This is a genomic window from Burkholderia metallica, from assembly GCF_902832845.1.
In the GTDB taxonomy this organism is placed as follows: domain Bacteria; phylum Pseudomonadota; class Gammaproteobacteria; order Burkholderiales; family Burkholderiaceae; genus Burkholderia; species Burkholderia metallica.
Genome location: NZ_CADFDB010000001.1, coordinates 56997 through 286064 on the forward strand (window position 1 = coordinate 56997; position 229068 = coordinate 286064).

The following is a 229068-nucleotide window of genomic DNA, read 5'->3' on the forward strand; positions in this document are numbered from 1 at the left end:
GGGATGCAGTACGGGCTGCGCTTTCCGGTGGCGATCGTGCCGAACCTGCTGACCGTGTGGCAGGTCGTGCAGATCGCGCTCGTCGAGCGCGACAAGCGCGCGAAGCTCGCCGGCATCCTGTTCGGCGTCGCGGACGGCCTGTTCGGCAGGCTCGGCCCGGTCGAACGCACGCGGCCGCGTCTGGCCGCGCGTGCGCAGCGCATTCAGCAGGGATGAGGGGCGCGATGCGGCGTGTGAAAAAAGCGGCGGGGCCGGTGCGTCGCGTGAACGGCGGCTCGATGACGATCGTCGCCGCGGCGATGTCGCTGGCGTTGAGCGGATGCGTGCCGTCGGGCTTTCTGCCGTCGCTGTCGTTGCGCGCGCCGGCCGACGATGCGCTCGCGCACACGGCCGGCCCCGGCGTGAACGGCGCGTGGCCCGCGCCCGACTGGGTGAAGCAGTTGCAGGACCCGCAGCTCGACGCGCTGGTCGTCGAGGCGTCGCAAAACAACCCCGATCTGCAGGTCGCGCAGGCGCGGCTCAGGATCGCGCAGGCACAGCTTCAGCAGTTCGATTCGTTGACGGGGCTGACGGGCACGGCCGGCGCAACGGTCAGCCGTGCGCGGATGCCGAAGCCGGGCAACGACGTCGCCGACGTATCGGTGAGCGGCTATCGCGTACCGGTCGAGATCTTCGGCGATCCGAACACCTCGCCGTCGTCTGTGTTCATCGGGCTGACCTACCAGCTCGACCTGTGGGGGAAGAACCGCGCCGCGACGAAGAGCCTGATGTCGCTGCGCGAAGCGGCGCGGGTCGAGGCCGAGCAGGTGCGGCTCACGCTGGCGGTCGCGATCGTCACCGTGTATTGCCAGCTCGACCAGGCGTATGCGATGCAGGATCTGCTGCAGCAGAAGCTGAAGGTCAGCCAGCGCGTGACGACCGTGCTGCGCGAGCGCACCGCGCGCGGGCTCGACAACGCGTACGACGCGAGCGATGCATCGATCAAGCGCAGCAAGCTGCTCGCGCAGATCGCGCTGAACGATGAACAGATCAAGCTCGCGCAACTGCAGCTCGGCGTGCTGTCGGGCCGCGGCCCCGAGCGCGGGCTCGCGCTGCAGCGGCCGCGCGTCGGCGCGTTCGCGGGCGGCGCGCTGCCCGCGCGGCTGCCGGCCGATCTCCTGGGCCGCCGGCCCGACATCGTCGCCGCGCGCTTGCGGGTCGAAGCCGCGTTCGCGAATGCCGATTCGACACGCGCGCAGTTCTATCCGGACGTGAACCTCGTCGCGCTCGGCGGCGTGTTCGCACTGACGCCCGCTTCGCTATTCTCGCGCGACGCGCTCGCCGGCTCCGTCGGCCCGGCGATCTCGCTGCCGGTGTTCGATCGCGGCCGGCTGAAGGCGAAGCTCGGCGCGGATGTCGCGCAGGCCGACGTCGCAATCGGGCTGTACAACAAGACCGTCGACGATGCGCTCGGGCAGGTCGCGCAGATCGTCACGTCGCTGCAGACGTCGCAGACGCTCGTCGCGCAACAGCAGGACGCGGTCGCGGCCGCGCAGAAGATCGTGGAGATCGCGACCGACCGGCACCGGCGCGGCGTGCTGATGCAGAAGGATGTGGACGTCGCGGATCTCACACTGATCGACGAGCGCGCGCAGATGATCGCGTTGCTCGGCCGGCAGCGGACGCTGCGCGTCGGGCTGATCGGCGCGCTCGGCGGCGGGTTCGATGCAGGGGCGACGGTCGCGCAGGCGCCGGCACCGGCCGCGCATCGGGTACGCAGCGGGGCGGCGAAGCGGGGGGCTTCGGCGGTCGCGCCGGCCGTGGCTGCGGCTGTGGCGCCCGCTGCGACTGCTCCAGCCGTTGCTGCCGCCGCTGGCGCGACCCGATCGGCGGCAGGGCCTGCGATCGATTCGCGTGCGGGTAGCGCAAGCGCGCCGCAGCGCGTCGTCGCATCGAATACGGCGTCCGCACGGCGCGACGACGCGGCACGCACGCCGGCCGTCGCCGCGACGCTTCGCGGCACCGCCGTTCTCGCGCATACGGCGGCGGCAAATCCGGCGCCGAACCCGTCGGTGATACCGTCGATCCCCCTGTTCCAGCACGATCGTCTGATCGTCACGCAAAGCGACTGATGCACCACGACAACCTTCACACCGCCGCGCCGCCGGCCGCGCTGAACGACCCGGCACTCGACGCGCGCCGCGCGACGCGCCGCAAGCGCTTCATCGTGTTCTTCGCGATCGTGCTGGTGGCCGCGTTGGCATGGCTCGCGTACTGGCTGCTCAGCGACCGCTATTACGAAGACACCGACGACGCGTACGTCGCCGGCAGCATCGTCCAGGTCGCCGCGCAGATCCCGGGATCGGTGACCGACGTCGTGGTCGCCGATACACAGGCCGTGCGCGCCGGCCAGACGCTCGTGAAGCTCGACGACACCGAGGCGTCCGTCGCGTTCGCGCAGGCGAAGGCGCAGCTCGTGCAGGCCGTGCGGCAGGTCGCGAACGCGAAGATCTCGACCACGATGTACGTCGAGGCCGTGAACGCGCGGCGCGCCGACCTGTCGCTCGCGCAGCGCGCGCTGGCCGCGCGCTCGGGCGCATCGGTCGAGATCGTCGCGCCCGAGGAGCTGGCGCGTGCGCGCGCCGCGGTGGCCGGCGCGCAGGCGAATCTCGCGGCCGCGCAGGCGCAGCTCGATGCGGCACGTGCGCTCGGCACCAGGTTGCCCGTCGACGAAAGCCCGGCCGTCGTGCAGGCGGCCGCGCAGTTCAAGCTCGCGTTCCGGAACCTGAAGCGCACGACGATCGTCGCGCCCGTCGACGGCACGATCGGACAACGCTCGGTGCAGGTCGGCCAGCAGGTCGGGCCTGGCGTGCCGCTGATGTCGGTCGTGCAGTTGAACCAGCTGTGGATCGAGGCGAATTTCAAGGAAGGGCAGATCCGCCACATGCGCATCGGGCAGCCCGTCGAAGTCGTGTCGGATCTGTACGGCTCGCGCGTGACCTATCGCGGCCGCGTGCAGGGCTTCTCGGCGGGCACGGGCAGCGCGTTCTCGATGCTGCCGTCGCAGAACGCGGCCGGCAACTGGATCAAGGTCGTGCAGCGCGTGCCGGTCGTGATCGCGCTCGATCCGCGCGATCTCGCCGCGCATCCGCTGCGCGTCGGGCTGTCGATGCGCGCGACGGTCGACACGCACGACCGCAACGGCCACGCGCTCGACAGCGAGCCGCCGACGCCTGCCGTCAGCACGCGCGTGCACGACGGCGTCGCGAGCGACGCGGAAAGCGCCGCCGCCGCGATCATCCGCGAGAATCAGGGCGGATAAGGCGTGCTCCGAGAAAGGCAGGCCGGTCGCAAGGATCGGCCTGCCGGCGAGCGTCTCCCACCGCCCACACCGCGCGCAAAACCTGCCCGCCGCTTCCCGCCCGACTTTCGTATTTCCGCCATCGATGTCGGCGTCGTTCAAACGCGTGTCGCGTTTGAGACATCGGCGCCCCTGCCTCCCGGACTACTCTCGAACAGCACGTTGCGCGTGCGCCGCATCGGCCGGCGCGCCGCGGCGCCATCCAACGAGACATGGAGACAATACGATGAGCAGCAATCGAGGTGTCGTCTATCTTGGGCCGGGTCAGGTCGAAGTCCAGAAAATCGATTATCCGAAGATGGTCGATCCGAGCGGCCGCGCGATCGGCCACGGCGTGATCCTGAAAGTGGTCAGCACGAACATCTGCGGCTCCGACCAGCACATGGTGCGCGGCCGCACGACCGCGCCGGTCGGCCTCGTGCTCGGGCACGAGATCACCGGCGAAGTGGTCGAGATCGGCCGCGACGTCGAGACACTGAAGCTTGGCGATCTGGTGTCGGTGCCGTTCAACGTCGCATGCGGCCGCTGCGCGATGTGCAAGGACACGCATACGGGCGTGTGCCTGAACGTGAACCCGTCGCGCGCCGGCGGCGCGTACGGCTACGTCGACATGGGCGGGTGGATCGGCGGCCAGGCCGAGTACGTGCTCGTGCCGTACGCGGATTTCAACCTGCTGAAGTTCCCGGATCGCGACCAGGCGATGGCGAAGATCCGCGATCTGACCTGCTTGTCCGACATTCTGCCGACCGGCTATCACGGCGCGGTGAGCGCGGGCGTGAAGCCCGGCTCGACGGTCTATATCGCGGGCGCGGGCCCGGTCGGGATGGCGGCGGCCGCATCGGCGCGCCTGCTCGGCGCGGCCGTGACGATCGTCGGCGACATGAACGCGGAACGCCTCGCGCATGCGAAGGCGATGGGCTTCGAGACGGTCGATCTGTCGAAGGACGCGTCGCTCGGCGAGCAGATCGAGCAGATTCTCGGCGTGCCCGAGATCGACTGCGCAGTCGACTGCGTCGGCTTCGAGGCGCACGGCCACGGTTCGTCGGGCCATGCGGAGGAAGCGCCCGCGACGGTGCTGAACTCGCTGATGGAAATCACGCGGCCGGCCGGCGCGATCGGCATCCCGGGCCTGTACGTGACGGACGATCCGGGCGCGAAGGACAAGGCTGCGCAGCACGGCAGCCTGAGCATCCGCTTCGGCCTCGGCTGGGCGAAGTCGCACTCGTTCTTCACGGGCCAGACGCCGGTGCTGAAGTACAACCGCAACCTGATGCAGGCGATCCTGTTCGACCGGCTGCCGATCGCGAAGATCGTCAACGTCGAAGTGATTTCGCTCGACCAGGCGCCGGAAGGCTACAAGAAGTTCGACGGCGGCGCGCCGCGCAAATTCGTCATCGATCCGCACGGGTTGCTGGCCGCGTGATGCGCTAACGTTCGACGCGCGCGACGCGTCGCGGAAAACGGGCGGTGCCGGAAACGGGCCGCCCGTTTTCATTGGGCCGGTATGGTGATGAGGTGCGCGGCGCAGGCGCGCGCGCTGTCCGGCGCGCCGGCGAGTGTCGGTCGCGGCCATACGGAATCGTCGCGATGATCACCGCCCGTTGAGAAACCTTCCGCCGGCGACAGGCCGTGCATACGGCCCGATCGCACGCTCAGTGAGCGCGATAGAGCTTCGCGAGGTCGGCGTTGCTGGCCGCCGCGCGCCGCGCATGCCGGGTGTGCAGGCTGACGCGGCGAATCGCATGCGTGCGGCGCGCCGTGTCGCGGTCGCCTTTCCAGTCCGCCACGCGAACGGCGTCGGTGCGCGCCCGGTCACGCGCGTGCAGCGTCGACGGCGCCGTGCGTGCAGCGGCCGTCCTCCGGGCGGATTCGACGGCATTCGCGCTGCCGCCGCCGCGTGGCGGATTGGTCGCGACCTGTGTGCCATCGATCGCATGAAACGGATACACGGGCACGGGCAGCACGGGCAGCAACGCATCGTTCGATGCCTGCAATCCGGCTTTGGGTACGGGAGCGCCCGGCATACCGGGCTCGCGGCAAACGGGATCGGCCTTGCACGTGCGGTCGACCGCCACGTAGCCGCCCACCAGCAGCACGAGCGTCACGATGCTCAGGAGCGGCGCGCTGGATGCGCGTGGCCGCCGCAACGCGGCGTTGCGCAGCATCCGCGCGATGCGCGACGACCACGTATCTAACGACGGCGGCGGTGCAGGTGCGGCGCGCGTCGTCGACGGTCGTTCGCGTGCAGTGCTCATGGGATGCTCCGTGACGTCGGGGGCGCGGAACACGTTCGTCCGCGCGTACTTACCGCTTCATTTTTGGTCGCCGGCGGGTGAAACGCAAGGTGCATGCGGGGTGTCATGATTCGTCGGTTCTGCGCCGGCCGTTCTGCCGCTGCCGGGCCGCGAGCGCCCCGAGTGTCTCCATCGCGTGCTCGACCGCCGGTGTCCACGGCCGGCCGTAATTGAGCCGAAGAAAGCGGCGGAATCCGCCGGTCGCGGAAAAGATCGGCCCGGGCGCGATGCTGACGCCGCTTGCCATCGCGTCGCCGAACAGATGCATCGCATCCACGCGCGGCGGCAATTCGATCCACAGGAAATACCCGCCGTGCGGCGCGAACACTTCGGTGCCGGCCGGAAAATACGCGCGCACGGCCGTCAGCATCTGTGCCTGGTGCGCGGCGAGATTGCGGCGCAGCTTGCGCAGGAAGCGATCGTACGCACCGTCGCGCAGGTAGCTCGAAATCGCGATCTGCGCGGGCACGTCGGCGGCCGGCGCGCTCGCGCCTTTTGCCTGCCGGACCTGCCGCACGAAACGGCCGGCCGCGACCCAGCCGATCCTGAACCCCGGTGCGAGGCATTTCGAGAACGACCCGCAATGCAGGACGAGCCCGTTCTCGTCATACAGTTTCGCGGGGCGCGTGGGAGCCGTGTCGAAATGCAGTTCGCCGTACACGTCGTCCTCGATCAGCGGCACGTTGCGTGCCGCGAGCAGCTCGATCAGCGCGCGCTTGCGCTCGTCGGTCAGCGTCGCGCCGGTCGGGTTGTGGAACGACGTCATGAACCAGCACGCGCGCACCGGGTGCGAGTCGAGCGCTTCGGCGAGCGCATCGAGGTCGAGGCCCGCTCGCGGGTCGACCGGAATCTCGACGGCCTTCAGGTGCAGCCGCTGCACGGCTTGCAGTGCAGCGTGGAACGCCGGCCGCTCGATCGCGACGATGTCGCCGGGGCGTGTCAGCGCCTGCAGGCTGAGCGTGAGCGCCTCGATCGCGCCGGTGGTGATGACGATTTCCTCCATCGGCAGCGACGCGCCCGCGTTCAGGTAGCGCAGCGCAATCTGGCGCCGCAGCGCGTCGTGGCCGGGCGGCAATCCGGCCAGTAGTTTCGTGCGGTCCATGTTGCGCGCTGCGGACGCCACGTGGCGCCACAGGCTGCTCATCGGAAACAGCGAATAGCTGGCGAATTCGGAGCCGAGCGGAACGACGTCGTCGCATTTGAGCGAATCGAGCAAACGCGTCAGCGTATCGTCGCCGCCGGTCGGCGCGGGGGCGGCCGGCTTGCGCGGCGGTTCGTGGCCGAACCGCACGTGCCTGTCTTCGAGGTTCGCAACGAAATAACCGGAGCGCGCCCGCGCGACGATCAGACCCTCGCTCTCGAGCAGGTAGTACGCGCGAAACACGGTGGATGGGCTCACGCGATACGCGCGGCACGCGGCACGCACGGTGGGAATCCGCGCGCCGGCCACCAGGTCGCCGCGCCGGATGGCGTCGGTGATCGTCTGTGCCAGTGCCGCATAGCGCTTCATGCGTGCCCTCCGGCTGATCGTGGCCCTGGGACAAAGCGTAGTACGGCAGCCGTGGCGTGCAAGCGCGCCCCCAAACCGCCGGCTGATCCGCATGTTTTGAACGCGCTCTGATCCTTTTCTTTCGTCTGACCAGCGGGCATCCTCTCGCAATTCTTGTTCCCGATGTCCGACCGATACGGAATTCACGCTGCGCCGACGGCGGATCCGTGACGCTCGCGCGTGCTGCGCGGTTCCCTGTCCGCGGCGTCCTTACCTTACCCGGAAGCATTCAGCGTGAAATTGAAGACCCTCGTCGCGGGCCTCGTGGCCGGCATCGCTCTTGACCTGTTCGGCGGCGTCGCAGCCGCAGCCTGCATCAGCAATCCCGCCTCCCAGCCGAACGCGACGTTTCCCGCCGCGCTGACCGGCAAGCTCGTCTATCACAGCTACGTCAAGTACGGCGACGGCACGAGCCAGCTGTTTCTCTACGACTTCTCGGCTCGTTCGCTGACGCAGCTGAGCAAGAGCACGTGGGGCATCACCGATCCGATGAACGGCGTGTTCAGCCCTGACGGCAAGTGGCTCGCGTTCATGGGCATCCGCAACGGCGCATGGAACGTGTTCATGCTGCAGCTCGGCGCCGGCACGCCGCCCGTCAACATGACGAACAGCACGGGCGCCACGCGCAACGAGGATCCCAAGTTCAGCACGGACGGCAAGACGCTCGTGTTCAAGCAGAACGGCGACGTCAAGCAGGGCACGCTGTCGTACACGAGCGCGGGCCCGGTGTTCACGTCGGTCGTGAGCCTGACGAACGCGCCGGCCGGCGCCGAATACTCGATGCCGTATCTCGCGCCGGACGCGAGCGCCGTCTATTACGCGACCGGCACCGGCTCCAACATGGGACTGATGAAGCGCACGATCGCGACCGGTGCGACCGCCGTGTTCGATCATCCGGCCGGGCTGCAGACGTACTACCCGATCGTGCGTGCGGACGGCATGGTGTTCTACGCGCGCTGGAAAGACAGCGGCGGGGCCGACCAGATCTACGCGAAGACCGCCGACCCGGCGTCGACGCCGAACGCGTTATCGCTCAACGACTGCGCGAGCAACAACTCGGACCCGGCGCCGGTGAGCGGTACGAACTATCTGTTCTTCTCGTCGACGACGGGGGGCGGCTATCAGCTCTATGTCGGCGATGTGACGACCGGCCAGCGCTGGAGCCTGTCGCAGTTCGGTGTGAATGCCGATACGACGAAGGCCAAGCTCGGGTCGAGCTACTACGGCGGCCCGGCCACCGCGCAGCCGACGCTGCTGTCGCAAGGGCGTCCGGCCGCCGCGTCGGCGAGCTACAACGCGTCGCTCACGCCCGACAAGGCGTTCGACGGCAACGCCACGAGCACGCGCTGGGATTCGCCGGAAGGCGCGGGCGTCGGTTCGCAATGGATCTCCGTGGATCTCGGTGCGGTGAAGCACATCGATCACGTCGATCTGTACTGGGACGCGGGCGCGCTCGTCTACCAGATCCAGACGTCGAACGACAACGCGAACTGGACGACGATCTATTCGACGAGCAACGGTGGTTCATATACCCACGTCACACTGCCGAATCTCAACGGCAGCGGACGTTACGTGCGGATGCTCGGCACGCAGCGCGCGACGCAGTGGGGCTACTCGCTCTACGAAATGCAGGTGTGGGGGTCGTAAGTGCACGCCGGAAGCAGTCTTCAAGGTCGCTGCATGGTGTCGGTCTCCGTTGCTGCGGTGATCGCCGATACATCGCAGGTTCCGGTATCTCGATGTTTTGGGAAAACGCAGGGGCGTGCAGTCTGTCAATCGCAGGCGATGGGCTGACCGGACGAGGGAAGAAGGGCGAACACGCAGGAGACGCTGGAAGAAGACGACCCGCTTCGCGCGGGTCGGTCCGAACGCTCCGTGTTACGTCAATGCGTCTTGGGTATCGGGTTCAGGTTCGGGCAGCAGTGATCAGGGCATCCCGGACTAACGTTCACCTCGACGCGCCGCCCCGATTGCCCGAACTCGTCCGGCTTGAAAATTTGACTCATGAAATCGCTTTTCTCGCCACGGATCGAAAACTGACCTAGGGCAGTCATCACGTTTTCCGCCCGTCGCGTTGCAAGCTGCTGTGCGTCTTGCTCGGTTCTTTCGGCCAGTCCTACAAGCCATACCGTATCGATGATCGGAAAGCGCCTTTTCAGATCGCTAGACCACGCCGATAACCTCGATAGTTCGATCGAAGAAATTGCGTTCGAGTCAGTATCGAAAACAATGTCGATGTAATGGGCAGGCATGTTCGATGGACCGTCACACGCGAATGCTGCATGCGCGCAGCACAACGTGAGCGCGGCGGCAGTCAGGAACTTAGTCACCATCGACGACGTACCCCGCAATGCTGTCGGCATTGTTGATTGCCAAGGCCGGATGCGATTGCCCCCATTCAGGAAGGAACCGCGTGATTGTGTATTGATCATCTGTAGATGACATCGTGTCTTGGAAGTGCGTTGCTTCGTGGATGATAGTGGATACGTGAGAATCGGCATTCGCAGTCCACGGGCGCATCGTGCAAAATCGCGCGCTGATGGCGATCGTGTGTGTTGTCGTGTCCGGCGCGCAGACGTGCGCCGCTTCCCCGCCGGTGCCGACCGGGTTAGGTGTGCATCCGGTCGCCAGATCGGCGGCGCTTCCGGTACGGACGACGTTCCTTTCATTGAAGGAGCACACTACCTTAACTACCTTTGTTAGTCCGGTCAGTAGGTGCATTCGTGTTGCCTCGTCGTTACGACCGAACCACTTGAACACGCGGTCTTTTTCGTACTGCGACCACTTTCGCAAAGAGACTATGCGAGCGTCTAGCTTCTCGATGGCTTTGGTCTGCGCCTTGGCGAACACGGCTCGGAACTCCGAGTTGGTCATGTTCTCGCAGATCGGCCGCAAGTCAACGTTCGCGAAATGCTGCGATCCTTCGATGGTGTTTGTCGTTGTCTCGGCAACGGTAGTCTGGTTCCCCATCTTTTCAATCCTCGATTACAAGCTTCAAGGTCTGCGCATCTTCGGTCTGCACACGCGCAGTACAACCGTGCCGATCGCTCATGCCGGACGCAAGCATGTTCCCTGATCGATCCTTGATCCAATAGCGCACGTTGCTTAACGGCTGCTTGGTCCGAAAGTCGCGGATCACGAACTGATCGTCATGGATACCCGACGCGGGCGCGAATGCCGAACGTGCGCCGAACGGGTTCGCCGCTTTGCGGCCACCGTCGCCCCCGTAAAAAATCGTGCTGTCGCTACCCGCGATAAGTCGGTTTTGCCCGCATGGACAGAGTACAGCGTCACCTTCCAGGGCGACGCATCGCCCGTGATGAATCGTGCGCTGGGCGCTGCCCACTATCAGGAACGCCCCATCGCAATTTCCGCATGTCGCCTTGTCGCCATCAATGGCTACCTGCTTGCCGTGATTGAACATCGTAGACGTAACGGCGATGACGACGCCGCCAGTTGTCGTCGGGTCGCCGTTCCTGACTGCTCGTCGGCTCATAGTCGTTTCCTCAATCGAAGTTGGTGTCGCGCGTGCAGGTCATTTGCATATTGCCGCGATACATCGGATCGATTGCATCGGGCGAACAGATCTGCGTAGTGTGTAGCTGCTGCACCATCGCGTAAAGCGGGATCGATGAGTGAAGAAAATACGAACAATCGGCGTGTTCTTTTTCTGTCATAGGCTCGGAAATATTATGTATGGACGAGCCATCAAAGATCGCCGGCAATGATTGGTTTGTATATGGGACGAGTATGATTTTTATTAGTAATCCAATGGAAACGTAGATACTTCGAAGCCGCGCATTACCGAGGGGAGGGATGAACGCGCAATCGAGCGCTGAGTTTCGCAAACCGAGCGGGAAGATGTGTCACGATCCAGGACTTGATCGTTTGCTGTCGACGCTGCTTGTCTGCAAGCGGATGCAACTCGATTGATAGGTCGCCGATGAAACGCACTGGGGATTCGACATTAAGCATGTGCGGCCGAATGGAGCGACAGCGACTGCAACGGCAGAGAAATGGCCGTGCTGCGCCGCTTCGACGAATCATTCGTGGCAGACGTTGCTTACAACGCGGTCGTGAGGGCGTCGTGAACCAGTTCACTCAATCGCGGCTCGCGCCGCGCTCGGCGGCCGAAAGGCGGTGACTCCAAGCGGACTGCGAACGCGTGGCAGACGTGATTGCACCTGTTGTCGCGCTGGGTGACAGCGGACGAGATCACGTGTTGGAAGCGGAGTTTCTACTCCGGGAAAATTCCAGGCTCGAACGAGCGATACTGTTCGGCGCGACACCGCGCCGATCCCCGGCGAATGCCTTCTCGTGACGAGCGCAAACCGGAAAGGGGGGAATCGTCCTACAGCGGTAATGCGGTCAGGTGAGGTGCCTCGGAAGCATCGCGCAGAAAGTTACCACCGCTGCATGGCGGTTGCGATCACGCTTCTACAATCCCTGGGCATCAGTCTTCGCGACCGCATGATTTTTTACCGCGCAGCGCGCGTGTCACGCGTGGACCGCATGCGTCGGAAACGCCGGCCCGGCACTGGCCGCACCCTGCGCGAGCGGCGCGACCTGCTTGCGGCGCTCCCTCGTCGGCGCGACGCCGAACGCGTCGCGATAGCTCTTGCTGAAATGGCACGCCGACTGGAAGCCGCACGCCATCGTGATGTGCATGATCGACATGTCGGTCTGCAGCAGCAGCTCGCGCGCGCGGCGCAGCCGCAGCGTCAGGTAGTAATGCGTCGGCGTCATCCCGAGGTGTTCGCGGAACAGGCGCTGCAGTTGCCGCTGCGACATGTTCGCGAGGCGCGCGAGCTCCTCGCGCGACAGCGGCTCCTCGATGTTGTTCTCCATCAGCGAGATCACCTCGAACAGCGACTTGTTCGCCGAGCCCAGGCGCGCGACGAGCGGCATGCGTTGCTGCGCGCTCGTGTCGCGTACGTGTTCGACGATGAACTGCTCGGCGATCTGCGTGACGCGCGCGGTGCCCACGCGCGCGGCGATCAGGTTCAGCATCATGTCGAGCGGCGCGACGCCGCCCGTGCACGTGATGCGGTCGCGGTCGATCACGAACAGTTCCTTCAGGAAGCGCGTGTCCGGAAACTCTTCCTTCAGCGCCGACATGTTCTCCCAGTGGATCGCGCATGCGTAGCCCGCGAGCAGCCCCGACTTCGCCAGTGCATAGGTGCCCGTGCACAGGCTGCCGAGCGGAATGCCCGCGCGTGCGAAACGACGCAGCGTCGACAGATGGGCGGGCGTGGTCGCACGCTGCACGTCGACGCCGCCGCACACGAACACGATGTCGGGCTGCCCCGCGCATTCGGCCGGGCCCGTGTCGACCGTCAGGCCGTTGCTCGCCGTGACCGGGCCGCCGTCCGGGCTGATCACCGACCAGCGGTAGAGCGGCTGGCCGCTCAGGTAGTTCGCCATCCGAAGCACCTCGATCGCATTGGTGAACGCGATCATCGTGAAGTTCGGTAAAGGCATGAACGCGAAGTGGGACAGCGACGCTGTGCGGTCGGGCGACATGGGGAGCTTCCTGGAATCTCTAATAGCTATAGGCCCGAGGCACCGATCGGGCTGCGGTATTGTGTGAGCGAGCGCAACAAGCGTGCCATACGGCTAAACCCTAGCTCCATACGTTGTCTGGGCGTAAGGCCGATGCTGCACTGCACCGTATCCGGGAGATGTCGCACTTCGATCGAGCGGCACAGGCACTGCGGAAGTGCGTGTCCATAGGTGAACAGCCGTCGCCGTTTTTGTCGGTCATCCGAAAAAGCACGAGCGGTCACTTGTATAAAACGGACGCGGATGGCGGAAAAGGCAAAGAACGCGTCTAAATTCATCAATCCGCCGAAAATCCGAACGACAAGAATAGAGCCGTCGGCAGCCTTGTACTGGACGAGCGGGAAACCCAGGCAGGGCGGGCCTTGAGCTTCGGTTTCAGCCCCCTATTCTTCGTCACGGACGCACTATGTCGAACACCCAGCCTTTCTTCTCGCAGTCTCTTGCCGAGCGCGACGCGCCGGTGCGCAGCGCCATCCTGAAGGAACTCGAGCGTCAGCAGTCGCAGGTCGAGCTGATCGCGTCGGAAAACATCGTGTCGCGCGCCGTGCTCGAGGCGCAGGGCTCGGTGCTGACCAACAAGTACGCGGAAGGCTATCCCGGCAAGCGCTACTACGGCGGCTGCGAGTTCGCCGATGAAGTCGAGGCGCTGGCGATCGAACGCGTGAAGCAGATCTTCAACGCCGGCTATGCGAACGTGCAGCCGCACTCGGGCGCGCAGGCGAACGGTTCGGTGATGCTCGCGCTGGCGAAGCCGGGCGACACGGTGCTCGGCATGTCGCTCGACGCGGGCGGCCACCTGACGCACGGCGCGAAGCCGGCGCTGTCGGGCAAGTGGTTCAACGCGGTCCAGTACGGCGTGAATCGCGACACGATGCGGATCGACTACGACCAGGTCGAAGCGCTCGCCCACGAACACAAGCCGAACCTGATCATCGCCGGCTTCTCCGCGTACCCGCGCGCGCTCGACTTCGCGCGCTTCCGCGCGATCGCCGACAGCGTCGGCGCGAAGCTGATGGTCGACATGGCGCACATCGCCGGCGTGATCGCCGCGGGCCGCCACGCGAACCCGGTCGAGCACGCGCACGTCGTCACGTCGACCACGCACAAGACGCTGCGCGGCCCGCGCGGCGGCTTCGTGCTGACCAACGACGAGGACATCGCGAAGAAGATCAACTCGGCCGTGTTCCCCGGCCTGCAGGGCGGCCCGCTGATGCACGTGATCGCCGGCAAGGCCGTCGCGTTCGGCGAAGTGCTGCACGCGGACTTCAAGACCTACATCGACAACGTGCTCGCGAACGCGCAGGCGCTCGGCGAAGTGCTGAAGGCGGGCGGCGTCGATCTCGTCACGGGCGGCACCGACAACCACCTGCTGCTCGTCGACCTGCGCCCGAAGGGCCTGAAGGGCGCGCCGGTCGAACAGGCGCTGGAGCGCGCGGGCATCACCTGCAACAAGAACGGCATTCCGTTCGACACCGAGAAGCCGACCGTCACGTCGGGCATCCGCCTCGGTACGCCGGCCGGCACGACGCGCGGCTTCGGCGTCGCGGAATTCCGCGAGGTGGGCCGCCTGATCCTGGAAGTGTTCGACGCGCTGCGCGCGAATCCGGAAGGCGACCACGCGACCGAACAGCGCGTGCGCCGCGAGATCTTCGCGTTGTGCGAACGCTTCCCGATCTACTGATCCCACCGTCCCGACAATACTGGAGCAACACATGAGCACGCTGCATCAAGACAGCATCATCATCGACGGTCTGAACATCTCGAAGTTCGAGAAGCCGGTGTTCGAAGACATGCGCCGCGGCGGCATCACGGCCGCGAACTGCACGGTGTCGGTGTGGGAGAACTTCACGAAGACCGTCGACAACATCGGCGTGATGAAGAAGAAGATCCGCGACAACGGCGAGTTGCTGACGCTGGTGCGCACGACGGAAGACATCTTCCGCGCGAAGAAGGAAAACAAGACCGGCGTGATCCTCGGCTTCCAGAACGCGCATGCGTTCGAGGACAACCTCGGCTACATCGAGGCGTTCGCCGACATGGGCGTGCGCGTCGTGCAGCTTTGCTACAACACGCAGAACCTGGTCGGCACCGGCTGCTACGAGCGTGACGGCGGCCTGTCGGATTTCGGCCGGGAAGTGATCACCGAGATGAACCGCGTCGGCATCATGGTCGACCTGTCGCACGTGGGCGGCAACACGTCGTCGGAAGCGATCGCGTTCTCGAAGAAGCCGGTGTGCTATTCGCACTGCCTGCCGTCGGGCCTGAAGGAGCATCCGCGCAACAAGAGCGACGAACAGCTGAAGGAGATCGCCGATGCGGGCGGCTTCGTCGGCGTGACGATGTTCGCGCCGTTCCTGAAGCGCGGGATCGAAGCGAACATCGACGACTACATCGAGGCGATCGAGTACGTCGTGAATCTGATCGGCGAAGACGCGGTCGGCATCGGCACCGATTTCACGCAGGATTACGCGAAGGAATTCTTCGACATGCTGACGCATGACAAGGGCCGCTATCGCCAGCTGACGAACTTCGGCAAGGTGATCAACCCGGACGGCATCCGCACGATCGGCGAATTTCCGAACCTGACCGCGGCGATGGAACGCCACGGCTGGAAGGAGTCGCGTATCCGCAAGATCATGGGCGAGAACTGGGTGCGCGTGTTCAAGGACGTGTGGGGCGCATAAGCGCCGCGAACGCCGAACCGCCGCCAGCAATTCAACATTAAAAAAACCGGGACGTGCCCGCGCAAGCCGCGCGGACACGCGGACGATGTCGCGCTTGCGCCCCGAGCCGCGCGACCCATTTCCTCACGGAGTCACACGATGCAACCGCAACTGCCGATCAACGTCGATCCCGATACCGGCGTCTGGACCACCGACGCGCTGCCGATGCTGTACGTGCCGCGCCACTTCTTCACGAACAACCACGTCGCGGTCGAGGAAGCGCTCGGCGTCGAAGCGTACGCGGAGATTCTGTACAAGGCCGGCTACAAGTCTGCCTACCACTGGTGCGACAAGGAAGCGAAGCTGCACGGCCTGACCGGCATGGCCGTGTTCGAGCACTACCTGAAGCGCCTGTCGCAACGCGGCTGGGGCCTGTTCTCGATCATCGAGGCCGATCCGGCCGGTGCGCGCGCGAAGATCGAGCTGCGCCACTCGTCGTTCGTGCTCCAGCAGCCGGAGAAGGAAGGCAAGCTCTGCTACATGTTCGCGGGCTGGTTCGCCGGCGCGATGGACTGGGTCAACGACACGACGCCGGAAGGCAAGGGCGCACCGCGTGCGCAATCGAAGGAAGTGCAGTGCGCGGCCGAGCATCACGACCACTGCGTCTTCGAAGTGTCGCCGATCGCGCACTGATGTATTGATGCACTGACACCCCCGCAACAGAACAACACCCGCAACACGAGACATTCGAACGCCAGAGGTCGCCAGCGATGCGTTATCCCCACCTGTTCAAACCCATGCAGCTGAACCAGCTGACGCTGCGCAACCGGATCGTCAGCACCGCGCATGCGGAGGTGTATGCCGAGCCGGGCGGCCTGCCGGGCGACCGCTATATCCGCTACTACGAAGAAAAGGCGAAGGGTGGCGTCGGCCTGGCCATCTGCGGCGGGTCGAGCCCGGTGTCGATCGACAGCCCGCAAGGCTGGTGGAAATCGGTGAACCTGTCGACCGACAAGATCATCGATCCGCTCACGCGCCTCGCCGACACGATGCACAAGCACGGCGCGAAGATCATGATCCAGGCGACGCACATGGGCCGCCGCTCGTCGTTCCACGGCGAGCACTGGCCGCACCTGATGTCGCCGTCGGGCGTGCGCGAACCGGTGCACCGCGGCAACGCGAAGATCATCGAGATCGAGGAAATTCGCCGCATCATCGGCGATTTCGCGGCGGCCGCGAAGCGCGTGAAGGCCGCCGGCATGGACGGCATCGAGATTTCGGCCGCTCACCAGCACCTGATCGACCAGTTCTGGAGCAAGCGGTCGAACCACCGCACCGACGAATGGGGCGGCAGCCTGGAGAACCGCCTGCGCTTCGGCATCGAAGTGCTGACGGCCGTTCGCGAAGCGGTCGGCAAGGATTTCTGCGTCGGCCTGCGCATGTGCGGCGACGAATTCCACGAAGACGGCCTCGATCACGAAGCGCTGAAGGAAATCGCGCAGGCGATGTCGGAGACGGGCCTGATCGACTACCTGAGCGTGGTCGGCTCGGGCGGCGACACGCACAACACGATCGCCAACTGCATGCCGCCGATGGCGCTGCCGCCGGAGCCGTTCGTGCACCTTGCGGCCGGCATCAAGTCGGTCGTGAAGATTCCGGTGATGCACGCGCAGAGCATCCGCGATGCGGGCCAGGCCGAGCGCCTGCTCGCCACCGGCATGATCGACCTGGTCGGCATGACGCGCGCGCAGATCGCCGATCCGCACATGGTGATCAAGATCCGCGACGGCCGCGAGGACGAAATCAAGCAGTGCGTCGGCGCGAACTACTGCATCGACCGCCAGTACAACGGTCTCGACGTGCTGTGCATCCAGAACGCGGCGACGTCGCGCGAAGCGACGATGCCGCACATCATCGAGAAGTCGCGCGGCCCGAAGCGCAAGGTCGTGGTGGTCGGCGCGGGCCCGGCGGGTCTGGAAGCCGCGCGTGTCGCGAAGCTGCGCGGCCACGACGTCGTGCTGTTCGAGAAGAACGCGGAAGTGGGCGGGCAGGTGATGATCGCCGCGAAGGCGCCGCAGCGCGAGCAGATGTCGGGGATCATCCGCTGGTTCGACATGGAAACGAAGCGCCTGGGCGTCGATCGCCGTCTGGGCGTGGCCGCCGACGAGAAGATGATCATGGCCGAGAAGCCGGACATCGTCGTGCTCGCGACGGGCGGGTCGAGCTTCACGTGGCAGGTGCCGGGCTGGGGCGTGGCCGAAGGGCTCGCCGTCAGTTCGTGGGACATCCTGACCGGCAAGGTCGAGCCGAAGCAGAACGTGCTGCTGTTCGACGGCGTGAGCACGCATGCCGGCGCCGGCGTGGCCGACTTCATGGCGAGCCGCGGCTCGAAGGTCGAGGTCGTCACGCCGGACGTGAAGGTCGCCGACGATTGCGGCGGCACGACGTTCCCGATCTTCTATCGCCGGCTGTACGCGTTCGGTGTGATCCCGACGCCGAACACGATGCTCGATCGCGTCTATGAAGAGGACGGCAAGCTGATCGCCGTGCTGCGCAACGAGTACACGGAAGAACTGGAAGAACGCGCGGTCGACCAGGTCGTGATCGAGAACGGCTCGTCGCCGAACGACGAGCTGTACTGGAAGCTCAAGCCGGAATCGGTGAACCGCGGCCAGATCGATCCGCACACGCTCTTCGCGGCCGAGCCGCAGCCGTGCCTGTCGGAAGAACTCGGCAACGGCCGTTTCCTGCTGTTCCGTGTCGGCGATTGCATCTCGATGCACAACGTCCACGGCGCGATCTACGACTCGCTGCGTCTCGTGAAGGATTTCTAAAGATGAATCCGGCTTTCCTCATTACCGCGCTGCTGTGGCTGTCGGTGGCGGGGCTCGCGTTCGCGGTCGCGAAGCGCTCGTCTTACTGGCGTCTCGGCCGGGCCACCGCGCCCGGCTCGTTCGGCATCGCGAACCTGTTCGCGATTCCCAAACGCTACTTCGTCGACCTGCACCACGTGGTCGCCCGCGATCCGTACATCGCGAAGACGCACGTCGCGACGGCCGGCGGCGCGATCGGCGCGCTCGCGCTGGTGTTCATCAACTACGGCCTCGCGATCTACTCGCCGTGGCTCGACAAGCTGATCTTCCTTGCGGCGCTCGCGATGCTGGTCGGTGCGGTGTTCGTGTGGCGCCGGCGTGCGGCCCGGGACGTGCCGGCCCGCCTGTCGCGCGGCCCGTGGAATACGCTGCCGTGGCTGCTCGGCTCGTTCGCGCTCGGCCTCGTGCTGTTCATGCTGGTGCCGACCGGTGCGATGTCGGGCGCGTTCGCGGTGCTCTGCGCGCTGCTGATCGGCGTCGGCGCGTTCACGATGACGGTCGGCGCCGCGAAGGGCGGCCCGATGAAGCATGCGATCGCCGGCCTGCTGCACCTCGCCTTCCACCCGCGCCAGGAGCGTTTCGCCGCGACGCGCGAATCGTTCACGGGCAACGGCACGGCCACGCCGCCGACCGCACTGAAGCTGCCGGACATCGAGCATCAGGAGTACGGCGTCGCGACGCCGGTCGAATTCCGCTGGAACCAGTTGCTGAGCTTCGACGCGTGCGTGCAGTGCGGCAAGTGCGAAGCCGCGTGCCCCGCGTTCGCGTCGGGCCAGCCGCTGAACCCGAAGAAGCTCATTCAGGATCTCGTCGTCGGGATGGCCGGCGGCACCGATGCCGCGTACGCGGGCAGCCCGACGCCGGGCCTCGCGGTCGGCCAGCATCGCGGCGAGCCGAACGGCCCGATCGTGTCGGGCCTGATCGAAGAGCAGACGCTGTGGTCGTGCACGACCTGCCGCGCATGCGTGCAGGAATGCCCGATGCTGATCGAACACGTCGACGCGATCGTCGACATGCGCCGTAACCGCACGCTCGTGCACGGCACGGTGCCGGGCAAGGGCCAGGAAGTGCTCGCGAACCTGCGTGAAACGGGCACGATGGGCGGCTACGACACGGCCGCGCGCTACGACTGGTCGGTCGACCTGAACGCGCCCGTCGCGCAACCCGGCAAGCCGGTCGACGTGCTGTTCGTCGCAGGTGAGGGCGCGTTCGACATGCGCTACCAGCGCACGCTGCGCGCATTCGTCACGGTACTGAACAAGGCAGGCGTCGACTACGCGGTGCTCGGCTCGACCGAAACCGACACGGGCGACGTCGCCCGCCGGCTCGGCGACGAAGCGACGTTCCAGCAGATGGCGAAGCGCCTGATCGGCACGCTCGGCACGCTGTCGTACAAGCAGATCGTGACGGCCGACCCGCACGTGATGCACAGCCTGCGCAACGAATACCGCGCGCTCGGGCTGCGCGTGACGGTCAAGCATCACACGAGCTATCTCGCCGAACTCGCCGACAGCGGCAAGATCGCGCCGAAGGCCGTCGACGCGCTGCAGGACAAGCGCACCACGTATCACGATCCGTGCTACCTCGGCCGCTACAACGGCGAGACGGAAGCGCCGCGCAAGCTGCTGAAGACGATCGGCATCCAGGTCGTCGAGATGGAGCGCAACGGCATGCGCGGCCGCTGCTGCGGCGGTGGCGGCGGCGCGCCGCTCACCGACATCCCCGGCAAGCAACGCATTCCCGACATCCGCATCGCCGACGCGCGCACGATCGGCGCGGACGTGGTCGCGGTGGCCTGCCCGAACTGCACGGCGATGCTCGAAGGCGTCGTCGGCCCGCGCCCCGACGTGCTCGACGTGGCCGAACTCGTCGCCGCCTCGCTGGAGTGAATCGATGAACACGATCAAACGAATCGATCCGCGCCGGCCGTTCATCATCACGGCCGCCGGCCTGAAGCGCATCACGCTCGGCGAGGAAGGCAGCGCCGATGCGAACGCCGCGCACTGGTCCGCGCACGGTCATGGCGCGACGGCGGCGAAGCCGCGCCGCGCGCTGCAGGATCCGAAGCACGTGATGCTGGTGGTCGCGCACAGTGAGCGCGGCGCGCTCGACGAGCATTCCCGGCAGGCGATCGCCGCCGCCGCGTTGCTCGCCGATGCGCAGACCGAAGTCGCGCTGCTCGCGTTCGGCGAGCTGAAGGACGACGTGGCCGAACTGGGCGTCGACAAGCTGCTCGAACTGGCCGGTTTCGATCGGCGCGCGTTCGATCCTGAAAGCGAATTGCAAGCGTTGCAGGCCTGTGTGGCCGCACTCGCGCCGAAACACGTGTTCGTGCCCGACAACGCGACGGGCGACGGCGATCTCGGCCGGCGTTACGCGGCGGCCGCCGGCGCGAGCGTCGCGACGCACGTCGTCGAGATCGACGCGAAGCATGTCGGCGCGTATGCGCATGCCGGTCGCGCGTTCGCCACCCGTGCGCTGCCCGACGTGATCCTGCTCGCGCAGAACGCCGTCGACGCGAAGCTGCCGTTCGTCGGCGCGGGCGAACGCGTGGCCGCCGACTTCATCCGCCCGGCCCATGACGCCGCGCAGCCGTACCGCGATCTCGGCCTCGACGAAATCGACGCGGCACAGGTCGCGCTCGAGGAAGCCGATTTCATCGTGTCGGCCGGCAACGGCGTGTCCGACATCGGCGCGTTCGAGCGGCTGGCCGGCGTGTTCGGCGCGGCGATCGGCGCGAGCCGCGTCGCGGTCGACAACGGCCATTTCACGCGCGACAAGCAGGTCGGCGCCACCGGCAAGACGGTCGAGGCGAGCGTGTACATCGCGTTCGGCATCTCGGGCGCGGTGCAGCATCTGCAGGGGATCAAGGACTGCCGCCATGTGATCGCGGTGAACCTCGACGGCAGCGCGCCGATCGCGAAGCGCGCGAACCTGACGGTGGTCGGCGACGCGCAGGGCACGATCGCCGCGCTGATCGAACAGGTGCAGGCTGCGCGCGCCGCGCGCGGCGAATCGCCGGCCGCGCTCGGCACGCGTGAACCCGAAGGAGTCGCCGCATGAACGCCCCCCGCCAGTTGCAACGTATCGCGGTGCTCGTGTCCGTCGGCCGGCATCCGGTCAGCGGCGTCGCGCGCTACAGCCGCAACGACGCGGCCGCACTCGAAACCGGCCGCCAGCTCGCCGAGCGGCATCGCGCGACGCTCCACGTGATCCATGCCGGCGACCCGGCGAACGCGGCACTTGCCGAATATCTGGCGCTCGGCGCCCGGGAGGTCGAGGTGCTGGCCTGCCGCGACGGCGACGATGCCGTGCACGCGCTCGCCGCCCGCGTCGAAGGCTACGACCTGGTGCTGACCGGCACGCGCGCCGAAGGCGCGTACGACACCGGGATGCTGCCGTACCGCGTCGCTGCGGCGCTCGGTTATCCGCTCGTCGGCTCGGCCGTCGACGTGAGCGTCGACGGCAGCCGCGTTGCGGTCCGGCAATTTTTGCCGAAAGGGCTGCGGCGGCGCGTCGATGCGGCGCTGCCGGCCGTCGTCGCCGTCCATCCGCTCGCCAATGCGGAGCCGCGCTACGCGTACGCACGGCTGCGTGCCGGCGCGATCCGACCGGCGCTCGCGGCACCCGGCGTGGACGCCGATGCGGCTGCATGGGCGGTCGGCCCGGTCGAGCGTAAACCCGTAAAACTGGTCGCCGCCGAGAAGCGCTCCGGGCATGCCCGGATGCTGTCCGCGACGACGACCGAAAGCCGCGGCGGCAACGTCGTAAATGAAGGGAGTTCGGTCGAAAAAGCACAAGTGATCCTCGCGTATTTGCGCGAGCATCAGCTCATCGACTATTGATTTTGATGCCTGTCGGCAAGAACCCAGGGATGCAAGGAATCCGGAGCAAACGATGAAAGTATCGGCAGACATTCGTGCATTGATCGAGCGGCGCAAGGAAGGGCACAGCCTCGAAGCGCCGTTCTACACGAGCGAGGACATCTTTGCGCTCGACATGGAGGCGATTTTCCGCCAGCACTGGATCCAGGTGGCGATCGAGCCGGACATTCCGGAGCCGGGCGACTACGTGACCGTGCAACTGGGGAACGACTCGATCCTGATCGTGCGCGACGACGACATGGCGATCCGCGCGTTCCACAACGTGTGCCGCCACCGCGGCGCGCGCCTGTGCAACGAGGACAAAGGCTCGGTCGGCAACATCGTGTGCCCGTACCACAGCTGGACCTACAACCTGACGGGCCAGCTGATGTTCGCCGAGCACATGGGCGAAAAGTTCGACCGCTGCAAGCACAGCCTGAAGTCGGTGCACGTCGAGAACCTCGCGGGCCTGATCTTCATCTGCCTCGCCGACGAGCCGCCGGTCGATTTCGCGCAGATGCGCGCCGAGATGGAGCCGTACCTGCTGCCGCACGATCTGCCGAACACGAAGATCGCCGCGCAGATCGACATCATCGAGGAAGGCAACTGGAAGCTCACGATGGAAAACAACCGCGAGTGCTATCACTGCGTCGCGAACCATCCGGAGCTCACCATCTCGCTGTACGAATACGGCTTCGGCTACCAGCGTTCCGACGCGAACGCCGAAGGCATGGACGCATTCGCGGAAACCTGCGTGCGGCGCGGCAAGGAGTGGGCCGAGATGGGCCTGCCGTCCGCCGAAATCGAAAAGCTGCTCGACGTGACGGGTTTCCGCACGCAGCGGCTGCCGCTCGATCGCCACGGCGAATCGCAGACGCTCGATGCGAAGGTCGCGTCGAAGAAGCTGCTCGGCGGCTTCGACAAGGCGGACCTCGGCGGGCTGTCGTTCTGGACCCAGCCGAATTCGTGGCACCACTTCATGAGCGATCACATCGTGACGTTCTCGGTGATTCCGCTGTCGGCCGGCAAGACGCTCGTGCGCACGAAGTGGCTCGTGCACAAGGACGCGAAGGAAGGCATCGACTACGACGTGAAGAACCTCACGGCCGTGTGGAACGCGACCAACGACCAGGACCGCGCGCTCGTCGAATTCTCGCAGCGCGGCGCGACCAGCAGCGCGTACGAGCCGGGCCCGTACTCGCCGTTCACGGAAGGTCTCGTCGAAAAATTCTCAGCCTGGTACATCGGCCGGCTCGCCGAAAAAACCGGCGCGTAGTCGTCAGCGGAACAGCAAGCGGAGTCAGACATGATGCGAGATGCGGCCAACTTCGAGCCGACGGACAGCCGGGTGACGCGCCCGGCGTTCTGGAATGCCCTTCCCGAGCGCTGGACGAGCGACGTCGAGGAAACGCTGGTGTGCTGCCACGTGCGGCAGGAAACGCACGACGTGAAGAGTTTCTTCTTCCGTTCGCCGCAGGGCCGCGCGTTCTCGTTCGAGCCCGGGCAGTTCCTCACGCTCGAACTCGACATCGACGGCGAGACGATCAACCGGTGCTACACGATCTCGTCGTCTCCGGCGCGGCCGCATACGGTGTCGATCACGGTGAAGCGCGTGCCGGGCGGCAAGGTGTCGAACTGGCTGCACGACAACCTGCAGCCGGGCGCATCGGTGCGCGTGCTCGGCCCGGCCGGCGAATTCACGTGCGCACGGCATCCGGCGCGCAAGTACCTGTTCCTGTCGGCCGGCTCGGGCGTCACGCCGCTGATGTCGATGAGCCGCGCGCATCATGATCTCGCCGAGGACCGCGACATCCTGTTCGTGCACAGCGCACGCACGCCGGACGACATCATCTTCGCGCGCGAGCTCGACCTGATCGCGTCGAACCATACGAACTTCCGCACGTCGTTCGTCGTCGAGCGCGTGGGCGCACGGACCAACTGGCCGGGCGTCACGGGCTTCCTGACGCTGCCGCTGCTGAAGCTGATCGCACCGGATTTCATGGAGCGCGAAATCTTCACGTGCGGCCCCGCGCCGTACATGAAGGCCGTGCGCGACCTGCTCGACGAAGCCGGATTCGATCGCAAGCAGTATCACGAGGAAAGCTTCTCGTTCGAGACGCTCGCGCAGACCGCGAGCGACGAGCTGCTCGCCGATCTCGTGCCGCCGGCCGACGGTGCGGACACCGCCACGAAGCAGTATACGGTCAGCTTCGCGAAGAGCAATCGCGAGATTGCGTGCGGCTCGGAGCAGCACGTGCTGGATGCGGCGCGCCAGTCGGGCGTACGGCTGCCGGCTTCGTGCACGCAGGGCATGTGCGGCACCTGCAAGGTGAAGCTCGTGTCGGGGCAGGTGGAGATGAAACACAACGGCGGTATCCGCCAGCGCGAGATCGACCAGGGGATGGTGCTGCTGTGCTGCAGCAAGCCGCTGTCGGATCTCGTGATAGACAAGTAAAACAAGTAGACGCGCCATCGGCTGGCCCGCAGGCGTCGCCTGCGGACAAGCATCCGTCGCAAAACGACCGGATCGCCGAATTGTGGTTGAAGAACCTAGAGAGACAACGCGCCGGCGTGCGCATTTCAAGGAGATCGACCATGAAGCTGTTCGGAAAACTGTTTTGGACCGGCGCACTGTCGGCCATGGTGGCATTGAGCGCATCGGCGCTTGCCGATACGAAGCCCACGCTGAAGATCGGCTACGTCGAAGGCTGGGACGACAGCGTCGCGACGTCGAACGTCGCGGCCCGCGTGATCGAGAAGAAGCTCGGCTACGAAGTGAAGCTCGTGCCGGTCGCGGCCGGGATCATGTGGCAGGGCGTCGCGCGCGGCGATCTCGATGCGACGCTGTCCGCGTGGCTGCCGGTCACGCACGGGTCGTACTGGGATGAATACAAGTCCAAGGTCGTCGACCTCGGCGCGAATTTCCCCGATGCGAAGATCGGCCTGATCGTGCCCGCTTACGTGAAGGCGAAGAGCATCGACGACCTGAACGCGGAGAAGGCCAGCTTCGGCGGCCGGATCGTCGGCATCGATGCGGGCGCCGGCGTGATGCGCAAGACCGACGACGCGATCAAGAGCTACGGGCTGAGCTACACGCTGATGCCGAGTTCGGGCAGTGCGATGACGGCCGAGCTGTCGCGCTCGGTCAATGCGAACAAGCCGGTCATCGTGACGGGCTGGGCGCCGCACTGGATGTTCGCGAAGTGGAAGCTGCGCTTCCTCGACGATCCGAAGAAGGTGTTCGGCGGCGCGGAGCACGTCGACAGCGTCGTGAATCCGCAGCTCGAAACGAAGGCCAAGCCGGTCGTCGCATTCCTGAAGAAATTCCAGTGGAAGCCGGGTGAAATCGACAGCGTGATGCTCGCGATCCAGAACGGTTCGAAGCCGGAAGCGGCGGCCGATGCGTGGATCGCGGCGCATGCCGACCGCGTGAATTCGTGGACGGAAGGCGCGCAGTAAGCACACGGCGAGCGCGTGACGATTCGTCACGCGCGGCACGTCGACAATCCCCATAAAAAACATACCGGGAATGGCATGAAGGAATCCGAAACAATCGCGATGAACTGCGGCCATATCCCGAAACTCTGTTGCTGATTCTGCAAAAAACCCCGTAAGTTGTTACACTACGGCCCTTGCGCAAGAGTCATCACAGCTTACATGGGACCAGAGCCAGCGTTCACGCGCGCTCTGATCAACAGGAGGAATTGGATGAGTCAGGCAGGACTGCGTGCGAATCGCACCAGTGACGTTGAGGCAACCATCTCACATGATTCGACGGGCCACACGCTGCATCGTGGCCTCACCTGGAAAGACGCTTTTTGGGTAACGAGCGGCGTGCCGGCTGGCGTGCTGTTCACGATCGGCGGCGTATGCGCGACGATCGGCCAGCCCGCGTGGGCGATCTGGATCGCCGCGATCACGATGGGGCTGATTCAAAGCGCGACTTATGCGGAAATATCGGGGCTATTTCCCCATAAATCGGGCGGCGCGTCCGTGTATGGCGCGATCGGCTGGGTCCGTTACAGCAAGCTGATTGCCCCGGTGTCCGTGTGGTGCAACTGGCTCGCGTGGTCGCCGATGCTCGCGCTCGGCTGCGGCCTCGCGGCGAGCTATGCGCTCACGAGCCTCTTTCCCGCCAACGCGGCGGTGCTGCACTGGCAGCTCAAGGTTGCCGATCTCGGGTTCATCAAGCCGGGTCTTTCGCTGCGGATCAATGCGACGTTCATCATCGCGACGATCCTGCTTCTCATCACGTTCAAGCTTCAACATAGCGGCGCATCGAAAGCGGCACGCACGCAGCGCATTCTCGGCATCGCGTCGCTCACGCCGCTCTTGATCGTCGGCATCGTGCCGTTCGTGTTCGGCGACGTGCCGATGTCGAACCTGCTGCCGCTGCTGCCGCTCGGTCACGACGCGCACGGCAACGTCACGGCCGCGACGTTCGGCACGTGGAACGGGCAGGGTGTGACGATGGCGCTCGGCGCGATGTTCATGGCCGGCTGGGCGTCGTACGGCTTCGAGACGGCCGTCTGCTACACGCGTGAATTCCGCGACCCGCGCCGCGACACCGCTAAGGCGATCTTCTGGTCGGGCGCGCTGTGTCTCGTCGTGATGACGCTCGTGCCGCTGGCGTTCCAAGGCGCGCTCGGCACGCAGGCGATGCTCGATCCAGCGATCGGCGACGGCACCGGCGTCGCGGCCGCAATGGCGAAGATCGTCGGCGGCGGCGCATGGGTCGCGAATGCGGTGGTCGTGATGCTGATGCTGTCGATCCTGCTGATCGTGATGACGTCGATGATGGGCTCGTCGCGCACGCTGTACCAGGCATCGGTCGACGGCTGGCTGCCGAAGTACCTGTCGCACGTGAACGAGCACGGCTCGCCCACCCGCGCGATGTGGACCGATCTCGGCTTCAACCTCGTGTTGCTGATGATGTCGGACTACATGACGGTGCTGTCGATCTCGAACGTCTGCTACATGCTGTTCGTATTCCTGAATCTTCAGTCGGGCTGGATCCACCGGATGGATCGCGGCAACTGGGATCGGCCGTTCCGCTGCCCGACATGGCTGCTCGTCGGCGGCGCGATCTGCGGCTATGCGAACCTCGTCTATGTCGGCGCGGGTGCGAACCTGCAGGGCGAGGGCACACTGCGCAACGGGCTGATCGCGATGCTGCTGATCGTGCCGGTGTTCCTGTTCCGCCACTACTGGCAGGATCGCGGTCGCTTCCCCGCGCAGATGCAGCGCGACATGGAGCTCGAGGTACCGAAGCGCGCGATGTGGCTGAACCTGATGCCTTACGCGGCGCTGGTCGGCGCGGGGCTGACGATCTGGTTGTCGTATTACTTTGCTTGGGTGAAGTAACGCGCCACGCCGTGTAACGAAGCGCTGCGTCCGGAAACCGCACACGGACGCTGCGATCGATGTCACGGCAACCAATGAAGAAAGCCCGACCGGCTGGCAAGCGGTCGGGCTTTCGTCATTCATGCCGGCGTGCGCGACGCATTCACGGAGCGTGGCCGCTTGATTTTGAGAATGATCGGTTCTAATATCGGCATCCATGAGCCCGATCTCGACATCTTCCGGCGCCCGTGACAGGGGGCGCCCACGTGAATTCGACACCGACGAGGTGATCGACGCCGCTGCACGCGTGTTCTGGGAGCAGGGGTATCACGCGACGTCGATCGACGCGTTGTGCGAGGCGACCGGCGTTTTCCGCGGCAGCCTGTACCGCACGTTCGGCGACAAGCATGGGCTGCTGGTCGCCGCGTTCGACCGCTATGCGGAAGGTGCGATCGCCCGGCTCAAGGAGCGTCTCGCGGCCGATCTGCCGCCGCGGCAGGCACTTAGGGAAGCACTGCTGCATTACACGGAAATCGGCGTGCGGCTGTCGGAGCGACGCGGCTGCTTCATCACGAATTCGGCCGTCGAACTCCTGCCCGGTGACGACGCACTGCGCCCGTACATCGAGTCGACCCTGTTGCGCATCGGCACGCAATTCAGTCTCGCCGTCGCGCGCGGCCAGCAGGCCGGCGATTTCGATCGGAACCTCGATCCGGAAGAGGTCGGCCGATTCCTGCTGTGCCTGATCCAGGGCATGCGCGTGCTGGGCAAGTCGAGTGCGTCGGAGGCGGAGCTGGCATCGATCGTCGATATCGCGATGCGGGCGCTGACCTGATTTTTTTTGACAATTTTGAGAACGATCGGTTTCAAATGCGGGGTATTCCGAATGCTCGCATTGCCACCGTGAAGGGCAGGCAAGGACAGCAAGGCAGTTGACGCGACACTGCCGCTGCGCGCAGCCGCACCGGCATCATTTTTCAATTAATTTGGGAATGATCAGTCATGAATAACGCAACTCTCGCAGTGCCCGGTGCGAACGCGTACGGGAAAGGCGTCGTGTCATGCATGGCCGCGACGATCCTGATGGGTGTGATGTTTCCGGTGATGACCGATGCGTTGCGGTACATCGATCCCTTTACGTTCACGTCGCTGCGCTATCTGATTGCGGGCACGGGCTTCATCGCGTTGCTGCGGATCGTCGAAGGGCCCGGTGCATTCCGGTCGGCCGGCGAGCCCGTGGCGCTCGCGTGGCTGCTCGGGTCGATCGGTTTTTGCGGATTCGGATCGTTCGTATTCCTGGGTCAGCAACTGGCCGGCGACGAAGGCGCGCTGACCGCGTCGATCATGATGGCGACGCAGCCGATGATGGGGCTCCTGCTCAACGCCCTGTTGCGGCGTGTCGCGCCCGCACCGGTGTCGATCCTGTTCGTCGTGCTGTCCTTTACCGGCGTGGCCCTCGTCATTACCCGCGGCGACGTGATCGCCGCGCTGCACGAACCGCGGCACTATGCGGCCAACGCGCTGATCGTCGTCGGCGCGTTGTGCTGGGTCGTCTATACGTTCGGCGCGGCGCGTTTTACCCGCTGGTCGGCGCTGAAATACACGACCTTCACGACGTGGCTCGGACTGACCACGATCGTCGCGGTCAACGTGGTGCTGATCGTCACGCACCGGATCGCGGCGCCGTCACTGGCCGCCGTGCACGCGGTGCTGCCGCATCTCGTGTACATGGGGCCGGTGGCCGGTTTCGGCGCGATCCTGCTCTGGATGACGGGCAACCGGATTCTCGGGCCGATGAACGGCGTGCTGTTCATGGACATCGTACCCATCACGGCATTCGCCGTTTCCGCATTCACGGGCGTCGTGCCCAATCATGCACAGATCGCAGGCGCCGCCCTGACGGGCACGGCGCTGATCCTGAACAACCTGTACCTGCGCCGCAGGGCGCGTCGCATCGGCACGACGCCCGCGCGCGTGCCGTCGGTTACCCCATGAGCGTCGCGTCCTTCGCGCGTTACGAAAACACCACCGTCCGATCCCCGTTCAGAAACACCCGCCGCTCGATGAACGCCTTCACCGCGCGCGCGAGCGTGAGCGATTCGACGTCGCGCCCCACCGCGAGCAGTTGCTCGGGGCGCAGCGCATGATCGACGCGCTCGACCACTTGCTCGATGATCGGGCCTTCGTCGAGATCGTCGGTGACGAAGTGCGCGGTCGCGCCGATCAGCTTCACGCCGCGCGCATGCGCCTGGTGATACGGCTTCGCGCCCTTGAAGCCGGGCAGAAACGAGTGATGGATGTTGATCGCGCGGTTCGCGAGCTTCGCGCTCGTCTCCCGCGACAGCACCTGCATGTAGCGCGCGAGGATCACGAGCTCGGCGCCGCTCGACTCGAAGAAGTCGAGCCACTGTGCTTCCTGCTGCGCCTTCGTATCGGCCGTGATCGGGAAGTGGCGGAACGGCAGCCCGTGCTGCGCGGCGAGCGGCTCGAAGTCGGGATGGTTCGACACGATGCCGACGATGTCCATCTTCAGCTCGCCCATCCGCCAGCGGAACAGCAGGTCCGCGAGGCAGTGCTCGAGCTTCGACACCATGATCAGCACCTTGGGCCGTGCGTTCACGTCGTGGATGGCCCACTGCATGTCGTCCTGCTCGCCGCCGAGACTGGCCGCGATCGGCGCGAATTCCTGGCGCAGCGCGTCGATCTGCAGCGTCTCGTCCGTCGGATGAAACACGCAGCGCACGAAGAAGCGGTTGCTGAGATCGTCGTCGAACACGTTCAGCGCATCGACGTAGCAGCGATGGCGATCGAGAAAGCCGACGACGGCGGCGACCTGGCCGGCCGCGCTCGGGCACGACAGTGTCAGGACGAATTGATCGGGGCGGTGCTCGGCGGTCATGAGACTCCTCGGGTGGCATGGGCGCACGGCCGTGCGGCGGCGCACGAAAGCGCCGCGCCGCGCGGGTAGCGGGAGGCTCAAGTAAATCAGGACGATTTCGGGGCGGATAGAACCAACGCGCCGTGTGGCTGGTATCGGCGCGCCAGCGCGCGGGGGCGGGCAGGGCCCGTCACGCGCTCGCGCACGCGTCGAGCAGCCAGCGCCGGAACACGTGGGTCGCGTCCGGCTCGGGCCGCTGCGGCGGCCGCACCAGGAAGTAGCCGCGCGACGTGACGACCGGCGCGTCGACGAGCTTCACGAGTTGCCCGGACGCGACGAGTTCGTCGACGAGCGGCGACCAGCCGAGCGCGACGCCTTCGCCTAGCAGCGCCGCATGGATCACGAGCGCGTAGCTGTTGAAGGTCACGCCGCGCGCGGCGGCCGCTGGTTCGAGCCCGTGCGCGTCGAACCAGCCGGACCACGACAGCCAGCGCTCGGGGCGCGTCGGCTGCACGTGCAGCAGCGGCAGCGCGAGCAGGTGGTCGGCCCGCGCGACGTCGGGGTGCGCAGCGCGGAACGCGGGCGAGCACACGGGCGTGACCGATTCCGGAAAGAGCCGTGCGGCGGTGCACGACGGCCAGTGGCCGTCGCCGAACAGGATCGCGATGTCGCCGTGATCGCGCTGCGCGTCGTAATCCTGTGACGTGACGACGCGCACGTCGACGTCCGGCATCACGCGCTTCAGCCCGGCGAGACGCGGCATCAGCCAGTAGGTCGCGAAACCGAAGTCGGTGACGATCGTGAGGGAACCGTGCTCGCGACGCGCCCGCAGCGTCGCGGTCGCGCCGCGCAGCGTGTCGAGGCTGAGCCGCACGGCTTCGTACAGGCACTGGCCGTCGGCCGTCAGCGTGACGCCGCGCGGGCTGCGTTCGAACAGCGGCACGCCGAGTTCGGCTTCGAGCTGGTACACCTGCTGGCTCACGGCCGGCTGCGTCGAGCCGAGCTCGCGCGCGGCGGCCGTGAAGCTCGCGAGCCGGGCGGCCGATTCGAACGCACGCAGCGCCTGCATCGACGGTAACGGTTCGGGTTTCGACATAAGTCTCTCTAATGGCCCCATAAGGGCCGGACGCCTACCCGCGCGAATTCGGGCGGGGGATAGTGCATCGGACGGTACCGCACACGCGCTTCGCGGCCGGCGGCCACGCCTTCCGCGATTCTAGCCAGCGCGGGCCGCACGCGCGGCAGTTTCTTCGGGCCGCCTCCGTCATGCCGGACGTCTCGCCGCCCGAGCGGCGCGCCGTTCCATTCGAACACCGTTTTCCCCACGACCGCCGATGACGAACCCGACACCCAACATCCTGATCCTGATGGCCGACCAGCTCACGCCGTTCGCGCTGCCGGCCTACGGCAACCGCGTCGCGCGCACGCCGACGCTCGACCGGCTCGCCGCGCAAGGCGTGGTGTTCGACGCCGCGTACTGCGCGAGCCCGCTGTGCGCGCCGTCGCGTTTCTCGCTGCTGACGGGCAAGCTGCCGTCGGGGATCGGCGCCTACGATAACGCCGCCGAATTGCCGGCGCAAACGCTGACGTTCGCGCACTACCTGCGCGCGGGCGGCTACCGGACGATGCTGTCCGGCAAGATGCATTTCTGCGGGCCGGATCAACTGCACGGTTTCGAGGAGCGCCTCACGACCGACATCTATCCGGCGGATTTCGGCTGGGTGCCCGACTGGGACCACCCGACCGAGCGACCGAGCTGGTATCACAACATGAGTTCGGTGCTGGAGGCCGGCCCGTGCGTGCGCACGAACCAGCTCGACTTCGACGACGAAGTCACGTTCGCCGCGAAGCAGAAGCTGTACGACGTCGCACGCGAGCGCGCGGCCGGGCACGATGCGCGGCCGTTCTGCATGGTCGTGTCGCTGACCCATCCGCACGACCCGTATGCGATCACGCGCGAATACTGGGATCGCTACGGCGACGAAGAAATCGACATGCCGGCCGTGCGGCTCGATGCGGCGCAAAGCGATCCGCATTCGCAGCGGCTGCGCTTCGTGTGCGAGAACGACCGCACGCCGCCCACCGACGCGCAGATCCGCGCCGCGCGCCGCGCGTACTACGGCGCGACGTCGTACGTCGATACGCAGTTCGGCGGCGTGCTGGCCGCGCTCGAACAGTGCGGGTTCGCGGACGACACGATCGTGATCGTCACGTCCGACCACGGCGACATGCTCGGCGAGCGCGGGCTCTGGTACAAGATGACGTTCTTCGAAGGCGGCTGCCGCGTGCCGCTGATCGTCCATGCGCCGGGCCGCTTCGATGCCGCGCGCGTGCGCGGGCCCGTGTCGCACCTCGACCTGCTGCCGACGCTCGTCGACCTGGCCGGTGTCGCACCGGCCGGCGGCTGGCCCGATGCAGTCGACGGCGCGAGCCTCGTGCCGCACCTGCGCGGCACGCCTACGCACGACGTCGCGCTCGGCGAATACCTCGCCGAAGGCGCGATCGCGCCGGTCGTGATGATTCGCAGCGGCGACTGGAAGTACGTGCATTGCCCGCTCGATCCCGACCAGCTCTACAACCTGTCGGACGACCCGCGCGAGCTGACGAACCTGGCCGGTGCGCCGGAGGCCGCGGGCGTGCTCGCCGCGTTCCGCGCGCAAGCCGCGCAGCGCTGGAACCTGCCCGAGCTGGACCGGCAGGTGCGCGCGAGCCAGCGGCGCCGGCGCTTCCATTACGCGGCGACGACACAGGGCCGTATCCAGGCGTGGGACTGGCAGCCGTTCACCGACGCGAGCCAGCGTTACATGCGCAATCACATCGAACTCGACACGCTCGAGGCGATGGCGCGCTTTCCGCGCGTCGGGCGCTGAGCGTCCGGCAGTGCGAACCTTGACGAACGACGGAGGAAGCGGACGATGAAACGGCAATGCAATGCAGCAATCCGAAGGATCGGCGCGGCGTTCGCCGCGGCCGCGTGCCTGCTGACGGCGCCAGGCGCGCGGGCGGCCGACCCGCAGACGTGCGGCAACGTGAAGATGGCGGCGCCCGGCTGGACCGACATCGATGCGACGAACGCGATGGCGGGCGTCGTGCTGAAGGCGCTCGGCTACCGGCAGGACGTGGCGAACCTGTCGGTGCCGATCACGTACCAGGGGTTGAAGAAAGGGCAGGTCGACGTGTTCCTCGGCAACTGGATGCCCGCGCAGGCGCCGCTCGTGAAGCCGTTCGTCGATGAGAAATCGATCGACGTGCTGCACGCGAACCTGAGCGGCGCGAAGTTCACGCTCGCCGTGCCTGATTACGTGGCGGCCGCCGGCGTGCATACGTTCGCCGATCTCGCGCGCAACGCGGACCGCTTCGGCGGCAAGATCTACGGGATCGAGCCCGGCGCCCCCGCGAACCAGAACATCAAGCGGATGCTCACCGATCACGCGCTCGGGCCGGCGAACTGGTCGCTCGTCGAATCGAGCGAGACGGGCATGCTCACGCAGGTCGAGCGCGCGGTACGCGACAAGCGCTGGATCGTGTTTCTCGCGTGGGAGCCGCACCTGATGAACACGAAGTTCCACCTGACCTACCTGTCGGGCGGCGACGCGTATTTCGGGCCGAACTACGGCGGCGCGACGGTCAATACGGTCACGCGGCCAGGGTTCGCGGGTCAGTGCGCGAATCTCGCGCGGCTGTTCCGGCAGATGACGTTCTCCGTCGACGTCGAGAACCGGATGATCGCCGACATGCTCGACAACAAGACGTCGCCCGCGCTCGCGGCGCAGCATGCGCTGAAGGCCGACCCGGCGCTGGTTGCCGGCTGGCTGGACGGCGTGACGACGGCGGCCGGCGCGCCGGGCCTGCCGGCCGTGCGCGCGGCCCTCGACGGCCGTTGATTCCTCCCTTCGGGCGGCCGGTTTCGGCCGTGCCGCCTGTCTACGTGTTTTCCCGACCGGGTCGCATCGTGACCATTTAGTGTCGCCTTCAGACGGGTGACGCGAAATATGGGTTTGTATTTTTCGCCAATGGCTGCGTTATTGCGAAAAACGAAATGCCGAAGCCAGCGGGCGGTCTGAATTCGAATCCACCGGTGCATCGCGGCACACGCCGGGACGAGATTCTATCCATCGAACGGTTCAGGGAGGGTGGTCGACAATGAAGCACACGAAAGTTGCCGTAGCCGCCGCGCTTGCATGCGCGGCCTGCATTCCCGCCATCGGGCATGCGCAGAGCAGTGTGACGCTGTACGGGATTCTCGACGCGGGCATTACGTACGTGAACAACACGGGCGGCTCGCACGTGGTCAAGTTCGACGACGGCGTCGCGTACGGGAACCGCTTCGGCCTCAAGGGCACCGAAGACCTCGGCGGCGGCCTGAAGGCCGTGTTCACGCTCGAGAGCGGTTTCCGCCTCGGCAACGGGCAACTCGGCTTCGGCGGCGCCGAATTCGGCCGACAGGCGTATGTCGGCCTGCAGAACGACTGGGGCACGCTGTCGTTCGGCAACCAGCTCGACATCACGAACGAACTCGTGTCGATCTACAACATCTCGGCGTGGGGCAGCGGCTATGCGATCCACCAGGGCGACTTCGACCGCTTCAACGGCGACCGCCTGCCGAATTCGGTGAAGTTCCTGTCGAACGACCTCAACGGCTTCAAGTTCGGCGCGATGTATTCGTTCGGCAACGTCGCGGGCAACTTCCACCGGAACAGCGCATGGAGCGCGGGCGCGAGCTTCACGAAGGGCGACTTCTCGATCGGTGCCGCGTACACGCGCCTGAACAACCCGAACGGCATCTATGCGTTCGACCCGTACGCGATGATCGGCACGCACACGTTCCTCGGCCAGCAGACCGTCACCGTCGATCCGGCGACCGGCGCGCGCACCGACCTGTTCTCGAACACCGCGATGGACGTCGACAGCCAGGGCACGTTCGGCATCGGCACGAGCTACACGATCGGCAAGCTGACGCTCGACGGCAACTTCTCGTACACGACGATCAAGGGCTTCGGCCAGTCGTCGCACATGCAGGTGTACGAAGGCGGCGGCTCGTACCAGTTCACGCCGGCACTGAGCCTGATCGCCGGCTACCAGCACACGCGCTTCGAAGGCCATCACTGGAACCAGGGCACGGCGGGCCTGCATTACCTGCTGTCGAAGCGCACGGATGTCTACATCTCCGGCGACTACCTGCGCGCGTCGCAGGGTGTCGATGCGGTGATCGGCTACAGCTTCACGCCGTCGACCACGCAGACGCAGGCCGACGTGCGGATCGGGATGCGGCATTCGTTCTGATCGGCGTAGGGTGGGGCGGCGACGTCTTCAGCGAGAGGTCTCTCTTTGGCGCGAACCGAGGTTCGCGCTTTTTTTTTTGACGGATGCGAACGCCCGCCCGACGGTATTGACCGTTGCCGTCTATAGGCGCTAGCATCGTCCGCATGCCCGATCACGCCATTTCCCTCTCCACGCCGCGCCGCGCATGTTGTCAGAACATGCCAGGGGGAAGTTGCGTCCAGCGAACTCGCTGAACATTCAAGCAATCGCCTTCCGGCCGCCTGTGATGCAAAACAGGCGGCCTTTTTGTTTTTGGACCGCCCCTTTCGGGATGGAGAAACTCGATGCCGCTCGCGCTGTATGACACCTGGTCGCGTACCGTACGCCCGTTTACCCCGATCCGTGCCGGCCAGGTCGGCATGTACTGCTGCGGCCCCACGGTCTACGACGATGCGCACATCGGCAACCTGCGTACCTACGTGTTCGAGGATCTCCTGCGGCGCGTGCTGGAGCGCAACGGCTACGCAGTCCGGCACGTCGTCAATATCACCGACGTCGGCCACCTGACGTCGGATGCGGACGAAGGCGAGGACAAGATGGAGAAGGGCAGCCGCCGCACCGGCGAATCGGCGTGGGCCATCGCCCGGCGCTACACGGAAGCGTTCATCCGGGACTGGCGCGCGCTCAATCTCCTCGAGCCGGCGGTCTGGTGCCGCGCCACCGATCATATCGACGAACAGATCGCGTTCATCGCGACGCTCGAGCGCGCCGGCTACGTGTACCGGACGGACGACGGCCTCTACTTCGACACCAGTCGGCAGGACGACTACGGTTATCTCGCGCGGCTGGACCGCGCGGGGCTGCAGGCGGGCAAGCGGGTGGCGCGGGGTGGCAAGCGGAGCATCACGGATTTCGCGTTGTGGAAGTTCAGCCCGGCCGACGTCAAGCGGCAAATGGAATGGGACAGCCCGTGGGGCCGCGGCTTTCCGGGCTGGCATATCGAGTGCTCGGCGATGTCGGCGAAGTATCTCGGCACGTTGTTCGACATCCATTGCGGCGGCGAGGATCACATCGCCGTGCATCACAGCAACGAGATCGCGCAGACCCGCGCGGCCCACGGCACGCAGCTCGCGAACTACTGGATGCACGGGCACTTCCTGACGCTCGACGCCGATACGAAGATGTCGAAATCGAGCGGCGAATTCGTTCGGCTGCAGACGTTGCAGCGCCGGCACGTCGATCCGCTCGCGTACCGTTACCTGTGCCTGACGGCCCACTATCGCAGCAAGCTGCATTTCACGTGGGCGTCGCTCGACGCCGCGCAAACCGCGCTGAACCGGCTGCGGCACCTCCATGCCGGCTGGCCGGACGGCGGGCGCGTCGATGCGGATTTCGCCGCGCGCTTCGACGCGGAACTGAACGAGGACCTGAATCTGCCCAGGGCGCTCGCGGTGCTGTGGGATCTGGTCAGGAGCGACCTGCCGGCGGCGACGCTGAAAGCGACCGTCGACAGCTTCGACGCCGTGCTCGGCCTCGGTTTGCGCGAATGGCGGCCGGTTGCGCCCGACGTTCCCGAACACGTGCGTGCGCTGCTCGACGCGCGCGAGCGCGCTAGGGCGGACCAGGACTGGGCGCAAGCCGACCGGATCCGGCGCGCGTTGAGCGCCGAAGGGTGGCATGTCAAGGACACCGCGGAAGGTCAATGCGTGTCCGCCATCGCCACGGGCCCGACCGAGACGGGCGACCCGACGCGGTGACGTGCGCGGGCCACCGGCATCGTCGGTGGTCTCGCCCACGGCCCGTTTGCCGCGCCTGGCATATCATCGCGATTTATTCGCGTTTGCACCGTCGTCGCGCGCACGCATCGGCGTGCATCGCCGTTCCCGAACGGCGGCGGTGCGCCGCGTCGATCGCCCAGACCTCGATGACCGCCCCCGTGCCCGACTCCGCTCCGTTATCCCCGCTCCCCGCGAACCTGTTCCGCCACGCGCCGTTCCGGCGCTTCTGGGGCACGCGCGTGATGTCTTCGCTGGCTTTCCAGATCCTGTCGGTCGCGATCGGCTGGTACGTGTATGCGCTCACGCATAGCGCGTTCGCACTCGGCCTCGTCGGCCTCGCGCAGTTCGTCCCGATGTTCGCGCTGACGCTCGTCGTCGGGCAGGTGGCCGATCGCTACGACCGCCGTCGGATCGCGACGATCTGCCAGGGCGTCGAGGCACTGGCCGCCGGCGTGTTCCTGGTCGGCGCCGTGCAAGGGTGGCTGGCCGCGCCGGCCGTGTATGCGCTCGCGGCGATCGTCGGCACCGCGCGCGCGTTCGAGTCGCCGTCGGTGTCGTCGCTGCTGCCGGCCGTCGTGCCGCGCACCGACCTGCCGCGCGCGACCGCGTTGTCGACGTCCGCGAACCAGGCCGCGCAGATCCTCGGGCCGGCGTTCGGCGGGTTGCTGTACGGCATCGGCGCGCCCGCCGCGTTCGGCACGAGCGTCGCGGCATTCGCGATCGCGGCGGTGCTGAGCGGCACGATTCCGCTGCGCAGCGCGCCGCCGGCCCGCGAGCCGGTCACGCTGCGCTCGGTGTTTTCCGGCATCGCGTTCATCCGGCGCGAACCGGCGATCCTCGGTGCGCTGTCGCTCGACCTGTTCGCGGTGCTGTTCGGCGGCGCGACCGCGTTGCTGCCGATCTATGCGCGCGACATCCTGCAGGTCGGCCCGTGGGGGCTCGGCGCGTTGCGCGCGGCGCCCGCGGTCGGTGCGCTCGCGGGCACGCTGTGGCTCACGCGCTTTCCGTTGAAGGGGCGGCCGGGCCGCGCGATGTTCGGCGGCGTGATCGCGTTCGGCATCGCGACGATCGTGTTCGGGTTGTCGCGGCACTTCGCGCTGTCGCTCGTCGCGCTGGCCGCGCTCGGCGCGTCGGACGTGGTCAGCGTCGTCGTGCGCCTGTCGCTCGTGCAGTTGCGGACGCCGGACGAGATGCTCGGGCGCGTGAGCGCGGTCAACGCGCTGTTCATCGGGACGTCGAACCAGCTTGGCGAATTCGAGTCGGGCGTGACGGCCGCATGGTGGGGCGCACCGGCCGCGATCGTCGTCGGCGGCACGGCGACGATCCTGGTCGCGCTCGCGTGGATGCGGCTGTTTCCGCAACTGCGGAACATGACGTCGCTCGAACGGGAGCGTTGAAGCGGTGCCGGCGCGGTTTCACGTCCGATGAGCGTGGCTGACGAGCCTGCACGAGGGTGTCGGGACGAGCATCGGTTGGGGGCTGCTCGGCGATACGCGCGCCGGCGCACTGGTTCTGCTGTCGCTGACGGGGGCGATGCTCGTGATCGTCGCGCTCGTACGTGCGGCCGGCGCGCAACGGTCGACGCTCAGGCGCCGGCGTCGCGCGCGACCTGCACGGCCGTGCCGTAGCAGATGACTTCGGTCACGCCCGAGCCGATCTCGGTCGAGTCGTAGCGCATCGCGACGATCGCATTCGCGCCGAGCTTGCGCGCGTCGGCGAGCATCTTGTCGAACGCGTGCTGGCGCGCCTTCTCGCACAGCGACGTATAGAGCGTGATGTTGCCGCCGAAGATCGTTTGCAGCGACGCGCCGAACGAGCCGACGATCGAGCGCGAGCGCACGATGATGCCCTGTGCAACGCCGAGCGAGCGGACGGTCGTATGGCCGGGCAGATCGAACGCGGTCGTGACACGCTCGGGCGAGAGGTCGTCGATTGAGCGGGAGAGATCGGTCATCGCGTGACACCGTGTGGCGGAAGTGAACGAATGACGATTCTATCCGGAACGGCGAACGGGCCCGGCCGGGCTCGAACGGGCGCGCCTTCGACGCGCGCCCGTTGTGCCGCACCCGGCCGTGCCCCGATCAACGTCCGGCGGTCGCGCTGCCGTTTCCGCCGAGATCGACCGCGTACGCGAGCGCCAGTTTGCCGAACTTCAGCGCATGGTTCGCCTGCCGGTCCGAGTTCTCCAGCGTGTCGTTCACCGTATGGATGTACGGGCTGTCGTTCTGGTCGGCCTCGAACGGGAACGACGCCGGATACCCCTGCGCATTCCACGACGCGTGATCCGAGCACGCATACCCGCACTGCGACGTGCCGATCGCAAGCTCCGGCAGGTAGGTCTTCGCGAGGTTCGTCAGATAGGTGTTCTGCGCGGCGTTCGTGTAGTCGGTGATCAGGTAGATATCCTTCGGATCGCCCTTGTAGTTCGTCATGTCGAGCTGCAGTGCGCCGACCACGTTCGCGTTCTGCGTGCGGAACTGCTTCGCGATCGCTTTCGAGCCGAGCAGGCCGGCTTCCTCGGCCGCGTACCCGATGAACTTGATCGTCCGTTTCGGCTTGTAGTTGTTCGCGAGCAGCACGCGCAGCGCTTCGGTGAGGCTCGCGATGCCCGACGCGTCGTCGTCGGCGCCGGGCGAGCGCGTGTTCTCCGTCGTGCGGCCGACCGTAGAATCGAGGTGACCGCCCAGCACGACGGTGCCCGCGGCCGGATCGCTGCCGCGGATCGTCAGGATCACAGATTTCTGCGGAAAGCCCGTGTGCGCGAACTGCTCGACGGTGATGTCGGCGCGCGAACCCGCCAGCTGCTTCCACTGCAACGCGAGCCAGTCCGATGCGGCGACGCCGTGCGACGTCGTGTAGTAGCGGTTCGTGAAGCCGGACAGCGACGTGATCGTGCCGACGATGTTGCTGGCCTGAAGCTGCTGGATCCACGTGCCGATCTGCGGCGCGTTCGCAACCTTGTATGCGGGCGCCGCGGCCTGTTTCGCGAGCGTCGCCGGCAACGGCTGCAGCGCTTGCCGTGCTTCGTCAAACGAATCGTGCACGACGTAGCCGGGCCCGTGGCCGCGCGTATGGTGGACGGCATGGGCGAGATCGCCCAGTCGCGCAGCGTCGATCTCGACGACGTGAACGGTCTCGCGGCGTGCGGTGCCGTCGGCCGTCTTGCCGGCGTCGACGGTCGTGCTGTACTGCGCGGCGGCGCTTGCGTCGATGCGCTGAAGCTGGCGGAACGCGGTGTCGCCGAGCGTGATCCAGACGGGTGCCGCGTGCGCGGCGGCGCTCAGCAGCATGCCGCCCAGCGCGGCGCTCAGGTGGGTCGGTTTCAGAGTAGGCATGGTCGATCTCGTGAGGATGGCGATGTCGATGAAGGGAGCGCGCCGCAGGTCGTGCAGCGTGCTCCCGCCTGCTGCGGTATTACGACTTCTGCGGAACGGTCACGCCGTACGTGCAGCTCTTGTTGTAGGCGTTGCCGATCGCGGTGAGCTGCGCGTTGCTGTAGCCGAGCGCGGACGCCGCCGTCAGCACGGCCTGCGCGGCGGCCTTCTGGTTGGTCGAGCTGTTGGTCATCGACAGCCCTTTCAGGAACGCCTTGTCCATCGCCTGCGCGCCGATCGCGTCGCGCGCGACGAGGTTGCACGACGCCCAGTACTGACCGGCCGTGTGGATCTCCGCGCCGCGGGCCTGCGCATAGGTGCGCCCGACGTTCCAGTTGGTCACGCGGCCGCCCCAGAACTCGTTGTGCCCGTCCCAGTTGTAGACCCAGTGGTACTGCGCATCCGACGGGCTCCACTGGTTGAAGTCGCGGCTGTACGCGGCGGCGAGATAGTCGCCGGTGCCTTCCGACAAACCTTCCTGCTGCGACAGGCCGCCGTTCGTCACCCAGTCGTGGATGCCGTGGCCGAGTTCGTGAATCACGACGTCCGCGTCTTCCGCGTCGTCCACGCCGCCCTGACCGAACGTCAGCCGCCCGCTGCTCGACGAGTACGACGAGTTGTCGTCGCCCGATTCGCCGTGCGGGTCGTACTGCACGCCGCCCGTGTACTGGTACGGCAGCGCCTTGATCCCGAGCGTCTGGTTCACGTAACGCAGGAACGTGTCGATGTGGTAATACGCGTTCACCGCTTCGAAATACAGGTTGCCGCGCGTGAATTCGAACGCGGGTGTCGATTGCGTCGGGCATGCCTTGTCGAGCGGCGCATCGAAATCGACGCAGGCCGCGTACGGGCCCGTCAGCGTGTAGCGCGAACCCGACTGCGCGATGTCCTTCAACGTCACGCGCACGCGCGCGGCGGTGAGCTGTGACGAATCGGCGTCGTTGGCGTCCTTGTAGCCGGTGCTGCCGTAGCTGCTCTTCGTCGGCGAAAGCGGATCGGGGCGGAACACGAAGCCGGTGCCGTCGGTCGCGTAGAACGCCTTGTCCTCGGCGCGCAGCACTTCGCCGCTGCCCGAGTCGATCAGCAGTTCCCAGTCGCCCTTCGGGCCGTCGTTCGGGCGGCCGCGCACTTTCCACGCGGTATGCGTGCCGGTCTTGTCGACGAACGCGACGAGCTGCGCATCGAGGTTCGTGAAGCCGCTCACGCCGAGATACGCGCGGGCGCGGTCGAGCGCCTGCTGCTGGTCGACGGCCTGCGATTTGCGCGCGGTCGCGACCACGCCGTTGATCGTGTTGCTCGCGACGTACAGGATGCGGCCGTCCTTCGCGACCGTCACCGCGATGTCGCTGCCGTACACCGGCAATCCGGCCGCCTGCTGCTGCATGCGCACGACGGTGAAGTCGGCATCGCTGCGCTCCGACGTGACGACGAGGCTCGCGAGCGCGTTCGCGTCGAGCCCGAGCTGCGCGGCCTGCGACGCAACGAAGTCGCGCGCGCTGGCGGCGGGTGTCGCGGCGGCCTTCTTCGCGCGATACGCGGGGTTGTACAGCGTGACGGCGACGCCGTCCGCGCGGAACTGCCCGGCGGCCGTATCGGTCCTGGCGGCCGGCGGCGCGACGCCGCGTGTCAGGCTTTCGCGCAGGCTCGTCGCTTGCGGATTCGACACCTTGGTATCGGCCGCGGTGCCGCCGACGATGCCGAAACCGAGCGCGAGACCCAGGGCGAGCGGCAATGCTTTGCGTGATGTCTGCATACGTGATCCTCATCTCAACGGTTGGACACGCCCGCGCGTTCGTGGCGCGCAGGCACGACACGGCCCGCGCGCCGGCTCGATGGAACCGGTGCGGCGAAGCGGTGTGGGGAGCGTCGACTGACTAAGGAACCCTAAATGTCAGGTCGAAGGAAAACAGGCGGGTGACGAGCGGGGCGAGCGGATGGAGAAGCGGACGGCAGGCAGGTGCGGCGACGGCGAATCGAGCATCGTCATGTCATACCCCTCGGATCGGACGGATATCGGTTGATGGCCCGCATGGCGAGACGTGCGGCGCGCGGCGAGCCGCGTACGCGTGTCGTTAGGGAGCCTATCTAACTTTTTTTGGTATGTTACAGAATATTTTCAACGACATTCCAAATTATTTTCGACGACCGCTTCGGTCCGTCGATCAATCGCCGGCATTGTTCAGCGAGCGGCGGCAAACGCCGCCGGAACGTGCAATACCGCGCCGGATTGTGCCGAATGCCGACGACGATCAGCGCGTCGCGCGCCGGTCGCTGCGCGGGCTCAGGCCGAAGCGCGCGCGATACGTGCGCGAGAAATGCGACGGCGACTCGAACCCGCACGCGACGCACACCGACGTGATGCTCATGTCGGTCTGCTGCAGCAGTTCGCGCGCCCGGTCGAGCCGCAGGTTCAGGTAGAAATGCGTCGGCGTGTCGTTCAGCGTCGCGCTGAACAGCCGTTCGAGCTGGCGCCGCGTGATCGACACCTCCTGCGCGAGCGCATCGGAGCCGAGCGGATTTTCCATGTGCCGCTGCATCGTGCCGATCACCTGGATCAGCTTGCGGTTGTGCACGCCGTAGCGCGCGGCGATTTCGAGCCGCTGGCTGTCCGAGCGCTGCCGGATCCGGCTGACGACGAACTGCTCGGAGATGGCTGCCGCGAGATCGGCGCCGTGCCGCCGGCCGATCAGGTCGAGCATCATGTCGATCGACGCGGTGCCGCCCGCGCACGTGATGCGCCGCTCGTCGATCTCGAACAGCTCCTGCGTCGCGTTCAGGCCCGGATAGCGTTCACGGAACGCGGCCAGCGCTTCCCAGTGCAGCGTGAGCGGCTGCGACGCGTCGAACAGCCCGGCTTCCGCGAGCACGAAGCTGCCCGTGTCGATGCCGCCGAGCGTTGCACCATGACGGTGCTGGCGGCGCAGCCAGTCGCCGATCGCACGCGTGTAGCACACGAGCGGATCGAAGCCCGCGACGACGAACACCGTATTGACGTTGCCGACGTCCGCGCACGCGGCTTCGGCGGCGACCGGAATGCCGTTGCTCGCGGCGACGGGCGCGCCGTCGGCGCTGATTACGTGCCAGCGGTAAAGCTCGCTGCGAAAGCGGTTCGCGACGCGCAGCGGCTCCACCGCAGACATGAAGCCGAGCGCGGAGAAGCCGGGCAGCAGCAGGAAGTGGAAATCCTCGGGCATTGGGGCAGCGGATGGAGTCGGGTGGCGTCGTGCAGCATGCGGGGCGGCGGGCGCACGCGCATGCGCCGCGCCGCGGCCGGCTCGCGCGCGCCGAACGGTCAGGCGGAGATTATCGCGGGTTTTGCGCGGCGTCAGCGCGTTTTTGCGCCGCGCGCGGACCGGCGCGCGGTGGTCGACGGCAACTCGCCGAACTGCGCGTTGTACGCGTTCGCGAAATGCCCGAGGTGGATGAAGCCCCAGCGCGCGGCCGCGTCGCTGATCGACAGGTCGGCCTGCCGCGTGTCGAGCAGCATCCGCCGCACCTGCGACAGGCGCAGCGAGCGCACGTAATGCAGCGGGCTCGTCTGCACGACCGACTGGAAGCTGTTCTGCATCGTGCGCCGGCTCACGCGCAGTTGCGCACACAGGCTCAGCACGTCGACCGGCGCTTCGGGGTGGTCGATCACGTAGTCGTGCACGCGGCGCACGATGTCGGCGCGGCACGCATGCGTGAGACGGTTCGTCGGTTCGGGTATCCGGTACGTGAGGAGATCGACGAGCACGTTGCCGACCTCGCCGCGCAGCTCACGCTGCGCGCGTGCGTCGCGGTACGCATCGGGCGCCGCCAGCACGCGCTCGAGCTGCGTGGCGATTTGCACGCTCGCGCGCATCAGCACGGCGGTGGGCATGTCGACCACGCCGCGCCGCAACGCGGCTTCGTCGAGCCGGACATCGGCCGCATCCTCGACCTGCTGCATCAGCTCGGCGTCGGCGACGACGCCGACCAGCGACATGTCGTCGGGCGAATGCAGCTCGAACGGTGCGCCGCCGCGCGCCATCACCATCGTGCCGCGTTCGACGCGCGCGCCGCCGAATGCGAACGCGCCCGAGCCGGTGAGCGGCATGCCGAACACCGTATGGTCGTGCGGCAGGCGGCCACGCTGGATGATGCGCACGTTGGCAGCTTCCTGGAACAACTGCACGCCGTCCAGCACCGCGTGCTTGACCGCGCTGCGATACACGCCGGCGCCGATCTGGTCGTAGCGCTGGTTCCAGCCGCGCAGCGCGTCGGCATGGCTGTCCGCGTTGTCGAACCTCTCGTGAAACACGAACACGGCGCCTCCAGGTGTGTCGATCGGGACCGCGCAAGATTAAACCGACCGCGCGGTCGGCGCAATACGGGGGAGCGCTATTCCGCGCGCCTGCGTCAGAGGGTCGGAAGCGTCCGGCCGGCGCGGCTTTCAGGCGGTTTTCCAATATCCCGAATCGGCACGCACGCGGTGCCGGTCCGGGTGCTGACCGGATTTATTGTCGAACTACAGTCGCCCCACACAACGTGATTCCCCAACTGGAGGCGACATGAGGACAAGGCGACGAACCGCGATGCTCGCGGCGACGCTGGCGTTCGCGGCGGCATGGGCGGGCAGTGCGAGCGCGACGGAAAAGCCCGAGGAACTGGTCGTGCAGAAGATGCCGCCGTGGCATCCGCACGCGGTCTATATCGTCGACATCTCGATGCCGTCGATGACCGACGGGCGCATCTACGTGTACGACGCCGATGCGAAGAAGCTGCTCGGCCAGATCGACGGCGGCTTCGGCCCCGGCTTCGCGATTGCGCCGGACCACCGGACGAGCTTTGTCGCGACGACCTACTTCTCGCGCGGGTCGCACGGCACGCGCACCGACGTCGTCGAGCTGACCGACAACACGACGCTCGATCATGCCGGCGAGATCGTAATTCCGGCCAAGCATGCGCAGCACGTGCCGTCGCCGTACAACACCGCGTTCAGTGCCGACGGCAAGCGGCTGTACGTCGCGAACATCACGCCGGCCGCATCGGTGACGGTGATCGACGCGGTGTCGAAGAAGGTGCTGTCGGAAATCGACACGGCCGCCTGCGTGCTCGCGTATCCGTCGGGCAAAGACCGCTTCACCGCACTGTGCGAAAGCGGCAAGGCGCTGACCGTCACGCTCGATGCGAACGGCAAGGAGACGAAGCGCGCGATGTCGGACGCGTTCATCGACGTCGACAAGGATCCGGCGTTCGTGAACGCGTCGCGCTACCACGGCCGCTATCTGTTCACGACGTACGGCGGCCACGTGCTCGACGCGGATTTCAGCGGCGACAAGCCGGCGTTCGGCAAGCCGTGGGCACTGCTGACGGACGCCGAGCGCGCCGAAGGCTGGCGCCCGGGCGGCATGCAGCAGACGGCCGTGCACGCGAAGCTGAACCGCTACTACGTGCTGATGCACAAGGGCGGTGACGGCTCGCACAAGGACCCCGGCATGCAGGTCTGGGTGTATGACCTGAAGTCGCGGCAGCGCGTCGCGCGCTGGGATCTCGCGCAGCAGAAGGTCGATCCGCTCGTGTCGATCCAGGTCAGCGACGACGACCGGCCGCTGTTCTACGGGCTGACGGCGACCTCCGACCTCGTCGTGATGGATGCGCGCACCGGCACGCTGCAGCACGTCGAGAAGCAGATCGGCAACACGTCGTCGTTGCTCGTCAACCCGTGAGGCCGCGATGACACTCGATCCCGTACTGGCCACCAGCGCGCAGGCCGGCGCCGCCGCCGTCGTGCTGCTCGGCGCGTTCGCGAAGATGCGCCGGCCCGCCGCGTTCGGTCGGGCACTCGCCGGCTACCGGCTGCTGCCCGACGCACTGACCGCACCCGTCGCGTTCGCGATTCCGCTCGCGGAAGTAGTCGGCGCCGCGGCGCTGCTGTTTCCCGATACGCGCATGGCCGGCGCGATCGGCCTGATCGCGCTGCTCGCGGCGTTCGCCGCCGCGATCGCGATCAATCTCCTGCGCGGCCACACCGACATCGACTGCGGCTGTTCCGGCTTCGCGGCGGCGCGTGCCGACGCACCGCGCGGCATCGGCTGGCTGCACGTCGGGCGCGCGCTGCTGCTCGCCGCGCTGGCCGCGACCGCGTTCGTCGAACCGGGTGCGCGCGCGGTCGTGTGGTTCGACTACCTGACGCTGTTCTTTTCCGTGCTGCTGATCGTCTGCGCGCTGCTCACCGTCGACGTGCTGCTCGCCAACGTCCCGCGCCTTTCCCATCTGAGGAATTCATGATGCAAACCGCTCTCACCGTTTCCACCGCCCTGTTGTGGGTGGCCGTCCTCGCGCTCGGCGCGATCTGTCTCGCACTGGTGCGCCAGATCGGCATCCTGTACGAACGCATCATGCCGGCCGGCGCGTTGATGATCGACAAGGGGCCGGCGGTCGGCGCGATCGCGCCGACGTTCGAGCTGACCGACATTCGCGGCGCGCGGGTGAAGGTCGGCGGCATCGACGCGTCGGGCAACGCGACGCTGCTGTTCTTCCTGTCGCCGACGTGCCCGGTCTGCAAGAAGCTGTTGCCGCTGCTGCCGTCGCTGCAGGCGAGCGAGGCGACGCCGGTCAACATCGTGCTCGCGAGCGACGGCGATGCCGACGAACACGCGCGCTTCGCGCGCAAGCACGACCTCGGGCGCTTCCCGTACGTGCTGTCCCAGGAACTCGGTCTTGCGTACCAGATCGGCAAGCTGCCGTACGCGGTGCTGCTCGACGAAACGGGCACCGTGCGCGCGAAGGGGCTCGTCAACACGCGCGAGCATCTCGAGAGCCTGTTCGAAGCGAAGGCGCGCGGCGTCGCGTCGCTGCAGCAGTTCGTGCACGGCGATCACAGTCACGACGCGCACGCGCAGCACGCATGACCGGCCGACCCACTTTCAACGTCATTGGAGAACAACCACATGGGCCTGTTTGATTCATGGTTCGAGCGGTCGGCGCGCGGCGTCGCGCAGCACAGTTCGCGGCGCAGCGCGATGGCGAAGCTCGGCAAGGTGCTGGTGGGGTCGGCGATGCTGCCGCTCCTGCCCGTCGATCGCACCGCGTATGCGGCCGACGCGGCATCGGGGGCGTCCGGTGCGGCGGCAGCCGGGGCGAGCGACGACCCGACGAGCTGCGACTACTGGAAATACTGCGCGATCGACGGCTGGCTGTGCAGTTGCTGCGGCGGCACGTCGAGCAGCTGCCCGCCGGGCACGACGCCTTCGCCGATCACGTGGATCGGCACGTGCCGCAACCCGCACGACGGTTCGGACTACATCGTGTCGTACAACGACTGCTGCGGCAAGACGTCGTGCGGCAAGTGCTTCTGCAATCGCAACGAGCGCGAGAAGCCGCTGTACAAGCTGTCGCTGAACAACGACATCAACTGGTGCATGGCCAACGGCAACTCGAACTATCACTGTTCGGTGTCGGTTCTGCTGGGAGCGGCAAAGCAATGAAACGGAAGCAAGCGGGAAAGATCGCCGTCGCGTGCGTGACGGCCGTGGCGGCCTTCGCGCTGGCGGGCGTCGCCGGCGCGCAGGAAGCCGTGCATTACCCGGCCGGCAAGAACCTGTTCGATGCGCAGTGCGCGGTGTGTCACCAGGCGGGCGGCAAGGGGCAGGACGGCCTCGCGCCGCCGCTGACCGAGTATCCGGGCAAGTACGCGACGGCCGCATCGGGGCGCGCGCAACTGGTCGCGACGCTGCTGCACGGGATGTTCGGCGCGATCAAGGTGCGCGACAAGAGCTACAACTTCAAGATGCCGTCGTTTGCGAGCGCGAGCGACGACGACATCGCGCACGTGCTCAACTACGTCGTGTTCGATCTGAACGCGCAGCACGGCGATGCGAAGCCGTTCACGGCGGCCGATATCCGCGCGGCGCGCGGGAAGGAGATGGACGGCACGGCCGTTCACGCGCAACGCGAAACCGTCGTCAAGGGGCTCGGCCTGTGAGGCTCGCCCGCGCGGCCCCCGTGGGCGACACCGCGCCGCGCACGCGGTGCGCGGCGGTGCGTCGGTTCGGCAGCGTGTCGCGCCGCGTGGCGTTGCGGCTGATGCTTGGCGGTGCGCTCGTCGGGTTCACCGCGGCATCCGCGCAGGCCGAAGGCGCGGGCGACGCGGCGCTCGCGCGGCAGCACTGGGTGCTCAACTGCATGGGCTGCCACACGGCGACGGGCGGCGGTATTCCCGGCAAGGTGCCGCCGCTGGCCAACTCGCTCGGCTATTTCACGCACCTGCCGGCCGGGCGCGAGTACGTGATGCGCGTGCCGGGCGCATCGAATTCGGCGCTGTCGGACCAGGATCTGGCCGACGTGCTCAACTGGGTGCTCACGACCATGAACCGCGACGCGCTGCCGCGCGACTTCCGGCCCTATACGGCCGCCGAAGTCGCCGCGCACCGCCGTCCCGCTTTTTCCGACGTCGCGACCGTGCGCGCCGGCCTCGTTCGCGCGTTGCAGTCGCGCGGGATCGACGGCGTTGCCGAGCGCTACTGACCGACTCGTTCAGGACATGTCGCGGCCGGGACGATGCGGGCCGATGCGTTCGTGCGCATGATCGCGGAAAGCGCGCGGGACGGGGCGTGACGCGCACGCCGCGTGCGGTGTCGCAAAAAAAAACCGCCAACCCATGACGGGTTGGCGGCTCGCGTAACGATGGCCGGTATCAGAACTGGTTCATCGTGTTGTCCTTGCCTGCCGCCTTCAGCGCTGCTTCGCCGCTGAAGTATTCCTTGTGGTCGTCGCCGATGTCCGAACCGGACATGTTCTGGTGCTTCACGCAGGCGATGCCCTGACGGATTTCCTTGCGCTGCACGCCGGCCACGTAGCCCAGCATGCCCTGGTCGCCGAAGTATTCCTTGGCCAGGTTGTCGGTCGACAGCGCGGCGGTGTGGTACGTCGGCAGCGTGATCAGGTGATGGAAGATGCCCGCTTCACGCGATGCGTCGGCCTGGAACGTGCGGATCTTCTCGTCGGCGAGCGCCGCCAGTTCCGTGTCGTCGTATTCGACGCTCATCAGCTGCGCACGGTCGTAGGCCGACACGTCCTTGCCTGCCGCCTTCATCGCGTCGTATGCCTGCTGACGGAAGTTCAGCGTCCAGTTGAACGACGGGCTGTTGTTGTACACCAGCTTCGCGTTCGGGATCACCTTGCGGATCTCGCTGACCATGCCGCCGATCTGCGCGATATGCGGTTTTTCGGTTTCGATCCACAGCAGGTCGGCGCCGTTCTGCAGCGACGTGATGCAGTCGAGCACGCAGCGTGCTTCGCCCGTGCCGGCGCGGAACTGGAACAGGTTGCTAGGCAGGCGCTTCGGACGCAGCAGCTTGCCGTCGCGCTTGATGACCACGTCACCGTTGCCCAGCTGGTCGGCCGACAGCTCTTCGCAGTCGAGGAACGAGTTGTACTGGTCGCCCAGGTCGCCCGGCGTGTGCGTCACGGCGATCTGCTTGGTCAGGCCGGCGCCCAGCGAGTCGGTACGGGCGACGATGATGCCGTCGTCCACGCCCAGTTCCAGGAACGCGTAGCGGATCGCGCGGATCTTCGCGAGGAAGTCTTCGTGCGGCACCGTGACCTTGCCGTCCTGGTGGCCGCACTGCTTCTCGTCGGACACCTGGTTTTCGATCTGGATACAGCAGGCGCCTGCTTCGATGAACTGCTTGGCCAGCAGGTACGTGGCTTCCGCGTTGCCGAAACCGGCGTCGATGTCGGCGATGATCGGCACCACGTGCGTGACGTGGTTGTCGATCTTCTCCTGGATCGCGGCCTTCGCGGCGGGGTCCTTGGCGGCGTCCAGTTCGCGGAACAGGCCGCCCAGTTCACGAGCGTCGGCTTGACGCAGGAACGTGTACAGCTCGCGGATCAGCGCGCTAACCGAGGTCTTTTCGTGCATCGACTGGTCCGGCAGCGGGCCGAACTCCGAGCGCAGCGCGGCGACCATCCAGCCCGACAGGTACAGGTAGCGGCGTTCGGTGCTGTTGAAGTGCTTCTTGATCGAGATCATCTTCTGCTGGCCGATGAAGCCGTGCCAGCAACCCAGCGACTGCGTGTACTTGGACGGATCGGCGTCGTAGGCGGCCATGTCGGCACGCATGATCTTCGCGGTGTACTTGGCGATGTCCAGGCCCGTCTTGAACTTGTTCTGCGCACGCATGCGGGCGGCGTACTCGGGGTTGATCGCATTCCACGCGTTGCCGTGGGTTTCCTTCAAACCGGCAACTGCCTTGATGTCGTCTTGATACTGGGCCATGTCAATCTCCTGGGAGCAAAGCACGTTTGAGTAACGGGTTGGGCGTGTCCGCCAGGTCTGTCGAAGCGGACTGCATGGGATGAATGGTAACGCCGCCCGTCAGGCTTTTGGTGATGTCTTATATAAGACATAAGACATTATTTTTGCTGGTTTTTCAATGAGATACGTTGCGATTTTTGCGATGTAAAACATGTTTTCAAGCGACGAAAAGGCGGCGGCGCGGGAATTCGACGAGGATTCCGCAATACGAAACGCGCTTTCGGCTGCTGGAGGCCGGGCCACTTTCACACGGGCCCGTGACATCCGTTCGTCGGCACGGCCGAGCGGCACGGGCCGGGCGTGGCGCCGGCATGCGGCGAGCGGCGGTCGGAATCGGCAATGACGCGCCGCATGCGGACAAGCCGGCGCAATCTGAAATGCGCTCGAAAACCCCGTCCACCAAGCCTCTGAAGAAACCTAGTGGTTTCCACTCATAGTCGCAAACAGTCAAGAACAGGTCGCCGGCGGTCTTCTCGCGGCCAATATGGCTCGTTACTTTTACTCCCACGATGCAGGCCGGGCACACCCCGCGCACCGGCTGCCGCGAGTCCATCGGGAGGAACCGAACCATGAAGTCGACGAAGATCGCCGCGCTTGCCGCGGCCGTGCTGGCGACCGGCGCGTTCACGCACGCGGCGCGCGCCGAAACGGAGGCCGCGACCTGCCGCACCGTGCGGTTCGCGGATATCGGCTGGACCGACATCACGTCGACCACGGCGCTCACGTCGACCGTGTTCGAGGCGCTCGGCTACAAGCCGACCACGACGATCGCGTCGGTGCCGATCTCGTTCGCCGGCCTGAAGAGCAAGCAGCTCGACGTGTCGCTCGGCTACTGGTGGCCCGTGCAGCAGAAGCAGCTTCAGCCGTTCCTCGACAGCAAGTCGATCAACGTCGTCGAGCCGCCGAACCTGTCGGGCGCGAAGGCGACGCTCGCGGTGCCGAGCTACGAATACCAGGCCGGGCTGAAGACGTTCGAGGACATCGCGAAGCATCGCGCGGAACTCGACGGCAAGATCTACGGGATCGAGCCGGGCAGCAGCGCGAACGCGACGATCCAGAAGATGATCGACACGAACCAGTACGGGCTCGGCGGCTTCAAGCTCGTCGAATCGAGCGAGGCCGGGATGCTGGTGACGGTCGAGCGCGCGGTGCGCGAGAAGAAGTGGGTCGTGTTCCTCGGCTGGGAACCGCATCCGATGAACATCCAGTTGAGCATGAACTACCTGTCCGGCGGCGACGCGGCGTTCGGGCCGAACTACGGCGAAGCGCGCGTGTACACGCTGACGGCGCCCGACTTCATCGCGCGCTGCCCGAACGCGGGCAAGCTCGTGTCGAACCTGCGCTTCTCGACGCAGCTCGAGAACCAGCTGATGCAGTCGGTGATGAACAAGACGAAGCCGGCCGACGCCGCGAAGGCGTACCTGAAGAAGAACCCGCAGGTGCTCGATCCGTGGCTCGCGGGCGTCAAGACGTTCGACGGCAAGGACGGGCTGCCGGCCGTGAAGGCATATCTCGGCCTGTGACGGCTGGCGCGCCGCACCCGGCGCGCGCCGACCCGACATCCGCAATGCGACCCAACCCGAATCAAGCGAGGCAACCAGCATGAATCACGAAGTCATCATCACCTGCGCCGTCACCGGCGCGGGCGATACGGTCGGCAAGCATCCGGCGATTCCGGTTACGCCGAAGGAGATCGCGGCCGCCGCGATCGAGGCCGCGAAGGCCGGCGCGACGGTCGCGCACTGCCACGTGCGCGATCCGCAGACGGGGCGCGGCAGCCGCGACCCGAACCTGTACCGCGAAGTGGTCGACCGCATCCGCTCGGCCGACGTCGACGTGATCATCAACCTGACGGCCGGCATGGGCGGCGATCTCGAGATCGGCCCGGGCGAGGACCCGATGCGCTTCGGCAAGGGCACCGACCTAGTCGGCGGCCTCACGCGCCTCGCGCACGTCGAGGAACTGCTGCCCGAGATCTGCACGCTCGACTGCGGCACGCTGAATTTCGGCGACGGCGACTACATCTATGTGTCGACACCCGCGCAGTTGCGCGCCGGCGCGAAGCGCATCCAGGAACTCGGCGTGAAGCCGGAGCTGGAGATCTTCGACACCGGCCATCTGTGGTTCGCGAAGCAGTTGCTGAAGGAAGGGCTGCTCGACGATCCGCCGCTGTTCCAGCTGTGCCTCGGCATTCCGTGGGGCGCGCCGGCCGACACGGGCACGATGAAGGCGATGGTCGACAACCTGCCGCCGGGCGCGCACTGGGCCGGCTTCGGGATCGGCCGCATGCAGATGCCGATGGTCGCGCAGGCGATGCTGCTCGGCGGCCACGTGCGCGTCGGCCTCGAAGACAACATCTGGCTCGATCGCGGCGTGCATGCGACCAACGGCACGCTCGTCGAGCGCGCGAGAGAGATCGTCGAACGGCTCGGCGGCCGCGTGCTGACGCCGGCCGAAGGCCGCCGCAAGCTCGGCTTGCCGGCGCGCGGCGAGCGTGCGCTCGAACGCCGTCCGGTCGCCGAATTCGCGTGAGCGGTTTCGCCCCCTGATCGATACGAAGCGGCGGCGCGCTCCGGCGCGGCCGCCCACCGATTTCCCCTGATTTGAAGGATGCGTTGACATGGCTGTGAAGACCGACATCAAGACGTTCGCCGCCATCGGCACCGGCGTGATCGGCAGCGGATGGATTTCCCGCGCGCTCGCGCACGGTCTCGACGTGGTCGTATGGGACCCGGCGCCGGGCGCGGAAGCGCGGCTGCGCGCGAACGTCGCGAACGCATGGCCCGCGCTCGAACGCGTCGGCCTCGCGCCGGGCGCCGATCCCGCGCGGCTGCGCTTCGTTTCGACGATCGACGCATGCGTCGCCGATGCCGATTTCATCCAGGAAAGCGCGCCCGAGCGCGAGGCGCTGAAGCTCGAACTGCACGAGCAGATCAGCCGCGCGGCGAAGCCCGACGCGATCATCGCGTCGTCGACGTCGGGGCTGCTGCCGACCGATTTCTACGCACGGGCGACGCATCCGGAGCGCTGCGTGGTCGGCCATCCGTTCAATCCCGTGTACCTGCTGCCGCTCGTCGAGGTGCTTGGCGGCGCGCTTACGTCGCCGGAAGCGGTCGAAGGCGCGATGGCGGTCTATCGCTCGCTCGGCATGCGGCCGCTGCACGTGCGCAAGGAAGTGCCGGGCTTCATCGCCGATCGGCTGCTCGAAGCGTTGTGGCGCGAGGCGCTGCACCTCGTCAACGAAGGCGTCGCGACGACCGGCGAGATCGACGATGCAATCCGCTTCGGCGCCGGCATCCGCTGGTCGTTCATGGGCACGTTCCTGACCTACACGCTCGCCGGCGGCGACGCGGGCATGCGACACTTCATGCAGCAGTTCGGCCCCGCGCTCGAACTGCCGTGGACGAAGCTGGTCGCGCCCACGCTCACCGATGCGCTGATCGACCGCGTCGTCGAAGGCACGACCGAACAGCAGGGCACGCGCAGCATCAAGGAACTCGAACGCTATCGCGACGAGTGCATCACCGAGGTGCTGAAGTCGATCGCCGCGGTGAAGGCGCGGCACGGGATGCGATTCGAAGACTGAGGGCGAAAGCGATGACGGGCGATACCCCGCTGACGATATACCGCGACGTGGTGCGGCCCGAATGGGTCGACTACAACGGCCACCTGCGCGATGCGTTCTACCTGCTGATCTTCAGCTTCGCGACCGATGCATTGCTCGATCGCATCGGCCTCGACGACGCCGCGCGTCGCGAGCGGGGCCGCTCGGTCTACACGCTCGAAGCGCATGTGAACTACCTGCACGAGATCAAGGAGGGCACACCGGTGCGCGTCGATGCACGCGTGCTCGCGCACGACGCGAAGCGGCTGCACCTGTATCTCGAACTGTTCGCGCCCGGGCGCGACGATCCGGTATCGGCGAGCGAGCAGATGCTGCTGCACGTCGATACGCGCGACGGCGCGAAGTCCGCGCCGTTCGACGACGACGTGGCCGCACACGTGGCCGAGTTGCACGCATTGCAGCGCGACTGCGCGGCGCCCGCGTATGCGGGCCGCGTGATCGGGCTGCCGCCGCGCCGTTAGCCGGCGCGCACCTTCAACCGCGGAGCGCGCACGATGCTCGAACCGGAAATCGCGGCGTTCGTCGCTGCCGTCGACGCGTGGTATCCGGCCGACGCGGCGGCGCGCTCGCCCGACGCACAGCGGCGCCTCTACGACCGCTTCGCGGCCGAATGGACGCCGGCCGCGCTGCCGGACGGCATCGTGCAGCACGACGCCGTGTGGCAGACACCCGACGGCCGCGCGATCGCGCTGCGGCGCTACACGTCCATGCACGGCGCGCCGCGCGGCACCGTGCTGTTCTTTCATGGCGGCGGTTTCGTCGTCGGCTCGCTCGACAGCCATGCGCTGATCACCGCGCAACTGGCGGCCGATACGGGGCTCGACGTGATCGCGGTCGACTACCGGCTGGCGCCCGAGCATCGTGCGCCGGCCGCGCTTGAAGATTGCCTGGCAGTCACGCGCGCCGCACGCGATGCACGCTGGGCGTTCGGGCCGTGCGCGCGCCCGTTGACGCTCGCGGGCGACAGCGCGGGCGGGATGCTCGCGGCGGCGGTGGCCACCGCGTTACGCGATGCGGGCGAAGCCGGCCTCGACGGTATCGCGCTCGTCTATCCGATGCTCGGCTTCGAACCGCAGTCGCCCGCGCGTGAAACCGAAGCGCACGCGCCGATGCTGACGCTCGACGACGTTCACCGCTATCGCGCGCTGTATTGGGAAGGCGGCTTGTCCGATGCGCTGGCGCACGGCCACCCGCTGTTGCGCGCGTCGGTGCCGCTCGCGGCTTCGCGGTTCGACGGCCTGCCGCCCGTGCTCGCGATCGGCGCGGAACACGACCCGCTGCGCGACGATGCGCGCGTGTACGTCGAACGGATTCGCGCGGCCGGCGGGGCCGCGCACTACTGGATGGGAGAGGGGCTGGTGCACGGCTGCTGGCGCGCGCTCGGGACGAGCCCGCAGGCCGCTCGGATGCACCGGACGGTCGGCGGTTTTTTGCTCGCACCACACGCGTAGCGGGCGTTACCGGGAGGCAACGATGCAGGCAGCGCAACACCGTATCGAGGACTGGCGGACGTTTTCCGCCGACGCGGCCATTGCGGCGGCGACGATCGGCGACGGGGCGGTGGACGTCGAATGGAGCGACGCGCGACGATCGCCGTTTCATTTCGACTGGCTGCGCGACAACTGCGCGTGTTCCGCGTGCGTGCATGCGGTGACGCGGGAGCAGGTGTTCGAGATCGCCGATGCGCGCGAGGATCTGTGCGCGCTCGCCGTGCTCGTCGAAGCCGACGGCGCGCTGCATGTCGAGTGGAACGACGGGCATCGCAGCGCGTGGTCGCCCGGCTGGCTGCGTGCGCATGCGTACGACGATGCGTCGCGCGCGGAGCGCCAGGCCGCGCACGGCCGGCACGTGTGGGCCGGAGACGATGCAACGGCCATCGGCGTGTTCGCGTGGCGCGACGTGATGGAGGATGACGGTGCGTTGCTCGCGTGGCTCGCCGCTTTGCAGCGCACGGGGCTGACGCGCGTCGAAGGCGTGCCGGCCGAGCGCGGCCGCGTCGACGAGATCGCGCGCCGCGTCGGCCTGATCCGCGAAAGCAATTTCGGCGTGCTGTTCGACGTCGAATCGAAGCCGCGCCCGGACAGCAATGCGTATACGTCGCTGAATTTGCCGCCGCACACCGATTTGCCGACACGGGAATTGCAGCCGGGCGTGCAGTTCCTGCATTGCCTCGCGAACGACGCGACCGGCGGCGACAGCGTGTTCCTCGACGGCTTCGCGCTCGCGGACGCGCTGCGGCGCGAGTATCCGGCCGATTTCGAGCGGCTCGCGTCGACACCGTTCGAGTTCTGGAACAAGAGTGCGAACAGCGACTATCGCTGCTCGGCGCCGGTGATCGGGCTCGATGCGCGCGGCAACGTCACCGAGGTGCGCGTCGCGAATTTTCTGCGCGGGCCGCTCGATGCGCCGGCCGGCTCGGTCGCGGCCGTCTATCGTGCGTACCGGCGGTTCCTTGCACTGGCGCGCGAGCCGCGCTTTCGGGTGCAGCGCCGACTGCGCGCGGGCGACATGTGGGCGTTCGACAACCGGCGCGTGCTGCATGCGCGGACGGAATTCGATCCGTCTACCGGTCGCCGGCATCTGCAGGGCTGCTACGTCGATCGCGACGAGTTGCTGTCGCGGTGGCGCGTGTTGTCGCGCTCGGCAGCCGTCCCGCGCTGACTGGCGCACCCGGCTTCGTCCCGCACGCGCGCTTGCGTCGCGGACGAAAAAGCGCCCGGACGCGAGGCGCCCGGGCGAAGCCACCCGCTGCCGGGCGGCGGAGGTATGCGTTTCACAAAAAAGACGAGCCCCGCAACGGGGCTCGTCCTGAGACTGCTTCATCGCGCGATGCGCGGCGCCCGACGGGGGCGCATCGGCTTACTGACCGAAGAAGATCGAGTCGCGAGCGTTCGACGACGCTGCGGCCGGGGCGCCCGAGTGGACGACCGGAGCCGGTTGCGCGCCGTAGCCGCTGGTGTCGGCACCATGAACACGCGCTTCGGCGCTCTGGATGTCGTTCGGGTAGTACGGGCTCGACAGGCCCGGCTTGTAGCCGGCTTGTTCGAGCTGAACCAGTTCGTTCTTCACTTGCGCGCGGGTCACGGTGCTTTGGGCGAATGCGCCGAACGAAGCGGACAGGGCGGCAGCGGCAACGACTGCGGAAACGAGCGATTTCATGATGACCTCCGGTGTTTTATTGAGTTCGCTGTCGACACCATGTCTTGAGCGATTGATCAAATCTTAGTCATCGGAAGGTTCAGGGTAAACGCTGATTTTGACGATAGATTGTTTCTTGGGTGGTAACAGTGGCGCGTCGAATCAGTCTTTCAACCGGCTTTCTTTTCGGTCGGTGTAATAAGTCTGACGAATGTTGCGCGGCACGCATCGCGCTCAGCGCACTTCGGCCGCCGTGTCGAGCGGCCGGCGCGGCGAGCGTCCGGCCGGCGCGCCCGCGCCGAGGAAGCGCACGCCCGTCGCGGCTTCCGACGCTTCCCACAGCAGCGCCGCCGACGCCACGTCGCGCGCGGCACGCGGCACGCTCGCGCGCGCCGGCAGCCCGCGCGACTCGAACCAGCCGGACGGCCCGATATACGCGCCGCCGGCGAGATCGGGTGCGGTCGCCGCATGAATCGCGGGCAGCGCGCCCTGATCGGCCGGCTGCGCGAGATAACGGTTCGCGGCGCGCATCAGCGCGGCGCGAAGCGGCGCCCCGTCCATCGCCGGGCCCGCGAACTGCAGGTTGGTCGCCGCGTAGCCCGGGTGCGCGGCCACGCTGATGCCGGCGAACGCCGCGCGCTCGAAACGGCGCTGCAGTTCGATCGCGAACACGAGATTCGCGAGCTTGCTGTCGCAATAGGCGAGATAACGGTTGTAGCGGTGCTCGGCGCGCAGGTCGTCGACGCGGATCCGGCCGCCGCGGTTCAGGCCGCTCGACATCGTCACGACACGTGCGCGGCGCGCGGCGCGCAGCGCGGGCAGCAGATGGCCGGTCAGCGCGAAATGGCCGAGGTGGTTGGTGCCGAACTGCATCTCGAAGCCGTCGTGCGTATGGCGCAGCGGCAGGAACATCACGCCGGCGTTGTTGCAGAGGATGTCGACGCGGCCATGGCGTTCGGCGACGTCGGCCGCAAAGCGCGCGATGGACGCGAGGTCGGCCAGGTCGAGCGGATCGACTTCGACCCGGGCATCGGGATGGAGCCGGCGGATCGCGTCGGCGGCCTGCGCGGCGCGGGCGGCGTCGCGGCAACCCATCACGACCGTCGCGCCTTTCGCGGCCAGCGTTTCGGCGAGCTGCCAGCCGAGGCCGCTGTTGGCGCCGGTCACGACCGCGACCTTGCCGCCCTGCGCCGGGACGTGGCGCGCGCTCCATGCATGCATGTCTGCCTCCTTCGGCGCGACCGGGCGGTCGCGACGCGTAATCATTACATCGATTGATGTAACGATAGTGCGCGCAGGCGCGGCAGACAAGCGGGGGAATTAGGCACGCGCTTCTAGCGCGGGCGCATCGCGGGATGTCGAGCCCGTGACACGCGGCGGGCGGGATTTACCTGCCGCCGGCCAGCGCGAGCACTTCCGCGGCGGAGATCATCGCGGCCGCGTTCGCGGGGGCCGGGCGCTCGGCCGGGCGGAATACTTCGTCGCCGCGATGGATGACCTGGCGCGACAGCGCGCAGGTGCCGGTGCGCTGCGCGAAGCGGCGGCGCCAGCGCTGTTCGCCGTAATGACAGCGGCCGGGTTCGACCCAGCGGACGACGAGCAGCGTATCGGAGCGTTCGAGGATTTCGACGTGGACGTCGGTGGGATCGAGCACAGGCAGGGATTTGGAGGCCTTCATTTTGCCGTTTCCTAAAGCTCGTGCGGTTTCGGCCGTGGCAGTGGATGTCACTACCCGAGGGCGAATCCGTAGCGGTTTCCATGAGTGGTGCGCTAAATGTAAGCGTCTGTGACCGGAAAAAACATCCTGTCTGGCTCAAATTACCTTTTGCCGATTCAGAAACAATCCACGCTTATTTTCTTGAAAACCACAGACAAAAACGCCCCGGACGTGAAGTCCGGGGCGGAAAATCGGCCCGCGCGCCGTGTCTGCTCGCCCAGTCACGGTGCCCATCGCCGGGGGACGGAGGTGCCCGCAGGGATCGAACGCGGGCGGGGAGGCGACGGGCCGGAAGCGCGGTCCGGTACGTGATGATCGCGCGCGCATCCCGTTGAGACCCTGACGCGAACATGACTTTTTCGTCAGGTTCGCGCGGCGCCGCGCCGGGCGTGGGCGAAGGCGCCGCTCCAAGGCCCCGACGACAGGGGCGCTGCGGCAGATCCGGGAGTGTTCTTGCGGCGGCCGTCGACCCGCGAAGCTTCCCGCGTCGTCCGATTTTCCCGTCGGGGTAAATACTGAATCCTGATTCCGTGACAAACGCGAAACCGCTTCCTATTATTGGTTGGACCTTTAGTCCTTTGTGCCAATCGGCCGACGGCTGGCCGGCTTTTTCGGGAGAGTTGCTCATGAGATTGCAGGGCAAGCGCGCGCTGGTGACGGCGGCCGGGCAGGGCATTGGCCGCGCGACCGCGCTGCGGTTCGCGAGCGAGGGCGCCGACGTGCTGGCGACCGACATCAACGAAGCCGCGCTCGTGCGGCTCGAGGCCGATGCCGAACGTGAGGGCGGCCGGCTCGTCACGCGGCGGCTCGACGTGACCGACGCGCAGGCCGTCGCGGCGCTCGCCGCGCAGGAGCGCGCGTTCGACGTGCTGTTCAACTGTGCGGGCTATGTGCACCACGGCTCGATCCTCGATTGCGACGAAGACGCGTGGGCGTTCTCGCTGAACCTGAACGTCACGTCGATGTACCGGCTGATCCGCGCGCTGCTGCCGGCGATGCTCGAAGCCGGCGGCGGGTCGATCATCAACATGGCGTCGGCCGCATCGAGCGTGAAGGGCGTGCCGAACCGCTTCGTCTACGGCACCACCAAGGCGGCCGTGATCGGGCTGACCAAGGCGGTGGCCGCCGATTTCGTCGAACGCGGCATCCGCTGCAACGCGATCTGCCCGGGCACGATCGAATCGCCATCGCTGGAGCAGCGGATCGCCGACCAGGCGCGCACGCGCCACGTGTCGACCGACGAGGTGCGCCAGGCGTTCGTCGCGCGCCAGCCAATCGGCCGCATCGGCAGCGCGGACGAAGTGGCCGCGCTCGCGCTGTACCTCGCCTCCGACGAAGCCTCGTTCACGACCGGCGCGATCCATCTGATCGACGGCGGCTGGTCAAACTGACCATGTCAAACTGACCTGACCGATCGAGCCTTCCCATTCACCTTCCGTTTCCGTTCAGACGACGACATGAAACTGCTGAGATTTGGCGACAAACACCATGAAAAGCCGGGCCTGCTCGATGCGCAGGGCCGCATTCGCGACCTGTCCGGCGTGATCGACGACATCGCCGGCGATGCGCTGACGCCGGCCTCGCTCGCGCGGCTGCGCGACATCCCGCCGTCGTCGCTGCCGCTCGTCGACGGTACGCCGCGCATCGGCGCGTGCGTCGGCCGGGTCGGCAAGTTCATCTGCATCGGCCTCAACTATTCCGACCACGCGGCCGAATCGGGGATGGACGTCCCGAAGGAGCCCGTCGTGTTCGGCAAGTGGACGAGCGCGATCTCGGGACCGAACGACGACGTCGAGATTCCGCGCGGCTCGGAGAAGACCGACTGGGAGGTCGAGCTCGGCGTCGTGATCGGCCAGGGCGGCCGCTATATCGACGAAGCCGACGCGCTGTCGCACGTCGCCGGCTACTGCGTGGTGAACGACGTGTCGGAGCGCGAATACCAGCTCGAACGCGGCGGCACGTGGGACAAGGGCAAGGGCAACGACACGTTCGGCCCGCTCGGCCCGTGGCTCGTGACGGCCGACGAAGTGCCCGATCCGCATGCGCTGCGGCTGTGGCTCGACGTCGACGGCCATCGCTACCAGAACGGCACGACCGCGACGATGGTGTTCCGCGTGCCGCACCTGATCAGCTATCTGAGCCGCTTCATGAGCCTGCAGCCGGGCGACGTGATCTCGACCGGCACGCCGCCGGGTGTGGGCCTCGGGCAGAAACCGCCCGTCTATCTGCGCGCCGGGCAGGTGATCACGCTCGGCATCGACGGGCTCGGCGAGCAGCGCCAGCGCACCGTGCAGGCCTGAATTCCTTTCGCGGACGATTCGTCATGCCTATCATTCGATCGATGCGCGTCCTCGACGTGCGCTTCCCGACCTCACGCCAGCTCGACGGCTCCGATGCGATGAATCCGGACCCCGATTATTCGGCGGCCTACGTCGTGCTCGAAACGGACCGCGACGGGCTCGAAGGTCACGGGCTCACGTTCACCATCGGGCGCGGCAACGAAATCTGCTGTGCGGCGATCGACGCGATGCGTCACCTCGTCGTCGGCCTCGACCTCGACTGGATTCGCGAGGACATGGGCCGCTTCTGGCGGCACGTGACGTCGGACAGCCAGTTGCGCTGGATCGGCCCCGACAAGGGCGCGATCCACCTGGCGACGGGCGCCGTCGTCAACGCGGTGTGGGATCTGTGGGCGAAGGCCGTCGGCAAGCCGCTGTGGCGGCTCGTCGCCGACATGAGCCCCGAGGAGCTGGTGCGGGCGATCGACTTCCGCTACCTGACCGACTGCCTGACCCCCGACGAAGCGCTCGCGCTGCTGCGCCGGCAGGCGCCCGGCAAGGCCGAGCGGATCGCGACGCTCGAGCGCGACGGCTACCCGTGCTACACGACGTCGGCCGGCTGGCTCGGCTACAGCGACGACAAGCTGCGCCGGCTGTGCGGCGAGGCGGTGGAGGCCGGGTTCGACCACGTGAAGCTGAAGGTCGGCGCGAACCTGGAGGACGACATCCGCCGCGTGACGATCGCGCGCGAAGTGATCGGCCCCGATCGCAAGCTGATGATCGACGCGAACCAGGTATGGGAAGTGGACGAGGCGATCGACTGGGTGCGCGAGCTGGCGTTCGCGCGGCCGTGGTTCATCGAGGAGCCGACGAGCCCCGACGACGTCGAAGGGCATCGCAAGATCCGCGAGGCGATCGCGCCCGTGCAGGTGGCGACCGGCGAGATGTGCCAGAACCGCGTGCTGTTCAAGCAGTTCATCGCGCGCGGCGCGATCGACGTCGTGCAGATCGATGCGTGCCGCCTCGGCGGCGTGAACGAGATTCTCGCGGTGATGCTGATGGCCGCGAAGTACGGGCTCCCGGTGTGCCCGCACGCGGGCGGCGTCGGGCTGTGCGAGTACGTGCAGCATCTGTCGATGATCGACTACGTGTGCATTGCCGGCACGAAGGAAGGGCGCGTGACGGAGTACGTCGATCACCTGCACGAGCATTTCGTCGAACCGTGCGTCGTGCGCGGCGCGGCGTACCTGCCGCCGACGGCGCCCGGTTTCTCGATCGAGATGAAGCCCGAATCGCTGGAGCAATACCGGTTCCGCGGTTGAAGCACGGCCATGCACGATGGCGCGCGTCGCGCGTCGCGTGCGGCGACAACATGAACGACGGAGACGCGAAGTGGATCTGAATCTGCAACACAAGGTCGCGATCGTGACCGGCGGCGCGTCGGGCATCGGCGCCGCGATCTCGATGCGGCTGGCCGAAGAGGGCGCGATTCCGGTGGTGTTCGCGCGCCACACGCCGGACGATGCGTTCTGGCGCGCGCTCGTGCAGAAGCAGCCGCAAGCCGTGTGCCTGTCCGTCGAATTGCAGGAGGACGCGCAGTGCCGCGACGCGGTGGCGGAAACCGTCGCGCGCTTCGGCCGCATCGACGGCCTCGTCAACAACGCGGGCATCAACGACAGCGTCGGGCTCGAGGCCGGGCGCGACGCGTTCGTCGCGTCGCTCGAACGCAACCTGATCCACTACTACGTGATGGCGCACTACTGCGTGCCGCACCTGAAGGCCGCGCGCGGCGCGATCGTCAACGTGTCGTCGAAGACGGCCATTACCGGGCAGGGCAACACGAGCGGCTATTGCGCATCGAAGGGCGCGCAGCTCGCATTGACGCGCGAATGGGCCGTCGCGTTGCGCGACGACGGCGTGCGCGTGAACGCGGTGATCCCGGCCGAGGTGATGACGCCGCTGTACCGGAACTGGCTCGCGGGCTTCGACGACCCCGACGCGAAGCTCGCCGGCATTGCCGGCAAGGTGCCGCTCGGCAAGCGCTTCACGACGGCCGACGAAATCGCCGACACGGCTGTATTCCTGCTGTCGGAGCGCGCGTCGCACACGACCGGCCAGTGGCTGTTCGTCGACGGCGGCTATACGCATCTCGACCGTGCGATCAGCTGAGGGCCGCGATCCATGCAACCCGACCTGAACCTGCCCGCCACGCCGCCGCTGATCGCGCTGACCGGCATCGGCAAGCGCTTTCCGGGCGTGCAGGCGCTCGACGATTGCCGTTTCGACCTGCGCGCGGGCGAAGTGCATGCGCTGATGGGCGAGAACGGCGCCGGCAAGTCGACGCTGATGAAGATCCTCGCGGGCGTCTACCAGCGCGACGAAGGCGAGATACGGATGGACGGCCGCGCGGTGGAGATCGCCGATCCGCGCGGCGCGCAGGCGCTCGGCATCGGCATCATCCATCAGGAACTGAACCTGATGAACCACTTGAGCGTCGCGCAGAACATCTTCATCGGCCGCGAGCCGCGCGGCCGCTTCGGCGTGTTCGTCGACGAAGACAAACTGAACCGCGATGCAGCCGCGATCTTTCAGCGGATGCGGCTCGATCTCGATCCGCGCACGCCGGTGGGCCGGCTCACGGTCGCGAAGCAGCAGATGGTCGAGATCGCGAAGGCGCTGTCGTTCGACTCGCGCGTGCTGATCATGGACGAACCAACCGCCGCGCTGAACAACGCGGAGATCGCCGAGCTGTTCCGCATCATCGGCGACCTGCGCGCGCACGGTGTCGGCATCGTCTACATCTCGCACAAGATGGACGAGCTGCGCCAGATCGCCGATCGCGTGACCGTGATGCGCGACGGCAAGTACGTCGCGACCGTGCCGATGGCCGGCACGTCGATGGAGTCGATCATCGCGATGATGGTCGGCCGCCAGCTCGCCACCGAATCCCGCACGCCGCCCGATACGTCGGCGAACGATATCGCGCTCGAAGTGCGCGGGCTGTCGCGCGGCCGCGCGATCCGCGACGTCGGCTTCACGCTGCGGCGCGGCGAGATTCTCGGCTTCGCCGGGCTGATGGGCGCGGGTCGCACCGAGGTCGCGCGCGCGGTGTTCGGCGCCGACCCGGTCGACGCGGGCGAGATCCGCGTGCACGGCAGGGCCGTGACGATCCGCACGCCGGCCGATGCGGTCCGGCACGGCATCGGCTACCTGTCCGAAGACCGCAAGCACTTCGGGCTCGCGGTCGGGATGGACGTGCAGAACAACATCGCGCTGTCGAGCATGCGCCGCTTCGTGCGCCGCGGCGTGTTTCTCGATGCGCGCAAGATGCGCGACACCGCGCAGTCGTACGTACGGCAGCTCGCGATTCGCACGCCGTCGGTCGCGCAGCCGGCGCGCCTGCTGTCGGGCGGCAACCAGCAGAAGATCGTGATCGCGAAGTGGTTGCTGCGCGATTGCGACATCCTGTTCTTCGACGAGCCGACCCGCGGCATCGACGTCGGCGCGAAAAGCGAGATCTACAAGCTGCTCGACGCACTCGCCGCCGACGGCAAGGCGATCGTGATGATCTCGTCGGAGCTGCCCGAGGTGCTGCGCATGAGCCACCGGATTCTCGTGATGTGCGAAGGCCGCGTGACGGGCGAACTGCGCGCGGCCGACGCCACGCAGGAAAAGATCATGCAGCTCGCGACGCAGCGCGAGTCGACCGTGTTGTCCTGATTCCGATTCAGACGTCTACCCAATCATGTCCAACGATACGCATCCCGTTCCGCCCCTGGCCTCCGGCGACCCGCCGGCCGCCGCATCGCGCCTGAAGTCGCGCTTCTTCAACCCGGCCGCGCGGCAGAAGCTGCTCGCGTTCGCGAGCCTCGTGCTGCTGATCGTGTTCTTCAGCGTCGCGTCGCCGAACTTCCTCGAAGTCGACAACCTCGTGTCGATCCTGCAGGCCACCGCGGTGAACGGCGTGCTGGCCGTCGCGTGTACGTACGTGATCATCACGTCGGGCATCGACCTGTCGGTCGGCACGCTGATGACGTTCTGCGCGGTGATGGCCGGCGTCGTGCTGACGAAGTGGGGAATGCCGCTGCCGCTCGGGATTCTGGCCGCGCTCGGTTTCGGCGCGCTGTCCGGCTGCGTGTCGGGCTTCGTGATCGCGAAGATGAAGGTGCCGCCGTTCATCGCGACGCTCGGGATGATGATGCTGCTCAAGGGGCTGTCGCTCGTGATCTCGGGCACGCGGCCGATCTACTTCAACGACACGCCGGGCTTCACGTCGATCGCGCAGGATTCGCTGATCGGCAACCTGATTCCCGCGCTGCCGATTCCGAACGCGGTGCTGATCCTGTTCCTCGTCGCGATCGGCGCGTCGATCGTGCTGAACCGCACGATCTTCGGCCGCTACACGTTCGCGCTCGGCAGCAACGAGGAAGCGCTGCGGCTGTCCGGCGTGAACGTCGATGCATGGAAGATCGCGGTCTACACGTTCAGCGGCGCGGTATGCGGGATCGCGGGACTGCTGATCGCGTCGCGGCTCAATTCCGCGCAGCCCGCGCTCGGGCAGGGCTACGAGCTCGATGCGATCGCGGCCGTCGTGATCGGCGGCACGTCGCTGTCGGGCGGCGCGGGCAGCATCGTCGGCACCATCATCGGCGCGTTCATCATGAGCGTGCTGACCAACGGCCTGCGCATCATGTCGGTCGCGCAGGAATGGCAGACGGTCGTGACGGGCGTGATCATCATTCTCGCCGTCTACGTCGACATCCTGCGCCGGCGCCGCCGCTGAGGCACGCACCTGTGCATGCATGTGCTTCATCGCCGGTTCCGGCCGGCGTTCCAGTCGTTCCAGTCGATACGAAAAAAGGAGACGCGAAGTGATCAGGAGCAAGGTGTTGAATGCGGTCGTCGGGCTGACGTTCGCCGTCGGCGTCACGGCCGGCGCGCACGCGCAGGAAGCGTATATCCCGCTGATCTCGAAAGGGTTCCAGCATCAGTTCTGGCAGGCCGTGAAATCGGGCGCGATGCAGGCCGCGAAGGACTACAAGGTGAAGGTGACGTTCGAAGGCCCCGAAACCGAGGCGATGGTCGACAAGCAGATCGACATGCTGTCGGCCGCGATCGCGAAGAAACCGGCCGCGCTCGGCTTCGCCGCGCTCGACAGCAAGGCCGCGCTGCCGCTGTTGAAGAAGGCGCAGGCCGAGAAGATTCCGGTGATCGCGTTCGACTCGGGCGTGGACAGCGACATCCCGGTGACGACGGCCGCGACCAACAACAAGGCCGCCGCCGCGCTCGCCGCCGACAAGCTCGCCGCGCTGATCGGCGACGAAGGCGAGGTGGCTGTGGTCGCGCACGACCAGACGAGCCGCACCGGCATCGACCGCCGCGACGGCTTCCTCGACCGGATGAAGGCCGCGCACCCGAAGGTGCAGGTCGTGACCGTGCAGTACGGCGAAGGCGACCAGCTAAAGTCGACCGAAGTGACGAAGTCGATCCTGCAGGCGTATCCGAAGCTCAAGGGGCTGTTCGGCACCAACGAGGGCTCGGCGATCGGCGTGGTCAACGGCGTGCGCGAGATGAAGCGCAAGGTCGTGATCGTCGGCTACGATTCGGGCAAGCAGCAGAAGGATGCGATCCGCAGCGGGCTGATGGCCGGCGCGATCACGCAGAACCCGATCGGGATCGGCTACAAGACGGTCGAGGCGGCCGTGAAGGCGACCAAGGGCGAGAAGCTGCCGAAGGTCATCGATACCGGGTTCTATTGGTACGACAAGACCAATATCGACGATCCGAAGATCGCGGCGGTGCTGTACGACTGATTGCCGCGTCGAGCGGCGGGGGCGGCGGCAGCACACGCCGCCGCCGCTGCGGCGACCGGACACGAGGGCATCATGAGCGCAATGCGTATCGATTCGCATCAGCACTTCTGGCGTTATCGCGCGGCCGACTACCCGTGGATCGGCCCGGGGATGGACGTGCTCGCGCGCGACTATCTGCCCGATGCGCTGGGGCCGCTGATGCATGCGCAGGCGCTCGGCGCGTCGATCGCGGTGCAGGCGCGCGCCGGGCGCGACGAGACGGCGTTCCTGCTCGATCTCGCGCGCGACGATGCGCGCATCGCGGCGGTGGTCGGCTGGGAGGATCTCGCCGCGCCGCAGCTCGCCGAGCGCATCGCCGAATGGCGCAGCCCGAAGCTGCGCGGCTTTCGTCACCAGGTGCAGGACGAAGCCGACGTCGCGGCGTTCGTCGCGGACGCGGGCTTCAATCGCGGCGTCGCATGGCTGCAGGAGAACGGTTACGTGTACGACGTGCTCGTGTTCGAACGCCAGTTGCCGGACGTGCGCGCGTTTTGCGCGCGGCACGATGCGCACTGGCTCGTGCTCGACCATGTCGGCAAGCCCGCGCTGGCGGCATTCGAGCATGACGAAACCGCGTTGCCGCGCTGGCGCGCGGCGCTGCATGAACTGGGCGCGATGCCGCATGTCGCGTGCAAGCTGTCGGGGCTCGTGACCGAGGCCGACTGGCGGCGCGGATTGCGCGCGCGGGACATCCGGCACATCGAGCAATGCCTCGATGCGGCGCTCGACGCGTTCGGCCCGCAGCGGCTGATGTTCGGGTCGGACTGGCCCGTGTGCCTGCTGGCCGCGTCGTACGACGAAGTCGCGTCGCTCGTCGAGCGCTGGGCCGAAACGCGGCTGTCGGCGGCCGAGCGCGACGCATTGTGGGGCGGCACGGCCGCGCGGTGTTACGGGGTGCCGGCGTGAGTGCGCGGCTTCGTCGGACGCATGCCGGCGGCCGTCGTCGCGCATCGATGGTTGCGGCCGCATCGATGCGCGGGGCGGCTCACGGGCCCCGCCATATAAAATAGGCGCGAACGGTCTGCGCGATTCGTCGGACCGAAACCGATTACCAGCGTCGAACGTATGTCCATCCAGCCGATTCAGAACCGCCGTCTCTACCAGCAGATCGCCGACAAGCTCAGTGCGATGATCGAGTCCGGCGATTTTCCGCCGGGCAGCTACCTGCCGCCCGAGCGCGAACTGGCCGAACGGTTCGGCGTGTCGCGCACGTCGGTGCGCGAGGCGCTGATTGCGCTCGAAGTGAGCGGGCTCGTGAGCGTGCGCGTCGGCGACGGCGTCAAGGTGCGCCACCCCGAAACGGCCGCCGAACCCGACGTCGCGGAGAAGGTCGCGCCGTTCACGATCATCGAGATCGATCCCGAACTCGGCATCGCGCTCGACCTCGATACCGAAATTCCGCCGTTCGCGCTGCTGCAGGCGCGCCGGCTGATCGAGCCGGAGGCGGCGTCGCTGGCCGCGAAGCACGGCTCGGACGAGCAGATCGAAGGCATTCACGAAGCGTTCCTGCGCAACCAGGAAGACAACCGCAGCGGGTCGCTCACGCATCCGGGCGACCGGCTGTTTCATATCCGGATCGCGGAAGCGAGCGACAACGCCGCGTATGCGCTGATGATCAAGCAACTGCTCGCGCACAAGTACGACCCGATGTTCCAGCGGCTGCAGTCGCTGTACATGCCGAACGACATGCCGCACCGGTCGGAACTGGAACACCGCGCGATCCTCGATGCGATCCGCGCGCGCGACCCGGACGCCGCGCGCCGCGCGATGGCCGAGCATCTCGACGAAGTGATCCGGATCTTCGGCCGCGCGCTCGACTGAGCGCGCGGCTGCGCGTTCACGCGCTCAGAAGCGATCCGCGCGATACGGCGCCGGATCGGTGAACGGCGCTTCGCCCGTCATCATCTCGGCCAGCAGGCGACCGGTGACGGGGCCGAGCGTCAGCCCGTGGTGGTTGTGCCCGAACGCGAACCACAGCCCGCGATGCGCGGGCGCCGGGCCGATCACCGGGCGCATGTCGGGCGTGCACGGCCGGAAGCCGAGCCACGGTTGCGGGTCGAGCCGCTCGCCGAAACCGAACACGGGGCGCGCCACGCGTTCCGCGCGTTCGAGCTGCACGCCGGTGGGCGGCACGCGGCGCCGCGCGATTTCGACGCCGGTCGTCAGCCGCAGCCCGCGCGTCATGGGCGCGATCACGTAACCGTATTCGCGATCGACGATCGGCGCCGACGGCACGCCGCGCGCGGACGGTGCGTAGTGCATGTGATAGCCGCGCTTCTCGCGCAGCGGGATCGTGTAGCCGAACTTCCCGAACACCGTGTCGGACCACGGGCCCAGCGCGACGACGACGGCCGGCGCGGCGGCCGGGCCGGCCTGCGTGTCGACCTGCCAGCCCGGCGACAGCGCTGCGAGGCTCGCGGCGTCGCCCGTCAGCAGCGTGCCGCCGCCTTGCACGAAGAGTTGCGCATACGCTTTGACGAGCGCGGACGGATCGACGACGCTTTTCGGATCGAGCCAGTGCAGTGCGCCGCAGAAGCCGGGCGCGAGGCTCGGTTCGTGCGCGAGCAGCGCCGCGGCATCGAGCGGCGTGATGCCGAGCCCGTGGCGGCGCGCGGTGAGGCCCGCTTCGGCCACGCCGCGATCGAACGCGGCCGGCGTGCGGAACGCTTCGAGCCAGCCGTTCGCGCGGATCAGTTCGCCGGCGCCGGCACGCGCGATCAGCGCGTCGTGCTCGACGATGCAGCGTTCGATCAGCGGCAGCATGTCGCGCGCCGCCGCCGCGTGACGCGGCGGCGCCGATTCCCACCAGAAGCGCGCGAGCCACGGCGCGAATGCGGGCAGCGACGGGCTGTGCCAGTAGAGATCGGTCGAACGGTTCAGCGCGTAGCGCATCAGCGTGAACGGGCTGCGCGGGAACGGATACGGTTCGACCGACGAGCGCTCGATCAGCCCCGCGTTGCCGAAGCTCGTGCCTTCGCCAGGCGCGCCGCGATCGACGAGGGCGACTTTGCGTCCGCGATCCTGCAGGTGGAGTGCTGCGCAGACGCCGACGATGCCTGCGCCGAGAACGATGACGTCGAAATCCATCGGTATGAGTGGACAGCGGTCGAGACGGGTTGCAAACCGACGTTGGAGTCGGGGCGGATTCCGGAGGAAGCGGTGCTGGCGGGCAGCTTGTCGTTAGGATACTCGCGATGTCGCGCGATTCGCAAAGGCAGATCTGGTTTTTAACCGGATGCCAGGTGCGGGGCGGGCGTCATGTTCATCGATGGCAAGCGGTCGCTTCATGCACCAGCAGAATTGGCGGTTCCGAGCTGACCAACGGGCGTCGAATCCGCTCAACGCCCTTCACGCCATGCAGCCGCGAACGTCCGTGCCGCGGCGAAACAGCCGGCTTCGTCCCCCGGCGCCCCGATCAGCTGTACCCCCACCGGCAGTTCGCCGGGCACGAAACACGGCGCGACGATCACCGGCAGATCGGCGAACGAGATCGGCTGGGTGAGCATGCCGAGCGTCTTCGCGGGTTCGAGCATCGCGCCGTTGACGTCGACCGCGGCGTCCGTGAATCGCGGCGCCGCATAGGGCGTCGCGGCCGCGAGCAGGATGTCGTACCGGTCGAACAGCGTCGCGATGCGTGCCTGCCACGCCGCGCGGCAGGCGAGCGCGCGCGCATAGGCGGCAGCGGGCGTCGCGATCCCCGCTGCAACGCGGGCCCGCAATCGTTCCGACACGTCGGCGGTGGGCGCATCGAGCAGCGCCCAGTGCGCACGGGCGAGTTCCACATTCGACACGATGACGGCAGCTTCACGCACGCGCGCGGCTTCGGCGGTATCGATCGGAACCGTGTCGGTCGTGCGCAGGGCCGCCGCCGCATGCCGGACGCCCCGCCACGCGGCGGCATCGGCATGCTGCTCGAAATCGCCGGTCAGCACGGCGGCGCGCAGCGGGACGGCCGGGTCGCGCGGCGCCGGTCGTGCGTGCAACGGGCCGGTACCGAGCAGTGCGTCGTAGAGCGCGGCCAGATCGTCGATGTCGTTTGCGAACCCGCCGACCGCATCGAGCGTGGCCGCATACGGCACGCACCCGTCGCGCGACAGCCGTGCGGTGCCGGGGCGGAGGCCCCACACGCCGCACAATGCGGCCGGCGCGCGAATCGAGCCATTGGTGTCGCTGCCGAGCGCGAGCGGTACATAGCCGGCCGCCACCGCGGCGGCCGAGCCGCTCGACGACCCGCCGGTCATGCGCAACGGATCGGCCGGCAACCGCACCGCGCCGAAATGCGGATTCACGCCGGTGGCGCCGCACGCGAGTTCGTCCATATGCGTGGCGCCCACCGGAATCGCGCCGGCCGCGACGAGCCGGGCGACCAGCGCCGCGTCGCGGTCTGCCGGCGGCAGCGCGGCGCGCGCGGGCGAACCGGCGATCGTCACGTAGCCCGCCACGTCGAAATTGCCCTTCACGAGAAACGGTACGCCCGCGAGCGGGCCGGGATCGCGTCCGTCCCGCACGAGCGCGTCGATCCGCCGCGCGTCGCGCAACGCCCGTGCGTCGAAGGTGTGCGAGCACGCGCGATACAGCCCGTCGCGGGCGGCGATGCCGGCGAGCACGGCCCGCACGACCGACACCGCGTCGATCCGTCCGGCGCGAACGTCGGTCGCCACCGCAAGCGCGCTGCGCATCGGCAACGGCGCGCTCATGCGCGTTCCATCAGCCGGCGCGGAATCGACAGGATCAGCGCGGCCGCGGCGAACAGCGTGAATGCGAGCAGCGCCACGCCCAGCTCGGTGCTGCCGGTCAAGCCCGTCGCGTAGCCCATCAGCGTCGGGCCGATGAATCCCGCGACGGCCGCGCCGATGTTGACGAGCCCCGCGCCGCCCGCCGCCGCCTCGCCGGCGAGAATCCGCGACGGCAGGCTCCAGAACATCGCCAGCGTGCACATGATGCCGGCCACGCCGACGGTCAGGCACGCGACGGCGAGCACCGGATGCGCGTGCATGCCGAGGCTCGCGAGCAGTGCGATGCCGCCGAGCGTGACGGGCAATGCGGTATGCCAGCGGCGTTCGCCGGTGCGCACCGAATGCTGCGCATTGGCGACCATCGCGACCGATGCGACGAGATACGGAATCGCGCTGACGAGGCCGACCGCGAGGTTGCTGAGCGTGCCGAGCGCCTTGATCATCGTCGGCATCCAGAACACGAGGCCATAGTTGCCGACGTTGTAGAGGAACGAGGTCGCGACCAGCAGCCACAGCGTCGGCTCGCGCAGCGCGGCACCGAGGCGTGTGCGCTTGCCTGCGGATTCCTGCGCCATTTCCGCGTGAATCAGGCGCTTGTCCGCGTCGGTCAGCCACGCGGCGTCGTCGACGCGTTCGGTCACGCGGGCGAGCAGATACAGGCCGAGCACGATCGCGGGCAGCCCTTCGAGCAGGAACATCCATTGCCAGCCGCGCAGCCCGAAGCCGCCGTGCGTCGCGTCCATGATCCAGCCGGACAGCGGCGCGCCGACGATCACGCCGAGCGGCATCGCGAGAAACAGCAGCGCCATGACCTTGGCCAGCCGGTGCGACGGGAACCACACGCTGAAATACGCGATCACGGCCGGAAAGAAGCTCGCCTCGGTCACGCCGAGCAGGAAGCGCAGCGCGTAGAAGCTGGCCGTGTCGTGCGTCGCGAGCGTGGCGACCGACACGACGCCCCACGACAGCATCGAGCCGGCCAGGCAGCGCTTCACACCGATCCGGCGCACGAGCCAGCCGGCCGGCACCTGAAGCAGCAGGTAGCCGACGAAGAACAGCCCCGCGCCGACACCGTACGCGGCGTCCGACAAATGCAGGTCGTTCACCATCTGCAGCTTCGCGAAGCCGACGTTCACGCGGTCGAGGTAGCCGAAGAAGTAGCAGACCAGGATCAGCGGGATGATGCGCCGGCTCAGGCGTGCGTACAGCGCGTCGACGTCGGGCGCGCAGGCGCTTGCGCCGTGGTCCGTGCCGGTCTGGATGTCGCGCGGCGCGGCGGCGCCATGGGAATTCGTCATCGTGACTCCGTGCGGGTTGAGCCGCGAGGCCGTTGCGTCGTGCGTGGCCTCACGCGGGCGGGGCGGAAGGAGGGCATGCGACTAGACCGCGCGGCGCAGCGCGAGGCCCGGGCGTACGCCGGTATGCCGGCCGTGTTCGAGCACCGCGCGGCCGTTGACGAACACGTGCTCGATGCCTTCGGGGCGCAGCGTCGGGCTGGCGAACGTTGCGCGGTCGATCACGCGCGCGGGGTCGAATACGACGAGATCGGCGTAGTAACCGACCGCAAGCCGCCCGCGCTCGGCGATGCCGAACTGCTCGGCCGTGAGGCCCGTCATCTTGCGCACGGCCGCTTCGAGCGGAAACAGCTTGCGTTCGCGCGAGAATTCGCCGAGCACGCGCGGGAACGTGCCCCACAGGCGCGGATGCGGGCGCGCATCGTTCGGCAGACCGTCGGAGCCGACCATCGCCAGTTCGTGCCCGATGATGCGCTCGACGTCGGCTTCGTCCATCACGAAGTAGATCGCGCCGGCCGGTTGCAACGCGTCGATCGCGGCGTCGATCGAATCGCCGAACAGCGGCAGCAGCTCGTGGAAATCGCGGCCCGCGAGTTCGGGGTGCGGCCGCGACCACGCGAGCAGCACGCGCGACGACTGGCGGATGCGGTCGGCGCGCAGCATCGTCGACGTGGCCGGATACGGATGGCAGTCGAGGCACAGCGGTTGGTGCGCGCGCTGTGCGTCGATATGCGCGAGCGTTTCGGCCGAGCGGCCGTGATTGGCCTTGCCGGCGACCTTGTGGTGCGACAGCACGACGCGCACGCCGAGCGCGCGCCCGATCGAGAACGCCTCGTCGAGCGACGCGATGATCGCGTCGGTCTCGTCGCGCAGGTGGGTGGCGAACACGCCGCCCGTCTCGCGCAGCGGCGCGCACACGTCGATCAGTTCGTCGGTCGTGGCCGCCATCGCCGGCGGATAGAACGTGCCCGACGATACGCCGAACGCGCCGGCGGCCATCGCATCGCGCACGTCGGCGGCCATCGCGGCGATTTCCGTGGGGCTGGCGGCGCGGCCGAGGTCGGCCATGTGCCGCACGCGCAACGTCGAATGACCGACGAGGGCCGCGGTGTTGACGGCGGAGGGCGCGGCATCCAGCGCGTCGAGATATGCGCCGAACGACGCGAAGCGAAAGTGCTGCCATGCGCCGAGTAGGTCGAGCGGCTGCGGCACGTCCTGTTGCGCGAGCAGCGGCGCGAGGCTGATCCCGCAGTTGCCGGCGATCACGGTCGTGACGCCCTGTGCAACCTTGGGCTCGACGTCCGGATCGGTCAGCACGAACGCGTCGTCGTGCGTGTGGCTGTCGATGAATCCGGGGGCGACGACCTGGCCGGCCGCGTCGATCACGCGCGCGGCGCTCGCATCGCGCAGGTCGCCGATCGCGGCGATGCGCGCGCCGGTCACGCCGAGATCGGCGTCGAAGCGCGCGGCGCCCGTGCCGTCGATCAGCGCGCCGCCGCGCAGGATGACGTCGAAATGCATGATGGCTCCTCGTGTCCCCGCCGGCCTGGGCGGCCGGCTTCCGGGGGATGAGTTGCCGATCGTCCCCGGCCAATAACCGGCCGTCCAATGCGAGTGCGCAAGCGATTCATGCGCGGCAGTCATCAATGCCGGCGTGCCGCGCGAGGGTCAGGCGAGCGATGCCTTCACCAGCGCGTGCAGGTCGCTCGCGAAGCTGGACATCGAGATCGTGCGGTGCCGCACGATGCCGACGGTGCGCTCGATCGTCGGGCTCGCGATCGGGACGGCGCGCACGGCAGGCGTGCCGTACGCGCGCAGCGCGCTTTCCGGCAGGATCGCGCAGCCGACGCCCGACGCGACGAGCGCCGCGACGCTCGAAATGTGCTCGACCTCGTAGAACCAGCGGGTCCGCACGGCTTCCTGGCCCATCAGCATTTCGAGCAGCAGGCGGTTGCCGCTGTCGCGTCCGCCGATGATCAGCTTCGCCTGCCGCAGCTCGCCGAGCGTGACGCTGTCGGCGCGCGCGAGCGGGTCGCCGTCGTGCACCGCGAGCACGTAGCGATCGGTGAACAGCGGCTCGAACAGCAGCTCGTCGTCGTCGCCCGGATGCAGGCTCACGCCGAATTCGGCGATGCCGGCGCGCACCTGCGACAGCACGAAGTCGTGATTGCCGTCGAGGATCTGCACGGCGACCTGCGGGTATTTGGCCGCGTAGTGCCGCAGCACGTCGGGCAGTGCGCGCGCGACGACGGTCGGGATCGCGGCGAGCCGCACCTTGCCGTAGCGCTTCTCGGCGATTTCCCGGATCGACGACAGCATCGTGCCGAGCTGCGCGATCTGTTCGCGCGCCATCGGCAGGAACTGGCGGCCCACGCCCGTCAGCGTGACGCTGCGGGTCGTGCGCTGGAACAGCTCGACGCCGAGCGTCTGCTCGAGTTTCTGGATGCGCCGTGACAGGCCCGGCTGCGTGAGGTGCAGCTTCTCCGCGGCACGATGAAACGTGCCGAGCTCCGCCACGGCGACGAACGCTTCGAGTTCCGAGTTTTCGACTTTCATGGCGATGCGCGCTCCCGGTCCGCTCCGGCGGCATGGAACGGCACGCCGGCAGCAAGCCGCCATTGTCGTCGAAATCGCGCGGGGAGCAACGCGGCCGGGCGCCGCGCCGTCAGAGCGTCGCGAACAGCTTGCCCCAGCGCGTGAGCCCGCGCGTATCGACGCCCGCCATCCGCAACGCCTTCCACACCACGGTCGCGACCGTGTCATAAGCGGCGATCCCGGTCGCCTGCTCGAACGGCCCGACGAGATGCGCGGCATGCAGGTTCGTGCAGAACGTCGCCACCGCATCGGGTCGTGCTTGCGCGGTCTTGCGCATCAGCGCGGCGAGCTGCGTGTCGGGCACATCCGCGAAGCTGGCGTTCTCGCGCAGCCCGAGATGCTGCTCGGCCACGCAATCGATGCCGAGCTGCGCGTACTGCCGCACGATCCGCTGCTGTACGTCGTCCAGATACGGCGTGACGAGGCCGAGCCGCCGCACGCCGGTGCGTTCGAGCAACTCGTTCAGCGCGAGTACCGATGTCGTCGCCGCAATGCCGGTCGCTTTCTCGATGCTGCGACACAGCGCGGCGTCGCGCTCGAAGCCGAGCCAGCCGGCCGACGTGCCGCTCCAGCCGATCACGTCCACGCGCGCGTCGGCGAGCTGGCGGGCCGCGACGAGGATGCGCGTCGCGTCGAACTGGTCGAGCGCGGCCTCGGTGAGCGCAATCTCGGTGACGGTGAAGCGCGCGAAATGCACGCTGACGCCCGGCAGCCCGGCGACGATCGCGGTCGTCAGCGGTTCGAGCGCGGTGTTCGACGACGGCGTCAGGATGCCGATGCGGATGCGCGGGTTCATCGCATGGCCCCGCGTCAGTCGAGCAACTGCCGCACGGCATCGACCGCGGCGCGGCGCAACGCAGCCAGGTCGAGGCCCGGAATCTCGCCGTTGTCCACCACGACGCGGCCGTTCACGACGGAGTACTTCACCGGCGCCGGTTCGCCCGCCGCAACCGGCGCGATCGCGTAGTCGTGGAAGCCGTTGAAGCGCGGCCCGCTCACGTCGTACAGCACGAGATCGGCCGCTTGCCCGACGTCGAGCGTGCCGACCGCATCGAGCCCGAGCACGCGTGCGCCGCCTTGCGTGCCCCAGTGCAACACCTCCTCGGCGGTGGTTGCCGCCGCGCCGTGCGCCGCGCGATGCACGAGCCATGCGAAATTCGCTTCGTGCGTCATGCTGCCCGATTCGTTCGACGCGACGCCGTCGACGCCGAGCGAGACCGGCACGCCGGCCGCTGCCATGCGCGGCGCGGGCGCGATGCCGCTGCCGAGCCGTGCATTGCTGACGGGGCAGTGCGAGCAGCCGGTGCCCGTTTCCGCGAGCATCGCGATTTCGTTCGCTTCGAGATGGACCAGGTGCGCGAACCATACGTCCGGGCCGAGCCATTCGTGTTCGGCGACGAACTCGACCGGCAGCTTGCCGTAGCGTTCGCGGCAGAAATCGACGTAGCGCGTCGTTTCCGACAGATGCGAATGCAGCCGCAGGCCCATCCGGCGCGCCGCGCGCGCGACCTCGGGCAGCAGCTCGGGCGGCAGCGAGAAGGTCGGCGTGGTCGGCGCGACGACCACGCGGCGCATCGAGGCCGCGCCCGCATCGTGATAGCGTGCCTTCAGCCGCTCGATGTCGGCAAGCATCTGGTCGAGCGTCTCGGGCTGCAGCGCGGTGCCGGCGAAGCCGGGGTGATCGCCTGCCGCCTGCAGCGCGCCGCCGCGGCACAGCACGAAACGCATCCCGAAGCCGGCCGCTTCGTCGAACAGCAGGTCGCCGGTCTCGGTCGTGCCGCCCGCGTGATACAGGTAGTGATGATCGGCGCAGGTCGTCACGCCCGACAGCAGCAGTTCCGCGAAGCCGAGCCGGGCCGCGATGTGTGCGAGGTCCGGCGTGAAGCGCGCGACGCGCGGATACGGCACCGCGGCAAGCCATTCCTGCAGGTCCGCGTTGATGCCGGCCGGCACCGCTTTCAGCAGGTTCTGGAACAGGTGGTGATGCGTGTTCACCCAGCCCGGGTAGACGACGCAGTCGGCGGCGTCGATCACGCGCTCGCCGGGTAGCGGCGCGAGGTCGGGCGCGATCGTGTCGATCCGGCCGTCGCGCACGCGCAGGTCGGTGCGGCCGAGCCGCGCGGCGTCGCCCGCACGGCCGCTCATGACCGCGATCGGGTTGCGGATCAGCAGTGAAGAAGAAGGAACGCTCATGGTCGGGTCTCCTCGGATTCGGTTCGGGATTCGGAAGGGGAGGCTGGCCGGCCGTCATGCGCCGCATGGCGGCGCGGTGCCGCACGCGGCGCGGCCGGGCGCCGTCAGTCGCACTCGCGCGCCATCGGGCTGCCGTGCGCGGCGTCGGCATGTGCGTGCGCATCGACCGGGTCGGTCGCCGGCACGCCGTTGAGCAGCGCGTTGAGCAAGACCGACACGAGGCACGCGAGCACGACGCCGCTGTGCAGGAACGGCTGCGTCCAGTCGGGCATGTGCGCGAACACCTTTGGCGCCATCACCGGAATCAGCGCGGTCGCGATCGTGAAGCCGACGATCAGCACGTTGTAGCGGTTGTTTTCGAAATCGACTTTCGCGAGCGTCTGCACGCCGGCCGCGACGACCACGCCGAACATCGCGATGCCCGCGCCGCCGAGCGCGGCCGACGGTGTCGACGCGACGATCGCGCCGATCTTCGGCACCAGCGCGACGACGCACATCAGCACGCCGCTCACCGCGACGATCCAGCGGCTGCGCACGCCGGTCAGGATCACGAGCCCGACGTTCTCCATGAACGCGATGAACGGGAACGCGGCGAACGTTCCGGCGATCGCGCTCGCGACGCCGTTCGCACGCAGCCCGCGCACGACGTCCTCCTCGCTCACCTGCTTCTCGACGATGTCGCCGATCGCGACGAACAGGCCCATCGACTCCACCATCTGCACGATCATCACGACGACCATCGTCAGCACCGGCACGATCGCGAACACCGGCGTGCCGAAGTGGAACGGGTAGGGCACGGTGAACCACGGCGCGGCCGCGACGTTCGTGAAGTTGCCCATCCCGAGCGCGATCGCGAGCAGGCTGCCGGCGACGAGCCCGATTAGCACCGACAGGTTGCGCAGGAACGCATTCGCGAAACGGTTGACCGCGAGGATCACGACCGCGACGACGAGCGCGACCGCGAGGAACGACAGCTCGCCGAACTGCAGCTTCGCCGCGTCGCCGCCGCCGGCCCACTGGTACGCGACCGGAAACAGCTGCAGCCCGATCACGGTAACGATGCAGCCCGTCACGACCGGCGGGAACAGGCGGCGCAGCCGGCCGACCAGCGGCGCGGCGAAGGTCGTGATGATGCCCGCGCCGATCACCGCGCCGCACACGCCGGCGAACCCCACGCCCGGCGTCAGGCCGATCGCGATCACGGGGCCGACGCTGCTGAACGCGACGCCCTGCAGGATCGGCAGCCGCACGCCGAGCTTCCAGACACCGACCGTCTGCAGGATCGTCGAGATGCCGGAACAGAACAGCGCGGTGCTGATCAGCACGGTGGTGTCGGCGGGCGACATCTTCAGCGCCGACGCGACGATCAGCGGCACCGCGATCGCGCCGATATACGCGACGAGCATGTGCTGCAGGCCGAGCGTCAGCATCTGGCGGCGCGGCAGGACCCGATCGACGGGATGTGAGGCAGAGTTCATGGGCATGTCTCCTGAGGTTCGTTATCGGGCGGGCGCGCGATGCGCCCGCCTGGCGTGCCCGTCAGGCCGCGACCGGCGCGGCGAGACAGGCATGGAAACGGTCGGTCAGCGCGGCGCGATCGAGATCGCGGCCGATGAAAACGATGCGCGACGAGCGCGGCTCGCACCCCCACGCCTGCGCGGCGCGCAACTCGATCACGCCGTGCACGCCCTGCAGCACGTAGCGCTGCGCGCGGCCCTGCACGGCGAGGATGCCCTTCATCCGGAACAGGTTCGCGGTGTCGGCGTGGCGCAGCTCGCCGAGCCAAGCTTCGAGCGCGTCGAGATCGATGTCGGCTTCGACTTCGATGCCGACCGACGACACGCTTTCGTCGTGTTCGTGGTGGTCGTGATCGTCGTCGTGTGCGTGCGCGGCGTGATCGTCGTGCGCAGGGTCGTGGCTGTCGTCATGCGTGTGCGCGTGTTCGTCCGCATGCGCGGCGTCGGCGTGCAGGCCGTCGCTCTCGACGAGAATCTGCGCGAATTCGTTCGCGCCGATGCCGAGGATGCGGTCGAGATCGACCTGCGCATAACTCGACGTGACGATCTCCGCCGTCGCGTTGAGCCCGCGCAGCCGCGCGGTCAGTGCGTCGACATCCGGCGCGTCGACGAGGTCGACCTTGTTGATCACGATCCGGTCCGCGCAGACGATCTGGTCGACCGCCTGGTTGTCGCGGCCGTCGAGCACGAGATCGTCGAGGTGCGCGCGGATATGTTTCGCGTCGACCATCGTGACGACCGCGTCGAGCGCGACTTCCTTCGCGATCGGATCGTCGAGGAAGAAGGTCTGCGCGACCGGATACGGATCGGCGAGCCCGCTCGTCTCGACGATGATGTGATCGAGCCGGTCGGGCCGCGCGACGAGCATCCGCACGATCCGCACGAGATCCTCGCGCACCGCGCCGACGCAGCACACGCAGCCGTTCGTCATCTCGTAGATTTCCTCGGTCGATTCGAGCACGAGGCCGCCGTCGATGCCGATCTCGCCGAACTCGTTCTCGATCACCGCGATCTTGCGGCCGTGCTTCTCGCGCAGGATGTAGTTCAGCAGCGTGGTCTTGCCCGCGCCGAGAAAGCCTGTGAGCACGGTGACCGGAATCTTCTGGACGTCGCTGTGGGTGGTGTGGATGTGGGTCATGATGCGTCTCCGTTGAGTCGGTTGGGCTGCCGGTTCGGCTGTGATGCGGTTTCTTTCCAGCGATGGACGGTGCGGGAATCGAGGTCGAACAGGTCGAGCACGCGGCCGAGCGTGTGATCGATCATCTGGTCGAGCGAAGCGGGGCGCGCGTAGAACGCCGGCACCGGCGGCGCGACGATCGCGCCCATCTCCGTGACGGCGGCCATGTTGCGCAGATGCATGAGCGTGTACGGCGTCTCTCTCGCGAGCAGCACGAGCCGGCGGCGCTCCTTCAGCACGACGTCGGCCGCGCGCGCGATCAGGCCCGACGACAGGCCGCTCGCGATTTCGGCGAGCGTCTTCATCGAGCACGGCGCGACGATCATCCCGAGCGTGCGGAACGAGCCGCTCGAAACCGGCGCGGCGATGTCGTCGCTGCGGTACAGCACGCTCGCGAGCGCGGCGACGTCGGACAGCTTGAAGTCGGTCTCGTGCGTCATCGTCAGCGCGGCGGCGCGCGACACGACCACGTGCGTCTCGATGTCGAGCTCGCGCAGCAGCGCGAGCAGCCGCATTCCGTACACGAAGCCGGACGCGCCGCTGATGCCGACCACGAGCCGCCGCGCGCTCATCGCGCGGCTCCGCCGAGCCGGGCGATCGCCTGCGCGGCGCGCTGCATCGCGGCGTCGCCCACACGCGCGCGCACGCCGTCGAAGTGCGAGCCGCGCGTCGCGTCGATGCCCATCCGTGACGTCGTGCCGTCGGCCGACGACGACGGATCGAGCGGGCTGCCCGGTAGCCCGTCGACGACGAACAGGTCGCGGTGCGGCTGGAAGTGCGTCGCGATCGCCCACAGCACCTGCGCGTCGTCGGTGATGTCGACGTCGCTGTCGACCGCGACGACGTTCTTCAGGTACGGGTCCCAGCCGAGCAGCGCGAGCATGATCTGGCGCGCTTCGCCGTCGCGCGACTGCTTCAGCGCGACGTAGCAGTGAAAGTGCGTGCCGGAGTTCGGGTAGTGAATGGCGATGACCGACGGAAAGCGCGCCTTCAGCTTCTCGCTCATCTCGGCTTCGCGCGGCAGCCGCGCGAGCGTCAGATGCTCCGCGTACGGGCCGCCGACCACGTCGACGAGCCACGCGTCGTCGCGCCGCATCATCGCGTCGATGCGCAACACGTTGTTGGTCGAGCGGTCCGACGAATAGCCGGTGAATTCGCCGAACGGGCCTTCTTCGGCATGCGCGTCGGGATCGATCGTGCCTTCGAGCACGAACTCGGCGGCGGCGGGCACGCCGATGCCGTGGCGCGGCGTGCGCACGAGCTGCAGCGGCGCGCCGAACAGGCCGCCCGCGATCGCGCGCTCGTCCGCACCGAACGGCAAACGCGCGGCGGCCGCGAGCATGAACAGCGGATGCGCGCCGATCACCATCGCGACTTTCAGCGTGTCGCCGCGCGCCTTCGCGGTCTGCAGCATGCGCCACAGATGGCCGCGCGAATGCAGGCTCGTCGCCAGCGCGTTGCGCGCATGCGGCATCGAGCGGTGGTAGCTGAGGTTCGCGACGCCCGTCACCGGATCTTCGGCGACGATCACCGCGTTGGTCACGTACGGCCCGCGATCGGTTTCGAAGTGGCGGATCATCGGCAACCGTGCGAGATCGACCGCATCGCCTTCGACGACGTGATCGAGCACCGGGCCGCGCGGCACGACGACCGGCGCGACGGGCGCGTTCGCCCGCTGCTGCCATGCGTCGAACAGCCCGTTCGCATCGACGCCGAACAACCGGCCGATCCGCGTGCGGCAAGCAAAGACGTTGGTGACGAGCGGCGTCGACAGGCCGTCGATGCGCTCGCAGACGAGCATTTCGTGCCGGCCGCGCGCAGCGAGCGACGCGACGACGGCGGTGACGTCCTGGTCGGCGGACAGCGGCTGTGCGATCGTCAGCACGTCGTCCGGAAAGTGTTCGCGATACGCGGTCGCGAAGTGATGGAAATCCTGCTGCTCGGCAAAAAGACTGGACGCCATGATGCACTCCGTCGGATACGGAAGAGGAAAGGCCGGACCGCGCGCAGGTGGCGGCAGGACGCGATCCGGCTGCCGGCGCGTTACACGTAGGTCGCCGTCAGGCGCTTCTGCGCTTCGTCGAGATCCTTCGGCGGCCGGGTCGGCTCGATGCCGACGAGGCGGGCGATGTTGTTGCCCATGTAGTCCTCGAGGCCGTCCTCGTCGAGATCCATCCCCTGCGGCGCGGGCCCGCACAGCATCTCCAGCTCGCGCAGCCACATGCCGGGCTCGTTCGGCGGCGAATCGGTGCCGAACACGATCTTGTTGCGCGGCAGCTCGCGGGCGAACTCGACGATCCGCGACTGGTAGCACCAGCCCGATTCGCAGTACACGTTCGGCGTATCCATCGCCATCCAGAACGCTTCGAACGAGTAGTTTCCGCCCGTCTGGATTCCGAAGTGACCGATGATGAAGTTCACCATCGGAAACTCGCGGATGATCGGGTAGAACTGCGTCGGGATCGTGTACGGGCCGTCACCGGTGTGGATCAGCACGACGATGTTGTACTTCGCGCAGACCTTCATCGCGGGGCGCAGCCAGTCGAGCGCGCGATCGGGCCGGTAGCCGTGCATGTTCGCGTGCAGCTTCACCATCTTGAAGCCGTACTCCTTGATGTGGAATTCGAGCTCCGCCGCGCCGTTCTCCGGGCCCCAGCGCGGGTTGTACGTGAAGTTGCCGATGAAGCGGTCCGGGTATTTCTGCGTGAGTTCGGCGATGTACGCCATGTAGTCGCGGATGCCTTCGCGGCCGCGGCGGTTGCCGTCGCGATAGCCGGTGTTGCCCGGCGGCGGCTGGATGAAGCCCATGTCGATGCGGCGCGGCTTGCCGTTGATGATGTAAGGGCCGTCCATCATCTTCAGCAGGCGTTCGCCGGTGAACGGTTCGCCGGTGTGGCGCCACGCCTCGTCGACGAGGTTGGTCGGGTGCAGGTGCGTATCGATGATCATGCAATGCTCCGGAATCGGGAGAGAGGGGCGCGGGCGTCAGGCGGCGGCAAGCAGCGCCTTCGCTTCGTCGACGGTGCGCGGCGCGGGCGTCGGTTCGAGACCGATCATCCGGGCCGTGTTGTTGCCGAGGTAGTCCTCGAGCGTGTCCTCGTCGAGATTCATCCCTTGCGGCGGATCGAAGCAGAGCACTTCGAGCAGGCGCAGCCACATGCCGGGCTCGTTCGGCGGCGTGTCTGAGCCGAACAGGATCTTGTGCTTCGGCAGCACCTTCGCGAATTCGACGATGCGCGACTGCAGGCACCAACCGGATTCGCAATACACGTTCGGCAGGTCCATCGCGAGCTGGAACGGCTCGAAGCAGTACACGCCGCCCGTCTGCACGCCGAAGTGCGCCATGATGAAATTGACGGTCGGGAATTCCTTGATCATCGGCACCCACTCGGTCGGGATGCTGTACGGGCCGTCGCCGGTGTGCAGCTTCACGAGCACGCCGAGTTCCGCGCATTTCTTCAGCGCGGGGCGCAGCCAGTCGAGCGCGCGATCGGGGCGATACGCGTGCATGTTGGCCTGGAACTGCACCATCTTGAAGCCGAGCTTGCGCACGTAGTGATCGATCGCATTGACGCCGTTCTCCACGCCGCAGCGCGGGTTGTAGACGAAGCAGCCGATGAAGCGGTCGGGATGTCTGCGCACCATCTCGACCGTGTACGCCATGTATGCGTCGATCGATTCGGTGCCCGACTTTTCGCCGTCGGTATAGGTATAGATGGTGTTGCCTTGCGGCGGCTGGATGAATGCCTTGTCGACGCGGCGCGGCTTGCCGTTGATGAGGAACGGGCCGTTCATCGTCTCGATCAGGCGCTCGCCGGTGAACGGCGGGCCGTCGTGACGCCACGCGAGGTCGACGAGATTCGTCGGGTAACAGCTGGTGTCGATGATCATCTACTCGATCTCCTTGAGAGGAACCGGAAAAGCCGGTTGCCGGATCGCGGGCAGGCACGTCGATGAAGCGACCCTGTCGGTCGGATTCATGCGGCCTTTTGCAAGGCGCCTTTTTTGGCGCCTTCCCCTCGCCGGCATCGAGTGACACACTTCGACGTGCACTGCTGCTTGGGACCGAGTGTCACCAGCCGAATGTGCTCTGTACAATATTTTTTACTGACGTTCTTGATACGTTTGCGATATGGACATGCGTGTGTTGCGTTACTTCGCGGTGCTGGCCGACGAACTGCATTTCGGGCGCGCAGCCGCGCGGCTCCATATCTCGCAGCCGCCGCTGAGCCAGCAGATCCGGCTGCTGGAAGAGCAGCTCGGCACCGCGCTGTTCGTGCGCTCGCAGCATCGCGTCGAACTGACCGAGGCAGGGAAAACACTGAAGGAACAGGTGCCGCTGATCGTCGCGCAGTTCGATCGCGCGATCGATCTCACGCGTTGCGCGGGGCGCGGCGAGGTGGGGCGCCTCGCGGTCGGCATCATCAGCTCGGCGATGGTCGCGCCGATTCCGCACGCGCTGCGCGTGTTCGCCGAACGCCATCCGCACGTGCACTGGTCGCTGCACGAGATGACGCCGGCCGCGCAGATCGACGCGCTGAAGGAGAAGCGGCTCGACGTGTGCTTCTTCCGGCTGTTCCAGGACGATCCGTCGATCCGCAGCGAGATCGTCGTGCGCGAGACGGCCGTGGCCGTGCTGCCGCTGGGCCATCCGCTCGCGGCGCGCGATGCGATCGCGCTCGGCGAACTGGCCGGCGAGCAGTTCGTGTCGTTCGGACTCCGGCATTCGCAACTGGCGCAATTCCTGCAGCAGAGCTGCGTCGATGCGCGCTTCACGCCGCGCATCGCACACGAGGTCGTCGAGGTGCACACGCTGCTGTCGCTGGTGCGCGAAGGGTTGGGCGTCGCGCTGCTGCCGGCGTCGTCGCGGCAGATTTCGACCGGCGGCGTCGCGTTCGTGCCGTTGCGGCCGCCGGCGCTGGAAGTGCCGCTGCAGGCGCGCTATCGCGCGGACGACACGTCGGCGGTGCTCGGCGCGTTTCTCGACACCGTGCGCGAGGTCGCGGCCGAATTCGGCGTTTGATGCGGCGCGTGAGTCAGCGCGCGAGCGATTGCGCGACGAGCGCGCCGATCGCGTCGATCAGCGGCTTCACGCGTGCATGCCGCTCGCGCGGCCAGATCGCATGCAGGTTGTAATGCGTCGGAATCGCGATCGTGCAGAGCTCGACGAGCCGGCCGTCGCGCAGCGCGTCGGCGGCGAGCAGCCCGCGCACCAGCCCGGCGCCGAGCCCTGACGCGAGCGTCGCGACCAGCCCCGCCGCGTTGTCGAACACGGCGATCGTCTGCGGTTCGACGGGCTCGAGCCCTGCCGCTTCGAGCCACGGTATCCACGACCGCTTCGTATAGCCGAGCAGCGGCAGCGCCAGTACCTGTTCGGGCGCGAGCGGCGCGGTGAGCCCGTGGCGTTCGAGCAGCGCGGGCGCGGCCATCGCGGTCAGCCGGTCGGGGCAGACCAGCGCGCTGTCCACGCCCTCCCATTCCCCGTAGCCGTAGCGCAGCGCAACATCGACGCGATCGAACGCGTCGCGGTCGTGGCGCGGCGCGGACAGCACCGTCAGCGTCGTGCCGTCGAGCGTGCGCATCAGTTCCGGCAGCCGCGCGGGCAGCCAGCCCTGCATCAGTTCCGGATCGACGTCGAGCCGCAGCGACGGCCCCGTCGTGCGGCCCTTCACCGACGACAGCGCGCGATCGATCTGTTCCATCCCGTCCGCCAACTGGTTCGCGAACAGCGTGCCCGCATCGGTCAGGATCACGCGGCCGCCGGCGCGTGCGAACAGCGGCTGGCCGATGAATTCCTCGAGCGAGCGGATCTGCTGGCTGATCGCGCTGTGCGTGAGCGCCAGCTGGCGCGCCGCACTCGAAAAACTGCCGACCCGCGCGGCTTGCAGAAACGCCTGCATCGACTGGATCGAAGGGTATCGCTTGAGCATCTGTTAGTCCGACTGACAGGGATTCGACGAAATGATCGCTGGCGCGCCCGCGCTTCGCGTTTCGATAATGCGTCGACACCGCGCAACGGACGCGGGCCGACACCCTCAATGCGAATCTGGAGACAGCGCATGATCGACATCGTCGTGAACGATACACGCCATTCGCTCGCGAATGTACCGGAGGATATGCCGTTGCTGTGGGTGCTGCGCGACCGGCTCAAGCTCACCGGTACGAAGTTCGGCTGCGGCAAGGGGCTGTGCGGCGCGTGCACCGTGCATCTCGAAGGGCAGGCCGTGCGTTCGTGCCTGATTCCCGCCGCTGCCGCGAACGGGCGGCGCATCACGACGATCGAGGGGCTGTCGCCGGACGGGCGCCATCCGCTGCAGCTCGCGTGGGTCGCCGAGGACGTGCCGCAATGCGGCTATTGCCAGCCGGGGCAGCTGATGCAGGCCGCCGCGCTGCTGAAGGGCGGGCAGCCGGTGGACGACGCGGCGATCGTGCAGGCGATGTCGGGCAACGTTTGCCGCTGCGGCACGTATGCGCGGATTCATCGCGCGATCAAGCGTGCGGCGTCGGGCGATCCGGCGCTTGCGGCCGCCGTTGAATCCGCGAAGGATGCGTGACATGCGCGACGATCACGCATTTAATGCACCGCAGGTCGACGAGACCGCGCGTCGCCGATTTCTCAAGCAGGGTTCCGCGTTGCTCGCCGCCGGCATCGCGGTCGGTTTCCGGATGCCCGACGCCATGGCCGCCGGCGCGCACGCGAGCGGCGATCCGCAGCCTGCGGCCGGCGAATTCGAACCCAATGCGTGGGTGCGCGTGCTGCCCGACGACACGATCAAGCTCGTCGTGCACAAGCACGATTCGGGCACCGGCACGCGTACCGCGCTCGCGGCGGTGGTCGCCGAGGAGCTCGACGTCGATCCGTTCAAGGTCGACGTGATTACGCCGGAAGATCCGTTTTTCGCCGAGTACATCCATCCGCTGTGGAAGGTGTTCTCGACCGGCGGCAGCACGAGCGTTGCAATGGAGTACGACCGGCTGCGTCGCGCGGGCGCGACGGCCCGCGCGATGCTCGTCGAAGCGGCCGCGCATCGATGGCGCGTGCCCGCTGCCGCATGCACGACGGCCGACGGTGCCGTGCTGCATGCGGCGAGCGGGCGCCGGGAGACGTACGGCGCGCTCGCATCGGCCGCCGCGCAGTTGCCGGCGCCTGCCAAGGTCGCGCTGAAGGACCCCGCGCAGTTCCGCTACATCGGCAAGCTGCGCAGGAAGCGCGGTGCCGCGCAGAAGGCCGACGGGTCGTTTCCGTACAGCATCGACGTATCGCTGCCGGGGATGTTGGTCGCGGTCGTCACCCGCGCGCCGGTGATCGACGGCCGCGTGCGCAGCGTCGATGCCAAAGCCGCGCTCGCGATTCCCGGCGTGCGCGACGTGCTGCAGATTCCGCCGCGCCCCGACGTGCTCGGCGGCAACCAGGCCGGCGTCGCGGTGCTCGCGGACGATTACTGGTCCGCGCATCGGGGGCAGGTCGCACTGACGATCGAATGGGAAGACAGCCTGTTCGAGACGTTCGACAGCAGCATGCTCGCGGCGCGCCAGGCCGCATGGGTCGACGATCCCGCCGCGCGCGTCGTGCCGACGATCGCCGACGGCGATCCGGCGAAGGCGAACGCAGCCGGCGCGCGCACGATCGACGCGTCGTATTCGATGCCGCACAAGGCCGCGAATCCGCTGGAGCCGGTCAATCTCACCGTGTGGGCGCACAACGGCGGTATCGAATACTGGGGCGGGCTGCAGGTGCCGTCCACCGCGATCGAGGCGGCCGACGTGATCGGCGGCATCCCCGCGCATCGCGTGACGCTGCACGAGCTGGTGTCGGGCGGCAGTTTCGGCGCGCGCGAATCGAAATACTGGCTGTTCGAGGCGACGTGGCTCGCGGTGAAGACCGGCAAGCCGGTGAAGCTGATGAACAGCCGCGAGGACGAGATGCGCGCGCTGTTCTATCACGCGGCGAGCTACCACCGCGCGCGTGCGGTGCTCGACGCGCACGGCAATCTCGCGTCGCTGTGGCTGCGCGCCGTGATGCCCGCGTCGCCGCAGCAGTGGGAGCCCGGCTATCTGGAGCGCACCGACCGGATGGATTTCAGCACGACCGAGGCGCTCACGAAATGGGAGTTCGCGTATGCGGCGCCGCATCGCGACATCGGCTGGATCCGGATGGAGACGGGCGTGCCGACCGGCTGGTATCGCGCGGTGAGCTACATCCCGAACGTGTTCGCCGTCGAATCGGTGATGGACGAGGCTGCACATGCGGCGCAGCGCGATCCGGTCGAGTTCCGGCTTGCACACATGCGCGATCGGCCGCGTCATGCGGCCGTGCTGCGTGAAGCCGCGCAGCGCGCGGGCTGGGGGCAGCCGCTACCGGACGGTGTCGCGCTCGGCGTCGCGACGAACCAGGCGTACGACAGCTATGTCGCGGTGGTCGCGCGGGTCGTGCGCAAGGACGGTGCGGTGAAGGTGGAGAAGCTCACGTGCGTGGCCGATTGCGGGATCGCGGTGTCGCCGGCCGGCGTCGACGAGCAACTGTACGGCGGGCTGATGTGGGGGCTCGGCCACGCGACGTCCGACCGTATCGATTTCCGGCACGGGCGCGTGCAGCAGTCGAACTTCGATACGTATCGCGTGATGCGGATGAGCGACATGCCCGACACCGATATTCACATCGTGCAGGGCGATCCCGCGAAGCCGGGCGGTGTCGGCGAGCTGTCGAGCCCGGCCGTGACGCCCGCGATCGCGAACGCGGTGTTCCGGCTGACGGGGAAGCGGTTGCGCGAGACACCTTTCGATTTGTCGGCGCTCGCGTAGCGTGGCGACGGAACGTATGACGTTTGACGCGCGCGCTGCTGCAATCCGCTGATCAATCCACCGACGTCGCGACCGGATCGACGTCGGCAGGCGGGTTCGGTCGAATCGCGCGGCGCCACGCCGATTCCGCATACGTTCCGATGATTCTCGCGGGTGTTTCCCACTGGTTGGTCATGCGAATTTTTACCTAAGATGAAGCCATCATGCGCGTAATTCGGTGCCTGCACGCGCATGGATGGAGGCGGCAGGAGGCAGCGCCGGAGCGACGCCAGCGGATGTTGCCATCATGGACGCGAAAGTGTGCGCGTCGGCTGCCAGTCCCGCGACTGCAGCGACGCCAGCGGGCGCGGCTGCAATCGCCGCGCGGAGCGTGTCCGGCCGTCTCGGCCTGACCACGTCGCTGCGCCACGCGCTCGTCGCAATCGTTTGCGTTCTCGGGGCCGCGCAGGCCGTATCCGCAGGCGTTTTTGCCGACGTTTCCGCCGCAGCCGACGATCCGGCCGCCGCGTTGCGCATCGCCGCGGGCGCGAGCCCCGTCGAGCCGGCCGATCCCGCCGCGGCATCTGCCGATACGGCCGTGCGTCAGGTCGTGCTCGGCATCATCAGTTTCACCCGCTGGCCGACGACACCCGTGCGCCTGCATCTATGTGTCACGGGCCGGCCCGACTATGCGCGCGGCCTGACCGATACGCTGCAGGCCGGCTCCACGCTGCTCGACGTGCAGCGTGTGCGCTTCGACGATGCCGCGCTCGGCATGGCCTGCGACGTCGTCTATCTCGGCAACCTGGGCACGAACGAGCGAGCGCATGTGAGAGCGGCGCTGGCCGGTCATCCGGTGCTGACGATTTCGGAACACGATCCGTCGTGCACGACGGGCGGCATGTTCTGCCTCAACGTCGACGGCGAACGCGTGTCGTTCGACATCAACCTCGACGCCGTCGCACGCAGCGGTGTGCGCGTGCATCCGAACGTGCTCAATCTCGCGCGACGGCCGGGGGCGCCATGACACGGTTCGCGCCTCACTTGTCTCCGTCGCGCGTGGCGCGCCCGACGCTCCAAAGCGTGTTGCGCCGCGCGCACCTGCGCCTCGCGTTCGTCGCCGTTACGATGGCCGCCGTGTCGCTGATCGTGGTGGCCGTGATCGCATTGCGCGCGTATGCCGGCAACAACCTGAACCTGCTGGCCCGCTCGCTCGGTTATACGGTCGAGGCGGCGCTCGTGTTCGGCGACCGCGTGGCGGCCGCGGAGGCGATCGGTACGATCGCCAGCGACGAGGACGTCGCGCAGGTGGTGGTCACCGACAGCCAGAACCAGCCGTTCGCGACGTGGCAACTGCCTGCCGGCAGCGGGATCGCGCGGCTCGAGCGCGCCGTCGCCGACCTCGCGCTGCCCGGGCCCGTGACGGTGCCGGTGATGCACGACGGCATCGCCGTCGGCCACGTCGTCGTGCGCGGCCGCGGCCATCAATTCTTCGGATTCCTGCTCGGTGGCGTGGGCGGCATTCTCGGCTGCCTGGCGGTCAGCGTGTTCGGCGCGTATGTCAGCTCGAAGCGTTTGTTGCGCAACATCGTTTCGCCGCTGCGCGCGCTGGCCAGCGTGGCGCACGCCGTGCGGCGCGAGCGTGCGTTCGCGCAGCGGGTCGAGCCCGTCGCGATCGCCGAACTGAACCAGCTCGGCGACGACTTCAATGCGCTGCTCGACGAATTCGAAGGCTGGCAGAACACGCTGCGCGACGAGAATGCGTCGCTCGAACACAAGGCGACGCACGATGCGCTCACGGGGCTGCCCAACCGCATGCAGTTCGAGTCGCGCCTCGCGCTGGCCCTCGGCGAAGCCGGGCTGACCGGCCAGCGGGTCGCGATCCTGTATCTCGACTGCGACCGCTTCAAGGAAATCAACGACTGCCTCGGCCACGAGGCCGGCGACGCGGTGCTGATCGGCATCGCGTCACGGCTGCGCACGCAGGTGCGCGAGGCCGACCTGGTCGCGCGCCTGGGCGGCGACGAATTCGCGGTGATGCTGCCGGCCGTGCGGGAAACGGGCAGCGTATGCCGTATTGCGGACGAGATCCTGTCCGGCATGGCGCCGTCGATCGAGCTGTCCGACGGCCGCGTGGTGGCCACCATGATGAGTGCCGGCGTTGCGCTGTATCCCGATCACGCGTCGGATGCGAGCGGCTTGCTGCGGGCGGCGGATGCCGCGATGTACCGCGCCAAGCGCGCCCGGCCAGGCTCGTGGCAACTGGCGGAAGGGGTCGCGGGGGCGGCTTGAGGTTCATCGTTACACACCGCGGGCGAGGCCGCGGCAGTGGGTTGAAAAAGTGCCCGCGATGCGGGTGCAATCGAAGGGGTCAATGATGAACAACACGTTTCCGATGGACATTGGGCGCCTGTGCGTCGGCAGCACGCTGCTTCTGTGCATGCTGCTCGGAGGTTGCCAGGCACCGCCGCTTCATCGCGGATTGACGCAGACGCAGGTCACGGCGCTCAAGTCCGCCGGCTTCCAGGAAACCCCGCAGGGTTTCGAGTTCGGCTCGACCGGGCCGATCCTGTTCGCTTTCGATCGCTACAACCTCAAGCCCGACGTGCGGCGGATCGTGGAAAGGATCGGGCGCACGCTCAGGTCGGCGGGGATCAACGGGGTACGGGTCTACGGCTACTCGGACCAGGAAGGGGAGGACGAATACGACTTCGAGCTGTCCCGGCGACGGGCGGAGGTCGTTGCGCTCGAACTGGTCGACCTGGGGCTGGATGCGAAGCGCATCACGATCGTCGGGAAGGGGAAGAGCGATCCGGTCGGCGACAACAAGACGGCCGCGGGCCGCGCGCAGAATCGACGGGCGGCGATCGTGGTGTCGCCGCGGTAGCGGAGGCGGTCTTCTCGAGCGCTTTCGTTGATCGGGATGATGGGTGGATGTGGTCGGCGAGAACGGGTTGCTTATCTGCCGCCCCCCACGCATCACCAGGCAATATTACAAGACGACCTCGAAGTCCCCGCACCGCCCGTTGCCGTGCAATGCGTGCCCGCACCGTTGTCATAAAACGTCCGCGTCTCAGGTTGCGGCACGGACGGATCAAACGGATTAGGCGTCCCATGCGGGCCACGCGCGGCATCGTACGGACGAGCCGGCGCATACGCGCCGCTACTGCCAGCCGGCCGCGACCCGTTAGCCCGCAGATATTCATTCCAGTTCTGCGCGCGCTGTTCATACCCGGGCAACGCACGGCCAAAACTATCGCTCCCACCCGCACCGAGCGCGACGCGATTCGAGGGCAATACCCAGTCGGGCTCGTGTTCCGCCGAAGGCGTCGGTGCCACGAGCGCACCTTCCGTCACCCGCAAGGGTCGTGTATCGGGCGTATCGAACGGACTGCGCTCCACCGGCGCAACGTGCGCCGAGCGACGCTGGCCCATCCGCACCGCATGCCCGTCATCCCGGGCGGCAGCCTGCCGCTCCGAACGAAACACATTGGCACCCGCCGACCGATCGGCCAGCGAATCGCGCCCCGAAGCATCGGCGGCGGAAACGGAAAGCGCGCACGCGATCGCGGCGGCGGAAGAAAGGTAGAAAGGATGATTCATCAGCGTTCCGAAGCAGGTGATGTGCGATGAGAAAAAAACGGCAGATCACTGGCTGGCGGCTGGGCGACGGACGGGCGTCGAAGCGGCGCTGAAACGACTGCGAAGCACGGCGTGCGCGCGTCACAGGGAGGCTGGCTGGACTGCAGAAGCGAATTCGTATTATTTCATGAAAATGACAATCCGCTTCCAGATGTTTAGTTTTGTTTGTAAACAGAAGGAATTACCGTCTCGAACGAGTGCACCAGATCAGTGCCGACCCGACCAATCATCAGTTGATTGAGTGGCAACGCCCGCGCCCTGAGCCGCCGAAATAGCCTGCTGCACGGAACCCACAAGCGCCGAACGCCAGACGCAGCAAGGCGACCACCCAAACAGACACTCCCCCATAGCAACCCGATTGCACCGCAGCAAACGTTCTCGCACCTCACCCGGTTGCGCCCCGGTCGCCACCGCCGCCTCCCAAAACCCTCCGTGTTTTCCCTCACTCGACCGGCATTTTTGACAGACGATTTAAAAACGCCCATATAATTTCGACTGCCTTGCCAACGGCTGTCGGACCATCCTTCCGATCAAGCGGTTTGGCAAGCGGGGCAGGCGAAACGCTTGCGCAATGCAAGACGCATCACGATGTCTTTCCGAACCAGACGTCCCCTTCGGGGACTGCAAGAGCCGGGCCCCGCTACGCAACATTCCGCCGGAGTTCCGTCTTCTATGTGTCTCGGGCGTGTCCCATGTCCTCGCCCCGGGTGCTGTTCGATTGCGCAAGTCATGCCGCCTTTGCCCGTATGACTAAACAACATCGAGGAGCTCCCAGATGACGCTGTCCCGTCTTACGTCCATTTCCGTCGCCGCCGTGCTGTTCGCCGCGGGCGCCGCTGCCGCGCAAGCGGAAACCGTGAAGATCGCCATCGCTGGTCCGATGAGCGGTTCGGTCGCCCAATACGGCGACATGGTGAAGGCCGGCGCGCTGACCGCGATCGAGCAGGTCAACGCCGCAGGCGGTGCGGGCGGCAACAAGTTCGAAGTGGTGATGATGGACGACGCCTGCGAACCGAAACAGGCCGTCGCCGTCGCCAACAAGATCGTCAGCCAGAAGATCAAGTACGTGATCGGCCACGTGTGCTCGGGTTCGACGATTCCCGCGTCGGACATCTACGAGAACGAAGGCATCGTGATGGTCACGCCGTCGGCCACCGCGCCGCAGCTGACGGAAGGCAAGAAGCGTCACTTCATCTTCCGCACGATCGGCCGTGACGACCAGCAAGGCCCGGCCGCCGCGCACTTCATCATCAACAACGTGAAGCCGAAGAAGGTCGCGGTGCTGCACGACAAGCAGTCGTACGGCCAGGGCATCGCGTCGTCGGTGAAGAAGGACCTCGAAGCCGCGAAGATCCCGGTCGTGCTGTTCGAAGGCATCAACGCCGGCGATTCGGACTACTCGGCGATCATCACGAAGCTGAAGTCGCAAGGCGTCGATTTCGTCTACTTCGGCGGCTACCATCCGGAAATGGGCCTGCTGCTGCGCCAGGCGCGCGAGCAGGGCGTGAAGGCCACGTTCATGGGGCCTGAAGGCGTGGGCAACAAGGACGTGACGGCGATCGCCGGCCCGGCTTCGGAAGGCATGCTCGTCACGCTGCCGGCCGACTTCTCGGCCGATCCGGCCAACGCGGCTCTCGTGAAGGCCTTCGCGGACAAGAAGCGCGATCCGAACGGCCCGTTCCAGATGCCGGCCTACGCAGCGGTGAAGATCATCGCCGACTCGATCGCAGGCGCGAAGTCGACCGATCCGACCAAGGTCGCCGCGTACATGCACAAGACGACGTTCGACACGCCGATCGGCAAGGTCGCGTATGACGCCCAGGGCGACCTGAAGGCGTTCAAGTTCGTCGTGTACACGTGGCACAAGGACGCGACGAAGACCGCCGCCAAGTAAGACGGAGTACCCGCCCGCGCACCCGCCCCGTCCGAAACCCGGACGGGGCGGGTGCGTATTGATCGCGCATCTGCCCCATGCGCGCCGACGGGCGGCCCGAGACGACACCGTGCGTTGCGCGCGGCCGCGCGCCGTGATCCGGCGACGGCATGCGACCCAGCGCCAACGGGAGCTTCCCGCACATGACTGACTTCTTTCCTCAATTCGCCCAGCAGCTGGTCAACGGCCTGACGCTGGGTGCGATCTATGCGTTGATCGCCATCGGCTATTCGATGGTCTACGGCATCATCGGCATGATCAACTTCGCCCACGGCGAGATCTACATGATCGGCGCGTACGTGGGCCTCGTCACACTGACCGCCATCGGCATCTCCGCCGGCTATCCGCTGCCGCTCGTGCTCGGCGCCGCACTGATCGTGTCGGTGATCGTCACCGGCCTGTACGGCTTCGCGGTCGAGCGCGTCGCCTATCGTCCGCTGCGCGGCGGCCCGCGCCTCGTGCCGCTGATTTCCGCGATCGGCATGTCGATCTTCCTGCAGAACTACGTGCAGATCGGCCAGGGCGCGCGCGACGTGTCCGTGCCGGTGCTGATCTCCGGCGCGTTCGACATCCATCTCGGCGGCGACTTCGACGTGACCGTTCCGTATGCGCGCCTGTTGATCGTCTGCGTGACGATCGTGCTGATGATCGCGCTCACGCTGTTCATCTCGCATTCGCGGATGGGCCGCGCGTGCCGCGCATGCGCCGAAGACATGAAGATGGCGAACCTGCTCGGCATCGACACGAACCGCGTGATCTCGTTCACGTTCGTGCTCGGCGCGATGCTGGCCGCCGTCGGCGGCGTGCTGATCGGGCTCACGATCGGCAAGCTGAACCCGTACATCGGCTTCGTCGCGGGCATCAAGGCATTCACCGCCGCGGTGCTCGGCGGGATCGGCAGCATCCCGGGCGCGATGCTCGGCGGCGTGTTGCTGGGCCTCGCCGAAACCTTCGCAGCGGGCTACATGCCGGCCGAATACAAGGACGTCGTCGCGTTCGGCCTGCTCGTGCTGATCCTGCTCTTCCGCCCGACCGGCCTGCTCGGCAAGTCGGACATCGAAAAGGTTTGAGGGAGACGCAGATGAGTCAAGTCATTTCCGTTCGCCGCCCGGCCGCCGACGCGTCGATCGGCCAGGCGCTGAAAAACGCCGTCGCCGCCGCATTCCTGACGGCGATCCTCACGATTCCGGTGCTCGGGCTGCAACTGAAGCTCGACGGCTATCAGGTGGTGCTCACGCCGCACTGGCGGCCGGTGTGGATCGCGGTCGCGGGCGTGTTCCTGTTCCAGTTGTTCAAGCCGTGGCTCGTGCGCGCGAAATCGGCGGTGAAGCTGCCGGCGATGCCCGCGATGGGCGCGCAGCAGCAGCGCGTGATCGTCTGGGTGCTGCTCGCGGTCGGGCTCGTGTGGCCGTTCTTCGGTTCGCGCGGCGCGGTGGACGTCGCGACGCTCGCACTGATCTACGTGATCCTCGGCCTCGGGCTGAACATCGTGGTCGGTTTCGCGGGCCTGCTGGATCTCGGCTATGTCGGGTTCTATGCGGTGGGCGGCTACACGTACGCGATGCTGAACCAGTATTTCGGGCTGTCGTTCTGGGAGTGCCTGCCGCTTGCCGCGATCGCGGCCGCGACGTTCGGCTTCCTGCTCGGCTTCCCGGTGCTGCGCCTGCGCGGCGACTATCTCGCGATCGTCACGCTCGGCTTCGGCGAAATCATCCGCCTGCTCGCGAACAACCTGACGAGCCTCACGGGCGGCCCGGACGGCATCTCGGGCATTCCGAAGCCGACCGTGTTCGGCTTCGAGATGGCGCGCAGCGCGAGCGTCGAAGGCGCGAAGACATTCCATGAACTGATCGGGCTGGAATACAGCGGCGACCACGTGGTGATCTTCCTGTACCTGCTCGCGCTCGTGCTGGTGGGCTTCACGCTGTTCGTGACGAGCCGGCTGATCCGCATGCCGATGGGCCGCGCGTGGGAAGCGCTGCGCGACGACGAGATCGCGTGCCGGTCGCTGGGCCTGAACCCGACGCGCATCAAGCTGTCGGCATTCACGCTCGGCGCGGCGTTCGCCGGTATCGGCGGGGCGTTCTTCGCGGCGCGTCAGGGCCTCGTGAATCCTGAGTCGTTCACCTTCATCGAATCGGCGCTGATCCTCGCGATCGTCGTGCTCGGCGGGATGGGCTCGCAGCTCGGCGTGATTCTCGCGGCGATCCTGCTGACCGTGCTGCCGGAAGTCGCGCGCGGCTTCGCCGAGTACCGGATGCTGATCTTCGGTCTCGTGATGGTGTTGATGATGATGTGGCGTCCGCAGGGCCTGCTGCCCGCGAGCCGTCCCCACGTGGAGTTGCCGCAATGAGCGCGAATGCAGAACTGTTGAAGGTCGCCGGGCTGCAGATGCGCTTCGGCGGGTTGCTCGCGGTGGACGGGATCGATTTCGACGTACGCCGCGATGAAGTGTTCGCGATCATCGGGCCGAACGGCGCGGGCAAGACCACGGTGTTCAATTGCGTCGGCGGCTTCTACAAGCCGACCGGCGGCGACGTCGTGCTCGACGGTCATGCGATCGGCGGGCTGCCGAGCCACAAGATCGCGTTGAAGGGCCTCGTGCGCACGTTCCAGAACATCCGTCTGTTCAAGTCGCTGACGGTCGTCGAGAACCTGCTCGTCGCGCAGCATCGCAAGGTGAAGGCGGGGCTGCTGCCCGGCTTGTTCTCGACGCCCGCGTATCGCCGCGCGGAAAAGGACGCGCTCGAACGCGCGGCGGTGTGGCTCGACCGGATGGGGCTGACGTCGGTCGCCAACCGGCCGGCGGGCACGCTGTCGTACGGGCACCAGCGGCGTCTGGAGATCGCGCGCTGCATGATCACGGAGCCGCGCCTCCTGATGCTCGACGAGCCGGCGGCCGGCCTCAACCCGCAGGAAAAGATCGAGCTGCAGCACCTCATCGACAGGCTGCGCCGCGAGTTCGGCGTGTCGGTGCTGCTGATCGAACACGACATGAGCCTCGTGATGGGCGTGTCCGACCGCATCCTCGTGATGGAGCACGGCCGGCCGATCGTGATCGGCACGCCGGAAGCGGTCCGCAACGACCCGCGCGTGATCAAGGCGTATCTGGGGGAAGAGTGATGCTGAAGCTGGAACAGGTCCATACGCACTACGGCGCGGTCGAAGCGCTCGCGGGCGTGTCGATCGAAGTGAACAAGGGCGAGATCGTCACGCTGATCGGCAGCAACGGCGCGGGCAAGACGACGCTGATGATGACCGTGTGCGGCACGCCGCGCGCCTCGTCGGGCCGCGTGCTGTTCGAGGGCAACGACATCACCGGGATGTCGACGCACCAGATCATGCGGCAGGGAATGGCGATTTCGCCGGAAGGGCGGCGCGTGTTCCCGAGCCTGACGGTACTCGAAAACCTGAAGATGGGCGGTTTCTTCGCGAGCCGTCACGAGATCGACGACGGCATCGAGCACGTGTTCAAGCTGTTTCCGCGCCTGAAGGAGCGCGCGGCGCAGCGGGCCGGCACGATGTCGGGCGGCGAGCAGCAGATGCTGGCGATCGGCCGCGCGCTGATGAGCAAGCCGCGCCTGCTGCTGCTCGACGAACCGACGCTCGGCCTCGCGCCGCTCGTGATCGCGCAGATCTTCGACATCATCCGCACGATCCGCGACGAAGGCGTCACGGTGTTCCTGGTCGAGCAGAACGCGAACAAGGCGCTGGGTGTGGCCGATCGCGGCTACGTGCTCGAAACGGGGCGCGTGGTGCTCGCCGATACGGGCGCGAACCTGCTCGCGAACGACCGGATCAAGCAGGCGTACCTCGGCGGTTGATGCCGAAGCCGCCGACAGCCGCCGGCCTGCAACGGGCCGGCGGCGCTTCCCGTTTTGCGTTCTCATGCAAGGCCGGTTCCCGGCCTTGTCTTCCTATCCGATCCTGAACGTGCTTTTCAGTACGTCGCGCAGATGCAGCGCGGCGCGATTGCTGTCGTCCGTCAGGATATAGATCAGGTGCGGCGGGAGATCGGGCAGCACGATCCCGGCGACGTGGCTCGTCAGGTTGCCGGACACGCGATCGTGTTCGATCAGGCCGACCGCGAGGCCGTTGGCGATACACGCTTCGACCGCCGGCGAACTGGCGCTTTCGAGCAGCATCCGGTGCGCGATCTTCGCCTTCCTCAGTGCGTTCAGCGCGGTGTCGCGGTACGGGCAGCCCTGCAACTGCACGGCGATCGGCAACGGTGCGTCGGGATTGAACTTGAAGGTCCGCGCGGCGACCCATACCGGGTGCGTCTTGCTGAGCAGCTCGCCGTGCGGCGGCGCTTTCGGCACCACGGCAATCGTGATGTCCAGCTGGCCGCGCGAGAACAGCGACTGCAGCTCTTCGCTGGAGCGCGCCTCGACGGTCAGTTCGAGCAGCGGCCGGTCGGCGGCGAAGCGCGGCAGGAATTCCGCCATGAAGTGCGCGGCGTACGAATCGGGGATCCCGAGCCGCAACTTGCCGGTCAGCATCTGCGGCGACAGCGACTCGACGAGCCGGTCGTGGCTCAGCAGGAACTCGGTGGTGTCGCTCAGCAGCTTGTGGCCGAACTGCGTGAGTTCGACGGCCTGGTTGTTGCGCGTGAACAGGCGCTGCGCAACCATCTCTTCCAGCTTCTGAATCTGCGCGGTGACCGACGACGGGCTGCGGTTCACGTGGGCGGCCGCATCCTTGAAGCGGCCGAGCTTCGCGACCGCATGGAAGGTGCGCAGCAGATCGACGTCCAGGGTACGCGGCATGATTTGGAAATTCCGAATCAGTGATTCAGGTAATGTCGATTGACGGAATTATTGGGCATCCCTATCCTCGGGTCAACAGGCAGACGACGGCAGGCAGCCGGCCGGGCGTTGCACGTATCCGGGGAACGATTCATGTCGATCAACGATTTCGTTGTAGATGCATTGGTGCGCGACAGGAAGCTGAAGGCCGAATCGGTATGGACGGTCGAGAATCACGAAAAATATTCGACGCTGAAGCGCGGCGACGATGATACGAGGAGGAAGGAAGCCGGACGCGAGGTGTTTTCGCTGATGCGAAACCTGAACGAGCTGGGCGTGCGCAGCCCCGCGCTGTGCGCGGACCGCGACGGCAACGGTTCGTTGCGCGAAGCGATCGGCAAGCTGAGCGAGCGGCTCGCGACGTTGTCGCGCGGCCGCGATGTGCATTACATCGAGCTCGGGCCGGAACCGGTCAAGACGACCGAGCTCGTGAAGGCCGTCAGCGGCGGCGGGCCGGACCATCTGCGCTACACGGCCGTCGACATCAACGAATCGTCGGAAGACGCGATGCGGCACGCGATCATGCCGTTCCTGAAAACGCCCGGCTGTTTCAACTACATCGCCGACGATTACCGGAACGTGCAGTGGGGCCGCATCGACCAGGGCCAGGACGTGACGTTCATCACGATGCTCGGGTTCCAGGAGGGCAACGAACTGCCGGTGACGATCGGCCGGGTCATTCGCAATCTCGGCGGCAAGTCGACCTACGTCGTGTCTGAAATGCAGTTGCTGGTCGAGGGCAGGGAGGAGCCCATCTACACCTTCTACCAGAACGAGAACATGGTGCGGTTTTCCGAGGTCGTCAGCCGGCAGCAGGGCTTCGAGCCGCTCGGCCAGCACCATGTGTCGATCGTCCGGCTCAATCTGCTCGGCGACCAGTTCCATGTGGCGGTCACGCTGCAACCGGTGTCGAAAGCCGGGGCGGACGGGCATCTGATCACCAACGTCTGCCTGAAATACACGCCGGAGCAATTCCGCCGCGTGCGCCACAGCCACGCCAATTGCCGCGTGATCGACGAACTGCACAGCGGCGACGGCAGCGTCGTGTACCAGATCGCGCAGTTCAAGGGCTGAATGCCGAAACGACCACAGCGAGGCACGCGATGAACAAGGGAAATGCATTGCCGGTGTTTGCGCGAGGGATCGACCGGGTGAGGCTCGCGCTGCAGACGTCGCTTTCCGGCGGCGCGAACGTCGACGGCGCGCTCGACGCCGCGACGGAGCCGATGCGCTGGACCCGTGCCTGCCTGCGCGACGGCTACGAGGTGCGATACCGGCGCAACCTCGACGATCTCGGCTATCGCGACGTGCCGATGCGCGGCACGCGCTCGGATGCACTCAACGCGGTGTGCCATCTTCGCGGGCTGTTTTCCGACGAAGCGGTCGATGCGTTGCGCGAGATCGGCCGCGCGCTGGAGCGCAGCGCGTCGAGCAGCAACTGGATCATCTCGAAGCGCGTGCGTGCGGTGACGGAGCGCTCGCGTTTCATTGACGACATGATGCACGACCGTGCGTTCCTGCTGAGGGTGTCCCGTCTCGCCGGTGCGCCGCTGATTCCGTATCCGATGGTCAATGCGCGGTCGCAGTTCAACTACTACTACCCGACCGACCAGCGCGACGGCCGGGAGCAGTTGGGCATGTGGCATACCGACGGCACCAGTTTCGTGCTGAACATCGTGCTGTCGGATCGATCCGACTACGAGGGCGGAAACTTTCTGTTCTACGAATCGACCGCGGAGACGTTCGACCGCCACGATCGCGAACGCCGGCACGTGAAGACCGCGAACCTCGACAACGCGGGCGACGCGCTGCTCATCTATGGCAGCAAGCTGTTCCATGGCGTCGAGCCGGTCGTGTCGGGGCGCCGCATGTCGCTGGTGCTGTCGTTTCATTGCCCGCTCACGCGGGAGGACGACAACGGTTTCTGGCATCTCGCGTCGGACGACGGCATCCCGCGCACGATCGTCAACTGGCTGGCGCTGCAGCGCGCGCTCAAGGACGATGCCGAACTGCAGTACCGGCGCCTCGGGCTCGAACCGATTCGCCCCGAGGATCTGGAGGACCAGCGCGTGTCCCCGGCCACTTTCTGAGAGCCGTCGCCCCATGCAGCTATTCCTGCTCCAGCTCGTTTTCGTGTTGTCGTGGAGTTCCGGTTTCATCGGCGCCAAGCTCGGCGCGGAGACGGCCGGCGCGTTCAACCTGTTGTTCTGGCGGTTCCTGCTCGTCACGCTTTGTCTGGCGATCGTCCTCAACCGGCAGCTCGGGCGCCTCACCTGGGAGAAACTCCGCTATCACGCGGTGATCGGCTTCCTGTCGCAGTTCCTCTATCTGACCTGCGTGTACATCGCGATTCAGCACGGTCTGCCGCCCGGCATCGCCGCGATCGTCGCCGCGTTACAGCCGCTCATCACGGCCGCGATGACGGCGGTGGAAGGCAGCGAGCGCAGCGGGGCGCGCCAGTGGGCCGGGCTCGTCGTCGGGTTCGCCGGCGTGGGCATCGTGATCGGCGGGCAGTACGCGCTGCCGGCTGGCTCGGTCGGGCTCGTCATGTACCTGCTGCCGCTGGTGTCGGCGCTGGGGCTGTCGATCGCGACGATCTATCAGCGGCGCCGCGCACTGACGGCCGCGCGCAGCAACGAGGACGGGCTGTTCCTGCCGCTGTTCGTGCAGGGCTGCGTGAGCCTCGTGCTGTTCGCGGCGTGCGGGATCGTCACGGGCGACCTGCACGTGCCGACCCAGCCGAACGTGTGGGTCTCCGTCGTGTGGCTGACGGTGTTCTCGACCTTTATCGCGTACCTGTCGTTGTGGGCGCTGCTCAAGCGCATGCCCGCGACGCGCGTGGCGACCCTCGTCTATCTCGAGCCGCCCGTCACGCTGATGTGGGCCGCGTGGATGTTCGGCGACCGGATCGAGGTGACGACCTATCTCGGCATCGTCGTCGTCGCGATCGGCGTGTGGCTGGCCGGCAAGCACGGCGAGCGGCCCGCGCGGGCGCGGCGGGCGGACATGGAGGCGGCCGGCCGCTGACGCACTGGTGGCGCGCGCGGTTCCGGTGTAGCGTCGCGGTACTGTCCGAACCGCGAAGGAACACGATGATCGTCAAACGGATCGTCGCCAATATCGACACCCGATCAGTCGACGACGCAAAGCGCTTTTACCAGCGCATCTTCGGCCTCGACCTGCTGATGGACCACGGCTGGATCGCGACCTACGGCAATGCCGAGCAGATGGACGTGCAGATCAGCTTCGCATCGCAGGGCGGATCGGGTACGCCGACGCCCGATCTGTCGATCGAGGTCGACGATGTCGATGAAGCGCTCGCCCGCGTCAATGCGGCCGGGATTCCGGTCGAATACGGCCCCGCCGACGAGCCTTGGGGCGTGCGGCGGTTTTACGTGCGCGATCCGTTCGGCAAGCTGGTCAACGTGCTTGCGCATCGCTGAGGCGGTGCGCGGCGGCTTCGGTGTTTGCGCATGCGGCGCCAGCCCTTTACGGCGTTTTCCCCCGCCTTCTTCGGCCCGTGCAGCGCCAACCCGACGAGATCGAGATTGTCCGCATCGCCGGCACGGCCCCGTCGTGCCCGATAGTGCTTCGACATGGTGGCCTGCGTGCTGACCGGAGTGAGTTTGTAGTCAAATTTGCTTCAATCGTAGTCAAATTGGCTACAGGAGAGCGATCTATCCGGGTTAATACAGAATCGACGACTCCCTCGTCGAATCGTCGAATCGCCGATTCGACATGCGGTGCGTCACGCATGCAGCCTTAGCCCTTTCACGGCCTTCTCCACTGCCTTCTTCGGCCCGTGCAGCGCCAGCCCGACGAGGTCGAGATTGTCCGCATCGCCGGCACGAAACACTTCGCGGTTGGCCGCGTCGTGCCCGGTCGAAAACATCGCGTGCACGTAGGGCACGATCGTGAGTTCGCGCGACAACGCCTGCCGGTGCGCGGCCTGCAGGCCGTTCAGGTCGGCCGCGAATACCAGCATCGGCTGGCCCAGCATCCGGCCGTAGCGGCGTCCCGCCGCATCTTCGTAGGGCTCGCCGAGCGCGTCGGGCGCTTCGGCCGCGACGCCCGTCGCGAGAAACGCGACGACATTGAGTTTTTGCCACGCCGCGAGATCGTCGCGCACGATCAGCGCTACCTTGGTATCGAACATGATTGCTCCTCGTAGGGGCGCTCATGATCGAATGCGGCGCGCGATCCGTCTGGAACGTTTGTGCACAGTTGCCGGTACGCGGCCGGCGTGATCCGGTACGCGCGGCGGAACCAGCGGCCCAGGTGGCTCTGGTCGGCGAAGCCGACGTCCGCGGCGGCCTGCGCGGGCGTGCGGCCGGCCGCCAGCAGCCGGCGCGCGGTACGCAGCCGCAAGCGCACGAGGTACGCGTGCGGCGACGCGCCGAACGCGCGCTGGAACAGCCGCGTCAGTCGGAACCGGTCGACTCCGGCAACGCTCGCCAGCGCATCGAGCCCGATGTTGTCGTCCATGTGTTCGTGCAGCAGGTCGCGCACGCGCGCGATCGACGGCGGCACGACGCTGCTTTCCAGCGCGGGCGGGCTGCGCAGTTCGCCGCCGAGACGCAGCAGCAGACGGTCGAGCGCCTGGTCGCGCGCGAGCTTGCCTTCGTTGCCGTGGATCGAGAAAAACGCGTGCCGGATCGCGTCGACGAGGCCGCGGTCGTCGACCAGCGTATGGCCGAACGACGCCTCGACGCCGCCGAGGCCCGGCAGGTCCAGCCGGCGCGCCGCGCGCTCGACCCACGCTTGCGGCAGGTACAGCATCCCGTACGTGAAGCCGCCGGCTTCCGGCGCATGACCGTCGTGCAGCGCGCCCGGCTCGATCAGGATCGCGCGGCCCGGCACGCTCGTATGCACCGACCGATGGCACTGGAACTGCTGCACGCCCTGTTCGGTGAAGCCGACCAGCATGTCGTCGTGATCGTGCGCATCGTATGCATGGCCGTTGAAATGCGCATGCAGGCTTTCGATGCCGGTTTCCGCATCGCGCCGTGCGACGAGCCAGTGGTCGGTCGTGTCGAGTTTCTTCGCGGGTGTCGTCATCGGATGCGGCGCGCGTGGTCGTTGCTCGGCGAATAGTGTACGCAGGTCGCGCGACGGGAATTGGGGAGCGCATCATGATCCGTTTGCCGCCGCCTGTTCGTCGCGCGCATATTGCGCGGGCGGCCGGCCGACGTGCCGCGAGAACGCGACGCTGAAAGTGCTCGCCGAACTGTAGCCGACGCGCGCCGCGATCTCGGCGATGCGGCCCTCGTTGCGGCGGAGCAGATCCTTCGCGAGCGCCATGCGCCACGTGAGCAGGTATTCCATCGGCGCGAGGCCGACCGCGCGGCTGAAGCGCTCGAAGAAGGTCGAGCGCGACAGCGCCGCTTCTTTCGCCAGCTCGACGATCGTCCACGGATGCGCGGGGCGTTCGTGCATGCGGCGGATCGCGGCGGCGAGCCGGCTGTCGGCCAGCCCGCGCACGAGGCCGGGCGACGCGTTCGTGCCGGACGTGAAGCGCAGCGCCTCGATCAGCAGCACTTCCAGCAGGCGCGCCAGCACGATGTCGCGTGCGGGGCGCTGCGCACGCGATTCGTCGCGGACCAGTTGCACGAGCGTGGTCAGCCGCGGTTCGCCGCGCACGTGCACGAAGCGGGGCAAGAGCGACACCAGCAGCGATGCGTCCGACGAACCGAAGCTGCAGTTGCCGGCCATCATCCGTGTATCGACCGGATTGGCGGGGTCTCCGATCAGGAATTCGCCGTGATCGAGCGCGACCGGCGGCGCGGTTTCGACACCCGGCGGCGGCGGTTCGAGGCTGGACATCGCGACGCCGTACGCCGCCGGAATCAGCATGAAATCGCCGGGCAGCAGCGCGATCGGCGCATGCCCGTCGATCGCGATCCGGCAGCCGCCGTCGAGGATCGCGCAATAGAACGGCTCGCCCGCGACCGTGCGGCTGATCGACCAGGGGCTGGCGCCGCGGATGGACTTGGAATGTCGCGCACCGGGTTGCAGCAGGGTCACGACTTCGGTCAACGGGTCGATCATTGCCGGACGCTCGCAAAAGAAAAGCGGATTTTCGATTGTAGCGAATACGAATCCAGCCATCTATCGTACGAACACATGCCCAACGCACTCACAGGAGTTTGCATGAAGACCGTACTGATCACCGGCTGTTCTTCCGGCTTCGGCCTCGAGATTGCCCGTCATTTCCTGGCCCGCGACTGGCAGGTCGTCGCGACGATGCGCACGCCGCGCGAGGACGTGCTGCCACCGTCGGAGCGCCTGCGCGTGCTGCCGCTCGACGTGACGAACGCGGACAGCATTCGCGCCGCGATCGATGCGGCCGGTCCGATCGACGTGCTCGTCAACAACGCAGGCTTCGGCGCCGCCGCGCCGGCCGAGCTTCTGCCGCTCGACACGGTGCGCGCGCTGTTCGAGACCAACACGATCGGCACGATCGCGCTTACGCAGGCCGTGTTGCCGCAGTTTCGTCAGCGCGGGGCCGGCGTGGTCGTGAACGTCACGTCGAGCGTCACGCTGAAGGCGCTGCCGCTCGTCAGCGCGTACCGTGCGAGCAAGGCGGCGGTCAATGCGTACACCGAATCGATGGCGGTCGAACTCGAGCCGTTCGGCGTGCGCGCGCATCTCGTGCTGCCGGGCCGTGCGCCCGACACGCGCTTCGCCGACAACGCACGCGCGAACATGCACGGCTTCGAGCACGAAGCGTATGCGGAATTCGTCGGGGCGAGCGTCGCGCGGATGCTCGATGCATCCGCGCCGGTCACGCACGCGCAGGACGTCGCCGAAGCCGTGTGGCGGGCGGCGACCGATCCGTCGAGCCCGATGCGTATTCCGGCCGGCGCCGATGCCCTTGAGTGGGCGGCAGCGAGCGCGCCGGCATCGGCGTGACGGCCGTGCAGAGCACGCGCGATCTCGGCGAACTGATCGCGATGCGGTTGCGGCGGCGCGAGGCGGTGTATGCGGTGATGAAGGGGGGCGATGTGAGGGCATCGTGATCGACATCTGAGAGGTTTCGACCGCTGCAATGCTTGTCGTATTCATTGGTGCAGCATTGCAGCGCGGATCGCCCGGCGGTGAGTCGATGCTGTCGCACGCACGGTTTCTGGATGTCGCGATGACGCATCGATCTGACCGAGCGGCATGGGACGGCCCGACATTGCGAAGGGCCACGAGATTGTCCTGACATTTTTGCCGGCGCTCCTTGCGACGGCCGCACATCCCAAACAAAAAACCCGCGAAGCGTCGTGCTGTCGCGGGTTTCCGGAACTGCGGTGCATGCGGGGTAACCGCATTTGGTGCCGACGGCGAGACTCGAACTCGCACAGCTTTCGCCACTACCCCCTCAAGATAGCGTGTCTACCAATTTCACCACGTCGGCACTGCAAGGGGCGCAATTCTAGCGCGACGTTGCGCGTTTGTGAAGGGGGTGTGACGCGATCGTCGGATGCTGCCGGCGATCCCGGTAAAATCCGGGCGATCGACCCGACGATCGTCGCAACCGCCACCTGTTTTCTCCGCGTGACCCACACCCTCGAACAACTGCAGGCCGGCCAGCTCGCCGGCGCACGGCAACTCAAGCTCGCATGCGGCTTGACGGAATTCCCGCGCGAAATCTTCGATCTCGCCGACACGCTCGAAGTGCTCGACCTGACCGGCAATGCGTTGTCCGCGCTGCCGGACGACCTCCCGCGGCTGCACCGCCTGCGCATCCTGTTCGCGTCCGGCAACCGCTTCACCGCCTTCCCCGACGTGCTCGGCGCGTGCGGGCAGCTCGACATGATCGGTTTCAAGGCGAACCGGATTCAAACCGTGCCGCGCGGATCGCTGCCGCGCGCGCTGCGCTGGTTGATCCTCACCGACAACGCAATCGACGCATTGCCCGCCGACATCGGCGACTGCACGCGGCTGCAAAAGCTGATGCTCGCGGGCAACCGGCTGCGCGCGCTGCCCGCCGAAATGGCCGCATGCCGCGCGCTCGAGCTGGTGCGGCTGTCCGCGAACCGGCTGGACGAACTGCCCGACTGGCTGCTGCGCCTGCCGCGCCTCGCGTGGCTCGCCACCGCAGGCAATCCGTTCGGCGCCGCGCCGGAAGCCGCGGCGTCGGCCGGGCCCGAAGTCGTGGACGTCGACTGGGCGTCGCTCGCCTGCGAGCAGAAGCTGGGCGAGGGCGCATCGGGCGTCATTTACCGCGCGCAGTGGCGTGCGGACGGGCAATCGCCACGGGCGGTCGCCGTCAAGCTGTTCAAGGGCGCGGTGACGAGCGACGGTCTGCCCGATTGCGAAATGGCCGCGTGCCTGCACGCCGGCCGCCACCCGAACGTGATCCCGGTGATCGGCAAGGTGCGCGGGCATCCCGACGGCACGCACGGCCTCGTGATGGAACTGGTCGATCCCGCGCTGACGAACCTCGCCGGGCCGCCGAGCTTCGCGACCTGCACGCGCGACGTGTATGCGGCCGACGCGCAATTCGAACCGGCGGCAGCGGTGCGGATCGCGCATGGCATCGCGTCGGTGGCGGGCCATCTGCATGCCCGCGGCATCATGCATGGCGACCTGTACGCGCACAACATCCTGCACGACGGCGAAGGCGCGGCGCTGCTCGGGGATTTCGGCGCGGCGTCGCTCTACGATGCGCGCGATCGTACGCGCGCCGCCGGGTTCGAGCGAGTCGAGGTGCGTGCGTTCGGCCATCTGCTTGGCGAGTTGCTCGCGCGATGCGAACCGCGCACGTGGGCCGGCAGCGAGGCGCTCGATGCGCTCGCGGCGGCCTGCGTGAGCGAAGACGTCGCTGCACGGCCGTCGTTCGACGAGATCGCGGCCGAACTGGCCGCGCACGCGTGACGGCGTCGCGCCTGCTTACGCCTGCCGCGCGGTCAGCAGCTTGATCCCAAGCCCGACGAACAGCAGCCCGCTCGCGCGCTTGAGCGCACGCACCGCGCGGCTCATGCCGAAGCCGCGATGGAACCGGCGCACGCCGGCCGAATAGACGCTGTGAACGACGACGACGGTGCACGCGATCGTCGCGTACATCACGACGAACTGCAGTGCGAGCGGCCGGTCGTGCACGATGAACTGCGGCATGAACGCCGACAGGAAGATCATCGTCTTCGGATTGCTGCCCGATACGAACAGCGCTTCGCGGAACAGTTTCCGGCGGTCGGGCACCGTGATGTCCGCCGCGCCGGCAGAAGCGGCGGCGTTGCGATCGCCGCGCAGTTGCCGGACACCGACGACCATCAGGTACGCGGCGCCCATCACCTTCATCGCGACGAACAGCGGCGGCATCGCGGCCAGCACCGCCCCGACGCCGAGCGCGACGAGTATCACGACCACGCCTTGCGCCGCGAGGTTGCCGGCGATCGTCGCGGCCGTGCCGTGCGTGCCGTAGCGCACCGTGTTGCGGATGACGAGCAGCACGTTCGGCCCCGGCGACAGCGTCGTGGCGAGATAGGCTGCGGCAAACAGCATCCAGGTCTGAATGGCCATGCGGTGCTCCGGGAGGCGGTTCCGGCGATCGGGATGACGCGATGATGCCACGCCAATAAATGGCGCACGCCTGCGCCGGAACCGTGCCGTCGCGGCGCGTCAGCGGGCGTCGCGCATGCAGTACGCGGGAATCGACGGCGGCGTATCGATCGCGGCGGGCCGCGTCATCCACGCGATCCACCCGGCCCAGATCCCGCAGACGATCATCACGGTCAGGTTCAGCGGCGTCCGGTAGCGGACGATCAGGTCGGCCAGCGGCAGGCGGTGTTTCATGTGCGTCTCCTTCGATCGGGGCGGATGGCGTTACTGGCCGGAGTAGGTCGGCGCCTTGGCGTCGCAGGTCGCGGCGACCGTCGAGCCGTCCGCGAAATGCAGCCGGAACGGCACCTTCGCGCCGGGCGCGACGGCTTGGCGCGGTTGCTCGAGCATCACGTGATAGCTCTTCGGCTTGAAGGTCACCGTGCCGTGCGCGGGCACGTCGACGGCATCGACGTGGACCATCTTCGCGGTGCTGCCGTTCGTCTGCGTTTCATGCAGCATCGCCATCCCGTACGCGGGCGTGTCGACGCCCGTCAGCGTGACGGGCGCGTCGCCGTCGTTCTTCAGCGTGAAGTAGCCGGACGACGGAACGGTGGCCGGCATCGCACGGATCCAGCAGTTTTCCGCCTGCACGGCCGGCGCGGCGAACGTGACGGGGGTTTGCAGGGCCAGCAGCGCGAACAGCAGGCCGGTCGACATCGAGCGTTTCATGATTGGTTGTCCTTATGGATGAATTCGACGGGAAGTGGTGACGATGCGACCGGCGTGGCCCGTCGATGCGCATCGCGATGCATCATTTGAGCGTGAACGAGTAGTGGCCTTGCGTACGGTGGCCGTCGCTTGCCACCGCGATCCATGCGACCGTGTAGGTGCCGGCCGTCAGGCTGGTCAGCGCGACGTGCATGCGCTTGCGGTTGCCGGCGTCGACGGACGATTTCCCGTCGACGACCGACTGCCCGTGGCTGTCGGTGACGGCGATCGAGCTGAAAGCCGGCTCGAGCGCTTCGCTGAAGCCGATCGTGACCGCGTGCGGCGCGCTCGAAAGAGTGGAATCGGCGGCGGGTTCCTGCGTCTTCGGGAACGCGTGGGCGTGGGCGGCGTGGATGACGACGAAGCCGAGTGCGGCGAGTGCGCCGCGAACGAAAGTGGCAGTTTTCATGGTTGGGTATGCGAATGGCGAAGCGGATGGCGCGACACGGATTCGACGGCCGGATGCATGCGCATCGTCACGGCAGCACCGATGGCGGGCGACGTCGGCGCGAACGTGCGCGACCGGCCGTTCGCACGCGGGCGAATGCCGGTGCGACAGTCCGGACCAGAAGCGGCCGGCCGCACGCACGGCACGAGGCCGCACGCAACGCGATGAGACATGAACGTCCTTCGAAACGTGACACGTCGCGCACGCCGGCGGCGTGCGCGGGCCCCGTGATGCGCGACGGCATCACGGGCGTTGACGACGATTCAGGACGTGAACGGCGGGGCGCGCGGTTGCGCGGCCGTGAGCGGCAGCGCGCGGCGCAGGCTGTCGAAGCGGGTCGCTTCGCGGTGCTGAATGACGTGCACGTTGGCCGCGAACGTGAGTTCGGGCGCGGGCAGTGCGGGCGTGTGAGCAAGCAGGCTGCAATAGCCGCATGCGTGGAGGTGGGCCTGCAGGCTCTTCTGCGACGAATCGGCGGCGGCGTCGCCAGCGGCCGGCGCGGCCGTGCAGTAGCCGGCCAGCAGCGTATCGACGCGCTGCTGCGTCGTCAGTGCCTGCGAGATCGTCGGCGCGAGCGCCGTCAGCAGGATGGCGAGCATCCCGATCAGACTGCCGATCTTCCGGAGGCGACGACTCAGCATGCGATGCGCGGGGCGGCGATGGACGACGATGGAGCGGATTATGCCACGCACGCCGGGTCGCATGGCGACACGGACGTGCGGCGTTGCAGCGCGCTACGCGTGCTTCGCCAGGTATTTCGTGATCAGCGTCATCTGCGCGGCCCAGCCGTGATCGTTCATGTCGCGCGCCTGCGCACGGCGCGCTTCGATCAACTGGTCGAAGCCCGTTTCGGTGACGGTGAGCAACGTGCCGCCGGCCTGCGCGGCCAGCGTGAACGTGACGAGCGTCATCGGCTCGGACGCGTAATCGATATTCGGGTCGATCGCGAACGGATGCCAGCGAAACGAGAACAGTTGCTTCGGCTCGACGCGGTCGACGACGATTTCGAACACAGTGCCCGCGTACGGCTCTTGCGCTTTCGCGACGTCGTCGTCGACGCGCGTCGGCGTGATGCGGCCGAACAGCGGCTGGCCGGCGACGAACGGCCCGTCGAACGAGACGCCGAACCACTGGCCGAATTCGCCGGAATTGCTGACGGCTTCCCACACGCGATCGGGCGATGCGTTGAGCAGGGCCTGTTTTTCGATGCGATCGGTTTGCTGGGTCATGACGTTCTCCACAGGGATCAACCTTTTCCGGACGGCGCGCGCGAGCGCGCGCCGTACTAGTCGAGCATGACCGCGTCGGGCACGTCGAGCACGAGGTCCGACGTCGCGACTGCCACGCACGGCAGCGTGTAGCCGTCGGCCTTTTCCTCGCGGCTCAGCCCTGGCCATTCGATCGTGTAGCGTACGCTGCCGCTGACGATCCGGCAAAGGCAGCTCCGGCACGTGCCGTTGCGGCACGAGCGCGGCAGCGACACGCGCGCGAACGCGGCGGCTTCGAGCAGCGTCAGCGTATCGGGCGCATCGAAGGTCGCGCCGAGCGGCTCGATGCGCACGAGGGGAAGGTGGTCCGGATCGGTCATGGCGGAGGCGGGCGGCGGTTCGGCGGCAACGCGCCAAGCATACCCGAACGCGTCGGCGGCAGGCGCCGGCAGGCCGCCGGCGTCAATGCCGCCGCAGGTGCCGGTACACGGTATTGCGGGCGAGACCGAGTTCGCGCGCCGCCGCCGACACGTTGCCGCCATGGCGCGCGAGCACGGCATCGATCACCGCGGCCTGATGGCTCTGCAGCGTCGTGCCTTCGCGCGTGCCGGCGGCAGCGGCGGATGCGGCCGGTGCTGCGGATGGTGCGGCCGGTGTGTCGTCGCAGTCGAGCCAGAAATCGTCGGGCAAATGGGCGAGCGTGATTTCCGCTTCGTCTTCGGCCAGCATGCCGGCCGTGCGCAGCACGTTGGTCATCTGGCGCAGGTTGCCGGGCCAGCGGTGGCGCGTGAACGCGTCGAGCACGTCGGCCGCGATGCGGCGCGGCATCGGTTCGCTGCGCGCGAGCCGCGCGAGAATCCGGTCGACGAGCGCGGGCAGATCGGTGCGTGCGGCGAGCGCCGGCAGCGTGACCGCGAGGCCGTTGATCCGGTAGAACAGGTCTTCGCGGAACGTGCCTTCCGCGATCATCGCGCGCAGGTCGCGATGGGTCGCGCACACCACCCGCACGTCTACCGGCACCGCGCGTGCGCCGCCGAGCGGCATTACCGCGCGTTCCTGCAGCACGCGCATCAGGCGGACCTGCTGCGCGAGCGGCATGTCGCCGATTTCGTCGAGAAACAGCGTGCCGCCGTCGGCCTGCACGATCTTGCCGGGGCTGCCGCGCTTGCGCGCGCCCGTGAACGCGCCGTCCTCGTAGCCGAACAGTTCGGCCTCGATCAGCGAATCGGGCAGCGCCGCGCAGTTGACCGCGACGAACGGGCCGTCCGCGCGCGGCGACGCGTGGTGCAGGGCGCGGGCGAGCCATTCCTTGCCGGTGCCGGTCTGGCCGAGGATCAGCAGCGGCAGGTCGCGCCCGCGGATCTTCGCGACGCGTTCGAGCACGGCGGCCATGCGCGCGTCGCCCGTATCGAGCGTCGCGAACGTGATCGCGTCGGGGTCCGGTGTGCGCACGCGGGCGGCGGGCGCCGGCGGCGTGACGGCGACGGTGGTCTTGTGCGCTTCCGCGAATTCGCAGCGCGCCAGCACGCGTACGCCGGTCGACAGCGTGAGGCGGAACATCGCGCCGGGTGCGCGTGCGGCCTGCTGGGCGAGCTGGCCGAAGCGCATGCCGAACAGCGCGTCGCTGGCCTGATGCTGCAGTGCGTCGAACGACGCGCCGAGCTGGAATTGTGCGCTGCGGTTCGCGGCGATCAGCCCGCCGTCGGGGCCGAATGCGACGAGCCCGGCGAACAGCGAATCGACGCATTCCTCGTGCGCGTGAAAACGCAGCCGCAACGCTTCCGCGCACTGGTTCGCGAACAGGTGGTTCTCGATCAGCTGCGCGGACATCCGCACGAGCGCGAGCGTGTGCGGGCTCGAGCCGCGCGGATCGCCGCTGACGTCGAGCGTGCCGAGCGTGCGGCCGAACGGATCGAAGATCGGCGCGCACGAGCAGGTGAGGATGTGGTTGGCGTGCAGGAAGTGTTCGTCGCCGTGCACCGCGACGGCCTGGCCCGATGCGAGCGCGGTGCCGATCGCGTTGGTGCCGCGCGCGCCTTCCGCCCACGAGACGCCGGTACACAGTGCGACGCGATTGGCTTTCTCGATGAAATCCGCGTCGCCGATGCTGTGCAGGATCACGCCGTCGGCGTCGGTCAGCAGCACGAGGCTTTGCGTGTCGGCGATTTGCGCGTGGAGATTCTCCATCACCGGGCGCGCGTGCGAGAACAGCGTGTGATTCGTGTCGAGCAGTTCGCGCAGCGCGATACGCGACAGCGGCGAGAAATCGGGGCATTCGTGCGCGCGCAGGCCGACCGCGGTCGAACGCGCATGCGCCTGCGCGAGCAGGTCGGTGCGACCCGCGGCGGCGGGCAGCACGAAGGGTTGCGGCATGACTTGTCTCCTGTCCCATGCTCTGCGGTCGGCAGCAATGAACGCGTCAGCGTTCGCCGTCGCCGCGGACTATTCGCAGCCAACGGCGCTCGGCACGCCAACGCATACCGCCCCCACGCACTCGCCGAAATCCGCTGCGGATTCCCGCTTTCACGTGCGGCGCACCATCGATGTGCGAACGCCGGCCATCCGGGTACGCATCATCATACAAGCGCCGCGTACGATGCGCGACCGCGAACAAAATCCCCTTGCTTTTAAGCGCCCGCCTGCAATGATGGAAGTGGAGCACGCACGCGCCGTGTTCCGCATTGCAACATGCATGCGACGCGACATGCATCCGTTCGGGAGACGCATCATGGTTCGAACGGAACTGAGAGTCGTGCTGGCGGCCATCGCCACGTTCATCATGCTGGGCGGCATCGCCGTGGCGATCCACGGGCTGCTGTTCGATCTGACCGATGCGGTGCGATACGGGGCGGCCGCGATTGCGGTGGGCGCCACGACCGCTGCCATCGCGCTCAACGTCTGGCCGAACGATCCTCATTGACGCCGGTTGCCGAAACGGTGCCGGATGCCGCGCTGATCAGACGAAATGCGCGTTGGAACGACGCACACCGGAAAATTTGTCTCCTGCGCGAAACCGTCTAAAGTGAAAGCAACCGGCATGCGTCGTCCGCGCCATATCCCCGCGGACGGTGCCTCCGCCGGCGAGCCCGCGTACATTTCGTCCGGCCGGTGGCGGACGACGGACGCGGTCATTCGTTTTCTACCGGTCGAGGCGGCTCCCCATGCAGATCCATTTCACGAACGAGAAGCCCGAATATTCGGGGCGAGACCTGATGCTTGCGTTCACTGCGTTGGTCAATGGTGAGCGCGTCCAGTGTCAGATCACCGCCGAGGCGCTGGAAGATCACTTCGGCGCGGCATCGCCGCGCTTCGAGGACATGGTCGGCGCATTCGACCAGCATCGCGACCGCATCGAGGCGGCGGCGCGGCGCCTGCTGTCGGAGACGCGCGCGCAATGCGTGACGCTGCGCAGCGGCTACGTCCGCTTCTACGAGGCGAACTGGCGCTGACGACACGACGTTCGACTTGCGGCGCGCGTCGCTGACGATGCGCGCGTGGAAAGACGTCGCTTGTCCGTGCAATGCCGTTCGGCGAGGGCCGGGCGGCATTTTCGTATGCGGGCCGCGTCGGCTGCGCGTGCGTCGGCATCACCAGGCGCGTCATTTCATCAGGATCGCAGAAGAGATCGTTCGAAAACAAAAAACGCCGCCCGAAGGCGGCGTTTCCCGTCATGCATCGCGCCGAAGCGCCATCCGTCACTCGCTGCCGAGATAGAAGAAGCGGAACAGGAACACGGCCGCGATGATCCACACGATCGGCTTGACCGAGCGGGCCTGGCCCGTCAGCAGCTTGAGGCCGCCGTACGCGATGAAGCCGAACGCGACGCCGTTCGCGATCGAGTACGTGAACGGCATCAGCAGCGCGGTCAGCGCGGCCGGCACGGCTTCCGTCGCATCGTCCCACGGCACCTCGACCATTTCGCGCAGCATCAGGCACGACACGTACAGCAGTGCCGGCGCCGTGGCGTACGCGGGCACCACACCGGCGAGCGGCGCGATGAACAGGCACGCGAGGAACAGCACGGCGACGGTGATGGCCGTCACGCCCGTGCGGCCGCCGGCCTGCACGCCCGATGCGCTTTCGATATACGCGGTGGTCGACGACGTGCCGAGCACCGAGCCCGCGACGATCGCGGTGCTGTCGGCGAGCAGCGCCTTGTTCAGCCGGCTCATCTTGCCTTCGACGAGCAGGCCCGCGCGGTTCGCGACGCCCATCAGCGTGCCGGTCGCGTCGAACAGCTCGACGAGGAAGAACACGAGGATCACGTTGATGACGCCGGTCGACAGCGCCGCGCCGATGTCGAGCTTGAACAGCGTCGCGTCGATCGACGGCGGCGCGGAGAACACGCCGTGGAACTGGTTGTCGCCGAAGAAGAACGACAGGATCGTCACGCCGATGATGCCGATCAGGATCGCGCCGCGCACGCGCAGGTGGTCGAGCGTGACGATCGTGAAGAAGCCGACGATCGCGAGGATCGTGTCGTGCTTGTGCAGGTCGCCGAGCGTGACGAGCGTGGCCGGGTTGCCGACGATCACGCCCGACGTCTTCAGCGAGATGATGCCGAGGAACAGGCCGATACCCGCGGTGATCGAGATCCGCAGCGATTTCGGAATGCCGTTGACGATCGCCTCGCGCACGCGGAACAGCGTGACGAGCAGGAACAGGCAGCCGGAGATGAACACGGCGCCAAGTGCGGCCTGCCACGTGAAGCCCATCCCCTTGACGACCGTGTACGCGAAATACGCGTTCAGGCCCATGCCGGGCGCGCATGCGATCGGGTAGTTCGCGTACAGCCCCATGATGATCGACGCCAGCGCCGCGACGAGGCAGGTCGCGACGAACACCGATTCCTTCGGCATGCCGGCATCGCCTAGGATCGCGGGGTTGACGAAGATGATGTAGGCCATTGTCAGGAACGTGGTGACGCCCGCGAGTATTTCGGTGCGGAAGTCGGTGCCGGCTTCAGCGAAGCCGAAATACCGCTTGATGGATTCCATGAAGGCGTTTCTCCGGTCGGGTTGTCGTGTTGCTTGTTGTGCCGAATTGTTGTAAAGGCAGTGCGCGGCGGGCTTACTGTAACCAGCCACTATTGCCCGGCTATCGGCGGATTGTAATAGCGCGGATAGCTCGGACGATATAGTTGGGGGGCACGATCGCAAGATCGACCGCTGCCTGCGCGCGAACGGTCTGGCAGCCCGGCCGCGCGGCGAAGGCGCGCATTTTACCGGTTCGGGCGGAACGGGCCGGCAGAAATGGCGGAGACCTGGCGGAAAGGGAGGCGGGGCACGCGAGCGCGGCCAACCGATGCGTACGCAACGGCGTGCGCAGTGGAACGCACGGAGCAGGGGGATGACATCCGACTGAAACGCGGCACCCGCATGCTGGACGAGCGCGGACGCGGGCGAAGCGTGCGCGCGAACGCACGGGCGTGGCCGATGCGGATGGCCGGCCGCGGCGTGCGGCGGGCATTCGTCAGTCCAGGCGGTTGCAGAGATCGGGCTATCGTGCGCCGAAGCCGTCCCGCCCGCAACTGTCATTTCGCGATGCGGGGGCGACTGTGGTTTCTGTGTAAAAGATTGCAAGACCCCATCGCGTAAACCGGCAAGTCTTTCTAGGATAGATACACCGCGCATGCACACGCCGGCCGTTCATTGCCGACGCGGGGGAGTCGCAGTCCGTGCAGGCCCGGCGGTGAAGTGCGGTCAAGGCCGTTGCGCGTTCGGGCAGGCACGGCCGATTGCGATTGCCCGATGCGGGTTCGTCCGTAATCACGGAGGTCAGCATGTTGAACTGGATCAGTCGTTGGGCGATGCGACACGCCCCCACGCCGGAAAAAACCGCTGCGTCGATGCTCGTGACGGCGCGCATGGAACTGTTCGCAGCCGAACAGCGCGTCATCGACGCGAAATTACAAGCGGATTACTGGCGCACACGTGTGTCATTCCTCGAGGAGGTGCAGAAGCAGGGCATCGATCCGTGGGTGACCGCGCAGGCAGCGCAACGTCCCGACCTCGATTCCACTCCCCGGAGCACGGGCCCGCGTCTCGCCGCCAGCACCTGATGCATCAACTGCATCCCGTCGCTGCGCACGGCGCGCGATCGCTCGCGGCACGCAGCGGCGTGCCGCGATATTCGATGCGCACCTGCGGCGCGTTACGCCGCAGGTGCGTCTGTTTTCGGTCGCGGCCGTTCCGCGTCCAGCGTGCCTGACGGCGCGCGCTTATCCGCTTCCTCTCCCCGCCCCGAAGAGCAAACGTTGCACGTGCGCGAGCATGCGCGTGACGCGCTCGCCGCGCCGCACGTACGCGATCGTGAGCGTCGCTTCGGCCGACCGGTCGGCATCGGTACCGAGCCAGATGCGCTCGCCGCGGGCGATGCGCAGCACGTCGCCGGGCTGCACCCAGTGATCGTCGACGCTCGGCGGGCGCGTGACCCACAGCGCCGCGCTGTGCGCGCGGAGTTCCGCGTCCTGCGGCGCGCGCCACGTCAGCGTCGTGCGCGGCGCGACCGCGAAACGGATCACGACGGTCGGTAGCGCGATCGTGCCGGCACGGCGCGGATCGGGTTGGTCGAACAGCGGGCTTGCGTGGTCCATCGTCATCTCCATTCAGTGAGCCGGACGGACGACGCGCACCAGAACAAAAAGGCCTCGTCCGTTTCCGGCGAGGCCTCGTGTGACATGCTGTACTGCTCGATTGCTAATGCACAAGCGCCTCCCGTGAACCGTTCTTTCGAAGGTTCATCGAGCGATGAATCGCGATGGCGATGAGCTTGTACGTAGGCATGCGAACGAGTTTGTCTGCGAGGAACGCGGTTGTCAACGACAATTTTCGGGATAAGCGGGAGCGATGCATCGATGCGCCCGCACCGCAATGCGTGACGCCGCTGCGTACTGATATCCCGTGGGTATCCGGTACGCAGCGGCGCGTTCGTCATGAACGACTTCGGCTTCGACTTCGACATCGCTCGCGCAGCACGCTGCGCATCCGGGCGAGCGCATGCGCGAACCACGCATCGCGTGTCATCACGCACGCGGTCGTGATCGACGCTTCGGCCGGACGGTCGTCGCCGGTGCTCATCCAGAGGCGATCGCCGCGCCGCACGCGCAGCACGTCGCCGGGCCGAATCCAGTAATCGTCGACGCTGCCCAGCCGCGTGACCCACAGCGTCGCGTCGTGCACGCGGATCTCCGCATCGTCTTGCGCGCACCACGTCAGCGTCTTGCGCGGCGCGACCGTGAATTGCATCACGACGCGCGGCAATGCGATCGCATCGGCGCGGCACCGATCGGGGCAGACAACCAGCCGGCTTGCTTGGTCCATCGTCATCTCCATCCGTTGAGCCGGGCGGGATGACGCGCACCAGAACAAAAAGGCCTCATCCGTTTCCGGCGAGGCCTCGTGACATGCGTAACTGAATCTCGATGCTAACGCACAAGCGCCTCCGGTGATCGCCGCGGGTGGGCGTTCACTCGGTTTTTATGCGCGATGGCGGCGGGCTTGAGCGTAGGCATGCGAACGAGTGTGTCGTGGCAGCGCAGCAATGTCAACGGAAATTTCGAGGCACGTGGCGGTCACGCGTCGCGTTGCGCGAGCCCGTTCACGAGCAGCTCGGACAGCAGGCCCGTCATCCCTTCCGGGTGCGTGGCCGCGCGCGCCTTGAGCTGTTCGACGAGGTCGGCGTTGAGCTTGCAGGCGAACGGCACGAGGCCCTGTTCCTGGTCGAGCTTGCGCTGCGCGCGGCGGTCGAGCTTGACGGCTTCTTCGGCACCCTTGCCGAAACGCGCGGAGTTCGACTGCTTCATCGCTTGCGTCAGCTTCAGCGCCTTGTTCTTTTCGAGATCGGTTTTCTTCATGGCCATCGCGGCACCTCCGGGAAATGAAGCCGCGATTGTACGCATTTCGGCGGGCAGCGCCCGCCGCGCCGGCAGGAATCGCGCTCAGGCGCCCTTCGTCGTGCCCCAGTTGCCGCCGTGCGCGGCCGCCTGCGCGGCCGGCGAGCGGGCGAGGTAGGCGAGCGCCTGTTCGGTCGAGCCTTCGTGGTGCGGCGTATAGCTCGGCTTGAAATAGCGCAGCGCCGCGCCGATCACCTTCCAGAACGACGGCAGGTGCCCGCGCCGCGAGCCTTGCCACCACGCGAGCGCGAAACCCGGGTAGCGGCCGGCGGCCGGGTCGCGCCGGTACATGAACTTCGCGCCCGTCGTGATGTAGTAGAGCAGCAGCAGGATCACGAACGCCATGTGCACGCAGCGCTCCGGATAGGTGCCGCCCATGTGCCGGTAGATGTCGAACGCGACCGTGCGGTGCTCGACTTCCTCCGCACCGTGCCAGCGCAGCAAGTCGACCATCGTCGGGTCGGCCTTTCCCTCGTCGAGCCCGTGCGCGTTGAGCACCCAGTTGCCGAGATAGCCGAAGAAATGCTCGAGCGACGCGATCACCGCGAGCTGCTGGCGCAGCCAGAAACGCGTGTGGCCGATCTTCAGCCCGAGCGGCTGTTCGCCGAGCACGCGCGTGAAGAGGCGGTTGAGCTTCTGTGTGAACGGCTTCGTGTCTATCCCGTGCCGGTCGTAGTAGTGCTTGAGCACGCCGCCGTGCGAACGCGAATGCACCGCTTCCTGCCGCAGGAAGCCTTCGGCCTCGTCACGCAGGCGCGCATCGGTGATCAGCGGCAATGCCTTGTTGTACACGCGGCAGAACCACAGCTCGCCTTCCGGGAACAGCAGGTTCAGCGTGTTGATGATGTGCGTGCTGCCCGGGTCGTTCGGCACCCAGGTGATCGGCGTGTCGCTGAAGTCGAACTTCACGTGCCGGGCCTTGATCTTGTGATAGTCGGCGGTATCGGTCATCTGTGTCTCCCTGTGCGGCGTCGTGCGCCGTCAATGCGATGCCATGCTGACGCGGGCGATCATCCGGCCGAGCCACGGCATGAAGCGGCCGACGAAGCGCATCGCGTGCGCCTCGGCGCCGACCGCGACGACGGGGCGGTTGCGCAGTACGGCGTCGACCATCGCCTGTGCGACGGTTTCGGGTTTCAGGCCGCGCATCTGGTACAGCTTCGTCGCGCGCTTGCGCAGCCGTGCTTCGTCCTGCGCGTTGGCGCCCGCGTACTGCGTCGACGCCATGATTCCGGTTTCCGCGAAGCCCGGGCACACGGCCGTCACGCCGATGCGTTGCTCCGCGAGCTCCGCCCGCATGCATTCGCTGAGCATCAGCACCGCGGCCTTCGTCGTCGCATACGCGGGCAGGTCGCGCGACGGCCCGAACGCGGCGGCCGATGCGGTATTGACGATGTGGCCGCCGGTGCCGCGCGCGGCCATCTGCTGCGCGAACAGCCGCGAGCCGTGGATCACGCCCCACAGGTTTACGTGCAGGATGCGCTCCCAGTGCCGCGTGCTCGTGTCGAGGATGCCGCCGGCCATGCCGATGCCCGCGTTGTTGATCACGACGTCCGCACCGCCGAGTTCATTGCCGACCCACGTCGCGAGCGCTTCCATTTCGTCGGCGGACCCGACGTCGACGCGTTTCGCGTGCGCGTGCGCACCGGTCAGCCCGATCAGCAGCGCGGTGCGCTCGGCGCTCGCCGGATCGATGTCGCATGCGACGATCGTCGCGCCTTCGCGGGCGAACGCGAGCGCCGCGCAACGGCCGATGCCGCTGCCCGCGCCGGTCACCACAGCGACCTTGCCGCTGAAGCGGCCGCTCGTCGCGCGACGGCGCGCGTTCGCGAGCGCGGGCGGTTCGTCGCCCGATTCGACCGCGTCGATCAGTTGCCCGGCGAGATCCGCGAAGCGCGCCGGATCGGCGAGCGGCAGCCAGTGCCCGGCCGCGACCTCGCGACGGTAGTACTGCGGCACCCAGCGCGACAGGTTCTCGGACAGCGCGGGGCTCACGTATTTGTCGCCGAGCGGCACGATCGTCTGCACCGGCGCATGCGCGTAGCGCTCGCGCGGCGCGAACAGGCAGCGGATGAAGTTCGCGCGGTACAGGCGCACGCCGCGCGCGCCGTCGTCGGCCTGCGTCGGGCGCGGTGCGGCGGGCGTCTTCTCGAGCCGGCGCAGCAGGCCCGGCCACGCGCGGCCGAGCCACAGCCGCCAGCCGAGCTCGGGGATGAAGGGCAGATGGAACAGGTACACGTACCACGACCGCACGAGCTGGCCGCCGAGTCTGGCGAGCGACGCGGGCGTGGGCCGCAGCACGCGTTCGCGCAGCCAGAAGCCGACGTGGTCGAGGCACGGCCCCGAGCACGACGTGTACGACGCGATGCGGCCGGCGAGGCGCGGATCGGTGACGAATTCCCAGCCCTGGATCGAGCCCCAGTCGTGCGCGACCAGGTGGACGGCGCGGCCGGGGCAGAGCGCGTCGATCACCGCGACGAAGTCGTCGGTCAGTTTCGCGAGGTGGTAGTCGGCCGTGCGCTTCGGTGCGCCGGACAGGCCCGCGCCGCGCACGTCGTACGCGATCACGTAGTGCTTGCGGGCCAGCAGCGGCGCGACGTGCTGCCAGACGCTGCTGTCGTCCGGATAGCCGTGCACGAGCACGACCGGCGAGCGGGCCGGATCGCCCCAGGTCCTGACCGCGAGCGTCAGGTCGCCGGACGCGACCGCCGTTTCGCGATGAACCGATTCGAACAGGGCCAGCGGCGCTTCGTCGGAAAGAGGCTGCATCGTGAGTCCGTCGTTCAGGGATTCGGGAGGATGGGCGCGTTCGCGTCAGGCGACGGCCTGCATGCGTTCGGCCTGGCGGCGCTGCCGGCGGCGCACGTGCGGCAGGTCGTCGTCGAGCCAGTACGCGTCGTCTTCGGTGATGACGAGCAGCTCTTCGAATTTCGCGCCGACGCCGGCGAAGCCGAGATGCGGTTCGACCGCCCACAGGCCCGGCACGGGCGCGTGCTCGGAGCGGCGGTCGATCGACCACAGCGGCGACCAGCCTTGCTGTTTCGCCGCGCGGCCCTGGTCGAGCAGCAGATTGCGCGTCGCGTTCAGCCCGAAGCGGGCGACGAAGCGCGGCTTCGACAGCTTGTGGATCTTCGCGACGCGATGCGCGAGCACCTTGAACGGATACGCCTTGTGGCGCGGCTCGACGCCCTGGCGGCGGCACAGCGCGTCGACTTCCTGGGCGACTTCGGCCATCGTCCGGCGCGCCTTCACGAGCCGCACGATCATGTCGCGATGGTCCATCAGGTCGTCCTGCAACTGTTCGAGGATCGGATTGCGGCCGAGGCAGTGCGCGTAGCCGACGTCGGCCACGATGCCGTCGAGCACCGGCGCAACGTCGAGGATCACCGGCATGTCGGTTTCGAGCTGGCGGTTGCTCGGGAAGAACGCGAGATTGAAGCCGCCCATGTGCTTGAGGCCCGAAAAGCCTTCGAATGCGGTGCGGTCGCCGAACCACGCGAACGGCTTGTGCAGCCAGTCGTGCACGCCGTTGTCCTGCAGCCATTCGGTCAGCAGGCGCGCGGCTTCCTTTTCGGTGATGCCGGGGTAGAGCATCGCGCCGACGGTTTCGACACAGCGGTAGGCAAGCTGCTGGACCGCGCGGAATTGCGGCAGCTCGTCGAGGTGGACTTCCGGCAGCGGATGCGGGGCGGACATGATGCGTCTCCGTTCGGGTGCTGATCCGGAACGCATCCGTCGGCGTCGCCGTCGCGGATTATTCAGTCAGCATTTAATGTGTCATTGATCGATGTAATGATCATAGACGGTTCCGGAAAGCGCGCCAGCCCCCGGACGTGAGGATTTGTCCTAATGGAACGGGGAAATAGAGGGGAAGCCCTAGATTGCCGGAGGCTGCGACGACCGGGGGCGTGCCGCGAATCCGGTGCGGATCCGGATGTCTGCGTTATCCGTCCCGCCTCCCGCCCAGCCGCTCCAGCAACGTCCCCAGCAAGTCGATCGGCAGCGGAAACACGATCGTCGAGTTCTTGTCCGCGGCGATCGTCGTCAGCGTCTGCAGGTAGCGCAGCTGCATCGCCTGCGGCTGTTGCGCGAGCGTTTGCGCGGCCTGCAGCAGCTTTTCCGACGCCTGCAGCTCGCCTTCCGCATGGATCACCTTCGCGCGCCGCTCGCGCTCGGCCTCGGCCTGCCGCGCGATCGCGCGAATCATCGTCTCGTTCAGGTCGACGTGCTTGATCTCGACCGTCGACACCTTGATCCCCCATGCATCCGTCTGCGCGTCGAGCGTCTTCTGGATGTCGGCGTTCAGCTGCTCGCGCTCGGCGAGCAGCGCGTCGAGTTCGTGCTTGCCGAGCACCGAACGCAGCGTCGTCTGCGAGAGCTGGCTGGTCGCGTCGAAGAAGCGCGCGACCTGTATCACCGCCTTCTCCGGATCGACCACGCGGAAATACACGACCGCGTTGACCTTCACCGACACGTTGTCGCGTGTGATCACGTCCTGCGGCGGCACGTCGAACACGACGGTGCGCAGGTCCATCCGCACGACCTGCTGGACGATCGGGATGATCAGCACGAGCCCCGGCCCCTTCACCTTCCAGAAGCGGCCGAGCATGAACACCACGCCGCGCTCGTACTCGCGGAAGATGCGGATCGACGACGCGACCAGCACGACGACGAAGACGATCAGCACACTGCTGAAGCCGAACGTATAACCGATCATGACGGGACTCCCTGGTGTTGTTCTTGCGTCGGCACGTCGTACAGCGGGGCGACGGTGAGCAGCAGCCCCTGGCGTCCGGTGACCCGCACGCGGCAACCGGCGGCGAGCGGCACGCTGCTCGCGACGCGCCAGCGCTCGCCGTGCACGCGCGCCCAGCCCGCGGCCGACGGTGCGGGCCCGGCCGCGCCGTCCGGCTGGTCGGCCAGCAGGCCGTCGTCGAGCACTTCGCCGATGCTGCCGACCATCGCCTCGGCGCCCGTCACGACCGGGCGGCGCCGCGCGCGCAGCGCGACGCTCGACACGCCCGCGACGAGCAGCCCGCCGCCGAGCGCGAGGCTCGCGATCACGGGCCACGGAATTCCGTAGCCGGGCACGTCGGTGTCGATCAGCATCAGCGCGCCAATCGTGAACGACACGATTCCGCCGAACCCGAGCACGCCGAAGGTCGGCAGGAACGCCTCGGCGACCAGGCAGCCGAGACCGAGCAGCACGAGGCCGAGGCCCGCATAGCTGACCGGCAGCAACTGCATCGCGAACAGCCCGACCAGCAGGCAGATCGTGCCGACGACGCCCGGCAGCACGAAGCCGGGGTTCGCGAACTCGAAGAAGAGGCCGTAGATGCCGATCGTCAGCAGGATCAGCGCGACGTTCGGGTCGGCGATGATTGCGAGGAAGCGGCTGCGCCAGTCGGGCTCGACCACGACGAGCGGCGCATGCGCGGTGGCGAGCCGCAGCGTGCCGGCGGTGGTCGTCGCGCGATGGCCGTCGAGCTGGCGCGTGAGGTCGGCCGGGTCCTGGGCGATCAGGTCGATCACATGCTGCGCGCGCGCCTCGTTCGCCGACAGGCTCACGGCCTCGCGCACCGCGCGTTCGGCCCATTCGGCATTGCGCCCGCGCAACTGCGCGAGGCCGCGGATATAGGCGGACGCGTCCTGCGTCGCCTTGCGGATTTCGGTCGATTGGGTATCGGTCGGCAACGCGGCCTGCGTCGCGGCCGCATCGGACGCTGCTGAGGCGCCCGACGGGGCGGCCGGCGCGCGCGGTGCGACGGGGTTCCCGCCCGGCGGCGCCGCGCCGCCGACGCCGAACTGCACGGGCGACGCCGCGCCGAGATTGGTGCCGGGCGCCATCGCCGCGAAGTGGCTCGCATAGACGATATAGGTGCCCGCGCTCGCGGCTCGCGCGCCGCCCGGCGCGACGAACGCGGCGACCGGCACCGGCGAGCCGAGGATGGCCTTGATGATCTGCCGCATCGACGTGTCGAGGCCGCCGGGCGTGTCGAGCTGCAGGATCGCGAGCGGCGCGTGCCGATGCGCCGCGCGGTCGAGCGAGCGCACGATGAAATCGGCGCTGGCCGGCCCGATCGCACCGTTGACCGGGATCACGATTACCGCGCCTGTGGCGGCGGGTGCGTCGGCCGCCGGCGGCGCGGCGAGCGCGGCACACACGACGAGCAGCGCCGCGAACAGCGCGGCGCGCGCGATCCGTGCGGACAACGGGTGACGAGGGTGGCCGCCGGGCATGGCAGGCGCCGGCGACGGCCCGTGACGATGAAAGGGCATCGAGACGTCCGGGCGGCGCGCGGCCGCGTGCCGTCCGGCTGGCGGAAAGGGCGTGGGCCCGATGCTTAAAGATTAGGCGGTTTCGGCACAAAGCGCGAAACGACGGCCGGCTAGCGTCAGCTCGCGCCGCCGCCGCGCGCGAGCACTTCGTCGCGATAGTCGGCCGGGCTGCGCCCGCTCCATTTGCGGAACGCGCGGTAGAACGCGCTCGGTTCCGCGAAACCGGTCGCGGCCGCGACGTCGGCGATCGTGCGCGCGGGGTCGGCCAGCGCCTCGAACGCGAGATCGCGCCGCAGCGTGTCCTTGATCGACTGGTAGGCCTGGCCTTCCTGGTGCAGCTTGCGGCGCAGCGTGGCTTCGGCCACGTGCAGCCGCGCGGCCATCCCGCCCGCGCCCGGCCACGCGGCGGGCGGCATCCCGCGCAGCACCGCGCGCACGCGCTGCGCGAGCGCATTCGGGTTGCGGTACTTGACGATGAAGCTCGCGGGCGCGTTGCGCAGGAACGTCTTCAGCGTCTTCGCGTTCTGCACGACCGGCAGCGTCGCGAATTCGGGATCGAAATCGACATACGAATCGGGTTCGTTGAAGCGCATGTCGTCGCAGAACATCGACGGGTATTCGTGATCGGCGGGCGGCGTGTCGCAGCGGAAGCTCGCATGCAGCAGCGGAATGCGGCGCCCGATCAGCCAGCAGGTGAGCCCGTATACGATGATGAAATAGGTCGCGTACGTGAACATCGCGGGCGTCGCGCCGTTGTTGCGGTGCACGAAGCGCAGCCGCACGCGCTGCGGGTTCGCGTCGAGTTCCGCGTGCAGGTCGTCGAGCACGCAGTGCATGAAGTTCACCGCGCGCGCCATCGCGTGCAGCCCGTCGCGCGCAGTGAGCGCGGCCTGGCTCATCGCGATGAAGCTGCCGCTGCGCATCGGGTGGCGATCCTGCCCGAAAAACTCGTCGTCGAGCGTGCGCGCGATCGCGTTCCACAGGGCGCCGTATTGCTGCGCGGACACGCGTGCGCGCGGCTGCCCGAGCAGCGCGGGCGCGATGCCGGCCTGCGCGAGCAGCGGCTCGGCCGCGACGCCGCGCCGGGTCGCGAGCGCGACGCTGTAAGCGACGAGGCTGATCGCGACGGTTCCCTTGTCTTCCTGCTTCATCGATGTCGCCGGTGTGGCAAAAACGCTCAGTGTAAATGAGCGACGCGAGCATCGAACAGTCGCGCGTGCTTGCCTACACTTGTTGCATCGAAACGCAAGGACGGTCGCGCCCGGCGGCCGCGGGAGACAGCAGCACCATGGACGAGCTTTACACCGAAGACCAGCGGATGATCCGCGACGCCGCGCGCGCCTTTGCGACCGAGATGCTGGCGCCGAACGCCGCGCAATGGGACCACGACGCACACCTGCCCGATGCGATCGTCGCGCAGCTCGGCGAACTCGGCTTGCTCGGGATGATCGTGCCGCAGGAGCTGGGCGGCTCGTATACGGACTACGTGGCGTACGCGCTGGCGATGGAAGAGGTGGCCGCCGGCGACGCCGCGTGCGCGACGATGATGAGCGTGCACAACTCCGTCGGCTGCGGGCCGATCCTCGGCTTCGGCACGCCTGCTCAGAAAGATCGCTGGCTGGCCGACATGGCGGCGGGCCGCGTGATCGGCGCATTCTGCCTGACCGAGCCGCAGGCCGGCTCCGAGGCGAACAACCTGCGCACGCGTGCGGAACTGCGCGACGGCAAATGGGTGCTGAACGGCGCCAAGCAGTTCGTGACCAACGGCCAGCGCGCCGGCGTCGCGATCGTTTTTGCCATGACCGATCCGGAGGCCGGCAAGCGCGGCATTTCCGCGTTCCTGGTGCCGACCGACACGCCGGGCTTCATCGTCGGCAAGCCCGAGAAGAAGATGGGCATCCGCGCGTCGGATACGTGCCCGATCACGTTCGAGAACTGCGCGATTCCGGAAGAGAACCTGCTCGGCAATCGCGGCGAAGGGCTGAAGATCGCGCTGTCGAACCTCGAAGGCGGCCGCATCGGCATCGCCGCGCAGGCGCTCGGCATCGCGCGCGCCGCGTTCGACAAGGCGCGCCGCTATGCGGGCGAGCGCGTGCAGTTCGGCAAGCCGATCGCCGAGCATCAGGCGATCCAGCAAAAGCTCGCCGACATGGCCGTGCAGATCAATGCCGCGCGCCTGCTCGTGCATCACGCGGCGAAGCTGCGCACGGCCGGGCTGCCGTGCCTGTCGGAAGCGTCGCAGGCGAAGCTGTTCGCATCCGAGATGGCCGAGCGCGTGTGTTCGGACGCGATCCAGATCCACGGCGGCTACGGTTACCTGGTCGATTACGAAGTCGAGCGTCATTACCGCGACGCGCGCATCACGCAGATTTACGAAGGCACCAGCGAAGTGCAGCGGATGGTGATCGCGCGGCAGCTTTGAGCCGCGACGATCGCGCCGACGACAACGTCACGCAGGGCACGAGGGCAGCGCGGTGAACGCGGCACGCAACGACGTGACCGTGCGCCGCGCAACAGGGGATCGGGCATGGGCTGCCGCGCATGCGCCGGTCGACCGCGAGGCATGGAGACTTGCCGCGGCACGGAGGCATGCGTAAGGGCGGAAGCGCTTATGCAAACCGCGCACGGCATGGGGCCCACGTAAGCGCTAAAGCGCTAACGTGGGCCGACAGGAGACTAACGATGACGGTACAGGCATTCCTGAACGCACGCGACTTTCTGCTGCGCCATCGCACCGACTACGAAACCGCGTACCGCGATTTCGAATGGCCGGTGCTCGAGACGTTCAACTGGGCGCTCGACTACTTCGACCCGATGGCGCGCGGCAACGACCAGCCCGCGCTGTGGATCGTCGACGCGGCGACCGGCACCGGCGACCCGTATTCGTTCGCGCAGATGTCCGAGCGTTCGTCGCGGATCGCGAACTGGCTGCGCGCGATCGGCGTCGTGCGCGGCGACCGGATCCTGCTGATGCTGCCGAACCGTGTCGAACTGTGGGACGCGATGCTCGCCGCGATGAAGCTCGGCGCGATCGTGCTGCCTGCCACCACGCAACTGTCGCCCGACGACGTGCGCGACCGCGTGCAGATCGGCGGCGCGAAATACGCGATCGTCGACGAAAACGAAACCGCGAAATTCGAACAGCCCGACCTCGGCCTCGCGCAGAAGATCGTCGCGGGCGCGCCGCGCGCGGGCTGGCTCGCGATGAACGACGGCTACGCGGCGAGCGCGGCTTTCGAGCCGGATGCCGTCACGCACGCGAACGATCCGATGCTGCTGTACTTCACGTCGGGCACGACGTCCAAGCCGAAGCTCGTCGAACACACGCACCGCACCTATCCGGTCGGCCACCTGTCGACGATGTACTGGGTCGGCCTGCAGCCGGGCGACATCCACTGGAACATCAGCTCGCCGGGCTGGGCGAAGCACGCATGGAGCTGCTTCTTCGCGCCGTGGAACGCACAGGCGTGCGTGTTCGCATTCAACTACACGCGCTTCGAGCCGAAGGTCGTGCTCGATGCGCTCGTCAAATACCAGGTGACCACGCTGTGCGCGCCGCCGACCGTGTGGCGCATGCTCGTGCAGCAGCCGCTCGCGTCGTTCGACGTGAAGCTGCGCGAGATCGTCGGCGCGGGCGAGCCGCTCAATCCCGAGATCATCGAGCGCGTGAAGAAGGCATGGAACATCGCGATCCGCGACGGCTACGGCCAGACCGAGACGACCTGCCTGATCGGCAACTCGCCGGGCCAGCCGGTCGTCGCGGGCTCGATGGGCCGGCCGCTGCCCGGCTACCGGATCGAACTGCTCGACCCGGACGGCGCGCCGGTGACCGAAGGCGAAGTCGCGCTGCCGATCGGCGCCGACGTCACGCGCCCGGTCGGGCTGATGACCGGCTATGCGAACAACCCGGACGCGACGGCCCACGCGATGCGCGACGGCCATTACCGCACGTCGGACATCGCGATGCGTCGCGACGACGGCTACTACGTGTATATCGGCCGCGCGGACGACGTGTTCAAGTCGTCCGACTACCGGCTGAGCCCGTTCGAACTCGAAAGCGTGCTGATCGAGCATCCGGCGATCGCCGAGGCGGCCGTCGTGCCGAGCCCCGACCCGGTGCGGCTGTCGGTGCCGAAGACCTTCATCACGCTGCGGCAGGGCTATGAAGAAAGCCCCGCGCTCGCGCTGGAGATCTTCCGTTTCTCGCGCGAGAAACTCGCGCCGTACAAGCGCATCCGCCGCCTGCAGTTCGCCGACCTGCCGAAGACGATCTCGGGGAAGATCCGCCGCGTCGAGTTGCGCCGCCGCGAGATCGAGCGCGGTGACGATGCGAGCGCGCGCATGCCCGGCGAATACTGGGAAGAGGATTTCGCCGCCGACCTGAAGTGACGTGACCGCGGGCCGCGCGCGCCGCGTGACGCGGCCGCCGCCCGTAGCCGAATTGAACCGGCCGCGCGGCGATAGCGCGCTTCGCGGCCTTCTGCAAGGAGATGGGATCGATGAACGCGATTTCGAAAGACGTGCCGACGGTCAAGCTGCTGATCGACGGCGCCTTCGTCGAGTCCGCCACGAACGAGTGGCGCGACATCGTCAACCCGGCGACGCAGCAGGTGCTCGCGCGCGTGCCGTTCGCAACCGTCGCGGAAGTCGACGCGGCCGTGCAGGCCGCGCACGCCGCGTTCGCGACGTGGAAGAACACGCCGATCGCCGCGCGCATGCGCATCATGCTGAAGTTCCAGGATCTCGTGCGCTCGAACCAGCAGCGCATTGCAAAAACGCTGACGGCCGAGCAGGGCAAGACGATTCCCGATGCCGAAGGCGACATCTTCCGCGGCCTCGAAGTGGTCGAGCACGCGTGCTCGATCGGGTCGCTGCAGCTCGGCGAATTCGCCGAGAACGTCGCGGGCGGCGTCGACACCTACACGCTGCGCCAGCCGCTCGGCGTGTGCGCGGGCATCACGCCGTTCAACTTCCCCGCGATGATCCCGCTGTGGATGTTTCCGATGGCGATCGTGTGCGGCAACACGTTCGTGCTGAAGCCGTCGGAGCAGGACCCGATGACGACGATGGAGCTCGTCGAACTCGCGATCGAGGCCGGCGTGCCGAAAGGTGTCCTGAACGTCGTGCACGGCGGCAAGGAAGTCGTCGACGCGATCTGCACGCATCCGCTCGTGAAGGCGATCTCGTTCGTCGGTTCGACGGCGGTCGGCACGCACGTGTACAACCTCGGCAGCGCGCACGGCAAGCGCGTGCAGTCGATGATGGGCGCGAAGAACCATGCGGTCGTGCTGCCCGACGCGAATCGCGAGCAGGCGATCAACGCGCTCGTCGGCGCGGGCTTCGGCGCGGCCGGCCAGCGCTGCATGGCGACATCGGTCGCGGTGCTGGTGGGCAACGCGCGCGACTGGCTGCCGGACATCGTCGAGAAGGCGAAGGCACTGAAGGTCAACGCGGGCGCGGAAGCCGGCACCGACGTCGGGCCGGTCGTGTCGAAGGCCGCAAAGGAGCGCATCCTGTCGCTGATCGACGCGGGCGTGAAGGAAGGCGCGAAGCTCGAACTCGACGGCCGCGACGTGAAGGTGAACGGCTACGAGCACGGCAACTTCGTCGGCCCGACGATCTTCTCCGGCGTGAAGACCGACATGTCGATCTATACGCACGAAATCTTCGGGCCGGTGCTGGTCGTGATGGAAGCCGACACGCTCGACGACGCGATCGCGCTCGTCAACGCGAACCCGTTCGGCAACGGCGTGGGCCTGTTCACGCAGAGCGGCGCGGCCGCGCGCAAGTTCCAGAGCGAGATCGACGTCGGCCAGGTCGGCATCAACATCCCGATCCCGGTACCCGTGCCGTTCTTCAGCTTTACCGGTTCGCGCGGCTCGAAGCTCGGCGACCTCGGCCCGTACGGCAAGCAGGTCGTGCAGTTCTACACGCAGACCAAGACGGTCACCGCGCGCTGGTTCGACGACGACGCGACGGCCGGCCCCGTGAACACGACGATCCGGCTGCATTGAGCGGCGGAGGGCACCAACATGAAAATCGGATTTATCGGCCTCGGCCACATGGGCGCGCCGATGGCGCTGAACCTGCTGAAAGCCGGCCATGACGTGCACGCGTTCGACCTGAGTGCCGATGCACTGCGCGCGCTGCAGGATGCCGGCGCGCAGGTGGCCGCGTCGCCGCGCGACGCGGCGTCGGGCGCGACGTTCATCATCACGATGCTGCCGGCCGCCCCGCACGTGCGCTCGGTGCTGTCCGGCGAGAACGGCGTGCTCGCCGGCCTCGGCGCGGGCGCGACCGTGATCGATTCGAGCACCATCGATCCGGCGAGCGCGCAGGCGTTCGGCGCGCTGGTGCGCGAGCACGGCGGCGCGTTCGTCGATGCGCCGGTGTCGGGCGGCACCGGCGGCGCGGCGGCTGGCACGCTGACCTTCATGGTCGGCGGCAGCGACGCGGATTTCGAGCGCGTGAAGCCGGTGCTCGCCGGCATGGGCAAGAACATCGTCCACTGCGGCGCGACGGGCATGGGGCAGGTCGCGAAGGTCTGCAACAACCTCGTGCTCGGCATCTCGATGGCAGCCGTGTCGGAGGCGATGTCGCTCGGTGTCGCGCTCGGCATCGACCCGAAGGTGCTGGCCGGCATCGTCAACACGTCGACGGGCCGCTGCTGGAGTTCGGACACCTACAACCCGTATCCGGGCGTGATCGACACCGCGCCGTCGTCGCGCGGCTACTCGGGCGGCTTCGGCACCGACCTGATGCTGAAGGATCTCGGCCTCGCCAACGACGCGGCGAAGCAGGCACGCCAGCCCGTCTATCTCGGCGCGCTCGCGCAGCAGCTGTACCAGACGATGAGCAGCCGCGGCGACGGCCAGCTCGATTTCTCGGCGGTGATCCGCCTGTATCAACCGGCAACGAAGAAGGACGCGTAATGATCGAACTGGACTACGTCGACGACGGCGCGATCGCGTGCGCGACGCTCAAGCGTCCGCCCGCGAACGCCTTTACCGCCGACGGGCTGCGGAAGTTGCAGGCGAGCGTCGCCGAACTGAATGCGAACCCGCGCGTGCGCGCGCTCGTGATCACCGGCGACGGCCCGAAGTTCTTCAGCGCGGGCGCCGATCTCAACACGTTCGCCGAAGGCGACCGCGCGGTCGCGCGTGCGATGGCGTCGCGCTTCGGTGCGGCGTTCGAGGCGCTGCACGATGCGCGCGTCGTGACGATCGCGGCGATCAACGGCTATGCGATGGGCGGCGGGCTGGAGTGCGCGCTCGCGTGCGACCTGCGGATCGCCGAGACGCATGCGCAGATGGCGCTGCCCGAGCCGTCGGTCGGCTTGCTGCCGTGCGGGCTCGGCACGCAGACGCTGCCCTGGCTCGTCGGCGAAGGCTGGGCGAAGAAGATCATCCTGACCGGCGCGCGCGTCGATGCGGCCACCGCGCTGCGCATCGGCCTCGTCGAGGACGTCGTGGCGTCGGGCGCGTCGCGCGATGCCGCGCTGGCGCTCGCACGCAACGTCGTGCGGCAGAGCCCGCATGCGGTCGCATACAGCAAGGACCTGATCGGCCTCGCGCGCCGCGGCGTGCCGCGCAGCGCGGCGCTCGCGGTCGAGCGCGAGCGTTTCGTCGACCTGTTCGACACGAACGATCCGCGCGAAGGCGTGGCCGCGTTCCTCGGCAAGCGCGCGCCGCAGTGGCACACCGAGGGGGAGTCGCAACGATGAGCACGCCGGTGACGAACCCCGATACGTTCGCGGCGCACGCGCCCGAGGTGCTGTTCCGCGTGGTGAATCGCGTGGCGTTGATCACGCTGAACCGGCCGGCCGCGCTCAACGCGCTGTCGTACCCGATGATCGGCGAGCTGGCCGCGCACCTCGAGCGCTGCCGCGACGACGACCGGATCGTCGCGGTCGTGCTGCGCGGCGCGGGGGAAAAGGGCTTCTGCGCGGGCGGCGACGTGCGTGCGCTGTACCGGATGGTCGCGCAGCGCGAAACCTGGCTGCCGTTCTTCGTCGACGAATACCGGCTCGACTACGCGATTCATACGTTCCCGAAGCCGGTCGTCGCGCTGATGGACGGCGTGACGATGGGCGGCGGCATGGGTCTCGCGCAGGGCGCGGCGCTGCGCGTCGCGACCGAGCGCAGCAAGATCGCGATGCCGGAGACGCGCATCGGCCTCGTGCCCGACGTCGGCGCGACGCATTTCCTGTCGCGCATGCCGGTCGAACTCGAACTGTACGTGGGGCTGACCGGCGCGATGCTGTCGGGCGCCGACGCGCTGACCGCAAAGCTCGCGGATCTATGCGTGCCGTCCGCGTGGCTCGACACGTTCGAGACGCGTATCGAGAGCGTCAGGTGGGAGGGCGACGCGTTGCCGTTGCTGCGCAAGGTGTTCGAGCCGCCGTGCAACGTCGTGCCGCATGCGGCGCTCGACAGCCAGATGCCGTGGATCGTGCGTCACTTCGACAAGCGCTCGACCGTCGAGCGGATCGTCGCGACGCTGACGCAGGATCTCGCCCGCGAGGACCTGTCGCGCGAGCATCGTCAATGGCTGCAGGCGACGCTCGATGCGCTCACCGGCCACTCGCCGACGATGTTGTCCGTGACCCGCGAGGCGTTGCTGCGCGGCCGCCAGATGACGCTGGCCGAATCGTTCCGGATGGAACTCGGCATCGTCGCGCGCGCGATCGAGGAGGGCGACTTCTGCGAAGGCGTGCGCGCGCATCTCGTCGACAAGGATCGCAAGCCGCGCTGGGCGCCCGCGTCGCTCGTCGAGCTGCGCGCCGAACGCGTGCGGCATTTCCTGACGTCGCCGTGGAAGCTGTTTGCGCATCCGCTGGCCGATCTCGGCGCGGCGTGATGCCCCCCCCGGCGCGCCGCGCGGCGCGTCGGTTTGCACGCGTCCCGTCACGCTTCGTCGGGACGCTCGATCATTGGCGGCACTGCCTGCGCGAGCGCGTCGATCACGCAGCGCGTCTTGCGCGGCAGGTAGCGTGTCTTCGGCCAGATCGCGTGAATGTCGCCTTCGCAGACGAAGCAGCGATCGAGCACGACAACCATCTCGCCGCGCTTCACGTATTGATCGAGCAGCCAGCTCGGCAGCCACGCGATCCCGAACCCCGATGCGCCGGCTGCCGCGATCGCCTGCACGTCGTCGAAACTGAGCTGGTGCGGCATGTCGATGCGGACCGTCGAGCCGTCCGGCGCGCGCAAGTCCCACGGTTGAGTGACGCCCGAGCGTGAATACGCGATCGTCCGGTGGTTTTTCAGATCGTCGAGCGTCTTCGGCGTCCCGTAGCGGGCGAGATACGACGGCGCCGCGCCGAGGCTGCCGTACTGCGTGCCGAGCCGCCGCACCGCGAGGCTCGTGCTGTCCGCGAGCGTGCCGATCCGCACCGCGAGGTCGATGCCTTCCTCGACGAGATCGACGAAACGGTCGGTGATCGACACGTCGATCCGCAGATGCGGATAGGTGCGCGCGATGTCGAGCACGATCGGCGTCACGCAATGGTGCCCGAACGCGAGCGGCACGCTCAGGCGCAGCTTGCCGCGTGGTTCGTTGCGGCCGCAGTCGAGGTCGGCCTCGGCCGCTTCCAGTTCCGCGAGCGCACGCACGCAGCGGTCGTAGTACGCCTGGCCGTCGTCGGTCAGGCTCTGGCTGCGCGTCGTGCGCTGCAGCAGCCGCGCGCCGAGCCGCTTCTCGAGCCGCGCGATTGCCTTGCCGACGGCCGAACGCGTCATGTCGAGCCGCTCCGCGGCGAGCGCGAAACTGCCCGATTCCACTACCTGGACGAAGGTCGTCACGCCGTCGAGTCTGTCGGTCATCGGAAGGTTGGATGATTGAGTCCTGTAGTTCCCCAGTCTGGAGAAATGCGTGCGTCAATGGGGATGGAAATTCTCACTATAGTACCGATTCCCGTTCAGCGTGCGTTGCCGGCCGCGCGCGGCGAACCCTTCTCACTGGAGGCGCGCGGCCCGTTGCCGGGCCGCCGCGCAATACGCATGACGCTATCCGACTCCCGCAGGAATGCGGTCGCGCTCGCGGCCGTCTGTCTCACGTCGCTGATGTTCGGCCTCGAAATCTCGAGCGTGCCGGTGATCCTGCCGACGCTCGAACACGTGCTGCATGGCGATTTCAACGGCATGCAGTGGATCATGAATGCGTACACGATCGCGTGCACGACCGTGCTGATGGCGGCCGGCACGCTCGCCGACCGGTTCGGCCGCAAGCGCGTGTACGTGGCGGGCACCGTGCTGTTCGGCGCGACGTCGCTGCTGTGCGGGTTCGCGCCGAACGTGCCGGTGCTCGTCGCCGGCCGGCTGCTGCAGGGCGCGAGCGGCGGCGCGATGCTGATCTGCCAGATCGCGGTGCTGTCGCACCAGTTCCGCGAAGGCCGCGAGCGCGGCCGTGCGTTCGGGATCTGGGGCATCGTGTTCGGCATCGGGCTCGGCTTCGGGCCGATCGTCGGCGGCGCGATCGTCGCGCTCGCAAGCTGGCCGTGGGTGTTCCTCGTCCATGCGCCGCTCGCGGCGATTGCGCTCGTGCTGATCGGCGGCGCGGTGCAGGAGTCGCGCGATCCGCACGCGGGCACGCTCGACGTGGCGGGCATCGTCACGCTGTCGCTCGCGGTGTTCGGCCTCGCGTTCTATATCACGCAGAGCGCCGAACTCGGGCTGACGAGCGCGGCCGGCCTCGGCGTGCTCGTCGCGACCGTGCTGGCGCTCGCGGGCTTCTTCGTCGCGGAGCGCGCCAGCGCGCGGCCGATGTTCGATTTCTCAGTGTTCCGGATTCGCGCGTTCACGGGCGCGATCTTCGGGTCGATGGGAATGAACTTCAGTTTCTGGCCGTTCATGATCTACCTGCCCATCTGGTTCCAGGTCGCGCTCGGCTACGACAGCGTGACGGCCGGCCTCGCGTTGCTCGCGTATACGTTGCCGACGCTGGTCGCGCCGCCGTTCGGCGAACGGCTCGCGCTGCGCTTCGGGCCGGGCGTCGTGATCCCGGGCGGGCTGTTCACGATCGCCGCGGGTTTCGCGTTGATGCGGATCGGCAGCGCGGCCGATCATGCGAGCTGGATCACGATGCTGCCGGGCTGCGTGATCGCCGGCATCGGGCTCGGGCTCACGAACACGCCGGTCACCAACACGACGACGGGCGCGGTGCCGAGCGCGCGGGCCGGGATGGCGTCGGGCATCGACATGAGCGCGCGGATGATCTCGCTCGCGCTGAACATCGCGACGATGGGCTTCGTGCTGGTCGCGGGGATCGTCGCGAGCCTGAAGGCCGGTGCGGCCGGCACGATCGGCGATGCGGCGCTGCGCCGGCTCGCGCAGGAAATCGCATCCGGCCGCACCGACGGGCTGCACGAGATCGCACCGGCGCTCGCGCAGGCCGACCCGACCGGCGCGGCGCTGCATGCGGCGCTCGTGCACGGGTTCGGCTGGGTGATGGTGTACGGCGCGGTGGGGGTGGCCGTGCTCGCCACCGCGAGCGCGGTGGCGTTCGCGCCCGCGCGGCGCGGGGCGCCCGTGTGCGAATGAGGCAGGGCGTGACCGGTGCGGCCGGCGCGGTGCGCGCGCCGGTCAGGACATCCCGCCGCCGAGTGCGCGGTACAGCGTCATCCGGTTGTTGCGCCGGTCCAGCCGCGTCTGCTCGTCGGCGCTTTGCGCGTCCCGCAGCAGTCGCTGCTGATCGAGCCACGGCTGCACGGCCGTCGCGCCGGCCGCGAAGCGCGCGGCGGCGAGCCGCTCGGCGCGCTGCGCGTCGGCCAGCGACAGCGCGCGCTGTTCGGCCTCGCGTTCGAGCGGCGTCAAGGTTGCGATCGGTCGAAGCGGTGAGAGAAGGCGCTTGCGTGCGTGGCGGCCTGCGTCACCGCTGCGCGGCAACGAGCGCCATCATCGGCCGGTCGCATTCCTCTTCGAGTGCGGGCATCGCATCGACCTGCGCCTGCGTCGGCCCCCATTCGTCGAGGTGCATCAGCGTGAAGCCGCTGCCGATCAGCAGGTTCACGAGCGTGCCGAGCGTGCGGTGCTGCTTGACGACGCCCGGTGCGAGCCAGTCGGTCACGCGTTCGCCTTCGCGCTGATAGCCGTCGAGCGGCCAGGACCGGTTGCCCTGCGCATCGACGACGAAGCCAGGCCGGCGCGGCGCCGTGTAGACAGGATGCTCGATCGAGAACACGAGCTGGCCGCCGGGCACGAGCGCGTGATGGATCGTGCGCAGCAGCGTGTCGAGGCGGGCGACGTAGTGGAACGCGAGCGAGCTGTACGCGAGATCGAACGCGGCGCGCGGCAACGCGAGTGCTTCGAGATCGTCGCGGCGGTACGTGATGGCCGGGTGCGCGGCGGTCGATGCCGCGCGTTCGAGCATGCGCTCGGACACGTCGATGCCGAGTACGCTTGCCGCGCCCTGTTCGGCCGCCCAGCGGCTGAACCAGCCGTAGCCGCAGCCGAGGTCGAGCACGTGGCGGCCCGGCAGATCGGGCAGCAGCGCACGCAAGGCCGGCCATTCGGGCGCGCCGTCGAGGCCGTGGATCGAGCGGTTCAGGCGGCTGTAGCCTTCGAAAAAGGCCGGGTCGTCGTAAATGTTCTGCGTCATGCGTCAGGCCTCGTGCGAGCAGGGTGCGCGGTGCCGCGCACGCGATTCCGCGAGCTTACGCGCGCGGCGCGCCCGCGTCGATCCGGCGTTGCGTGTCGGCGTCGACGATGTCGCGGATCGCGCTGAACAGCGGGGCGGCGTCGGTGTAGCGTCGGCCGTAGCCGAGATTGAACGCGTAGTCGAAATCGGGCGGATTGCGGCCCTGGTTGTGCTGGAGAATCGTCTCCAGCTTGTCGAGCGCCTTCGCCGCGCGTGCCTCCGGCGACGCGGCCGCATCGTATTCGTCCCACAGCGCGACGATCTCGTCGCGCAGCGCGGGATCGAGCGGCGCGGTGAGCGTCAGCAGGTCGTCGCGTTCGTGTGCGCTCTTGTCGGGATGTGCGTCCTGTTCGATCGCGGGGATGTCGCCGTGCAGCGCCTCGCCGAGATCGTGGACGACGCACAGCTTCAGCAGCTTCAGCGTGTCGATGCCGGGCAGCGCGTCCGCGAACACCAGCGCCATCAGGCACAGCCGCCAGCTGTGCTCGGCCGTGCTTTCCGCGCGCCCGGCCGACGTGTGGCCGCTGCGCAGCACGTCCTTCAGGCGTTCGGCTTCGCGCAGGAAAGCGAGCCGCGCGTGGATCGTATCGGGGTTCATGTTCGGTGTCCTTGCGATGAGCCGACCAGCGTAATCCGGCTCGCCGCGGTTCGTCCACGCATGAAATATGCGTGGCTTAAGCGGACGGGGGCGTTGTCGGCATTATTTGCGTGGCGCGCCGCAGCCTGCATGCGGTTCATCGTGGCGCGCCGGCGATCACGCATCGTGGAGCGTCTCCACGAGCCGTGCGGCCGAGCCGTCCGACAGTGTCATCCGCGTCCACCGGCACAGGCTGCCGCGGATCGGCACGACGCGCGACGCATTCGCACCGGTGTCGAATTCGACGCTCGGCGGCCCGGCATGATCGCGCCAGCCGAGCGTGTCGAGCGCGGCTTCCATGCGGATGATCTGCGGGCTCGCGTAGCGCCAAAGCGACGTGCCGAGCAGCATCGGCAGCGGTTGCGAGAATTCGGCCGCGCGCGCCGGCGACGCAGCGAGCAGGCGGTGCGTGAGGTCGCACACGAGGTGCATGCGGCCCGCGCTGCCCGCGACGAGCCGCGCGAGCGCGCGGTCGCCCGCGGAATCGAGGCGGGCGGCGAGCAGCCGCTCGGCCGTCGCGCGCTCGTCGGGCGACATCTGCTGGCGGCCGGCTTCCCAGCGCGAGATCGTCGATTGCGCGACGCCGAACAGCTGCGCCGCGTGGCTTTGCTTGATGCGGTGCAGCGCGCGCCAGCGCTTGAGTTGCGGGCCGAGCGCGGACGGATGAGGCGAGGGGTCGCGCATGTCGATGCTCCTCTATCCGGCGCCGGCCGGATGCATGACGGGCAGGGCGGGTCTAGAACCCGGCGAGCGGCCGGTCCTTGAGCGAAAAATACGCGACCGGCAGCAGCAGGACCCCGCCGAGCACCAGCACGCCGTCGGCCGCCACGGTGACCGGCGTGGCCAGGATCCGGAGCCCCTTCGCGAAGGCGGACGGCGCTTCGTCGATGACGACCGTATAGCGCTCGTTGAATGCTTGCGCGGTGCCGTCCGGTTTCAGCGTGAAGCCCTCGGCGGAATAGCGCTTGCCGACGACGTTGCCTTCGAGTTCGATCCGTTTGTGCGACGCGTTGAAGCCGTCGGCGATTGCCGCCTGACGCGCGTCGTCCGGCGCATCCTTCGACAGAACGGTGTCGTACTGGCCGGTCACGTCGCCGCCGTCGACGCGGAAGCGGCTGAATGACGTGTGCAGCGATGTGCGATAGCGGGCCGTCAGCACCGGGCGCAGCGTGTCCGGCAGATCGAAGATGTAGTGATAGCGTTCGCCCAGCACGACCAGCTTCTTGCCGTCTTTCGTGATCATGAAAGCGGAAACGTGCTCGATGTAGGTTTCGTCGCGGTTTTCGTAGAGCGCCGGCGTGAAACAGCCCGACAGCGCGAGGCTGCTCGCGGCGATGCCGGCGGCCAGCAGGCGCCGGCGCGTGATCGATAGACTCATTCGTTGTTGTCCCGTCTGGTGCGGTTCGGTTCAGTTCAGTTCAGTGGCTTGCGCCCTCGGAAGCCGGATTCTCGCGTATCCGCTGCGTGTTGTCGAACGGGAAATCCGCCACGGCAGCGGCCGGTCCCGGCCGTCGCCCCGCCGCCGACGTTTTCGTCACGCTTTCAACCGTCTCCTCCATATCTTATTATTTGGCCGGTGCGGACGCGTACCGGCCGCCATCGATCATGCCGACGCATGACGCGCCGGTATGAATTGCCGCCTTTCGGCCTGAGCGTCGCGCGACGCGCGGTTGAAACGACAGGAAAGCGCGTGGCCGGCGCGTTTCACGAAAAATCACGAGAGGGCGCGATGGTACGACTGGTCTTGCTGCTGCTGGGCATCGAATACCTGCGCACCCGCTGGCGCGGGCTGACCGTGCTGGGCTGGGTATGGGTGGCCGCCGGCATCGTGATCTTCGTCGATGCGCTCGACGGCGCGCTGCACTTTCCGATCCAGATCTTTGCGTGGCTGTTCCTGATCGAAGGGCTTGCGACGCTCGCGGTGGCCGGCAGCGGCGTCGGCGGGCAGCGCATCCTGCGCTACGTGAAGGGGATTGCGGTCGTGGTCGCCGCCGGCCTCGTGTTCGCCGGGCATCATCACGGCCATTTCCTGCTGTCGATGATCTTCGGCACGCTGTTCCTCGTCGACGGCCTGCTGCAGTGCACCGCCGCGTGGATGGTGCGTTATCGCCGCTGGAACGTCGCATTTGCATGGGGCGTCGTCGAGATCCTGCTGGCGATCTTCTTCTATCAGCCGTACCCGACGCACTATGTGGGCACCGTGCCGTACTGCCTCGGCCTGCTGCTGATGTTCGGCGGGATGCACATGCTGAGCCTCGCCGCGCGGGTGCGGCGGCTGACGCGCAATCCGGCGTTCGTGACGTCGCCGGCGCCGGCGCTCGCGCCGGACGTCGACGATGCGCGCGGCCTGCCGCATTTCACGCAATCCGAATGGGACGGCCCGCCGGCCGACGGCGAGCATGCGCTGACCGTGCACGTGTGGACGCCGACCGGCACGTCGAAGGCTGAAGCGCAGCACTATCCGGTGATCGACCGCTACATCGCGGCGGTGGACGTCAACGGCGTGATCTCGACCGGGCACGCGGCGCTGGAGTCGCCGGAGGGCATCTACATCAGCCTCTATCCGGGCGTCGAAATCGATCGTTCTCCGGACGAATTCACGCGCATCCTGCGCGCCACCCGCGAAAACGACGTGCCGGGCCTGTTCCAGCCCGACTACGCGACCGAGTCGAACGCGTGGTGCCCGTCGACCGTGCGCGTGCGCATCCGCAACTACGATCCGGCGAAGCTGGACGCGTTCTGGACGTCGTACCGGCAGGACACGACGTACAACCTCACGCACCGCAACTGCTCGAGCACCGTGTCGAACGCGCTCGAAGCCGCGCTCGACGGTGCGGTGTGGCGGCTCAAGGGCGCGCGTGCCGGATGGGGCGCGTTCGTGCGGCTGCTGCTCACGCCCGAGCTGTGGGTCGCCGCGCAGATCCGCAAGCGCGCGGTGACGATGGCATGGACGCCCGGGCTCACGCTCGACTATGCGCGCGCACTCAGCATGCTCGCCGATCCGCGGCCGTTCGCGTGGTGGAAGGTCGCGCGTTCGGCGGTGAAGGCGATCATGGCGTCGCGCCGCACGTGGCGCGAACAGGACAACGCGGCGCTGTCGCCCGGCGGATCGGAGGCGGCGTCGATGAAGTGATTGCGTGCCGCCGGACGAGGGCCCGGTGTCACGGAGGCCGCCATCGCGCGGCCCGGCGATGTTGCCCCTCTGCAAGCCCCCACGAATGCGAACAACAATGAACAAGACGAGAGCAATCCACATCCTGATTCCCGCCGCGCTGGCGCTGACGAGCGCCGGTTTCGCGCAGGCGAGCGCGGACGAAGTGCCGCGCATGAGCAACGACGTGTACCGCACGTCGGTATCGTTCTGCTCGAACGTCGCGGCGGCGGAGAAGATCGAGTGCCAGGGCGACATGATCGCCGCGGGCAGCCGGATCGTCGCGGCGCTCGGCGGCCTGCCGCCGGCCTCCGCCGCGGCGATCGACGAAGGCGCGCGCAACAAGCTGCCGCCGGCGGAGCGCAAAGGGCTCGCGCCCGTCGAGCCCGGTGCGATCGACAAGGACGACGACGTCGCCGGTCTCGCCGGCATGGTGCGCCTGTGCGACGTCTACGAATCCGAACCGGCATCGCGCGCGCGGCATCACGCGGCGTTGAAGCAGCAGGCGCCGGACGCCGCACCGCGTGTCGAGGCGTTGCTGTCCGATGCGTCGACGGCGGCGCGCCGGCGCGTCAGTATCGGCGTGTGGCAGATCCTTGCGCTCGAAGGCCCCGAATCGGCCGCGCGCGCATGCACGCAGCTGGGCGCCGGGTCGTGAGCGACGGCGGGCCGGGTGCGTGCGCGAATCGGTTGCCCGCGAGCCGGTGCGGATAGGGCGACGCCCGTGGCGCCGCCGAATGGTCAGTCGCTCGCGATCGTGGCCGGCCTGACCCGTACCGGCTTGCCCGGCGTGCGGGCGACCACGGAGCACTGCGCTGCGTCGCGCACGCGTGCTTGGTGCGCGTGCGACAGCGGCCCGTCGCAAATTATTTCGTCCACCTTCACATTCGTGCCATGTTGCGTCGGCAACAATCGCGGACGGACATTCGACAATCTTGCGGCGCATCCCGCGACCGCAAGCCTTTTCCGAGGAAACGCCATGCTCAAGACGCTCGCCCGCGCCGTTGCCGCACTCGCCGTCGCTTCCGCATCGCTGCACGCCGCCGCGCAGACCAGCTACGACTACCTGTTGCTCGCCGCATCGTGGGAGCCCGGCTTCTGCGCGTCGCACGACACGCCCGAATGCACGAACCTCGCCGGCACGTATGCTGCGACGAGCCTGTCGCTGCACGGCCTGTGGCCGAACAACTACGACGGCAACCAGCCGTTCTACTGCGGCGTGCCGCAGAACGACATCGACCTCGACAATGCGCACCAGTGGTGCAGCATGGACGCCTACCCGATCAGCAGCGCGACCCGCAACACGCTGTCGACGTACATGCCGGGCGTCGCGTCGTGCCTCGACAAGCACGAGTGGTTCAAGCACGGCACCTGCTCGAACTCGGCGACGCCCGATGCGTACTGGAACCAGGCGTCCGGCATGATCAGCCGGCTCGGCAACACGTCGTTCAACGCGTTCCTGCAGGCGAACGCAGGCAAGACGGTCACGCGTAACCAGCTGCTGTCGGCCTTCGAAGGCGCGTTCGGCAGCAATACGCGCAGCGCGGTGTCGCTGAAGTGCACGAAGACGAATGGCGTCAGCTACTTCACCGAAGCATGGATCGCGGTGAAGACCAATGCGGCCGCGCAGTTCCCGAGCGCCGCATCGCTCGTGACCGACGGCAATACGCAGGGCACGTGCCCGACGTTGGGCGTGTATATCGCGAAGTAAGGGGACGACGGCGGGGGCGTGCGCGGCAACGCGCCCGTCGTCGCCCGTCGTGGCTTCGGCTGGATGCGTGAGCACGGCAGCCGAGCGGTTCCGGTGCGTCAGGCGGGGGCTCTCGGCTGTCGGTTATGGCGGGCAGCGGATGTCGCGGCACCGCTCGATGCGACATTTGCGACGCGCTGCTGGCTGATGCCGGTCGAGGGCCGGTATCGTCGTTACCGTCGGCGGCGCGCACCGTGCACCGGACCATCGACCTCGTTAGCCGAGCAGACGCAACGCATCGTCGAGCGACAGCACCGTCGTGCGCGATTCGAACGCGGTCGAGAACAGATGCTCGTGAACCACCGGGTCCGGGTCGTAGCAGCAATCCTTGACGGTGTACAGGCGGAAGTCCGCGTCGCTCGCGTGGGCGATCGACGACAGCATCACGCCTGTCGACGCGATGCCGACCATGATCAGCGAATCGATGCCTTGCTCGACCAGCCGCGTTTGCAGATCGGTGCCGAAGAACACGCTGGCGCGGTGTGCAATGATCAGCGGTTCTTCGGGCCGCTGCCCCAGCTCCGGGCACGTACCGTCGTCGATGAACAGGCCGAGCTGCTTGATGCCCTGGCCGTTCTTGTTGCGCGGGCTGACTTCCGGATAGCCGGGGCTGAACCGGAGATTCGCGAACCAGACGCTGATACCGCTTGCCCGTGCCGCGTCGCAGAGCCGGCGCGTATTGGCGAGCAAGCCGGGCGCGACCGACGGAAAGAGGCCGAGGATGTCGGTCTGGTAATGCATGACGAGCAGCGCGGTGCTCGGCGGCACGATGGCGGGAAACGGCGCGGATGCGCTGCCGCCCGGATTCGTGCGGGGTGTCGTAGCGATATCCGGTGTGTCTGGGCGAGTCATGAATGAAGGTCTCCGGTAGCCGGCGGGGAATGTAAGCGTCCCCGATTTGTACCGGAAAATCAGGGCGGCTGCCGAGGCGATTTTCGTAGGGGTGGTTTGCCGTGGTGTGTGCCCGCGATCGTCACGCCGGGGGCCCGTTCTTGCATTGCCGGCAATATACTGGCGATTGCTTCGTCGGCTGTCGGTCGGTGCGGCGGGACGCCGGCTTTGACGGGCGGCTCCGCTCAGGTGTCACTACGTGACTGCTGCTTTCGCGCAATCAGCGCCTGGAAGGGGCAATGCCCGGCGCGATGCAATCCCCTGTCACGATGTATCCACAAGAGCGACACGTCATGCCGGTTACCGGATTCAGTCACTACAACCTGCGGGCGGATCGGGCGACACTCGACGCGCTTCGCGATTTCTACGTCGACATCGTCGGGCTGCAGGAAGGGTTTCGTCCGCCGTTCAATAGCTTCGGGTATTGGCTGTATGCGGGCACGCAGGCGGTGCTGCATCTGTCGGAAGCGCGGCCGGGCGAGTCGCGCCCGTCAAGCGTCGCCAATACGTTCGATCACGTTGCGTTTTCCTGCACGGACGCCGAAGCGACGGCGCGTCATCTGACCGACGCGAACGTGCCATTCACAAGCACGCATGTTCCGCTCACCGGCCAGGTACAGATGTTCTTCCGCGATCCGGCGGGTAATGGCGTCGAGTTGAATTTCGCGCAAGACGCGTGAGCGCACCGGGCATTTGTCGATCGGCCGCCTGCCGCGCGCGACGCCCGGGCGTGCAACAGGCACGCACCGAGCCCCTTACCGGGCTGCCACGATCACATGTGCCTGAATCTTGCCGCTCACCGGGCCTTCTCCATGGCGGCTGGCGATCAACTCCGCAGCACGATCCACGGCGAGCTGAAGCAATTCCGTGTCGCGCGCCTCGATTTCGTTTCTCAGCGGCGTTCCGAGGCAATAAGCGGTGGCTGCATCGCGTGCCGACGGTGCGCAACTCACTTTCGCCCGTGTCTCGACCTCGATGTGTGCGAACCCGGCGCGCGCCAGATCCTCCCGGATTCGAGCAACGTCGTGATAGCCGTGCGGCGTTCGGGCGAGGAATCTTGGCGGGTCGCGCGGAAATAACGCGGCGACGGCGTGGGTGACGTCGTCGGCAAAGGCGTTTTCTTCGATGCGGTCCCAGACACTGAAGACAAAACGGCCGCCCGGTTTCAGCACGCGGCGTGCCTCGGCGTAGCCGGCGATTCGGTCGGGAAAAAACATCGCGCCGAACTGGCAGCAAACGACGTCGAATGACGCGTCCTCGAACGGCAGGTCGAGCGCATCCGCCTGCCTCCATTCGATACGGTTGTCGGCACCCTGCCTGGCGGCGGCATAGTCAAGCATCGGTTGGTTGAGATCGGTCACCACGTAGCGCGCGCCAATCCGGAGTTTTGGCGCCAGCGCCCGCGTGACCGCGCCGCTGCCGGCCGCCGTTTCAAGCACCGAGCCGGGCGAAGAGGCCGCGACGAGCTCCGCCATGTCGGCGGCATAGGCGTCGAAGATCAGCGGGACCATCAGCGTGTCGTAGGACTTCGGGATCGAGCCCGCGAACACCTTGTCGTGCTCAGTCATGGTGCCTCCTTGGAATCACGTCGTGACACCCTTTATTACCCATTTTAGGGCGGCTCGAGTCAAGCCGACGCGTCTTTCGGCTGCTGAGGCATGGGCGGCCGATTCATCATTGCAGGCGCGGCCTACGGTGGCTGTATCGCGATGGAGGTCGTCGCGTGCGCGCCCCGGCGTGTGCGTGGACTGTGGTTGTTGAACTGTCAGCCCGGGCTACACCCGTATCCGGATCGTGTTCGCGACACCAGCCGGAGGATTCGAGAGGGCGAGCATGAGCAAGTTATCGCCGAATTTGCCGAAAACGCCATTCCCCCGTAGATTTCAGGTCGGGAGCAGCATTTGTTCAAATGGCTCGCGATACAGGTGCCGACATGTTTGCGCGACAATCCGATGCGACTTTGACTCGCTCCGATCGTTGGTCGACGCTGGCCGCGAGTGCGATTCCGACACTTCTCATATGGGGCGAGGCAGATCGCTTCGTTCCGATCGATGTGGGCCGCCGGATCGCCAAGCTGATGCCGCATGCTCCCTTCGAGATGCTGGAGGATGCGGGCACTTTCCAACGCTGGAGCGGCCATCGCTATGCACCGACATTGCTCGGCGCTGGCTGATGGAGCAGGTTATCGGTAGCCCCGTCGACGGCCTCGCAGCCAGATGAGAGAACCCGGAAACTGTCGGGCGAGAACGGGCCATTCTTGGTCGCTCATATGGTTGTATCGTTCGTCGACAATCGATCCTGTCGCGCTGGCTGCACGAGTTGATTTGCCAATTCTCTGCCCTCTACCATGACCACTATTTACGACACCATCGTCTGGTTACAGTCGAATGCCGGCGCGGAGCAATTTCCGATCGTTGAATTTTCTGCCGACACCGACATGGCGACTATGGGATGGGTGTCCTTAACCAGCACAGACCGACCGGAAATCGTCGTGACGCAGGTAACGGCAGAAGAGTTCCGCGCAATCGCAGACGGCACGGACGGTTATCTTGCTGTTGAACACCGGGTAAACGCCACGCTTAGGCGTTCCGATCTCAGGTGTTCATGGCTGGCGCGTGTCGAAGAAGTCGGCTCGAGCGACGCGGGCAGGTCGTTCCAGATGTTCCGGGAGGCGTATCGGCCACCAAAAGTGCTTTTTCGAGACATTCTTCACAGTGACTCTCTGGCGCAGGAGGTCAGTCGTACGACTCGCTCCGAGTTCGAGCACAACGGTGGGAAAGTCATTGTTCTTAAGTGACCCATCCAACAACCCGGAGTGCGGCCGCACAGATATGAATCGAGCGCCGTTGCGCCAGATGTAGTGCGCTTACCCTCAACACCTCAAAAGATCAGCCGTCCCATATTCAATTGAAATTAAATTCAGACAGTTATCAAAAAACAGAGCGATCATGGCTATTGATGAATATATGAAAATGCCAGAGGAAACTCACGGCACTGGTGAAAAAGCAGTAAACCAAGTCGCGGGCGTGTTTATTGATCACCAGTGCGCGGTCGATAGTATAAAAGCTGACTATGGCGAGGACCTTTTGATCCAACCATCTTTCGACGGACAGGTGGAGCATTTCAAAATATGGGTACAAGTGAAGGGAACTGTCGATATCGAAAAGTATCGTCAGGCTAGCGGCGAAATCGTCCGCTATGTCGACTTCGCCCACATGTTCAAGTGGCTACGAAGCAAGGAGTTGTGTATTCTTGTGTTCTGGAATGTTGATAAAAAGAAGGGATTGTTCTACCTGCCGAAGATGGAGCTAAGCGAATGGGATTTCTATACCCAGCGCAAGCCGAGTATAAGAGTAGTATTCAATGAGGAGAATGTATTTTCAGAAGCAACCCTGCCGCAGTTGATCTGGCGAGCGCGGTACGAGCACTATGCTATGCTTGTTTCGCATGCGATAGGACGCGAAAGCTTTTCAGTGAGCGAGGAAAGCAAGAGACACGCCCGTTCCATGTATTTATCGGTATTGATCGATTTTTTGCGACAGGTGAATCTAATCATTCGCGAGCCTCTCGCCGCAGAAGAAGAGGTCGATGAGGAAGATGTCCTGGAAGCGGGCTATAAACTTAGATTCTGCGATAAGTTTCGCACAAGAGTGGTAAATGCCTGCGCGGAACTTCAAAAAAAATACCCAGAAGATGATCTCACAACGATCGCTCAAATGGCGCTAGGGCTTTCGCTATTGGTCACTCTGGAGGAAAGGACGGGTGCCTTTGGTGTGCCGCCGGAGTTGTTGGAGCCGTGTATTCCAGCGATCGCAGGGATGATGGCCTTGATTTAGCTACCGTTCGTCCCTGCTTTCAGTTCGAGCAACACGCGCGGAACGGCAAGCGCGTGACAACCTACTGGGTCGAGTATCAGTAGCCGAGTGCTTTGGGGGCGATTGCTGCCGAAGGACGAATTCTCCGGTTAGTGTGTTGGCGAGCACCGCCATTACACTCAATGAGCTGTTCTTGACTTTTTCGCCTCAAAAAATCGACCTTCCCGAATAAGTCGTCAACCACTCCAGCGCCAGCGTCCCCGCCAGCGAATTCCCGTTCGCATCGAGCCCCGGCGCCCACACGCACACGGCCATCTCGCCGGGCAGCACCGCGACGATCCCGCCGCCGACACCGCTCTTCGCGGGCAACCCCACGCGATACACGAAATCGCCGGCCGCATCATAGGTGCCGCAGGTCAGCATCAGCGCGGACAGCCGCTTCGCGGAACTCGAATCGACGATCCGCTCGCCGGTCACCGGCGCGACGCCGCCGTTCGCGAGGAACAATGCGGCGCGCGCAAGCTCGACGCAGTTCATCGTGATCGCGCACTGGCGGCAATACGCATCGATCACCGTGTCGGGCGGCATCTGCATGTTGCCGAAGCTCGCCATGAAGTGCGCCATCGCGCGGTTGCGCTCCGCGTGCTGCAGCTCCGACTGCGCGACGCGCGAATCGTAGTCGATGTCGTTCGAGCCGATCAGCCGCCTGACGAATTCGACGAGCGCCGTCTCGGCCTGCACGAAGCGGCGGCACAGCACGTCGGTGACGACCAGCGCGCCGGCGTTGATGAACGGGTTGCGCGGCTTGCCGCGCTCGCTTTCCAGCTGGACCAGCGAGTTGAACGCGTTGCCGGACGGCTCGCGGCCCACCCGTTCCCACAGTTCGTCGCCCAGCAACTGGAACGCGAGCGTGCACGCGAACAGCTTCGAGATGCTCTGGATCGAGAAGCGCTCGTGCGCGTCGCCGACCGTGAAAACGTTTCCGTCAAGCGTGACGACGGCCATCCCGAACTTGTCGGCGGGCACTTTCGCGAGCTCGGGAATGTAGTCGGCAACCCGCCCCTGGCCAATCCAGGGGGTGAGTTCGGTATGGATGCGTTCGAGGATCGTCTGGTAATTCATCAAGTCAGGCGGGCAGGTGAGTAGCCCGAATTCTGGCGAGCCCGTATGGAACCGTCCCGCCACCATTTCGTCAAGCTCGACCGACATCGCGCCCTTATTTTCAAGACCTCTGAACAGGCAATCGGCGGGCGCAGTATCATGCGGTACGTTTCGGCCGATGGCCGGCGTCCGGCACCGGCCGGCGCCGCCGCGGCCTCCTCGATGATCCGACCGTTGCCCATGTCTTTTCGCATCCTGCTCGTCGAAGACGACACCCGCCTGTCCACGCTGATCGCCGGCTACCTGCGCAAGAACGACTATGAAGTCGACACTGTGCTGCATGGTGACGCCGCGGTGCCGGCGATCCTGTCCATTCGTCCCGATCTCGTCATTCTCGACGTGAACCTGCCGGGCAAGGACGGCTTCGAAATCTGCCGCGAGGCGCGCAAGCAGTACGACGGCGTGATCATCATGGTGACGGCCCGCGACGAGCCGTTCGACGAACTGCTCGGCCTCGAATTCGGCGCGGACGACTACGTGCACAAGCCGGTCGAACCGCGCATCCTGCTCGCGCGGATCAAGGCCCAGCTGCGCCGCGCGCCCGCGCGCGTGGCCGAGAGCACCGCGCCGCAGCCCGAGCGCTATGCGTTCGGCAAGTTCTCGATCGACCGCACCGACCGCTCCGTCGTGCTGCCCGACGGCAGCACGCCCGACCTGACGTCGGCCGAATTCGACCTGCTGTGGGCGCTGGTGTGTCATGCGGGCGAAGTCGTCAGCCGCGACGACCTGATGCTGCAGTTGCGCGGCGTCGAATTCGACGGGCTCGACCGCACGATCGACGGGCGCATCTCGAAGCTGCGTCGCAAGCTGCGCGACGACGCGAGCAACCCGCAGCGGATCAAGACGATCCGCAGCAAGGGTTATCAATTCAGCAAGCACGCGTGGGAATGACCCGGCCGTCGTGCGATGCCGTCACGTTCCGCGCGGGCCTTTCACCCGCCGGCCGGGAGCCGCGATGATCCGACGAACCCGTTCGCACCCCGATGCGCCGCCGCTGCCGACGCTGCGCTACGTCAAATGGCGCTGGCTGCATTTCCGTCGCGCATGGACCGATACGCGCGCCGACCGCATTCCGAGCTGGTCGCGCCTCTACGTGCGCACCTACTTGCATCTACTCGGCCTCGTGCTGCTGACCGCGCTCGTGCCGGCGCTCGCGCTGTGCGTCGAATTGTCGCCGCAGGTCGTATGGCATGCGTTCGACTCGCTGCCCGGCGACATCTGGATCGTGCTCGCATTCGTGTTCGCCGCGCCCGCGCTCGCCGCATACCGGTGGATGCGGCCCGTGTGGTCGGATCTCGTGATGGTGCGCGAGCGCGCGATCGATTTCACGGGCGGCCGCTTCAACACGCGGGCGCGCGAATCGCACAGCGTGATCATCGGCCCGCTCGCGCGCACGCTGAATGCGCTCGCGATGCGCATGGAACGGCTGATCGCCGCGCAGCGCGATCTGACGAACGGCATCTCGCACGAGTTGCGCACGCCGCTCGCGCGCGTGCGTTTCGCGCTCGAAATGCTGCGCGAGCCGGGCTCCGCGGCCGAATACCAGGGCGCGCTCGAGAGCATCGCGCAGGACGTGACCGAGCTTGAAGAGCTGATCGACATGAGCCTCACGTATGCGCGGCTCGAATACAGCTCGCTGCAGTCGAACCTCGAGATGACGGCGCCCGTCGCGTGGTTCGAGCATCAGGTCAGCGACGCGCAACTGCTGTATCCGGAGCGCTCGATCGAATCACGCATCGCGATCGCGTCGGACCTGCGCGTGAGGATGGACCGGCGGCTGATGTCGTATGCGATGCGCAACCTGTTGCGCAACGCGAGCAAGTACGCGAAATCGCGGATCGTCGTCGGGATCTCGCTCGTGCACGGCAACATCGGGATCTTCGTCGAGGACGACGGCCCCGGCGTGCCGGAGAGCGAGCGCGAGCGGATCTTCGACGCATTCGTGCGCCTCGACCGCCGCACCGGCGGCTATGGGCTCGGCCTGTCGATCACGCGGCAGGTGCTCCATGCGCACAACGGCCGGATCGCGGTCGTCGATCCGGTCGAACTCGGCGGCGCGCGCTTCGAGATCAGCTGGCCGGTGTAGCGATACGCCGCCGCGCGAGGCCCGAGTCTCGACACGCTCAGTACGTGCGACCGAGCTGCAGATAGAAGTTGCGACGGCCGCTCGGCGCGAGCGCCACGCCGATGTAGACGGGCCCGAACGCGGTCGACAGGCTCGTGAAGAACGTATAGCTCTGCTTGAGCGCGCCGCCGCCGATCTGCTGGCCGCTCGACCACACGTTGCCGACTTCCGCGCTGGCGCCCACCGACAGCGCCTTGACCGGCGACGCGTTGAACGTCATCAACTGGTTCATGTAGGTGACCTGCGCATAGGCGAGCTCGTTGCCGTTCAACTGGTCGGCCGCATACGCGGACAGATGCTGGAAGCCGCCGAGCGTGAAGTTGAACGCGTTGATCAGGTTGGTGCCGCCGATGCTCTTGCCGCCTTCGATCGTCGCACTGACGCTGTGCCGGCCGAACTGCTGCGCCACCATCGCCTTGCCGTAGATCTCGGTGTAGGGCGCGTTGTTGATACTGTCGTCGAACGACGACGCCGATCCCCCGTTGCGCGACACCAGCGAGCGTTCGACACGCAGCTCGGTGAAATAGCCCTTGCGCGGAAACAGCGGATCGTCGAGCTGGTCGATGACGAGCCGCGCGCGCGCCGTCAGCGCCTGCGACGTGAAGCTCGGCCACAGCAGCGTCTGGCCGTTGCCGTCGTCGAACGGCACGTTGTAGGTTGGCGAGCCGTGCCCGGTCACGTAACCGAGGCCGATCCGGAAATCGCCGAGCCGCCCGATCGGCAGGCCGAAGTCGATCCCGGCGCGCGCGGTCTGCATCAGGTATTGCGTGATCTTCACGTCGCCGCTGTCGTCGTACAGGTTCGCGTAGCGGCGCTGATATTCCGCGTACGGCGACAGATAGACGCCGTACGCCGTCGACAGCGGCTGGCGGAACTCGATGCGCGCGGATTGCAGGTCGCTGCCGATCGTCGTGTCCGCGCGGAATTCGAGCCCTGAATCGGTCAGCCACGGCCGCCGGTAGCCCACATGCAGGCGGAAGCCGCCCTCGTCGGTCGAACTGCTCGACATGCCGAGCCCGAACAGCAGGAAATTCGGCCCCCAGTATTTCTCGCGCGCGTTGATTTCGAGGACGTTGTCGTCGCCGTGGCTCACGATCTGCTGCGTGACGCTCTCGAAGTTGCCGCCCGTCGTGAGCCCGAGCAAATCCTTGCTGACTGTGTCGGGATCGTAGATGTCGCCCGGTTTCACGTGCAGCGCGTTGCTGACGACCCTCGTCGGCACGCCGCCGGAGGTCTTGATCTCGATGCGCGTGATCCGGATCGGCGGCGGCAGCGGCTGCGCGTGCGCCGACCGGTAGGCCGCGTACTGTTCCGGCGTGAGCGCGAAGCGCCGCAGCCTCGGCAGTGCCGCGGTCGCGGCGGCCGCGCCGGCGGCGATCGCCTGCTTCGCGTTCTGGAAATCGGTGAACGCGAGCGAGCCGAGGTCCGGCGTGAGCAGCACGTCCTGCGCGTCGAGCTGCTTGCGCTGCGCGGTCACGTTCTGGCGGATCAGGATGCCGACCATCTGCTGCATCACGTCGGCGGGCGACGCGAGCGCGTCGAGCGGGCGCAGTTGCGAGCCGATGTCGACCGCGATCACGATGTTCGCGCCCATCTGCCGCGCGGTGTCGACGGGCAGGTTGCTGACGAGCCCGCCGTCCACGAGCGCGCGCCCGTTGATTTCGGCCGGCGCGAACAGGCCCGGCATCGCCATGCTCGCGCGGATCGCGAGCGGCAGCGAGCCGTGGTCGAGCACGACCATCTGGCCCGTCTGCAGGTCGGTCGCGACCGCGCGGTACGGGATCGGCAGGCGGTCGAACGGCTGGTTGGTCGGCACGGCGGCCGTCCAGTTCGCGAGCAGCGCCTGCAGCCGGTTGCCCTGCACGAGCCCGACCGGCGCCTTCACGCCGTTCTTGCCGAAGCCGAGCGTCAGCCCGTTGATGTACAGGCGTTCGTCCTCCCGGCTGGTTTGCGGCAGGTCCGCGCGGTCCGTCACGTCGAACGCGATGTCCGCAAGATTGACCTCCGACAGCCGCTTCTGCATCTCGTCGGCGGCGATGCCGCTCGCGTACAGGCCGCCTACCACGGCGCCCATGCTGGTGCCCGCGATGCAGTCGATCGGGATGCGGTTGTCCTCCAGCACCTTCAGGACGCCGAGGTGCGCATAGCCGCGCGCGCCGCCGCCGGACAGCACGAGGCCGATCGACGGGCGGCCGGCCGGGCCGCCGTCGGCTTCGCAGATGTGGGCGGATGCGGCGGGCGTGGCAGCGGGTGCGCTGGCGGCGACGACCGGGGCGGCCGAGGGTTCGGCGGCCGGCAGCGATTGCGCGGCGACCGTGCAGCACCAGCAGGCGACGAGCGTCGTGCAAAGCGGGCGCAGCCGCGCCCAGCGGAAGAAAACGGTCGCTGTCATGGGGAACATACCTGGCGAGATCGGGCGTCTGAGGCCTGCCGGGAGCAGGCGAGACCGAGAGATTACCGTGTTTTACAGGCGCCGCGCGAGCGGCCGGTGCGTAGCTGGGCGTGCGCCGAACGGCATTTTTGACAATTCCGTCGCGAAAAAATCATCGGAATTGCCTAAAGTATCGGAACGAATTGCCGCTAAGCTCGTGATGGGGCGGCATGGACGCACCGCGGAAATGCGGCGCGGCTGCCTGTCCGTTCGAATACAAAGGCCTGATATGTCGACACCGCTGTTCGGAAAGTTGTTTGCGCAACCCGTTGCGATCGACCCTGGAACGGCGAGTACGCGGATCTATACGCACGAACGCGGCGTGGTGCTGAACCAGCCGTCGGTCGTCTGCTTCCGCAAGGGCGGCGCGACCGACGCGCGGCCGACGCTCGAGGCCGTCGGCGAGCTCGCGAAGGCGCTGCTCGGCCGCGAACCGGGGCATCTCGAAGCCGTGCGGCCGATGCGGCACGGCGTGATCGCCGACGCGCACGCGGCCGAACAGATGATCCGCAGCTTCATCGACATGTCGCGCACGCGTTCGCGCTTCGGCCGTCGGGTCGAAGTGACGTTGTGCGTACCGTCCGATGCGACGGCCGTCGAGCGCCGCGCGATCCGCGAGGCCGCGTTCGCGGCGGGTGTATCGGAGGTCGAACTGATCGAGGAAGCGCTCGCGGCCGGGCTCGGCGCGGGCCTGCCGGTGACCGAGCCGGTCGGCTCGATGGTCGTCGACATCGGCGGCGGCACGACCGAGGTCGCGGTGATCGCGCTCGGCGGTATCGTCTACCGCGAGGCGATTCGCGTCGGCGGCAACCAGTTCGACGCGGCGATCGTCAATCATGTCCGCAACCTGTATGGCGTGCTGCTCGGCGAGCAGACGGCCGAGCACGTCAAGCAGACGATCGGCTCGGCCACCAGCGCGGTGCCGCGCAGGTCGACGCGCGCGGTCGGGCGCGGTGTCGGCGACGGCCTGCCGCGCTCGATCGAGCTGTCCAACCATGACGTGGCCGACGCGCTGGCCGCGCCGCTCAAGCAGGTGATCGGCGCGGTGAAGTCGGTGCTGGAGAATGCACCGGCCGAGCTCGTGACCGACATCGCGAATCGCGGCCTGGTGCTGACGGGCGGCGGCGCGCTGCTCGCGGACCTCGAACGCCTGCTGTACGACGAGACGGGGCTCGTCGCGCGGATCGCCGACGAGCCGGCGACCTGCGCGGTACGCGGGGCCGGCGAGGCGATGGGGCGGCTCGCGATGTGCCCGGTCGACTGAGCCGGGCCGTGCCGGACCGCGCATCGCGGCGCGGTCGTTCACCTTCTTTCGATCTCCGCAGGGCGTGGCCGCGTCGCAGGGCAAGCGTGTCCGGCCGACTGTTAGAAGTGGCCGGCAGGCCGGCATCGGTCCGCCATCGATTCGTCGCGTGGACACCCGAACGCGCGCCATGCTAGCGTTACGCGCCCGTTTCGGGCCGGGCCGCCCAGCCGATACGCGCCCGACGACCTGAGAGACCGAAAATCTTGAAAAAACACATGAGACGGCGCTTTTTTGCGCGCTTCGGCCGCCTGCTGGCCATCGTCGCCTGCCTCTGGATCGCGGCGGCCGTCGCGCTCGTCGCGTACGGGATGCGGATGCCGAGCGAGCCGGCCGACGTCGCCGTGATCTTCGGCAACGCGCTCGACGAAACCGGCGCGCCGAAGCCGGTGCTGGCCGCAAGGCTCGACGTCGGCGTGCGCTGCTATCGAACGGGGCAGTGCCCGGCGTTCCTGGTCAGCGGCGCGATCGACGGCCCGGGGCTGAACGAGGCGACCGCGATGCGCGACTATCTCGTGGCGCGCGGGGTGCCGGCCGACCGGATCGCGGTGGACGACCACGGCGACAACACGCTCGCGACGGCGCAGCATACGCTCGCCTATCTGCAGGCGCACCGCGTGTCGCGCGTGGTGATCGTCAGCCAGTATTACCACCTCGCGCGGGCGCGCCTCGCGTTCGAACGCGTCGGCATCGCGCGGGCGAACATCTTCGCCGTGTATCCGCGCCGCTTCCAGTTGCGCGACGTCTATTCGAGCTGGCGCGAAGTGCCGGCCTACGCGGTCTATGCGGTGCGCTTGTGGGCGAATCCCGACGCGCGGCCGGTTTCGTTCAGGCCGATGCTTTATCTGATGAGCCTGTTTTCGTAACGGGTTCCGGCTTTTCCTTTTCTTCGCGCGGCGTGCCGATTCAGGCGGGAGGCTGCGCGCTTTGTCGATGCGCGGCGCTGGTGGCGGTGTCTGCGAACCAATTTCGGGATTGCGCGCGGCAGTCCCGGTTTTCAGTGTTGCGTACGAGCGGGATCGGTTACTTCCGGCTTTGATTCGCAAAAATAAAAATTCGCGCGGCGAAGCCCGGACGCCGGAAATCAGACTGCATATCCGCATTTTCACTGATCCATTCGTTTCACCGTTTTTGCCGGCGATCAAAACCGGCCTTTGAAAAACATGCGCCAGCATGTTGTCGGGCGCATTCCGTCAAGTAAAAAATACCCGCCTGCCGGCCGTTGATTCGATGGGTAAACCTCGACTGGAAAATACCTTACATTTGATATAGCCTTGTCTGACAAAAGCAGGGCAGTAATCAAATCGATCAGAAAAATCGCTGCAGAAAAACAGGGGCCGCCAATATGTCGTTCGACTAGTTTCACGCCTGCGCATCAGGGCCGATCACGAATTCATCCATGAATAACCGACGTCGCATCGCGACTGCCGGCGCGGATGCTTTATTCCGCCATTTTCTCTGTCGTCTGTTCGTTCGATTCCGCGGCAATACCCATTCCAATGACGAGGAAAGACATGAACCTTGCGCGTTCAAAAAAGGCCGGTGAACCGTTTCCGAGATTGCTGTTGCCGACGGGCGTCTTTCTGGCGCTATCCGCCGCGGGCATCGTTCCCGCCTATGCGGCCTGTACGACGGCGGGGACCAACGTGACCTGCTCGGGTGCCGCGAACCCGCTGGCGCCCAATTATGCGAACGGCGCCAACAACCTGAACGTGACGGTCAACCCCGGCGGGAGCGTCGGCGTGCTCCTCGGTGTCGGCGGCAACGCGATGACGCTGACCGGCAGCAACGATACGCTGACCAACAACGGCCGGATCGACCCGACGCTCCTCGGCACGGGGCTCGGCGTGCTGTCGTCGGGCGTCGTGATGGGCAATGCATCGGCAAGTACGCAGACCGTGACCAACAACGGCGTCATGGCGGGCACCACCGGCCTGTCGATCGGCCTGACCGGGATGGCGCTGGCCGTTCAGAACGGCGCCGGCGGCACGACCAACATCACGAATACCGGCACGATGTCGACGTCGGGCATCGTCGGCGCGACGCTGCTTGGCCCCGACGCCGGCGTGATCGCCGCGTATGGCGGCGGTCAGGTCAACGTCAACAACTCGGGCACGATCAACGGCCGCGTGGCGCTCGGCACGTCGGCGGGCGGCAACACGTTCACGAACTCGGGTACCGTGAACGGCAGTGTGTCGATGGGCGCGAACAGCACCAACCAGTTCATCGCGACCACCGATTCGTCGGTCAACTCGGCCGGCGGCACCGGCGTGGCCGTCAATCTCGGCATCGGCGCGATCACCATCGGCTTTGCAGCGACCGGCACCGTCGACGGCGGCGCGGGCGGCAACAATACGCTGACGCTCCAGCAAGGCGCGTCGGCCACCGGCACGATCAACAACGGCAACTACGTCAACTTCAATCACCTCGACGTGCAGAGCGGCACCTGGACGCTGTCGGGCGCATCGGGCGCGGCCGATGCGACGCTCGGCAACGGCGCCACGGCGGTCGTGAACAACGCCGCATCACTGGGCACCGGCAACGTCTCGGCCAACGGCGGTGCGATCCGGTCGGCGACGCCGGGGCTCACGCTGTCGAACGACATTTCGATGAGCGGCGCCGGTCTGGGCGTGAGCGGCGCGTCGAGCCTCGACCTGTCGGGCACCCTCTCCGGCAGCGGGCCGCTCACGCAATCGGGCACCGGCACGCTGACGTTGTCGAGCGCGAACACGTATAGCGGCGGCACGAACCTGAATGCCGGCACGATCGTCGTCGGCAATAACCAGGCGCTGGGCATCGGCACGCTGACGGTCGGCGGCAACGCGACGCTCGACAGCAATCGGGTCGTCACGATCGCGAATCAGGTGGCCATCGATGCGGGCGCCGCATTGTCGCTCGGCGGCAGCAACGCGATGCAGCTCAGCGGACCGATCTCGGGGGCCGGCGGTCTCGTCAAGAACGGCGCGGCGACCACGACGCTGACGGGCGCGAATACCTATACGGGCGGCACGACGGTCAACAGCGGCACGCTGGCGCTCGGCGCCGGCGGCAGTCTCGCCGCGACGGGGGCGGTCAATCTGGCCGGCGCGGGGGCGGCGCTCGACGTCGGCGCGTCCGGCGCGAACCAGACGATCGGCACGCTGAACGGCGTGGCCGGTTCGAGCGTGAACCTCGGCGGCAGTGCGCTGACGCTGGGCGGCCCGTCGAACGGGACGTTCGGCGGCACGATCGGCGGCACGGGCTCGATCACGAAATCGGGCACGGGCACGGAGACATTCACGGGCACCCAGACCTACACGGGCGGCACGACGATCGCAAGCGGTACGCTCGCGCTCGGCGCGGGCGGTTCGCTCGCGGCGGGTGGCGCGGTGAACCTGAGCGGTGCGGGCGCAACGTTCGACATCGGCGGATCGGGCGCGAACCAGACGGTCGGCGCACTGAGCGGTGTGGGCGGCTCGACCGTCGCGCTGGGCGGCAACGGGCTGACGTTCGGCGACGGCACGAACCAGACGTTCGGCGGTTCGATCACGGGCACGGGCGGCATCACGAAGCAAGGCAGCGGCACGGAAACGCTGACGGGCGCGAACACGTATACGGGCGGCACGACGGTCAATGCCGGCACGCTCGCGATCGGCGCGGGCGGCAGCCTGGCCGCGACGGGCACGGTGAATCTCGCGAACGCGGGGACGACGCTCGACCTCAGCGCGGCCGGCGCGAACCAGACGATCGGCACGCTGAACGGTGCGGCCGGCTCGAACGTCAACCTCGGTGCGAACAACCTCGCGTTCGGTGGCAGTACGAACGGTTCGTTCAGCGGGTCGATCGGCGGCACGGGCGGCATCACGAAGCAGGGCAGCGGAACGGAAACGCTGTTGGGCGCGAACACGTACACGGGCGGCACGACGGTCAACGACGGCACGCTGGCGCTCGGTCTCGGCGGCACGCTCGGTGCGCCGGGCGGCGCCGTGACGCTCGGCGGCGCAGGGGCGACGCTCGATCTGAGCGGTGCGGGCGCGCCGCAGACGATCGGTGCGTTGTCGGGCACGGCCGGCACGCTGGCGCTGGGCGGCAACGGGCTGACGTTCGGCGACGGCACGAACCACACGTTTGGCGGCGCCATCACGGGCACGGCCGGCGTGACGAAGCAGGGCAGCGGCACGGAGACGTTGACGGGCGCGAACACGTACACGGGCGGCACGACGATCGCGGGCGGCACGCTGGCGGTCGGCGCGGGCGGCAGTCTCGCGGCCGGCGGCGCGGTGAACCTGAGCGGCACCGGCACGACGCTGGATCTCAGCGGGGCCGGCGCGAACCAGACGCTCGGCGCGCTGAGCGGCGTGGGCGGTTCGACGGTCGTGCTGGGTTCGAACGGGCTGACAATCGGCAGCGGCGGCGGTAGCGCGACGTTCGGCGGTGCGATCACGGGCACGGGCGGGTTGACGAAGACCGGCGCGGGTACCGAAACGTTGACGGCCGCAAATACCTACACGGGCGGCACGAACGTGGATGCAGGCACGCTGGCGCTCGGCGCGGGCGGCTCGCTCGCGGCGACGGGCGCGGTCAGCCTGAACGGCACGGGCGCGACGCTGGATCTCGGCGCGTCCGGTGCGAACCAGACGATCGGCGCACTGAGCGGCGTGGGCGGCTCGACCGTCGCACTGGGCGGCAACGGGCTGACGTTCGGCGACGGCACGAACCAGACGTTCGGCGGTTCGATCACGGGCACGGGCGGCATCACGAAGCAAGGCAGCGGCACGGAAACGCTGACGGGCGCGAACACGTACACGGGGGACACGACGATCGCGGGCGGCACGCTGGCGATCGGCGTGGGCGGCAGCCTGTCGGCGAGCAACGCCGTCAACCTGACCGGCACGGGCACGACGCTCGACATCAGTGCGGGCAGCAATACGTCGATCGGCGCGCTGAACGGCGTGGCGAGCTCGAACGTGACGCTCGGCAGCAACACGCTGACGCTGGGCAACGGGACGAACGGCAGCTTCGGCGGCACGATCGCCGGCACGGGCGGCATCGTCAAGCAAGGCAGCGGCACCGAGACGCTGACGGGCGTGAACACCTACACGGGCACGACGACGATCGACGGCGGCACGCTCGCGATCGGCGCGGGCGGCAGCATCGCGGCGTCGGGCACCGTGAACCTCGGCGCCGCGGGCACGACGCTCGACCTGAGCGGCGCGGGCGGGAACCAGACCATCGGCGCACTGATGGGCGCGGCCGGTTCGACGGTTGCGCTGGGGAACACCGGGCTGAGCTTCGGCAGCACGGCCAGCCAGACGTTTGCCGGCGCCATCACGGGCGCGGGCGGCGTGACGAAGCAGGGCAGCGGCACGGAGACGTTGACGGGCGCGAATACCTACACGGGCGGCACGACGATCGCGGGCGGCACGCTGGCGATCGGCGCGGGCGGCAGCCTTGCGGCGAACGGTGCGGTGAACCTGAGCGGCACGGGCACGATGCTGGATCTCAGTGCGTCCGGTGCGAACCAGATGATCGGTGCGTTGAATGGCGTGGGCGGCTCGACGGTCGCGCTGGGTGCGAACGGGCTGACGCTCGGCAGCGGCGACGGCAGCGGGACGTTCGGCGGCGCGATCACGGGCACGGGCGGCATCACGAAACAAGGCAGCGGCACGGAGACGCTGACCGGTGCGAATACGTACACGGGCGGCACGACCGTGGACGCAGGCACGCTGGCGCTCGGCGCGGGCGGTTCGCTCGCGGCGACGGGTGCCGTCAGCCTGAACGGCACGGGCGCGACGCTGGATCTCAGCGCATCCGGTGCGAACCAGACGATCGGGGCGCTGAGCGGCGTGGGCGGTTCCGCCGTCGCGCTGGGCGGCAACACGCTGACGTTCGGAGACGGCACGAACCAGACGTTCGCCGGCGTGATCGGCGGCACGGGCGGCATCACGAAGCAAGGCAGCGGCACGGAAACGCTGACGGGCGCGAACACGTACACGGGCGACACGACGATCGCGGGCGGCACGCTCGCAATCGGCGCAGGCGGTTCGATCGCGGCGACGGGTTCCGTCAACCTGACCGGCGCGGGCACGTCGCTCGACCTCAGCGCAGCGGGCGCGAACCAGGCGATCGGCGGCTTGACCGGTGGCGCCGGGTCGACCATTGCGCTGGGCGGCAACACGCTGACGCTGGGCAACGGGACGAACGGCACGTTCGCCGGCACGATCGGCGGAACCGGCGGCATCGTGAAGCAGGGCGCGGGCACCGAAACGCTGACGGGCGCGAATACCTACACGGGCGGTACGACGATCGCGGGCGGCACCCTGGCGCTCGGCGCGGGCGGCAGCCTCGCAGCCGGCGGCGCGGTGAACCTGAGCGGCACCGGCACGACGCTGGATCTCAGCGCGTCCGGTGCAAACCAGACGGTCGGCACGCTGAGCGGCGTGGGCGGTTCGACGGTCGCGCTGGGTGCGACCGGGCTGACGCTCGGCAGCGGCGGCGGTAGCGCGACGTTTGGCGGTGCGATCACGGGCACGGGCGGCATCACGAAACAAGGCAGCGGTACGGAAACGCTGACCGGTACGAACACGTACACGGGCGGCACGACCGTGGACGCAGGCACGCTCGCGCTTGGCGCAGGCGGTTCGCTCGCGGCAACGGGCGCGGTCAGCCTGAATGGCACGGGTGCAACGCTGGATCTCAGCGCATCCGGTGCGAACCAGACGATCGGTGCGTTGAGCGGCGTGGGCGGATCGACCGTCGCGCTCGGCGGCAACACGCTGACGTTCGGCGACGGCACGAACCAGACGTTCGGCGGCGTGATCGGCGGCACGGGCGGCATCACGAAGCAGGGCGCCGGCACGACGACGCTGACGGGCGCGAGCACGTACGGCGGCGCGACGACGATCGACGCGGGCAATCTCGTGATCGGCTCGGGCGGCAGCCTCGCGGCGTCGACGACCGTCAACCTGACGACGTCCGGCGCGGGCTTCGCGCTCGGCGGCGGCGCACAGACCGTTGCGGGTCTTGCCGGCGCCACGGGCACCACGGTTGCGCTCGGCGGCAACACGCTGACGCTCGGCGGCGCGGCGAACACGTCGTTCGGCGGCACGATCGGCGGCACGGGCGCACTCGTAAAGAACGGCACGGGCACGCAGACGCTGTCGGGCAACAACACGTACAGCGGCGGCACGACGGTCGCGGGCGGTACGCTCGTGCTCGGCAGCAACGGCGCACTCGGCACCGGCGCCGTGACGGTCGGCGCCGCGAGCACGATCGACACGACGGGTCCGGTGAATCTCGCGAATGCGGTCGCGTTGAATGCGAACGCAACGATCGGCGGCACGCAGGACCTGACGCTGTCGGGTGTCGTGTCCGGCGCGGGCGGCATCGTCAAGGACGGCCAGGCCACGCTGACGTTGAACAACAGCAACACGTACCAGGGCGGCACGGTGGTCAACGGCGGCTCGCTCGTGCTCGGCAACGGCCAGGCGCTCGGCACCGGCGGCCTCACGTTGAATGGCGGCAGCCTCGCGCTCGGCAGCACGAACGTGACGCTCAACGGGCTGAGCGGCGCGTCGAACGGCACGCTCGACACCGGCACGGGCACGCTCACGGTCGCGGGCGGCGGTACCTTCGGCGGCACGCTGACGGGCGCAGGAGCACTGACCAAGAGCGGCAGCGACACGCTCGTGCTGACCGGCGCGAGCCATTACACGGGAGGAACGACCGTCGCGGGCGGCACGCTGCAGATCGGCAACGGCGGCACGTCGGGCAGCATCGCCGGCAACGTCGCCGATGCGGGCGCGCTGGTCTTCAACCGCTCGGACAACCTGTCGTTCGACGGTGTGATTTCCGGTGCCGGTTCGCTCACGCAGGCCGGCAGCGGGCAACTGACGCTCACGGGCACGAATACGCTGAGCGGTCCCACGACGGTCAGCGCCGGCACGCTCGCCGTGAACGGCTCGCTCGGCCAGTCGATCGTCACCGTGCAGCGCGGCGCGACGCTGACGGGCACGGGCACGGTCGGCGGCCTCGTGGTGCAGGGCGGCGCGACAGCGGCCGCGACGCAGCCGGGCGCGGCGCTGAACGTGGCCGGCAACGTCACGTTCCAGCCGGGATCGACGTTCCAGGTCGCGGCGACGCCGCAGCAAAGCGGCAGCCTGGCAGCGACCGGCGCGGCGGCGCTGAACGGCGGCACCGTGCAGGTGCTTGCGAACCAGAGCGGCTACCAGCCGAGCACGACTTACACGATCCTTTCCGCGTCGTCGGGCGTGCAGGGTGCGTTCGGCCAGGTGAGCGCGAACTACGCGTTCCTGATGCCGAAGCTCACCTACGACCAGAACCACGTGTACCTGCAACTGCTGCAGAACGGCACCGCGCTGCCGGACGTCGCGACGACGCCGAACCAGCGCTCGGTCGCCACCGCGATCGGCGGGCTCGGCGTCGGCAACCCGCTCTACGACACGGTGCTGACGACCGATGCGCCCACCGCGCGCCGCGCATACGGGTTGCTCGACGGCGAGCTTCAGGCGAGCCTGAAGAGCATGCTGCTGATCGACAGCCGCTATGTGCGCGACGCGGTGACCGATCGCGTCCGCCAGGGCCTCGCGCCCGGATCGGGCCCGCTCGCGGCGCTGTCGTCGGGCGGCGCCGCGCTGTGCGGCGACAACACGGCCGGTGCGGTCGATCCGATGCTGCCGCCGGAACGCCGGATCGGCTCGCGCGAAGGGTGCTACGGCGGTACGCCCTATCAGCCGGTCGTCTGGGGTCAGGCGTTCGGCGGCCGCAGCCGGCTCGCCGGCGACGGCAACGCGTCGTCGATCAACCGCAGCATGACGGGCTTCATCGCCGGTGCGGACATGGCGCTCAACGACAAGTGGCGCGCAGGTCTCGCGGCAGGCGTCACGCACGGCTCGCTCGACAACGACCAGAGTTCGTCGGCGTCGGTGAACAGCTACTACCTGTCGCTGTACGGCGGCGCGCAATACGGCGCGCTCGGCGTGCGCGGCGGTGCGTCGTACACGTGGTACCGGATCAACAGCGACCGGTATCCGGGCTTCGCGGGCTTCTCCGATCACGACTCGGCCGGCTACGACGCGCATTCGGCGCAGGTGTTCGGCGAAGTCGGCTACGCGCTGCCGGTCGGGCCCGTGGCGATCGAACCGTTCGCGGGCCTCGCGTACGTGAACCTGCATACCGACGGCTATACGGAAACCGGCGGCGCGGCCGCGCTGCGCGCTGGCGGCGAGACGACCCACGTCGGCTTCTCTACCCTCGGCCTGCGCGCGGCGTCGCAGCTCGGCTCGATCGCGAGCGGCACGTTCACCGCGCGCGGGACGGTCGGCTGGCGGCATGCGTTCGGCAACGTGCGGCCGTCGTCGTCGTTCACGTTCGCGAACGGCGGCACGTCGTTCCAGGTATCGGGCGTGCCGATTGCTCGCGACAGCGCCGTGCTCGAGGCCGGCATCGACGCGACCCTCACGAAGCGCCTGACGCTCGGCATCACGTACAGCGGCCAGTACGGCAGCGGCGTGCGCGACAACGCGATCCTCGGCAACATCCTGTGGAAGTTCTGACCGGCGCCTGACACACGCGATACCGTGCGACGAAGCAGTCGTCGCACGGCATCGCGTGTTTTGCGTCGCTGCGCACGTTCCCCGTTCTGTCCTATCCTGTGCGAAACACGCAACGCGCCGCGCGTTGCGGTCCGACACAGGAGCATCGATGCCGAATCACGCCGAAGCCACGACGACCCAGGCGCCGCAAGTCGCGCCTGTTGCCCCGACCGCAGCGTCGGGCCCCGCCTTCATCGCGCCCGAAGCCGATCCGCAGGCACTCGCGCGCAACAACCAGTACGTGCTGAAATCCGGCGATGCCTTCGTGGTCGGCGACGCGCTCGGCGATATCGGCGGTCACGACGACGGGCTATTCGTCGACGACATGCGCGTGCTGTCGACGTGGCGCCTGACGTTCGGCGGCCGCGCGCCGTCGCTGCTGTCGGGCGCGACGAGCGCCGACAACGCGTCGTTCACCGCGCACCTGACGAACCGCCCGCTGCCGCCGCTCGGCGGTCAGGAGACGCCCGAGGGCGTAATCCACATCGAACGGACGCGCGTGCTCGCCGGCGACGTGCTTTACGAAGCGCTGACGCTGACGAACTACGGCGCAAGCGAAGCCGAGGTACCGCTGTCGCTGTCGTTCGCGGCCGATTTCAAGGACATGTTCGAGGTGCGCGGCACGCTGCGCCCGAAGCGCGGCACGGTCGGTGAGCCGCGCGTCGACGCGGGCGCGGTGCGGCTGCGCTACGACGGCCTCGACGGCGTCGAGCGCAACGTGACCGTGCATTTCTCGCCGGCGCCCGACGCGCTGTCGGTCGATCGCGCCGACTACACGCTGACGATCGCCGCGCAGGCATGCGTGTCGATCTACCTGACCGTCGATGCGACGCTCGGCCCGGTGCATGCGGAAGGGCCGGGATGCGGCCGCGTCGCGCTGCGTACCGCGCTCGTCGGCGTGCATCGCGAGATGCGCGCGCGGCGCGAATCGATGGCGCGGGTGAATACCGGCAATCCGCTGTTCGACGCATGGCTCGACCGTTCGCTCGCGGATCTGGGGCTGCTCACGACGCAGCTCGACACGGGGCCGTACCCGTATGCGGGCATTCCGTGGTTCTCGACGCCGTTCGGCCGCGACGCGGTGATCACGTCGCTGCAGATGCTGTGGCTGCAGCCGTCGCTCGCGCGCGGCGTGCTGCGTTTTCTCGCGGAGCATCAGGCGCGCGAGACCTCCGCGTTCCGCGACGCGGAGCCCGGCAAGATCATGCACGAGTTCCGCCGCAGCGAGATGGCCGCGACGGGCGAGGTGCCGTTCGCGCTGTACTACGGCGGCGTCGATACGACTCCGCTGTTCATCATGCTCGCGGGCGCGTACGTCGAGCGCACCGGCGACGATGCACTGATCGACGAGCTGTGGCCCGCGCTCGAACGCGCGACGCAATGGGTGATCGACAAGTGCGACCGCAATCCTTACGGACTGCTCGATTACCAGCGCACGTCGGAGCGCGGCCTCGCGAACCAGGGCTGGAAGGACAGCCACGATTCGGTGTTCCACGCGGATGGCCGCTTCCCCGACGGCCCGATCGCGCTCGTCGAAGTGCAGGCGTATGCGTGCGCGGCGCTCGATGCGATGGCGATGTGTTCGCACCGGCGCGGCCACGCGGCCGATGCCACGCGCTACGCGTTGCGCGCGAAGACGCTGCGCGACCAGGTCGACGCGCTGTTCTGGATGCCGGAAGGCGATTTCTACGGGATCGCGCTCGACGGTCACGGCGAACTGTGCCGCGTGTTCGCGTCGAACGCCGGCCACCTGCTCGCGTTCGGGCTGCCCGATGCGGCGCGCGGCGCGGCGGTCGCCGGTGTGCTCGGCTCGGCGCTGTTCCAGACGGGGTGGGGCATCCGCACGCTCGCGGCCGGCCAGCCGCGCTTCAACCCGATGGCGTATCACAACGGCTCGGTGTGGCCGCACGACAATGCGCTGATCGCGCGCGGGCTGGCGCGCTACGGCGACAAGACGGCCGCGGTGAACCTGCTGCGCGCGCTGTTCGAGGCGGCGGTGAGCTTCGAGATGCGCCTGCCCGAGCTGTTCTGCGGGTTCCCGCGCCGGCGCGGCGAACCGCCGACCGCGTATCCGGTGGCCTGCCTGCCGCAAGCGTGGGCGGCAGGCGCGCCGTTCATGATGCTGCAGGCCTGCCTCGGTGTGAGCATCGACGCATCGCGTCACGAAGTGCGCGTCGAGCGCCCGGCGCTGCCGGAAGGCGTCGACTGGCTGCGGATCGATGCATTGCGCGTCGGCGACGAAACCGTGTCGCTCACGTTCCGCCGCGTCGACGGGCAGGTCATCGCGTCCGCGGAGCAGCCGGGCCGCGTGAAGGTGATCGCGGTGCTGTAGCACGACGCGGCGCGAACGTTGCGCGATGTCGCGCCACGTTCGCGCCGCGCGGCATAGAATCGTGACATGACCCTTGAACGATGGCGGAGGTAGACGATGACGACCGACAACCGGCCCGACGACGGCGAGCACAAGCTCGAGAATCTGGAAGCGGCGGTCGACCACCTGCACAAGTCGATCGAATCGCAGAGCATCGCGGTCGGCGCGGCGAAGGGCATCCTGTTCAGCCTGATCGAAACGCTCGGCGCGCTGATCGGCGATCCCGACCTGCCCGAGCATGCGCGCTCGGGCTACGAGGCGCTGCGCGACAAGGCGAGCGAGTTGCGCGGCGGGCTCGACCGGCATTGATGCACGAATGGCGCCGGGGCAGCCGCACGGGCCGCACCGGCGCTGCCCGATTCTGTAGACGAAGCACAAAACCCCGTGCGCTCAATGAGTTAGGTCGCCGATGCGCAGGATATCCACACGCTTGCCAACACAATCTGTGGAGAACCTTCCGGCCCGAAGCCGGAGGTGCGGCGCGTGCGTTGCGAAAGTGCGTGCGCTGCCACATGGTTGACCGCGCAAGGTCCGTATCTCGAAACCCCTTTTGTATCAGCGTGTTACGCGGCGGCTCGGGAGGATATCCACAGGCTTGCCAACATATTCTGTGGACAACTCGCAATCGATTGCGTCGCGACAGTTGACGATCGGGCCGCCCGAGGCCCGCGCGCGAAGCCCCGGTGCATACGGGTTGCCCGATGTCTGCGTCGGCACGCTATTTCGTGCGCGATCAAGGGCTTAGGTCCCGGGTACCCAGGATATCCACATCCTTGCCAACACTTTCTGTGGACAAGCGGGGCCGTGTCATTCGGCCTGCGCGGTGGCGGCCGCTTCGGCCACGATCCAGTCGCGAAAGAGCGTCATCGCCGGCGTGAGCGGTTTCGACTTCAGCGACGTGAGCCAGTAGCCGCCGGCACGCACGTCGATGTCGAGCGGCCGCGCGAGCAGGCCGAGCTGCAGCTCGCGCGCGAACATGCACGCCGGTGCGAGCGCGACGCCCGCGCCCTGCATCGCGGCCTCGACCATCAGCCTCGACGAATCGAACACCGGCCCGTTGACCGCCCACGGTGCAAGCTGCGCGGCATCGAACCAGCCGAGCCATTCATCGGTGCGGTACGAGCGCAGCAGCGTTTCGTTCGCGAGATCGGCGGGGTGTGCGAGCCGCCGCGCGATGTCCGGCGTGCACAGCGCGGTGAGCGGCGCGTCGAGCAGGCGCTCGTTGCGCGTGGCCGGCCAGTTGCCTTCCCCGAAGCGGATCGCGAAGTCGAGGCCCTCGGCGGCGAGATCGACGACGTTGTTGTTGGTCCGCAGCCGCAGCTCGACGAACGGGTGCGTATCGCCGAACTGCTTCAATCGCGGCATTAGCCAGCCTATGGCAAAGGTGCCGACGACGCCGAGCGTCAGCACCTCGTGGAAGCGCCCGCCGTCGAACTGCTTGAGCACCGTCTCGATGCGGCTGAACGCGTCGCTCAGCACCGGCAGCAGCGCGCGCCCCTCGTCGGTGAGCCCCAGGCCGCGCGGCAGCCGGGTGAACAGCGTGCAGCCGAGCCGCTCCTCGAGCGAACGCACCTGCTGGCTGACCGCGGCCTGGGTCACGCTCAGTTCGAGGCCGGCGCGCGTGAAGTTCAGGTGGCGCGCCGACGATTCGAACGCGCGCAATGCATTGAGCGGAAGGTGAGGGCGGAGCTTCATCATAAGAATTTCTTTTGTCAGCGCTCAATTATCGTTGCTTGTCAGGCAACCGTAAAGTCACGATAGTGCAGTCTCGCCGGCCGGGCGTGTTCAACACCATTTCGCCTCCATTCCACCACGAGACAACCGACATGACCTACTCATCGAAACGTCGCACCCTGTTGCTGGCGGCCGCCACGGCGCCGCTCGCGCTGACCGTTGCCGCGTGCGCGTCGCGGCCGGCCGCTTCGCCTGCCGCAACGGACGAGGCCGGCGCGGCCGTCGCTGCTGCGGCCGCGAGCGTGGCGCCCGCCGCCGCCGCGCAGATGTTCGCCGAGCTCGAACGCAGCGCGGGCGGCCGCGTCGGCGTGTGCGCGATCGACATCGCGACCGGCCGGCGTGCCGAGCACCGCGCGGACGAGCGCTTCCCGTTCTGCAGCACGTTCAAGGCGATACTGAGCGCGGCGGTGCTCGCGCAGAGCGTCGAGCGCCCGGCGTTGCTGCAACAGCGCGTGACTTATAGCCAGGCCGATCTCGTCAACTATTCGCCGGTGTCGGAGAAGCATGTCGGCACGGGCATGACGGTCGCCGCGCTGTGCGAGGCCGCGATCCAGTACAGCGACAACTCGGCCGCGAACCTGCTGTTGAAGATGCTCGGTGGCCCGTCGGCGGTGACGGCCTACGCGCGCTCGATCGGCGACGACACGTTCCGGCTCGATCGATGGGAGACCGAACTGAATACCGCGCTGCCCGGCGACCCGCGCGACACGACGACGCCGGCCGCGATGGCCGCGAGCATGCGCGTGCTGATGGTTGGCGATGCGCTGCCGCCCGCGCAGCGTGCGCAGCTCGTCGCGTGGATGCGCGGCAACAAGGTCGGCGACAAGCGGCTGCGCGCGGGCGTGCCGGCCGGGTGGACGGTCGCCGACAAGACGGGCACCGGCGACTACGGGACGACCAACGACGCGGGTGTGGTGTGGTCGCCGTCGCGTACGCCGATCGCGCTGGCCGTGTACTACACGCAGGCACGTGCCGATGCACGCGCGAAGGACGACGTGATCGCGTCGGTCGCGCGCATCGTGGTGCAGGCATTCGGTTGACGCGGGCGGCGCGACGCGCGCTGCGACGTCCGTGACGCGATCTGCATGCGTGCGGTGCCGCAACCGTGACCCGCGCGATCAAACGTTGTGCGATCAACGACTTAGGTCGCGCATGCTCAGGATATCCACATGCTTGCCAACAAAAATTGTGGACAAGCCCGCGCGCGGGCGCGTCCGGTGTGGCGCGGGCCGCCGTGCCGCGTTTGAAGCAGCACTGACAAAGTCTTTCGTATCAAGTGCTTGGGCGCGGTATGCGCAGGCTGTCCACAAGCTTGCCAACACAATCTGTGGACAAGCCCGGCCGCCGCGCCGACGACGATCAGGGCTGCCGATCGTCGACCGTCGGCCAGCGCACGAACGCGAACACCCACAACATGATGAAGTTCAGGACCGGGACGAACATCGTCAGGATCCACCAGCCCGAATGTCCGGTGCGCCGGACGATGCGGATATACGGATAGATGATGATGGCGACGAGCACGAGTGTGACGACCAGCTGCCACGCGGTGAAGTGTTCCATGGTCTTCCTCGGAGTGTTGTGTCGTGGTGCGGCGCCGGCGGAACTGCCGGGCCGTTGAGCCGGCGCGCAAAGCCGGCGATGCGAGGCTCGCGTGCGGCTCGCGTGATCTTGCCGCGCGGCGGGCGCGAGCGTCAAGACGACGATGATGGAACGTCGTTGCGCAGGATCGCTCGCCTGCGCGCATGCCCGGGCCGCATGGTGCCGCAACCGTGACGCCGCGCTTGAACCGTAGCCGGATCAACGGGTTAGCGCAGGCGTGCGCAGGATATCCACAAGCTTGCCAACAAAATCTGTGGGTAAGTGGTGCCGCGCATGGCGGGCACGTTCGAAGCGGCTGCGGCGTGCATCGTCGTGGTGTTGTGATGCGACGTGCGGCGAAGCGGGGTAGGCGATGGCCATCAGCAGGGCCGCGTCTGCATCACGCGTGCCAAAGCCCGTCGGATCAAGGGCTTAGCGATGCGGTGCGCAGGATATCCACAAGCTTGCCAACATTTTCTGTGGAGAACTTTGGCGGTGGCAGCGAACCCTTGTCAGGCGGGCAAGATAGACGATGTGGCGAAACGGGGTGTGGCTCCTTCAGGCCATTCCCACACGATCCCCCATCCCGCATGACGAATTGACATGACACCCCGCTGGAGTTGCCCCTGTAATACCGGACGCGGCATCACACTAAGGATTGCTGAATCCATCGAGCGCCGGAACTCGCGAGGCGGGCGATGTTTCAGCGCGCTATGGGAATGCTTCTCGTTGTAATGCTCGGACGCGATGGCCAAATCGCGTGCAGCAGTCGCTGCGTCCGGCGTCGGCATGAAGGCGACGTAGTCGCGTTTCATCGTCTTCACGAAGCTCTCGGCCATCCTGTTACTTTGCGGGCCGCACGCCGGCGTGGTCAATGGCTTCAGGCCGATGGGCACTGCGAACCGGCGCGTGTCGTCAGCCGTGTAGCCCGAACCGTTGTCGCTCAGCCACTCGATTTCGGACGGGTATGCAAGTCGTTGCCAAACCGATTTTCCACTGCAGCCAGCATCACGTCGCGCACAATGTCACCGCTGTGGCCTGCCGTCGTGGCCGCCCAGCTCATCGCCTCACGGCCACAGCAATCCAGCGCGAACGTTACGTGCAGTGGCTCGCCATTGTCGCAGCGGAACTCAAAGCCGTCCGAGCACCACCGCTGATTGCTGCGCGCGACGGCCACCTTGCCGTCGTGTCGACGTTGGGGGCGGGGCGGAATCGGTCGGCGCTGCATCAGCAACCCATGCGTGCGCATGACACGATAGATGCGCTTGGCGTTGAACGGCACTAGCCCAATCGCGACGCGCTCGTTGCGCAATATGCCCCAAACCCGGCGATAGCCATAGCTGGGCAAATCGCCGACGACCCGGCGGATTTCCTCGACAGCGACCGCGTCGTCAGTCTGCCTCGATTGACGGCCATCGAGCCTCGTCGCGGGACGCGACAGCCGTGCCGATACGTTCGAGCGCGACACGCCGAGAACTTCACAAACCAGTTTCACTGGTCGTCCTCCGGCAGCGAGGGCGAGTGCGCTATCCATTTTTTTGCCCGGCCGTACTCGACTGCTTCGCGGAGAATCTCGTTCTCCATGGTCTTCTTGCCGAGCATCCGTTGCAGCTCACGAATCTGCTTGAGCGCGTCGGCCAGTTCCGAGGCCGGAACCACTTCCTCGCCGGCTTTGACCGCTGACAGGCTCCCATCCTGATACAGCTTGCGCCAGTGGAACAGCTGGTTCGGATTCACGCCGTGCTGGCGCGCGACCATCGAAACCGATTTCCCCGGCTCGAAACTCTCGCGAACCATCGCCAGCTTCTGCTCCGCCGTCCGGCGCCGCCGGCGCTCCGGGCCCGTCAACACTTCCATCACTTCCTGCCAGGTGTTAGTCAAAGACACAGTCTTATGCCTGCCCGTTATTGTAAGTGGGTGACTGTGTCCGGCGTTTCAGGGGGCTGCTCCAGGCGCCCAGCACTGAATCCGATGTGCTGGCAGTGTGTCTTGTTATCTCGAGAAGTGAGGATACCTATGGATATGGGTAGTATTTATATCGAATTGTCGTGTAGTTGATTCGGTCTGCTGGTTGTTGTTCTGCTGGTGTGAATTTGCTTCGGCAGACGGCGCAAGCCATGATGGAGGAGCGTCCAGAAGGTTGCAATATGTCCGAGTCGCCCGATTGGGTTCGTGTGAGGCAGCAAGTCACTTGCCGTTGTCCGCTTGAGCCAGCCTCGGTTGTAAAGACGTTGTGTGTGCAACTTATACGCGGGGCATGTCCATTGTCTCAACAAAAAATCACACCCTGTGATTTTTTCCAGGTTTTGTCAATTTCGGACGCGTCTTATGTGATTTTACCGATGTGTTCGGTAAATTCGACGCAGGAGAAATTCCGTTCAACGGAGATGAATCGTGAAAGACAATACCTCAGACAAGGATGTCGCTCGCTTTGGCGATTCAACGGATCACGGCGGCACGGTTGTTCACGTCGCAGACAATGTTATGCGCGGGGGATTTCGGGCGCTGTCCACTGGTGACGAATGCGGCGGAGGGGCAGTATTTGGCCTGCTTGGATCATCAGCGCCCCTTCGTGGCATCGAGGCCCTTCGCGAGCTCGATGACAATAACGTTGCTGTAGAGGACGCAAATATTATTGCGTCGCTGTACAGTCAATACCTTGGATTTCTCGATGATCCGCTTTCATTGGCCGAGCGGGCAATCTCTTATACACAGGAAGCCACTCCATCTGCGTTGCCCGTGCAGGCTGAACCGGGATTGGGTTTGCTCACTATGGTGGAGTTGCCACCGCAACCGGTTAAGCCGGTTGCCAAGCCCGAGGGGATCATGGAGCTACTCAGGCCTCCGGTCAAACTTGAACAGCTGTTCGGCGACCTCAGTGGGGCACCGGACCTCTGTGAATCGGAGCAATGGAACGACGTGCTGGGTCTGTTCGCGCCTGCCGAATTCCTTGCTGCCGCATCACTCCGTGCTGCCCAGCGGCCACCCGAACTGACGCGACGTGAACATCATATGGTCGCAATGGATAGCCCCGTGTCCCTGCCGGTCGGGTTGTTGCCTGATAGCGAAACATCCTGACGGGGCAGTCTGCATACGTTCGCCGAGTAGCCCAATACGATCCATCTTATTGTCGGAATCGCCATGTCCAACGCGTTTGATGTTCAGCAGCTATATCCGGTCATGCAGAAATTCAGCCGGCCCCGAACGCTCTCTATCAGTGGGGCTGCCGTTCCGTTATCGCCCAATGGCGAACCTGTATTGCAACTGGTTGCGATCGAAGGCGAGGAAGAACTTTCCAAAATCTACACCTACGATTTGGAGGTTAAAACCTCGCTCGACGCGGGATTGAGTGACGAAGAGGCGGCGAATCTCAATACACTCGACATGATTGGGAAGGAACTGACCGTCACCATCCAGCTTGACGGGATGGGCACTTTTGTCCGTGGAATGCCAGGGGCGACCGGTGCAGCAAACATCGGACGCGGGTTACGCGAAATCAGCGGGATTATCACGGCAGTGAGTTTTGCCGGGCAGTCAAACCGCCAGAGTAGGTATCGACTCAAATTGCAACCGTGGATCGCGCTGGCTGAGAAACGCTCGGATTACAGGATTTTCCAGAATAAGTCTGTTATTGAAATCATTCACGAAGTGCTGAGCGACCACTACCTCTACTCGTGGGACATGCGGCTAAGCGAGTCCTATCCGAAGCTGGTCTATCAGGTCCAGTATGGCGAAACCGACTTTCATTTTATCCAGCGTCTAATGGAAGAAAACGGGATTTATTGGTTCTTCGAGCATTCAGATACCGTGCATCGCATGGTCCTGGTGGACCAGTTGGGGGCGCACAAGCCGGTTGACAGTGAAGCCTATCAGACGCTGTCGTACTATCCGCCAGGCCGCAGGGTTGACATGGAGCACATCGACAACTTTGATACGACTGCGCGTATCCAGTCAGGTCAGTGGACCACGAACGATTTCGACTTTACCCGGCCAAGGGCAAATCTCGAGGCACAGATTCAGTTGCCGCAGAACACCTCGCACAATACGCTTGAACGTTACGAGTGGCCCGGCGACTACACCGAACTGAAGGCCGGTGAGCAGTTTGCACGGATACGCATGCAGGAAATGCGTGCCCTGGGCGAGCGGGGTACGGGCGGTGGGAATGTGCGGAACGTCGTGTGTGGGACGACTTTTACGCTGGCGGGTTTTCCGCAAGCCGATGCAAACCGCGAATTCCTTGTTATCCGGGCTCGGCTGGATGCGGCTGAACTCGACGAGGCAACCGATACCGGCGAATACCGGATTCGGACACAGTTTGAAGTGCAGCCGGCCACGACCGTTTTCCGTCCACCGCGCACGGTCAGCAAGCCGCGTACAACCGGCCCGCAGACGGCCATTGTTACGGGGGCCGACGGGAGCGAAATCTACACGGACCAGTACGGCCGGGTGAAGGTGAAGTTCCACTGGGACCGCTCGCCAGTACATGATCAGACATCATCCTGCTGGCTGCGGGTCTCCTATCCGTGGGCAGGCAACAACTACGGGACCATCAGCATTCCGCGGGTGGGCTCGGAAGTGATAGTGGACTTCGAGAACGGCGACCCTGACCGGCCATTTGTGACGGGGCGGCACTACAACGCGCACAACATGCCGCCGTGGGAGTTGCCCGCCAATGCGACCCAGAGCGGCACGCTGACGCGCTCCACCGATAAAGGCGGCTACGAAACCGCCAACGCGCTGCGGTTCGAGGACAAGAAAGGCAGGGAGGAAATATGGTTCCATGCCGAAAGGGATATGCGAACCGAAGTTGAAAACGATGAATCGCTTACGGTTGGACATGATCGCGCGAAGACGGTCGGACATGACGAATCGGTGACGATTGGCAACGATCGTACGGAAAAAGTCGGCCGAGGCGAACAGGTCGAGATTGGTGTCGATCGTCGTCACACCATAGGCCAGGATGCGTTTCTTTCGGTTGGACGCGATCACCGCATCCAGATCGGCAAGGATCGAATCGAGGAAACCGGCAACAATCGCAAGGACACTATTGCGGCCAACTTCCAGGTCACGACTGGCGGCAACGCCGAACACAAGGTGCAGGGGCGTCACCAGATCGAAGCGGGACAGGCTATTGAGCGCAAGACCCGCATCTACCAGCTACACGCGGGCGACAAGGCTGAAATCATTGGCCCGGCCGGAAAGATCACGCTCGACGGTGAGGGCGTCACGATTGAAGGAGTCCGGATCAAGCTGAAGGGGCCGGTCCAGACCGAGACCGGCTGGGTCAAGAATGCCCTGGACATGCGCTCAGACGTGAACAAGGGCGACCCGTTCACACCGGACTACTTCCCGTTTTCAGGCTGACGCCTGCCGTTTATTCCACCAAGGAACCGTGCCTCGTGATTGTGACTTTCCCATTTGAAGACGATCCCTATTACAGCGCCCCGCAGCCAGCGTCTTACCCGCGATCAGCCAGTGCCGCGCTGAGTACGCCAGCACTTGCCCGCAAATATATTGATCTCGCGAAGCACGTCGCGGGAGGGGTATTCCCGGTAGGGCGCAACCGCTTCTGGCACGGCGGCGTACACCTGAGCGGAAAAAAGCCGGTGCGCGCGGTCGCAGACGGCACCATCGTCGCATTCCGACTGGATCGGGACTATATCGACAGCGAACTCGACCGGCAGATCAAGGCGGCCGCACCCGTGAAGGCGTCAGCGTCGAAAGCCAAGCCGCAGCCGTCACCGCCCCGGCAGCTCAGCAGCAGCTTTGTACTGATACGGCACGAGTGCGAGGTCAATAGAGGAGGCGGTGAAATGCAGCCCGTGGCGGGCGTTTCGCAGGGTGTCAGCGCGAGCATCCCCAGATACATCGGAGCGCACTTCTACTCGCTCTACGCGAATCTGCTGCCGCAGAAGCAGTTGCAGAACAAGGCAGTCCTGCCGCCGTTTCTCACGACCACCAATACAATTGTCCCGGTTGCCGCGTTGCGCGGGGACGAAGTAACGGTAAGCGCGGTGATTGATGACGGGCACCACATGGTCAAGATCAGGATTACTGACATCAATACCCGCAACAGTGGCGAGGGATGGATCGAGCGCATGTATCTGGACGTGGAGCCAGGCGCTCTACTGAGGCCCGAGCAGAAAATCCGGCTGGGCTACCCCATTTCATTCATGTATTGCTGCCATCCTACGGAAAAGCGGTGGATGCCGTTGGACCGCACCTTCTCATTGGAATATCCGGTCAGGGCCGGACAGGTGATTGGTTACGCCGGGATAACGGACGGCGATCTTGGCCCGGTGGCGGACAGCTTCCACTTCGAGATTTTTACGGGTGAGAATAAGTTGGTGAAGCAGATGAAGCCGCTTGTTCCGCTGAACATTATCAACCCAAGTTCGTCGTACCAGGAATATGCGGATGGACAGAAAAGCGATGGTATGGGGAAGGTGTGGTTGACGAGAAGTGCCAATCTCGCACGATTTAAAAGCCTGGTTAAACCGGGTAGGTTGGCTGCTTCAAATATGCAACAGTTTCCTTCAGGTTCGTGTTTTTTGGGAGCGATACCCTGCGGGGTGGATGGAACGGTGCCAACTCAAGTTGAGGAATTGATATGTTTCAAACTCTTTGGCATGGATGGAAGCACCTACTACGCGTACGCCGATCAAGTGAGCGCAGCAGCCGATGGGCGGGAATTTGTCCGCGACGCGTGGGTGACGCTGACTACCGATAGCGACTGGGTAGCGCGGGGATGGCAGGCCTATGAGGATAGCGAACTGAACACGACAGACGACGGCTTCGTTGAGGACGACGATGCGGTCATGCAGAAAATCCTGTCCGCCGCACACGAGTCTTCTGCGAGCCTGAGTCTCGAGGATCTTCACGCGGATGGCGTTGACGCGATCTTGCGCACCGCCGCTGTCCGGTTCCACACTGAATGGGACAGCAGTAACAACGGCAAGCGATACGACAAACTTCAGCAAGGTGGCCATCCGCCGCTTCCGCAATTATCCGACAGCCAGTTCAAGGCGTTCTTGCAGGATATTCAGCGTCAGCAGTTCTGGAGCGACGCGAAGGTACAGCAGGACGGTGTGAACAATGCCATGAAGCCGCTATCCACGCCGATGGATACGAAGAACTGGCATTTCCACCCAGTCGGCTTTCTGGCCCAGATGCGGGAATGTCTCGCAACGGACGCAACGCTGTCCGAGGAGGCGTTCGAACTGGAAATCCGGCAGAGCTGGATAACCTGCCTGAAGCTGATCGAGAAGCGCCTCAAACAACTCGAACCCTGGGCGGACGCCAACGCCGCCATGCCTGATGCGCCCTCGGCGCGGGCGCCAGTCGTCAGGGAATATGCGACTCTGCAAACGATTCACAATGTTGCCCATCACGATCTCTGGTCAAACTTCGAATACTGGTTTGGCGTAACGCCCAATGACATCGCTGGCCCGGAGACGTTGCACGGCCAGCTTGCGGCCGCGCCTGCCGGGCATCACGTCCATAACTACCTGAAAGGCATGCGGGAGTTCTTCCGCCATATATCCATGCAACGGGTGGTCAAGGGCGCACTGGGTTTTGAAGCAGGTGCCTATGTGCAGCCGGGGGTGTATCCGGCCAAGGCGCTCAAGCCCGCCCAATCAGGCTTCCGGATGGAATACGTCAATATCGCTTGCCAGTATGGTCCGTTCTTCCGAAGCTTTAATAACAGGGATCCGGTCGATCAGAATCGTATGGAAATCCAGTTGCACGAGGTGGCGCATTTGCAGAATACCGCTCATGCCAAGGACCAGAAGGTCGATGTTAACGGGGCACATGACCCTGACGGATACAACGGAAAGACTGCCTATGGGGCACGCGCGGCACGGGTGCTCGCCGAGTTCACGCCCAACAGGGCGTTAGCTAATGCCGAAAGTATTGCATTTTTTATCGAGAGTGCGAAGGATGAAGCCTGACCGTCTGACAATGAACGGCGTTCGCGCCATTATTTCGATTGGAGGGATGGTGGCGCTGCTCGGCTGCTCGTCCCTTGCGGAACAGCAAGCGGCGCCGCCTTCGAACCAAACTACGAAAAGTTCTATGACCGACAAGCAAAGTGGAAACCAGACGGGTGTCGTGCCGAATGAGCGGGTAACCTGGGTCAAGAGTCCGCTGATTACGCAGATTAGTTTTCATGACGCCATCGTACGTGCCAGCAGCATCAAGATACGGTACGGATTTTCGTGCATCAATCCAAGTGAGAAAGATGCTAAATGGACTGACATGCCGACACCGGATGATCCTGTCATTCGGTTGTATTCAGAAGGCAAGCGCATTAATCCCGAGCCCCTGCGTAAGGATGACGGCATTATAGCTCTCAAGGCTCCCCCCAGAGATGACGAGATAAAGACGAACGCTAGCGTAGTAAAAGCAAAAAGCAAATGGACTTCAGATGGGCCGGGTGAATTTGTAATCGCGAATAGCCAGTTCCTCACCGGCACGCACGTCTACGAGATGGTCTACTGGCATACGCAACTCGACTGGATCGACGTGCGCGAGGTTCTGGACCGTACCGATACGGGCAAAGGCAGGATGATGTATCCGATCACGGATAACGCACCGTCGAACCGCCTCTATTTCAGGGTCTACAAGCCGACCGATGAAGAGGCGCGTGAAGGGCGGCACATTGAATTCCTCGGCGAAGTGGATGCCCGTACGCAGGTCCTCGCGCTTCCGTACGCCCGTCCAGGCGACTACGCACCAAAGACCGGCTATTGGGCCGCGACGGGCAAGAGCATCGAACGGCTCGGAGGCTATTACGAAGTGTTCGTCAAGGAAGGAGATTCACTGCCGAACCTGCCAGGGGACCGGGGCGTGGACCCCTTCAGCTTCCAGTGGAAGTACGTGGGCGAACAGAGTGCCGCCGCTGGAAAGTAACGGGTACTCGCCGAGTTCACGCCCAACAGGGCGTTAGCTAATGCCGAAAGTATTGCATTTTTATCGAGAGCGCGAAGGATGAAGCCTGACCGTCTGACAATGAACGGCGTTCGCGCCATTATTTCGATTGGAGGGATGTTGGCGCTGCTCGGCTGCTCGTCCCTTGCGGAACAGCAAGCGGCGCCGCCTTCGAACCAATCTATGAAAAGTTCTATGACCGACAAGCAAAGTGGAAACCAGACGGGCGTCGTGCCGAATGAGCGGGTAACCTGGGTCAAGAACCCGCTGATCACACAGATCAGGTTCCATGACGCAATCGTGCGTAATAACAGTGTAAAAATACGGTACTACACCACATACATAAATCCGAGCGATGGGGACGTTAAGACAACAGGCAAGCCTACGCCGGATGGCCCTGCAATGCGGCTGTATTCGGGGGGCAAGGAGACTAAGCCTGCCCCGCCTAAGTACAGTGGCATTGAGCCTTATGTCGCCGCTCCCCGGGACGAAGACATAAAGCGATCTACCTATGTGATGAAGGCAAAGGAGAAATGGGTAGGCGAGGTTGCAGACGAATTTGTGATCTTGAATACCCAGTTCCTCACCGGCATACACGTCTACGAGATGGTCTACTGGCATACGCAACTCGACTGGATCGACGTGCGCGAGGTTCTGGACCGTACCGATACGGGCAAAGGCAGGATGATGTATCCGATCACGGATAACGCACCGTCGAACCGCCTCTATTTCAAGGTCTATAAGCCGACCGATGAAGAAGCGCGTGAGGGGCGGCACGTTGAATTCCTCGGCGAAGTGGATGCCCGTACGCAGGTCCCCGCGCTGCCGTACGCCCGCCCAGGCGACTACGCACCAAAGACCGGCTATTGGGCCGCGACGGGCAAGAGCATCGAAAGGCTCGGCGGCTATCACGAAGTGTTCGTCAAGGAAGGTGATTCACTGCCGAACCTGCCGGGGGACCGGGGCGTGGACCCCTTCAGCTTCCAGTGGAAGTACGTGGGCGAACAGAGTGCCGCCGTCGGAAAGTAACGGCTGATCAATATCACCATCGGAGATTTTCATGCGACCCGTTGTGCTTGTCGGCCATCGCCATGTCTGTCCATTGCACGGACCTGGGACTGTTATCAGCGGCACGGACGGCGTGACAGTCGGGGGGAGAAAAGCGGCCTGTGTCGGTGACTCTACGAGTTGCGGTGCTGTCATCGTCACCGGGGGCGTAACCACGTTTGGTGGCCGGGCGGTTGCCTGCGAGGGTGACACCACCAGCCACGGCGGCACGCTGGTCGAGGGCGATAACGGCTGGTTGCTTGATTGAGCGGAACAGGGAAAGCACGCCATGATTCAACTTCCAGGCAGACATGCACCGGGCGACGCACCGGCGTCCGCCGAGTCACCGCAGCTTGTCGCTATTCGCATGCCTCTCAATAGTAGACAGGGCGGGGGGCTACCGTTTGTGCGGCGGCAGGCTAAGTTCTTCACGCTTTCGCGTCTTACTTTGACGCGATGATCAGAGCAACGCGCTTGGCTACGCCGAACAGCCGCATCGGTGTTTGGGGATAGGGCATTTGCCGCCGGGGACGATCCAGCCATCCAACCGGGATGGGTACAACGTGCTTCTGCAAACGGGTCGGGCCGCCCGCCAGGGACGATTGATTACTCGACCGGACAACCAGCCGCCAGGACGTTTTCTTAAGCTTCGCCGGGCAGGTCATGCCCTCACGCCGTGCAGATACCGGCCACGCCGACTTTCTGGAACAGGTGCGGGCTTGCGACGGCGGACGACGGATAGGCCGACAGCTTGGCGACGAACTCCGGATGTGTGAAGGCCGCGCGAAACGCTTCGGTCGATTCCCAGATCGCGTAGTTCAGATAAGTCGGACTGTCGCCGAGCGCGCGATGCAACTGGGTCGAGATGAATCCCGGCTGCCGCTTCATGAATTCGGCGTCGTCCTTCCACACGGCAAGAAAGTCCGCTTCGTCGTCGGCGGCCAACGTGAACACGTTGACGAGGACAACCGGCTCCGCGTCGATGGCGATCTGTTGCTGGATCGGAAACGCCGGATCCAGCGGCTTGAAATGAGGCATGGGAACTCCTGCGGGTGAGGGTGAGGGGGGCTGAGCGCTCACGTCGGTGCATCGGCACCATGTGCGCGGGACATCGCCGACAGCACGCGGATCGCCGCATCCAGGTCAGCCGAACTGAAGTCGCCGGCGATGTCGCGGACATGCTGTTGCCACTGCCCGACCACGGCCTGGTAGGCCGCCTCGCCGCGAGGCGTCAGCGCATACAAGGGCGAGCGCTTGTGCGCCGGGTTGGGCAGCGACTGAACCAGCCCTTCGTCGGTCAGCACGTTGATCTGTTTCAGCACCGCCTGCCGCGTGATGCCCATCGCGTCGGCGATCTGCGGGATGTTCGGGGCTACCGGCACCAGCGAGATGGCGCCTAGCACTTGCCAGCGCGCGCTGGTCAGGCCGTGCGGCCCGGCAAAGGTGTTGCCCCATTCGATCAGCAGGCCGTTCAGGCGGAATACGGACAGCGCGACGGCGGTCAACTTCGCGGATTTCGTCATGTTCGATACGTGGGATGAATTGACAACTACTTTACGTATTGGACAACTGGTTGTCAATTTGGCGAATGCATCTTCCTGAACGAGAGCGGTTCGGTAAACTGGCGACGCGATCCGGCACCGGTAACATTTGCCGCGCCGGATGGCGGGCCGACAATAAAGAACCTTGAGAGAAATCAGTGAGAACGATCCGGAAAGCGATCGCCGTACCGTTGGTGGCGCTGGCATGCGGCACGAGTGCGCATGCCTGCCAGCCGCCGTACCATCACACCGAGTATTTCGGCGGTAACACCTACCTGAGCGACGAACTTCGCGACAAGGTGCTCGACGACATTCGTGCCAATCGCTACACCGTCATCGAACCGCAAATCGGCTTGCTGTTCTATGCGATCGTCAGGAAGGACGACGGGATCTACCTGGGGGCTGACCGGATTGCGACGGGAAGGGATTCGTTCTGGTACCTCGGGAATGGTTATTACCAGCTGAACGGCCAGATCTATTTCATGGGTGAACACGTCGGTGCGTATCCACTCAACGGTACCGTGGTCGTTCACACCGAGGATCGGACCCGGCAAAGGCCGGATGACTATCCCAAGGGCCGGCTGTTTTGCGTCGTGACGCGTCACGCCAGCATCCTCGAAACCTCGACCGGCCTGCGGATCGAGCGAATCGTCGACGACAACTGAGCGGGATGCGTGGTTGCCCCGGGCTGGCGCATTTGCCGCGCACGCCTGGCAAATCCTTTCCGATCAAAGGCTTGGTGTCGTTAACGGACGGTTGTCCACAAGCTTGCCAACACAATCTGTGGACAAGCCGCGCGATGCGCGCGGGTCAGGCCGGCTGCGGAAAGCGCACGGTGACGGTCAGCCCGCGCCCGCCGCGCGTGGTGCCGAGCGCGACCGTCGCGCGATGCTGTTCGGCGATCCGCTTGACGATCGACAGCCCGAGCCCGCTGCCCGAGGACGTGACGGCCTGCGCGCCCTTGCCGCGATAGAAGCGCTCCCACACGTCGGTGCGTTCGGCTTCCGGGATGCCGGGGCCGTCGTCGGCGACTTCGAGCACGGGCGTCGTGCCGTCGAGCCGCGCGGACACGTCGACGCGCGCGCCGTCGCCCGCATAGCGGATCGCGTTGTCGACGAGGTTGTTCAGCAGCACGCGCAGCGTGTCCGCGTTGCCCGAGGTCATCACGGGCGTCGACACGATCGCGCCGAGGTCGATCCGGTGCGCATCGGCGACACGCGTGCGATCCGATACCACCGAGCGGCACAGTGCGGCGAGATCGACGGGCGCCGACGTGCAGGCGGCCGCCTGCGCATCGGGTTCGAGGCGCGCAAGCGTCAGCAACTGCTCGGCGAGGTGGCCGAGGCGCGTCGTGCCCGCCTGGATCTGCGCGAGGATGCGCTCGCGTTCCTCCGCGCTCGACGCGCGCCGCAGCAACTGCGACTGGATCGACAGCCCCATGATCGGCGTGCGCAACTCGTGCGCGGCATCGGCGATGAAGTGGCGCTGCAGCGTGAACGAGCGGTCGAGGCGCGCGAGCAGGTCGTTGATCGCCTCGGCGAGCGGACGGACTTCGTTCGGCATCGAACCGACGTCGACCGGTTCCAGATTGTTCGCATTCCTGCGTTTGAGGCCGGATGCGATCGAGCGTAGCGGCCGCAGCCCCGCGCCGATGCCGAACCACAGGCCGATCGCGAGCAGCGGCAGCATCGAGAACACCGGCCACAGCAGGTGCACGGCGATGCCTGCGATCGCTTCCCAGCGGGCATGGCGAGCCTGGGCGAGCCGGATCGTCGTACCGCCGCGCTCGGTCACATAGGTGCGCCACGGCTGGCCGCCGACGTCGACGGTCGCGATGCCTTTCTGCGCGGGCGGCGGGAGGGCCGAATCGCGGTCGGTCGAATACACGAGCGTGCCGTTGCGCCAGACCTGCAACAGCACTGCGTCGGGGTCGCCCGCCTCGAAGCCGTGCTTGCCGTTGGCGTGGTTGCTGAACGACAGCTCGCCGTTCGGGCCGACGACGATCTGCTTCGACATGCTGCGCATCTGGTCGTCGAGCAGGTCGTCGAGCTCGCGCAGCGCGCCCCAGTAGGTGCCCGCGCTCGCGACGAGGCCGATCACGCACGCGGCCGGCAGCAGCCACGTCAGCAGGCGCCGCCGCAGCGACGCATTGCGCCAGCGCGCGAGCGCGCGTTGCATGCGCGTCATGCGCCGTCACCGATCCGGTAGCCGACGCCGCGCACCGTGCGGATCATGTCGTGGCCGAGCTTCTTGCGCAGGTTGTGGATGTGCACCTGCACCGCGTTGCTCTCGATTTCCTCGCCCCAGCTGTACAGCCGCTCCTCGAACTGCTCGCGCGAAATCACCGCGCCCGGGTCGCGCATCAGCTCGTGCAGCAGCACGAATTCCTTCGGCGACAGCGGCACTTCGTCGTCGTCGAGCCACACCAGATGCTTGACGGGGTCGAGCCGCAGCGGGCCGATCGCGAGCGTCGTCTGCGCGCGGCCCGCATGGCGGCGGTTGACCGCGCGGATGCGCGCGAGCAGCTCGTCGAGTTCGAACGGCTTGACGAGATAGTCGTCGGCGCCGCTGTCGAGGCCCGCGATGCGGTCGGGCACGCCGTCGCGCGCGGTGATGATGATCGCGGGGAGGGTTTCGTCGCGGCGGCGCAGCGCGGCGAGCACCGACAGGCCGTCGCGGTTCGGCAGCCCGAGATCGAGCAGCAGCAGGCCGTAGCCGGTCGCGCGCAACGCGAGCGAGGCGGCGTCGCCGTCCTTCACCCAGTCGACCGCGAAGCCTTCCTGTTTGAGCCCCTGTTCGAGCCCGCTGCCGATCAGCGGATCGTCCTCGACGAGCAATACGCGCATGGATTCGTGCCTTTTCAACAGGGCGCCGCGGCGCCCGGGGTTCCCATGATAAGCGCCGCCGTATTAGGCGAAGCTTAAATACGGACCGTGCGAAGGCCGCCTTCGTACACGTCTTATGCGACACCGTGTCGCCTCGGTACGACCTTCAGGTTTGCTTAATCTTACGGTCCGTAATCTTGGGCCGTCGCGTTCAACGGGGCGCGGCGTCACATCGAAGAAGAGGACCGACATCATGAAACACCTGGCCAGAATCCTGGCGGTCGCGCTCGCCACGCTGCCGGCCGCCGTCTACGCGCAATACACGGGGCCGACCGCGCTGACCACGACCACCGTGAAGTCACTGCTCGCGAACGGCAAGGACGACCAGCATGTGCAGTTGCAGGGCCGCATCGTCAAGCATATCGGCGGCGAGGATTACGAGTTCGCCGATGCGACCGGTACGATTCGCGTCGAGATCGACGACAAGCTGTGGCTGGCCGGCCAGCCCGTCAGCGACAAGAACGAGGTGAGGGTGACCGGCGAATTCGAGCGCAAATGGTCGGGCAGCGCGAAGGTCGACGCCGATCACGTCGAAGTGCTGCGCTGACCGGTGCGCGCGGGGCCGGTGATACCATGGACGACCGGTTCCCGTTCTCACCAAGATGGCCGCCAATTTCGACGAACTCGCGTCCCGGATCCGGGCGCAATTTTCCGAGCTGAGCCCGCAATTCCAGGCGGGCGCCGCCTTCCTGCTCGATCATCCCGACGAAGTCGCCACGTCGTCGATGCGCAAGGTCGCCCAGCGCGCGCAGGTACAGCCCGCGTCGCTCGTGCGGCTCGCGCAGCAATTCGGCTTCCCCGGCTGGAACGAGCTGCGCGACCTGTGCGTCGCGCGCGTGCGCACGCGCCCCGAGCCGCTCACGCAGCGCGCGCGCTCGCTCGTACGGCCCGACGCGAAGGCGTCGCTCGCGCACGACCTGCTCGCCGCGCAACAGCACAATCTGTCGGCCACCGCCGCGCAGAACGAGCACGCGCTCGCCGATGCCGCGAAACTGATCCGCAAGGCGTCGCACGTACATGTCGCGGGGTTTCGCTCGTGCTATCCGGTCGCATTCGGTTTCGTGTACGGCTACCGGCTGTTTCGTCCGAGCGTGTCGCTGCTCAACGGCGTCGCCGGTTCGCTCGAAATGGAGCTGCGCACGATCGCGAAGCAGAGCGTGACCGTCGTCGTCAGCTTCGCGCCGTATTCGGCGGAAGCGACGCGCGTCGCGCAGGCCGCGAAGGCGCAGGGCAGCCGGATCGTCGCGATCACCGACAGCGCGGTGTCGCCGATCGCGCTGCACGCGGATGCGCAACTGATCTTCACGCACGACAGCCCGTCGTTCTTCCCGTCGCTGGTGGCCGCGCACGCGATGGCCGAAGCGCTGGTCGCGCAGTTGCTGGCGCTCGAAGGCAGCGATGCGATCGCCGCGCTCGAACGCACCGAAGCGGAACTGCACGCGAAGGGCGCCTACGTCGTTTGACGCGGGACGTGCGGCTGCCACGCCGCTCCATTTACGCTTTCCCATTCACAAGACTCGACCGATGACGTTCACATACGAGGTGACCGATGCGGGCGACGCGAACGTGCGCAAGCAGATCGTCGCGCCGCTCGTCCGGTTCAACGAAAGCCGGGCCGGCCCGAACGACGCGCGTGCGCTGGCTGTGATCGTGACCGACGAAGAAGGTGCGGTGGTCGGTGGCCTGTGGGGCAGCACCGCGTACGGCTGGCTGCATGTCGACCTGCTCGTGGTGCCCGAGGCCGCGCGCGGCCAGGGCGCGGGCACGCGCATCATGGATCTGGCCGAAGCGGAAGCCGTCGCACGCGGATGCCACAGCGCGTGGCTCGACACGTTCGACTTCCAGGCGCGGCCGTTCTACGAGAAGCGCGGCTATGTCCGCTTTGGCGAACTGCCGGATTATCCGGTCGGCCACACGCGCATTTTCCTGACGAAGAAGCTCGCGGGCTGAGCGGTTGACGCGGGCGGCGGCCGTCGCCTAGGATACCGGTCAGCGATGCAGGGCGCTTCCGGGTCCGCGGAAAGGGTTGAACCCACCTGTTGCAGCAAATTCAGCTTTCCCCCTGTCCTTTGTGCTGGCGGTATTGCGGACCTTCGGCCATGACTGCACGAGGATTCGCATGAAAAAACTGCCTCCCGGGGCCCATCCCGATCATCTGAAAAAGCAGGCCAAGACATTGTTGCGCCTGTACCGTCAGGGCGACGCCGATGCCGTCGCGCGCTTCATCCGGTTTCTCCCCGCCGCCGCGAACCGCACGCACGACGAAACGCTCGCGCTCGGGCTTCGGCTGCACGACGCGCAATCCTGCATTGCGCGCGAGTACGGTTTCGCGTCGTGGGCCGATCTCGGCGCATTCGTCGACATGCATGCGCTCGGCGGGCAACCGCGCGCGCAACTGATCCGCCGCTGGCTCGACCTCGCGTACGGCGGCGACGTGACCGGCGGCGTCGCCACGGCCCGGCCGCGCGTCGCCGCGCAACTGCTGCTCGACCATCCCGATCTCGTCGCGCACGATTCGACCGTCGCTTGCGCGGCCGGCGACCTCGACGCCGTGAAGGCGGCGCTGGCCGCCGATCCCGGCTGGATCGCGCGCGCCGGCGGCGCGTTGAAGCTGCCGCCGCTGGTCGCCGTCACGCATTCGCAGCTCGGACAGATTCCCGAGTTCGCGGTCAGGCTGCGCGCTTGCGCGCGCCATCTGCTCGATGCCGGGGCCGATCCGAACCAGCGGATCGGCAACCGCTTTCCTCCCGCATCGCTCGACGCGCCCGACGAAGCCGGGCCGCTGTCGGCGCTGTACGGCGCGGCGGGCGTCAATCGAGATCCGGTTCTCACCGCGATGCTGCTGAACGCCGGCGCCGACCCGAACGACGGCGAATCGCTGTATCACTCGGTGGAAAATCCGGCCTGTACGCGGCTGCTGCTCGAACACGGCGCGCGGGTGAGCGGCACCAATGCGCTGCGTCGCGCATTCGACATGCGCGATGCGGATGCGCTCGAACTGCTGCTCGCGCACGGCGGCGACCCGAACGAGCCGCCCGGCGAGGGGCTGGCGCAGACCTGGGGCGCACCGCTGCTGCGGGCGATCGGCGTGCGCTGCTCGGCGCGCCACGTCGCCGCGCTGCTGGCCGCCGGCGCCGATCCCCATGCGCGGACCCCGACCGGCGTCAGTGCGTACCGGCTCGCGATGCAGACCGGATTGTCGGACGTCGCGGCGCTGTTGCGCGCGGCCGGCGCGGAAGAGCCGCTCGACGCGGCGGACGCGTTCGTGGCGGCGTGCGCGCGCGCCGACGCCGACGACGCACGGCGCATCCAGGCGCGGCATCCCGAACTGCCCGGTGCGCTGCCCGACGAGCGGCTGCGGCTGCTGCCGGACGCCGCCGCATGGGGGGCGGCCGACGCGGTGAAGGTCATGGTCGAACTGGGTTGGCCGATCGCGGCGCGCGGCGGCGACTGGGACGCGAGCGCACTGAATCACGCGGTGTTCCGCGGCGATGCGGATTTGCTGACGTTCCTGCTCGCGCACGGCGCGAGCTGGCGCGAAACGCACGGGTTCGGGAGCGATGCGCTCGGCACGCTGGCGTGGGCGTCCGTCAACGAGCCGGAGCATGTCGGCCCGGCCGACTGGGAGGCGTGCGCGCGGGTGCTGCTCGCGCATGGTGTGCCGCTCGCCGCACGGCACCCGTCGAATCCGGACGGCGTGCTGATCGACGGGCGCGCGCTGTATTTCTCCGAAGCCGTGACCGATATATTGCTCGGGATCGACGGCGGGGGGCCGGCGTCGAACTGAACGACCGTGGGCCGGCAACGGCTGCAAGGGCGCGAGGGCGGCGGCGTGTTGCGTGCCGCCCCGCTCGCGGCCGGGTTGCAGGGTACCCGGCACTGGCCGCAAGCGAGCACCCGGCGCACCGGTTTTTTCCTGTCGCGCGACGACATTTCGATGCATGCTGAAACGTCGGATGCAGGACAGGCGTACGCTCGGTCATCCCCTTCCTTCCGGAGTCCGCGATGCCCCGTTCCGATCTGCAAGCCCGCCAGGCCGAAGCCTTCCGCGCACTGCATGCGCGCCCCGGCGCGTTCATCATCCCGAACCCGTGGGACGCCGGCACCGCGCGCCTGCTCGCGATGGCCGGCTTCGAGGCGCTCGCGACCACGAGCGCCGGCTACGCGTTTTCGAAAGGCCGGCCCGACAATGCGATCGACCGCGACGCGATGCTCGATCACATCGCCGAGATCGTCGCCGCGGGCGGCCTGCCTGTCAGCGCCGATCTCGAGAACGGCTTCGGCGACGCACCCGACACGGTGGCCGAAACGATCCGGCTCGCGGCCGAGGCCGGCGCAGTCGGCGGCTCGATCGAGGATGCGACGGGGCGTGTCGACACGCCGATCTACGCGCGCGACGCGGCGATCGAGCGCATCGCGGCGGCCGTCGACGCGGCGCGCGCGCTGCCGTTTCCGTTCACGCTGACCGCGCGCTGCGAAAACTACCTGCACGGCCGCCCCGACCTCGCCGACACGATCGCGCGGCTCGTCGCCTATCGCGACGCGGGTGCCGACGTGCTGTACGCGCCCGGTATCACCGATGCGGACGACATCGCGGCGGTGACGCAGGCGGTCGGGGCGCCCGTGAACGTCGTAATGGGGCTGCAGGGCGGGTTGCTGAGCCTCGACGCGCTGGCGGCGCTCGGCGTGAAGCGCGTGAGCGTCGGCGGTGCGCTGGCGCGGGCCGCGCTCGGCGCGTTCCTGCGCGCCGCGAAGGAGATGGTGCAGGACGGCACGTTTACGTTCGCGCAAGCGGGCGTGCCGGGGCGCGACATCAATCGCTGGTTTGCGTCGCCCGATAATTCGCCGGTTTTGTTCGGCGAATGAGCGTCGATAAATCGTGGGATCGTTTCCAGTCGAAACGTGGATTGACGATAATCAACCGATTTCACGTCAGGATTAAACGCCGGTGACGGCGCAAAATCCATCGTCTATTCTCCGCATTCGGCCCGCACGACCCGGTCCGGCGCGCAAGCCAAGCCGGACCGGGCGATCGGGCATTCGCCGTGCGTGTCGATGGCGCGCATTGTTGCATTTTCCCGGCAGGTATGTTTTTGAACACGGGAGTTGCACGGCGATTTTTTGATTGATAATCTGCGGCACGTTCGAATGAACGGTTGGTGAGCCGCCGGTTATATCGATATATAAAAATGCTGAGAGAGCGATGACGATCCGAGAAAATCAACGCGTCAGGTTTGGCGTCGGCGATGTCGTGACGCTGAAGACGGGCGGCCCGCGCATGACCGTCACCTATGCCGGGCCGGTCGTATTCGACGACGGCGACTGGCTGATCTGCCAGTGGTTCGACGAGAGCGGCGAATTCCGGCAGGAAATGTTTCCTCACGACACGGTAGTGCCCGAGCCGCGTGCGATTTCCGCCGGGCGCGTCCGCATGCGGATGCAGTCGCATCGCTACCGGTCGGCCGCCTGACGACACCTTGCCGCCGCGATGCGGCCGCACGCGGCGCCTGCGCCGCGACATTTCACGTCAGCCCGAAACATGCGGCGGCGCGCCGCGCCGATACTGTCTGCATGAACCCGACCGATCCCATCGCAGCGGTCACGCACCGCGATCCCTATCCCTACTATGCGGCGCTCGTCGACGGGCCGCCGCTCGCGTTCGACGCCACGCTCGGCCTGTGGGTCGCGAGCCGCGCGGCTGCCGTGACGGCCGTGCTCGGCCATCCGGCCTGCCGCGTGCGCCCGCTGGACGCGCCCGTGCCGCCCGCGTTGCGCGGCACGACGGCCGGCGCGCTGTTCGGCGAACTCGTGCGCATGAACGACGGCGCGATGCGGCACGACGTGCCGAAGCAGGCGCTGCGCGCGGCGTTCGCGCCGATCGATGCCACCGCGTTGCGCGATCGCGCGGCGCAGCTTGCCGCGCGGTGCTTGCCGGCGCCGGGCGACGCCGACGCGCTGAACGCGTGGTGCATGACGATGCCCGTCTGCGCGGTGGCCGATCTGCTCGGCTTCGACGACACGCAGCTCGACGATATCGCGCTGCTGGTCGTCGATTTCGTCGCCGCGCTGTCGCCGTTGTCGGATGCGGCGGCGCTGGCCCGCGCGAGCGACGCCGCGCGGCAGTTGCTCGACCGCATGACGGCGCGCGTCGCGCAGACGCATGCGCACGACGGCACGCTCGTCGCCGCGATACAGCAGGCGGCCCGCGCGTCGGGCTGGCAGGCGGGCGAAGCGCGGGTCGCGAATCTCGTCGGGCTGCTGTCGCAGACTTGCGAGGCGACCGCCGCATGGCTCGGCAATGCGCTGGTGGCGTGGAACGGGGAGGCGGGCGGGGAGGCGGCAACGCGCACCGTGCGCGACGATGCCGCGCTCGACGCATTCGTTGCCGAAATCGGGCGCCTCGATTCACCGGTACAGAACACGCGCCGCTTCGTCGCGTCGCGCACGACGATCGAAGGCGTGACCGTCGAAGCCGGCGACGCGATCCTCGTCGTGCTCGCCGCGGCGAACCGCGACCCTGCCGTGCATCGCGACCCGCACCGGCTGATGCCCGGCCGTGCGGCCGGCCCGAATTTCGGCTTCGGCACGGGGCCGCATGCGTGCCCGGGCGAGCGGATCGCGCGGGCGGTGACGGCGGGGGCGTTCGGGGCGTGGCTGCGTGCGGGCGGCGAGACGCCGCGCGACGGGCTGGTGTGGCATTACCGTGCGTCGACCAACGTCAGGATGCCGAAGTTCGACGCAGCAGGGTGAGCGGGAAGGAGGGACTTATCGGCAGCCTTGCTTCTCCGCCCATTGCTCCTGGGCGGCTACGCGGCGCTGCACGCGTTCGACGAGACCGGTGGAAAAGGTCCGCATGCTGATGCCGCGGCGCTTGGCGAGGATCGTCTGCGCGACGTCGGTGCGCGGATTCGGCTGGCAGGCCCAGTACAGGGTCATCAGCCAGCCGATGCCGGTCCACCCGAACAGCGCGTTGAACATCGCGACCGTCAGCTTGTCGTGCCGGCCGCGCCGGTCGGCAATGACTGCCGGCAGAAAATAGATCGCGATCGCGGCTACCGAACCGGCTACTTGAATCAGGACTGCGTTCTGCATGTTGCTGCTCCATCCGAACTGCAATGGGACTGATTGTCGCGCTTTTTTCGGTAGCGTGCAGGCCGCGCGTCGGCAATTGATTGTTGCGCTTTTAATGATGATCAGCCGGCTTCGGCCGCCGCGGGCTGAACTTCGTTGCTCAGCGCGAAACCTTCGTCGAGCCAGCCCGTCACGCCGCCGATCATCAGCTTGACCGGCCGGCCGAGGCGCGCGAGCTGGATCGCCGCGCGCGCGGCGCCGTTGCAGTGCGGGCCCGCGCAGTAGACGACGAACAGCGTGCCGGCCGGATAGCCGGCGAGCTTGCTCTCGATGATCTTGCGGCGCGGCAGGTTGCGCGCGCCTGGCACGTGGCCGGCCGCGAACTGGTCGGGGCCGCGCACGTCGAGCAGCACGAAATCGGGCGCACCCGACGCGAGCGCGTCGTGCACGTCCCAGCAATCGGTCTCGTAGCGCAGCGACGCCTCGAAGTGGGCGAGGGCGGCGGGGCTGTCGGCGGCGGGTACGTCGGTGACGAAGGACATCGCAGGTTCTCCTGAAGATTGCGCGGATCGCGGTGGAATGAGGGGTAGTATCGCGGTTCCGCGCGTTTCGCGGCAGTGGCGCGATCGACAAGTTCCGGTAACATCGCGCCATGCACAATCATCTCGTCGTCGCGCTCGCCTACGATCGCCTCTGCACGTTCGAATTCGGCTGCGTGGTCGAACTGTTCGCGCTCGAACGCCCCGAACTCGGGGTCGACTGGTATCGCTTCGCGGTCTGCGCGAGCGAGCCGGGGCCCGTGCGCGCGGCGGGCGGCATCACGGTCGCGGCGCCTTACCGGCTCGCGACGCTCGATCGCGCCGATACCATCGTGATTCCCGGCTGGCGCGATCCGGACGAACTGCCGCCGGAACCGCTGCTGAAGAAGCTGCGGGCCGCGCATCGTCGCGGCGCGCGGCTCTGCTCGATCTGCTCGGGCGTGTTCGTGCTGGCGGCGGCAGGCGTGCTCGACGGCCTCACGGTGACGACCCACTGGCGCTATGCGGAGAAGCTGCAGGCGCGCTATCCGGCGCTGCGCGTGAATCCCGATGCGCTCTACGTCGACGAAGGGCAGATCGTCACGTCGGCGGGATCGGCGGCGGGGCTCGACATGCTGCTGCATCTCGTGCGCCGCGATCACGGCGGCGCGATCGCGAACCGGGTCGCGCAGCGCCTCGTGCTGCCGCCGCATCGCGACGGCGGCCAGGCGCAGTTCGTGCCGCGCCCGGTCGCGCCGGGCGGCACCGACCGGCTCGCGAAGCTGATCGACTGGATGCGCGCGCACGCGGCCGAGCCGCACACGCTCGCATCGCTCGCCGCGCAGGCCGCGATGAGCACGCGCACGCTGCAGCGTCAGTTCGCGGACGCGACGGGGATGTCGCCGCTCGCGTGGCTGATCCGCGAACGCGTGAACGTCGCGAAGGACATGCTCGAAGCGCATCCCGCGTTGCCGCTCGCGCAGGTCGCCGCGCGCGCGGGGTTCGGTTCCGAGGAATCGTTGCGCCGGCATTTCCGGCGCGTCGCGGCGACGAGCCCGGCCGCGTACCGGCGCGGGATGGATCGTGGCGCGCGATAGCGGGCGCCGCATCGGATCCCGTCGCGCGACGCTACGCGGATGCGGCGCGGCAAGCGAAACGCGGCCTGCCGCGTAGTCCGGCCGGCCGCCGCGGCGGCCGATCGACCGGGCAGGCTCAGCGCGTGCGGGTGTCGAGCGCCTTCTGCCTGATGCACGCGATCCGGTACACCCCGTCCTCGACTTCGACGCCATGCGTATCGTGCGTGAAGCCGGGGAAGCGCAGGTCGAATTGCTCGAGCGCCTTCAGGTAGCCGAGCAGCGGGCCGTCGGCCGGCCCCGCGTTCTCGCCCGGCATCAGCAGCGGAATGCCCGGCGGATAGGGCACGACGCCCGTCGCGACGGTGCGGCCCGCCATCTCCGACAGCTCCAGCATCTCGATGTCGTTGTGCACCAGGTGCTCGAACGCCTCGGCCGGGCTGTAGTCGGGCTTCGGCAGCGTCGAGAAGCCGCGCGACATCATCTCGGTCGTCTTCAGGTCGCTCATCGCGCTGAACATCAGGTCGCACAGGTCGCGCAGGCCGAGCTTGCCGTAGCGCGCCGGATAGCGCGCGACGAGTTCGGGCAGCGCCTGTTCGAGCGGCGCATTCGCGTCGTAGTCGCGCTTGAAGTCGAGCAGCGTGTTGACGAGCGTGCCCCACTTGCCCTTCGTCACGCCGAGCGAGAACAGGAACAGGATCGTGAAGTCGGTCGTCTTCTCGACGACGATTCCGTGCCGGTCGAGATACGCGGTGACGACCGACGCCGGAATGCCGACCGGCATCAGCCCGCCGTGCGGTGCGACGCCCGGCGTGACGATCGACACCTTGATCGGGTCGAGCATGCAGTAGTCGTCCTCGATGTCGCCGAAGCCGTGCCACGTGTCGCCCGGATGCAGCACCCAGCACGACGGGTCGGTGGCGAGCAGCGTTTCGTCCGCTTCGTGGAAGCGCACGCGGCGGCCGGTCTTGCGATCGACGACGCTGTCGGGCTGCCAGCCGTCGAAGAACCAGTCGTCGTTCTCCGCGCATTCCGTGTGCAGGCGCGCCAGCATCTGGCGGAACGCGACGGCCTCGCGGATCGCATCGGTCGTCAGCGCCTCGCCGCCGGGGCCGTCCATCATCGCGGCGCTCACGTCGTTCGACGCGATGATCGCGTAGTTCGGCGACGTCGACGCATGCATCATGTACGCCTCGTTGAAGCGCGCGTGCTCGATCGGGTTGCGGCCGTCGCGAACGTGGATGAACGATGCCTGCGACAGCGCGGCGAGCAGCTTGTGCGTCGACTGCGTCGCGAACACGGTCGGCTTGCTCGCGTCGTGTTGCGACGGATCGCCGTGCATTGCGTGACGGTCGCGGTAGATCGGATTGAAGCGCGCGTAGCCGTACCACGCCTCGTCGAAATGCAGGCGGTCGACGCTCTGGCCGAGCAGCGCCTCGACGCGCGCGACGTTGTAGCAGAGGCCGTCGTACGTCGAGTTCGTGATCAGCGCATGCACGGGCGTCGGGTCGATGCCGGCGCGACCGCGCACGAGCGGGTTCGCGTCGATCGCGAGGCGCACGGCGGCGGCCGTGAGCCGCTCCGGCATGATCGGCCCGATGATCCCGTAGTGGTTGCGCGACGGCACCAGGTAGGTCGGAATCGCGCCGGACATCGTCATCGCGTGCTCGGCCGACTTGTGGCAGTTTCGGTCGCACAGCGCGACCTGGTTGCGCGTGACGCTCGCCATCAGGATCACGCGGTTCGACATCGACGAGCCGTTCGTCACGTGATACGTGCGATGCGCGCCGAACACGCGCGCCGCGTAGCGTTCGCTTTCGCCGATCGGGCCCGAGTGGTCGAGCAGCGAGCCGAGCTCGCCGACCGAGATCGACAGGTCCGAGCGGAACAGCGCTTCGCCGAAGAATTCGAAGTACGCGCGGCCGACCGGCGATTTCAGGAACGCGGTGCCGCCCGTGTGGCCCGGCGTGTGCCACGAGTATTCGTACACACGCGAGAACTGCGCGAGCGCGCGGAACATCGGCGGCAGCACGGTTTCGCGGTAACGCTCGATCGCGGCGACGATTCGGCCGCCGATGAACGCGGTGGTGTCCTCCAGCAGCCAGATGAAGTCGTCGGCCTTGCGCATCGCGTCGACCGGAATCGCGGACGCGCTCGCGCGGCTCGCGAGCAGGAACACCGGCACGGTCGCGTTGCGCGCGCGCATCGCGTCGAGCACGGCCTGCGCGGGCGCATGGGCGACGTCGCCGCCGAGTTCCCAGTTGAGCAGCAGGCACTGGATCGCCGGATCGGCGGCGACCACGGCGCAGGCATCGTCGGCGGACGTCGCGATCACGACGTCGACGAGCCGCGCGCGCAGCTCTTCGGCCAGCGCCGTCGCGGCGCGCCCGGTGGCCGTGCGTTCGTCGATGTCGTGCTGCACCAGCAATGCCTTCATGCCGAGGCGGCGGAAGGCCGGTTGGGTCAAGGATGCGGTCATGTGTCATTCCCCCGTCGGTTGGGTTGCCTGGACGCTCGCGGCAACGGCCGGCGAGCGAGCATGAAGGACGTCGGCCCGGTGTCGGCCCACGGAGATCCAGAAGGTGGCGGCGAGCGCGGCGATGGTCACGCCGAGCGCGAGATAGCGCACCCAGCGCGGCGAACGGCCGCCCGGATGCACGTGGGTTTCCTCGATCTCGCGCTGGCGGTTGATCGACAGCTCGTAGAAGACGATCGTCGCGACGACGAAGATCAGCGACCAGCGCGTCTGCTGGCCGTCGGAGCCGACCATCGCCCACAGCGCGTAGACGGCGCCGATCAGGCCGACGATCGTGTAGAACGTGAACTGGTGCGACGGCATCTTGCCGTAGCCGAGCACCTTGATCGCGATGCACGAGTAGATGTACGGCAGCAACGTCATGATCACGGCGATCGACGCGATCTTGCCGAACTGCTCGCTCGCGCTCGGCGACATCGTCGCGAGCACCTGCACCGACATGATCAGCGCGACGATCGCGAGGCCGGCCGACGGCACGTTCTTCGAGTTCACGCGGGCGAACACGCCGGCGAACAGGCCGTCGTCGGCGGCCGCCTTCGCGGTCTGGCCGACCAGCAGCGTCCAGCCCGCGAGCGAGCCGAGGCAGCCGAGCGCCGCGCAGATCGCGACCGCGTTCGCGGCCGTATCGCCGAGTGCGAGGCGCGCGGCATCCGCGAACGGCGCGCTCGATGCGAGCAGCGCCTTGTTCGGGATCATCCCCATGATCACGGTCGAGCTGAGCACGTAGCAGACGGCCGCGAGCACGACGCCGCCGACGGTCGCGATCGGCACGTTGCGCGACGGATTCTCGACGACGCCGGCCGACACCGACGCGCTCTCGACGCCGATGAACGCCCACAGCGTGAAGTTCAGCGTCGCGCCGATCGCGTTGAAGCTGCTCGTGCCCGACACGTTCCAGCCGGCGAAGTACACGTCCTTGCTGAACCAGAACCAGCCGAACACGGCCATCCCGAGGATCGGCACGAGCGCGAAGATCGTCGTGACCGACTGCACGCGGCCCACGACGTTCGGCCCGAGGATGTTCGCGTACGTGAACAGCCAGATCACGAAGATCTGCGCGAGCGCGAACACGAGCGGGTCTTTCAGGACCGGGAAGAAGTGCACGAGATAGCCGAGGCCCGCGACCGCGAGGCCGACGTTGCCGAGCACGTTCGCGAGCCAGTAGATCAGGTTGGTCTGGTAGCCCATGTACGGGCCGAACGACTTGCGCGCGTATGCGTACGGGCCGCCGGCGGCCGGGTCGATCGCGGCGAGCTTCGCGAACACGAGCGCGAGCGACACGGCGCCGACGACGGTGATCAGCCAGCCGAAGATCGCGATGCCGCCGGTGGCGGCGAGGTTCGCGGGCAGCATGAAGACGCCGGAGCCCATCATGTTGCCCGCGACCATCAGCGTGGCGGGAACGACGCCGATTTTCGGCGCGGAAGCGGTGGCCGGCGTGGCGGCGGAACGGGAGGGGGACGAGCTGGCATCGGACATGCGAGGCTCCTTGAAAAGACGTGATGCGGTTGAGGTGGCGCGGCCCGGCGCCGGTCGACGATTCCGGTGCGGATCGCCGTTTTATTAAGCGGTGTCATGTTATCTCGGTAATCGGATTTTTAAATGAAAATGCAGAAGTTAAATCGTTTGAATATTGATGTGAATCATTGAGTTGAGAGAAACGATGTCTCGGTGCGACCTCGGTGGCGCGGCGCGGTTGGGCTTGTGGGGCCAGCGCTCCCGATGCCGGACGGTCGCAAAGGCCGGTCGAATGGCGCGTCGGTCGCTAATTGAGCGTTTTGTCGAATGGGTTAAATCGCGGCGTGACGTAAATAATCACTCGATCAGTGATCGATTTTGTTGATTATCGTCAACGGAATGAAAAACGTGTTGCTTGCGCAATATGCTTCGCGTTCACGTGATGGGTGCCGATTTCTGCTGACAGCAGGCCGACGCGGCCGAGCCGCTCGGCGCATTCACACGGGTTTTTCCTGACGGGCGCGAGGGCAGCCCGGGAACACGTCGGGAAAACGTCGGGAAAACGGGAAAAGGACCTGAAGGGGCCCCGAAAGCGGCCACGGAAAGCGCCCCCGGGGCCCGGCCCATCGGCGTATCATCCGGATTTTCGTCAGCCCGATCCAGGCACCCCACCATGACTTCCGTCGACACTACCCCCGTCCTCGACCATGACAAGCTCGTTACCTTCATCGAGCGCAAGTGGAACGATGAAATCCTCCATGCACTGACCGACTACATCGCGATTCCCGCGAAGAGCCCGGCATTCGACCCCGACTGGGCGAAGCGCGGCTATCTCGAGCGCGTCGTCACCGATGCCGCGCAGTGGGCCGAACGCCAGCCGGTGAAGGGCCTGAAGCTCGAGATCGTGCGTTTGCCCGGCCGCACGCCGGTGATCTTCTTCGAAACGCCCGCCACGCGCTCGGGCAGCACCGACACGATCCTGCTGTACGGCCACCTCGACAAGCAGCCCGAATTCGACGGCTGGCGCGCGGACCTCGGCCCGTGGACGCCGAAGTACGAGAACGGCAAGCTGTACGGCCGCGGCGGCGCGGACGACGGCTACGCGATCTACGCGAGCCTCGCGGCGCTCGGCGCGCTCGACGAGCAGGGCATCGAGCGGCCGCGTTGCGTCGGCCTGATCGAGACCTGCGAGGAGTCGGGCAGCTACGACCTGCTGCCGTACGTCGACGCACTGCGCGACCGGCTCGGCCAGGTATCGCTCGTCGTGTGCCTCGATTCGGGCGCCGGCAACTACGACCAGATGTGGCTCACCACGTCGCTGCGCGGGCTCGTGTCCGGCGACCTGCAGGTCGAGGTGCTCGAGGAAGGCGTGCACTCGGGCGTCTTCGGCGGCATCGCGCCGTCGAGCTTCCGCGTGATGCGCCAGTTGTTCGAGCGTCTCGAAGATGCGAAGAACGGCAACCTGTTGCCCGGCGTGTTCCATTGCGAGATTCCCGACAGCCGCGTGCGCGAAGCCGACGCGGCCGCCGCGATTCTCGGCGACGCCGTGTGGAAGGGGCTGCCGTGGGCCTGCGGCGCGGACGGCAAGCCGGTGCTGCCGACCACGACCGATCCGCGCGAGGCGCTGCTGAATTCGACGTGGCGTCCGTCGCTGTCGGTCACCGGTGCGGCCGGCCTGCCGGCGCTCGCCGATGCGGGCAACGTGCTGCGCCCGCGCACCGCGTTCAAGCTGTCGCTGCGCCTGCCGCCGCTCGTCGACGCCGCGCAGGCCGTGCAGCAATTGAAGGAATTGCTCGAACTCGATCCGCCGTACAACGCGAAGGTCACGTTCAAGCCGGACGCGGGCGCCGCGACGGGCTGGAGCGCGCCGGATCTCGCGCCGTGGCTCGCATCGTCGCTCGATGCCGCGTCGCGCCGCCACTTCGGTGCCGACTGCGCGTACATGGGCCTCGGCGGCACGATCCCGCTGATGAACGTGCTTCAGGAGGGTTTTCCGTCCGCCCAGTTCATGGTGTGCGGCGTGCTCGGGCCGAAGTCGAACGCGCACGGCCCGAACGAATTCCTGCACGTGCCGTACGCGAAGAAGCTGACGGCGGCGGTCGCGGACGTGATCGCGACCGCGCGCTGATCGCCGGATTGCCCGACGTGCCGATGGCCCGACCCGGGCCGACTTGATGGAGTGTTGCCGATGACCGTACTGCCGACGCCCGATACCGAACCGCTGCGCATGCGCGCCGAACCGCTGCATGCGTTCGTCGCGGCACTCTGGGAACGGGCCGGCAGCAGCGGGCGCGAGGCTGCGCTCGTCGCCGATCATCTGGTCGGCGCGAATCTCGCGGGCCACGATTCGCACGGGATCGGGATGATCCCGAACTACGTCGCGTCGTGGCGGGAAGGGCAGTTGCAGTTGAACGGGCACGCGTCGATCGTGCGCGACGGCGGCGCGGTGCTGACGATCGACGGCGGGCGCGGCTTCGGCCAGGTGATCGCGTTCGAGGCGATGGTCGAGGGGATCGAGCGTGCGCGACGCATGGGTATCTGTGCGATCGGGCTGCGCGACGTGCATCATCTCGGCCGCATCGGGCACTGGGCCGAACAGTGCGCGCGCTCGGGGCTCGTGTCGTTCCATTTCGTCAACGTGCCGGGCGACCTGCTGGTCGCACCGTTGCACGGCACCGATCCGCGCTTCGGCACGAACCCGTTCTGTGCCGCGTATCCGCGTGCGGGCCGGCCGCCGCTGCTGCTCGATTTCGCGACGAGCGCGATCGCGTACGGCAAGACGCGTGTCGCGTACAACCAGGGCAAGCGCGTGCCGGCCGGGTCGCTGATCGACCATCGCGGGCAGCCGACCGACGATCCGGCCGTGATGCACGAGCAGCCGTTCGGTGCGCTGCTGCCGTTCGGACTGCACAAGGGCTATGCGCTGGCCGCGATGTGCGAGATTTTCGGCGGGGCGCTCGTCGGCGGGCATACCACCTACGGCGACACGCTGCAGAAGACGAGCGCGATCGTCAACGGGATGTTGTCGGTGCTGATCGATCCGAATGCGTTCGATGCGGCCGACGCCGAGCGCGAAGCCGATGCGTTCGTCGCATGGGCGAAGGCGTCGCCGCAGGCCGGCGACGCGCCGGTGCAGGTGCCGGGCGAGCCGGAAGAGGCCAGCCGCGCGGCACGCGGTGCCGGCGGCATTCCGGTCGACCGCGCGACGTGGCGGCAGATTCGCGACAGCGCGGCGGCGGTCGGCTTCGATGACGCGGCGCTCGATGCGTGGACGCAACGTTGCACGGAGCGCGCATGAGCTGGCAGTCGGAGAAGGCGCGCGGCGAGGAGATCGCGTATCAGCTCGCGCCGCTCGGCAACGTGACGGTCGTGCGGTTCTTCAGCGGTGCGGCGATGCGGCTCGACGGCGTGATGTTCGGCTTCATGTCGCGCGGGTCGCTGTTCCTGCGTGTGGATGCCGTGAACCGTCCGGCGTTCGTCGCGGCGGGGATGGGGTCGTTCTTGTACGAGCGGCCCACGCGGACCGTCGCGCTCGCGGGCTACTACGAAACACCGGCCGACGTGCTCGAGGACGCAGGCGCGCTGTTCGACTGGTGCCGCAGCGCGTATCGCGCGGCGCTGCTGGCAGGGCCGCCGAAGCGCAAGGCGCGGGCGGCGGTGAAACCGGTGGGGGAAGGGAAGCCGGCGGTGAAGCGAGCGGCGAAACCGGCGGCGAAACCAACGACGAAACCAGCGGCAAAACCCACAGCAAAACGCAAGCAAACCTAATACCGACCAAGCGAAGCAACCGCTTCGCGAACTTCGCTTTCCTTTCTTTCGGTCTCGGCCGTATCCGTGCGGTGCACGCGGCGTGATGCCCGGCGGCGCGCCCGCACCGGTGCGCAAAAGCCACTGGCTTGCCGCATCGCACATCCCCCGTGCTTCACAACGGCGGCCCCGGCGTTTATGATCGGCGCGGGTTGCACCCGTGCATCGCGCGACCCGCGCCGGCCTCGCCGCCGGCTCCGCGAACGACGCATCGTACGTCGCGCGGCATGCTTCCCCACTCATCATTCCAGACGGAGACAGCCGATGCTCGTCCTGATTCTCGGTTTAGCGATCTTCCTCGGTGTGCACTCGATCCGGCTCGTCGCGGACGGCTGGCGGTCGGCGACGATCGAGCGGATCGGCGAGAAAGGCTGGAAGGGCCCGTATGCGATCGCGTCGATCGTCGGCTTCGTGCTGATCGTCTGGGGTTACGGCATCGCGCGTGAGGGCGCGACGCTGCTGTGGGTGTCGCCCGTCGGCGTGCGCCACCTCACCGGGATGCTGACCGCGATCGCCTTCGTGCTGATCGCCGCGTCGTACGTGCCCGGCAACCGCATCAAGATGCTCGTCGGCCATCCGATGGTGGCCGGCGTGGCGGTTTGGGCGATCGCGCACCTGCTCGCGAACGGCACGCTGCACGCGGTCGTGCTGTTCGGCGCGTTCTTCGTGTGGTCGCTCGTCGATTTCGTCGTGTGGCGTGCGCGCGATCGCCGCGATGGCGTACGCTATCCCGCGGGCAGGCTGTCGGGCGACGTCGTGGCGATCGTGGCCGGGCTCGTCGCATGGGCCGTCTTCGCGCTGTTCCTGCACGGCTTGCTGATCGGCGTGCGGCCGTTCGGTTGAGCGAACGACCGAACGACCGAACGATGGCCCCCCGGCCGCCGACGCCAACGCTCAGCGCAGCTTCGCGCCGGCCGCGTCGCCGAGTTGCGCCGGCTTGCGGCGCAGGAAATACGCGGCGACGATCGCGATCGCCGTCGAAACCGTGAACCAGAACTGGAAGCGCGAATCCGGGTTGAATGCCTGCGAGCCGAGCACGGCGACGAGCGCCAGCAGCGCGACCCAGTTCGACACCGGATAGAACCACGCGCGGAACGCCGCCGGATCGCGTTGTTCGTGTTGCGTCTGCCGGCGCATCGCGAAGTGCGCGACGATGATGAAGATCCACACGATCATCACGAACGCACCGCTGCTCTTCGCGAGCATCAGGAACAGGTCGCCGCCGCTCACGAAGTGAATTCCCAGAATCGACACGCAGATCGCGAGGCACAGCACGAGCGCGTTCATCGGCACGCCTTTCGCGTTGGTGCGGCCGAACACCGCGGGTGCGTGACCCCGCTGGCTCAGCGAGAACAGCATGCGCGAGTTCGAGAACAGGAACGAGTTCATCACCGACATGAACGACACGAACAGCACGATCTTCATCGCGACGGCCGCGCTCGTGAAGCCTGCCATGCTGAACAGCGACACATACGGCGATTTCAGGTTGGCCTTGTCGGTCCACGGCATGCACAGGATCAGGATCGATACCGAGCCGACGTAGAACACCATCACGCGCACGATCACGCTCTTGATCGCGCGGATCACGTTATTGCTCGGGTTCTCGGATTCGCCCGCCGCCACGGCCGCGATTTCGCTGCCGCCGAGCGAGAAGATCACGACCATCACGCCCGCGAGCACGGGCGAGATGCCGTTCGGCATGAAGCCGCCGTGATCGGTGAGGTTCACGAGCCCCGGCGCCGGAATGCGCGGCTGGAAGCCGAGCAGGATCGATGCGCCGAGCGCCATGAACACGATGATCGTCGCGACCTTCGCGAACGACAGCCAGTATTCCGCTTCGCCGAACGAGCGCACCGAGTACGCGTTGCTCGCGATCAGCGTGACGAGCATGAACAGCGCGCCGCCCCAGATCGGCAGCCACGGCAGGAAATCGTGGAGGATCGCGCCGAGCAGGATCGCCTCGACGGTAATCGTCATCATCGACTTGAACCAGTACAGCCAGCCGACCGCGAAGCCCGCCCATTCGCCGAGATAGCTGCTCGCGTAGGTGGAGAACGATCCGCTGTCGGGGTTGCGCGAGGCCATTTCGCCGAGCATGAACATGACCAGCGTGACGATCACGCCGCCGATCAGGTACGACAGGATCGCCGCGGGGCCGGCGCTCGCGATGATCGCGCCGGAGCCGACGAACAGGCCCGCGCCGATCACGCCGCCGAGCGCGATCATCGTGATGTGCCGTTGCTTGAGGCTTTGCCTCAATGAGTTGTCCTGCATCTCCTACCTCTAATTATTGTTGACCGGGAACGCATCGGGTGGCGCGGCGGCAAGCGTTCTGCCGCCGCAGGGGCGCCGATGTCGAGGGAGCGTGTGTGACGCGATGTGCCGGGCCGCCGGCGCTGAATCGGAATGGCGGCCGCGAAGTGCCGGTCGGTGCCCGCGAGAGGGCGACGACGACCGCAACCCCGGATTGTGGGCGGACACCGCCGTCGCGGCAAACGAGATATGCGAAAGACGTCTTGCGGTTTGCTCATCAATTGCCGCGAGGGCGGCAAGCGCGTGTTCGCGTCAGATCGGCCTGACGAACAACCCGACGGTGAGCACGGCGCCAATGCAGACGATCCCGATCCGCAGCACGCGTTCGTTGACGCGGTGCAGCGCCCACGTGCCGAGCAGGCCGCCGACGATCGCGCCGCCGCCGAGCGCGAGCGCGTTGCCCCAGTGCAGGTGCGGCGACGTCAGGAACAGCACGACGGCCGATGCGTTCATCACGCCCGCGAGCGCGTTCTTCGTCGACATCGCGTGACGCGGCGACAGGCCGGCCATCGTCAGCACGGCCATCATCAGGAAGCCGAGCCCGCCGCCGAAGTAGCCGCCATAGATCGCGATCATGAACTGCGACAGCGCGGCCGGGACGGTGCCGAGGTGTGCGGTGCCTTCGCGCGGCTTGCGGAAAAAGCTGCCCCACGCGAACACGATCGTCGCGAACAGCACGAGCCACGGCACGAGGCGCGAGAAGATCGACGACGGGGTCTTCAGCAACAGCAGCCCGCCGAGCGCGCCGCCGACCACGCTGATCGCGAACATCGCGCGAAACGACAGCTTGCCGACGCCGCGCACCAGCTTGCGGCTCGCCCAGCCGGTCGTGACCTGCGCGGGAAACAGCGCGACCGTCGACGTGATGTTTGCCGCGAGCGGCGACATGCCCGACACGATCAGCGCGGGCAGCGTGACGAACGAGCCGCCGCCGGCCAGGGTGTTCTGCAGTCCGGCCCAGAGGCCGGCGAGGACGACGAGTGCGAGCATCGGTGCGGGAGCGGAAGGTGGCGGGGCGCCGGTCGAAAGCGGGCAAGCGCGGCGGACGCACGATGGTAATGCAGGATCGGGCGCGGCGGGAACCCGTGCGATCGCGGTGTCGTTGCGCGGTTTTCCCGGCCGGCGGACGCGGCGGCGCGGGCCGGACCGTTATCCGGGCTTCCGGGCCGATGATCGCACCGACGCGCGCATGCGCGGTCTTACGACGTCGCGCGACCAATGTCTGATTGCCGAACGGCGCGCGCGAAATAGACTGATTGATGAGCGGCAGGACAGAACCGGCGGGGTTGGGGCAAGCCGGCGCCCGGTGCGCTCGGGAACGCAGTTCCTGTTGACGGGTTCGATTCCGGCCACGCGGTGCCGGCGCGCCGGAATCGGGCCACCTTTATTCGGGGGACACGCATGCGCGCCGGCGGGCGAACAGGCGACGAGGTGTCGATCGCGGCCACGCGAGGGTGCTTCGTTGCGGTTGCTCCGCCGTATCGGCGGAGTAGCTGAATTTCGCAATCCGGATCATGCGGCGCGTGTGCCACGCGCCGTACGATCGACGTTGCCCGATCGCTCCGCAGCCGGCGGATGTCAGCCGTTGGACGGCCGTCGCGGGGGCGCGGGCGTGAGAGAACAATCATGAGAAAGTCGCTTCACGGAATCGGATCGGGTACGGCCGTCTGCCTGATCTGCACTGCATGTATCGCCGCATCGCCGGCAGCCGCCTACACGCCGCGCGGCATGCGGCATGCGCATCCTTCTCGCAACGTGCAGCCGCTTGCGATCGCGACCGTCCAGCCGACGGCGAACGGCGGAGACCAGGCCGACGCGCTGCAGGCCGCGTTCGATGCGTTGCAGCCGGGCCAGCACCTCGTGCTTGCGCCGGGACGCTACGTCGTTGGCCGCTCGTTGACGGTATCCAGGGCGGACGTCGTGATCTCCGGCTATGGCGCGACGCTGGTCGCGACCGATCCGGCGCAGCAGACCATCGTGATGAGCGGCAGCGGCTCGACGCTCGTCGGCGTCACGCTGGTCGGCACGGGCACGACGCGGCTGACGACACCCGAATCGACGAAGGTCGAGGTGACGGGCACCGGCGTCCAGGTGCTCGGCGTGACGATCCAGGGCGGCGCCAGCGCCGGGATCTTCGTGTTCGGCGGCAGCAACGTGGCGATCGTGGGCAACACCGTGCAGGCGACGCTGGCCGACGGCATCCACACCACCTACGGCTCGACCAACGTGCTGGTGCGCGGCAACACGGTGAAGGACACCGGCGACGACCTGATCGCCGTCGTCAGCTACCAGCATGACGGCCGCCTGAGCGCCAACGTGCTGATCGACGGCAATACGGTATCCGGCAATTACTGGGGGCGCGGCATCTCCGTGGTCGGCGGTCGGTCCGTGACGATTTCGAACAACACTGTCAATGGCGTACAGAAGGCGGCCGGCATCCTGGTCGCGCAGGAGGACAGCTGGAAGACCTACGGTGTGTCGGACGTGCTGATCGAGAACAACGTCGTCGGCGCGATCCAGGACGGCACGAACGCGAACAACGGCCTGCCGCCCACCGGGCAGGGCGCGATCGAACTGGATACGTCGTCGGGGTCGGTGTCGTACGTCGTCGTGAAGGGCAACCGCGTATCGGGTTCGGGCTATGCCGGCTTCCGCGCGGCGGGGAACGTCTGCCATTTCGCGGTGACCGATACGACGCTCGCGTCGATTGCCGGCGTACCGGTGTCGCTGCTGACGAACGGCTGCCCGGCCGCCAGTATCGTCGCGTACGGCAATTCGCTGGGCGGCGTCGCGCTGGTGCCGCCGGTCGGCGCCTCCCCGACCGGGACGGTTCCGGCCGGCGGCGCGGTGACCTCGGGGATGCCGGCGGTGCGCACGAGCCTGATGCGTGCGAATGGCACATCCGCCCCGGCGCGGAACTGACGAGGTTCGCGACGTGCCGCCAGTCGTGCGATCGAACGTGGCGCCGCGCGATGCGTTCGGGCGCGCGGTTGCCCCGGCGCCGTGGCGGCGTCTGGACTGCGGGCAAGCGGCCGCGATGCGCGGCGATGCGGTCGGTGTGGTCGCGTTTGATCTCGTGCTGCGGGTCGTCGGGCGATGCGCGATGACGGTGGCCCTTGCAGTCGAAGTCCGCGGTGTGGATCCCGACGATCGTGCCGGTCGTTCATCGGAATGGCCGGTTCGATCGTCGTCGCGTCGCTCGGCGCGTCATCGGCTCATGCCGGCGGCTTCAACTGCGATGAAAAACGGCTGACCGTCGATGCCGATCGTTACGTCGAGGCGAGGCCATCCGCGAAGCAGTTGGCCGATCCAGCGCACCTATTCGGCATCGGCGCAGATCGCTGACCCAACACCGGCCGGTTGTGGCGAACGGTCGAGCTTCGGCAGCCACACGAAGGCGATCGTCACGAGCGTCACGCCGACGACGAGCATCGGCACCACCATCGGCCAGGCCCCTAATTGATATTGCGGGCCGACGAAGGTTGCCGCCGTCTGGCCCACGCAGAAAGCGAAGAACATCATGATGAAGCCGGACCATGACACGGCACGACCCGCAAGGTGCGGCAGACCGCTCACCGCGCCTGCCTGTCCGCAAGGCTGGTGGATGCCGTGGCCGAGACAATACACGCCGTGTCCCAATAGCAGCGGCCATGCACTCCACGGAAGCAGCACACAGCCGAGTGCCTGGATCACCGCGCCGGTGAGGCTCAGCATCGCGCCTTGCCGCACGGTGCGAAGCATGCTCTGCCGGTTGAGCAGTCGTCGGCATCCATACGTGCTTGCAACGTAGACCAGGGTGCCGCAGGCGGGTATCCAGCCGTAGCGCTGAGGCGATATGCCCAGATATCCGATATAGATCGCCGGCGAGAGCAGCAGAAAGCAGAACATGCCGGTATAGGTCGACGCAGCCACGAGTGCCCATACCCTGAACGTCGCATTGGAGAGGATTTCGCGTACGCCGCCGGCTGCCGGCTTGCTCGTATGTCCCTGCCGACGAGATTCTTCAAAACCGCGCCAGCATGTCGCAAGCAGCACGCATGCATACACGCTCATGCCTGCCAGGACCCACCGCCAACCTGCGTGTTGGGTGACATAGGCACCCAGGATCGGCGCGACACACGCCATCAACCCCATTCCCGTGAATCCGCGCGCCATTACATGCGGCCCATCGTCGGCCGCATAGCGATCGCGCACCGTCGCACGTGCGCATACCAGGATTGCGGCCATCGCCAACCCCTGAAAGGCGCGTGCCACGGTCAACATCGCGGCGGTCGCGGCAAGCGCGGCACCCAGTGCAGCGACCGCGTAGAGCGCGAGGCCGGTCAACAGCACCGGCCGACGGCCGAAGCGATCGGACAGGCTGCCCATCGGCAACTGCCCGATGCCGAATGCCAACGCAAACACCGTGAGACTGATGCTGGCCGAGCCCAGCGTCGCGGCGATTTCGGGCAGCGCCGGCAGGTAACTGTCGGTCGCGACCGGCTGCGCCGCCAGCAAGAACGGTAGCAACAGCGCAAAGTCGATGGGAGCGCGGCGGATCATTTGAGCAGTTCCGGGCAAGAACCTTTCCTGAATGGATTGACGGCAACCGCGTAGCCCGCGCAACAGGGTACGAGGACGCCGAGGCTGGCGGTTGCGGTCGCAATGGTTTTCCGGATGGTTTCGGGCATGAGTACGACGTCAGGCAGAATGATATCGGTCCGGGCGGACCCGTTTCACGCGTACGCGGCCGTGACGATGAACGGCGCCGACAGCGTCGGCGCCGAAGCAGTTCGACACGACCGCGACTAGCGTTGAAGGGATCTGGATTCCCGCTCGTTCACCGTGCTGTCCGGTTGCATTGCCAGTGCCCGCAGGCGCGCGTATTCGGCCTTGCCGACCGGCTGCGCATTCGGCTGGCCCAGATCGTTCATGTGAATACGATAGGTTTCCCGCGCGCTCAACGCGGCAAGCGATGCAATCACGGTGGCGCCGAACGTGATTGCGCCCACGATCAACCAGACATTGGCCGTCCCGGGCGGCGCCACGGCCGTGAAGAGCGCCGGCAGCATCGCGGTGGCGGCGGTGCCGAGGTTCTGCGCGATGGCCATGGCCGACACACGGGTGCGGGTCGGGAAAAGTTCGGGGTAGAAGCTCGGGAACACCGCGTTGTAGCCCTGATAGACGACGCCCCACATCAGCAGCGACATCGCGAAAGCAAGCGGTACGCTCTTGATGCTGATCGCATACAGGTACGCGAACGCGAGCAGGCCCGACAGCAGCGCACCGAAAACGATGGGCGGTTTGCGGCCGATCCTGTCCGACAGGTTGCCGACGTACGGAATCACCAGCACCGCGACTATGTTGCCCACCACCGGAATCCACAGGTAGACGTCCTTCGCGAAGCCGATGCCGTAGGCCGGCTGCACCGCATAGGCCGCGCCGAAGATGGTGGCCACCACCGGAATCACGTTCATCAGTGCCATGCATACCACGCGCAGCATGTCCTTCCAGCTGTACTTGAACGCGTCGACGACCGGTGAACGCGGGCGCGACTGCTGCCGGACTTCGGCTGCGAACGCTGGCGTCTCGTCCACCTTGCGGCGGATGATCCAGGCCGCAATGATGACCACGAAGCTGAGCAGGAACGGAATGCGCCAGCCCCAGCTGGTGAATTGCTCGGCCGGCAAGTAGTAGGCGAGCGGCAGGAACACGGCAGCCGCCAGCACCTGGCCGGCCTGCACGCCCTGCAGCGTGAAACTCACGAAAAAGCCGCGGCGTCCGAAGGGCGCGTGCTCCAGGATCATCGAACTGGCGCCCGAGATCTCGCCGGCGACCGCAAAGCCCTGCGCCAGACGCAGGATCACCAGCAGTACCGGCGCCAGCAGCCCGACCTGCTCATAGGTCGGCAGCAGGCCCACCCCGATGGTCGAGAAGCCCATCAGGAACATGCACCAGAGCAGCACGGTCTTCCGTCCGTGCGTGTCGCCGAGATGACCGAGCACGAACGCGCCGATCGGCCGCGATACATAACCCACGCCGTAGGTGGCCAGTGACGCGATGATGGCGGTCGTCGCATTGCCCTTCGGGAAGAAGATCTGCGGAAAGATCAGCGCCGAGGCGGTGGCATAGATGAAGAAATCGTAATACTCGAGCACCGACCCGATCCAGCCGCTGGCGGCGGCCTTCTTCGACTGATGCTTGCCGCGAGGCTCCTGTGGTGTGGCTTCGATCATGCTTGTCTCCATATATTGATATCGAGGGCAGAGGGCAACGCGCGTGCGAGGTACCGGCTCCTGCCCGAAGCTCGGTGCCTCTTCGTACGACGGGTGCAACGGTCGCGGCCCTGCCTGTGTCGGCTTCAGCCGATCTGTTCTCGTGCAGCGGCGCTTACGCTCGATCGATCGCCGACGCGGCGGCCCGCAGGGCCAGCAGATAGCTGTCGACACCGAAGCCGCAGATCTGCCCGCTGACGATGTCGGCGAAAACGGAGTGATGCCGGAACGGCTCGCGGGCATGGATGTTGGACATGTGCAATTCGACGATCGGGCAGGTGAGGATGGCCAGCGCATCGCGGATGCCGTAGCTGTAGTGGGTCCAGGCGCCGGCATTGATCAGTACGGCATCCTGACGTTCTTCGAATGCGCGATGAATCCGCTCGCACATCGATGCTTCGCTATTCGTCTTGAACGATTCCACCTGCGCGCCCAGTTCCGTCGCGAGCGATTGCAGCCGCGCGTCGATCTCCGCCAGCGTGATGGTCCCGTACTGCTCCGGATCGCGCTTGCCGAACATGTTGTGGTTGATGCCATGCAGCATCAGGATCTTTTTCATCGGAGTCTTCCTCGCACATTCAGTCAAAAGGCACGGCAAGCCGATCGATCACCGCGCTGGTCTCGGGACGTACGCCGCGCCACCACGCGAACGCTTCGGCCGCCTGCTCGACCAGCATGCCGACCCCATCCGCGATCCCGTGCACGCCCGCATTTTTCGCGAGTCGGAGAAAGGGTGTCAGACGCTTGCCGTACGCGAGCTCGTAGGCCGTGCCGTCCGGGCTGAACACGCTCGGCGGAACGGGCGGCAGGTCGCCGGTCAGACTGGCCGACGTGGCATTGACCACCAGATCGAAACGGCCCATCCGGGCCAGGTTCGCGTAGCTGCTGGCCACGAGCGGGCCGCGTCCGGCGACCTGCGCGGCCAGTGCGCGCGCCTTGTCGACGTCGCGATTCGCGATGACCATCTCGGCCGGCGCCGCGTCGAGAAACGGCAGCAGTGCGCCGCGGGCTGCGCCGCCCGCGCCGAGCAGCAGCACGCGCTTGCCGGCCATCGGGAGGCGGAGGTTGACTTCGATGTCGCGGACGAGCCCGATACCGTCGAAGTTGTCGGCCAGGATGCGGCCGCCTTCGAACTTGAGCGCATTTGCCGCGCCCGCCAGTTCCGCACGCTCGCTTCGTTCGTTCGCCATCGCGAAAGCGTCGAGCTTGAACGGGGCCGTGATGTTGATGCCCTTGCCGCCGCTCGAGGCGAAAGCACGAACCACGTCGGCAAAGGCGCCGTCAGGCTCGACCGGTCCTTCGATCGCCGTATAGCGGATGTCCTGCCCGGTTGCCTGCGCGAACAGGCTGTGAATCAGCGGAGATTTCGTGTGTCCGATCGGATTGCCGATCACTGCGTACTGGTCGGTCATCGCTGGCTCGCTTTCGAATAGAGGACGCCGTCGGCCTGCATCGCATCGATTTCGGCCGGATCGAAGCCGAGCGATTGCGCGACTTCGGCGTTGTGCTGCCCGAGATCGGGTGCGGTCTCCCGGATCGTCGTGTCGCAATCGGAGAACCGGAACGGCAGGTTGGGCAGGCGCAGCGTCCCATAGCGCGGATGCTGCTGCTCGACGACCATGCCGCGTGCCTGGATCTGCGGATCGGCCAGCACCTCGTCGATGCGCTGCACCTTCGCGCAGGGAACGTCGATGCCATCCAGCAGTTCGAGTACCGAAGTAACGGAACGGGCGGCCACCCACGGCTCGACCACCGCGAGAATCTCCGAGCGGTGCGCGTTGCGTCCGACACTGTCGTGAAACCGCGTGTCGGCGCCGAAGCCCGCCGGGCCGCCGTGCGCTTCGATCAGCGCGGCGAAGCGTTTCCATGCGTCGTCGACCTGCGCGGCGATCACGAGATCGCCGTCCGCGGCACGGAACACGCCATAGAGCGTCGAGGTCGGCATGTCGTGCCCGGTCTGCTCGGGCAGCACCCCTTGCAGCGTGTAGCACTGCACCGCGTATTCGTGCATCGACACCAGCGTGTCGTACAGCGCCATGTCGATGTGCTGCCCGCGCTTGCTCTTCACGCGCCCCAGCAGCGCGGCATTGATGGCCGCCACCGCATGAATGCCGGTGTACATGTCGCCGAGCGAGATGCGTAGCAGCGGCGGCCGCTCACCCGGCGTGCCGACCATCTGCATGATGCCGCTCTTGGCCTCGGCGATCAGCCCGAAACCGGCACGATGCGCGTCCGGCCCGGTGTGGCCGTACGCCGAAATCGAGCAGTAGACGAGGCCCGGATTGCGCGCCGACAGTTCGGCGTAGCCCAGCCCGAGTTTGTCCAGTGCGCCCGGCCGGTAATTCTCGATGAACACGTCCGCCGAGTCGCACAGCCGCTGCATGAATGCCTTGCCGCGCGCGTCCTTCATGTTGACGCTCACGCCGCGCTTGCCCATGTTGAGCTGCAGGAAATAACCGCTTTGCTGATCGTCGAGCACGGTTGCGTGCTGGCGTCCGGCGTCGCCGGTGCCGGGGCGCTCGACCTTGATCACTTCCGCGCCGAGTGCCGCGAGGCACCGCCCGACATAGGGGCCGGCGAGGAAGTGGCTGTAGTCGACGACGCGAATGCCTTCGAGGGGACGGGCTTGCATCAGATGGCTCCCGGGCGGCGCGGCACCATCAGGCGATGTTCGCCGCGTTGAACGACCTGGCCGTCCTGGTTGATCAGCTCGGAAGGCAGCACGACGATGCCCCAGTCGGGGCGGCTCTTGCTCGCCCGCATCGAGCCGACGCGGAATGTGACGTGCAGCACGTCGTTGACCTTGATCGGCAGCAGGAAATCCCACGTCCAGCCGAGCGACATGCCCGGCAGAAAGCGGTAGTCGCTCTGCGTCTTCAGCCCGTCGGCGATGGACAGGCCGAACAGCCCGTGCGCGACGAGGCAGCCGAAGTGGCTGGCATTCGCGTAGTCCTCGTCCACGTGGACGGGCGTATGGTCGCCGGTGAGATCGGCGTACGCGAGGATTCGCTCCTTCGTCACCGTATAGTTCGGGCTCGTGCATGCGTCGCCCTCGCGGGCGTCGTCCCAGTATTTCTCGACGATCGTCATGGTCACGCCTCCGCGCGCGGGTTGATGGCCAGTGCCTGCGCGACGCATGACGCCGGCCGGGCCTGGATCAGTTCGACGGCGAGCCCGTCGGGCAGGCGAAGCCAGTTGCGCCCCTGCGGCATCTCCGTGACACCGAATCGTTGTGCCGCGGCCAGCGCGGCCTCCAGGTCTTCGCACATCACGCCGAGATGGGCGAGCCGGCCTTCCGGGCCGTCATGTTCCGGTGCGTGGATGAACTGCAGGCCGCCGAGTGTCCAGTACTGCCGGGGCGCGTCGAGCGTGCCGTCCACTTCGCGCAGGGTCATGCCGAGCACGTCCTCGAAAAAGCGGATGTGCCAGCGGATGTCCTTCACCCAGATCGCAACGTGTTCCAGATAGGCTTTCGGCGCGCTCATGCGGCGACCTCCTCGCGTTGGCGATCGGCCATCGCGCGCTCGAGCCCCTTGATGCAGGCGACGAGCGTCGCATTGACCGGGGTCGGCACGCCGTAGCGCTGCCCCCACCGAACGACCGAACCGTTGATGAAGTCGATCTCGGTGATCGAGCCTTTCTCCAGGCTTTGCAGCATCGACGTCTTGAAGGTCGCGGGCAGCCCCTCGGCGGCAAGCGTCCAGGCCTGTTCGGGATCGGTCATCGACAGCGTCACGCCGGCTGCCTGCGCGGCCGCGATCGCCTCGGCCACGGCCGCGAGCGATGCGGCCTTCAGCAGCGGCTCGTCGTAGAGCTGCCCATAGGTCAGGCCGGTCACGCCGGTCAGCGCGCCCGTCGCGACGTTCACGAGCAGCTTGTCCCACATCGTGCCGACGATGTTGTCGCTGACCGTCGTGGCAAGGCCCGCGGTATTGAATGCGTCGGCGATCGCCTGGACCCGCGGCGTGATGCGGCCGTCGAGTTCGCCGATATACGTGTACTTGCCGACCACGCCGGACTCGATATGACCCGCGCCGCGCAGTACGCCGCCGACATAGGTCTTGCCGGCGAGCACGCGCTCGCGGCCGACGACGTCGGCCAGGATGTCCTCGTGGCCGAGACCGTTCTGCAGCGATAGCACGAGCGTATCCGGCCCCACCAGCGCCTGCGCGCCGCGTATGGCCGCCTCGGTATGGAACGACTTGACCAGCACGATCACCAGGTCGGCTGCGCCGACGTCGGCCGCCTGCGTCGTCGCATGGACGCGCACGTGCCGGGAGCCGCCGGTGTCGTCGATCCGCAGGCCGTCGCGACGCATCGCGTCGACGTGTGCGGGCGAGCGGTCGATCAGCCAGGTCTCGTGACCGCCTTCGGTGAGGGTGGCACCGATCGCGCAGCCCAGTGCGCCGGCGCCCAGTATCGCAATCTTCATTGTTTTCTCCCGTCGACCAGAGTTGACGCCATGTCGGCCGGAACGCGTGCTTCAGCACTGACTTCGGTCCCACGCATCGCTGACGAATGGCTGCACGATAGAATTCGGCGCTCACGCTGGCAATGCAATGACTACAATGGCGTCATTGCCATGGACAATAATGCGATGACGTCGACCGATCTTCCCGACCTGAAGCTGCTCCAGCTCTTCGATCTTCTGTACGACCTGCGAAGTGTCACGCGCGTGGCCGAGCAGCTCGGCCAGAGCCAGCCGACGGTCAGCATCTGGCTCGGGCACTTGCGGGAATACCTGCACGATCCGTTGTTCATTCGAACGCCGGGCGGCATGGCGCCGACGCCGCAGGCCGATGCGCTCATCGGGCCGTGCCGGGAAATTATCGAGTCGCTGAGACGGTTCACCGCATGGGAGATCGCCTTCGACCCCGCCACCGCGCAGCGACGATTTCGTATCTGCATGACCGACGCGAGCCACGTCACGCTGCTTCCGCGGCTGCTGGCGCATGTCCATGCGGCGGCGCCCGGCATCCGGCTGGAAGCCGCGCGGATCGACGGCAACACGGAACGCGCGCTCGAATCCGGCGAGGCCGATCTCGCGATCGGCTATGTCCCGTGGCTCGGCGGCAGCATTTATCAGCAGCAGTTGTACGAGCAGGACTGGGTGTGCCTTGCCAACCGTCGCCACCCCAGGATCCGTACCCGACTCGGGGTGAAGCAATATCGCGCGGAGGGGCACGTGGTCATCACGGCGGGTACCGGCGCGCAACTTCTCGAGCAGGCGCTGAGGCGGGAGCGCATCGACCGTCAGGTCGTGCTGGAGTTGCCGGGATTTTTGGGGCTGGGCGCGATCATCCAGAGCACCGACCTGATCACGACGCTGCCGCGTCACATCGGCGAGACGTTGGCTCGGGCCAATGACCTGGCGGTTCATTCATGCCCGATTCCAGTGGAAGGATTTGCAGTGCGGCAGCACTGGCACGGCCGGTATCACCACGAAGCGGGGAATCGCTGGCTGCGTAGCGTGGTGATTCAGTTGTTTGGCGGTTCGCATTGACGCAATGCGAGCGTCGTTGACTCGGGAGAGGTATCGAGCGCGCTACCGTGAGCCTGACGACTCTCGGCGATGGGATGCCGGCTTGATGGACTCGTGCCGGCCCCCTTCCACGAGAGGTGGCGATTCGGGGCCGGGGCCACTCTGCTCACTCCCGTCGAATCAGCTCGAGACCTTCGCGGTAGGTGGTCACCTTGAACGCGGGGAACCGTTGCTTGAACTTCGTCGAATCGAACAGGTTGTCCTGCTCGTAGCGGGGTAGAAGCTCCCGGATTTCGCGTACCTGAGGGGAGAAGAGCCCGGCGGCCAGGAAGGCCCATTTCCCGACGATCGAATACGCAGGCTTTCGTCCGAATGCGTTGCTGGCCATGTCGATGAACTCCCGATAGGTCGGCCGGTCGTCGCAACACGGTAGATGCCAGGTCTGCCCGAATGCATCCGGCGTATTGGCGAGCGTCGCGAGCGCACGGCTCGCGTCGGGCGTCCAGATGAGCGTGCGCCGCGTGTCGTCGCGCAACGGCACTTTCGGCTTCTTGCCTGCCTTGAGCTTGTCGATGACCAGCGCGTTCGTGAAGCTCTGGGTCTTGCCCGGGCCATAGAATTCGGGCGCCCGCCCGATCAGGACGGGAATATCTCCGCGCGCCATTTCTTCGAGCACCATCGACGCCATTGCCGCGCGCACCTTGCCCTTGCGGCCGACCGGCGCGAACGGTGTCGACTCCGTCTGCAGCCGGTTGTTCTGCGGGTACATGTAGGTGTTGTCGAAATAGGCGAACCGCGCGCCTTCCGCGCGGCACGCATCCAGCGCGTTCTTCAACATCACGGGAAACTGCGTTTCCCACAGCTGCGTGTCCGGCGGCAGGCCGGCCGTGAAATAGACGATGCTGCTGCCTTTCACCGCCTGTGCGGTCTGGCTCGCATCGAGCAGATTGGCCGAGACCAGGCTGTCGGTGTCGTTGACCTTGCGCGGATTGCGGCTCACGAGGCGTATGTCGCCCGTGTGGACGCGTCGCAATTCTCTCGCCAGTTCGGTCGCGATCTGGCCATTTGCCCCTAATATCGTCTGCATATCGTCCGCCTTTGTGGCTTTGCCATCAATGATGATGAGCGAGAGGCTAACCTTGAAGGCAAGTTCAAGGTCAAGGGGCCGACGAATGCGCCGGTGACATTCAGTCTCGTTGACGCGCGACTGGTCGATTGAATCTCTCTAACGGAGTGATAGGGAAACGCAGAACCAGATAAATAGTTCGGCAAACTGAATAAAATTCGGATCGTCTTGCGATGGCTGTATGGCAAGCAGTAAAAGGATTCTGCCGGACAACCGCCTGATCAGTCTCAAGCCGGCGACGTGCTCGTCGGTGCAGATCTACTCCGTCACAACTTCGCTTGACATTCAACTTCACTTCAATCCTAGGATCTCGTCAGTGACGTTGCGCGCCGTTGTTACGTGTGCGCTGCCCTGGTTGACGGGTGTTGTGAAACAGCCCCGACTCATGTGAGGAATTTGGAAATGTTCAAGCGTTGGTTCGCCAGACACTGGCTTCTTGCCATCATCGTTTCAATGTTGACGGGCGGTTACGCGTATGCCGCGCAGACTGGACAGAGCGACGGCGCGGTGCAGCCGGGCGACAGGATTCTGGTCGTGATGACCAACCACGCCCGGTATCCCTCTCGATCGGATACGACCGGACTTTGGTTCACTGAACTGACGCATTTCTACGACGTCGCCGAGGCGGCCGGACTGCAGATGGATTTTGCGAGCCCGGCAGGCGGGGAAGTGCCGATCGACCAGCGCAGCCTGAAGTCCTTCTACCTGGACGATTCGGCACGCGCACATCTGGCAGATCCGGCGTTCATGGCGCGATTGAAGACGACGTTGCCGGCTTCCGCCGTGACTCCATCCAGCTACAAGGCGATCTACTTCACCGGTGGACACGGAACGTTGTGGGACTTCGCGGATAGCGCGGCATTGAAATCCGTCAGTGAGCAGATCTATCGCCAAGGCGGCATTGTCTCGGCGGTTTGCCACGGGGTCTCCGCACTGCTGCCGCTGCAGGACGATGGCGGGAAGTCGCTCGTCGACGGCGTGCCCGTGACGGGATTCTCCGATATGGAAGAAACGCTGTCCGGCATGAAGTCCCAGGTGCCCTTCTTTTTGCAGGATTCGCTCGTGAGCCGTGGTGCGCGCTACCAGAAGGCGTTGCTTCCCTTTACGTCTTATGTCGTCAGTTCCGATCGGATCATTACCGGGCAGAACCCGCAGTCGAGCAAGGAAATTGCCGAGGCGGTGGTCAAGCGACTGAAGGAAATGAATTGACCTGCAGCCGACAGGAGCGGGTCAAGCAGCGGAACGGGGCGCGTTTTGATGAGTCCGCGCAACGGGGTACGGAGCGCGCAGTCGTTCGCGGTCCGAGTATCGAGTGGTCGGTGTCACCGCTTTCGATTACCAAAGGAGGCTGTCATGAGCGGCAAGGAAGAAGTCGACTGCATCAACCAATCACGTCGTGAACTGATGATCGGGGCCGGTGCGGTAGCCGCCGCGTCGATGGCGCTGCCTTTATTCGCTTCGAGCGGCGCGGCGAACGCTGCGACAACCCGGCATCCGTTCCATCCGTCGGAAGGCGACGCGGGCGGGGGCAACAAGATCGTGACGAAGGATGGCGTCGAGATTTTCTACAAGGACTGGGGAAAAGGTCAGCCGATCGTCTTCAGTCACGGTTGGCCGTTGTCGGCGGATGACTGGGACGCTCAAATGCTGTTCTTCGTGGAGCATGGATATCGAGTGATTGCCCATGATCGCCGTGGGCATGGGCGATCGACGCAAACAGCCGATGGCAATGACATGCATCACTACGCTGCCGACCTGGCGGCCCTGACCGAAGCGCTCGATATCAGAAACGCGATCCACATCGGGCATTCGACCGGGGGCGGAGAAGTGGCTGCCTACGTGGCGCGCCATGGCATGAAACGGACCGCCAGGATCGTTCTGGTCAGTGCGGTACCGCCGGTCATGGTCAAGAGCGAGCGCAATCCCGGCGGCACGCCGATCGAGGTCTTCGATGGTTTCAGGAAACAGCTCGCCGCGAACAGGGCGCAGTTCTATCTCGATGTTCCGTCCGGGCCGTTCTACGGGTTCAACCGGGCGGGAGCGAAAGTGTCCGACGGCATCATTCGCAATTGGTGGCGCCAGGGCATGATGGGCGGCATCAAAGCCCAGTACGATTGCATCAAGGCCTTCTCGGAGACGGACTTCACCGCGGACTTGAAGAAGATCACGCAGCCGGCGCTGGTGTTGCATGGCGATGACGACCAAGTGGTGCCCTATAAGGATGCCGGCATGCTGTCTGCCAAGCTGCTCGGGAACGCCAGGCTGACGATCTATCCGGGCTATCCGCACGGGATGTTGACGACCCATGCGGATGTCATCAATGCGGACATTCTGAAGTTCATTCGGAGCTGAAGATCGAGGCAGCCTCTCTCGAGAGAGGCTGCCTTTTTCCGGCGTGGTTCCGATCGGTTTACTGCAATTCCGGATCAGCTTTCGAGGCTTTGGCTACCCACGCAAGAACGCGAGCAGATCGGCGTTGATCGTGTCGGCGTTGGACGTCGGCATGCCGTGCGGAAAGCCCTTGTAGGTCTTCAGCGTACTGTTCCTGGCGAGCTTCGCCGACAGCAGGCCGGAATCGGCATAGGGGACGATCTGGTCGTCGTCGCCGTGCATGACGAGCACCGGAATCGTCGTGCTCTTCAGGTCCTCGGTGAAGTCGGTTTGCGAGAACGCCACGATACCGTCGTAGTGTGCCTTGGCGCTGCCCATCATGCCCTGGCGCCACCAGTTCCAGATCACGCCTTGCGACGGCTTCGCGCCGGCACGGTTGTAGCCGTAGAAGGGGCCCGCCGGCACGTCGTAGTAGAACTGCGCGCGATTCGCTGCGAGCTGGGCCTGCAGGTTGTCGAACACGTCCTTCGGCAAACCACCCGGATTGCTTGCGGTCTTGACCATCAGCGGCGGTACGGCGCTGATCAGCACGGCCTTGGAGACGCGATCTTCGCCGTGGCGGGCAACGTAGTGGATGACTTCACCGCCACCCGTGGAATGGCCAACATGAACCGCACCCTGCACCCCGAGGTGGTTGACCACTGCCGCGACGTCGTCGGCATAGTGATCCATGTCATGGCCGTCCCACACCTGGCTGGATCGTCCGTGTCCCCGGCGATCGTGCGCGATGACGCGGTAGCCGTGCGACAGGAAAAAGAGCATCTGGGCATCCCAGTCGTCCGCGCTGAGCGGCCAGCCGTGATGGAAGAAAATTACCTGTGCATCGCGCGGGCCCCAGTCCTTGTAGAAGATCTGAACGCCATCCTTCGTCGTGACGTAAGCCATGATCAGCACTCCTTTTCAATGTGAAGATTGAGATTCAGTCGCGTTCCTGACAAATTTTGTTGCTCGCTGGTGGGCTGCTCCTTTTATGATGGTGGCGGATAAGGCGGCAACGTTGCCACGGGGCAGGTCGCGCTGCCGGAAGTGCGCAGGCCGGCGTCGCCATTCGCTCGGGCCTGGTCGGAACGATGCGCTCCTTTTGTCGAGACAATTTGAAATGATCAAGCGACCGCGGTGCGGTTGCTTGCCGAAGAATCCGTCGTGTTGCTCGTCGTCGTCATGGAGCAACTTTAGGATTAAAGTGAACGTTAATGTCAATCGTTTTTTGGGGGGTAGAGTGAAAATCGGAGAGTTGGCGAAGCGCACGGGTCTGACGGCTTCACGCATCCGTTTTTACGAGGCCGCCGGCTTGATAAGGGTGGTGGAGCGTAACGTGAACGGCTATCGGGAGTATACGCCGGAAGCGGAGTTGATTCTGGGGATGATCGCTATCGCGCAGCATGCCGGGTTCACGCTTGAACAGATGCGGCAGTTGTTGCCCGTTGGTCCCGGCGCCTGGGATCATGGTGCGTTGCTGGACGCGCTCAAGCAGAAGGTGGTCGAGATCGATAGTGTCCGCAAGCGTCTCGACCAGAGCCGCGCGCAACTGCTGGTTGCGATCGAGAGCATCGAGAACAAGCCGGACGGAATCGAATGCGCGGACAACAAGAAGCGCGTGCTCGACCGTCTCCGTGAAGCAGGCATTACGCCGGATTTCAGCAAGCTGGGCGACTCCGGCGCTGGCTGAGCCCCGTGGCGATCGCGCTGCTTGCTCGATCGAGGGAACGTCGAACAGCTTATCCGTCCCGGTCCTTGCGTGGTACGACAAATGTCCGCGCAAGGAACGAACGGGTTGTCCGATTTGGCACGGGATTGGTACGACCTCGCGGCGACCAAAAGAGCCGCCGCGCCGACTCGTCGTTGAGTGCTTGACCTTAAAGTCATATTCAGTCTTAGAGTGATTGCTACCGGCTGTTGATCGGTATGCCTTCCGAGGCACGCCCGACGGCTCAATCACAAGAAGGTCAGGAATATGGACAAGCGGTTTACAGAGGTCGAGTTCGGCGCGCACAAGGTCGAGGTGCCCGCTGGCGGGTACTACGACCGTTACCGGATGAACCCGAATCTCGACGAGGTCGCACAGGATCCTGCGGCGGGCAATATCGACTTTTTTCGCAGGATTCCAAAGCGGCTCGTCACCTCTACTGTCGGTCCGACCTGGGCGCCCAACTTTTACTATCGCTCGAGCAATGTGCAACTGCTGTTCCTGGCGCCGGTCGACCGGTTGCGGGCGATGTTGCGAGCGCCGCTCGAGCCGCTGAGAGCATTTCCGGGCCACGGGCTGGTGGCGTTGACCTTTTTCTCCTATTCGGTCTGTGACAACGATCCATACGACGAAGTATCTGTCGCCGTGGTGATCCGTCGGCCGGGCGCGCGTGGGTCGCATGCGCTGGAACTTCTCGACTCCATCCGGCGGCGGAATTTCTTCGCCCATGTTCTCGCGCTGCCCGTGACGACGGAAATCGCTCGGGTCCGTGGTCTGTATGGGTACCAGTTGCCGAAGTGGCGAACGGATATCGGATTGAACATCGGCGCAGACATTTCAGCCGCCATCGCCGGCCCTGGCGGCAAGCCCGACCTGACCTTGAGCGCGCCGCTTCCCGCTTTGCGCGATGTCCCGTCGCAGTCGCATATGGGATCGGCAACCATGATCAACATGATCGACGGCGAATGGCACCAGACCTTGGTCCAGACCAATGTGTTGTCGTTCGCCCAGCGCCTCTTTCCACGAGACGTCAATCTGACACGGCACGGCGGCCCCTTGAGCCAGTTGCTTGATGGACTCGGGGCCTCCACGGTGCTTCGCATGGACGTGGTCAAAGACGCGCAACTGGTCCTGAACATGCCAACCCGGCTAGATGCTTTCGCGCCACGATCATGAAGATAGGGGATCTGGCGGAGCGCACGGGATTGACCCCTTCGCGCATCCGCTTTTATGAACGCATTGGGCTGTTGACCGCGGTCGAGCGCCAGCCGAACGGCTATCGGATCTATTCGGCCGACGCGGTGCTGGTGCTCGGGCTGGTCGCAACCGCGCAAAAGGCAGGCTTCAGCCTGGACGAGATCCGCATGTTGCTGCCGCCCGACCTTGCGCAATGGCAGCGTGGTGCGCTACTGGACGCGCTCAGCCACAAGGTGCGGGACATCGAAGCGATGGAGGTGCGGCTTGCGCAGAACAAGCGGCATCTGATGGCGTTGATGGCCGAGGTCGCGGCCAAGCCCGAGGATATCGATTGCACCGCCAACGCAACGCGGCTGCTGTCGCAGATGCAGTTGGGCGATCCGGGCAGCACCGCCCGAACGCAGGGCGCCGTCAAAGTGAAGCGGCGCCGATCGGTCCGAAACAGCTAGGCGGCGACGTGCGTATCGATGCGTTGATATCCGGGGCCTGCTTGCCGTTACACGAGCGCTGCGACCTGCTCGGCGGTTGCCTTTGCTGATTGCGGATTCTGGCCCGTCACCAGCCGGCCGTCGGTGACCACGTTCGACGTGAATGGCAGCAACGCCTTCTCGTAAAGTGCACCACGTTGCACCATCTCTTCTTCCGCGTTGTAGGGCACTTTCTTCGCGACGCCAGCCAACACCTCCTCAACCCATGAATAGCCGGTGACGCGGCGGCCCGCTACGAGCAATGCCCCGTTGCTGAGTTTCGTATTCAGTAACCCGCAATAGCCGTGACAGACGGAAGACACGATGCCGCCGCGCTCATAGATGTCTCGCGTGAGCCGCTGGAGTCCTGCGTCATCGGGGAAATCCCACATGACAGCGTGGCCGCCCGTGAAGTAAATCGCATCGAAATCCGCAGGATCGATCTGGTCGGGGCGTGCCGTGGTGGCCAGAAGTTTCTGGCAGTCGGGGTCGTTTAACCACGCTTTCACGGAGGCGTCGGCGAGGGGCCATTTCAGCGAGCGCGGCTCTAACGGAGACGGGCCGCCCTTGGGGCTGACGAGACGCTGGCCATACCCTTTCTCGGCGAATACGTGCCAGGCATGCGTCAGTTCCGATAACCACAGCCCGGTGGGTTCGGACTGATCGGCGTAGTTGGCGACATTGCTGACGACGTGAAGTATGCGTTTGGTCACGTTGGACGTCCCCTCTTCATGGGTCACGAATGAGATTCATGGACATGTCGTTCTTTTGTCTGATGGCGCAAAGCACGCGTGCCACCGCAGACCATAACCTTAAAGCGAAGTCGATGGTCAAGGCTTTTTTGCCTTCGTCGTGTGTGCTGTTTCGCGTCCGGCATCAGGCCGTGTGACCTGCCCCCTGCAAACAGGGTCAGCCGGAGTCAAGTAGATCGAGAAACTGGGCTGGCCGACACCGTCGTCGATGCCACGGCGTGATGATTGAACGCGAACAGTCGGTTTTGCCCGGTGGGCCTAACGAAGTTTGGTCAATCGATCTCGTGATAGGCGTAGATGCCACAGTAATGCGCTTTGCCGCGGCACTTGGTAAATCTGCCTGGATTTTGGTGTCCGGTGTGGCTGCAGGCGGGCGTTGGAAATGCTCATGGTCAACATCGGAATGGTATCCCGACGCGGTGACACTTTTTCGTCAGGAAGTCGATGAGTCGGATTGGGCGGGGTCGTCCAGCAAGTTATCGATGCATTATCTAAGATGATGCTGAAGGATAAAAAATAAGACGAGGTAACATCCTTTGGATATTACCCATCCATCTATATGTAATTGGAATCAGACCGGCCCACTGCTTGTGGGGGTAGTGCAATCGATTGTTACGGTCGCCGACCCTTCAGCCGTCTCGGGGTTAAATTCCACACCGGGTCCGCGGTAGCTATATGCGGTTAGCCTTCCAAGTTGATTGGTTAAGCATTGAACGGATACGGTTGTTCCGGTCAGATTGGAGAGTGAAACATTTTGTCCTCTCCAAATAAAACTGAAAACCCTCGTTGATGAGTTGAGTGGCAACGTATCCCCCGTTGCCGTGCACGTCCCCCCGGACGGACTGGAGCACTGCAGTACGATCGTGGAGCCGTCGGCATATACACTGGCACTTGACGCGATTGACAAACATCCAGCGATAATCAAGCCGATTCTTTTCATACCAACCCTCCAGTGAAGAGTAATTAACCTCGATAGACGGATTTGTATTTCGCGGGACTGCGGGTGCATAGTCTGATAAGGAAAACGGAATGTCAACGACGCTATCGTGAGATTTTGATGACACTCCACAGCCCCGGGAATGTAGGGGCTTCGGATCTTGGCGGTAATGGTGAATCGAAGTGTGAAAAAAGAAAGCAAAATAAAGAAGCCTGCCGGGACGCGGTATTTTGACGAGGGACAGGAACGGGCGACGCGGATGCGCTCGTTCGGCTTCCGATGCCGGGTGGCTTAAATTCGTGCTTACGATCTCATCGATCGCGACAGTACCAGGATCACGTGCTGCGAACGTTAGCTGGCGTCGACCTCGATTGCCAGGCGTTCCTGGCGGGTATGCACAAGCTCATCACCCGTTGACCGTGGCCTCAGTGCCTTGATCTGAGTGCTTGAGCCAAACACGTAGCCGGCACAGTACGCCGCGAATCCAAGCGTTTCTTGCGAGGTCGAGTTTCACAGCCGAAGTTGCTCCATTCGTGCGAGTTGTCAAAGCGCACCGAAACCACCAGAAAAGAGCACAACTTTCGTTCGTCGGACTGTTCCTCAGACCAAAAAGAGGCTGCGGTTTTACCCGCTTGCCTCCGTGAAATTGCCGTGCTAATTTTTCATGAAATTTCTCGGCGTAATTTTCACGGGAGTCCGCATGTTCGTGCAGTCCGACCGTCACGTCGCCAGCTACTACGCCGGCACCTACCCGGCGCCGATTCCGCATCGTCCGGAACTGGACGAACGCATCGACGCCGACGTGCTCGTCGTCGGCGCGGGGTTCAGCGGGCTGCATACGGCGTTGCGCCTGGCGCTCGCCGGCAAGCGCGTCGTCGTGCTGGAAGCGAGCCGCGTCGCGTGGGCCGCGTCGGGCCGCAACGGCGGGCAGGCGCTGCTCGGCTGGTCGTGCGACATGCAGCCGCTCGAGGATGCGCTCGGTCGCGACGGCGCGCGCCTGCTGTGGGACAGCATGCGCTGGGCCGCGGCCGAGGTGCGCGACTTGCCCGCGCGGCACGGGTTCGACATCGACTACCGGCCCGGCAGCCTGTGGGCGGCGGTGCGGCCGCGCCGCGTCGCGATGCTCGAGCAGGCCCGCGACGAGGCGGCCGAGCGCTGGGGCTACGACCGGCTGCGCGTGATCGGTCGTGACAAGATGCCCGAATGGATCGGCAGCACGCGCTATCTCGCGGCGCTCCACGATCCCGAGGCCGGCCACCTGAATCCGCTGAAGCTCGCGCTCGGCCTCGCACAGACGATCGAACGCGCGGGCGGCCGCGTCTTCGAGCAGAGCCGCGTGCTCGACTGCCAAGAGACCGCCGGCGGCCACATCGCGCGCACCGCGCGCGGCGAGGTGCGCGCGGACGTGCTCGTGCTGGCCTGCAACGCGTATGTCGACCGGCTCGATCGCGATCTCGCGCGCCGGCTGCTGCCGGTCGGCACGTATCAGGTCGCCACCGCGCCGCTCGCGCCCGACGTCGCCCGGTCGCTGCTGCCGCGCAACAGTTGCGTGATCGACAATCAGTTCGTGCCCGACTATTTCCGCCTGAGCCCCGACAACCGGCTGCTGTTCGGCGGCGGCTGCACGTATCTCGGCGGCATTCCGGCCGATATCGCGGCGGCGACGCGCCCGCATCTCGAACGCGTGTTTCCGCAACTGGCCGGCGTGCCGCTCGATTACGCGTGGGGCGGCCATATCGACATCAGCATGCGCCGCACGCCGGACATCGGCCGCCACGGGCAGCGCTTCTGGCTGCAGGGCTTCTCGGGGCACGGCGTGCTGCCCACGCTTGCGGGCGCGCGCGCGGTGGCCGATGCGGTGCTCGGCGACGAATGCCTGCTCGCGCAGTACCAGCGCATCCACAACCCGCGCTTCCCGGGCGGCGACCGGCTCGCCGCGCCGCTGGAAGCGATCGGCAAGGCCTGGTACCGTCTGCGCGATACCGTCTGACTGAATCGGAATTGACCATGAACGAACAGGAAGAGATAGAAAGCCTGGCGATCCTGATCCGCGACCTGCGCAAGCATCGCAAGGTCACGCTCAACGATCTCGCGGAACGGATCGGCCGCTCGGTCGGCTTTCTGTCGCAGGTCGAGCGCGGGCTGTCGCGCCCCACGGTGGCGGATCTCACCGCGATCGGCGAGGCGCTCGGCGTGCCGACTACCTATTTCTACAGCCTGAGCAAGCCGCGCAGTGTGCCGTGGGTCACGCGGCCCGACGAGCGGCGTACCGTGTATTACGCGGCCGGCATTACTGACATCCTCGTGTCGCCGAACATGCGCGCGCGCTTCTCGATCCTCGAAAGCCATCTCGCGCCCGGCGCGAGCAGCGGCGAGCGGCCCGTCGACGACAGCGACGAGCAGGGTGGATTCGTACTCGAAGGAGAACTGACGATCTGGGTCGACGGCGACGACACGCCCGTCACGCTCGGCCCGAACGATGCTTTCCAGCTTCCCGCGCACAAGCGCTTTCGTTATGCCAATCTGACCGAAACACCGACGCGCGTGATCTGGGTATTCACCTGAACTGTCGGCGCGGTATGCGGTCGGGCGAGCAGCCGCGTCGAGGTAGTTATTTGCAGTCCTGATCTGTAACCGGCATGCGACGTCGTGCATGCCGGATGAATCCGGTTCGCCGCACTGCGGCACCCGTCATACGAGACATGGAAAGGATGAGACATGGCTGACGTCGTTCCCGCGCTGGTCGATGAAGTGCGCGCATTTCGGCAGGCGCACCCCGAGATCCGTTATGTCGACCTGATTTGCCTCGACCTGCCCGGGCATTTCTACGGCAAGCGCTACCCGATCGACGCACTCGAGAAGGTAGCGGCCGGCTCGTTGCTGAAGCTGCCGCAGAACTGCATCCTGCTCGGCACGCAGGGCGGGCTCTACAAGATCGGCGACTACTGTTTCAACGACGGCGACCCGGACGCCGTGCGCCGGCTGATCCCCGGCACGCTGAAGCCGGTGACCTGGGAGAAGCAGCCGCTCGGCCAGATGCTGATCACGACGGACGACACCGACGCCCCGGTCGAGTTCGAGCCGCGCGAAGTGCTGGCGCGCGTGCTGAAGCGGTTTGCGCGGCGCGGCATCCGGCCGGTCGTCGCGTTCGAGCTCGAGTTCTACCTGTTCGCCGCGCAGCTCGAAGCGGGGATGCCGACGTATCCGCGCGACCGCCTGTCCGACGATCGCGACGATCAGCCGAACATGCATATCGAGCGGCTGTCGCGCTTCTCCGACGTGCTGCACGAGATGGTCGACGTCGCGTGCATGCAGGGAATCGACGCGACCGTGATCACCGCCGAGCTCGGGCCGGGCCAGTTCGAGATCAACTTCGGCCATTGCGACGAAGGGCTGCGCGCGGCCGACTGGTCGGCGATGTTCTGTCGCAGCACGCGCGGCGTCGCGTTGCAGCATGGCTATCGCGCGAGCTTCATGGGCAAGCCGTACCTGCATGCACCGGGCAGCGGAATGCACGTGCACGTGAGCCTCTACGACGACGCGGGGCGCAACCTGCTGGCGGCGGACGGGCAGCGGCCGCTGCGGCACGCGGTGGCCGGATGCCTCGCGTTGCTGCCGCATTGCATGCCCGTGTTCGCGCCGAATCACAACGCGTTCCGGCGCTACGGATCGATGGTGAACGCGGCGAGCCGCGCGAGCTGGGGCTTCGAGGATCGCGATGCATGCATCCGGATTCCGGAGTCGGATGAGCGCAACCTGCGGATCGAGCACCGGCTCGCGAGTGCGGACGCGAACCCGTATCTGGTGCTCGCGGCGATTCTCTCCGGGATGGAGCACGGGCTCGATGCGAAGATCGAGCCGATCGCGCCGCTCAACGAGGATCGCGGTAGCGGCATCGATTTCCCGAAGGAGATGCTGTCGGCCGTCGCGGGGATGCAGGAT

General features: G+C 66.7%; 203 protein-coding genes, 1 tRNA gene and 6 pseudogenes (2 of these 210 running past the window's edge). 118 read left to right on the top strand and 92 right to left on the bottom strand.

Going from position 1 to position 229068, the window contains the following annotated elements:
- The 4 genes from HWX08_RS00260 to fdhA all read left to right on the top strand — a co-directional run.
- Positions 1–216, top strand: partial view of a glycosyltransferase family 2 protein gene (locus HWX08_RS00260; RefSeq protein WP_174920913.1) — the 3' end only. 723 nt of this gene lie to the left of the window's left edge; only the last 216 of its 939 coding nucleotides appear in the window; its start codon lies beyond the left edge, outside the window; it ends in the stop codon at positions 214–216.
- 8 nt (positions 217–224) lie between these two features.
- Positions 225–2111, top strand: a complete 1887-nt coding sequence (locus HWX08_RS00265; RefSeq protein WP_174920912.1) for an efflux transporter outer membrane subunit — start codon at positions 225–227, stop codon at positions 2109–2111.
- Complete coding sequence (locus HWX08_RS00270; RefSeq protein WP_174920911.1) at positions 2111–3301, top strand: HlyD/EmrA/EmrK family protein; 1191 nt, start codon at positions 2111–2113, stop codon at positions 3299–3301. Before HWX08_RS00265 ends, HWX08_RS00270 begins: the two co-directional genes overlap by 1 nt.
- Positions 3302–3566: 265 nt before the next feature.
- Positions 3567–4763, top strand: coding sequence for a formaldehyde dehydrogenase, glutathione-independent (fdhA, locus tag HWX08_RS00275; RefSeq protein ID WP_027789739.1), 1197 nt, complete (start codon positions 3567–3569; stop codon positions 4761–4763).
- Between the two features lie 229 nt (positions 4764–4992).
- Here fdhA and HWX08_RS00280 read toward each other — a convergent pair whose 3' ends face one another.
- Together HWX08_RS00280 and HWX08_RS00285 are read right to left on the bottom strand one after the other, a co-directional pair.
- Positions 4993–5595, bottom strand: a complete 603-nt coding sequence (locus tag HWX08_RS00280) for a hypothetical protein (RefSeq protein ID WP_244122660.1) — start codon at positions 5593–5595, stop codon at positions 4993–4995.
- A 103-nt stretch (positions 5596–5698) separates the two neighbouring features.
- Positions 5699–7144 (bottom strand): aminotransferase-like domain-containing protein, encoded by a 1446-nt coding sequence (locus tag HWX08_RS00285; RefSeq protein ID WP_174920910.1) that lies wholly within the window; start codon positions 7142–7144, stop codon positions 5699–5701.
- Between the two features lie 273 nt (positions 7145–7417).
- On the opposite strand from HWX08_RS00285, the gene HWX08_RS00290 reads away from it, so the two are divergent.
- Positions 7418–8830 carry a discoidin domain-containing protein gene (locus tag HWX08_RS00290; protein ID WP_174920909.1) on the top strand — a complete coding sequence of 471 codons (1413 nt, stop codon included), beginning with the start codon at positions 7418–7420 and terminating at the stop codon, positions 8828–8830.
- Positions 8831–9066: 236 nt separating this feature from the next.
- On the opposite strand, the gene HWX08_RS00295 is transcribed toward HWX08_RS00290, so the two are convergent.
- The 5 genes from HWX08_RS00295 to HWX08_RS00315 all read right to left on the bottom strand — a co-directional run bounded on the left by HWX08_RS00295 (position 9067) and on the right by HWX08_RS00315 (position 12706).
- Positions 9067–9516 carry a hypothetical protein gene (locus HWX08_RS00295; RefSeq protein ID WP_174920908.1) on the bottom strand — a complete coding sequence of 150 codons (450 nt, stop codon included), beginning with the start codon at positions 9514–9516 and terminating at the stop codon, positions 9067–9069.
- Positions 9506–10153 (bottom strand): M35 family metalloendopeptidase, encoded by a 648-nt coding sequence (locus HWX08_RS00300; RefSeq protein WP_069260599.1) that lies wholly within the window; start codon positions 10151–10153, stop codon positions 9506–9508. The genes HWX08_RS00295 and HWX08_RS00300 overlap by 11 nt, the downstream gene beginning before the upstream one ends.
- Before the next feature lie 4 nt (positions 10154–10157).
- On the bottom strand, positions 10158–10679 hold the full coding sequence (locus tag HWX08_RS00305; RefSeq protein ID WP_174920907.1) for a PAAR domain-containing protein: 522 nt from the start codon (positions 10677–10679) through the stop codon (positions 10158–10160).
- A gap of 10 nt (positions 10680–10689) precedes the next feature.
- A complete protein-coding gene (locus tag HWX08_RS00310; protein ID WP_174920906.1) occupies positions 10690–10860 on the bottom strand; it encodes a hypothetical protein in 171 nt (56 codons plus the stop codon).
- 820 nt (positions 10861–11680) lie between these two features.
- Entirely contained in the window at positions 11681–12706 is a 1026-nt protein-coding gene (locus HWX08_RS00315) for a GlxA family transcriptional regulator (RefSeq protein ID WP_069260597.1), read from the bottom strand.
- Between the two features lie 445 nt (positions 12707–13151).
- Here HWX08_RS00315 and HWX08_RS00320 point away from each other — a divergent pair, with 445 nt between their 5' ends.
- The 13 genes from HWX08_RS00320 to HWX08_RS00380 all read left to right on the top strand — a co-directional run bounded on the left by HWX08_RS00320 (position 13152) and on the right by HWX08_RS00380 (position 29482).
- A complete protein-coding gene (locus HWX08_RS00320; RefSeq protein WP_069260596.1) occupies positions 13152–14426 on the top strand; it encodes a serine hydroxymethyltransferase in 1275 nt (424 codons plus the stop codon).
- Between the two features lie 31 nt (positions 14427–14457).
- Positions 14458–15429 carry a dipeptidase gene (locus tag HWX08_RS00325; protein ID WP_069260595.1) on the top strand — a complete coding sequence of 324 codons (972 nt, stop codon included), beginning with the start codon at positions 14458–14460 and terminating at the stop codon, positions 15427–15429.
- A gap of 138 nt (positions 15430–15567) precedes the next feature.
- The gene (locus HWX08_RS00330; protein WP_069260594.1) at positions 15568–16101 is read left to right on the top strand and encodes a DUF5943 domain-containing protein; all 534 of its coding nucleotides are present in this window, start codon (positions 15568–15570) and stop codon (positions 16099–16101) included.
- Positions 16102–16178: 77 nt separating this feature from the next.
- A complete protein-coding gene (locus HWX08_RS00335; protein WP_021160633.1) occupies positions 16179–18242 on the top strand; it encodes an NADH:flavin oxidoreductase in 2064 nt (687 codons plus the stop codon).
- Positions 18243–18244: 2 nt separating this feature from the next.
- Positions 18245–20170, top strand: coding sequence for a (Fe-S)-binding protein (locus tag HWX08_RS00340; RefSeq protein WP_174920905.1), 1926 nt, complete (start codon positions 18245–18247; stop codon positions 20168–20170).
- 4 nt (positions 20171–20174) lie between these two features.
- A complete protein-coding gene (locus tag HWX08_RS00345) occupies positions 20175–21344 on the top strand; it encodes an electron transfer flavoprotein subunit alpha/FixB family protein (protein ID WP_174920904.1) in 1170 nt (389 codons plus the stop codon).
- Positions 21341–22126 carry an electron transfer flavoprotein subunit beta/FixA family protein gene (locus HWX08_RS00350; RefSeq protein ID WP_174920903.1) on the top strand — a complete coding sequence of 262 codons (786 nt, stop codon included), beginning with the start codon at positions 21341–21343 and terminating at the stop codon, positions 22124–22126. The genes HWX08_RS00345 and HWX08_RS00350 overlap by 4 nt, the downstream gene beginning before the upstream one ends.
- A 52-nt stretch (positions 22127–22178) precedes the next feature.
- Positions 22179–23420 carry an aromatic ring-hydroxylating oxygenase subunit alpha gene (locus tag HWX08_RS00355; RefSeq protein WP_069260590.1) on the top strand — a complete coding sequence of 414 codons (1242 nt, stop codon included), beginning with the start codon at positions 22179–22181 and terminating at the stop codon, positions 23418–23420.
- A gap of 30 nt (positions 23421–23450) precedes the next feature.
- Complete coding sequence (locus tag HWX08_RS00360) at positions 23451–24599, top strand: FAD-binding oxidoreductase (protein ID WP_107311893.1); 1149 nt, start codon at positions 23451–23453, stop codon at positions 24597–24599.
- A gap of 140 nt (positions 24600–24739) precedes the next feature.
- Positions 24740–25603, top strand: coding sequence for a glycine betaine ABC transporter substrate-binding protein (locus HWX08_RS00365; protein WP_069260588.1), 864 nt, complete (start codon positions 24740–24742; stop codon positions 25601–25603).
- A 249-nt stretch (positions 25604–25852) separates the two neighbouring features.
- On the top strand, positions 25853–27508 hold the full coding sequence (locus HWX08_RS00370) for a trimethylamine N-oxide permease (RefSeq protein WP_174920902.1): 1656 nt from the start codon (positions 25853–25855) through the stop codon (positions 27506–27508).
- Positions 27509–27704: 196 nt separating this feature from the next.
- Positions 27705–28322: a TetR/AcrR family transcriptional regulator gene (locus tag HWX08_RS00375; protein ID WP_174920901.1), complete on the top strand. Its 618-nt coding sequence runs from the start codon at positions 27705–27707 to the stop codon at positions 28320–28322.
- A gap of 167 nt (positions 28323–28489) precedes the next feature.
- Positions 28490–29482: a DMT family transporter gene (locus HWX08_RS00380; RefSeq protein ID WP_174920900.1), complete on the top strand. Its 993-nt coding sequence runs from the start codon at positions 28490–28492 to the stop codon at positions 29480–29482.
- A 19-nt stretch (positions 29483–29501) separates the two neighbouring features.
- Here HWX08_RS00380 and purU read toward each other — a convergent pair whose 3' ends face one another.
- Complete coding sequence (gene purU, locus HWX08_RS00385; protein ID WP_174920899.1) at positions 29502–30386, bottom strand: formyltetrahydrofolate deformylase; 885 nt, start codon at positions 30384–30386, stop codon at positions 29502–29504.
- Between the two features lie 169 nt (positions 30387–30555).
- Entirely contained in the window at positions 30556–31461 is a 906-nt protein-coding gene (locus HWX08_RS00390; protein ID WP_174920898.1) for a choline sulfate utilization transcriptional regulator, read from the bottom strand.
- A 238-nt stretch (positions 31462–31699) separates the two neighbouring features.
- Here HWX08_RS00390 and betC point away from each other — a divergent pair, with 238 nt between their 5' ends.
- The 5 genes from betC to HWX08_RS00415 all read left to right on the top strand — a co-directional run bounded on the left by betC (position 31700) and on the right by HWX08_RS00415 (position 38802).
- Entirely contained in the window at positions 31700–33235 is a 1536-nt protein-coding gene (betC, locus tag HWX08_RS00395) for a choline-sulfatase (protein WP_174920897.1), read from the top strand.
- A 45-nt stretch (positions 33236–33280) separates the two neighbouring features.
- Positions 33281–34249 (top strand): choline ABC transporter substrate-binding protein, encoded by a 969-nt coding sequence (choX, locus tag HWX08_RS00400; RefSeq protein WP_174920896.1) that lies wholly within the window; start codon positions 33281–33283, stop codon positions 34247–34249.
- Positions 34250–34508: 259 nt separating this feature from the next.
- Positions 34509–35648 (top strand): porin, encoded by a 1140-nt coding sequence (locus HWX08_RS00405; protein WP_069260583.1) that lies wholly within the window; start codon positions 34509–34511, stop codon positions 35646–35648.
- Positions 35649–35971: 323 nt separating this feature from the next.
- Positions 35972–37384, top strand: a complete 1413-nt coding sequence (gene cysS / locus HWX08_RS00410; protein ID WP_174920895.1) for a cysteine--tRNA ligase — start codon at positions 35972–35974, stop codon at positions 37382–37384.
- Between the two features lie 167 nt (positions 37385–37551).
- The gene (locus HWX08_RS00415; protein WP_174920894.1) at positions 37552–38802 is read left to right on the top strand and encodes an MFS transporter; all 1251 of its coding nucleotides are present in this window, start codon (positions 37552–37554) and stop codon (positions 38800–38802) included.
- Between the two features lie 188 nt (positions 38803–38990).
- Here the strand turns inward: HWX08_RS00415 and HWX08_RS00420 are convergent, their stop codons facing one another.
- The 5 genes from HWX08_RS00420 to HWX08_RS00440 form a co-directional block, all read right to left on the bottom strand.
- A complete protein-coding gene (locus HWX08_RS00420; protein WP_174920893.1) occupies positions 38991–39359 on the bottom strand; it encodes a YbjQ family protein in 369 nt (122 codons plus the stop codon).
- Between the two features lie 127 nt (positions 39360–39486).
- The gene (locus HWX08_RS00425; RefSeq protein ID WP_174920892.1) at positions 39487–40740 is read right to left on the bottom strand and encodes a M20/M25/M40 family metallo-hydrolase; all 1254 of its coding nucleotides are present in this window, start codon (positions 40738–40740) and stop codon (positions 39487–39489) included.
- 79 nt (positions 40741–40819) lie between these two features.
- On the bottom strand, positions 40820–42532 hold the full coding sequence (locus HWX08_RS00430; protein WP_174920891.1) for a M36 family metallopeptidase: 1713 nt from the start codon (positions 42530–42532) through the stop codon (positions 40820–40822).
- Between the two features lie 496 nt (positions 42533–43028).
- A complete protein-coding gene (locus HWX08_RS00435) occupies positions 43029–43973 on the bottom strand; it encodes a GlxA family transcriptional regulator (protein WP_174920890.1) in 945 nt (314 codons plus the stop codon).
- A gap of 131 nt (positions 43974–44104) precedes the next feature.
- Complete coding sequence (locus HWX08_RS00440) at positions 44105–45067, bottom strand: helix-turn-helix domain-containing protein (protein WP_174920889.1); 963 nt, start codon at positions 45065–45067, stop codon at positions 44105–44107.
- 244 nt (positions 45068–45311) lie between these two features.
- On the opposite strand from HWX08_RS00440, the gene HWX08_RS00445 reads away from it, so the two are divergent.
- The 6 genes from HWX08_RS00445 to HWX08_RS00470 all read left to right on the top strand — a co-directional run bounded on the left by HWX08_RS00445 (position 45312) and on the right by HWX08_RS00470 (position 49269).
- Positions 45312–46469 carry an amine dehydrogenase large subunit gene (locus tag HWX08_RS00445; RefSeq protein ID WP_174920888.1) on the top strand — a complete coding sequence of 386 codons (1158 nt, stop codon included), beginning with the start codon at positions 45312–45314 and terminating at the stop codon, positions 46467–46469.
- A 7-nt stretch (positions 46470–46476) separates the two neighbouring features.
- Entirely contained in the window at positions 46477–47031 is a 555-nt protein-coding gene (locus HWX08_RS00450; RefSeq protein ID WP_174920887.1) for a MauE/DoxX family redox-associated membrane protein, read from the top strand.
- Positions 47028–47654, top strand: a complete 627-nt coding sequence (gene mauD / locus HWX08_RS00455; protein ID WP_069260574.1) for a methylamine dehydrogenase accessory protein MauD — start codon at positions 47028–47030, stop codon at positions 47652–47654. Before HWX08_RS00450 ends, mauD begins: the two co-directional genes overlap by 4 nt.
- Positions 47655–47693: 39 nt before the next feature.
- Positions 47694–48230, top strand: coding sequence for a methylamine dehydrogenase light chain (locus HWX08_RS00460; protein WP_069260573.1), 537 nt, complete (start codon positions 47694–47696; stop codon positions 48228–48230).
- Positions 48227–48727, top strand: a complete 501-nt coding sequence (locus HWX08_RS00465; RefSeq protein WP_174920886.1) for a c-type cytochrome — start codon at positions 48227–48229, stop codon at positions 48725–48727. Before HWX08_RS00460 ends, HWX08_RS00465 begins: the two co-directional genes overlap by 4 nt.
- A gap of 101 nt (positions 48728–48828) precedes the next feature.
- Positions 48829–49269, top strand: a complete 441-nt coding sequence (locus HWX08_RS00470; protein WP_175911260.1) for a c-type cytochrome — start codon at positions 48829–48831, stop codon at positions 49267–49269.
- A 169-nt stretch (positions 49270–49438) separates the two neighbouring features.
- Here HWX08_RS00470 and HWX08_RS00475 read toward each other — a convergent pair whose 3' ends face one another.
- Positions 49439–51022 (bottom strand): isocitrate lyase, encoded by a 1584-nt coding sequence (locus HWX08_RS00475; protein ID WP_069260570.1) that lies wholly within the window; start codon positions 51020–51022, stop codon positions 49439–49441.
- A gap of 608 nt (positions 51023–51630) precedes the next feature.
- Here HWX08_RS00475 and HWX08_RS00480 point away from each other — a divergent pair.
- From HWX08_RS00480 to HWX08_RS00505, 6 genes are all read left to right on the top strand, one after another.
- On the top strand, positions 51631–52584 hold the full coding sequence (locus tag HWX08_RS00480; protein WP_174920885.1) for a choline ABC transporter substrate-binding protein: 954 nt from the start codon (positions 51631–51633) through the stop codon (positions 52582–52584).
- Positions 52585–52663: 79 nt separating this feature from the next.
- Positions 52664–53593, top strand: a complete 930-nt coding sequence (gene cdhC, locus HWX08_RS00485; protein WP_069260568.1) for a 3-dehydrocarnitine:acetyl-CoA trimethylamine transferase CdhC — start codon at positions 52664–52666, stop codon at positions 53591–53593.
- An 88-nt stretch (positions 53594–53681) separates the two neighbouring features.
- The gene (locus HWX08_RS00490) at positions 53682–54647 is read left to right on the top strand and encodes an L-carnitine dehydrogenase (RefSeq protein WP_069260567.1); all 966 of its coding nucleotides are present in this window, start codon (positions 53682–53684) and stop codon (positions 54645–54647) included.
- Positions 54648–54658: 11 nt separating this feature from the next.
- Entirely contained in the window at positions 54659–55147 is a 489-nt protein-coding gene (locus HWX08_RS00495) for a thioesterase family protein (RefSeq protein ID WP_069260566.1), read from the top strand.
- A 33-nt stretch (positions 55148–55180) separates the two neighbouring features.
- On the top strand, positions 55181–56137 hold the full coding sequence (locus HWX08_RS00500) for an alpha/beta hydrolase (RefSeq protein WP_174920884.1): 957 nt from the start codon (positions 55181–55183) through the stop codon (positions 56135–56137).
- A gap of 22 nt (positions 56138–56159) precedes the next feature.
- On the top strand, positions 56160–57347 hold the full coding sequence (locus HWX08_RS00505; protein ID WP_174920883.1) for a TauD/TfdA family dioxygenase: 1188 nt from the start codon (positions 56160–56162) through the stop codon (positions 57345–57347).
- Between the two features lie 198 nt (positions 57348–57545).
- On the opposite strand, the gene HWX08_RS00510 is transcribed toward HWX08_RS00505, so the two are convergent.
- From HWX08_RS00510 to HWX08_RS00520, 3 genes are all read right to left on the bottom strand, one after another.
- Entirely contained in the window at positions 57546–57845 is a 300-nt protein-coding gene (locus tag HWX08_RS00510) for a DUF4148 domain-containing protein (protein ID WP_069260563.1), read from the bottom strand.
- Positions 57846–58058: 213 nt separating this feature from the next.
- Positions 58059–59045 carry an oxidoreductase gene (locus tag HWX08_RS00515; RefSeq protein WP_174920882.1) on the bottom strand — a complete coding sequence of 329 codons (987 nt, stop codon included), beginning with the start codon at positions 59043–59045 and terminating at the stop codon, positions 58059–58061.
- Between the two features lie 166 nt (positions 59046–59211).
- A complete protein-coding gene (locus HWX08_RS00520) occupies positions 59212–59502 on the bottom strand; it encodes a DUF3331 domain-containing protein (RefSeq protein ID WP_069260562.1) in 291 nt (96 codons plus the stop codon).
- A gap of 665 nt (positions 59503–60167) precedes the next feature.
- Between HWX08_RS00520 and HWX08_RS00525 the strand changes: the two genes are divergently transcribed.
- The 9 genes from HWX08_RS00525 (at position 60168) to HWX08_RS00565 (ending at position 69493) form a co-directional block, all read left to right on the top strand.
- Positions 60168–60932, top strand: a complete 765-nt coding sequence (locus HWX08_RS00525; protein WP_174920881.1) for an SDR family oxidoreductase — start codon at positions 60168–60170, stop codon at positions 60930–60932.
- Positions 60933–60998: 66 nt separating this feature from the next.
- Positions 60999–61841, top strand: a complete 843-nt coding sequence (locus tag HWX08_RS00530) for an ureidoglycolate lyase (protein ID WP_107311869.1) — start codon at positions 60999–61001, stop codon at positions 61839–61841.
- A 23-nt stretch (positions 61842–61864) separates the two neighbouring features.
- The gene (locus HWX08_RS00535) at positions 61865–63142 is read left to right on the top strand and encodes an L-fuconate dehydratase (RefSeq protein ID WP_069260559.1); all 1278 of its coding nucleotides are present in this window, start codon (positions 61865–61867) and stop codon (positions 63140–63142) included.
- A gap of 70 nt (positions 63143–63212) precedes the next feature.
- Positions 63213–63989: an SDR family oxidoreductase gene (locus tag HWX08_RS00540; protein ID WP_174920880.1), complete on the top strand. Its 777-nt coding sequence runs from the start codon at positions 63213–63215 to the stop codon at positions 63987–63989.
- A 12-nt stretch (positions 63990–64001) separates the two neighbouring features.
- Complete coding sequence (locus HWX08_RS00545) at positions 64002–65540, top strand: sugar ABC transporter ATP-binding protein (protein WP_069260557.1); 1539 nt, start codon at positions 64002–64004, stop codon at positions 65538–65540.
- A gap of 25 nt (positions 65541–65565) precedes the next feature.
- A complete protein-coding gene (locus tag HWX08_RS00550) occupies positions 65566–66603 on the top strand; it encodes an ABC transporter permease (RefSeq protein WP_069260556.1) in 1038 nt (345 codons plus the stop codon).
- Between the two features lie 88 nt (positions 66604–66691).
- Positions 66692–67633: an ABC transporter substrate-binding protein gene (locus tag HWX08_RS00555; RefSeq protein ID WP_069260555.1), complete on the top strand. Its 942-nt coding sequence runs from the start codon at positions 66692–66694 to the stop codon at positions 67631–67633.
- 72 nt (positions 67634–67705) lie between these two features.
- Positions 67706–68578: an L-fucono-1,5-lactonase gene (locus tag HWX08_RS00560; RefSeq protein WP_174920879.1), complete on the top strand. Its 873-nt coding sequence runs from the start codon at positions 67706–67708 to the stop codon at positions 68576–68578.
- 159 nt (positions 68579–68737) lie between these two features.
- A complete protein-coding gene (locus HWX08_RS00565; RefSeq protein ID WP_069260553.1) occupies positions 68738–69493 on the top strand; it encodes a FadR/GntR family transcriptional regulator in 756 nt (251 codons plus the stop codon).
- 24 nt (positions 69494–69517) lie between these two features.
- Here HWX08_RS00565 and HWX08_RS00570 read toward each other — a convergent pair whose 3' ends face one another.
- The 13 genes from HWX08_RS00570 to HWX08_RS00630 form a co-directional block, all read right to left on the bottom strand.
- Complete coding sequence (locus HWX08_RS00570; protein WP_069260552.1) at positions 69518–70759, bottom strand: NAD(P)/FAD-dependent oxidoreductase; 1242 nt, start codon at positions 70757–70759, stop codon at positions 69518–69520.
- Positions 70760–71010: 251 nt separating this feature from the next.
- Positions 71011–72351 (bottom strand): amidase family protein, encoded by a 1341-nt coding sequence (locus HWX08_RS00575; RefSeq protein ID WP_174920942.1) that lies wholly within the window; start codon positions 72349–72351, stop codon positions 71011–71013.
- 14 nt (positions 72352–72365) lie between these two features.
- Positions 72366–73706 (bottom strand): MFS transporter, encoded by a 1341-nt coding sequence (locus tag HWX08_RS00580; protein WP_174920878.1) that lies wholly within the window; start codon positions 73704–73706, stop codon positions 72366–72368.
- Between the two features lie 81 nt (positions 73707–73787).
- Positions 73788–75224 (bottom strand): N-acyl-D-amino-acid deacylase family protein, encoded by a 1437-nt coding sequence (locus HWX08_RS00585; RefSeq protein WP_174920877.1) that lies wholly within the window; start codon positions 75222–75224, stop codon positions 73788–73790.
- 147 nt (positions 75225–75371) lie between these two features.
- On the bottom strand, positions 75372–76259 hold the full coding sequence (locus HWX08_RS00590; RefSeq protein WP_174920876.1) for a LysR family transcriptional regulator: 888 nt from the start codon (positions 76257–76259) through the stop codon (positions 75372–75374).
- Positions 76260–76368: 109 nt separating this feature from the next.
- Positions 76369–77094, bottom strand: coding sequence for a maleate cis-trans isomerase family protein (locus tag HWX08_RS00595; protein WP_174920875.1), 726 nt, complete (start codon positions 77092–77094; stop codon positions 76369–76371).
- Positions 77095–77108: 14 nt separating this feature from the next.
- The gene (locus HWX08_RS00600) at positions 77109–78491 is read right to left on the bottom strand and encodes an amidohydrolase family protein (RefSeq protein ID WP_174920874.1); all 1383 of its coding nucleotides are present in this window, start codon (positions 78489–78491) and stop codon (positions 77109–77111) included.
- 104 nt (positions 78492–78595) lie between these two features.
- Positions 78596–79969 (bottom strand): nucleobase:cation symporter-2 family protein, encoded by a 1374-nt coding sequence (locus HWX08_RS00605; RefSeq protein WP_174920873.1) that lies wholly within the window; start codon positions 79967–79969, stop codon positions 78596–78598.
- 61 nt (positions 79970–80030) lie between these two features.
- Entirely contained in the window at positions 80031–81146 is a 1116-nt protein-coding gene (locus HWX08_RS00610; RefSeq protein WP_069260545.1) for a CobW family GTP-binding protein, read from the bottom strand.
- Positions 81143–81757, bottom strand: a complete 615-nt coding sequence (locus HWX08_RS00615) for a UbiX family flavin prenyltransferase (protein ID WP_174920872.1) — start codon at positions 81755–81757, stop codon at positions 81143–81145. Before HWX08_RS00615 ends, HWX08_RS00610 begins: the two co-directional genes overlap by 4 nt.
- Entirely contained in the window at positions 81754–83148 is a 1395-nt protein-coding gene (locus tag HWX08_RS00620; protein WP_174920871.1) for a UbiD family decarboxylase, read from the bottom strand. The genes HWX08_RS00615 and HWX08_RS00620 overlap by 4 nt, the downstream gene beginning before the upstream one ends.
- A gap of 80 nt (positions 83149–83228) precedes the next feature.
- Positions 83229–84134 carry an amidohydrolase family protein gene (locus HWX08_RS00625; RefSeq protein ID WP_069260542.1) on the bottom strand — a complete coding sequence of 302 codons (906 nt, stop codon included), beginning with the start codon at positions 84132–84134 and terminating at the stop codon, positions 83229–83231.
- A 36-nt stretch (positions 84135–84170) separates the two neighbouring features.
- Positions 84171–85076 (bottom strand): amidohydrolase family protein, encoded by a 906-nt coding sequence (locus HWX08_RS00630; RefSeq protein ID WP_069260541.1) that lies wholly within the window; start codon positions 85074–85076, stop codon positions 84171–84173.
- A 241-nt stretch (positions 85077–85317) separates the two neighbouring features.
- On the opposite strand from HWX08_RS00630, the gene HWX08_RS00635 reads away from it, so the two are divergent.
- Positions 85318–86208, top strand: a complete 891-nt coding sequence (locus tag HWX08_RS00635) for a LysR substrate-binding domain-containing protein (protein WP_069260540.1) — start codon at positions 85318–85320, stop codon at positions 86206–86208.
- 13 nt (positions 86209–86221) lie between these two features.
- Here the strand turns inward: HWX08_RS00635 and HWX08_RS00640 are convergent, their stop codons facing one another.
- Positions 86222–87115 carry a LysR substrate-binding domain-containing protein gene (locus HWX08_RS00640; RefSeq protein ID WP_107311850.1) on the bottom strand — a complete coding sequence of 298 codons (894 nt, stop codon included), beginning with the start codon at positions 87113–87115 and terminating at the stop codon, positions 86222–86224.
- Between the two features lie 129 nt (positions 87116–87244).
- Here HWX08_RS00640 and HWX08_RS00645 point away from each other — a divergent pair, with 129 nt between their 5' ends.
- From HWX08_RS00645 to yfiB, 5 genes are all read left to right on the top strand, one after another.
- Entirely contained in the window at positions 87245–87739 is a 495-nt protein-coding gene (locus HWX08_RS00645) for a (2Fe-2S)-binding protein (RefSeq protein WP_174920870.1), read from the top strand.
- Between the two features lies 1 nt (position 87740).
- Complete coding sequence (locus tag HWX08_RS00650; protein WP_174920869.1) at positions 87741–89987, top strand: xanthine dehydrogenase family protein molybdopterin-binding subunit; 2247 nt, start codon at positions 87741–87743, stop codon at positions 89985–89987.
- A 286-nt stretch (positions 89988–90273) separates the two neighbouring features.
- Positions 90274–90993, top strand: coding sequence for a regulatory sequestration protein YfiR (gene yfiR, locus HWX08_RS00655; RefSeq protein WP_174920868.1), 720 nt, complete (start codon positions 90274–90276; stop codon positions 90991–90993).
- Positions 90990–92258, top strand: coding sequence for a diguanylate cyclase DgcN/YfiN (gene dgcN, locus HWX08_RS00660; RefSeq protein WP_174920867.1), 1269 nt, complete (start codon positions 90990–90992; stop codon positions 92256–92258). The genes yfiR and dgcN overlap by 4 nt, the downstream gene beginning before the upstream one ends.
- An 85-nt stretch (positions 92259–92343) precedes the next feature.
- Positions 92344–92853 (top strand): outer membrane lipoprotein YfiB, encoded by a 510-nt coding sequence (gene yfiB, locus HWX08_RS00665; protein ID WP_069261217.1) that lies wholly within the window; start codon positions 92344–92346, stop codon positions 92851–92853.
- A 92-nt stretch (positions 92854–92945) separates the two neighbouring features.
- Here yfiB and HWX08_RS00670 read toward each other — a convergent pair whose 3' ends face one another.
- Positions 92946–93569, bottom strand: coding sequence for a hypothetical protein (locus HWX08_RS00670; protein WP_076606024.1), 624 nt, complete (start codon positions 93567–93569; stop codon positions 92946–92948).
- Between the two features lie 814 nt (positions 93570–94383).
- On the opposite strand from HWX08_RS00670, the gene HWX08_RS00675 reads away from it, so the two are divergent.
- The 5 genes from HWX08_RS00675 to HWX08_RS00695 all read left to right on the top strand — a co-directional run bounded on the left by HWX08_RS00675 (position 94384) and on the right by HWX08_RS00695 (position 99365).
- On the top strand, positions 94384–95502 hold the full coding sequence (locus HWX08_RS00675; protein ID WP_069260534.1) for a branched-chain amino acid ABC transporter substrate-binding protein: 1119 nt from the start codon (positions 94384–94386) through the stop codon (positions 95500–95502).
- A gap of 182 nt (positions 95503–95684) precedes the next feature.
- Positions 95685–96611 carry a high-affinity branched-chain amino acid ABC transporter permease LivH gene (livH, locus tag HWX08_RS00680; RefSeq protein WP_069260533.1) on the top strand — a complete coding sequence of 309 codons (927 nt, stop codon included), beginning with the start codon at positions 95685–95687 and terminating at the stop codon, positions 96609–96611.
- A gap of 11 nt (positions 96612–96622) precedes the next feature.
- Positions 96623–97894, top strand: coding sequence for a high-affinity branched-chain amino acid ABC transporter permease LivM (locus HWX08_RS00685; RefSeq protein WP_069260532.1), 1272 nt, complete (start codon positions 96623–96625; stop codon positions 97892–97894).
- Positions 97891–98664, top strand: coding sequence for a high-affinity branched-chain amino acid ABC transporter ATP-binding protein LivG (gene livG / locus HWX08_RS00690; RefSeq protein ID WP_069260531.1), 774 nt, complete (start codon positions 97891–97893; stop codon positions 98662–98664). The genes HWX08_RS00685 and livG overlap by 4 nt, the downstream gene beginning before the upstream one ends.
- A complete protein-coding gene (locus tag HWX08_RS00695) occupies positions 98664–99365 on the top strand; it encodes an ABC transporter ATP-binding protein (protein WP_069260530.1) in 702 nt (233 codons plus the stop codon). Before livG ends, HWX08_RS00695 begins: the two co-directional genes overlap by 1 nt.
- A gap of 93 nt (positions 99366–99458) precedes the next feature.
- Here HWX08_RS00695 and HWX08_RS00700 read toward each other — a convergent pair whose 3' ends face one another.
- Positions 99459–100310 carry a LysR substrate-binding domain-containing protein gene (locus tag HWX08_RS00700; protein WP_174920866.1) on the bottom strand — a complete coding sequence of 284 codons (852 nt, stop codon included), beginning with the start codon at positions 100308–100310 and terminating at the stop codon, positions 99459–99461.
- 132 nt (positions 100311–100442) lie between these two features.
- On the opposite strand from HWX08_RS00700, the gene HWX08_RS00705 reads away from it, so the two are divergent.
- The 4 genes from HWX08_RS00705 to HWX08_RS00720 all read left to right on the top strand — a co-directional run bounded on the left by HWX08_RS00705 (position 100443) and on the right by HWX08_RS00720 (position 103792).
- On the top strand, positions 100443–101423 hold the full coding sequence (locus HWX08_RS00705; protein ID WP_069260528.1) for a hypothetical protein: 981 nt from the start codon (positions 100443–100445) through the stop codon (positions 101421–101423).
- 29 nt (positions 101424–101452) lie between these two features.
- Positions 101453–102439 (top strand): 2OG-Fe(II) oxygenase family protein, encoded by a 987-nt coding sequence (locus tag HWX08_RS00710; RefSeq protein WP_069260527.1) that lies wholly within the window; start codon positions 101453–101455, stop codon positions 102437–102439.
- Positions 102440–102452: 13 nt separating this feature from the next.
- Positions 102453–103376, top strand: coding sequence for a DMT family transporter (locus tag HWX08_RS00715; RefSeq protein WP_107311841.1), 924 nt, complete (start codon positions 102453–102455; stop codon positions 103374–103376).
- A gap of 65 nt (positions 103377–103441) precedes the next feature.
- Positions 103442–103792 carry a VOC family protein gene (locus tag HWX08_RS00720; protein ID WP_069260525.1) on the top strand — a complete coding sequence of 117 codons (351 nt, stop codon included), beginning with the start codon at positions 103442–103444 and terminating at the stop codon, positions 103790–103792.
- Positions 103793–103833: 41 nt separating this feature from the next.
- Here the strand turns inward: HWX08_RS00720 and HWX08_RS00725 are convergent.
- The 4 genes and pseudogenes from HWX08_RS00725 to HWX08_RS00740 form a co-directional block, all read right to left on the bottom strand.
- A pseudogene (locus HWX08_RS00725) lies at positions 103834–103917 on the bottom strand (DUF2000 domain-containing protein); the annotation flags it as partial.
- 180 nt (positions 103918–104097) lie between these two features.
- Positions 104098–104505: a DUF2000 family protein gene (locus HWX08_RS00730; RefSeq protein WP_069260524.1), complete on the bottom strand. Its 408-nt coding sequence runs from the start codon at positions 104503–104505 to the stop codon at positions 104098–104100.
- Positions 104506–104552: 47 nt separating this feature from the next.
- Positions 104553–105407 (bottom strand): annotated as a pseudogene (locus tag HWX08_RS00735) (AraC family ligand binding domain-containing protein); the annotation flags it as partial.
- A 72-nt stretch (positions 105408–105479) separates the two neighbouring features.
- Entirely contained in the window at positions 105480–106457 is a 978-nt protein-coding gene (locus HWX08_RS00740) for an AraC family transcriptional regulator (RefSeq protein WP_107311838.1), read from the bottom strand.
- Positions 106458–106499: 42 nt separating this feature from the next.
- On the opposite strand from HWX08_RS00740, the gene HWX08_RS00745 reads away from it, so the two are divergent.
- Positions 106500–107261 carry an SDR family oxidoreductase gene (locus tag HWX08_RS00745; protein ID WP_174920864.1) on the top strand — a complete coding sequence of 254 codons (762 nt, stop codon included), beginning with the start codon at positions 106500–106502 and terminating at the stop codon, positions 107259–107261.
- Positions 107231–107368 (top strand): annotated as a pseudogene (locus tag HWX08_RS34740) (MFS transporter); the annotation flags it as partial. The gene HWX08_RS00745 and the pseudogene HWX08_RS34740, both read left to right, overlap by 31 nt.
- Before the next feature lie 298 nt (positions 107369–107666).
- On the opposite strand, the gene HWX08_RS00750 reads toward HWX08_RS34740, so the two are convergent.
- Positions 107667–107751: transfer RNA gene (locus HWX08_RS00750), tRNA-Leu, on the bottom strand.
- A 140-nt stretch (positions 107752–107891) separates the two neighbouring features.
- Between HWX08_RS00750 and HWX08_RS00755 the strand changes: the two genes are divergently transcribed.
- Positions 107892–109214 (top strand): leucine-rich repeat-containing protein kinase family protein, encoded by a 1323-nt coding sequence (locus HWX08_RS00755; RefSeq protein WP_174920863.1) that lies wholly within the window; start codon positions 107892–107894, stop codon positions 109212–109214.
- 15 nt (positions 109215–109229) lie between these two features.
- On the opposite strand, the gene HWX08_RS00760 is transcribed toward HWX08_RS00755, so the two are convergent.
- The 8 genes from HWX08_RS00760 to HWX08_RS00795 form a co-directional block, all read right to left on the bottom strand.
- On the bottom strand, positions 109230–109859 hold the full coding sequence (locus tag HWX08_RS00760; protein ID WP_174920862.1) for a LysE family translocator: 630 nt from the start codon (positions 109857–109859) through the stop codon (positions 109230–109232).
- 99 nt (positions 109860–109958) lie between these two features.
- On the bottom strand, positions 109959–110132 hold the full coding sequence (locus HWX08_RS00765) for a hypothetical protein (RefSeq protein ID WP_174920861.1): 174 nt from the start codon (positions 110130–110132) through the stop codon (positions 109959–109961).
- Between the two features lie 30 nt (positions 110133–110162).
- The gene (locus HWX08_RS00770) at positions 110163–110609 is read right to left on the bottom strand and encodes a copper chaperone PCu(A)C (protein ID WP_174920860.1); all 447 of its coding nucleotides are present in this window, start codon (positions 110607–110609) and stop codon (positions 110163–110165) included.
- Positions 110610–110691: 82 nt separating this feature from the next.
- Positions 110692–111057 carry a copper homeostasis periplasmic binding protein CopC gene (gene copC / locus HWX08_RS00775; protein WP_107311834.1) on the bottom strand — a complete coding sequence of 122 codons (366 nt, stop codon included), beginning with the start codon at positions 111055–111057 and terminating at the stop codon, positions 110692–110694.
- 302 nt (positions 111058–111359) lie between these two features.
- Positions 111360–111737, bottom strand: a complete 378-nt coding sequence (locus HWX08_RS00780) for a DUF2946 domain-containing protein (protein WP_069260517.1) — start codon at positions 111735–111737, stop codon at positions 111360–111362.
- Positions 111738–111830: 93 nt separating this feature from the next.
- Complete coding sequence (locus HWX08_RS00785; RefSeq protein WP_174920859.1) at positions 111831–112325, bottom strand: SRPBCC family protein; 495 nt, start codon at positions 112323–112325, stop codon at positions 111831–111833.
- A gap of 56 nt (positions 112326–112381) precedes the next feature.
- Positions 112382–112684, bottom strand: coding sequence for a 2Fe-2S iron-sulfur cluster-binding protein (locus tag HWX08_RS00790; protein WP_069260515.1), 303 nt, complete (start codon positions 112682–112684; stop codon positions 112382–112384).
- A gap of 82 nt (positions 112685–112766) precedes the next feature.
- Positions 112767–114677 carry a sigma-54-dependent Fis family transcriptional regulator gene (locus HWX08_RS00795; protein WP_069260514.1) on the bottom strand — a complete coding sequence of 637 codons (1911 nt, stop codon included), beginning with the start codon at positions 114675–114677 and terminating at the stop codon, positions 112767–112769.
- 271 nt (positions 114678–114948) lie between these two features.
- Between HWX08_RS00795 and HWX08_RS34660 the strand changes: the two genes are divergently transcribed.
- Positions 114949–115224 (top strand): DUF2964 family protein, encoded by a 276-nt coding sequence (locus HWX08_RS34660; RefSeq protein WP_319000523.1) that lies wholly within the window; start codon positions 114949–114951, stop codon positions 115222–115224.
- Positions 115225–115465: 241 nt separating this feature from the next.
- On the top strand, positions 115466–115753 hold the full coding sequence (locus HWX08_RS00805; RefSeq protein ID WP_011354308.1) for a DUF1488 family protein: 288 nt from the start codon (positions 115466–115468) through the stop codon (positions 115751–115753).
- Between the two features lie 246 nt (positions 115754–115999).
- Here HWX08_RS00805 and HWX08_RS00810 read toward each other — a convergent pair whose 3' ends face one another.
- Positions 116000–117301, bottom strand: coding sequence for an NCS2 family permease (locus HWX08_RS00810; protein ID WP_069260513.1), 1302 nt, complete (start codon positions 117299–117301; stop codon positions 116000–116002).
- A 785-nt stretch (positions 117302–118086) separates the two neighbouring features.
- On the opposite strand from HWX08_RS00810, the gene HWX08_RS00815 reads away from it, so the two are divergent.
- On the top strand, positions 118087–118365 hold the full coding sequence (locus HWX08_RS00815) for a hypothetical protein (protein WP_069260512.1): 279 nt from the start codon (positions 118087–118089) through the stop codon (positions 118363–118365).
- A gap of 159 nt (positions 118366–118524) precedes the next feature.
- Here the strand turns inward: HWX08_RS00815 and HWX08_RS00820 are convergent, their stop codons facing one another.
- From HWX08_RS00820 to HWX08_RS00860, 9 genes are all read right to left on the bottom strand, one after another.
- Positions 118525–118899 (bottom strand): DUF2917 domain-containing protein, encoded by a 375-nt coding sequence (locus HWX08_RS00820; RefSeq protein ID WP_174920858.1) that lies wholly within the window; start codon positions 118897–118899, stop codon positions 118525–118527.
- 337 nt (positions 118900–119236) lie between these two features.
- Entirely contained in the window at positions 119237–119626 is a 390-nt protein-coding gene (locus HWX08_RS00825) for a DUF2917 domain-containing protein (RefSeq protein ID WP_069261214.1), read from the bottom strand.
- A gap of 251 nt (positions 119627–119877) precedes the next feature.
- Entirely contained in the window at positions 119878–120165 is a 288-nt protein-coding gene (locus tag HWX08_RS00830) for a hypothetical protein (protein ID WP_069260511.1), read from the bottom strand.
- 78 nt (positions 120166–120243) lie between these two features.
- Positions 120244–121149, bottom strand: coding sequence for a metal-dependent hydrolase (locus HWX08_RS00835; RefSeq protein ID WP_069260510.1), 906 nt, complete (start codon positions 121147–121149; stop codon positions 120244–120246).
- A gap of 30 nt (positions 121150–121179) precedes the next feature.
- Entirely contained in the window at positions 121180–122967 is a 1788-nt protein-coding gene (locus HWX08_RS00840; RefSeq protein WP_174920857.1) for an SDR family oxidoreductase, read from the bottom strand.
- Between the two features lie 45 nt (positions 122968–123012).
- Entirely contained in the window at positions 123013–123894 is an 882-nt protein-coding gene (locus HWX08_RS00845; protein ID WP_069260508.1) for a M24 family metallopeptidase, read from the bottom strand.
- 247 nt (positions 123895–124141) lie between these two features.
- A complete protein-coding gene (locus tag HWX08_RS00850; protein WP_069260507.1) occupies positions 124142–124915 on the bottom strand; it encodes a slipin family protein in 774 nt (257 codons plus the stop codon).
- On the bottom strand, positions 124912–126477 hold the full coding sequence (locus HWX08_RS00855) for an NfeD family protein (RefSeq protein ID WP_175806957.1): 1566 nt from the start codon (positions 126475–126477) through the stop codon (positions 124912–124914). Before HWX08_RS00855 ends, HWX08_RS00850 begins: the two co-directional genes overlap by 4 nt.
- Before the next feature lie 116 nt (positions 126478–126593).
- Complete coding sequence (locus tag HWX08_RS00860; RefSeq protein WP_069260505.1) at positions 126594–127628, bottom strand: AraC family transcriptional regulator; 1035 nt, start codon at positions 127626–127628, stop codon at positions 126594–126596.
- Between the two features lie 137 nt (positions 127629–127765).
- On the opposite strand from HWX08_RS00860, the gene HWX08_RS00865 reads away from it, so the two are divergent.
- The 6 genes from HWX08_RS00865 (at position 127766) to HWX08_RS00890 (ending at position 135336) form a co-directional block, all read left to right on the top strand.
- On the top strand, positions 127766–128899 hold the full coding sequence (locus HWX08_RS00865) for an acyl-CoA dehydrogenase family protein (protein WP_027789617.1): 1134 nt from the start codon (positions 127766–127768) through the stop codon (positions 128897–128899).
- A gap of 260 nt (positions 128900–129159) precedes the next feature.
- On the top strand, positions 129160–130866 hold the full coding sequence (locus HWX08_RS00870) for an AMP-binding protein (RefSeq protein ID WP_174922741.1): 1707 nt from the start codon (positions 129160–129162) through the stop codon (positions 130864–130866).
- A 101-nt stretch (positions 130867–130967) separates the two neighbouring features.
- Complete coding sequence (locus HWX08_RS00875) at positions 130968–132491, top strand: CoA-acylating methylmalonate-semialdehyde dehydrogenase (protein WP_174922740.1); 1524 nt, start codon at positions 130968–130970, stop codon at positions 132489–132491.
- Positions 132492–132509: 18 nt separating this feature from the next.
- Positions 132510–133409 carry a 3-hydroxyisobutyrate dehydrogenase gene (mmsB, locus tag HWX08_RS00880; protein ID WP_069260503.1) on the top strand — a complete coding sequence of 300 codons (900 nt, stop codon included), beginning with the start codon at positions 132510–132512 and terminating at the stop codon, positions 133407–133409.
- A complete protein-coding gene (locus tag HWX08_RS00885; protein ID WP_174922739.1) occupies positions 133409–134200 on the top strand; it encodes an enoyl-CoA hydratase in 792 nt (263 codons plus the stop codon). Before mmsB ends, HWX08_RS00885 begins: the two co-directional genes overlap by 1 nt.
- Positions 134197–135336 (top strand): enoyl-CoA hydratase/isomerase family protein, encoded by a 1140-nt coding sequence (locus HWX08_RS00890; RefSeq protein WP_069260501.1) that lies wholly within the window; start codon positions 134197–134199, stop codon positions 135334–135336. The genes HWX08_RS00885 and HWX08_RS00890 overlap by 4 nt, the downstream gene beginning before the upstream one ends.
- A gap of 47 nt (positions 135337–135383) precedes the next feature.
- Here the strand turns inward: HWX08_RS00890 and HWX08_RS00895 are convergent, their stop codons facing one another.
- Entirely contained in the window at positions 135384–136301 is a 918-nt protein-coding gene (locus HWX08_RS00895; protein WP_069260500.1) for a LysR family transcriptional regulator, read from the bottom strand.
- A 177-nt stretch (positions 136302–136478) separates the two neighbouring features.
- On the opposite strand from HWX08_RS00895, the gene HWX08_RS00900 reads away from it, so the two are divergent.
- A complete protein-coding gene (locus tag HWX08_RS00900) occupies positions 136479–138017 on the top strand; it encodes an MFS transporter (RefSeq protein ID WP_069261212.1) in 1539 nt (512 codons plus the stop codon).
- A 42-nt stretch (positions 138018–138059) separates the two neighbouring features.
- Here the strand turns inward: HWX08_RS00900 and HWX08_RS00905 are convergent.
- The 5 genes and pseudogenes from HWX08_RS00905 to HWX08_RS00925 all read right to left on the bottom strand — a co-directional run.
- A pseudogene (locus HWX08_RS00905) lies at positions 138060–138284 on the bottom strand (efflux transporter outer membrane subunit); the annotation flags it as partial.
- Between the two features lie 61 nt (positions 138285–138345).
- Positions 138346–139074: a class I SAM-dependent methyltransferase gene (locus tag HWX08_RS00910; RefSeq protein ID WP_174922738.1), complete on the bottom strand. Its 729-nt coding sequence runs from the start codon at positions 139072–139074 to the stop codon at positions 138346–138348.
- Positions 139075–139129: 55 nt separating this feature from the next.
- A complete protein-coding gene (locus tag HWX08_RS00915; protein WP_174922737.1) occupies positions 139130–139711 on the bottom strand; it encodes an HD domain-containing protein in 582 nt (193 codons plus the stop codon).
- Positions 139712–139867: 156 nt separating this feature from the next.
- Positions 139868–140434 carry a helix-turn-helix domain-containing protein gene (locus HWX08_RS00920; RefSeq protein WP_069260496.1) on the bottom strand — a complete coding sequence of 189 codons (567 nt, stop codon included), beginning with the start codon at positions 140432–140434 and terminating at the stop codon, positions 139868–139870.
- A 52-nt stretch (positions 140435–140486) separates the two neighbouring features.
- Positions 140487–141128 carry a hypothetical protein gene (locus HWX08_RS00925; protein WP_069260495.1) on the bottom strand — a complete coding sequence of 214 codons (642 nt, stop codon included), beginning with the start codon at positions 141126–141128 and terminating at the stop codon, positions 140487–140489.
- A gap of 351 nt (positions 141129–141479) precedes the next feature.
- Between HWX08_RS00925 and HWX08_RS00930 the strand changes: the two genes are divergently transcribed.
- The 3 genes from HWX08_RS00930 (at position 141480) to HWX08_RS00940 (ending at position 144612) form a co-directional block, all read left to right on the top strand.
- Positions 141480–142883 carry an HdeD family acid-resistance protein gene (locus tag HWX08_RS00930; RefSeq protein WP_174922736.1) on the top strand — a complete coding sequence of 468 codons (1404 nt, stop codon included), beginning with the start codon at positions 141480–141482 and terminating at the stop codon, positions 142881–142883.
- A 97-nt stretch (positions 142884–142980) separates the two neighbouring features.
- Positions 142981–143559 (top strand): hypothetical protein, encoded by a 579-nt coding sequence (locus tag HWX08_RS00935; RefSeq protein ID WP_069260493.1) that lies wholly within the window; start codon positions 142981–142983, stop codon positions 143557–143559.
- 321 nt (positions 143560–143880) lie between these two features.
- A complete protein-coding gene (locus HWX08_RS00940) occupies positions 143881–144612 on the top strand; it encodes a ribonuclease T2 (protein WP_174922735.1) in 732 nt (243 codons plus the stop codon).
- A gap of 255 nt (positions 144613–144867) precedes the next feature.
- Here HWX08_RS00940 and HWX08_RS00945 read toward each other — a convergent pair whose 3' ends face one another.
- Positions 144868–145503 (bottom strand): cysteine hydrolase family protein, encoded by a 636-nt coding sequence (locus HWX08_RS00945; RefSeq protein ID WP_174922734.1) that lies wholly within the window; start codon positions 145501–145503, stop codon positions 144868–144870.
- A gap of 332 nt (positions 145504–145835) precedes the next feature.
- On the opposite strand from HWX08_RS00945, the gene HWX08_RS00950 reads away from it, so the two are divergent.
- Positions 145836–146222 carry a VOC family protein gene (locus HWX08_RS00950; RefSeq protein WP_174922743.1) on the top strand — a complete coding sequence of 129 codons (387 nt, stop codon included), beginning with the start codon at positions 145836–145838 and terminating at the stop codon, positions 146220–146222.
- A gap of 75 nt (positions 146223–146297) precedes the next feature.
- Here the strand turns inward: HWX08_RS00950 and HWX08_RS00955 are convergent, their stop codons facing one another.
- Positions 146298–147110 carry a class I SAM-dependent methyltransferase gene (locus HWX08_RS00955; RefSeq protein WP_174922733.1) on the bottom strand — a complete coding sequence of 271 codons (813 nt, stop codon included), beginning with the start codon at positions 147108–147110 and terminating at the stop codon, positions 146298–146300.
- A 341-nt stretch (positions 147111–147451) separates the two neighbouring features.
- Here HWX08_RS00955 and HWX08_RS34245 point away from each other — a divergent pair, with 341 nt between their 5' ends.
- The 3 genes from HWX08_RS34245 (at position 147452) to HWX08_RS00970 (ending at position 149378) form a co-directional block, all read left to right on the top strand.
- Positions 147452–147715, top strand: coding sequence for an alpha/beta fold hydrolase (locus HWX08_RS34245; protein ID WP_244122663.1), 264 nt, complete (start codon positions 147452–147454; stop codon positions 147713–147715).
- Positions 147716–147889: 174 nt separating this feature from the next.
- Entirely contained in the window at positions 147890–148339 is a 450-nt protein-coding gene (locus HWX08_RS00965) for a hypothetical protein (RefSeq protein ID WP_174922732.1), read from the top strand.
- Between the two features lie 151 nt (positions 148340–148490).
- Positions 148491–149378, top strand: a complete 888-nt coding sequence (locus HWX08_RS00970) for a DUF4365 domain-containing protein (RefSeq protein ID WP_174922731.1) — start codon at positions 148491–148493, stop codon at positions 149376–149378.
- A gap of 186 nt (positions 149379–149564) precedes the next feature.
- On the opposite strand, the gene HWX08_RS00975 is transcribed toward HWX08_RS00970, so the two are convergent.
- A complete protein-coding gene (locus HWX08_RS00975) occupies positions 149565–150479 on the bottom strand; it encodes a glutaminase (RefSeq protein WP_069260488.1) in 915 nt (304 codons plus the stop codon).
- Between the two features lie 219 nt (positions 150480–150698).
- Here HWX08_RS00975 and HWX08_RS00980 point away from each other — a divergent pair, with 219 nt between their 5' ends.
- Positions 150699–151409, top strand: a complete 711-nt coding sequence (locus tag HWX08_RS00980; RefSeq protein ID WP_069260487.1) for a response regulator — start codon at positions 150699–150701, stop codon at positions 151407–151409.
- Positions 151410–151473: 64 nt separating this feature from the next.
- Positions 151474–152604, top strand: a complete 1131-nt coding sequence (locus HWX08_RS00985) for an ATP-binding protein (RefSeq protein WP_174922730.1) — start codon at positions 151474–151476, stop codon at positions 152602–152604.
- Between the two features lie 37 nt (positions 152605–152641).
- Here HWX08_RS00985 and HWX08_RS00990 read toward each other — a convergent pair whose 3' ends face one another.
- Positions 152642–155035, bottom strand: a complete 2394-nt coding sequence (locus HWX08_RS00990) for a patatin-like phospholipase family protein (RefSeq protein ID WP_174922729.1) — start codon at positions 155033–155035, stop codon at positions 152642–152644.
- Positions 155036–155303: 268 nt separating this feature from the next.
- Between HWX08_RS00990 and mreB the strand changes: the two genes are divergently transcribed.
- The 5 genes from mreB to HWX08_RS01015 all read left to right on the top strand — a co-directional run bounded on the left by mreB (position 155304) and on the right by HWX08_RS01015 (position 168650).
- Positions 155304–156338: a rod shape-determining protein gene (gene mreB / locus HWX08_RS00995; protein WP_069260485.1), complete on the top strand. Its 1035-nt coding sequence runs from the start codon at positions 155304–155306 to the stop codon at positions 156336–156338.
- A 257-nt stretch (positions 156339–156595) separates the two neighbouring features.
- A complete protein-coding gene (locus tag HWX08_RS01000; RefSeq protein WP_174922728.1) occupies positions 156596–157243 on the top strand; it encodes a YdcF family protein in 648 nt (215 codons plus the stop codon).
- Between the two features lie 648 nt (positions 157244–157891).
- On the top strand, positions 157892–165931 hold the full coding sequence (locus HWX08_RS01005; protein WP_174922727.1) for an autotransporter-associated beta strand repeat-containing protein: 8040 nt from the start codon (positions 157892–157894) through the stop codon (positions 165929–165931).
- 148 nt (positions 165932–166079) lie between these two features.
- Positions 166080–168302 (top strand): amylo-alpha-1,6-glucosidase, encoded by a 2223-nt coding sequence (locus HWX08_RS01010; RefSeq protein WP_174922726.1) that lies wholly within the window; start codon positions 166080–166082, stop codon positions 168300–168302.
- 96 nt (positions 168303–168398) lie between these two features.
- On the top strand, positions 168399–168650 hold the full coding sequence (locus tag HWX08_RS01015; protein WP_006482135.1) for a hypothetical protein: 252 nt from the start codon (positions 168399–168401) through the stop codon (positions 168648–168650).
- Between the two features lie 498 nt (positions 168651–169148).
- Here the strand turns inward: HWX08_RS01015 and penR are convergent, their stop codons facing one another.
- Positions 169149–170039, bottom strand: coding sequence for a beta-lactamase transcriptional regulator PenR (gene penR / locus HWX08_RS01020; RefSeq protein ID WP_174922725.1), 891 nt, complete (start codon positions 170037–170039; stop codon positions 169149–169151).
- A 128-nt stretch (positions 170040–170167) separates the two neighbouring features.
- Between penR and blaPEN-bcc the strand changes: the two genes are divergently transcribed.
- Positions 170168–171115 carry a PEN family class A beta-lactamase, Bcc-type gene (gene blaPEN-bcc, locus HWX08_RS01025; RefSeq protein ID WP_175806960.1) on the top strand — a complete coding sequence of 316 codons (948 nt, stop codon included), beginning with the start codon at positions 170168–170170 and terminating at the stop codon, positions 171113–171115.
- 319 nt (positions 171116–171434) lie between these two features.
- On the opposite strand, the gene HWX08_RS01030 is transcribed toward blaPEN-bcc, so the two are convergent.
- A complete protein-coding gene (locus HWX08_RS01030; protein WP_069260480.1) occupies positions 171435–171635 on the bottom strand; it encodes a DUF805 domain-containing protein in 201 nt (66 codons plus the stop codon).
- Between the two features lie 671 nt (positions 171636–172306).
- Positions 172307–173510, bottom strand: a pseudogene (locus tag HWX08_RS01035) (IS3 family transposase); the annotation flags it as partial.
- A 537-nt stretch (positions 173511–174047) separates the two neighbouring features.
- Between HWX08_RS01035 and HWX08_RS01040 the strand changes: the two are divergent.
- The 6 genes from HWX08_RS01040 to HWX08_RS01065 all read left to right on the top strand — a co-directional run bounded on the left by HWX08_RS01040 (position 174048) and on the right by HWX08_RS01065 (position 181899).
- The gene (locus HWX08_RS01040; RefSeq protein WP_174922331.1) at positions 174048–174731 is read left to right on the top strand and encodes a TagK domain-containing protein; all 684 of its coding nucleotides are present in this window, start codon (positions 174048–174050) and stop codon (positions 174729–174731) included.
- Between the two features lie 102 nt (positions 174732–174833).
- Positions 174834–177017 (top strand): type VI secretion system Vgr family protein, encoded by a 2184-nt coding sequence (locus tag HWX08_RS01045; RefSeq protein ID WP_174922363.1) that lies wholly within the window; start codon positions 174834–174836, stop codon positions 177015–177017.
- Positions 177018–177052: 35 nt separating this feature from the next.
- Positions 177053–179605 carry a M35 family metalloendopeptidase gene (locus HWX08_RS01050; RefSeq protein ID WP_174922332.1) on the top strand — a complete coding sequence of 851 codons (2553 nt, stop codon included), beginning with the start codon at positions 177053–177055 and terminating at the stop codon, positions 179603–179605.
- On the top strand, positions 179595–180566 hold the full coding sequence (locus HWX08_RS01055; protein ID WP_244122664.1) for a hypothetical protein: 972 nt from the start codon (positions 179595–179597) through the stop codon (positions 180564–180566). Before HWX08_RS01050 ends, HWX08_RS01055 begins: the two co-directional genes overlap by 11 nt.
- A gap of 78 nt (positions 180567–180644) precedes the next feature.
- Positions 180645–181613, top strand: coding sequence for a hypothetical protein (locus HWX08_RS01060; protein WP_244122665.1), 969 nt, complete (start codon positions 180645–180647; stop codon positions 181611–181613).
- A 31-nt stretch (positions 181614–181644) separates the two neighbouring features.
- Positions 181645–181899, top strand: coding sequence for a PAAR domain-containing protein (locus HWX08_RS01065; protein ID WP_174922333.1), 255 nt, complete (start codon positions 181645–181647; stop codon positions 181897–181899).
- Between the two features lie 401 nt (positions 181900–182300).
- Here the strand turns inward: HWX08_RS01065 and HWX08_RS01070 are convergent, their stop codons facing one another.
- Together HWX08_RS01070 and HWX08_RS01075 are read right to left on the bottom strand one after the other, a co-directional pair.
- Entirely contained in the window at positions 182301–182669 is a 369-nt protein-coding gene (locus tag HWX08_RS01070; RefSeq protein WP_174922334.1) for an antibiotic biosynthesis monooxygenase family protein, read from the bottom strand.
- Between the two features lie 38 nt (positions 182670–182707).
- The gene (locus HWX08_RS01075; RefSeq protein ID WP_174922335.1) at positions 182708–183154 is read right to left on the bottom strand and encodes a MarR family winged helix-turn-helix transcriptional regulator; all 447 of its coding nucleotides are present in this window, start codon (positions 183152–183154) and stop codon (positions 182708–182710) included.
- A gap of 176 nt (positions 183155–183330) precedes the next feature.
- On the opposite strand from HWX08_RS01075, the gene HWX08_RS01080 reads away from it, so the two are divergent.
- Positions 183331–183837, top strand: a complete 507-nt coding sequence (locus HWX08_RS01080; RefSeq protein WP_174922336.1) for a hypothetical protein — start codon at positions 183331–183333, stop codon at positions 183835–183837.
- Positions 183838–183982: 145 nt separating this feature from the next.
- On the opposite strand, the gene HWX08_RS01085 is transcribed toward HWX08_RS01080, so the two are convergent.
- Positions 183983–185359 (bottom strand): ATP-binding protein, encoded by a 1377-nt coding sequence (locus tag HWX08_RS01085; protein WP_174922337.1) that lies wholly within the window; start codon positions 185357–185359, stop codon positions 183983–183985.
- The gene (locus HWX08_RS01090) at positions 185356–186018 is read right to left on the bottom strand and encodes a response regulator (protein ID WP_069260478.1); all 663 of its coding nucleotides are present in this window, start codon (positions 186016–186018) and stop codon (positions 185356–185358) included. The genes HWX08_RS01085 and HWX08_RS01090 overlap by 4 nt, the downstream gene beginning before the upstream one ends.
- Positions 186019–186250: 232 nt before the next feature.
- Here HWX08_RS01090 and HWX08_RS01095 point away from each other — a divergent pair, with 232 nt between their 5' ends.
- The 7 genes from HWX08_RS01095 to HWX08_RS01125 all read left to right on the top strand — a co-directional run bounded on the left by HWX08_RS01095 (position 186251) and on the right by HWX08_RS01125 (position 192807).
- Entirely contained in the window at positions 186251–186604 is a 354-nt protein-coding gene (locus HWX08_RS01095; RefSeq protein ID WP_069260477.1) for a NirD/YgiW/YdeI family stress tolerance protein, read from the top strand.
- Positions 186605–186659: 55 nt separating this feature from the next.
- On the top strand, positions 186660–187520 hold the full coding sequence (locus tag HWX08_RS01100; protein WP_069260476.1) for a MurR/RpiR family transcriptional regulator: 861 nt from the start codon (positions 186660–186662) through the stop codon (positions 187518–187520).
- Positions 187521–187581: 61 nt separating this feature from the next.
- A complete protein-coding gene (locus tag HWX08_RS01105) occupies positions 187582–188007 on the top strand; it encodes a GNAT family N-acetyltransferase (RefSeq protein ID WP_174922338.1) in 426 nt (141 codons plus the stop codon).
- Positions 188008–188176: 169 nt separating this feature from the next.
- Positions 188177–189844: an ankyrin repeat domain-containing protein gene (locus HWX08_RS01110; RefSeq protein WP_174922339.1), complete on the top strand. Its 1668-nt coding sequence runs from the start codon at positions 188177–188179 to the stop codon at positions 189842–189844.
- Positions 189845–190062: 218 nt separating this feature from the next.
- A complete protein-coding gene (locus tag HWX08_RS01115; RefSeq protein WP_069260473.1) occupies positions 190063–190923 on the top strand; it encodes an isocitrate lyase/PEP mutase family protein in 861 nt (286 codons plus the stop codon).
- Between the two features lie 337 nt (positions 190924–191260).
- Complete coding sequence (locus HWX08_RS01120; protein WP_069260472.1) at positions 191261–191527, top strand: YodC family protein; 267 nt, start codon at positions 191261–191263, stop codon at positions 191525–191527.
- Positions 191528–191628: 101 nt separating this feature from the next.
- Entirely contained in the window at positions 191629–192807 is a 1179-nt protein-coding gene (locus HWX08_RS01125; RefSeq protein WP_174922340.1) for a cytochrome P450, read from the top strand.
- A 15-nt stretch (positions 192808–192822) separates the two neighbouring features.
- Here the strand turns inward: HWX08_RS01125 and HWX08_RS01130 are convergent, their stop codons facing one another.
- Positions 192823–193149: a superinfection immunity protein gene (locus tag HWX08_RS01130; RefSeq protein ID WP_011354384.1), complete on the bottom strand. Its 327-nt coding sequence runs from the start codon at positions 193147–193149 to the stop codon at positions 192823–192825.
- 101 nt (positions 193150–193250) lie between these two features.
- Complete coding sequence (locus HWX08_RS01135) at positions 193251–193670, bottom strand: rhodanese-like domain-containing protein (protein ID WP_069260471.1); 420 nt, start codon at positions 193668–193670, stop codon at positions 193251–193253.
- Between the two features lie 110 nt (positions 193671–193780).
- On the opposite strand from HWX08_RS01135, the gene ftrA reads away from it, so the two are divergent.
- Positions 193781–194743, top strand: coding sequence for a transcriptional regulator FtrA (gene ftrA, locus HWX08_RS01140; RefSeq protein WP_069260470.1), 963 nt, complete (start codon positions 193781–193783; stop codon positions 194741–194743).
- Positions 194744–194858: 115 nt separating this feature from the next.
- Here ftrA and HWX08_RS01145 read toward each other — a convergent pair whose 3' ends face one another.
- Positions 194859–197198, bottom strand: a complete 2340-nt coding sequence (locus tag HWX08_RS01145; protein ID WP_174922341.1) for an Orn/Lys/Arg family decarboxylase — start codon at positions 197196–197198, stop codon at positions 194859–194861.
- Positions 197199–197201: 3 nt separating this feature from the next.
- Complete coding sequence (gene adiC / locus HWX08_RS01150) at positions 197202–198734, bottom strand: arginine/agmatine antiporter (protein ID WP_107312794.1); 1533 nt, start codon at positions 198732–198734, stop codon at positions 197202–197204.
- A 652-nt stretch (positions 198735–199386) separates the two neighbouring features.
- On the opposite strand from adiC, the gene HWX08_RS01155 reads away from it, so the two are divergent.
- The 4 genes from HWX08_RS01155 (at position 199387) to HWX08_RS01170 (ending at position 203363) form a co-directional block, all read left to right on the top strand.
- Positions 199387–200841, top strand: coding sequence for a M20 family metallopeptidase (locus tag HWX08_RS01155; protein ID WP_174922342.1), 1455 nt, complete (start codon positions 199387–199389; stop codon positions 200839–200841).
- A 60-nt stretch (positions 200842–200901) separates the two neighbouring features.
- Entirely contained in the window at positions 200902–202011 is a 1110-nt protein-coding gene (locus HWX08_RS01160) for a malate/lactate/ureidoglycolate dehydrogenase (protein WP_174922343.1), read from the top strand.
- Entirely contained in the window at positions 202008–202481 is a 474-nt protein-coding gene (locus HWX08_RS01165; protein ID WP_174922344.1) for a TfoX/Sxy family protein, read from the top strand. Before HWX08_RS01160 ends, HWX08_RS01165 begins: the two co-directional genes overlap by 4 nt.
- Positions 202482–202784: 303 nt before the next feature.
- Positions 202785–203363, top strand: a complete 579-nt coding sequence (locus HWX08_RS01170) for an NnrU family protein (RefSeq protein WP_069260464.1) — start codon at positions 202785–202787, stop codon at positions 203361–203363.
- A gap of 51 nt (positions 203364–203414) precedes the next feature.
- Here HWX08_RS01170 and HWX08_RS01175 read toward each other — a convergent pair whose 3' ends face one another.
- Both HWX08_RS01175 and HWX08_RS01180 read right to left on the bottom strand, forming a co-directional pair.
- The gene (locus HWX08_RS01175) at positions 203415–204794 is read right to left on the bottom strand and encodes an amino acid permease (RefSeq protein ID WP_174922345.1); all 1380 of its coding nucleotides are present in this window, start codon (positions 204792–204794) and stop codon (positions 203415–203417) included.
- Between the two features lie 291 nt (positions 204795–205085).
- Entirely contained in the window at positions 205086–205823 is a 738-nt protein-coding gene (locus HWX08_RS01180; protein ID WP_069260462.1) for a sulfite exporter TauE/SafE family protein, read from the bottom strand.
- A gap of 636 nt (positions 205824–206459) precedes the next feature.
- Here HWX08_RS01180 and HWX08_RS01185 point away from each other — a divergent pair.
- Positions 206460–207755 (top strand): right-handed parallel beta-helix repeat-containing protein, encoded by a 1296-nt coding sequence (locus HWX08_RS01185; protein ID WP_174922346.1) that lies wholly within the window; start codon positions 206460–206462, stop codon positions 207753–207755.
- Positions 207756–207858: 103 nt separating this feature from the next.
- Here HWX08_RS01185 and HWX08_RS01190 read toward each other — a convergent pair.
- Positions 207859–207993 (bottom strand): annotated as a pseudogene (locus tag HWX08_RS01190) (hypervirulence associated TUDOR domain-containing protein); the annotation flags it as partial.
- A gap of 11 nt (positions 207994–208004) precedes the next feature.
- On the opposite strand from HWX08_RS01190, the gene HWX08_RS01195 reads away from it, so the two are divergent.
- On the top strand, positions 208005–208178 hold the full coding sequence (locus HWX08_RS01195; protein WP_174922347.1) for a hypothetical protein: 174 nt from the start codon (positions 208005–208007) through the stop codon (positions 208176–208178).
- Here the strand turns inward: HWX08_RS01195 and HWX08_RS01200 are convergent.
- From HWX08_RS01200 to HWX08_RS01235, 8 genes are all read right to left on the bottom strand, one after another.
- A complete protein-coding gene (locus HWX08_RS01200) occupies positions 208152–209375 on the bottom strand; it encodes a Bcr/CflA family efflux MFS transporter (protein ID WP_174922348.1) in 1224 nt (407 codons plus the stop codon). The two genes, HWX08_RS01195 and HWX08_RS01200, sit on opposite strands and share 27 nt — an antisense overlap.
- 245 nt (positions 209376–209620) lie before the next feature.
- A complete protein-coding gene (locus tag HWX08_RS01205) occupies positions 209621–211048 on the bottom strand; it encodes an MFS transporter (protein ID WP_174922349.1) in 1428 nt (475 codons plus the stop codon).
- Between the two features lie 154 nt (positions 211049–211202).
- On the bottom strand, positions 211203–211646 hold the full coding sequence (gene aroQ, locus HWX08_RS01210; RefSeq protein ID WP_174922350.1) for a type II 3-dehydroquinate dehydratase: 444 nt from the start codon (positions 211644–211646) through the stop codon (positions 211203–211205).
- Positions 211647–211665: 19 nt separating this feature from the next.
- Positions 211666–212499 carry a shikimate dehydrogenase gene (gene aroE / locus HWX08_RS01215; protein ID WP_174922351.1) on the bottom strand — a complete coding sequence of 278 codons (834 nt, stop codon included), beginning with the start codon at positions 212497–212499 and terminating at the stop codon, positions 211666–211668.
- Positions 212496–213719 (bottom strand): CaiB/BaiF CoA transferase family protein, encoded by a 1224-nt coding sequence (locus HWX08_RS01220; RefSeq protein ID WP_174922352.1) that lies wholly within the window; start codon positions 213717–213719, stop codon positions 212496–212498. The genes aroE and HWX08_RS01220 overlap by 4 nt, the downstream gene beginning before the upstream one ends.
- Complete coding sequence (locus HWX08_RS01225) at positions 213719–214177, bottom strand: MaoC family dehydratase (RefSeq protein ID WP_069260456.1); 459 nt, start codon at positions 214175–214177, stop codon at positions 213719–213721. Before HWX08_RS01225 ends, HWX08_RS01220 begins: the two co-directional genes overlap by 1 nt.
- 2 nt (positions 214178–214179) lie before the next feature.
- On the bottom strand, positions 214180–214572 hold the full coding sequence (locus HWX08_RS01230) for a VOC family protein (protein WP_069260455.1): 393 nt from the start codon (positions 214570–214572) through the stop codon (positions 214180–214182).
- A complete protein-coding gene (locus HWX08_RS01235; protein WP_174922353.1) occupies positions 214569–215519 on the bottom strand; it encodes a ketopantoate reductase family protein in 951 nt (316 codons plus the stop codon). Before HWX08_RS01235 ends, HWX08_RS01230 begins: the two co-directional genes overlap by 4 nt.
- A gap of 150 nt (positions 215520–215669) precedes the next feature.
- On the opposite strand from HWX08_RS01235, the gene HWX08_RS01240 reads away from it, so the two are divergent.
- Positions 215670–216590: a LysR family transcriptional regulator gene (locus HWX08_RS01240; protein ID WP_174922354.1), complete on the top strand. Its 921-nt coding sequence runs from the start codon at positions 215670–215672 to the stop codon at positions 216588–216590.
- 145 nt (positions 216591–216735) lie between these two features.
- Here HWX08_RS01240 and HWX08_RS01245 read toward each other — a convergent pair whose 3' ends face one another.
- A complete protein-coding gene (locus tag HWX08_RS01245) occupies positions 216736–217656 on the bottom strand; it encodes an SDR family oxidoreductase (RefSeq protein ID WP_069260452.1) in 921 nt (306 codons plus the stop codon).
- A 441-nt stretch (positions 217657–218097) separates the two neighbouring features.
- Between HWX08_RS01245 and HWX08_RS01250 the strand changes: the two genes are divergently transcribed.
- Together HWX08_RS01250 and HWX08_RS01255 are read left to right on the top strand one after the other, a co-directional pair.
- On the top strand, positions 218098–218904 hold the full coding sequence (locus tag HWX08_RS01250) for a type 1 glutamine amidotransferase domain-containing protein (protein WP_174922355.1): 807 nt from the start codon (positions 218098–218100) through the stop codon (positions 218902–218904).
- Between the two features lie 144 nt (positions 218905–219048).
- A complete protein-coding gene (locus HWX08_RS01255; RefSeq protein ID WP_069260450.1) occupies positions 219049–220047 on the top strand; it encodes an alpha/beta fold hydrolase in 999 nt (332 codons plus the stop codon).
- A 93-nt stretch (positions 220048–220140) separates the two neighbouring features.
- Here HWX08_RS01255 and HWX08_RS01260 read toward each other — a convergent pair whose 3' ends face one another.
- A complete protein-coding gene (locus HWX08_RS01260; protein ID WP_069261206.1) occupies positions 220141–220971 on the bottom strand; it encodes an alpha/beta fold hydrolase in 831 nt (276 codons plus the stop codon).
- 334 nt (positions 220972–221305) lie between these two features.
- Here HWX08_RS01260 and HWX08_RS01265 point away from each other — a divergent pair, with 334 nt between their 5' ends.
- From HWX08_RS01265 to HWX08_RS01275, 3 genes are all read left to right on the top strand, one after another.
- Complete coding sequence (locus tag HWX08_RS01265; RefSeq protein WP_174922356.1) at positions 221306–221755, top strand: MerR family transcriptional regulator; 450 nt, start codon at positions 221306–221308, stop codon at positions 221753–221755.
- A 285-nt stretch (positions 221756–222040) separates the two neighbouring features.
- Positions 222041–222949: an acetoacetate decarboxylase gene (locus HWX08_RS01270; protein ID WP_069260448.1), complete on the top strand. Its 909-nt coding sequence runs from the start codon at positions 222041–222043 to the stop codon at positions 222947–222949.
- Positions 222946–223419: a MerR family transcriptional regulator gene (locus HWX08_RS01275; protein WP_069260447.1), complete on the top strand. Its 474-nt coding sequence runs from the start codon at positions 222946–222948 to the stop codon at positions 223417–223419. Before HWX08_RS01270 ends, HWX08_RS01275 begins: the two co-directional genes overlap by 4 nt.
- Positions 223420–223466: 47 nt before the next feature.
- On the opposite strand, the gene HWX08_RS01280 is transcribed toward HWX08_RS01275, so the two are convergent.
- A complete protein-coding gene (locus HWX08_RS01280) occupies positions 223467–224150 on the bottom strand; it encodes a type 1 glutamine amidotransferase domain-containing protein (RefSeq protein WP_174922366.1) in 684 nt (227 codons plus the stop codon).
- 38 nt (positions 224151–224188) lie between these two features.
- On the opposite strand from HWX08_RS01280, the gene HWX08_RS01285 reads away from it, so the two are divergent.
- The 4 genes from HWX08_RS01285 to HWX08_RS01300 form a co-directional block, all read left to right on the top strand.
- On the top strand, positions 224189–224326 hold the full coding sequence (locus HWX08_RS01285) for a hypothetical protein (protein WP_167375388.1): 138 nt from the start codon (positions 224189–224191) through the stop codon (positions 224324–224326).
- A 1500-nt stretch (positions 224327–225826) separates the two neighbouring features.
- Positions 225827–227116, top strand: coding sequence for an NAD(P)/FAD-dependent oxidoreductase (locus HWX08_RS01290; RefSeq protein ID WP_174922357.1), 1290 nt, complete (start codon positions 225827–225829; stop codon positions 227114–227116).
- 17 nt (positions 227117–227133) lie between these two features.
- The gene (locus HWX08_RS01295; protein WP_069260446.1) at positions 227134–227691 is read left to right on the top strand and encodes a helix-turn-helix domain-containing protein; all 558 of its coding nucleotides are present in this window, start codon (positions 227134–227136) and stop codon (positions 227689–227691) included.
- Between the two features lie 153 nt (positions 227692–227844).
- A protein-coding gene (locus HWX08_RS01300) for a glutamine synthetase family protein (RefSeq protein ID WP_174922358.1) crosses the window boundary here: on the top strand, positions 227845–229068 show its 5' portion. It continues 123 nt past the right edge of the window; 1224 of the gene's 1347 nt are visible here — the first part of the coding sequence; the start codon lies at positions 227845–227847; its stop codon lies beyond the right edge, outside the window.

What these genes read in the sequence shown, in the direction of transcription:
- HWX08_RS00355 (WP_069260590.1), top strand. Translation starts at nt 22,179, where the DNA reads ATGAAAGTATCGGCAGACATTCGTGCATTGATCGAGCGGCGCAAGGAA.
- HWX08_RS00465 (WP_174920886.1), top strand. Translation starts at nt 48,227, where the DNA reads ATGAAACGGAAGCAAGCGGGAAAGATCGCCGTCGCGTGCGTGACGGCC.
- HWX08_RS00915 (WP_174922737.1), bottom strand. Translation starts at nt 139,711, where the DNA reads ATGAACCCCGATACGATCCACGCGCGGCTCGCTTTCCTGCGCGAAGCC.
- HWX08_RS01235 (WP_174922353.1), bottom strand. Translation starts at nt 215,519, where the DNA reads ATGAAGATTGCGATACTGGGCGCCGGCGCACTGGGCTGCGCGATCGGT.
- betC (WP_174920897.1), top strand. Translation starts at nt 31,700, where the DNA reads ATGACGAACCCGACACCCAACATCCTGATCCTGATGGCCGACCAGCTC.
- HWX08_RS00335 (WP_021160633.1), top strand. Translation starts at nt 16,179, where the DNA reads ATGCGTTATCCCCACCTGTTCAAACCCATGCAGCTGAACCAGCTGACG.
- HWX08_RS00950 (WP_174922743.1), top strand. Translation starts at nt 145,836, where the DNA reads ATGCCGGTTACCGGATTCAGTCACTACAACCTGCGGGCGGATCGGGCG.
- HWX08_RS00780 (WP_069260517.1), bottom strand. Translation starts at nt 111,737, where the DNA reads ATGCTGAGTCGTCGCCTCCGGAAGATCGGCAGTCTGATCGGGATGCTC.
- fdhA (WP_027789739.1), top strand. Translation starts at nt 3,567, where the DNA reads ATGAGCAGCAATCGAGGTGTCGTCTATCTTGGGCCGGGTCAGGTCGAA.
- HWX08_RS01060 (WP_244122665.1), top strand. Translation starts at nt 180,645, where the DNA reads ATGAAGCCTGACCGTCTGACAATGAACGGCGTTCGCGCCATTATTTCG.
- livH (WP_069260533.1), top strand. Translation starts at nt 95,685, where the DNA reads ATGACTGACTTCTTTCCTCAATTCGCCCAGCAGCTGGTCAACGGCCTG.
- HWX08_RS00980 (WP_069260487.1), top strand. Translation starts at nt 150,699, where the DNA reads ATGTCTTTTCGCATCCTGCTCGTCGAAGACGACACCCGCCTGTCCACG.
- HWX08_RS00615 (WP_174920872.1), bottom strand. Translation starts at nt 81,757, where the DNA reads ATGAGCGCGCGGCGGCTCGTGGTCGGCATCAGCGGCGCGTCCGGCTTC.
- HWX08_RS00545 (WP_069260557.1), top strand. Translation starts at nt 64,002, where the DNA reads ATGCAACCCGACCTGAACCTGCCCGCCACGCCGCCGCTGATCGCGCTG.
- HWX08_RS00885 (WP_174922739.1), top strand. Translation starts at nt 133,409, where the DNA reads ATGATCGAACTGGACTACGTCGACGACGGCGCGATCGCGTGCGCGACG.
- HWX08_RS00840 (WP_174920857.1), bottom strand. Translation starts at nt 122,967, where the DNA reads ATGCAGCCTCTTTCCGACGAAGCGCCGCTGGCCCTGTTCGAATCGGTT.
- HWX08_RS00365 (WP_069260588.1), top strand. Translation starts at nt 24,740, where the DNA reads ATGAAGCTGTTCGGAAAACTGTTTTGGACCGGCGCACTGTCGGCCATG.
- livG (WP_069260531.1), top strand. Translation starts at nt 97,891, where the DNA reads ATGAGCGCGAATGCAGAACTGTTGAAGGTCGCCGGGCTGCAGATGCGC.
- HWX08_RS01110 (WP_174922339.1), top strand. Translation starts at nt 188,177, where the DNA reads ATGAAAAAACTGCCTCCCGGGGCCCATCCCGATCATCTGAAAAAGCAG.
- HWX08_RS00280 (WP_244122660.1), bottom strand. Translation starts at nt 5,595, where the DNA reads ATGAGCACTGCACGCGAACGACCGTCGACGACGCGCGCCGCACCTGCA.
- HWX08_RS01270 (WP_069260448.1), top strand. Translation starts at nt 222,041, where the DNA reads ATGGACAAGCGGTTTACAGAGGTCGAGTTCGGCGCGCACAAGGTCGAG.
- HWX08_RS00675 (WP_069260534.1), top strand. Translation starts at nt 94,384, where the DNA reads ATGACGCTGTCCCGTCTTACGTCCATTTCCGTCGCCGCCGTGCTGTTC.
- HWX08_RS00810 (WP_069260513.1), bottom strand. Translation starts at nt 117,301, where the DNA reads ATGGAATCCATCAAGCGGTATTTCGGCTTCGCTGAAGCCGGCACCGAC.
- HWX08_RS00300 (WP_069260599.1), bottom strand. Translation starts at nt 10,153, where the DNA reads ATGGGGAACCAGACTACCGTTGCCGAGACAACGACAAACACCATCGAA.
- HWX08_RS00650 (WP_174920869.1), top strand. Translation starts at nt 87,741, where the DNA reads ATGCGCGACGATCACGCATTTAATGCACCGCAGGTCGACGAGACCGCG.
- HWX08_RS00900 (WP_069261212.1), top strand. Translation starts at nt 136,479, where the DNA reads ATGACGCTATCCGACTCCCGCAGGAATGCGGTCGCGCTCGCGGCCGTC.
- HWX08_RS01055 (WP_244122664.1), top strand. Translation starts at nt 179,595, where the DNA reads ATGAAGCCTGACCGTCTGACAATGAACGGCGTTCGCGCCATTATTTCG.
- HWX08_RS00380 (WP_174920900.1), top strand. Translation starts at nt 28,490, where the DNA reads ATGAATAACGCAACTCTCGCAGTGCCCGGTGCGAACGCGTACGGGAAA.
- HWX08_RS00830 (WP_069260511.1), bottom strand. Translation starts at nt 120,165, where the DNA reads ATGGCCATGAAGAAAACCGATCTCGAAAAGAACAAGGCGCTGAAGCTG.
- HWX08_RS00720 (WP_069260525.1), top strand. Translation starts at nt 103,442, where the DNA reads ATGATCGTCAAACGGATCGTCGCCAATATCGACACCCGATCAGTCGAC.
- HWX08_RS00955 (WP_174922733.1), bottom strand. Translation starts at nt 147,110, where the DNA reads ATGACTGAGCACGACAAGGTGTTCGCGGGCTCGATCCCGAAGTCCTAC.
- HWX08_RS01030 (WP_069260480.1), bottom strand. Translation starts at nt 171,635, where the DNA reads ATGGAACACTTCACCGCGTGGCAGCTGGTCGTCACACTCGTGCTCGTC.
- HWX08_RS01095 (WP_069260477.1), top strand. Translation starts at nt 186,251, where the DNA reads ATGAAACACCTGGCCAGAATCCTGGCGGTCGCGCTCGCCACGCTGCCG.
- HWX08_RS01125 (WP_174922340.1), top strand. Translation starts at nt 191,629, where the DNA reads ATGAACCCGACCGATCCCATCGCAGCGGTCACGCACCGCGATCCCTAT.
- HWX08_RS00610 (WP_069260545.1), bottom strand. Translation starts at nt 81,146, where the DNA reads ATGACCCACATCCACACCACCCACAGCGACGTCCAGAAGATTCCGGTC.
- HWX08_RS00310 (WP_174920906.1), bottom strand. Translation starts at nt 10,860, where the DNA reads ATGACAGAAAAAGAACACGCCGATTGTTCGTATTTTCTTCACTCATCG.
- HWX08_RS00535 (WP_069260559.1), top strand. Translation starts at nt 61,865, where the DNA reads ATGCCTATCATTCGATCGATGCGCGTCCTCGACGTGCGCTTCCCGACC.
- yfiB (WP_069261217.1), top strand. Translation starts at nt 92,344, where the DNA reads ATGAACAACACGTTTCCGATGGACATTGGGCGCCTGTGCGTCGGCAGC.
- adiC (WP_107312794.1), bottom strand. Translation starts at nt 198,734, where the DNA reads ATGTCCGATGCCAGCTCGTCCCCCTCCCGTTCCGCCGCCACGCCGGCC.
- HWX08_RS00685 (WP_069260532.1), top strand. Translation starts at nt 96,623, where the DNA reads ATGAGTCAAGTCATTTCCGTTCGCCGCCCGGCCGCCGACGCGTCGATC.
- HWX08_RS01085 (WP_174922337.1), bottom strand. Translation starts at nt 185,359, where the DNA reads ATGACGCGCATGCAACGCGCGCTCGCGCGCTGGCGCAATGCGTCGCTG.
- HWX08_RS00795 (WP_069260514.1), bottom strand. Translation starts at nt 114,677, where the DNA reads ATGCCGCAACCCTTCGTGCTGCCCGCCGCCGCGGGTCGCACCGACCTG.
- HWX08_RS00565 (WP_069260553.1), top strand. Translation starts at nt 68,738, where the DNA reads ATGTCCATCCAGCCGATTCAGAACCGCCGTCTCTACCAGCAGATCGCC.
- HWX08_RS00695 (WP_069260530.1), top strand. Translation starts at nt 98,664, where the DNA reads ATGCTGAAGCTGGAACAGGTCCATACGCACTACGGCGCGGTCGAAGCG.
- HWX08_RS00550 (WP_069260556.1), top strand. Translation starts at nt 65,566, where the DNA reads ATGTCCAACGATACGCATCCCGTTCCGCCCCTGGCCTCCGGCGACCCG.
- cysS (WP_174920895.1), top strand. Translation starts at nt 35,972, where the DNA reads ATGCCGCTCGCGCTGTATGACACCTGGTCGCGTACCGTACGCCCGTTT.
- HWX08_RS01260 (WP_069261206.1), bottom strand. Translation starts at nt 220,971, where the DNA reads ATGGCTTACGTCACGACGAAGGATGGCGTTCAGATCTTCTACAAGGAC.
- HWX08_RS00635 (WP_069260540.1), top strand. Translation starts at nt 85,318, where the DNA reads ATGGACATGCGTGTGTTGCGTTACTTCGCGGTGCTGGCCGACGAACTG.
- HWX08_RS00475 (WP_069260570.1), bottom strand. Translation starts at nt 51,022, where the DNA reads ATGGCCCAGTATCAAGACGACATCAAGGCAGTTGCCGGTTTGAAGGAA.
- HWX08_RS00870 (WP_174922741.1), top strand. Translation starts at nt 129,160, where the DNA reads ATGACGGTACAGGCATTCCTGAACGCACGCGACTTTCTGCTGCGCCAT.
- HWX08_RS01175 (WP_174922345.1), bottom strand. Translation starts at nt 204,794, where the DNA reads ATGCAGGACAACTCATTGAGGCAAAGCCTCAAGCAACGGCACATCACG.
- HWX08_RS00580 (WP_174920878.1), bottom strand. Translation starts at nt 73,706, where the DNA reads ATGACGAATTCCCATGGCGCCGCCGCGCCGCGCGACATCCAGACCGGC.
- HWX08_RS00910 (WP_174922738.1), bottom strand. Translation starts at nt 139,074, where the DNA reads ATGACGCAGAACATTTACGACGACCCGGCCTTTTTCGAAGGCTACAGC.
- HWX08_RS01290 (WP_174922357.1), top strand. Translation starts at nt 225,827, where the DNA reads ATGTTCGTGCAGTCCGACCGTCACGTCGCCAGCTACTACGCCGGCACC.
- HWX08_RS01255 (WP_069260450.1), top strand. Translation starts at nt 219,049, where the DNA reads ATGAGCGGCAAGGAAGAAGTCGACTGCATCAACCAATCACGTCGTGAA.
- HWX08_RS00315 (WP_069260597.1), bottom strand. Translation starts at nt 12,706, where the DNA reads ATGTCGCCCGACCGCACAGCGTCGCTGTCCCACTTCGCGTTCATGCCT.
- HWX08_RS01065 (WP_174922333.1), top strand. Translation starts at nt 181,645, where the DNA reads ATGCGACCCGTTGTGCTTGTCGGCCATCGCCATGTCTGTCCATTGCAC.
- cdhC (WP_069260568.1), top strand. Translation starts at nt 52,664, where the DNA reads ATGAATCACGAAGTCATCATCACCTGCGCCGTCACCGGCGCGGGCGAT.
- HWX08_RS00325 (WP_069260595.1), top strand. Translation starts at nt 14,458, where the DNA reads ATGAGCACGCTGCATCAAGACAGCATCATCATCGACGGTCTGAACATC.
- HWX08_RS01070 (WP_174922334.1), bottom strand. Translation starts at nt 182,669, where the DNA reads ATGCCTCATTTCAAGCCGCTGGATCCGGCGTTTCCGATCCAGCAACAG.
- HWX08_RS00510 (WP_069260563.1), bottom strand. Translation starts at nt 57,845, where the DNA reads ATGAAATCGCTCGTTTCCGCAGTCGTTGCCGCTGCCGCCCTGTCCGCT.
- HWX08_RS00845 (WP_069260508.1), bottom strand. Translation starts at nt 123,894, where the DNA reads ATGTCCGCCCCGCATCCGCTGCCGGAAGTCCACCTCGACGAGCTGCCG.
- HWX08_RS00855 (WP_175806957.1), bottom strand. Translation starts at nt 126,477, where the DNA reads ATGCCCTTTCATCGTCACGGGCCGTCGCCGGCGCCTGCCATGCCCGGC.
- HWX08_RS00730 (WP_069260524.1), bottom strand. Translation starts at nt 104,505, where the DNA reads ATGTTCGATACCAAGGTAGCGCTGATCGTGCGCGACGATCTCGCGGCG.
- HWX08_RS00420 (WP_174920893.1), bottom strand. Translation starts at nt 39,359, where the DNA reads ATGACCGATCTCTCCCGCTCAATCGACGACCTCTCGCCCGAGCGTGTC.
- HWX08_RS00790 (WP_069260515.1), bottom strand. Translation starts at nt 112,684, where the DNA reads ATGACCGATCCGGACCACCTTCCCCTCGTGCGCATCGAGCCGCTCGGC.
- HWX08_RS00285 (WP_174920910.1), bottom strand. Translation starts at nt 7,144, where the DNA reads ATGAAGCGCTATGCGGCACTGGCACAGACGATCACCGACGCCATCCGG.
- HWX08_RS00570 (WP_069260552.1), bottom strand. Translation starts at nt 70,759, where the DNA reads ATGGATTTCGACGTCATCGTTCTCGGCGCAGGCATCGTCGGCGTCTGC.
- HWX08_RS01010 (WP_174922726.1), top strand. Translation starts at nt 166,080, where the DNA reads ATGCCGAATCACGCCGAAGCCACGACGACCCAGGCGCCGCAAGTCGCG.
- HWX08_RS00320 (WP_069260596.1), top strand. Translation starts at nt 13,152, where the DNA reads ATGTCGAACACCCAGCCTTTCTTCTCGCAGTCTCTTGCCGAGCGCGAC.
- HWX08_RS00575 (WP_174920942.1), bottom strand. Translation starts at nt 72,351, where the DNA reads ATGCGCAGCGCGCTTGCGGTGGCGACCGACGTTCGCGCCGGACGGATC.
- HWX08_RS01195 (WP_174922347.1), top strand. Translation starts at nt 208,005, where the DNA reads ATGGCCGGTTCGATCGTCGTCGCGTCGCTCGGCGCGTCATCGGCTCAT.
- HWX08_RS00295 (WP_174920908.1), bottom strand. Translation starts at nt 9,516, where the DNA reads ATGGTGACTAAGTTCCTGACTGCCGCCGCGCTCACGTTGTGCTGCGCG.
- penR (WP_174922725.1), bottom strand. Translation starts at nt 170,039, where the DNA reads ATGATGAAGCTCCGCCCTCACCTTCCGCTCAATGCATTGCGCGCGTTC.
- HWX08_RS01115 (WP_069260473.1), top strand. Translation starts at nt 190,063, where the DNA reads ATGCCCCGTTCCGATCTGCAAGCCCGCCAGGCCGAAGCCTTCCGCGCA.
- HWX08_RS01275 (WP_069260447.1), top strand. Translation starts at nt 222,946, where the DNA reads ATGAAGATAGGGGATCTGGCGGAGCGCACGGGATTGACCCCTTCGCGC.
- HWX08_RS01180 (WP_069260462.1), bottom strand. Translation starts at nt 205,823, where the DNA reads ATGCTCGCACTCGTCGTCCTCGCCGGCCTCTGGGCCGGACTGCAGAAC.
- HWX08_RS00815 (WP_069260512.1), top strand. Translation starts at nt 118,087, where the DNA reads ATGTTGAACTGGATCAGTCGTTGGGCGATGCGACACGCCCCCACGCCG.
- HWX08_RS00605 (WP_174920873.1), bottom strand. Translation starts at nt 79,969, where the DNA reads ATGAACTCTGCCTCACATCCCGTCGATCGGGTCCTGCCGCGCCGCCAG.
- HWX08_RS00745 (WP_174920864.1), top strand. Translation starts at nt 106,500, where the DNA reads ATGAAGACCGTACTGATCACCGGCTGTTCTTCCGGCTTCGGCCTCGAG.
- HWX08_RS00700 (WP_174920866.1), bottom strand. Translation starts at nt 100,310, where the DNA reads ATGCCGCGTACCCTGGACGTCGATCTGCTGCGCACCTTCCATGCGGTC.
- HWX08_RS00520 (WP_069260562.1), bottom strand. Translation starts at nt 59,502, where the DNA reads ATGAAGGCCTCCAAATCCCTGCCTGTGCTCGATCCCACCGACGTCCAC.
- HWX08_RS00760 (WP_174920862.1), bottom strand. Translation starts at nt 109,859, where the DNA reads ATGGCCATTCAGACCTGGATGCTGTTTGCCGCAGCCTATCTCGCCACG.
- yfiR (WP_174920868.1), top strand. Translation starts at nt 90,274, where the DNA reads ATGGACGCGAAAGTGTGCGCGTCGGCTGCCAGTCCCGCGACTGCAGCG.
- aroE (WP_174922351.1), bottom strand. Translation starts at nt 212,499, where the DNA reads ATGACCGACCAGTACGCAGTGATCGGCAATCCGATCGGACACACGAAA.
- HWX08_RS01205 (WP_174922349.1), bottom strand. Translation starts at nt 211,048, where the DNA reads ATGATCGAAGCCACACCACAGGAGCCTCGCGGCAAGCATCAGTCGAAG.
- choX (WP_174920896.1), top strand. Translation starts at nt 33,281, where the DNA reads ATGAAACGGCAATGCAATGCAGCAATCCGAAGGATCGGCGCGGCGTTC.
- HWX08_RS00600 (WP_174920874.1), bottom strand. Translation starts at nt 78,491, where the DNA reads ATGAGCGTTCCTTCTTCTTCACTGCTGATCCGCAACCCGATCGCGGTC.
- HWX08_RS01100 (WP_069260476.1), top strand. Translation starts at nt 186,660, where the DNA reads ATGGCCGCCAATTTCGACGAACTCGCGTCCCGGATCCGGGCGCAATTT.
- HWX08_RS01230 (WP_069260455.1), bottom strand. Translation starts at nt 214,572, where the DNA reads ATGAGCGCGCCGAAAGCCTATCTGGAACACGTTGCGATCTGGGTGAAG.
- HWX08_RS00965 (WP_174922732.1), top strand. Translation starts at nt 147,890, where the DNA reads ATGACCACTATTTACGACACCATCGTCTGGTTACAGTCGAATGCCGGC.
- HWX08_RS00865 (WP_027789617.1), top strand. Translation starts at nt 127,766, where the DNA reads ATGGACGAGCTTTACACCGAAGACCAGCGGATGATCCGCGACGCCGCG.
- HWX08_RS00480 (WP_174920885.1), top strand. Translation starts at nt 51,631, where the DNA reads ATGAAGTCGACGAAGATCGCCGCGCTTGCCGCGGCCGTGCTGGCGACC.
- blaPEN-bcc (WP_175806960.1), top strand. Translation starts at nt 170,168, where the DNA reads ATGACCTACTCATCGAAACGTCGCACCCTGTTGCTGGCGGCCGCCACG.
- HWX08_RS00975 (WP_069260488.1), bottom strand. Translation starts at nt 150,479, where the DNA reads ATGAATTACCAGACGATCCTCGAACGCATCCATACCGAACTCACCCCC.
- HWX08_RS00270 (WP_174920911.1), top strand. Translation starts at nt 2,111, where the DNA reads ATGCACCACGACAACCTTCACACCGCCGCGCCGCCGGCCGCGCTGAAC.
- HWX08_RS00425 (WP_174920892.1), bottom strand. Translation starts at nt 40,740, where the DNA reads ATGCCTACTCTGAAACCGACCCACCTGAGCGCCGCGCTGGGCGGCATG.
- HWX08_RS00390 (WP_174920898.1), bottom strand. Translation starts at nt 31,461, where the DNA reads ATGTCGAAACCCGAACCGTTACCGTCGATGCAGGCGCTGCGTGCGTTC.
- HWX08_RS00430 (WP_174920891.1), bottom strand. Translation starts at nt 42,532, where the DNA reads ATGCAGACATCACGCAAAGCATTGCCGCTCGCCCTGGGTCTCGCGCTC.
- HWX08_RS00350 (WP_174920903.1), top strand. Translation starts at nt 21,341, where the DNA reads ATGAACGCCCCCCGCCAGTTGCAACGTATCGCGGTGCTCGTGTCCGTC.
- HWX08_RS00860 (WP_069260505.1), bottom strand. Translation starts at nt 127,628, where the DNA reads ATGAAGCAGGAAGACAAGGGAACCGTCGCGATCAGCCTCGTCGCTTAC.
- HWX08_RS01145 (WP_174922341.1), bottom strand. Translation starts at nt 197,198, where the DNA reads ATGACCGCATCCTTGACCCAACCGGCCTTCCGCCGCCTCGGCATGAAG.
- HWX08_RS01000 (WP_174922728.1), top strand. Translation starts at nt 156,596, where the DNA reads ATGAGACGGCGCTTTTTTGCGCGCTTCGGCCGCCTGCTGGCCATCGTC.
- dgcN (WP_174920867.1), top strand. Translation starts at nt 90,990, where the DNA reads ATGACACGGTTCGCGCCTCACTTGTCTCCGTCGCGCGTGGCGCGCCCG.
- HWX08_RS01155 (WP_174922342.1), top strand. Translation starts at nt 199,387, where the DNA reads ATGACTTCCGTCGACACTACCCCCGTCCTCGACCATGACAAGCTCGTT.
- HWX08_RS01165 (WP_174922344.1), top strand. Translation starts at nt 202,008, where the DNA reads ATGAGCTGGCAGTCGGAGAAGGCGCGCGGCGAGGAGATCGCGTATCAG.
- HWX08_RS00945 (WP_174922734.1), bottom strand. Translation starts at nt 145,503, where the DNA reads ATGACTCGCCCAGACACACCGGATATCGCTACGACACCCCGCACGAAT.
- HWX08_RS01240 (WP_174922354.1), top strand. Translation starts at nt 215,670, where the DNA reads ATGGACAATAATGCGATGACGTCGACCGATCTTCCCGACCTGAAGCTG.
- HWX08_RS01075 (WP_174922335.1), bottom strand. Translation starts at nt 183,154, where the DNA reads ATGACGAAATCCGCGAAGTTGACCGCCGTCGCGCTGTCCGTATTCCGC.
- HWX08_RS00495 (WP_069260566.1), top strand. Translation starts at nt 54,659, where the DNA reads ATGACGGGCGATACCCCGCTGACGATATACCGCGACGTGGTGCGGCCC.
- HWX08_RS00710 (WP_069260527.1), top strand. Translation starts at nt 101,453, where the DNA reads ATGAACAAGGGAAATGCATTGCCGGTGTTTGCGCGAGGGATCGACCGG.
- mreB (WP_069260485.1), top strand. Translation starts at nt 155,304, where the DNA reads ATGTCGACACCGCTGTTCGGAAAGTTGTTTGCGCAACCCGTTGCGATC.
- HWX08_RS01245 (WP_069260452.1), bottom strand. Translation starts at nt 217,656, where the DNA reads ATGCAGACGATATTAGGGGCAAATGGCCAGATCGCGACCGAACTGGCG.
- HWX08_RS01090 (WP_069260478.1), bottom strand. Translation starts at nt 186,018, where the DNA reads ATGCGCGTATTGCTCGTCGAGGACGATCCGCTGATCGGCAGCGGGCTC.
- HWX08_RS00500 (WP_174920884.1), top strand. Translation starts at nt 55,181, where the DNA reads ATGCTCGAACCGGAAATCGCGGCGTTCGTCGCTGCCGTCGACGCGTGG.
- HWX08_RS00560 (WP_174920879.1), top strand. Translation starts at nt 67,706, where the DNA reads ATGAGCGCAATGCGTATCGATTCGCATCAGCACTTCTGGCGTTATCGC.
- HWX08_RS00765 (WP_174920861.1), bottom strand. Translation starts at nt 110,132, where the DNA reads ATGAAACACCGCCTGCCGCTGGCCGACCTGATCGTCCGCTACCGGACG.
- HWX08_RS00670 (WP_076606024.1), bottom strand. Translation starts at nt 93,569, where the DNA reads ATGAATCATCCTTTCTACCTTTCTTCCGCCGCCGCGATCGCGTGCGCG.
- HWX08_RS00630 (WP_069260541.1), bottom strand. Translation starts at nt 85,076, where the DNA reads ATGATCATCGACACCAGCTGTTACCCGACGAATCTCGTCGACCTCGCG.
- HWX08_RS00515 (WP_174920882.1), bottom strand. Translation starts at nt 59,045, where the DNA reads ATGCATGCATGGAGCGCGCGCCACGTCCCGGCGCAGGGCGGCAAGGTC.
- HWX08_RS00640 (WP_107311850.1), bottom strand. Translation starts at nt 87,115, where the DNA reads ATGCTCAAGCGATACCCTTCGATCCAGTCGATGCAGGCGTTTCTGCAA.
- HWX08_RS01135 (WP_069260471.1), bottom strand. Translation starts at nt 193,670, where the DNA reads ATGTCCTTCGTCACCGACGTACCCGCCGCCGACAGCCCCGCCGCCCTC.
- HWX08_RS00705 (WP_069260528.1), top strand. Translation starts at nt 100,443, where the DNA reads ATGTCGATCAACGATTTCGTTGTAGATGCATTGGTGCGCGACAGGAAG.
- HWX08_RS01170 (WP_069260464.1), top strand. Translation starts at nt 202,785, where the DNA reads ATGCTCGTCCTGATTCTCGGTTTAGCGATCTTCCTCGGTGTGCACTCG.
- HWX08_RS00970 (WP_174922731.1), top strand. Translation starts at nt 148,491, where the DNA reads ATGGCTATTGATGAATATATGAAAATGCCAGAGGAAACTCACGGCACT.
- HWX08_RS00415 (WP_174920894.1), top strand. Translation starts at nt 37,552, where the DNA reads ATGACCGCCCCCGTGCCCGACTCCGCTCCGTTATCCCCGCTCCCCGCG.
- HWX08_RS00435 (WP_174920890.1), bottom strand. Translation starts at nt 43,973, where the DNA reads ATGCCCGAGGATTTCCACTTCCTGCTGCTGCCCGGCTTCTCCGCGCTC.
- HWX08_RS00305 (WP_174920907.1), bottom strand. Translation starts at nt 10,679, where the DNA reads ATGAGCCGACGAGCAGTCAGGAACGGCGACCCGACGACAACTGGCGGC.
- HWX08_RS00525 (WP_174920881.1), top strand. Translation starts at nt 60,168, where the DNA reads ATGAGATTGCAGGGCAAGCGCGCGCTGGTGACGGCGGCCGGGCAGGGC.
- aroQ (WP_174922350.1), bottom strand. Translation starts at nt 211,646, where the DNA reads ATGAAAAAGATCCTGATGCTGCATGGCATCAACCACAACATGTTCGGC.
- HWX08_RS00505 (WP_174920883.1), top strand. Translation starts at nt 56,160, where the DNA reads ATGCAGGCAGCGCAACACCGTATCGAGGACTGGCGGACGTTTTCCGCC.
- HWX08_RS01005 (WP_174922727.1), top strand. Translation starts at nt 157,892, where the DNA reads ATGAACCTTGCGCGTTCAAAAAAGGCCGGTGAACCGTTTCCGAGATTG.
- HWX08_RS00590 (WP_174920876.1), bottom strand. Translation starts at nt 76,259, where the DNA reads ATGAAAGTCGAAAACTCGGAACTCGAAGCGTTCGTCGCCGTGGCGGAG.
- HWX08_RS00785 (WP_174920859.1), bottom strand. Translation starts at nt 112,325, where the DNA reads ATGACCCAGCAAACCGATCGCATCGAAAAACAGGCCCTGCTCAACGCA.
- mmsB (WP_069260503.1), top strand. Translation starts at nt 132,510, where the DNA reads ATGAAAATCGGATTTATCGGCCTCGGCCACATGGGCGCGCCGATGGCG.
- HWX08_RS01105 (WP_174922338.1), top strand. Translation starts at nt 187,582, where the DNA reads ATGACGTTCACATACGAGGTGACCGATGCGGGCGACGCGAACGTGCGC.
- HWX08_RS00985 (WP_174922730.1), top strand. Translation starts at nt 151,474, where the DNA reads ATGATCCGACGAACCCGTTCGCACCCCGATGCGCCGCCGCTGCCGACG.
- HWX08_RS00345 (WP_174920904.1), top strand. Translation starts at nt 20,175, where the DNA reads ATGAACACGATCAAACGAATCGATCCGCGCCGGCCGTTCATCATCACG.
- HWX08_RS00805 (WP_011354308.1), top strand. Translation starts at nt 115,466, where the DNA reads ATGCAGATCCATTTCACGAACGAGAAGCCCGAATATTCGGGGCGAGAC.
- HWX08_RS00645 (WP_174920870.1), top strand. Translation starts at nt 87,245, where the DNA reads ATGATCGACATCGTCGTGAACGATACACGCCATTCGCTCGCGAATGTA.
- HWX08_RS00740 (WP_107311838.1), bottom strand. Translation starts at nt 106,457, where the DNA reads ATGGCTGGATTCGTATTCGCTACAATCGAAAATCCGCTTTTCTTTTGC.
- HWX08_RS00895 (WP_069260500.1), bottom strand. Translation starts at nt 136,301, where the DNA reads ATGACCGACAGACTCGACGGCGTGACGACCTTCGTCCAGGTAGTGGAA.
- HWX08_RS00930 (WP_174922736.1), top strand. Translation starts at nt 141,480, where the DNA reads ATGGTACGACTGGTCTTGCTGCTGCTGGGCATCGAATACCTGCGCACC.
- HWX08_RS34245 (WP_244122663.1), top strand. Translation starts at nt 147,452, where the DNA reads ATGGCTCGCGATACAGGTGCCGACATGTTTGCGCGACAATCCGATGCG.
- HWX08_RS00770 (WP_174920860.1), bottom strand. Translation starts at nt 110,609, where the DNA reads ATGAAACGCTCGATGTCGACCGGCCTGCTGTTCGCGCTGCTGGCCCTG.
- HWX08_RS00375 (WP_174920901.1), top strand. Translation starts at nt 27,705, where the DNA reads ATGAGCCCGATCTCGACATCTTCCGGCGCCCGTGACAGGGGGCGCCCA.
- HWX08_RS00925 (WP_069260495.1), bottom strand. Translation starts at nt 141,128, where the DNA reads ATGAGTCTATCGATCACGCGCCGGCGCCTGCTGGCCGCCGGCATCGCC.
- HWX08_RS00595 (WP_174920875.1), bottom strand. Translation starts at nt 77,094, where the DNA reads ATGAACCCGCGCATCCGCATCGGCATCCTGACGCCGTCGTCGAACACC.
- purU (WP_174920899.1), bottom strand. Translation starts at nt 30,386, where the DNA reads ATGACCGCCGAGCACCGCCCCGATCAATTCGTCCTGACACTGTCGTGC.
- HWX08_RS01130 (WP_011354384.1), bottom strand. Translation starts at nt 193,149, where the DNA reads ATGCAGAACGCAGTCCTGATTCAAGTAGCCGGTTCGGTAGCCGCGATC.
- HWX08_RS00470 (WP_175911260.1), top strand. Translation starts at nt 48,829, where the DNA reads ATGCTTGGCGGTGCGCTCGTCGGGTTCACCGCGGCATCCGCGCAGGCC.
- HWX08_RS01015 (WP_006482135.1), top strand. Translation starts at nt 168,399, where the DNA reads ATGACGACCGACAACCGGCCCGACGACGGCGAGCACAAGCTCGAGAAT.
- HWX08_RS00935 (WP_069260493.1), top strand. Translation starts at nt 142,981, where the DNA reads ATGAACAAGACGAGAGCAATCCACATCCTGATTCCCGCCGCGCTGGCG.
- HWX08_RS00450 (WP_174920887.1), top strand. Translation starts at nt 46,477, where the DNA reads ATGACACTCGATCCCGTACTGGCCACCAGCGCGCAGGCCGGCGCCGCC.
- HWX08_RS00890 (WP_069260501.1), top strand. Translation starts at nt 134,197, where the DNA reads ATGAGCACGCCGGTGACGAACCCCGATACGTTCGCGGCGCACGCGCCC.
- ftrA (WP_069260470.1), top strand. Translation starts at nt 193,781, where the DNA reads ATGCACAATCATCTCGTCGTCGCGCTCGCCTACGATCGCCTCTGCACG.
- HWX08_RS00330 (WP_069260594.1), top strand. Translation starts at nt 15,568, where the DNA reads ATGCAACCGCAACTGCCGATCAACGTCGATCCCGATACCGGCGTCTGG.
- HWX08_RS00445 (WP_174920888.1), top strand. Translation starts at nt 45,312, where the DNA reads ATGAGGACAAGGCGACGAACCGCGATGCTCGCGGCGACGCTGGCGTTC.
- HWX08_RS00715 (WP_107311841.1), top strand. Translation starts at nt 102,453, where the DNA reads ATGCAGCTATTCCTGCTCCAGCTCGTTTTCGTGTTGTCGTGGAGTTCC.
- HWX08_RS00920 (WP_069260496.1), bottom strand. Translation starts at nt 140,434, where the DNA reads ATGCGCGACCCCTCGCCTCATCCGTCCGCGCTCGGCCCGCAACTCAAG.
- HWX08_RS34660 (WP_319000523.1), top strand. Translation starts at nt 114,949, where the DNA reads ATGATGGAAGTGGAGCACGCACGCGCCGTGTTCCGCATTGCAACATGC.
- HWX08_RS00940 (WP_174922735.1), top strand. Translation starts at nt 143,881, where the DNA reads ATGCTCAAGACGCTCGCCCGCGCCGTTGCCGCACTCGCCGTCGCTTCC.
- HWX08_RS01285 (WP_167375388.1), top strand. Translation starts at nt 224,189, where the DNA reads ATGGACATGTCGTTCTTTTGTCTGATGGCGCAAAGCACGCGTGCCACC.
- HWX08_RS00370 (WP_174920902.1), top strand. Translation starts at nt 25,853, where the DNA reads ATGAGTCAGGCAGGACTGCGTGCGAATCGCACCAGTGACGTTGAGGCA.
- HWX08_RS00460 (WP_069260573.1), top strand. Translation starts at nt 47,694, where the DNA reads ATGGGCCTGTTTGATTCATGGTTCGAGCGGTCGGCGCGCGGCGTCGCG.
- HWX08_RS01185 (WP_174922346.1), top strand. Translation starts at nt 206,460, where the DNA reads ATGAGAAAGTCGCTTCACGGAATCGGATCGGGTACGGCCGTCTGCCTG.
- HWX08_RS00490 (WP_069260567.1), top strand. Translation starts at nt 53,682, where the DNA reads ATGGCTGTGAAGACCGACATCAAGACGTTCGCCGCCATCGGCACCGGC.
- HWX08_RS00405 (WP_069260583.1), top strand. Translation starts at nt 34,509, where the DNA reads ATGAAGCACACGAAAGTTGCCGTAGCCGCCGCGCTTGCATGCGCGGCC.
- HWX08_RS00850 (WP_069260507.1), bottom strand. Translation starts at nt 124,915, where the DNA reads ATGATCGGTTATACGTTCGGCTTCAGCAGTGTGCTGATCGTCTTCGTC.
- HWX08_RS01225 (WP_069260456.1), bottom strand. Translation starts at nt 214,177, where the DNA reads ATGACGATCGTCGAGAAATACTGGGACGACGCCCGCGAGGGCGACGCA.
- HWX08_RS01220 (WP_174922352.1), bottom strand. Translation starts at nt 213,719, where the DNA reads ATGCAAGCCCGTCCCCTCGAAGGCATTCGCGTCGTCGACTACAGCCAC.
- HWX08_RS01200 (WP_174922348.1), bottom strand. Translation starts at nt 209,375, where the DNA reads ATGATCCGCCGCGCTCCCATCGACTTTGCGCTGTTGCTACCGTTCTTG.
- HWX08_RS00620 (WP_174920871.1), bottom strand. Translation starts at nt 83,148, where the DNA reads ATGGCGTCCAGTCTTTTTGCCGAGCAGCAGGATTTCCATCACTTCGCG.
- HWX08_RS01045 (WP_174922363.1), top strand. Translation starts at nt 174,834, where the DNA reads ATGCAGAAATTCAGCCGGCCCCGAACGCTCTCTATCAGTGGGGCTGCC.
- mauD (WP_069260574.1), top strand. Translation starts at nt 47,028, where the DNA reads ATGATGCAAACCGCTCTCACCGTTTCCACCGCCCTGTTGTGGGTGGCC.
- HWX08_RS00530 (WP_107311869.1), top strand. Translation starts at nt 60,999, where the DNA reads ATGAAACTGCTGAGATTTGGCGACAAACACCATGAAAAGCCGGGCCTG.
- copC (WP_107311834.1), bottom strand. Translation starts at nt 111,057, where the DNA reads ATGAAAACTGCCACTTTCGTTCGCGGCGCACTCGCCGCACTCGGCTTC.
- HWX08_RS00825 (WP_069261214.1), bottom strand. Translation starts at nt 119,626, where the DNA reads ATGGACCAAGCAAGCCGGCTGGTTGTCTGCCCCGATCGGTGCCGCGCC.
- HWX08_RS00625 (WP_069260542.1), bottom strand. Translation starts at nt 84,134, where the DNA reads ATGATCATCGATACGCACCTGCACCCGACCAACCTCGTCGACGAGGCG.
- HWX08_RS00340 (WP_174920905.1), top strand. Translation starts at nt 18,245, where the DNA reads ATGAATCCGGCTTTCCTCATTACCGCGCTGCTGTGGCTGTCGGTGGCG.
- HWX08_RS00990 (WP_174922729.1), bottom strand. Translation starts at nt 155,035, where the DNA reads ATGACAGCGACCGTTTTCTTCCGCTGGGCGCGGCTGCGCCCGCTTTGC.
- HWX08_RS01160 (WP_174922343.1), top strand. Translation starts at nt 200,902, where the DNA reads ATGACCGTACTGCCGACGCCCGATACCGAACCGCTGCGCATGCGCGCC.
- HWX08_RS01250 (WP_174922355.1), top strand. Translation starts at nt 218,098, where the DNA reads ATGTTCAAGCGTTGGTTCGCCAGACACTGGCTTCTTGCCATCATCGTT.
- HWX08_RS00820 (WP_174920858.1), bottom strand. Translation starts at nt 118,899, where the DNA reads ATGGACCACGCAAGCCCGCTGTTCGACCAACCCGATCCGCGCCGTGCC.
- HWX08_RS00265 (WP_174920912.1), top strand. Translation starts at nt 225, where the DNA reads ATGCGGCGTGTGAAAAAAGCGGCGGGGCCGGTGCGTCGCGTGAACGGC.
- HWX08_RS01120 (WP_069260472.1), top strand. Translation starts at nt 191,261, where the DNA reads ATGACGATCCGAGAAAATCAACGCGTCAGGTTTGGCGTCGGCGATGTC.
- HWX08_RS00875 (WP_174922740.1), top strand. Translation starts at nt 130,968, where the DNA reads ATGGGATCGATGAACGCGATTTCGAAAGACGTGCCGACGGTCAAGCTG.
- HWX08_RS00835 (WP_069260510.1), bottom strand. Translation starts at nt 121,149, where the DNA reads ATGACCGATACCGCCGACTATCACAAGATCAAGGCCCGGCACGTGAAG.
- HWX08_RS00360 (WP_107311893.1), top strand. Translation starts at nt 23,451, where the DNA reads ATGATGCGAGATGCGGCCAACTTCGAGCCGACGGACAGCCGGGTGACG.
- HWX08_RS01295 (WP_069260446.1), top strand. Translation starts at nt 227,134, where the DNA reads ATGAACGAACAGGAAGAGATAGAAAGCCTGGCGATCCTGATCCGCGAC.
- HWX08_RS00585 (WP_174920877.1), bottom strand. Translation starts at nt 75,224, where the DNA reads ATGCATTTCGACGTCATCCTGCGCGGCGGCGCGCTGATCGACGGCACG.